Origin of the sequence: Monoglobus pectinilyticus (assembly GCF_002874775.1) — a bacterium.
Classification (GTDB): domain Bacteria; phylum Bacillota; class Clostridia; order Monoglobales; family Monoglobaceae; genus Monoglobus; species Monoglobus pectinilyticus.
Genome location: NZ_CP020991.1, coordinates 1515422 through 1746107, shown reverse-complemented (window position 1 = coordinate 1746107; position 230686 = coordinate 1515422). Strand labels below are relative to the sequence as shown.

Annotated in this window: 183 protein-coding genes, 1 tRNA gene, 1 other RNA gene and 3 pseudogenes (2 of these 188 cut by a window edge); 50 read left to right on the top strand and 138 right to left on the bottom strand. The window is 37.9% G+C overall.

The window, feature by feature from the left end; all coding sequences use genetic code 11:
• A pseudogene (locus B9O19_RS07540) lies at positions 1-252 on the bottom strand (ABC transporter ATP-binding protein); its annotated part reaches 414 nt to the left of the window's first position; the annotation flags it as partial.
• A 157-nt stretch (positions 253-409) separates the two neighbouring features.
• On the opposite strand from B9O19_RS07540, the gene B9O19_RS07535 reads away from it, so the two are divergent.
• The 10 genes and pseudogenes from B9O19_RS07535 (at position 410) to B9O19_RS07490 (ending at position 9951) form a co-directional block, all read left to right on the top strand.
• Positions 410-1117, top strand: a complete 708-nt coding sequence (locus B9O19_RS07535) for a response regulator transcription factor (RefSeq protein ID WP_102365844.1) — start codon at positions 410-412, stop codon at positions 1115-1117.
• On the top strand, positions 1110-2441 hold the full coding sequence (locus B9O19_RS07530; RefSeq protein WP_102365843.1) for a sensor histidine kinase: 1332 nt from the start codon (positions 1110-1112) through the stop codon (positions 2439-2441). The genes B9O19_RS07535 and B9O19_RS07530 overlap by 8 nt, the downstream gene beginning before the upstream one ends.
• 197 nt (positions 2442-2638) lie before the next feature.
• Positions 2639-4957 carry a CRISPR-associated helicase/endonuclease Cas3 gene (locus B9O19_RS07525; RefSeq protein ID WP_102365842.1) on the top strand — a complete coding sequence of 773 codons (2319 nt, stop codon included), beginning with the start codon at positions 2639-2641 and terminating at the stop codon, positions 4955-4957.
• Positions 4958-4978: 21 nt separating this feature from the next.
• Positions 4979-5698: a type I-C CRISPR-associated protein Cas5c gene (gene cas5c / locus B9O19_RS07520; protein ID WP_102365841.1), complete on the top strand. Its 720-nt coding sequence runs from the start codon at positions 4979-4981 to the stop codon at positions 5696-5698.
• Entirely contained in the window at positions 5695-7590 is a 1896-nt protein-coding gene (gene cas8c, locus B9O19_RS07515) for a type I-C CRISPR-associated protein Cas8c/Csd1 (RefSeq protein ID WP_102365840.1), read from the top strand. Before cas5c ends, cas8c begins: the two co-directional genes overlap by 4 nt.
• Complete coding sequence (cas7c, locus tag B9O19_RS07510; protein WP_102365839.1) at positions 7590-8426, top strand: type I-C CRISPR-associated protein Cas7/Csd2; 837 nt, start codon at positions 7590-7592, stop codon at positions 8424-8426. The genes cas8c and cas7c overlap by 1 nt, the downstream gene beginning before the upstream one ends.
• Positions 8416-8589: a PD-(D/E)XK nuclease family protein gene (locus B9O19_RS07505; RefSeq protein ID WP_154058640.1), complete on the top strand. Its 174-nt coding sequence runs from the start codon at positions 8416-8418 to the stop codon at positions 8587-8589. The genes cas7c and B9O19_RS07505 overlap by 11 nt, the downstream gene beginning before the upstream one ends.
• A pseudogene (cas1, locus tag B9O19_RS07500) lies at positions 8556-9080 on the top strand (CRISPR-associated endonuclease Cas1); the annotation flags it as partial. The gene B9O19_RS07505 and the pseudogene cas1, both read left to right, overlap by 34 nt.
• A 10-nt stretch (positions 9081-9090) precedes the next feature.
• On the top strand, positions 9091-9381 hold the full coding sequence (gene cas2, locus B9O19_RS07495) for a CRISPR-associated endonuclease Cas2 (RefSeq protein ID WP_102365838.1): 291 nt from the start codon (positions 9091-9093) through the stop codon (positions 9379-9381).
• 384 nt (positions 9382-9765) lie between these two features.
• Positions 9766-9951: a hypothetical protein gene (locus B9O19_RS07490; protein ID WP_102365837.1), complete on the top strand. Its 186-nt coding sequence runs from the start codon at positions 9766-9768 to the stop codon at positions 9949-9951.
• 430 nt (positions 9952-10381) lie between these two features.
• Here the strand turns inward: B9O19_RS07490 and B9O19_RS07485 are convergent, their stop codons facing one another.
• From B9O19_RS07485 to B9O19_RS07455, 7 genes are all read right to left on the bottom strand, one after another.
• A complete protein-coding gene (locus tag B9O19_RS07485) occupies positions 10382-11173 on the bottom strand; it encodes a tocopherol cyclase family protein (protein WP_245862901.1) in 792 nt (263 codons plus the stop codon).
• A complete protein-coding gene (locus tag B9O19_RS07480; protein ID WP_102365835.1) occupies positions 11166-12470 on the bottom strand; it encodes an FAD-dependent oxidoreductase in 1305 nt (434 codons plus the stop codon). The genes B9O19_RS07485 and B9O19_RS07480 overlap by 8 nt, the downstream gene beginning before the upstream one ends.
• A 474-nt stretch (positions 12471-12944) precedes the next feature.
• Positions 12945-13421, bottom strand: a complete 477-nt coding sequence (locus B9O19_RS07475; RefSeq protein ID WP_102365834.1) for a DNA-deoxyinosine glycosylase — start codon at positions 13419-13421, stop codon at positions 12945-12947.
• Between the two features lie 481 nt (positions 13422-13902).
• Entirely contained in the window at positions 13903-14742 is an 840-nt protein-coding gene (locus B9O19_RS07470; protein WP_102365833.1) for an aldo/keto reductase, read from the bottom strand.
• 11 nt (positions 14743-14753) lie between these two features.
• Positions 14754-15152 carry a cupin domain-containing protein gene (locus B9O19_RS07465; RefSeq protein ID WP_102365832.1) on the bottom strand — a complete coding sequence of 133 codons (399 nt, stop codon included), beginning with the start codon at positions 15150-15152 and terminating at the stop codon, positions 14754-14756.
• Entirely contained in the window at positions 15152-15640 is a 489-nt protein-coding gene (locus B9O19_RS07460) for a flavodoxin (RefSeq protein ID WP_102365831.1), read from the bottom strand. The genes B9O19_RS07465 and B9O19_RS07460 overlap by 1 nt, the downstream gene beginning before the upstream one ends.
• 14 nt (positions 15641-15654) lie before the next feature.
• A complete protein-coding gene (locus B9O19_RS07455; RefSeq protein WP_102365830.1) occupies positions 15655-16827 on the bottom strand; it encodes an iron-containing alcohol dehydrogenase in 1173 nt (390 codons plus the stop codon).
• A gap of 133 nt (positions 16828-16960) precedes the next feature.
• Here B9O19_RS07455 and B9O19_RS07450 point away from each other — a divergent pair, with 133 nt between their 5' ends.
• Positions 16961-17407 carry a MerR family transcriptional regulator gene (locus B9O19_RS07450; protein WP_102365829.1) on the top strand — a complete coding sequence of 149 codons (447 nt, stop codon included), beginning with the start codon at positions 16961-16963 and terminating at the stop codon, positions 17405-17407.
• Positions 17408-17785: 378 nt separating this feature from the next.
• Here the strand turns inward: B9O19_RS07450 and B9O19_RS07445 are convergent, their stop codons facing one another.
• Complete coding sequence (locus tag B9O19_RS07445; RefSeq protein WP_102365828.1) at positions 17786-19234, bottom strand: GntR family transcriptional regulator; 1449 nt, start codon at positions 19232-19234, stop codon at positions 17786-17788.
• A gap of 166 nt (positions 19235-19400) precedes the next feature.
• On the opposite strand from B9O19_RS07445, the gene B9O19_RS07440 reads away from it, so the two are divergent.
• Entirely contained in the window at positions 19401-21653 is a 2253-nt protein-coding gene (locus tag B9O19_RS07440) for an EAL domain-containing protein (protein ID WP_102365827.1), read from the top strand.
• 72 nt (positions 21654-21725) lie between these two features.
• On the opposite strand, the gene B9O19_RS07435 is transcribed toward B9O19_RS07440, so the two are convergent.
• From B9O19_RS07435 to B9O19_RS07410, 6 genes are all read right to left on the bottom strand, one after another.
• Complete coding sequence (locus tag B9O19_RS07435) at positions 21726-22163, bottom strand: GyrI-like domain-containing protein (protein ID WP_102365826.1); 438 nt, start codon at positions 22161-22163, stop codon at positions 21726-21728.
• A gap of 389 nt (positions 22164-22552) precedes the next feature.
• The gene (locus B9O19_RS07430; protein ID WP_158648946.1) at positions 22553-24880 is read right to left on the bottom strand and encodes a sensor domain-containing diguanylate cyclase; all 2328 of its coding nucleotides are present in this window, start codon (positions 24878-24880) and stop codon (positions 22553-22555) included.
• Between the two features lie 81 nt (positions 24881-24961).
• A complete protein-coding gene (locus tag B9O19_RS07425) occupies positions 24962-25879 on the bottom strand; it encodes a helix-turn-helix transcriptional regulator (protein ID WP_306560084.1) in 918 nt (305 codons plus the stop codon).
• A 10-nt stretch (positions 25880-25889) separates the two neighbouring features.
• A complete protein-coding gene (locus B9O19_RS07420) occupies positions 25890-28415 on the bottom strand; it encodes a lectin like domain-containing protein (protein WP_102365823.1) in 2526 nt (841 codons plus the stop codon).
• A 323-nt stretch (positions 28416-28738) separates the two neighbouring features.
• Positions 28739-29623, bottom strand: a complete 885-nt coding sequence (locus B9O19_RS07415) for a DUF5131 family protein (protein WP_102365822.1) — start codon at positions 29621-29623, stop codon at positions 28739-28741.
• A 528-nt stretch (positions 29624-30151) separates the two neighbouring features.
• Positions 30152-30412 (bottom strand): helix-turn-helix domain-containing protein, encoded by a 261-nt coding sequence (locus B9O19_RS07410; RefSeq protein ID WP_102365821.1) that lies wholly within the window; start codon positions 30410-30412, stop codon positions 30152-30154.
• A gap of 205 nt (positions 30413-30617) precedes the next feature.
• On the opposite strand from B9O19_RS07410, the gene B9O19_RS12290 reads away from it, so the two are divergent.
• Positions 30618-30728 carry a MurT ligase domain-containing protein gene (locus tag B9O19_RS12290; RefSeq protein WP_154058683.1) on the top strand — a complete coding sequence of 37 codons (111 nt, stop codon included), beginning with the start codon at positions 30618-30620 and terminating at the stop codon, positions 30726-30728.
• Between the two features lie 370 nt (positions 30729-31098).
• Entirely contained in the window at positions 31099-31245 is a 147-nt protein-coding gene (locus B9O19_RS11855) for a hypothetical protein (protein WP_169925271.1), read from the top strand.
• Between the two features lie 410 nt (positions 31246-31655).
• Here the strand turns inward: B9O19_RS11855 and B9O19_RS07405 are convergent, their stop codons facing one another.
• The 4 genes from B9O19_RS07405 to B9O19_RS07390 all read right to left on the bottom strand — a co-directional run bounded on the left by B9O19_RS07405 (position 31656) and on the right by B9O19_RS07390 (position 36343).
• Entirely contained in the window at positions 31656-32975 is a 1320-nt protein-coding gene (locus B9O19_RS07405; protein ID WP_102365820.1) for a sensor histidine kinase, read from the bottom strand.
• 11 nt (positions 32976-32986) lie between these two features.
• Complete coding sequence (locus B9O19_RS07400) at positions 32987-33691, bottom strand: LytR/AlgR family response regulator transcription factor (RefSeq protein ID WP_158648945.1); 705 nt, start codon at positions 33689-33691, stop codon at positions 32987-32989.
• A 65-nt stretch (positions 33692-33756) separates the two neighbouring features.
• Complete coding sequence (locus B9O19_RS07395) at positions 33757-35952, bottom strand: InlB B-repeat-containing protein (protein WP_102365818.1); 2196 nt, start codon at positions 35950-35952, stop codon at positions 33757-33759.
• 85 nt (positions 35953-36037) lie between these two features.
• The gene (locus B9O19_RS07390) at positions 36038-36343 is read right to left on the bottom strand and encodes a hypothetical protein (RefSeq protein WP_102365817.1); all 306 of its coding nucleotides are present in this window, start codon (positions 36341-36343) and stop codon (positions 36038-36040) included.
• 1046 nt (positions 36344-37389) lie between these two features.
• On the opposite strand from B9O19_RS07390, the gene B9O19_RS07385 reads away from it, so the two are divergent.
• Entirely contained in the window at positions 37390-38424 is a 1035-nt protein-coding gene (locus B9O19_RS07385; protein ID WP_102365816.1) for a hypothetical protein, read from the top strand.
• A 324-nt stretch (positions 38425-38748) separates the two neighbouring features.
• Positions 38749-39615, top strand: a complete 867-nt coding sequence (locus B9O19_RS07380; RefSeq protein ID WP_102365815.1) for a hypothetical protein — start codon at positions 38749-38751, stop codon at positions 39613-39615.
• A gap of 256 nt (positions 39616-39871) precedes the next feature.
• Here B9O19_RS07380 and B9O19_RS11680 read toward each other — a convergent pair whose 3' ends face one another.
• The 4 genes from B9O19_RS11680 to B9O19_RS11675 form a co-directional block, all read right to left on the bottom strand.
• On the bottom strand, positions 39872-40012 hold the full coding sequence (locus B9O19_RS11680) for a hypothetical protein (RefSeq protein WP_158648944.1): 141 nt from the start codon (positions 40010-40012) through the stop codon (positions 39872-39874).
• Between the two features lie 446 nt (positions 40013-40458).
• Entirely contained in the window at positions 40459-40743 is a 285-nt protein-coding gene (locus B9O19_RS07375; protein WP_102365814.1) for a hypothetical protein, read from the bottom strand.
• A gap of 31 nt (positions 40744-40774) precedes the next feature.
• A complete protein-coding gene (locus B9O19_RS07370) occupies positions 40775-40969 on the bottom strand; it encodes a hypothetical protein (protein WP_102365813.1) in 195 nt (64 codons plus the stop codon).
• Between the two features lie 178 nt (positions 40970-41147).
• Positions 41148-41288 (bottom strand): hypothetical protein, encoded by a 141-nt coding sequence (locus tag B9O19_RS11675; RefSeq protein ID WP_158648943.1) that lies wholly within the window; start codon positions 41286-41288, stop codon positions 41148-41150.
• Positions 41289-42038: 750 nt separating this feature from the next.
• Here B9O19_RS11675 and B9O19_RS11850 point away from each other — a divergent pair.
• Positions 42039-42203: a DUF6774 domain-containing protein gene (locus tag B9O19_RS11850; protein WP_169925270.1), complete on the top strand. Its 165-nt coding sequence runs from the start codon at positions 42039-42041 to the stop codon at positions 42201-42203.
• A gap of 247 nt (positions 42204-42450) precedes the next feature.
• On the opposite strand, the gene B9O19_RS07365 is transcribed toward B9O19_RS11850, so the two are convergent.
• The gene (locus B9O19_RS07365) at positions 42451-42735 is read right to left on the bottom strand and encodes a dATP/dGTP diphosphohydrolase domain-containing protein (RefSeq protein WP_102365812.1); all 285 of its coding nucleotides are present in this window, start codon (positions 42733-42735) and stop codon (positions 42451-42453) included.
• A gap of 127 nt (positions 42736-42862) precedes the next feature.
• Positions 42863-43024, bottom strand: coding sequence for a hypothetical protein (locus B9O19_RS11670; protein ID WP_158648942.1), 162 nt, complete (start codon positions 43022-43024; stop codon positions 42863-42865).
• Between the two features lie 340 nt (positions 43025-43364).
• On the opposite strand from B9O19_RS11670, the gene B9O19_RS11845 reads away from it, so the two are divergent.
• Entirely contained in the window at positions 43365-43511 is a 147-nt protein-coding gene (locus B9O19_RS11845) for a hypothetical protein (protein ID WP_169925269.1), read from the top strand.
• Positions 43512-43541: 30 nt separating this feature from the next.
• On the opposite strand, the gene B9O19_RS07360 is transcribed toward B9O19_RS11845, so the two are convergent.
• The 10 genes from B9O19_RS07360 to B9O19_RS07320 all read right to left on the bottom strand — a co-directional run bounded on the left by B9O19_RS07360 (position 43542) and on the right by B9O19_RS07320 (position 50486).
• Positions 43542-43910: a RusA family crossover junction endodeoxyribonuclease gene (locus B9O19_RS07360; protein WP_102365811.1), complete on the bottom strand. Its 369-nt coding sequence runs from the start codon at positions 43908-43910 to the stop codon at positions 43542-43544.
• Positions 43907-44734: a DUF4373 domain-containing protein gene (locus tag B9O19_RS07355; RefSeq protein WP_158648941.1), complete on the bottom strand. Its 828-nt coding sequence runs from the start codon at positions 44732-44734 to the stop codon at positions 43907-43909. The genes B9O19_RS07360 and B9O19_RS07355 overlap by 4 nt, the downstream gene beginning before the upstream one ends.
• Positions 44735-45487: 753 nt before the next feature.
• On the bottom strand, positions 45488-45649 hold the full coding sequence (locus B9O19_RS11665) for a single-stranded DNA-binding protein (protein ID WP_154058638.1): 162 nt from the start codon (positions 45647-45649) through the stop codon (positions 45488-45490).
• A 781-nt stretch (positions 45650-46430) separates the two neighbouring features.
• A tRNA-Ser gene (locus B9O19_RS07350) sits at positions 46431-46522 on the bottom strand.
• Positions 46523-46630: 108 nt separating this feature from the next.
• Positions 46631-46948 (bottom strand): hypothetical protein, encoded by a 318-nt coding sequence (locus tag B9O19_RS07345; RefSeq protein WP_102365809.1) that lies wholly within the window; start codon positions 46946-46948, stop codon positions 46631-46633.
• Positions 46949-46994: 46 nt separating this feature from the next.
• Entirely contained in the window at positions 46995-47471 is a 477-nt protein-coding gene (locus tag B9O19_RS07340) for a zinc ribbon domain-containing protein (RefSeq protein ID WP_102365808.1), read from the bottom strand.
• Between the two features lie 28 nt (positions 47472-47499).
• Positions 47500-48144: a DUF4867 family protein gene (locus B9O19_RS07335; protein ID WP_102365807.1), complete on the bottom strand. Its 645-nt coding sequence runs from the start codon at positions 48142-48144 to the stop codon at positions 47500-47502.
• Between the two features lie 572 nt (positions 48145-48716).
• The gene (locus B9O19_RS07330) at positions 48717-49064 is read right to left on the bottom strand and encodes a thioredoxin family protein (protein ID WP_102365806.1); all 348 of its coding nucleotides are present in this window, start codon (positions 49062-49064) and stop codon (positions 48717-48719) included.
• A 19-nt stretch (positions 49065-49083) separates the two neighbouring features.
• Positions 49084-50124 carry a permease gene (locus tag B9O19_RS07325; RefSeq protein WP_172620956.1) on the bottom strand — a complete coding sequence of 347 codons (1041 nt, stop codon included), beginning with the start codon at positions 50122-50124 and terminating at the stop codon, positions 49084-49086.
• A gap of 56 nt (positions 50125-50180) precedes the next feature.
• Positions 50181-50486 carry an ArsR/SmtB family transcription factor gene (locus tag B9O19_RS07320; RefSeq protein ID WP_102365805.1) on the bottom strand — a complete coding sequence of 102 codons (306 nt, stop codon included), beginning with the start codon at positions 50484-50486 and terminating at the stop codon, positions 50181-50183.
• A 1285-nt stretch (positions 50487-51771) separates the two neighbouring features.
• On the opposite strand from B9O19_RS07320, the gene B9O19_RS07315 reads away from it, so the two are divergent.
• From B9O19_RS07315 to B9O19_RS07305, 3 genes are all read left to right on the top strand, one after another.
• Complete coding sequence (locus tag B9O19_RS07315; RefSeq protein ID WP_102365804.1) at positions 51772-52680, top strand: stalk domain-containing protein; 909 nt, start codon at positions 51772-51774, stop codon at positions 52678-52680.
• A gap of 78 nt (positions 52681-52758) precedes the next feature.
• A complete protein-coding gene (locus B9O19_RS07310; RefSeq protein WP_102365803.1) occupies positions 52759-53250 on the top strand; it encodes an RNA polymerase sigma factor in 492 nt (163 codons plus the stop codon).
• Complete coding sequence (locus B9O19_RS07305; protein WP_158648940.1) at positions 53243-54445, top strand: DUF4367 domain-containing protein; 1203 nt, start codon at positions 53243-53245, stop codon at positions 54443-54445. Before B9O19_RS07310 ends, B9O19_RS07305 begins: the two co-directional genes overlap by 8 nt.
• 399 nt (positions 54446-54844) lie before the next feature.
• Here the strand turns inward: B9O19_RS07305 and rpoC are convergent, their stop codons facing one another.
• From rpoC to B9O19_RS07290, 3 genes are all read right to left on the bottom strand, one after another.
• A complete protein-coding gene (gene rpoC / locus B9O19_RS07300) occupies positions 54845-58477 on the bottom strand; it encodes a DNA-directed RNA polymerase subunit beta' (protein ID WP_102365801.1) in 3633 nt (1210 codons plus the stop codon).
• Between the two features lie 119 nt (positions 58478-58596).
• The gene (rpoB, locus tag B9O19_RS07295) at positions 58597-62424 is read right to left on the bottom strand and encodes a DNA-directed RNA polymerase subunit beta (protein ID WP_102365800.1); all 3828 of its coding nucleotides are present in this window, start codon (positions 62422-62424) and stop codon (positions 58597-58599) included.
• 368 nt (positions 62425-62792) lie between these two features.
• Positions 62793-63374, bottom strand: a complete 582-nt coding sequence (locus tag B9O19_RS07290; protein WP_102365799.1) for a GNAT family N-acetyltransferase — start codon at positions 63372-63374, stop codon at positions 62793-62795.
• A 797-nt stretch (positions 63375-64171) separates the two neighbouring features.
• On the opposite strand from B9O19_RS07290, the gene B9O19_RS12115 reads away from it, so the two are divergent.
• Positions 64172-67774 carry an InlB B-repeat-containing protein gene (locus B9O19_RS12115; RefSeq protein WP_102365798.1) on the top strand — a complete coding sequence of 1201 codons (3603 nt, stop codon included), beginning with the start codon at positions 64172-64174 and terminating at the stop codon, positions 67772-67774.
• 628 nt (positions 67775-68402) lie between these two features.
• Here B9O19_RS12115 and B9O19_RS11905 read toward each other — a convergent pair.
• Both B9O19_RS11905 and B9O19_RS07275 read right to left on the bottom strand, forming a co-directional pair.
• Entirely contained in the window at positions 68403-71732 is a 3330-nt protein-coding gene (locus tag B9O19_RS11905) for a hypothetical protein (RefSeq protein WP_179947303.1), read from the bottom strand.
• A gap of 482 nt (positions 71733-72214) precedes the next feature.
• Positions 72215-72691, bottom strand: a complete 477-nt coding sequence (locus B9O19_RS07275; RefSeq protein WP_158648939.1) for a C40 family peptidase — start codon at positions 72689-72691, stop codon at positions 72215-72217.
• A gap of 105 nt (positions 72692-72796) precedes the next feature.
• Here B9O19_RS07275 and B9O19_RS07270 point away from each other — a divergent pair, with 105 nt between their 5' ends.
• Both B9O19_RS07270 and B9O19_RS07265 read left to right on the top strand, forming a co-directional pair.
• Positions 72797-73126 (top strand): hypothetical protein, encoded by a 330-nt coding sequence (locus tag B9O19_RS07270; protein WP_154058636.1) that lies wholly within the window; start codon positions 72797-72799, stop codon positions 73124-73126.
• Positions 73127-73261: 135 nt separating this feature from the next.
• The gene (locus B9O19_RS07265; protein ID WP_102365795.1) at positions 73262-76459 is read left to right on the top strand and encodes an ATP-binding protein; all 3198 of its coding nucleotides are present in this window, start codon (positions 73262-73264) and stop codon (positions 76457-76459) included.
• A gap of 176 nt (positions 76460-76635) precedes the next feature.
• On the opposite strand, the gene B9O19_RS07260 is transcribed toward B9O19_RS07265, so the two are convergent.
• From B9O19_RS07260 to B9O19_RS07250, 3 genes are all read right to left on the bottom strand, one after another.
• Positions 76636-79134: a glycosyl hydrolase family 95 catalytic domain-containing protein gene (locus B9O19_RS07260; RefSeq protein WP_102365794.1), complete on the bottom strand. Its 2499-nt coding sequence runs from the start codon at positions 79132-79134 to the stop codon at positions 76636-76638.
• A gap of 79 nt (positions 79135-79213) precedes the next feature.
• The gene (locus B9O19_RS07255) at positions 79214-79906 is read right to left on the bottom strand and encodes an LrgB family protein (protein WP_245862900.1); all 693 of its coding nucleotides are present in this window, start codon (positions 79904-79906) and stop codon (positions 79214-79216) included.
• Positions 79906-80292, bottom strand: a complete 387-nt coding sequence (locus B9O19_RS07250; protein ID WP_102365793.1) for a CidA/LrgA family protein — start codon at positions 80290-80292, stop codon at positions 79906-79908. Before B9O19_RS07250 ends, B9O19_RS07255 begins: the two co-directional genes overlap by 1 nt.
• 101 nt (positions 80293-80393) lie before the next feature.
• Between B9O19_RS07250 and B9O19_RS07245 the strand changes: the two genes are divergently transcribed.
• Both B9O19_RS07245 and B9O19_RS07240 read left to right on the top strand, forming a co-directional pair.
• Positions 80394-80909 (top strand): SLOG family protein, encoded by a 516-nt coding sequence (locus B9O19_RS07245; RefSeq protein ID WP_102365792.1) that lies wholly within the window; start codon positions 80394-80396, stop codon positions 80907-80909.
• A 22-nt stretch (positions 80910-80931) separates the two neighbouring features.
• The gene (locus tag B9O19_RS07240; RefSeq protein WP_102365791.1) at positions 80932-81675 is read left to right on the top strand and encodes a DNA alkylation repair protein; all 744 of its coding nucleotides are present in this window, start codon (positions 80932-80934) and stop codon (positions 81673-81675) included.
• Between the two features lie 89 nt (positions 81676-81764).
• On the opposite strand, the gene B9O19_RS07235 is transcribed toward B9O19_RS07240, so the two are convergent.
• The 6 genes and pseudogenes from B9O19_RS07235 to B9O19_RS07210 form a co-directional block, all read right to left on the bottom strand.
• The gene (locus tag B9O19_RS07235) at positions 81765-82322 is read right to left on the bottom strand and encodes a hypothetical protein (RefSeq protein ID WP_102365790.1); all 558 of its coding nucleotides are present in this window, start codon (positions 82320-82322) and stop codon (positions 81765-81767) included.
• Entirely contained in the window at positions 82319-83077 is a 759-nt protein-coding gene (locus tag B9O19_RS07230; RefSeq protein WP_102365789.1) for an RsmE family RNA methyltransferase, read from the bottom strand. Before B9O19_RS07230 ends, B9O19_RS07235 begins: the two co-directional genes overlap by 4 nt.
• 329 nt (positions 83078-83406) lie before the next feature.
• A pseudogene (locus B9O19_RS12180) lies at positions 83407-84258 on the bottom strand (PSP1 domain-containing protein); the annotation flags it as partial.
• Positions 84230-85213, bottom strand: a complete 984-nt coding sequence (locus tag B9O19_RS07220) for a DNA polymerase III subunit (protein ID WP_158648938.1) — start codon at positions 85211-85213, stop codon at positions 84230-84232. The pseudogene B9O19_RS12180 and the gene B9O19_RS07220, both read right to left, overlap by 29 nt.
• Before the next feature lie 4 nt (positions 85214-85217).
• On the bottom strand, positions 85218-86645 hold the full coding sequence (locus tag B9O19_RS07215) for an aminotransferase class I/II-fold pyridoxal phosphate-dependent enzyme (RefSeq protein ID WP_102365786.1): 1428 nt from the start codon (positions 86643-86645) through the stop codon (positions 85218-85220).
• Positions 86646-86670: 25 nt separating this feature from the next.
• Positions 86671-88032, bottom strand: a complete 1362-nt coding sequence (locus B9O19_RS07210; RefSeq protein WP_102366635.1) for a glycine--tRNA ligase — start codon at positions 88030-88032, stop codon at positions 86671-86673.
• Between the two features lie 1063 nt (positions 88033-89095).
• On the opposite strand from B9O19_RS07210, the gene B9O19_RS07205 reads away from it, so the two are divergent.
• Complete coding sequence (locus B9O19_RS07205; protein WP_102365785.1) at positions 89096-90193, top strand: PRK06851 family protein; 1098 nt, start codon at positions 89096-89098, stop codon at positions 90191-90193.
• Positions 90194-90309: 116 nt separating this feature from the next.
• Here the strand turns inward: B9O19_RS07205 and B9O19_RS07200 are convergent, their stop codons facing one another.
• Together B9O19_RS07200 and B9O19_RS07195 are read right to left on the bottom strand one after the other, a co-directional pair.
• Complete coding sequence (locus tag B9O19_RS07200) at positions 90310-91341, bottom strand: sugar kinase (protein WP_102365784.1); 1032 nt, start codon at positions 91339-91341, stop codon at positions 90310-90312.
• Positions 91342-91418: 77 nt separating this feature from the next.
• Positions 91419-92066: a bifunctional 2-keto-4-hydroxyglutarate aldolase/2-keto-3-deoxy-6-phosphogluconate aldolase gene (locus B9O19_RS07195; protein ID WP_102365783.1), complete on the bottom strand. Its 648-nt coding sequence runs from the start codon at positions 92064-92066 to the stop codon at positions 91419-91421.
• A gap of 524 nt (positions 92067-92590) precedes the next feature.
• On the opposite strand from B9O19_RS07195, the gene B9O19_RS07190 reads away from it, so the two are divergent.
• Entirely contained in the window at positions 92591-93694 is a 1104-nt protein-coding gene (locus tag B9O19_RS07190) for a 6-phosphofructokinase (RefSeq protein WP_102365782.1), read from the top strand.
• A 124-nt stretch (positions 93695-93818) separates the two neighbouring features.
• Positions 93819-94022: a 50S ribosomal protein L31 gene (gene rpmE / locus B9O19_RS07185; protein WP_102365781.1), complete on the top strand. Its 204-nt coding sequence runs from the start codon at positions 93819-93821 to the stop codon at positions 94020-94022.
• 130 nt (positions 94023-94152) lie between these two features.
• Here the strand turns inward: rpmE and B9O19_RS07180 are convergent, their stop codons facing one another.
• From B9O19_RS07180 to spoIIP, 6 genes are all read right to left on the bottom strand, one after another.
• Positions 94153-95724: a sensor domain-containing diguanylate cyclase gene (locus B9O19_RS07180; RefSeq protein ID WP_158648937.1), complete on the bottom strand. Its 1572-nt coding sequence runs from the start codon at positions 95722-95724 to the stop codon at positions 94153-94155.
• A 277-nt stretch (positions 95725-96001) separates the two neighbouring features.
• On the bottom strand, positions 96002-97192 hold the full coding sequence (locus tag B9O19_RS07175; RefSeq protein WP_102365779.1) for an ABC transporter permease: 1191 nt from the start codon (positions 97190-97192) through the stop codon (positions 96002-96004).
• 23 nt (positions 97193-97215) lie between these two features.
• On the bottom strand, positions 97216-99585 hold the full coding sequence (locus B9O19_RS07170; protein WP_102365778.1) for an efflux RND transporter periplasmic adaptor subunit: 2370 nt from the start codon (positions 99583-99585) through the stop codon (positions 97216-97218).
• A gap of 204 nt (positions 99586-99789) precedes the next feature.
• Positions 99790-100527, bottom strand: coding sequence for a type 1 glutamine amidotransferase (locus tag B9O19_RS07165; protein WP_102365777.1), 738 nt, complete (start codon positions 100525-100527; stop codon positions 99790-99792).
• Entirely contained in the window at positions 100517-101893 is a 1377-nt protein-coding gene (locus B9O19_RS07160; protein ID WP_245862899.1) for a Mur ligase family protein, read from the bottom strand. The genes B9O19_RS07165 and B9O19_RS07160 overlap by 11 nt, the downstream gene beginning before the upstream one ends.
• 161 nt (positions 101894-102054) lie before the next feature.
• The gene (gene spoIIP, locus B9O19_RS07155) at positions 102055-103332 is read right to left on the bottom strand and encodes a stage II sporulation protein P (protein ID WP_158648936.1); all 1278 of its coding nucleotides are present in this window, start codon (positions 103330-103332) and stop codon (positions 102055-102057) included.
• A 261-nt stretch (positions 103333-103593) separates the two neighbouring features.
• Here spoIIP and B9O19_RS07150 point away from each other — a divergent pair, with 261 nt between their 5' ends.
• A complete protein-coding gene (locus B9O19_RS07150) occupies positions 103594-104295 on the top strand; it encodes a DUF975 family protein (protein WP_102365775.1) in 702 nt (233 codons plus the stop codon).
• Positions 104296-104323: 28 nt separating this feature from the next.
• Positions 104324-106072 carry a stalk domain-containing protein gene (locus tag B9O19_RS07145; protein WP_158648935.1) on the top strand — a complete coding sequence of 583 codons (1749 nt, stop codon included), beginning with the start codon at positions 104324-104326 and terminating at the stop codon, positions 106070-106072.
• 42 nt (positions 106073-106114) lie between these two features.
• Here the strand turns inward: B9O19_RS07145 and B9O19_RS07140 are convergent, their stop codons facing one another.
• The 6 genes from B9O19_RS07140 to B9O19_RS07115 all read right to left on the bottom strand — a co-directional run bounded on the left by B9O19_RS07140 (position 106115) and on the right by B9O19_RS07115 (position 109300).
• Positions 106115-106420: a DUF1292 domain-containing protein gene (locus B9O19_RS07140; protein ID WP_102365773.1), complete on the bottom strand. Its 306-nt coding sequence runs from the start codon at positions 106418-106420 to the stop codon at positions 106115-106117.
• Positions 106421-106436: 16 nt separating this feature from the next.
• Entirely contained in the window at positions 106437-106847 is a 411-nt protein-coding gene (ruvX, locus tag B9O19_RS07135) for a Holliday junction resolvase RuvX (RefSeq protein ID WP_102365772.1), read from the bottom strand.
• A 90-nt stretch (positions 106848-106937) separates the two neighbouring features.
• Positions 106938-108341, bottom strand: a complete 1404-nt coding sequence (locus B9O19_RS07130) for a terminase large subunit domain-containing protein (RefSeq protein WP_102365771.1) — start codon at positions 108339-108341, stop codon at positions 106938-106940.
• Positions 108342-108356: 15 nt separating this feature from the next.
• Positions 108357-108641 (bottom strand): hypothetical protein, encoded by a 285-nt coding sequence (locus B9O19_RS07125; protein WP_102365770.1) that lies wholly within the window; start codon positions 108639-108641, stop codon positions 108357-108359.
• 1 nt (position 108642) lies between these two features.
• Complete coding sequence (locus tag B9O19_RS07120; RefSeq protein WP_102365769.1) at positions 108643-109071, bottom strand: hypothetical protein; 429 nt, start codon at positions 109069-109071, stop codon at positions 108643-108645.
• A 28-nt stretch (positions 109072-109099) separates the two neighbouring features.
• Entirely contained in the window at positions 109100-109300 is a 201-nt protein-coding gene (locus B9O19_RS07115) for a hypothetical protein (protein ID WP_102365768.1), read from the bottom strand.
• Between the two features lie 286 nt (positions 109301-109586).
• On the opposite strand from B9O19_RS07115, the gene B9O19_RS07110 reads away from it, so the two are divergent.
• Entirely contained in the window at positions 109587-110315 is a 729-nt protein-coding gene (locus B9O19_RS07110) for an XRE family transcriptional regulator (RefSeq protein WP_158648934.1), read from the top strand.
• Here the strand turns inward: B9O19_RS07110 and B9O19_RS07105 are convergent, their stop codons facing one another.
• Both B9O19_RS07105 and B9O19_RS07100 read right to left on the bottom strand, forming a co-directional pair.
• Entirely contained in the window at positions 110316-112010 is a 1695-nt protein-coding gene (locus B9O19_RS07105) for a portal protein (RefSeq protein ID WP_102365766.1), read from the bottom strand.
• A 19-nt stretch (positions 112011-112029) separates the two neighbouring features.
• Positions 112030-112893 (bottom strand): hypothetical protein, encoded by an 864-nt coding sequence (locus B9O19_RS07100; protein WP_102365765.1) that lies wholly within the window; start codon positions 112891-112893, stop codon positions 112030-112032.
• A gap of 283 nt (positions 112894-113176) precedes the next feature.
• On the opposite strand from B9O19_RS07100, the gene B9O19_RS07095 reads away from it, so the two are divergent.
• From B9O19_RS07095 to B9O19_RS07085, 3 genes are read left to right on the top strand one after another with little or no spacing between them, the layout of a single operon-like run.
• Positions 113177-113734: an RNA polymerase sigma factor gene (locus B9O19_RS07095; protein ID WP_102365764.1), complete on the top strand. Its 558-nt coding sequence runs from the start codon at positions 113177-113179 to the stop codon at positions 113732-113734.
• A complete protein-coding gene (locus B9O19_RS07090) occupies positions 113731-114462 on the top strand; it encodes a hypothetical protein (protein WP_102365763.1) in 732 nt (243 codons plus the stop codon). Before B9O19_RS07095 ends, B9O19_RS07090 begins: the two co-directional genes overlap by 4 nt.
• 7 nt (positions 114463-114469) lie before the next feature.
• Positions 114470-117799 carry an S-layer homology domain-containing protein gene (locus B9O19_RS07085; protein WP_102365762.1) on the top strand — a complete coding sequence of 1110 codons (3330 nt, stop codon included), beginning with the start codon at positions 114470-114472 and terminating at the stop codon, positions 117797-117799.
• Between the two features lie 684 nt (positions 117800-118483).
• Here the strand turns inward: B9O19_RS07085 and B9O19_RS07080 are convergent.
• From B9O19_RS07080 to tsaE, 38 genes are all read right to left on the bottom strand, one after another.
• A complete protein-coding gene (locus tag B9O19_RS07080; RefSeq protein WP_102365761.1) occupies positions 118484-119749 on the bottom strand; it encodes a competence/damage-inducible protein A in 1266 nt (421 codons plus the stop codon).
• 45 nt (positions 119750-119794) lie between these two features.
• Entirely contained in the window at positions 119795-120970 is a 1176-nt protein-coding gene (thiI, locus tag B9O19_RS07075; RefSeq protein WP_102365760.1) for a tRNA uracil 4-sulfurtransferase ThiI, read from the bottom strand.
• Between the two features lie 60 nt (positions 120971-121030).
• On the bottom strand, positions 121031-122176 hold the full coding sequence (locus tag B9O19_RS07070; protein ID WP_102365759.1) for a cysteine desulfurase family protein: 1146 nt from the start codon (positions 122174-122176) through the stop codon (positions 121031-121033).
• Positions 122177-122414: 238 nt separating this feature from the next.
• Positions 122415-122762, bottom strand: a complete 348-nt coding sequence (locus tag B9O19_RS07065; protein ID WP_102365758.1) for a YbaB/EbfC family nucleoid-associated protein — start codon at positions 122760-122762, stop codon at positions 122415-122417.
• Between the two features lie 2 nt (positions 122763-122764).
• Positions 122765-124417 (bottom strand): DNA polymerase III subunit gamma/tau, encoded by a 1653-nt coding sequence (gene dnaX, locus B9O19_RS07060; protein WP_154058633.1) that lies wholly within the window; start codon positions 124415-124417, stop codon positions 122765-122767.
• A gap of 42 nt (positions 124418-124459) precedes the next feature.
• An RNA gene (gene ffs / locus B9O19_RS07055) (signal recognition particle sRNA large type) lies at positions 124460-124726 on the bottom strand.
• Between the two features lie 1324 nt (positions 124727-126050).
• The gene (locus B9O19_RS07050) at positions 126051-126857 is read right to left on the bottom strand and encodes a polysaccharide deacetylase family protein (protein WP_158648933.1); all 807 of its coding nucleotides are present in this window, start codon (positions 126855-126857) and stop codon (positions 126051-126053) included.
• 65 nt (positions 126858-126922) lie between these two features.
• Positions 126923-129400 carry a leucine--tRNA ligase gene (leuS, locus tag B9O19_RS07045; protein WP_102365756.1) on the bottom strand — a complete coding sequence of 826 codons (2478 nt, stop codon included), beginning with the start codon at positions 129398-129400 and terminating at the stop codon, positions 126923-126925.
• A 52-nt stretch (positions 129401-129452) separates the two neighbouring features.
• Entirely contained in the window at positions 129453-129809 is a 357-nt protein-coding gene (gene rsfS / locus B9O19_RS07040; protein ID WP_102365755.1) for a ribosome silencing factor, read from the bottom strand.
• A 35-nt stretch (positions 129810-129844) separates the two neighbouring features.
• On the bottom strand, positions 129845-130699 hold the full coding sequence (locus tag B9O19_RS07035; protein ID WP_102365754.1) for an LCP family protein: 855 nt from the start codon (positions 130697-130699) through the stop codon (positions 129845-129847).
• 34 nt (positions 130700-130733) lie between these two features.
• Positions 130734-131312 (bottom strand): bis(5'-nucleosyl)-tetraphosphatase (symmetrical) YqeK, encoded by a 579-nt coding sequence (gene yqeK / locus B9O19_RS07030; protein WP_207655123.1) that lies wholly within the window; start codon positions 131310-131312, stop codon positions 130734-130736.
• Between the two features lie 20 nt (positions 131313-131332).
• A complete protein-coding gene (nadD, locus tag B9O19_RS07025; RefSeq protein ID WP_102365753.1) occupies positions 131333-131953 on the bottom strand; it encodes a nicotinate-nucleotide adenylyltransferase in 621 nt (206 codons plus the stop codon).
• 6 nt (positions 131954-131959) lie between these two features.
• Positions 131960-134362 carry a zinc ribbon domain-containing protein gene (locus B9O19_RS07020; RefSeq protein ID WP_102365752.1) on the bottom strand — a complete coding sequence of 801 codons (2403 nt, stop codon included), beginning with the start codon at positions 134360-134362 and terminating at the stop codon, positions 131960-131962.
• A 219-nt stretch (positions 134363-134581) separates the two neighbouring features.
• On the bottom strand, positions 134582-135322 hold the full coding sequence (gene trmD / locus B9O19_RS07015) for a tRNA (guanosine(37)-N1)-methyltransferase TrmD (RefSeq protein WP_102365751.1): 741 nt from the start codon (positions 135320-135322) through the stop codon (positions 134582-134584).
• Between the two features lie 50 nt (positions 135323-135372).
• Positions 135373-135879: a ribosome maturation factor RimM gene (gene rimM / locus B9O19_RS07010; protein WP_102365750.1), complete on the bottom strand. Its 507-nt coding sequence runs from the start codon at positions 135877-135879 to the stop codon at positions 135373-135375.
• A gap of 1 nt (position 135880) precedes the next feature.
• A complete protein-coding gene (locus B9O19_RS07005; RefSeq protein ID WP_102365749.1) occupies positions 135881-136234 on the bottom strand; it encodes an MGMT family protein in 354 nt (117 codons plus the stop codon).
• A 73-nt stretch (positions 136235-136307) separates the two neighbouring features.
• Positions 136308-136535 (bottom strand): KH domain-containing protein, encoded by a 228-nt coding sequence (locus tag B9O19_RS07000; RefSeq protein WP_102365748.1) that lies wholly within the window; start codon positions 136533-136535, stop codon positions 136308-136310.
• Between the two features lie 34 nt (positions 136536-136569).
• Positions 136570-136815: a 30S ribosomal protein S16 gene (rpsP, locus tag B9O19_RS06995; RefSeq protein ID WP_102365747.1), complete on the bottom strand. Its 246-nt coding sequence runs from the start codon at positions 136813-136815 to the stop codon at positions 136570-136572.
• A gap of 84 nt (positions 136816-136899) precedes the next feature.
• On the bottom strand, positions 136900-138279 hold the full coding sequence (ffh, locus tag B9O19_RS06990) for a signal recognition particle protein (protein ID WP_102365746.1): 1380 nt from the start codon (positions 138277-138279) through the stop codon (positions 136900-136902).
• A gap of 46 nt (positions 138280-138325) precedes the next feature.
• Positions 138326-138700 (bottom strand): YlxM family DNA-binding protein, encoded by a 375-nt coding sequence (gene ylxM / locus B9O19_RS06985; protein ID WP_102365745.1) that lies wholly within the window; start codon positions 138698-138700, stop codon positions 138326-138328.
• A gap of 307 nt (positions 138701-139007) precedes the next feature.
• On the bottom strand, positions 139008-140996 hold the full coding sequence (locus B9O19_RS06980; RefSeq protein ID WP_102365744.1) for a stalk domain-containing protein: 1989 nt from the start codon (positions 140994-140996) through the stop codon (positions 139008-139010).
• A 32-nt stretch (positions 140997-141028) separates the two neighbouring features.
• A complete protein-coding gene (locus B9O19_RS06975) occupies positions 141029-142183 on the bottom strand; it encodes a trypsin-like peptidase domain-containing protein (protein WP_102365743.1) in 1155 nt (384 codons plus the stop codon).
• Positions 142184-142341: 158 nt separating this feature from the next.
• Complete coding sequence (locus tag B9O19_RS06970) at positions 142342-143037, bottom strand: VanZ family protein (RefSeq protein WP_158648932.1); 696 nt, start codon at positions 143035-143037, stop codon at positions 142342-142344.
• A gap of 37 nt (positions 143038-143074) precedes the next feature.
• Entirely contained in the window at positions 143075-144349 is a 1275-nt protein-coding gene (gene obgE / locus B9O19_RS06965) for a GTPase ObgE (protein ID WP_102365741.1), read from the bottom strand.
• Between the two features lie 146 nt (positions 144350-144495).
• On the bottom strand, positions 144496-144756 hold the full coding sequence (gene rpmA / locus B9O19_RS06960; RefSeq protein ID WP_102365740.1) for a 50S ribosomal protein L27: 261 nt from the start codon (positions 144754-144756) through the stop codon (positions 144496-144498).
• A gap of 42 nt (positions 144757-144798) precedes the next feature.
• Positions 144799-145107, bottom strand: coding sequence for a 50S ribosomal protein L21 (gene rplU / locus B9O19_RS06955; protein WP_102365739.1), 309 nt, complete (start codon positions 145105-145107; stop codon positions 144799-144801).
• A gap of 500 nt (positions 145108-145607) precedes the next feature.
• Positions 145608-148130, bottom strand: coding sequence for a pectate lyase family protein (locus B9O19_RS06950; protein WP_102365738.1), 2523 nt, complete (start codon positions 148128-148130; stop codon positions 145608-145610).
• Positions 148131-148571: 441 nt separating this feature from the next.
• Complete coding sequence (gene rseP / locus B9O19_RS06945) at positions 148572-149624, bottom strand: RIP metalloprotease RseP (RefSeq protein WP_102365737.1); 1053 nt, start codon at positions 149622-149624, stop codon at positions 148572-148574.
• A complete protein-coding gene (locus tag B9O19_RS06940) occupies positions 149609-150763 on the bottom strand; it encodes a 1-deoxy-D-xylulose-5-phosphate reductoisomerase (RefSeq protein WP_102366631.1) in 1155 nt (384 codons plus the stop codon). The genes rseP and B9O19_RS06940 overlap by 16 nt, the downstream gene beginning before the upstream one ends.
• Before the next feature lie 143 nt (positions 150764-150906).
• Positions 150907-151740 carry a phosphatidate cytidylyltransferase gene (locus tag B9O19_RS06935; protein WP_102365736.1) on the bottom strand — a complete coding sequence of 278 codons (834 nt, stop codon included), beginning with the start codon at positions 151738-151740 and terminating at the stop codon, positions 150907-150909.
• Between the two features lie 116 nt (positions 151741-151856).
• The gene (locus B9O19_RS06930; protein ID WP_102365735.1) at positions 151857-152612 is read right to left on the bottom strand and encodes an isoprenyl transferase; all 756 of its coding nucleotides are present in this window, start codon (positions 152610-152612) and stop codon (positions 151857-151859) included.
• Positions 152613-152628: 16 nt separating this feature from the next.
• Complete coding sequence (gene frr / locus B9O19_RS06925) at positions 152629-153180, bottom strand: ribosome recycling factor (RefSeq protein WP_102365734.1); 552 nt, start codon at positions 153178-153180, stop codon at positions 152629-152631.
• 22 nt (positions 153181-153202) lie between these two features.
• Positions 153203-153907: a UMP kinase gene (gene pyrH / locus B9O19_RS06920; RefSeq protein ID WP_102365733.1), complete on the bottom strand. Its 705-nt coding sequence runs from the start codon at positions 153905-153907 to the stop codon at positions 153203-153205.
• Positions 153908-153958: 51 nt separating this feature from the next.
• Entirely contained in the window at positions 153959-154435 is a 477-nt protein-coding gene (locus B9O19_RS06915) for a hypothetical protein (RefSeq protein WP_102365732.1), read from the bottom strand.
• Positions 154436-154488: 53 nt separating this feature from the next.
• A complete protein-coding gene (locus tag B9O19_RS06910) occupies positions 154489-154998 on the bottom strand; it encodes a COG2426 family protein (RefSeq protein WP_158648931.1) in 510 nt (169 codons plus the stop codon).
• 205 nt (positions 154999-155203) lie between these two features.
• On the bottom strand, positions 155204-156808 hold the full coding sequence (locus B9O19_RS06905) for a D-alanyl-D-alanine carboxypeptidase family protein (protein WP_102365730.1): 1605 nt from the start codon (positions 156806-156808) through the stop codon (positions 155204-155206).
• 15 nt (positions 156809-156823) lie between these two features.
• Positions 156824-157537 (bottom strand): tRNA (adenosine(37)-N6)-threonylcarbamoyltransferase complex dimerization subunit type 1 TsaB, encoded by a 714-nt coding sequence (gene tsaB / locus B9O19_RS06900; RefSeq protein WP_102365729.1) that lies wholly within the window; start codon positions 157535-157537, stop codon positions 156824-156826.
• Complete coding sequence (gene tsaE, locus B9O19_RS06895) at positions 157531-157950, bottom strand: tRNA (adenosine(37)-N6)-threonylcarbamoyltransferase complex ATPase subunit type 1 TsaE (RefSeq protein WP_102365728.1); 420 nt, start codon at positions 157948-157950, stop codon at positions 157531-157533. The genes tsaB and tsaE overlap by 7 nt, the downstream gene beginning before the upstream one ends.
• A gap of 149 nt (positions 157951-158099) precedes the next feature.
• Here tsaE and B9O19_RS06890 point away from each other — a divergent pair, with 149 nt between their 5' ends.
• From B9O19_RS06890 to B9O19_RS06875, 4 genes are all read left to right on the top strand, one after another.
• On the top strand, positions 158100-158588 hold the full coding sequence (locus tag B9O19_RS06890) for a deoxycytidylate deaminase (RefSeq protein ID WP_102365727.1): 489 nt from the start codon (positions 158100-158102) through the stop codon (positions 158586-158588).
• A gap of 15 nt (positions 158589-158603) precedes the next feature.
• Positions 158604-162272, top strand: a complete 3669-nt coding sequence (addA, locus tag B9O19_RS06885) for a helicase-exonuclease AddAB subunit AddA (RefSeq protein ID WP_102365726.1) — start codon at positions 158604-158606, stop codon at positions 162270-162272.
• Between the two features lie 52 nt (positions 162273-162324).
• Positions 162325-163437, top strand: coding sequence for an MGDG synthase family glycosyltransferase (locus B9O19_RS06880; protein WP_102365725.1), 1113 nt, complete (start codon positions 162325-162327; stop codon positions 163435-163437).
• Between the two features lie 169 nt (positions 163438-163606).
• Positions 163607-164902, top strand: coding sequence for an MFS transporter (locus tag B9O19_RS06875; protein WP_102365724.1), 1296 nt, complete (start codon positions 163607-163609; stop codon positions 164900-164902).
• A gap of 579 nt (positions 164903-165481) precedes the next feature.
• Here B9O19_RS06875 and B9O19_RS06870 read toward each other — a convergent pair.
• From B9O19_RS06870 to mraZ, 11 genes are all read right to left on the bottom strand, one after another.
• Positions 165482-166786, bottom strand: a complete 1305-nt coding sequence (locus tag B9O19_RS06870) for a cell division protein FtsQ/DivIB (protein WP_102365723.1) — start codon at positions 166784-166786, stop codon at positions 165482-165484.
• A 27-nt stretch (positions 166787-166813) separates the two neighbouring features.
• Positions 166814-168085, bottom strand: coding sequence for a UDP-N-acetylglucosamine 1-carboxyvinyltransferase (gene murA / locus B9O19_RS06865; RefSeq protein ID WP_245862897.1), 1272 nt, complete (start codon positions 168083-168085; stop codon positions 166814-166816).
• Between the two features lie 89 nt (positions 168086-168174).
• Positions 168175-169287, bottom strand: a complete 1113-nt coding sequence (gene murG / locus B9O19_RS06860; protein WP_102365721.1) for an undecaprenyldiphospho-muramoylpentapeptide beta-N-acetylglucosaminyltransferase — start codon at positions 169285-169287, stop codon at positions 168175-168177.
• Complete coding sequence (gene ftsW, locus B9O19_RS06855; RefSeq protein ID WP_245862896.1) at positions 169287-170684, bottom strand: putative lipid II flippase FtsW; 1398 nt, start codon at positions 170682-170684, stop codon at positions 169287-169289. The genes murG and ftsW overlap by 1 nt, the downstream gene beginning before the upstream one ends.
• Positions 170685-170717: 33 nt before the next feature.
• On the bottom strand, positions 170718-171695 hold the full coding sequence (gene mraY, locus B9O19_RS06850) for a phospho-N-acetylmuramoyl-pentapeptide-transferase (RefSeq protein WP_102365720.1): 978 nt from the start codon (positions 171693-171695) through the stop codon (positions 170718-170720).
• Positions 171696-171734: 39 nt separating this feature from the next.
• A complete protein-coding gene (locus B9O19_RS06845; protein ID WP_102365719.1) occupies positions 171735-173135 on the bottom strand; it encodes a UDP-N-acetylmuramoyl-tripeptide--D-alanyl-D-alanine ligase in 1401 nt (466 codons plus the stop codon).
• A gap of 93 nt (positions 173136-173228) precedes the next feature.
• Entirely contained in the window at positions 173229-174683 is a 1455-nt protein-coding gene (locus B9O19_RS06840; RefSeq protein ID WP_102365718.1) for a UDP-N-acetylmuramoyl-L-alanyl-D-glutamate--2,6-diaminopimelate ligase, read from the bottom strand.
• Positions 174684-175744: 1061 nt separating this feature from the next.
• On the bottom strand, positions 175745-177994 hold the full coding sequence (locus B9O19_RS06835) for a penicillin-binding transpeptidase domain-containing protein (RefSeq protein ID WP_102365717.1): 2250 nt from the start codon (positions 177992-177994) through the stop codon (positions 175745-175747).
• Positions 177995-178122: 128 nt separating this feature from the next.
• Positions 178123-178974 (bottom strand): FtsB/FtsL family cell division protein, encoded by an 852-nt coding sequence (locus B9O19_RS06830; RefSeq protein WP_102365716.1) that lies wholly within the window; start codon positions 178972-178974, stop codon positions 178123-178125.
• Positions 178975-178978: 4 nt separating this feature from the next.
• The gene (rsmH, locus tag B9O19_RS06825) at positions 178979-179914 is read right to left on the bottom strand and encodes a 16S rRNA (cytosine(1402)-N(4))-methyltransferase RsmH (RefSeq protein WP_102365715.1); all 936 of its coding nucleotides are present in this window, start codon (positions 179912-179914) and stop codon (positions 178979-178981) included.
• Between the two features lie 25 nt (positions 179915-179939).
• Positions 179940-180347 carry a division/cell wall cluster transcriptional repressor MraZ gene (mraZ, locus tag B9O19_RS06820; RefSeq protein WP_102365714.1) on the bottom strand — a complete coding sequence of 136 codons (408 nt, stop codon included), beginning with the start codon at positions 180345-180347 and terminating at the stop codon, positions 179940-179942.
• A gap of 482 nt (positions 180348-180829) precedes the next feature.
• Here mraZ and B9O19_RS06815 point away from each other — a divergent pair, with 482 nt between their 5' ends.
• The 4 genes from B9O19_RS06815 to B9O19_RS06800 all read left to right on the top strand — a co-directional run bounded on the left by B9O19_RS06815 (position 180830) and on the right by B9O19_RS06800 (position 185774).
• Positions 180830-181432 carry a nucleoside recognition domain-containing protein gene (locus B9O19_RS06815; protein ID WP_102365713.1) on the top strand — a complete coding sequence of 201 codons (603 nt, stop codon included), beginning with the start codon at positions 180830-180832 and terminating at the stop codon, positions 181430-181432.
• Positions 181423-181938: a spore maturation protein gene (locus B9O19_RS06810; protein WP_102365712.1), complete on the top strand. Its 516-nt coding sequence runs from the start codon at positions 181423-181425 to the stop codon at positions 181936-181938. The genes B9O19_RS06815 and B9O19_RS06810 overlap by 10 nt, the downstream gene beginning before the upstream one ends.
• Positions 181939-182052: 114 nt before the next feature.
• The gene (gene gltX, locus B9O19_RS06805) at positions 182053-183699 is read left to right on the top strand and encodes a glutamate--tRNA ligase (protein ID WP_102365711.1); all 1647 of its coding nucleotides are present in this window, start codon (positions 182053-182055) and stop codon (positions 183697-183699) included.
• Between the two features lie 47 nt (positions 183700-183746).
• A complete protein-coding gene (locus B9O19_RS06800) occupies positions 183747-185774 on the top strand; it encodes a class I tRNA ligase family protein (RefSeq protein WP_102365710.1) in 2028 nt (675 codons plus the stop codon).
• A 141-nt stretch (positions 185775-185915) separates the two neighbouring features.
• Here the strand turns inward: B9O19_RS06800 and B9O19_RS06795 are convergent, their stop codons facing one another.
• From B9O19_RS06795 to B9O19_RS06785, 3 genes are all read right to left on the bottom strand, one after another.
• On the bottom strand, positions 185916-187094 hold the full coding sequence (locus B9O19_RS06795; protein ID WP_172620955.1) for an aminotransferase class I/II-fold pyridoxal phosphate-dependent enzyme: 1179 nt from the start codon (positions 187092-187094) through the stop codon (positions 185916-185918).
• On the bottom strand, positions 187091-187591 hold the full coding sequence (locus B9O19_RS06790; protein ID WP_102365709.1) for an Lrp/AsnC family transcriptional regulator: 501 nt from the start codon (positions 187589-187591) through the stop codon (positions 187091-187093). Before B9O19_RS06790 ends, B9O19_RS06795 begins: the two co-directional genes overlap by 4 nt.
• A 121-nt stretch (positions 187592-187712) precedes the next feature.
• Positions 187713-188750 (bottom strand): 3D domain-containing protein, encoded by a 1038-nt coding sequence (locus tag B9O19_RS06785; RefSeq protein WP_102365708.1) that lies wholly within the window; start codon positions 188748-188750, stop codon positions 187713-187715.
• A 552-nt stretch (positions 188751-189302) separates the two neighbouring features.
• On the opposite strand from B9O19_RS06785, the gene B9O19_RS06780 reads away from it, so the two are divergent.
• Positions 189303-190097 (top strand): tRNA1(Val) (adenine(37)-N6)-methyltransferase, encoded by a 795-nt coding sequence (locus tag B9O19_RS06780; RefSeq protein WP_102365707.1) that lies wholly within the window; start codon positions 189303-189305, stop codon positions 190095-190097.
• Complete coding sequence (gene rsmI, locus B9O19_RS06775) at positions 190087-190938, top strand: 16S rRNA (cytidine(1402)-2'-O)-methyltransferase (RefSeq protein ID WP_102365706.1); 852 nt, start codon at positions 190087-190089, stop codon at positions 190936-190938. Before B9O19_RS06780 ends, rsmI begins: the two co-directional genes overlap by 11 nt.
• Here rsmI and pgeF read toward each other — a convergent pair.
• The 11 genes from pgeF to B9O19_RS06720 form a co-directional block, all read right to left on the bottom strand.
• The gene (gene pgeF, locus B9O19_RS06770) at positions 190922-191722 is read right to left on the bottom strand and encodes a peptidoglycan editing factor PgeF (RefSeq protein WP_102365705.1); all 801 of its coding nucleotides are present in this window, start codon (positions 191720-191722) and stop codon (positions 190922-190924) included. The two genes, rsmI and pgeF, sit on opposite strands and share 17 nt — an antisense overlap.
• Before the next feature lie 9 nt (positions 191723-191731).
• Positions 191732-192511: a TIGR00282 family metallophosphoesterase gene (locus B9O19_RS06765; RefSeq protein WP_102365704.1), complete on the bottom strand. Its 780-nt coding sequence runs from the start codon at positions 192509-192511 to the stop codon at positions 191732-191734.
• A 26-nt stretch (positions 192512-192537) separates the two neighbouring features.
• A complete protein-coding gene (rlmB, locus tag B9O19_RS06760; protein WP_102365703.1) occupies positions 192538-193296 on the bottom strand; it encodes a 23S rRNA (guanosine(2251)-2'-O)-methyltransferase RlmB in 759 nt (252 codons plus the stop codon).
• A gap of 38 nt (positions 193297-193334) precedes the next feature.
• Positions 193335-194288, bottom strand: a complete 954-nt coding sequence (locus B9O19_RS06755) for a polysaccharide deacetylase family protein (protein WP_102365702.1) — start codon at positions 194286-194288, stop codon at positions 193335-193337.
• Positions 194289-194655: 367 nt separating this feature from the next.
• Positions 194656-196464, bottom strand: coding sequence for an S-layer homology domain-containing protein (locus B9O19_RS06750; RefSeq protein ID WP_102365701.1), 1809 nt, complete (start codon positions 196462-196464; stop codon positions 194656-194658).
• Positions 196465-198026: 1562 nt separating this feature from the next.
• Complete coding sequence (locus tag B9O19_RS06745) at positions 198027-200537, bottom strand: ATP-dependent Clp protease ATP-binding subunit (RefSeq protein WP_102365700.1); 2511 nt, start codon at positions 200535-200537, stop codon at positions 198027-198029.
• Between the two features lie 2 nt (positions 200538-200539).
• Positions 200540-201562 (bottom strand): protein arginine kinase, encoded by a 1023-nt coding sequence (locus B9O19_RS06740; RefSeq protein ID WP_102365699.1) that lies wholly within the window; start codon positions 201560-201562, stop codon positions 200540-200542.
• 3 nt (positions 201563-201565) lie between these two features.
• Positions 201566-202096: a UvrB/UvrC motif-containing protein gene (locus B9O19_RS06735; RefSeq protein ID WP_158648930.1), complete on the bottom strand. Its 531-nt coding sequence runs from the start codon at positions 202094-202096 to the stop codon at positions 201566-201568.
• Positions 202097-202122: 26 nt separating this feature from the next.
• Positions 202123-202575, bottom strand: a complete 453-nt coding sequence (locus tag B9O19_RS06730) for a CtsR family transcriptional regulator (protein WP_102365697.1) — start codon at positions 202573-202575, stop codon at positions 202123-202125.
• Between the two features lie 143 nt (positions 202576-202718).
• Complete coding sequence (locus B9O19_RS06725) at positions 202719-204401, bottom strand: ComEC/Rec2 family competence protein (protein WP_102365696.1); 1683 nt, start codon at positions 204399-204401, stop codon at positions 202719-202721.
• A 32-nt stretch (positions 204402-204433) separates the two neighbouring features.
• A complete protein-coding gene (locus B9O19_RS06720; RefSeq protein WP_102365695.1) occupies positions 204434-205633 on the bottom strand; it encodes an AI-2E family transporter in 1200 nt (399 codons plus the stop codon).
• 348 nt (positions 205634-205981) lie between these two features.
• On the opposite strand from B9O19_RS06720, the gene nifJ reads away from it, so the two are divergent.
• The 3 genes from nifJ (at position 205982) to B9O19_RS06705 (ending at position 211179) form a co-directional block, all read left to right on the top strand.
• Entirely contained in the window at positions 205982-209512 is a 3531-nt protein-coding gene (nifJ, locus tag B9O19_RS06715; protein ID WP_102365694.1) for a pyruvate:ferredoxin (flavodoxin) oxidoreductase, read from the top strand.
• A 1109-nt stretch (positions 209513-210621) separates the two neighbouring features.
• Complete coding sequence (locus B9O19_RS06710) at positions 210622-210909, top strand: helix-turn-helix domain-containing protein (protein WP_102365693.1); 288 nt, start codon at positions 210622-210624, stop codon at positions 210907-210909.
• 57 nt (positions 210910-210966) lie between these two features.
• Positions 210967-211179 (top strand): helix-turn-helix domain-containing protein, encoded by a 213-nt coding sequence (locus tag B9O19_RS06705; protein ID WP_102365692.1) that lies wholly within the window; start codon positions 210967-210969, stop codon positions 211177-211179.
• A 667-nt stretch (positions 211180-211846) separates the two neighbouring features.
• Here the strand turns inward: B9O19_RS06705 and carB are convergent.
• From carB to dnaN, 8 genes are all read right to left on the bottom strand, one after another.
• Positions 211847-215059: a carbamoyl-phosphate synthase large subunit gene (carB, locus tag B9O19_RS06700; RefSeq protein WP_102365691.1), complete on the bottom strand. Its 3213-nt coding sequence runs from the start codon at positions 215057-215059 to the stop codon at positions 211847-211849.
• A gap of 154 nt (positions 215060-215213) precedes the next feature.
• Positions 215214-216272 (bottom strand): glutamine-hydrolyzing carbamoyl-phosphate synthase small subunit, encoded by a 1059-nt coding sequence (carA, locus tag B9O19_RS06695; protein WP_102365690.1) that lies wholly within the window; start codon positions 216270-216272, stop codon positions 215214-215216.
• 1445 nt (positions 216273-217717) lie between these two features.
• Entirely contained in the window at positions 217718-219934 is a 2217-nt protein-coding gene (locus B9O19_RS06690) for a hypothetical protein (RefSeq protein WP_102365689.1), read from the bottom strand.
• Positions 219935-220086: 152 nt separating this feature from the next.
• Positions 220087-220707: a hypothetical protein gene (locus B9O19_RS06685; protein ID WP_102365688.1), complete on the bottom strand. Its 621-nt coding sequence runs from the start codon at positions 220705-220707 to the stop codon at positions 220087-220089.
• A gap of 15 nt (positions 220708-220722) precedes the next feature.
• Positions 220723-222672 carry a DNA topoisomerase (ATP-hydrolyzing) subunit B gene (gene gyrB, locus B9O19_RS06680; protein ID WP_102365687.1) on the bottom strand — a complete coding sequence of 650 codons (1950 nt, stop codon included), beginning with the start codon at positions 222670-222672 and terminating at the stop codon, positions 220723-220725.
• Positions 222673-222724: 52 nt separating this feature from the next.
• On the bottom strand, positions 222725-223015 hold the full coding sequence (gene remB, locus B9O19_RS06675) for an extracellular matrix regulator RemB (protein ID WP_102365686.1): 291 nt from the start codon (positions 223013-223015) through the stop codon (positions 222725-222727).
• 15 nt (positions 223016-223030) lie between these two features.
• The gene (recF, locus tag B9O19_RS06670) at positions 223031-224158 is read right to left on the bottom strand and encodes a DNA replication/repair protein RecF (RefSeq protein ID WP_102365685.1); all 1128 of its coding nucleotides are present in this window, start codon (positions 224156-224158) and stop codon (positions 223031-223033) included.
• A gap of 11 nt (positions 224159-224169) precedes the next feature.
• Positions 224170-225288, bottom strand: a complete 1119-nt coding sequence (gene dnaN / locus B9O19_RS06665; RefSeq protein WP_102365684.1) for a DNA polymerase III subunit beta — start codon at positions 225286-225288, stop codon at positions 224170-224172.
• A 216-nt stretch (positions 225289-225504) separates the two neighbouring features.
• Between dnaN and B9O19_RS06660 the strand changes: the two genes are divergently transcribed.
• Both B9O19_RS06660 and B9O19_RS06655 read left to right on the top strand, forming a co-directional pair.
• Positions 225505-226200, top strand: a complete 696-nt coding sequence (locus B9O19_RS06660) for a response regulator transcription factor (protein ID WP_102365683.1) — start codon at positions 225505-225507, stop codon at positions 226198-226200.
• A 146-nt stretch (positions 226201-226346) separates the two neighbouring features.
• Entirely contained in the window at positions 226347-227516 is a 1170-nt protein-coding gene (locus B9O19_RS06655) for an FprA family A-type flavoprotein (protein ID WP_102365682.1), read from the top strand.
• 80 nt (positions 227517-227596) lie between these two features.
• Here B9O19_RS06655 and B9O19_RS06650 read toward each other — a convergent pair whose 3' ends face one another.
• Both B9O19_RS06650 and B9O19_RS06645 read right to left on the bottom strand, forming a co-directional pair.
• Complete coding sequence (locus B9O19_RS06650; RefSeq protein WP_102365681.1) at positions 227597-228574, bottom strand: Gfo/Idh/MocA family protein; 978 nt, start codon at positions 228572-228574, stop codon at positions 227597-227599.
• 162 nt (positions 228575-228736) lie between these two features.
• Positions 228737-230686 carry the 3' portion of a pectate lyase family protein gene (locus B9O19_RS06645; RefSeq protein ID WP_102365680.1) on the bottom strand. It continues 363 nt past the right edge of the window, so only the last 1950 of its 2313 coding nucleotides appear in the window; its start codon lies off the right edge, out of view; it ends in the stop codon at positions 228737-228739.

The window sequence follows — 230686 nt, the reverse complement described above, 5'->3', positions numbered from 1 at the left end:
CAGCGAGCCAATATTTTTAAGAATTTTCATTCTATTTTTTGAGTTAAACCGTTTGCCGAATACATCAATTTCTCCGCCGGAAGGGCGGACAAGACCCAGCAGCATCTTAAGCGTGGTGCTTTTTCCCGCTCCGTTTGGTCCCAAAAAACCATATATTTTCCCTTCGCTTACTGTCATATCCAAATTACTGACAGACAGTGAATCACCATATCTTTTAGATAATCCGAACGTTCTTACTATTTGATTTGACATGATAAAACTTCCTTTCTCATTTAATTTATAACAATTTTAACACCTCATTCTTTCATCAGACTTAACTTAACCTTAAGCTGACCTTAAATCAGAAAAAATTAAAATTATTCGCTTTATCTATCAGCCGATTATGGTATAATACAGTCAGGTGATAAAAATGGATGAAATAAAAAACAAAAAAATACTTATTGTTGACGATGAAAAAGAATTGTTAAAGCTTCTTGAAAACAAACTATTTGAAAGCGGCTTTTATCACATCTTTAAATCCGAAAACTGCAGCAATGCTTTGCAAATTGCCAAAGAACAAAACATATCCCTTTTCGTGCTTGATGTAAACCTTCCGGACGGCAATGGTTTTGCCCTGTATGAGGATATACGGAAGTTTTCCCAGTCACCCGTTATTTTTTTAACAGCGCGCGGCGAAGCGGACGACAGGCTCACCGGTCTCGGGCTGGGAGCCGATGACTATATAGTAAAACCATTCCTTACAAGTGAATTTGTTCTAAGAGTTACTGCCGTTTTAAAACGAACTTATAAACCGGTTATTAAGAATACAGACATTAAACTCTCGGACAGAGTTATAAATCTTGAAACCGCTTCAGTTAAATTTAGGGAAGAAGAAATTCCGCTAACTGCAAAGGAATTTATAATCTTAAAAAAACTTTATGAAAACAAAAACCGCATCGTGACTTATGACGCTTTATGCCTTGCCGCATGGGGAGACGGTTACTACGGATACGAAAACACATTAATGGTGCATATAAGACGTCTTAGAGAAAAGATTGAAACAGACCCCTCAAAGCCCAAACATATTATTACCGTAAAAGGGCTCGGATACAAACTGGAGGTTTCAGATAATGAATAAAACCGCCATAAAAATATTTACGTTTTTTATCCTGCTTGCGTCCGGCATATCAATTTTATTGCTGATGATAAACTTTTTCAGCTTCTCTATGACGGCGGCTGACACAGCAAAAATATATCCCGAATCTCAGACAAAAACTCTCAGCCGCATATCAGAAGCATTTACCTACACCGAAGACGGATACATTCTTGCCGATGAAACTGCCGTTCCGCAGGGTTCGTGGTGTATACTTATAGATGAAAACGGAAACGTAGTATGGGGGCAAAACGTGCCGGACGATATTCCGACGAGCTATAATATAAACGATATTGCCGTTATATCACGCTGGTTCTTAAACGACTATCCGGTGTATGAGAAAGTCTGTGACTATGGTCTCCTTATATTGGGATATCCCAAAAACAGCGTTGGAAAATATAATATTGAGTTTTCGATGCATTGGTTTGATACCCTGCCGCAAAGAATACTGGCGGTACTGATATTTAATCTTTGCCTTGCTATATTATTAGCCTGCGTTTTTGGCAACGGCCTATATAAAAAAATAAAAATGCTGATACAAGGTATACAAAACTTAAAACAAGAAAAACCTGTACACATGTCTGAAAACGGTATTTTTAAAGAAGTCGCTAAGAACATCAATACTACATCTGATTCAATAGAACGAAAAAATCAAATAATCAAACAGCGTGATACCGCCCGTTCTAATTGGATCTCAGGCGTCTCACACGATATACGGACGCCTCTTTCGATAATACTCGGATATTCCGAAGAACTGTTTTCGGAAACAGACGGCGAAAATAAAGAAAAAGCCAAAATAATAACAGAACAAACCTTAAAAATAAAAAAACTTATTGAAGATTTAAACTTAGTTTCTTCTTTAGAGTATGACATGCAGCCTAACCGAAAAAAAGAGATAAAGATATGCACTTTAATAAGAAACATAGTTACGGATATATTAAACAGCGGGTTATCCGATAAATATTCAATAGAATTAAATTTAAACTGTGAGAATGCAGTAATTATGGGGGATGAGCCGCTTCTTGAACGCGCCTTGTTCAATCTCATAAACAACAGTATAGTTCACAACAAAGACGGATGCAAAATTTTTATATCGGCTTGGCAAAATGATACTGACATATGTATTAATATAAAAGACAACGGCGCCGGTGCTGATGAAAAAATCTTAACCAATTTAAATAAAATTCCAAAGACTGCCCACGGACTTGGGCTGCCTATGGCCTATAAAATCATAACCGCTCACAGCGGAACATTTAATGCAAAAAATAAAGACGGTCTTAAAATCGAGATAACTTTGCCTTTTAAATAAACGTATTTTATAAATTTTCAAACATACAACAATACGCCATAAAGCGCTGTCTTGTGCCCTATGGCGTATACGTTTTTAAGTCTACAAATAATTATTTTTAACAAATATCACAAATGTCTTGCAAAATTTTTTCTTTTTATTTTATAATATAACAAATTACAATAAATTTTTTAATGTTTTAACATACGGAGATAAAAGTGGATATTATAGCCCGATATATTAGCGATAAAGACAAAACACAAACAATTTTAAATCATTCTGAAAATGCTGCGGTTCTTTGTTCAAAAACAATGAAAAAAGCAGGTCTTGGGATTTTGGGATACTTGACAGGATTGATTCATGATATGGGAAAGGCGTCTCCCGAGTTTCAGGAATACATACGCAAAAACGACAGTTCGGCGCGCGGAACTGTTCATCACGCACAAACCGGAGCTCTATATATTTACCGAAACTTTTATACGTCGGCGGCAGACGTTATCGAGCAGTATACAGCTCAGCTTATTATAGACGCGGTATATTCGCACCATACCGGGCTTTTTGACTGCATTACCGTAGATGCGGAAAACGGCTTCTTAAACAAAATGAATACAACTGACAATTTTTATCAAAAGGCAGCCGAAATATTTTTTGAAACTGTAATCAGCGAAAATAAAATTAAAGAACTTTATAAAAAGGCTGTTGCAGAAGTAAGAGATTTTATAGCAAAGATGAAACCGTTCAACGCTTTTTCCTGCGGAATGCTGCAAAAGCTTTTATTTTCTGCTTTGGTAGACAGCGACCGCTATGACGCATACTGCTTTGAGGCTGATATAGACCCTCTTTTAGCTGAGCCGATTGATTGGTCAGAAGCCGTAAATAAAATGGAAGCCAAAGCCGCGTCATTTTCCCCAAACACAACACTAAACAAAATTAGATGCGAAGTGTCTCAAAAATGCTGTGATTTTTCCGATAACAAAGGAATATACAGGCTCAATGTTCCGACCGGCGGCGGAAAAACACTGTCATCATTGAGATTTGCACTTCATCATGCCCAAAAGCATAATTGCGGCCATATTTATTATGTTATACCATACACCACAATTCTTGACCAAACCGCTGACGCAATCAGAGAGATTTGCGGTGATGATATGGTTTTGGAACACCATTCAGCTTTCATCAACGATGATGACGAAAAATATTCATTATATACACAGAGGTGGAACGCGCCGGTAATACTTACAACAGTGGTTCAGCTTCTTAACTCCATATATAAACGAAAACCAGGCTGCCAGCGCCGTATGAATGCCCTTTGCAACTCTGTTATCATTATAGACGAGGTTCAGGCGGTACCAATTAAAACTTTAAGCCTATTTAACGAAGCAATAAACTTTCTGCACAAAGTATGCGGCTCCACCATAATTTTATGCACAGCCACCATGCCGCAGTCAAACGAAAGCGAACATCCAATAAAACTCAGTGTTCCTCCTGATATTGTTCCTTACAGTTCAGAAACTGACGGAGCTCTCAAAAGGGTTAAAGCTATAAATCTAAGCGATAAAAGTATGAACTATGAAAAAATAGCAGAGTTCGTCAACGAACGTTTAATAAGAAACCCGTCTGTCCTGCTGGTGTTTAACACTACCAAGACCGCCCGCGCCGTATATGATTCCATAAATTCTGACTGCCGGAAAATTTTGCTAACCACCAAACTCTGCCGTGCACATAGAGATAAACTAATCAAAGAAATTAAAGAACGGACGCAAAAGCTGAATAATAAGGCCAATATTGATTCAGCTGAAAAACTTGTGGTAATAAGCACCCAGCTGATAGAGGCCGGCGTTGATTTATCATTTTCGTGCGCTGTAAGAGCTTTAGCCGGTATTGACAGTTTGATTCAGACGGCAGGACGGTGCAACAGAGAAGGAGAGTTCAACGGACTGCGTGAAGTATATCTTATACGGGCCGAGGGTGAAAATCTCTCAAGTCTCCCTGAGATAGCAAAAGCAAAAGAATGCACTGAAGCCGTGATGTCCCGCAGAAAAAATATTGATTTGCTCTCACGTGAAGCAATAGAAGCGTATTACAACGAATATCTAAAAGTCCCAACAAGCAATTTAAGCGAGTTTGACTATGTGGTAAAACTGCCTAAAGAAGATTCACTTGTTTGTCTGCTTTCGAAAAACGAATTTTCAATCGAATCTCACACTGCAAGACCTCTGCCTTTTTTAAAACAAGCCTTTGCGGCAGCCGGGGATAATTTTTCAGTTATCGGCAGCGAAACATATTCTGTGCTTGTTCCATATGAAGACGGAGCTGAAATAATTAACAACTTAAACGGACGCTCAGAAATCAGCCAAAAGACCAAATTGCTCCGAAAGAGTTATGCGTACAGCGTATCGCTGTATGAAAATGAAATACGGCAGCTGAAAGACAGCGGAGGAATATTTATTATAGAAGACACAGGAACATTTGTGCTCAACAGAAGGTTTTATGATGAAAATTACGGAGTATACATGAATCCGGATTTAGAATTTTAAAATATTAAAGAGGTGATTTTTTTGAACAAAGAAAACAAAATAAGCTTTCGCCTTACCGGACGCACCGCACTGTTCAGCGACCCTATAACCAAAGCGGGGGGCGAAAAGTTCAACTATTCAGTTCCCACATATCAGGCCTTAAAAGGCATATGTGAAAGTATATACTGGAAGCCGACGTTTATATGGTACATAGATAGGGTGAGAATAATCAATCCCATACGCACCGAATCAAGAGGCATACGCGTTCCAAAATATCAAAACAATTCTAATGACCTGTCAATATATACATATTTAATAGACGCCGAGTACCAGGTAGAAGCCCATTTTGAATGGAACATGCAGCGAGAAGAGCTGTCGGCTGACAGAGATGAGAATAAACACTTTTTCATCACCAAACGTATGCTGGACCGGGGCGGAAGACGCGATATTTTTCTAGGCGCCAGGGAATGTCAGGGATATGTCGAACCCTGCACATTTGGGGAAGGAAACGGTTATTATGATAATGAAAGCATGTCATTTGGCATAATGGTTCATGGTATCACTTATCCCGATGAATCCGGGCTTGAAAAAATGCAGACCCGGCTTTGGAATGCTCAAATGAAAAACGGAATTATAGAGTTTATACGTCCTGAAGAATGTTCAATAGTGATGGATACTGAAAAATATAAAATCAAACCATTTATACCCGGAAAAAACTTTTCAGGCGCAGAGGAATTTGAACGCGGGGGGGTATTTGGATGAGCTGGATAAACGCTCTCTGTGAGACATATGAAAAATTAAAAGACAGCCCGGAATTATTAAAACGCTGCAGCATGCCTCTTGCTCCTCCTTCCCACACCGTTCAAAATGCTCACGCCGAGATATTTCTGAATGAATTCGGTGAGCTGCTGCGTATACGTCCGCTGACAAAAGCAGAAGCAAGAACGATAACCCCATGCACTGAAGATTCCGCTGTGCGCAGCAGCAATAACGCGCCGCATATTGTTTATGACAACTTAAAATATATAGCCGGCGACGCGCAAAGATACATAGCTAAGCAAGATAACTCAAAAAATTATGAAAAATACTGCTCCCAGCTTTCTGACTGGTGTAATGACGAAAATTGTCCAAACCAAGTTAAAGCAATATATAAATACATAAAACGCGGCACTGTGTTTCATGACTTGATAGAATCCGGTTTAATACTTCCGGAGGAAAAGTTAAAATGGAACGGCGACAAAGACAATAAGCCTGCTGATATATCAAAGACCGTTGTGCGTTTTCGGGTTGAGGATAAATACGGAAACTCTTTTGAATGCAACACAAATTCTGAACTGATGAATTCATATATGGAATACGACGTCAAAACCCGCAAACAAAAGTCTGTATGTTTTGTCAGCGGAACCACCCAGGCTGTAACCTATAAGCACCCTACAAAAATACGAACAACCGGAGACAGCGCAAGACTAATCTCTGCAAACGATGAATACGGTTTCACATATAGAGGACGATTCAAAAATAAGGAAAACGTATTCTCAGTTGGATTTGAAAGCTCTGATAAAGCACACAGTGCGCTCAGATGGCTGGTCAGTAACCAAGGGTTTTCAACCGGAGACCAAACAGTTGTGGTTTGGTGCGTCGGCGGCGAGGATATTCCGACCCCGTTACAGGACACCTATGACATAACGGCTGGCGGCGACCCGTTTGGAGATGAAGCGCCGGCAGCAATTTATAATTCTGAAAGACAGTACGCCAAGCTTGTTGAGTTGGCAGTAAATGGATATAAATACAAAATACCTGATAATGACAATGTTATTATTATGATTTTGGAATCAGCAACTCCGGGGCGGCTGTCTATTACATACTACCGTGAATTTTCACCAAACGATTATCTTGACAGAATAAAAACCTGGCATACGACCTGCGTTTGGAATCACAAATATAAACTAGTCAGCAAGATTTTACCGGACGGAAAACAAGAATTAAAACATATTGAGTTCACCGGCGCGCCTTCAATAAACGATATTATATATGCTGCCTACGGAAGAAATGTTGACGAAAAACAAAAAAAGCATTTGATGGAAATACTAATATCCTGCATAACCGACGGCAAACGCATGCCCAAAGATTTTATGAACAAGTCACTGCAAAGAGTTTCAAATCCTCAATCTTTTAATGAGGACTGGGAATTGAGCAAAGCGACCAGCATAACATGTTCAATTATAAATAAATACATATATGATACGAAAGGGATGAACTACAGCATGTCATTAGATATAAGCAACAAAGACAGAAGCTATCTTTTCGGCAGGGTATTGGCCTATGCCGAACAAATTGAAGACTATGTTTTGTATAAATCAGGAGACAAGCGTCCTCCGAACGCTATAAAACTTAGAAGCAAATACAGAATACAGCCGGCTAAAACGCTTATGGTAATTGATGAAAAACTGCTTCCGTATGTTGAAAAGCTTTATAGTTCAAGCACATGGCTGTACGACGAGATGCAAAAAGTTATTGCTGAAATAAGCGCCAATGATTTTATGAATAACAAACCGCTCGACCCACAATATTTATTGGGATATGCTTGTCAAAAAGCAGAACTATTAAAAAAACATGATAAAAAAGACGAAACAAAAGAAACGGAGGAAAACTAATGAGCACTTTACAAAACAAAATTGATTTTGCTGTGGTATTTTCAGTTAACAAAGCCAACCCTAACGGAGACCCGCTCGACGGGAACAGACCGAGAATAAATTATGACGGATACGGCGAGGTATCAGACGTCTGCCTTAAAAGAAAAATCAGAAACCGTCTCCAAGACCTGGGAGAAAAAATATTTGTACAATCTAATGAAAGAAAAGACGACGGCTTTGACAGCCTCCACGAACGCGCCGACGCGTGCGAAGAATTAAAAGCAATAAAAAAAGACGTTGATAAATATGCAGAAACCGCCTGCAAAGAATGGATAGACGTTCGCAGTTTCGGACAAGTGTTTGCGTTTAAAGGCGACAATCTATCAGTTGGAGTCAGAGGGCCTGTAACAGTCCAAACCGCGGTGAGCATTAAACCTATAGACGTTACAAGCATGCAGATAACCAAAAGCGTAAACAGTGCGTCCGGAAAAGCAAAAGCGTCAGACACAATGGGCTCAAAACACAGGGTTGATTTCGGAGTATACAAATTTTTCGGCAGCATTAATGTTCAGCTTGCTGAAAAGACAGGCTTTACCGAGGAGGACGCCGAGCAGATTAAAAAGGCTCTCTGCACCCTGTTTGAAAACGATTGCTCATCAGCAAGACCTGACGGCAGTATGGAAATTTTAAAGGTATACTGGTGGAAACATAACTGCAAAGCAGGGCAATACTCATCCGCCACAGTACACAGGAGTTTAAAAGTAGTTGTCAGCGGCGAAGGCAAGTCGCTTGCGGATTATTCTATATCAGTTGAACCTCTTAGCGGTCTTGAAGCGGAGGAGTTTAATGGAATATAATGAGGAGGATTTTCTGCCTTTGGGAGGAATCCAGCATTTCACTTTCTGTCCCAGACAATGGGCGCTCATATATATAGAACGGCAATGGAAAGAAAATCTCCGCACACTTGAAGGCGGCATATTTACGGAGCAAGTATATATTTTGGGGTATTTGATGAAATGATACTTCAGCAAAAGGACGAGTTTCAGTTTAACGGAAGAAACAAACGCCCTCCTTTGGACCCTGTAGACTCTATGCTGTCCTATGTTTATACTCTGCTCGCACATGAAACATCTGCCGTAGCTGAGGCGGCCGGCTTAAACGCATATGTAGGCTTCCTGCACCGTGACAGACCGGGCAGGCTGTCGCTTGGACTTGATTTGATGGAAGAGTTTAGGAACATACTGGCCGACAGATTTGTATTAAGCCTAATAAACAGACGGGAAGTCACCATAGATAGTTTTTCTCAAAAAGAGAGCGGAGCGGTTACTATCTGTGATGAAGCAAGAAAAACGATTCTGAGCCAATGGCAGAACAAAAAACAAGAGACAATAACACATCCTTTCACAAAAGAAAAAATGCAGTGGGGCACGGCAATACTTGTATAAGCACAGTTGCTGGCAAGATATATCCGCGGCGATACGGACGCATATCCTCCATTACTATGGAAATGAGGTGAGTTTCATGCTTGTTTTAATCACATATGACGTAAACACCGAAACGCCCGCCGGAAAAACAAGATTAAGGAAAGTAGCGAAACAGTGTGTTAACTATGGTCAGGGAGTACAAAATTCAGTATTTGAGTGTTTTCTTGATGCAGGACAATCAAAAATGCTGTTACATAAGTTAGAAAAAATAATAGACAAAGAAACTGATAGCCTGCGTTTTTATTATCTTGGAAACAACTACAAAAGCAAAGTTGAGCATATAGGGATAAAGCCATCACACGATGTAAATGAACCCCTGATATTTTAGGTGCGAACCGTAAGCTCACATGATTTCCCTAGGAGGTTCGCACCGCGTTTTTACAAAAATATATAATTAGAGACATTCTTATAAACACATATTATATTAAAGATTTAAATATTATGTCGCAATATAACAATTATAAGAATAAAAATATACCAATTTTATATATTTTTGCAGTCGCACCCTACACGGGTGCGTGGATTGAAATAACTTTTGATTTATTTCGTGTTCTTCTGTTAGACGGTCGCACCCTACACGGGTGCGTGGATTGAAATGACAAGGAAGTAAATATGCTATCAAGGTTTTCAGGCGTCGCACCCGTGAAGGGTGCGTGGATTGAAATTATACTACTGATTGTACTGCAAATATAATATATAAGGTGATGAATAAATGACTAAAATAGTAGATGATGTTGATTGTCCAATGTTGAAAAAAGAAATAGAACTAGGTTATTGTATTGAATTACAGTGGATTGTTGATGGCGGAGTAAAACCAACAAAGGATGAAGAGTTTTTAACTCAAAAGCATTATGAAATTTGCAGAAATTGTAAAAAAAGAATAGACCCTAGTTTATAAATGTGTATAGATAAAAGCTGTAAAAATTAAAAAATTTTAACACCAGTTTAGCAATTTTAAATTTTAAAATAGAATCAGAGAAACCTAAACATGAGAAAATAAGTCACCCACTATGCGTATGTGTGGATTGAAATGTTAAACTTACAACGGATGAATTAAAGAAGTTGTGTCGTGCCTTATGCGGGTTCGCGGATTGAAATGAAAACTACTGTGATTTCCTAAATTACTTTGACAAGGTCGCCCCCTATACGGGTGCGTGGATTGAAATCAATAATTGAGGGAAGTCTCGGCACAATGTTTGATGGTCGCACCCTATACGAGTACGTAGATTAAAAATGTTCAGACTGATGAGAGCGTTATATGTGTTCGTCGCACTCTACATTGGTGCGTTGATTTGGCGCATCCAATATGGATGCGCCAAATTATTCTATTATGCCTCGTATTCAAAACTCACATTGTTTGACTTTAAAGAAAACAGCATATCGTCATTTTTATAAAATCTAAACTCCCCGGCGCAGGCTGCCGTTTCTATTATCGTTCTTGTCATCTCACCTTTGCTTGGGGCGCTCAGCTCTTGTCCGTTATTTTTGTCTATATCTATCTCCAGTTTATATTTCCCCTGCTCCAAAATTATTTTGTCTTTGGCACACTTTATAACCTTTACTCCCAAATATGTTGCCATTCTATATTCAGTCCCATTATACTGAATGATACAAATGCAGCCTTTAAAATGAAATCCCAAAAATGGTATATCCGCAACAGAAGCCATAATTGAGCAGGGCTCATCAAAATCATTAGCCTGAACCCATACATATGATGACGGAAACGACCTTCCGCTGTCCTTTTCGATATATCCCAAACCGTTTGTGAAGTCTATTTCTTTTCCGTTTAGTTTCAGCCTGCCTTCCAGTGTGTGGCGCATACTTATGATTCTGTGCCTGCACTCCATTGGAAAATATTTAAAGGGCCCCATTATATCATATTTTATAGGCGACAAATTCCGGTACTCCAAATCGCCGTTTAAGGAAATTTCATCAGTTTTTATATTTAAACTAACGCCTTTATCAGAAAAATAGTTCTCACCTATAAACGGAACATTGTATGAAGAATCCCTGGTTATTACCTGTATAAACTCCTCTGAATTTGACCTGCCCACAACCAAAGAAAGAACATCGTCTCCTTTTTGGTGTTTATAATAATATCCGTCAAAATAGTTACCCAATATCAACACCTCCGGTCGCAGGATTATCTATCAAATCCCCGTTTTTTTCAAACCTTGAGCCATGGCATGGACAATCCCAGGTGTGCTCAGCCTTATTCCATTTAAGCGCACACCCCAAATGAGGGCAGCGTTTTAAGGTCGGCGTCAGCAAATTTGTTACCGCTTCAAAACCGTTGACAAAAAGCTGGGGCTTTAAAATATTCCTGCTTGGGTTAAACAGCGGTTCATATTCACTGCTCTTTCCAACCACCAAATCTGCAAGAATTTCAGCCGCCGCCATAGACGATGTCATTCCCCACTTGTTAAACCCGGAGGCCACATACAAGTTTGGAGTGGTTTTAGAGTAACGTCCTATATATGGGATTCCGTCCAAACTCATGCAGTCCTGAGCCGCCCAATAAAATTTTTCTTTAGCTTTAGGATAATATTTTTCTGAAAATTCTTTAACCGCTCTCCAGTTGCCTCCTTGCTTTCCCGTCCTGTGACCTCCTCCCCCAATCAGCAAAAGGTCTTCATAATTTCTGAAAGACATACCGTTTTCAGCTTCATCAATATACATACCGTCAACATTGTCTGCGTTTTCAAAGGCAATAACATATGAACGCTTCTGATACATCTTTATAAAATAACTGCCGTGTTTATTTATAAACGGAAAGTGTGTTGCAACAATTATTTTATCTGCCAATATCTTACCGCCGTCAAACTTTGCCCAATTTTCACTTATATCGGTTATAAAAGTATTTTCATATATATTCAGCCCTTTTACTATTCCATTTAAAAACTTCATTGGATTAAACTGCGCCTGGTTTTTAAATTTTACGGCGCCTGCTGTCTTGAATGGAAGGCTTGTCTCAGATGCAAATTCTGCATTAAATCCCAGACTGTTTACTGCGCTTACCTCATCCTCAATCTTTTTTCTATCATTAATCGAATAAACATACGCGTCTTTTGTTTCAAAATCGCAGTCTATATTTTCAGCTATTAATCTATACTCTCTTAGAGCTTTTTCATTAGCGGATAAATACATTTGGGCTTTTTCACGTCCGACCGATTTTATCAGCTTATTATAAATCAACCCGTGCTGAGACGTTATTTTAGCCGTCGTATTTTTTGTTATTCCATATCCTATTCTGCTTCCTTCAACAAGTATATAATCAATACCTTTTTGCTCCAGCATGTATGCGCATAGTATTCCGCATATGCCGCCGCCTATAATTAAAACTTCAGTTTTCATTTCTTTGTCCGCTTTTGGGAACTCAGGTAATTTAATACTGTCCGTCCAGACTGATTTTTTCATTTTTATTCCTCCGAACCATTGCTTTTACATATTATTATTTCCGAAATCAGTCAATAAATTCAATACGCTTCAACAGATATAAAATCTAACTCTAATAAATAAAAAATGGAACGTAATAAAACTATCTTTTTCAAAAATGCTGCAAAAAAACAGCGCTCTTTTCATGGCTAAAAGCCTGAAGAGAACACCGTTTTCCTACTATTATTAAGTTTTTTATGTGGTTTACTAACGCGGCTTTATTTTTTACATCTCAATACAACTTTTATTTCTGTATTGAAAATAATTTATATTTAATAAAACTATTGTTTTTTCTTTAATTTTAAAACACAAATCATGGTATATTGAAAATTTATACTTAAAAACATCTTATGTGGAATTTAAAAAATAAAACATATCTAACGACAATTATTTTTTTATCTTAACTTTATAAATAAATTTATTTGCTGAATAAATATTAACAAATAAGAGAAATATTTATAAATAATCTAAAATCACTTTCCATTCATTTATTAATTTATCCAGTGAATATGCGGCGTTGGCAGGGCTGGTAGACGGAAGCTTTACCGCTTCATAATCGCAGTCCATATATTTTTTATATAGTTTATGCGCTGTTCCTCCGTTTGTAAAAACTGCTTTTATATCAGAATTTTCAATTATATTTTTTATATCATTCACACTCACATTCTTTATTGAGCTGTCAGACGAACCAATTATATCACAGCTTTTTATAACATCCCATACGGCAATGTGATTATGAATTAAAAATTCTCTCTTTTCTTCAATCGTTTGAGGACATTCAGAACGCGTCAGTTCTGCAAGAACTTTCCAAAATCTATTTTGCGGATGACCGTAGAAAAACTTCATTTCTCTTGATTTAACCGAAGGGAAACTTCCCAATATCAAGATCTTAGAATTTTTATCATACACCGGAGGTATAGGGTGATTTTCCATAAAACTAATTTCTCCTTTTTTAATAATCAAATTAAAACTATTATATCACTCATATTCTATTTTGCAAGTTTAAAAGCCGCTAAATATTGTTGAGCCGCTCAGACTGCCGATAAAATTATTAAGAGTTTAACATTATACACAAAATTTAATGTTTAGCCCCTATCGTCTGAAAAGTGAATATGCGTGGCTGCAGATGAGCGCACAGCATTTTGGAGCGGTTTTTATCCTTCAGTCAGCTTCAATGACAGTTCCATAGACTGAGGGAATCTTACTTGTTTGCACAACTTTTTTCTCAAACCGCTTTTTCTGCATGCTAAGCGACCAAATTGTTAACAAAGCATAAAGCGTTTGGCATTATACACAAATTTAATGTTTAGACCCCATTGATCTAGGGGTTAAAAGTCCGTTATTATCTGCACGCTAAAAGGCTCAGCATTACCGAGCCTTTTAAAAACACAATATGGGATTTTATTTTCTTATATTATTTTAAACCTGTTAAATATTCAACAGTTTCGGGGTCATAATGGGACAGAAATAAACTTTCGGTTCCGTCTAATTCCAAAATTCTTTGCTTATCCTCTTTTGAAAGTTCGAAATCAAAAATATTAATGTTTTCTTTCATTCTTTCTTTATGCGTTGTCTTTGGTATGACTATAATATCATTTTCTATAAGATACCTTAAAATAACCTGAGCAACTGATTTATTATGACTTTCACCAATTTCTTTTAAAACCGGGTTTGAGAAAATATTATTTTTCCCTTCCGCAAACGGCCCCCATGATTCGTGTTTAACGCCGTACTTTCTCATCCAATCATGAGCCTTTCTCTGCTGTAAAAATGGGTGCGTTTCCACTTGGTTTACCGCCGGAAGCACTTCATTAAACTTACAGAAATCAACAAGCCGGTCAGGGTAGAAATTGCTCACCCCTATAGCTTTGACTTTTCCGGCTTTATAAGCTTCTGTCATAGCCCTGTATGTTCCGTAATAATCTCCGAACGGCTGATGAATAAGCAGCAAATCAATATAATCTGATTTAAGCTTATTTAAAGACTCCTCTATTGAGGCTTTTGCTCTTTCGTAACCGCTGTTTGAAATCCATACTTTTGTTGTTATAAATAATTCCTCTCTAGGCAGACCGCATTTTTCAACCGCATTTCCAACGCCCTCCTCGTTATGATACGCCTGGGCTGTATCTATTGACCTATATCCTGTTTCAATAGCGTCAGACACACATCTTTCGCATTCCTCCGGAGTGACTTGAAACACTCCATAACCGAGTATAGGCATTTTTACACCATTGTTCAAAGTTATATATTTCATATTATATCCCCTTATTCTAAATTATTATATGCTTCATCTGAAACAGGCTCCAGCCATTCGTTATAAGCCTCTTCGGCTGGAACCTCAACAGCTAAATGGACAAAAACACTGTCCTTTGCCGCTCCGTGCCAATGCTTTACTTCCGGCGGAATATTGACAACGTCTCCGGCGTGTAGCTTTACTGCTTTTTCGCCCTCAGCCTGATACCAGCCTGAGCCATAAGTAACGAGCAGAATCTGTCCGCCCTTGTGATGAATGTGCCAGTTATTTCTGCATCCCGGTTCAAACGTGACATTACCTATAGAAACTCCTTTTTCAGTGAGCATGTTGAGATACGCTTTTCCGCTGAAATATTCTGCGAACATTTCAGGCAGTTCTCCGCCTCTCGGAAAAATACCAATATTATTCATTATAACTCACCGCCTTGCTTAATATTCTCTGTCCACTTTTCTATTTCGTCTTTCTTTGTCTTCATCGCCGTTCCGCTGAATTTAAGATTAAGACCGCTTTTGACCTCTGCGCCCCGGCACATATCTTTTATATCTTCAAAGGTGTGGCCAAGCCACCCGCCGTTTGTTGCAAAAGGATATATAACCTTTCCGCTCCAATTATTTCCCGACAGCACTGTTCTGACAGGAGGAGCAAAAGTATACCACCAAACCGGCGAGCCTAAAACTACGGTATCATATTGGCTCAAGTCACATTTTAAATCCACTATCTCAGGCTCCACCCTATTGTCAACTTCCTTTTTTCCTTGATTTACAACCGAGTTATAGTCCCCTTCATAATTTTTGACAGGTTTTATTTCAGCTATATCAAAACCTGTGGCTCTTTGAATCATTTTAGCCACTTTTTCTGTGTTACCGCTGTATGAGTAATATAATACCAGACCTTTCATAAACAGACCTCCTATTAACGATAAGATTTTTTAACTATCTCAGCGCAGTCCTCATGACCCAATTCACACGGGTCAGCTTCAAACAATCCTCCCATTGTCTCACGGGCGTTGGCTGCTATAACATCGGCTTCAATTTTCTCAATTCCGAAATCACTCATTTTTAAATCTCCTACACCGCAATCGTTCTGAAGTTTTTCAAGAGCAGTGATAAAATCATCAGCTTTATCCGCGTTCTCCATTCCCAGCGCCTTAGCCATTTTAACAAAACGCTCGTCACAAATATGCTGGCTGATAAAATACTTATAATACTCTTTAGAAATCATTATCAGACCGGCTCCATGAGGCAAATCCTGGTGATAGGCGCTCATGGCGTGCTCAATAGAGTGCTCGCTTGTACAGCTGCTCAAGGTCATTACAACTCCTGATAATGTATTCGCTAAAGCCACATGCTCTCTTGCCTCAATATCATTCCCGTCTTTAACCGCCCTTGGCAGATAATTGCCAATATTTTCTATTGCCGTTAAAGCATACATATCGCTCATAAGATTTGAGCACTTTGCAATATAACACTCCGTACTATGAAACAAAGCGTCAAATCCCTGATATGCTGTGAAACGCGGCGGAACAGTTTTCATAAGCTCAGGGTCAACAACCGCTATTATAGGAAACAGCTCATCTATACCGCCGAACCCTATTTTTTCGTTAGTTTCAGGGTTGGTTATAACACCCCACTGGTCCACCTCCGAACCGGTTCCGGCAGTCGTGGTTACAGCAACTATAGGAAGCGGAGCATTCTTTATCGGCATACCTTTGCCTGTCTTTCCAAAGGCATAATCCCATAAGTCTCCGTCATTAGTTGCTGAAACAGCTATTGCTTTTGACGCGTCCATAACACTGCCGCCGCCCAAGGCTACTATGAAATCACAGTTGTTTTCACGAGCGAACTTTCCGCCCTCCTCAGCTGTGGCTTTAAGCGGATTCGGCTGAATCTTATCAAAAACAACCGTCTCAACTCCCGCCTTGCTCATTTCACTTTTTACAGTATCCAAATATCCGTTTTCCTTTGTTGACTTGCCGTTTGATATTACTATAACAGCTTTCTTTCCCGGAAACTCCTGTTCATGCAGTTTTTTAACAGCTCCTAAACCAAATAATATTCTTGTTGGTACATACATATTAAAACTCATTTTCTATTCCTCCATTGACTTGATTTAAATTTTGTGATACAATTCTTAATGTTCAAATACATTATACAACTTAAAGTTAACTTTAAGTCAATACCTTTTTTGAAAATTTTTCTATTTTTTTGGAGGACTGGTTATGGTTTATACAATTGGGGAAATGGCTAAGAGATTAAATGTGGCTCCGTCAACGCTGAGATACTACGACAAAGAAGGAATGCTGCCGTTTATTGAACGTTCCAGCGGCGGTATAAGAATGTTTCAGGAAAAAGACATGTCTTGGCTTCAGATAATTGAATGTTTAAAAAAAACCGGCATGCCTATCAAAGATATAAAAGAATTCGTTGACTTATGTATTGAGGGCGATGGCACTATAGACAGACGTCTCGAAATTATCACTAAGCAAAAGAAAGCTGTCGAGCGGCAAATTGAAGAAACTCAAAAAATGCTTGATATGCTGAATTATAAATGCTGGTATTATGAAACCGCAAAGGAAGCCGGAACATGTTCGGTTCATGAAAATTTATCTGCCGAAAATATTCCTGAGGAATTTCATAAATTTATTTCATGTAAACACAGAGAGTAAAATTAAAAATTTTATTTAACTAACTATATTACCGTAATCTGCCAAGAGCTTTTTTATAAGCAGATAAAAACATTTAGGACGTTTCACGTACAGCCGATTTTATCAGCTGTTATAAATCAGCCTATGCTGAGATGATTTTCAGCTGCCGTATTTTTTGTTATTCCATATATCCTAAATAAAATCGACAATTGTATTTAATTAAAATATATAGAATCTTTATAACTTCCGAATATGTTATTTCTTATAAAAATAACATATAATTATAATATGGCAGGCCTGAATAATTCAGGCCTGCCATATTTTTACTTATCTGATTTGTATTTAATAAAAATTAGATTTGCAAACCTTTCAGCACAGCTAATCAATTATAAATTATTTTTATTCCGGCACTACAAAGTTTTTGGCCTCTGTCAATCCATATCCAATTAAATAATCACGCACTATTTTAAGGATATGACCGTAACATTCGGAAGTCTTCGCGGCAAACCCTTTTTTATCCCCATGTTTTAAACATTCAAATGCCTTTTGACTTTTAAAATTCAGTAAATTTGCGGCTTGACTGCCGTCTCTGTAAAAAGCGTAATAATATCCCCCGTAAATTATTTCACCCGTTTCCTCTAATATTGTTTTTAAAGGACGCAAACTCACATACTTATTTATACATTCCTGAATACAATCAAGATTTATGGAATCATGACAACTCATTTTTTCATCCAATTCATTTATAACATCTTTATCTATGTTTTGAAAGGCTGACTCCGCCGCAGCCTTAACCGTTATGGTCATAAGCTGCAGAGCGCTTAAATACATTAAAGTATCCCGCTTGTATTTTTTATTCTTTATACTTTTCATCGCCATTTCTTTATTCTGCAGCATAGCTTTTGTTCCTTTTGCATTAAACGTTTTGGCAAACCCTAGTTCATTCAGCATTAAAATAGCTTTTCTGACTGTTGATACGCTAACTCCATATTGTTCAGAAAGTTCAGCCTCATGCGGCAAAAATGTGTCCGGCTTATATATTCCGCTTCCGATTTTATCTATCAGTTCCCGAGCTATTTGAGTATAATAATGTTCTCTTCCCCTTTCAGCCGCCCAGGAATAGTCATACTCTCCCTCTTCGACATTTGGATTTTTTTCGGCCATTATATCCAAATACTTTTGTATTGCGTTAATTACCGCGTCATACATTAATCCGAATCTATAAATTATTTCGCTTCTGTTCCCGGTAAGCAATGATTCCATTACCCACATCGAATTCCCTATACTTTTTGTATCCACTAACTCAATAAATCCGTCATGGCTTGAAAAAAGCGGAAGCCTGGCATATACCTCTAAACTAACAAATAAATCGCGGAACAGTAAGTTATTTGATTTTTCCAAAATATCATAAAGAAAATCAGAAGCCACGCTCCATCTGCTTTGCGTATCTTTCTTCTTGCTGCGGCTCAAGCTCTTTTCCCATAAATCTAAATATTTCTGACCGCAAACCTGAGACGAAAAACAAAACAGTTCAGGCATCAACAAGGCCATGGTTTGATAAACTTCAACAATAAATGATTTACGCTCCAATACATACTTAACCGCTGATTCTTGGCTGTCTTTATTATCGCTGTAGATAACAACCGCAGCCTTTCTCTCCTCTGTCTTAATATATCCCTCGCTGCTCAAAGCTCTGAAAACATCTTTTACTGTCCGTATTCCTATATTATACTGTTCAGAAACACTGTTCATCGACGGAAGACTTTCACCGCATTTAATTCTGCCGCTGACTATCTGTTCTTTTAAATTCTCATATAAATACTCAAATAAGGTGGTTTTATCTTTCATAACTCTTCTCCCGATAAATGTTTATCTTAGATTATTATAACATAAAATTCATTATTTAACAATTAGCTATATGTATACGTACTCAAATATCTTATTGTTTTACTAAAAAAATCATGCTAAAATTATTACACAATAATTATGATATAGAAATTCAGGAGTTGTTAAAATGAAAAAAACACAAGACGTAAAAATATATAGTATGTCTGTAAGTCCTGTTATTCAAACCTGTATTGTTTCTATAATTCTAACGGCTGTAATAACTTTTATGCTATGGAACACCTCCGGGCTAAACACGGTTCTTGAAAACAGCACCAATTCTTATGTCAAAGACGCGTCATTTCAACAAGCCAACGATATATCATCAAAAATCAACTCTTTTGAACTGGCTTTGGAATTATTGAGCGACTCTATTAAAAAGTTACCAAATGAAGATTTACTGGAAGAATTTTTAAACAGAAAAGCAGAAATATTAGATTTCGATTCTCTTATCTTGCTTGATAAAAACAATAAAACTATTCCCTCAAATACTGAAAACCTAAACAATTTATCCGGCATAAAGAATTCATATAACGGCGAAAAATCAATTACATATATTGAAGGTCAAAGCCTGGTATTTTCCGTTCCAGTAGAATCTAACGGTGAGATTAATCAAGTTCTGGCAGGCGTCTGCAAAAAAGAAAACATACAAAACCTAATCGCGCCAAAAAGCTTTAACGGAAGCGGCCTTTCCTGTATTATTGACAATAATGGCAAGGTTGTAATTTCACCTACAGATGTAAAGCCGTTTATTCAGCTTGATAGCATATTTATGGCCAAAGATGAAAACAAGACAAAAAATGCTATTGAAGAAATGAAAAGTCATATGTCCAGCGGAGAACCCGGAGTATTCAATTTTACTTCCGTAAACAATTCACGCCTTGTTCTTTCATATCATCCGCTGGGCATAAATAATTGGGTACTGCTGACTCTTGTTCCGGCTGATTTAATATCGGGCGAGGCAAACAACTATATATTGCGCTCGTTTATAATAGTCGGTATCGTCGTACTTATCTTTGCTTTGTTTCTGATTATAATATTCAGATATTATAGAAAAAGCGAAAACCGGCTTAAAAAGTTTGCATTCTCAGACAGTCTTACCGGAGGGTTAAACAACTCCGCTTTTCAATTGGAGTGTCAAAAGTTAATTTCAGAATCACCGCCCATGACTTATACTGTTATAATGATGAATATTAAGGGGTTTAAACTTATCAATTTAAATTATGGAATTGAAACCGGCAATGATACTATTAGATATATACATAAAGTATTAAGCCGCCATATTAAAGAAGACGAGATGATAACGCGGAGTGAAGCAGACCACTTTTTCTTATGCTTAAAAGAATCTGACAAAAACGTTATACAAAAACGCATTGATGAAATGACAGCCGATATTAATTCATACGCGCAAAACTCTGATATTCCACATAATATAAAAATCTCACAAGGCGCATATATAGTGGAGGAGCCCGGCTTAAACATAAGAATGATTCAAGACCGCGCCCGCACAGCCTGTCAGCTTCAAAATAAAATTTCAGATTGTTCATTTTATAACTCTGAGATAACAAATAAAATGATTATGGAACAGAAACTTTGCAGTCTGTTTGACGACTCAATAAAAAACAATGATTTTCACGTTTATATTCAGCCCAAAATAAACCTTAAAAACAGTGAAACAGGCGGCGCTGAGGCCCTTGTAAGGTGGTTTCATCCCGACCGCGGGATTATCTATCCGTCAGATTTTATTCCTCTGTTTGAAAGAAACGGAAACATAATACAGCTGGACCTTTATGTATTTGAAAAAGTATGTGAATACCAAAAGCAAAGAATAGACAGCGGGAAAAAACTTTTTACCATATCTGTTAATCTTTCAAGGGTACATTTTAGAAATTTAAATTATCTGCGTCCGTTTATTGAGCTGAAAAACAAGTATAACATTCCGGATGGAGTAATCGAACTTGAATTAACAGAATCAATATTTTTTGATAACCAACAAATAGAACTGGTGAAAAACGCAATAAACCAAATGCATAGTTATGGCTTTCTATGTTCATTGGATGATTTCGGAGTTGGTTTTTCTTCACTGGGACTTTTAAAAGAATTTAATGTCGACGCTATCAAACTGGACCGAAAGTTTTTTGAGGATATAACAAACTCAAAGAGCCAAAATATAATCATAAGTTTTATAGACCTTGCCAAAAGGCTGAACATACACGTTGTTGCGGAAGGTATTGAAACTTCTGAACAGTTAAATTTTCTCAAAAGCGTCAATTGCGATATGGTTCAGGGATATATTTTTTCAAAACCTCTGCCTTTAAACGAATTTGAGAAATGGGCGGACAGCCGAGAAAACAAATGTGATGATTCGCTCGTATATAATTAATAAACAAGCCATTTTAATTATCGCCCGCCGGGAAAATCTTTTAAATTAATCCGGCGGACGGTAAAACAAATTTTATAAGCTAATATAAAGATTTATTTCTGCATTTTCAAAATCTTCATTAAGATATTCCTCAAAATCCGCCTTATAACTTCTTTCAAGATTCATTTTCCATATTTCTTCCCACGCCTCGGCAACAGCGTCAACCATATTTCCGCGCACAGAAAATTTTGCGTATTTTCCTCCGGGAATGGTTTTTATGACCATATCGTCATTATCCGCTTCAGTTACCTCACAGCCTGCCGTCACACAATAATTATCACCCTCGTAGTCTGAATAAAGACCTATAGCGAAACTGTTAGCTCTGTTTTTTATCTTGGCTATTTCTCCGCCCGGATACAGCCTTGTCCACAAGTCACCTATTTTTTTCTGCATTTCAGGGTCGTTATTGGATGTCACTGCGCTTATCCCAACCACGGTTTTGGGTTCCAACTCAACGATTTCATATTTCATTTTATTACCTCCTAAGTTTTGATAATGCTATTATAATACTATTAATATGACAACAGCATGTCATATTTTATAAAATAATATATTAACCAACCCGGGCTTATCTTTTATTTGACAAAACAAATCAAATTTTTATTTCCCGTAAACACGTTAGAAATCCTGATGAAAATTGCCGCTCAGTATTGAAACATAAATCTATGACATTCATTTGCTTTGATATACTCAATAATATAAAAATCCATAATCCGTTTCTTTGAACTGAATCATTTTTAATTAATTTATACCTCTTAATCTAAAAATATTGTTTAGTCTTATCCATGAACGGAACGTTGTTATAACAAAAAGGCGCCGTGAGAGGCGCCTTATAATCTGACGATTATTTATTAAACGTTTTAATTTTGTATTTCGGATTCCGAATCCGTAAATATCCACAAAGTCTCATGGCTGTTCTCTCCGTAATTCTTAAATTTTAATATTCTAAGCTTCAGCCAGGAGCCATCCTTTTTTTGATATAAAAATTCAGGCGTTATATTATCGCTCAATTTCATTTTTAAACCGTTATAATCACACACGCTTTTAAAATACTCTATATATTTCGGTCTTACATTTCTAGCAGCATATAGCAGCAGGGCTTTGCTGAATACATCACCTGTCTCTTTTAAAATTTTTTCAAAATAAAACGGTATATAGAGGTGTCTGACTGTATCCCTGTCTAAATCGACAAAATATACCCCTTTGAATTCAGGAGCTAAAACCGAGAGAAACGCGTCAGCGTCCTGTTTTTCCAAAACCATCTTTTCAACCTGCTTATCCAAACTGCGTGAACTTCTGACCGCTCCTCCTTCACAATAAAACTTTCTTTTATCATTTCTCATTTTTGCTTCTGCTTCATTAATTATCAAATCGTATCTGTTAAAAGATTCTTTCCAGGCCGTTCCCACCGACAACGCATAACCTTGATTTTTAAGTTCGTATCTTACAGCTTTAATTTTCTCTGAAATCACAGTCTCAGTCTTATTTTCGCTTAAAATTACGAACTCGTCTCCGCCAATCCGATAAACGCCGTCATCGCCAAAATTTCGCTTTAATGCATCCGCCACAGCTTTCAGCATATCGTCTCCGGCTTGATGACCAAGGCAATTGTTTATTTCATGAAGACCGTTAACATCAATATAAACACAGCCAAACGACTTTGGTTTATTACTCGATAATCTTTCCAAAGCGGCGCTGAAACTGTTTCTGTTCAAAAGCCCTGTCAAGTTGTCTATTCTTCCAAGTCTCTCCAGCTCATAATGAGCTTCATAATGGTTTAAAGCCATAAAAAAGCTTAGAGAAACCTGTCTCAGCGGAACATCGCTTTCCCAACGGCGCTTCATATTGCAGGCGCCAAATATTATTGTCAGTTCACCTCCTGAACCTGATACCGGAATAAGCATAAGATTGTTAATATTAAACTGAGCCAAGTTCTTTCCTCCGACAGGAAATTCCTCAGCAACAGCCTTCATATCATAGCTTAATATGCCGCCCCTTTCAAGAAGAATATTAAAAAGTCCCGGGAACAATTCAGACATTTCATTATCTTCATCTATATCAAAATCAATGCCCGAACCGTTATAACAATACTTAATATCGGAATGCCCGTTGATTATCCAAAAAAACGCCGCTTCTGCAGTTAAATAATCAGAAACCTTTTTAAGTGCTCTCTTAAAATTCTCAGGATGCAAATGCGCGTCAAACAATTCCTTTTCAACTTCAAGCATATACTGAACGTTCTTGAGCTGTTCATCCATCTTTAAATTTTCACGCCTGACATCCTTAATCATCCATATAAAATAAATTAAAACAATGAGGAAAAACGACAGAGCTAATCCAAAGAAGAACCTCATCATCACGTTAGCCTGAGAAAACACCTCATCCTCACTGATGCTAAGCAAAATCATCCAATCTTGTATGCCTACAGGTGAGACGTAAGAATAAAGATACTCGCCTGATGTTTGAGACAAAAAAATCGCGGAGCTGGATTTTCCGGCGGCAATATCCGAAACAAATTGGTCGCTGCTGTAACCTTTTTTGGTCTTTCTATCGCCGAACCCATACATATTCCCCAGCGTTTTATGCTGTGTGTCCTGCAAAAAATTACCCGTTTCCCTCTCAACCAAATAAATCTGAGTCTCATTGCCATAATCTGCGGCAGGAAAATATACAGGAAGCTTATTAAGGTCAACCACACCGATAATAATGGCTTCATTTTCACCGTTTCGCTCAATAGGAACACATTGTCTTAATATATAATTATACTGATTTTGATAATCTTTTTCGCGTTTAGAAATATGCACACCCTTTGACAGTTCCTCCTGATAAGAAAGCACTCCTGACATATCCAAAATTTCTCCGTCACCCGTAAGCATCATACCGCCCGGAAGCAACAGCTCCAAACGCGAAATTAAACCCATTCCCTCAAAGGAAGAAAGGATTTTTACTATCTCATCACGCTCTGAAATATCATACTGTTTTATTATGTTTGCAGCGCCGTTTAAAATATTTCTGTCACTCTCAAGCGTTCTCTTTATATCACTGCCAATTTCTTCTGTGTATCCGGTCAGCCGGCTGAAACATGCTCTGCGCTCAAAATCATAGCATTCCTTGCCTGCGGCCGCTATAACAGCAGAGAGCAAAACTATTAATAAAACTGTTACAATAATACGTTTGTTTTTCTTCATATACATTGCCTCATATTCATCCATACAGCCATATAACACGCCAACTATATACTAATTTAATCTATTAATTTATACAACTTATTATTCTTGTTTATAGATTTTTAATATTTTTTCTATTTCAGACTTATACCCGCTGCGAACCTCTTTAGGCTCTAAAACCTCACAGTCTTTCCCAAAAGTTGAGATATAGTAATAAAGCCACTGGTCCTTTGGACACATTATATAGGCAATGAAACTGCCGTCCTTATCCGCATAATATTCGTCGAATTCATCATAAACTCTGTAAGCCAGCTTTTTCGATATTCTCATCTTCAACCGTATAAATTCATCGTTGAAACTATTTTTTTCTTTGAAAATCTTCCTGGGAACACTCCTGCTGAAAATTTCTTCTTTTATTTTCACGTTTATTATGCGGGTCAGTTTAAAAAATCTAAAATCATTTCTAAACCTGCAGAAAGCATATAGATACCATGACCCACCTTTAAAACATAGTTTTAAAGGCTCTGCCTCACGTTTTGTTCTCTCGCCTGAACCGCTGAAATACTCAAACTCTATCACCTGTTTATTAATAATGACCGACTTGATTATTTCAAACGTCTCGGCAGTTTTCTTATAATCCGCCCAAGACGAAAAATCTATTTCCAGCCAGGAATCCGCTCCTCCGCCAAACATAGCGCCAAGTTTTTTAAGCGCCGTATCAGTTCGGTCCGCCCCCACAGCACTTACAGCTTTAAGAGAAGACAGAATATCGTTTCTCTCCTCCTGCGTCAGAACCGTCTTATTAAGCACAAAATCGTGAAGCAGAGAAATACCGCCGTTTCTGCCCTTCTCAGTATAAATAGGTATACCGGCCGCGGAAAGAATATCTATATCTCTGTATATAGTTCTGGCTGAAACCTCAAACCTTTCAGCCAGCTCTTTCGAAGTCACGGTCTCTTTATTGAGCAGAATATAAATTATCTCAAACAGTCTGTTTATCTGCATCTTGCTTCCTTTCACATTTTAAAACCTAATATTTTGCCAAAGGCTCAAGCGTATTCATATCGAAGAAAAAGAATTCCCTTCTAACGCTTCCTTCAACAATTTCATATGGAAAATCCAGCTCATCACCATTTTTAAGTTCCAAAGTATACGGCTTAGAGTCAATCAATAAACCGCTGCCGTCATATTGACAAATAAACAGCGTACCCGAAACATCTCCATATCCGCGCACAGTTAACGTATGCGATTTTTCTACTGCCATGACAACTTTATATAACATCTGATTATCATATGCGAGACGTTTATATGTACCGTCATTTGACATAACTATAACATCACAGGTCACGAAATTATAGTTCTTAGACGACTCAACTTCAAGATCTCCATTAAAAAGAAATGTAAAATTGTCTTGTATAAATTTAGGAAGCAAAGCAACCAAATCCGCAGATAAGGCGCCGGGTTTTGCCTTTCTCAATTCGTTTATCAGTTCATCAGCAACATTTTCCACCGTTAAGGATTCAAACTTTATAACAAACTGATATTCTGTTAATTTATCATCATCAAACTTAATTTCTAATACCCAAGAACCGCCGTCAGGCATCATATAATTGCGTACTGCATTTAAATATTCAGGCGTCAAAACAATACTGTTCCCTGAGATATTATAGTCTGCGCCCAGTTCAAGGGGAATCCCCTCGTCACACGCAACAGCGTTTTCTGCGGCTAAAGTTCCTTTCCCCAAATCAAATCCTACTGAAAGGGACCCATCGCTGTTCAGTTCTTTTTCATACTCATAAGTTCTTTTAATTAATTCCGGAGAATAGTCTCCGGGCTCCATTTTTCCTTCGACTTTAACAGTTATACTTTCCTCCCCGCTAACGGAAAAAGTTCCGGTAACATCTTTACAATGATATGTACTCTGGACATAAGTATAATTACCGTTCGGCAAAGCAAAACTGCCGTCGGCTTTCTTGGCGGCTTTTCTGCCGTCTTTGTCATACACGCTCATAATTCCCTTTGGGTCCAAAGTCTCAAACGTTACTTCTGTCTTTGGCGTGATATCCTTTGTAAAAGCCTTTATCGAACAATTGGCATAATCATATTTCTCGTTGCTTATTTCTGTCCAGTCTTTACCCTCAGCGGATATATAGCTTGTTCCCGGCTCAGCAGCTAAATGATAGTATTCAGTATATACCTTAATTCTGGCTTCAACCGGCAGGCTGTATATATAACTCGGGCAGCTGTATTTTACTATCACTGCAAAACGTTCTCCGTCTAAAATCACAGGGTTTTGAAGTTCCGCAGTGATATATCCGGCATGATCGGTATTACCTGTGCAAACAGGAGTATCTTTTGATGTATCATAAGACGCCGGATCTATTTTGTCAGCGTCAGGAATCACATATATAGAATAATCCGTATCCCCTCTTACACCTATAGTCACTTCTGTTAAAGCCTCTTCTCCCGGAAGCTTCTCGAATATATTCATCCCATAAGAAATACCGTTGCTGTCAGGATATCCAAGTCCTCTTGTCCATCCTGCAGGGTCTAAATAGTATCTGTTATCGTATTCCAAATATGGAGTTGAATCCTGATAAAAAATTAATTCATCAAGCGTTTCGTCATAATACGACATATAAAAACATCCATCGTCTCCCCAATCCGAACCCCAGCTGTTTTGTATTATCCAAGCTCCGTCTGCAGGCGGTTTTGCTACAAAATTGTCAGCCGAAAAGTTATCATCCCAACCAATTATAGTAACCGCATGATTTTGATAGGTACCGCGCTGATTATTATAAAATGAGTTTTTGTCCATATTATATAACGGATCGTAACTATAATACGCACATCCAGCGGCTCCATATTTCATTATATTATATTTAGCTTCAGCAATAAATTCATCAGTGGTATCGGGTAGTAAAAAAGTTTCCTTATGCGGCATATATTCGGCTTCTTTTACCTGAGCGATGGGTTTTATTAAAAGGTCTGCCTTATTTTCTGCTTCAATATTATTCTGAAACGGCATTTCAGATTCATCAACGGGTCCTGCTCCTCTCATAAAATATCCAAGCGGAGACAAACCATACCCGCCGCCGTCCACATAACGGTTTAAAGAATCAGGGTCAGCTAAATCATTTGGGTTTATAGCTTCTGAATTCTCCATATGACGCACCGAAAAGTCAAAAATATTTCCCGGATACTGTTTCTGCATTGATGCAGCAAGCGCTGTTGTGGCTGAAAAAGCCCAACAAGTTCCGGTGCTCATTTGATTTTTTACCGGAGGCAAATACTCATAATCCCTGCCGTCATATCTTTCAGGTAAAACACTGCTGAGAACAGCGTCATTATTATGCTCTTGTTTGATTTCTGCCGGGAATGGAGCGACAATCCCGCTTCTCTCACTTTCATCCAAATTTATATAGTCTAAAAAATCCTGCGATAATTCCTCAAACTGAGGTTCTGAATTCTGAGGTTCCGAAAAAACCGAAACTGTACCAAAAACCATCACAGCGGATAATATCACAGCCAAAAACTTAAAATAATAATTTTTCATTTTTATACCTCATTTCTCTATATTTTTTTATATTTAATACCATATACAGCTATAAACTCAATAGCAATACCTTTCGCATACAAATGTTTAAAGATTTTCAGCTGATTTAATAACACACTTCTATCATCTCTCTAAAACACAAAAAACTTTAAATTAAGAAGATAATATTTAGTATGCTTAATTCTTACGACAGATATTTTCCGCCGGATGAACCATTTAAAGACGTCCTGCAGCATTACTATAATAAATATTGTCCAAACGTTTTACAAGTGCGTCTTAAACTTAACTATTTCTATAACATTCCTCCTTTTTAAGCGCTTGCACTACTTAGTTACCTGACTGCACCTGCCGCAGTTACCGCAGCCGTTGCAAATAGGTCTGCTGCCGCAGGTTCCGCACACTTCTCTGAAATATGGAACATACATTTCACTCTCCGGTATTTTGTAACCGTACCTACTCTTTAGATTAAACTTAATTTTCTTTCCGCTATAACTGATTCCCGATTTATACGCCATCTCGCTTTGTATTCTTTTATTGGGAATATTATATCTTTTACCGTCCTTTATAAAAACCGTCCCTGTCTCAATAAAACAAAACGTTACATCATATTTTTTACATTCGTTTTGTAGAGATTTGACCCAATCATAATCACACGGACGCGCTCCATTGTAATTCTCTCCTCCGCAGATAACCTGCTCAATTTGTCCGCCGTTTAAATACTTTTCAATGCTTAACGGACCAATAAACGGAGCGCACATAATTCCTTTATGCTTAAACGGCAGATCCATCAGGATAGGCAAACGTTCATCCGCCCTTTTTTGGTTTTCACAAGTTACATTAAAAAACACATTTTCCCAGCCGTCTCCCCAATCATTCGGCAAATGCTTAGCCACACGCTCCGGGCGTTTGGTAAGCAAATAAAAAATAACATCGCTTCTGCTTCTAATAATCTCCCACGCCTCGTCTCTCCACGGATCCGCTTCTTCTAAGAAAAAGTCTGACGTCATGCAAACCCGTATCATCTCGCCGCTTTTTATTTTATATCCGCCTCCTCTGCTCTTTTGAATGGGATATCGAAAGCCATTTTTAGTCTTATATATCTCAGAACCGTCATTTCCATGCGCCTTGTCCAAAAAATACATATAGCAGTTATCACAGCCCTCGCTGCATTTAACGCAGCCATGCCACGGATTCCATATATCATGCATATGTACCACCACATTATTTTATATTCTATATGTTATATTTTAACACTGACAAAATTTTTTGTAAAGCACTATTTCTTATATATTGACTTCAATGGAAGTCGTTTTTTGACAATTCATATATAATTATATACGAGTCTTAATTCAGTATATACTGACGTTTTCTTAACCTCAAATAAAATATTTTTATAATTACAGTCTATTATACGGCTTCAGATTTTTTCACGCAGCAGTAAAAAATGAAAAATTGCTGTAAAGTGAACAGAAATGTAAGATAAAGGATAAATTATAACATATGCCGGGCAGTTTTCGTGTTCAAACTACTGATATAATAAAACAGCCGACTGCATTACTGCAGTCGGCTGTTTCAAACTTATATTTACTTTTAAACACCATTTTAAAAATAATAAATTCGTTAGTTTCTTAATCAAAAATTTTATAGTTCAAATCAAATACAATAAAACCGGAAACTATTTATTTTAAATATGGGTTTATATCATATTTTTAATTCATTAAAACGATATAAACTTATCAATTATTTTTTACGTTTTTATAATCTTCCGGAGTATACCCCTCCTCTTGAATCTCCTTAATAAACTCATCCAAATCTATTCCGCTTTTAATTATGATATTAATTAAACTTTTGAATGACGGCAATCTCTTTCCATTTTCTATATCAACATACTGCCTTAATGATATGCAGCATTTTTCAGCCATTGCTTCTTGACTTATGCCAAAATAAAGTCTTTTATAGTATAAAGTTTTTCCAAAGTACAATTTTAAAATTTCCATTTCTCCACATCCTTTGACAAAATATAAAGATATTTTATCAATTTCTCGTACAAAAAGATATGTGACTTATCGCACATAAATTCTTTATCGCGGAGACTTTATGTTAAAATAATGAAACTTTTTACAAGCTATAATACTTTGTGTAATATAAATTCCGACTATGCGAGCCAATCAATTGTGCAGATGATTATAAAAAAATAATTTTATCTCTGCGATAAACGGCCTTGCAAATAATAGAAAGGATGTATCATGGCTTTGGCATGTTGACTTTGATAAATTGGGAGACGCAAATTTATGCAGTCTAATAACTGCGTGAATAATGCTTTGTGGTTTTTCCATAAAGTTTAAATACGCTGATATAAATGACGAACCTATGTCAAATTAATAAGCATAAAAGACTGATTAAATAATACATCTGAAAATTAGCTATTTAAATTTTAATATTTTATTTTAAAGCAAATTATACATATCATCAAAAATACAATCCGCCTGCAAAAATTTTTATTCTCCTCATTCAAAACGCCCTGAAACTAAAATTTATGCTAATTTATATTATATATTAACACGGGAATAAGTCTCTTTTGAATAACAAAGCAGCTTTTTCATTTTAATAAAGCATTGTTTGAACTTTATTTACTGTATGTTTATCTGACATTTGGATACTATATACTTCAGAGGTGATTTTTATGTCATATGTAGCTCCAAACTTACGCGATAAATTTGAAAGCTTACCAATCGCATTAAAGAATGCTATTCTTGAAAAAGACGTACAGCTGAATACTATGTCAGACCTTATCGCGGTATTGGAAAAAATTGTTGCAGAAGGCGAATAGCCTTCTGCTCTGTGACGCAATAAATTTAATTTATATGTACACTATTTTTCATTTTATATAATTCCATAATAAAACCATTACTTATATATATTTTGTAAAAATATTATTCAAACAGATGGTTTTATATTCTATAGAAAAACAATCGCAACCAATACAAATATATAGCGCAATTAATATAAAATATGCAAAAAAACAGAACTCTAGTATTCACTAAGGTTCTGTTAATTTTTATAAAACTAAATTCTTTGTTCTGATAATACACAGCAAATTAAAAATAAATTTACTAAATATATACCTCGCCTTTACATCAAGTTAAACTGCACTCTAATTATTTATAACATTTCAAATTTTAAAATCTCTAAAATAGCAACTACTTTTTAATATTAGCAGTTGTCTAATTAACATCTGTTCTATATAAAAGCTGATTCATTGTACCATGGCAAGCAGACTACACTACTAAACACTCCATTTTCGTAACTGAATTCGCTCATTCCTCCTAGACCGGCTGCAAGATCGCTTACAATCTTCAACCCCAATCCATGATTAACTCGATCCGCTTTAACTGATTCAAACCCTTTAGCCGGAGGCAATGACGTGTTTTCTACCGAAATAATATAGTTACCCGCCTTTATACCCGTCTTGAGATGAATATACTTCTCACCGTCAACCTTTGCGCAGGCTTCGAGTGCATTTGAAAGCAAGTTAAATAAAATTGAGCATAACTTTATGTCTGGAACCGTTAACTTTTCTATCTCAAAAACCTGAAATTCTGTTTTAATACCTGTCTGTATTGCAGTTTGGTCAATGTGATAAAGTACCGCGTCAACAGCCGGGCGCGTACAGAAAGTAGCTTTATCCAGCAGTGAAATTTCTTCTGACAGCGCATTTAAATATTGATCCAACTCGTCATAATTATGTTGCCGGCTAAGTCCGGAAAGAGTTTTTAAGTGATTATTAAAATCATGCTTCAGCCGTCTTACTGTCTCATACTGGCTGCGTATCTGCCCGGTGTATGTCTCCTGCATGTCAAGCTGTTTTCTGACAGTTTCAAGTTCGGTTTCACTCCTCAGCATCTGAATATTCCTATAAACCATCCAAATACCTAAACCGCCTGATATAACATTAATTAATATACACAATATCACAATACCAACTGAATAAAGCTTATACTGATATGTAACCGCCATGACAAACAAAGACAGTGTAATCTGACCTGTCAAAAATAATACAATACTGATAATCCCCCTCTGCGGCAGCACATCCTTAAAATTCCGCCTCCGGTATAGAAGTATGATAATAGCATAGACAGTCAGCTGAATACAGACATTGATAAAAATATAAAATAACCAATCTCCTACCGAAATAAATTCCCAAACATACGGTTTGCCTATCACTAGATTGCAGACAGTAGAACCGCCCATTTCTATAATTAAACCGCTGACAAGATAAATTGTCACGCACAGCGCCTTTTGCCAAAATTTATCCTTAAAACAGAATGCCACTGCGGCAACCGTAACCGCCAGCAAAACCGGAGACTTTACCAATATTATTTCACGCAAAGGCAGAAGAATCATTGTCGGTACAAAAAAAGACAAGAACAAAATCCCGGCAGTTTTCCACCATTTCCATCTCGGTTCCAACAACCATACAAAAAATAAAGCTGAATTAATTGTTCCAATAGCTGATGTAATGATAAAAAAGCAAAAATAAAGCGGCGTACCGTTTTCCATCTTAATCCCCCTTAGATTACATCTTTCCAGTAAGACATCAGCCTTTGCCGCACGTCCTTTTCATACTTTTTTCCTATTGAAATCATATGTTTATCATCTAACTGGAGCGACGACCTTTCGTACCGTGATACATGCTTCATATTAACAATAAAACTCCGGTGACATCGTAAAAATGTTGCTTGATTCAGCTTCCGCTCTATCTCTTTTAAAGAAATATAACACGTCTGTTCAGTTCCGTCATTCAGACATATAGTAGTATTGTGTCCTGAGACTTCAAAATAAAGAATAGATTCTGATAAAATCTTTTGTACTGTTCCCTGGATTTTTAAACAGACATATTCTTTTTCACACAGTGCGGCAGCTTTACCCAAAGCAAAATCTAATCTTTTGCGTTCAATAGGTTTAACTAAAAACTGCAGATGATCCACATAATAAACATCCTGAAAATACTCAGGGTTGATAGATACAAAGATAATTTTACAATCCGGCGCTATATATTTAAGCTGTTTAACAATATCAATACCACTTTGATTATCAAGCATGATATCCATAATCACAAGATGCACGTTCTGACTCTTCATAAACTGATATAAAACCAGTCCGCTTTGAAAGGAATGTAATTCAATCTTCTGCTTTCCGCAAAAATATTGCTCCACCATATTGCACAGGTTAGAACAATCCTGTTTATTATCATCACAAATCGCTATAGTAAACATACTCATTCCCCCAAAAATTGACCATAAAATTATTATATATTAATATCAATCTAATATCAAGCCTGTTATGGAATCACAACATCCTCAGTATCAGTTAATGGTATTTGACTTTGAGAGTCTTTCCAAACCATAACCTTAGCCGAATCGAATTCCTTGTCTGCATAGAAAATAACGTCTGTTTTATCATATTCCATTTGTTGTGTTTCAACAAGCAGACCGTCTTTATACAATGCCAGAATTATAATACAATTTTCATTTAAGTTAAATGCTTTTACATTAAAAATACCATCTTTTAAAGTTGTTTTTGTATAAGCGGAGCTATTGTTTGGGCTCCATACCGCATACATGTTTACAACTGCATTATTTTGAGACGTAAGGTTTTTAACAGACTGTTGATCAGTAAATTCAGGTATCTCTGCGTCTTTGTTTTTAGACCAGCCTTTAAATGAATATCCCTCTTTAGTAAAATTATTAATATTAAGAGATTTTGCAGTGTCAAATGTATGTGATGAATTTGCTGTTGTTCCTATTCCGCCGTTTGGATTATATACTACTGTATAAGTATTTGGAATCCACTGTGCATAAAGCGTTTGATTTGAAGTTATATTAACCTTGCTTTCACCTGTTATTTTTGTTGTACCGCTTGCAGATGTGTACCACCCTTTAAATGTGTAGCCGGTTCGTGTTGGGACAGGTAAATCACCGTAAGACGCATTATATGACACAGTTTTTTTATTTATAGAGCAAACTCCTCCATTTGAATTGAAACTCACAGTATAAGAGCTTGGCGTCCACTGTGCATAAAGCGTTTGATTTGAAGTTATATTAACCTTGTTTTCACCTGTTATTTTTGTTGTACCGCTTGCAGATGTGTACCACCCTTTAAATGTGTAGCCGGTTCGTGTCGGGACAGGTAAATCACCGTAAGTTGCAGTATATGTAACATTTTTGCTTGATGTTGAGCAACTGCCTCCATTAGAATTAAAACTTACTTTAAAAATTGGATTTTTGACTGTAAACTGAACAACATTGCTTCTAAGACAATCAAATGCATTAACAGCGTCTACATAAGCAACATAATTCCCGGCAGGCAAAACCTTTCCATATCCGGAATAGGTTCCCCATTCTGTATGATAAGAATCCCCTTCAATTTTAACCTTCCATATTTTCAAATCATATCTGTCTTTACCCGGAACATTATTCCAATTAAAAACCGTATTGGTAACAGCAGTTCCTGCAGAAACCGTTAAATTTGGAGAAGCAATAACACTGTCTGACGCTGTATAGACCGAAAAAATTTGTGCATTTGTGTTATTTCTTTCATGAATTTGTATAATATTATTATCCACAGTGCTACCGCCGCATAAATCTAAAACAAGGTTTTTTTCCGGATAATGCTTTGACTTTATAATATAACCTCCATTGTTTCCGTATGGATACAAGTACCACCGCTGATATGCGCCTCCCCAGTCAGTATTTCTAACAACTATTGGAGTTCCATCAGCAGTATCGCCATTGAATATTTCTAACACCTTTTGATCCACAGCTGATTTAATAACATAACTGCCATCCGATTGTCTAAAAAACTTCCAGGCCTGATTTGCCATTCCGTTAGCCTGATTCAATCTGACTAAACCGTCAGCCGGATTATATGTAATTGGTTTCCAGCAAGCAGTATTGATAATTGTCCCATAGACATTCGTACCAATATTTGCCGGAGTTTCATTTGTTTTAAAATGATATACATATGCTTTATATATACCGGTTCCGCAATTCGGACAAGTCTTGCTATAATAATATTTTTTACTTCCGTTATTCGCTTTATTATGTGCATAGACCTTTACATATCCATTTGCGTCCGCTCCATTACAAAGCACTGTGTGAACATACGGCCGCGCTGAACATTTCGCTCCGGGACAATAATAAAAAATAACATCTCCGGCAGCTAACTTCCCTGAATAGTTCGACGCTGTTATTGACTTATCTGAATTCAAGGTTAATTCATACTCGGTTCCAAGTCCGGAATTTATCAGCTGATTTCTTAAAGCGCTGCTGCTCCTGCTCCATGCACTGCAACCTCCCGCGCTTAAACAGTTGGAAACAAACTCGGCGCAAAGACCAACGTTATCATTCCAATGAGCCGCGGCGTAATTTAAAGCAGCAGAACTGTTATAAGACGCCGCAATAACGGAATCAGCGCTAAATAACAAAATACCTATAGATACTGACAAAGTTAATAACAAACCAATTATCTTTTTCATGCTTTAATCCCCCCATAGTATAATAAACATATTAACTGTTAAATAAGTCAATAAAATTAACAGTCATTCTTTTTACACAATATTTTTATTCATTCTGTTCTATATCTACAGGAACAGAAACCGGACGCATTGTTTGCAAACTATCCCAAATAAAAAGACGATATATCCTCTGTGTATCCGTAGAATCCAAATCAAAAACAACTGTTTGAGTTTCTCCGTCTTCAAAACTTTCAAGAGTTTTAATTTCATTACCAACCAGTATGTTGTGAGAATCATAAACTGCAAGCACAGCAAATGGAAGAACAACTTCGCCCCGCCTATTAATCTTACTGCTGTTTCCGTTAATATCGGTCACCCAGGCAGCTCTGTCTTCAAATATAAACTCAGACATAAAATAAACACAGTTATCAGAAATATTACTTTCGATTTTTTGATACCATCATCTCCCATTTTTCTTTGATGACAGTATATCAAAATGACTTAAGCATTTCAACAAAACAGCCTAGAAGGCGAAATATACACCGCAAACAAATTTCTCGTCATTAACTTTCACATAATCAACCATTTATAGTCGATTATATTTATATTTGTTGACAAAGGTTACAAACCGGAAGTATAATGAAGCTATGCAGTTAAGTTTTACCTATAGTTATTATTAAGACGGAAATATAGAATATGCTTCAATAATAACTTCTGCTGATAATGACGATATATACTATACACAACATACAGATAAAAAAGCAAATGCTAGTTTGACAGACTATTATTTATATGGACAAGATATACAAAATACGTATGTTTATATTGTTAGAGTGAGGAACATGCGTAAATGAGAAAACTTAAAGTTTTATTATTTTAGTCTCTATAGTTATTGTGATAGTTGTATTAAATTTTATATATAGATTTGTTATGTATAACTATACAAAATCGCATTTAAATATAAGAACAAAAATATCAAGTATTATTACAAAACCAATTTATAATCTGTTTTCGAACAATAATTCACCACAAAGAATTGCAGAATTTTAAAATATATCAGAAAAGTTAGCAAGTGATGTAAAAACATATGGATTTATATAATAATTTAGTATAAAAGTTAATTTGAAAAACTTATCTAAAAAAGGAAATAAATAAAATAAATTACGAAATTGCATCAAATAAAAATATAGATAAATTTATTATGGGATATAGAAATGAGCATGAAAATATTGTGCCTGTATTTATGTATCCTGATAAAGAGAATAGTTGTATTATAAACGTTTTGATTAAAAAATTTTGAAATATAAATGATGAAATATTAACTGAATTTATAAAATGAAAATGGTAATATTCTATTCAAATAATTTGCATAGAAAAATTAAAAAATTTATAATAGTTGAACCTGAATTAAACACTGTTTTATATAATTATGAAGATAATGATTGAAAGGGATAGAAAATGAAAAATAATATAAGTAAAATAATATTCTTTATTTTAATAACATGCGCGATATTTCAAAGTTTCTCAATAAATTCATATGCATTAGACAAAACAGAAATAAATACTGATGAACTAACAGAGCAATTAATATTGTATAAAAATTATGAGAATGATAGTTTTACAAGAGAAGACTGTATTGTTAACATAATGAAAATTATAGGTTTGACAGAAGATTTAATTGATATGGGAGGAATGTACTTAGGCAGACCATTTATTGACTATAATCCGAAAAATGATTTTTATAGTTATGACTATTTTTTATATTCGTGGTCCATTGGAATGGTTAAATTAGAACTGAAAAACAATGCTGGCTGGGAAGTAAGACCATATGATAAGGCTAAAATATGTGAAGTTTTAACTTGGTGCATCCGATGTTTAGAACCTTCCGGAGAAGAATGTATTAAAGAACTCGGAGATTATATTTTTACAGATGAAGAAATATATAAAAAAGCATTAAAATATAAATTAATTGATGAAACTGGAACTCAATTTGACATGTTAAATATGCCTATAAATGTAGCAGCATATAAAAAAATAATTTCAAATTTATTAAAATGCCAAATTAATTTACATTATGCAGATAATAAATTGTTTCCTGAAAAGGCAGGATGTGATTTAAAATATGATGGAAAAACTTATGGAGAATATATAATATTAAAGAGAGAGGGTTTTGAGGCTAGAAAAAGATATCTGTATTTAAATATAAACGGACATTTATATGATAATTCTATATATCCATACTTGTTTGAAAACGATAGAATATTAGTTAATTATCTTGGAATAAAAAATAGTTTATATGATAATTTAAGCAAAGAGAAATTTAATAAAATAATTGAAGAAAATTCAATAGAAAGATATGAAAGAAAATTTAATAATAATATTGATGATACATATGTGTCAATAAGAGAATTCTGCGCAGCCATAGGATATAAAGTAGATTATGAGGAAAACAGCAATACTTTAATTTTAACAAATTTACAAGATGAGGTTTAAAAGGACAAGCATACGCATAAAAAACTGAAACGGAATAAAAAACACCGTAAAGTTTTTAAATATATAAAATTAATTAACTGTTTAAAATAAAAATCCATCAAATACTTCCTTTTTAAATGGTTAATAAATACATATGGCTCCATTTTAGTTTTTTATGCATAAGTCATATATTGGAAACAATTATGGTGCATGAATACAGTATTTGCCTTATACGATCTCATGAGAATTAAACGAGGAAAGTTTAGGCAGTATGCCAAGAGTAACATTACTAAATAAACACTTTATCTAGTATGACATTATTTTAAGATAAAAGGAGCTAAAAAAATGAAACAAATAGTTTATGTATTGATAATAGTAATATTAACAAATGTATTTGTTTTTGCAGAAGATACGCATGTCTCAGAGTTAAGTTCAGAGGAGCAGTTCAAACTAGGCAATGAGTTAACAGCAATAGAAAATCTTGAAAGTTTGGATATAGTTAGAAATGCTGAATCACGTTGGAATCAAACTTCTTTAATTACTCGCCGAGATGCATTAAAAATATCATATGTTTTTAATACATATGATAGAGACTTTATTGGAATAACTAGCGGTTATACAGCAGAGCAAATAAAAGATGAACTTGAAAAAGAGGCGTGGTTATATGGAATGAATAGTTATTATGGAAATTATAGGACTGCACGAAAATTTGAATTTTCTGATATAGAACCATTGTCATATGACTATAAATTAGCCGCAAGTTTATTTTATTATAATTTAATAACAGGACAAGAACAAGACGGGAAATTATATGCAAACTTTGACAATAATATGACATATAATGAAGCATTTGTAACAGTATGCAGAATGTTATCAACATCCAGCGGTTCACGATTTTACGCAGATTTATATATAGCAAAGTATTATTATGAAAATAATCAGGAAGTATGTAACCCATACTATCAGTTTTGCATAGATACTGGAATGATAAATTGTAAAAACGCATTAAGCGAATACGAAATGAATATATATCCGGAACAATTAGAAGAAAATATAACAGCATATGAATATTTATATCTTGTAAATCAAGCATTGTATATACATACGAGACAGGTGGGTGATTATGCGCAGCTTTATAATTATAGAAGAATTAATACGCGTATAAAATTAGAAGAAGATTATTTAACAAAACAACATGATATAATGGATTAAAATTAATTTAATTACTATATAAATTCGGAAGGAAATCAAATATTAAAATAAGTATTTTACTGTCAGCTGTAATGGACTAAGGATTACAAAGAGTATAACTAAAATTGTTTTGGAGGGCGTATAATTTACGCCCTCCAAGAAACCATTAGTTTGACAAGTGTACGCATAAAAAATTGACATAGTTCCGTTTCAGTTTTTTATGTATACAGAGAAAACCGACATATTTCGATAATATCAACTACAAACGGAAGCCGTACTAAAAAGTTATCCATATGACGCATTCGGAAACCATATGGGTAAAACTGAAAATGACAATAATCCATTTAGATATAACGGCGAATACACCATCCATATACGCCTGACCGCTTTTATCAAGCCCTGCATTAGCAGATTCCAAAACCTGAATCTCAGATTTTTCTAAGTCATAAACTGCCTATAGCTGATTTCTGACCGTTTTGCCCTTTAATATTTTCGGTCAGCTGTTTAGTATTTTGCTTATACGCTTTTTCCGTTTCAGCCAATATACTTTGCTTTTGCTTTAGACTTTAGGCCGGCTTTGCGACTATCTTATCATATCCGCCCATTTGCCGGGTCTGCTCTGCGATGATTTTCACGCCTTTTTGTGACATTGCATTCATACCGGATAATTCTGGCCGCACCTAAGATATAGTAGAACTTAATGACGACGCGTCACCCGCAAATCTTACAGTTAATTCCCCTAACTTCCGCTCATATAATCCCGCCTTCTTTTCGTAACAAAAAAGCACCCCTAATGTGCCGCCTCCCAAAAGTTAGACTAAAAATCTAACGAAAAGGAGGTCGGTTCATTCGCAAAGATGCTAATTAAATATTATTTATAACCTTATTTACAATCTCAAAAACTTGCTGTATATTACTATCGGAACATCTAATAGGGCACAGCTCATAATCTACGTCATAATATAAAAATATTTCACCGCTATTATATTCGGCAGATACTATATCTTCAGACGGTCCCATAATTTCTCGTTTAATTATGATATCATTATTCAATTTAAATTCTTCCACAATAGCCTCAAAAATTGCTCTCTCTGACTTCAATTCAAAATTTTCTATTAGTATTGTATTATCTCTAATAAATGCTTTCATCTATACCACCTAATTATATTTTCTAAAAATATTAACTTATAATATCAGGAGTAGGACAAACCTGTTTCTTGCATTTTAAACAGACCGCATAATCTTTTGCTGTAAAATGTTCTTCAGTTTGGGTTGGTTTTATTTCTTTATTGGCAATCATTTGAAGTTCAATACAATATGCTACATCAATATTCTCTTTTAACATCGGACATTTAACAAGTTCTGTTCCAGCCATTTATAAGCCACCTCCAATAATTTCAATGTATCTGATTTATAATCATGCTTGTTATAAACAGTACAAACCAAACCATCTGATATTCTTACACCTATTTTCACTTCAATTGAATTATAATTATTTTGTGTATTAGGTTTGGAATATTTCTTCATCATTATAACTGAATTTTCTTTATAACTTAAAATTGAATCTTTACTAATTTCATGTTCAATAATTCTGTTTTCTGCTTGAACTCGCCAGCAGTTATTTCAATATCTTCTGCCGGATATGCTTTTCTCTTATTTTTAATACCTGCTTTTTCAAGCTCTCTGTATATCATTACATATTCAATCGGTCTCCCATTAATATTACGCTCGTAATATTTTAAATCGTCCGATTGATCGGTATAATTATACTTTATATTTGGGAACTCGTCAAACGTTTTAGGTACATTCTCCTTACCCCAAACCTCGGTATACCTCGCATATTGTTTCTTGCAGCTGCTTTGGTTCTATACATTACAACGTGTTTTGTCAAATATTTCTTTTTGTTTGTCTGTCAGATTTTCTATCCATTCATAATATGTCATATTTAATAACCAGGCTATTGTTTAGTCTATCGCTTCAATTTGCCCCGATATTTCAGTTAAAAGTAAAACATTACGCATAATTGAACCGCTTGTCCTATTTACTCGGAACATACTATCGGCAGGCAGAGCGCTGCCATATAAAGACTCGCCGTTTTTTATGTCTTAAATCCTTATACCGTTTAACTAAGTAAATGTTGTCTGCATACATAAATTATGTTCAAGTTTATATAGATTTTTTGGGCTGATAACGTCTAGGCAATCTGCTCATTTATTAAAACTTATAATTACTTTTAGTTTCAGAGCTCATTTTTCTGCTGGACCGCATCAAAATAATCGTTTATTTTTTGTTATTACCTTTTCGGTTTTTCTCTCAAGTTTAGGCCGCATATATTTGACAACGTCTGTCATAAGTTTTGCAGCACCCAGTCAAATAAAATTATCATATTCACAAGTAAAATAGAATTACATAATATACAATATAAACCTTAGGAGGATTTTTGTATGGACCCCATTGCTATTACTGCTGTGGTAACCGCGATTGCAGCAAGCATTTCACAATCAGCAGAGCCTGAAGAACTGCCGCTGCTGGCCGCAATATTTACACAGCTCGGCGACACATTGGCAACAATAACAGTGCAAAAAGATTTTTTAGAAAATAAAAAATGATATACTACATAATACTTGAATTTAATCTTTATAAAATACGAACCCTTTATAATTATCATCTTTACAACTACCACACAGATATAAAATCGGATGTGCGTTTAAATGTAACAACCTAGTATTGTAAATCTTCCACATATGAGTTTTTTATAATTACTCATATTGTGTACGTCTTTGGTTATATCCAAATATTCGCAATTATTACAAATAATAACATATCTATTTCTCATAAATTCCCTTTTTGATATCTTCAGCTATCATTGCTGCTTCTATCTTCCAATTTATATAAAAACGCAGTATTGCAAACCAAATGCCACAAGTGCGGCAGCCCGCTTTCTTCATCTACGCCCAAAGGGTCTTTTATGTATACAACAAAGCGCCCGGAAGCCGTGTCCATATGCCTTTGCGGCTCAACATCTTTCCAGCTGTCACTATCTCCATACTTTTTTATTCTACACTCTCTTATCCTGGCTACCGCAGTAATTATTTTTGCCGGGCACAATGTAGGTTTTGGTTTTCCGTTATCAGATTTCACCTTTTCCCTCCAACATTATCAACAGCGACTAATTTCGATTTTCACTCTAGTATATTGTTTTTGTCTTATTATTTTTATAGGTGAACTTTTCCATAAGCACAATATTCTCAATACTATTGGCAGACCATTAAGGTATAGAAACCGTACAGTCGCCGCAGGCTCTAACTCTGCTGTTGCCGTATAACACTCCCATACAAAATCTAAAGTAATAATTCTCTTTGTCTACAAAAAAATTTGATTTCCTGATATATATGTGCTCTCCAACCCAAATCTTAATCGCTTTAATCACACACGTTTTTTCATAATTTTCTACAATCTAATGCGGAATAATATCCTGGTCATCATAAAAACTTCAGTCATCAATCGGACTAAAGACGTCTCCGTTAGGTGTTATAAGCTCCGCGCGAACGTATAATTTATTAGCATTTTCAATGTATCGGATATTTTTAATTCTTCTAACATTTTTGTATGTCTATCATAGTACGGCACAAACACCTTATCTTTTAAAATAATCCCACTCTTTAACTTACACATTTTTGTTTCTTCCTTTTATATATTATATTTTAGTTCCGCATAAATCCCGTAATAATTCAGCAAATATTGGCAATACTATATTTGAGGTGATAAAAATGAATAAGAGAAAACCCGACCCCACACATCAGTCTGAAAACGGAGAAAAGACCGCCACCGATAACCAGTGGGTTAGCACTAACATGGACCATTACCCTGATAACAGAGAACGCCGAGACGGTCCCGGCGGCGAAGACGCAGATTAAATATCTGCGTTTTTTATTCTCTAAATACAGTTAAACATCCACACTGCAAATCGTAACCTCCACCCTGGGGTTTGCTTTGTCAAAAGCAATCATATCCACCAAACCCATAACGTACTTCTGACTGTCGTTTGGTATAACTCCGGCGGTCTGCAGCGCGTCTAATATATACTTTTTACCCGAGTATATATTGTCAAGGTCTCTCCTTCTGTCTTTCTCAACCCATAAAAATTCTATGTATGCCGGCGTTTTCGCTTTGCCTATCCGCTGTTTCCGTATCTCAGAAATTATCTGAGTATCAATCCGCTTCTTAAATGCCGCCGCCTTATATTTGTTATGTCTGCATACGTTGATATAATCATTAAGGCTCGGCAGCCTTCCGCTTATCGTGAATTTTATCATCGCTGTTCCCCTAACATGTTATCAAGTAATTTCTTTTCTAAACCTTCATAATCAGTTTTGTTAGTGTCAATATAATTATTAAACTTGCTTTTTCTGATTCCGGTTTCTTTCCGCCTGTTCCTCTCCTCCCACTGGAGTATGGCTAGATAATGATTATTATACTTATATCCCTTAAGCTCCAGGCCTTCCGAAAATGTCTCTATCCACTTCTCCCAGTCATTAGGAAGTTTTTCTCTCAGCTGTTTAATCTCTTCGTCTGTTAATAACACATTCTTATATTTTCCATACTTGTGTTTTTGTTTTTTGCTCTCTTCAGGCACGGCCGGTATTTTATTTACTTTACTTTCCTTTACTTTTCTTTCCTTTACTTTACTTTGTGTAAAAATGTATACATTTTCTTCAGAAATGTCAACATTTTCGCCCTTTATGTATACATTTTCAAGGCTAATGGGTACACTAATTAAAAGGTATTTTTTCTCGACTTCAAAACGCTTCCTTCTTGAGCACATTTTCATACATCTTTCCTGTATCCCTTTTGATGTTAGAATTTTGTACTTCTCATACAGCGTCCTGTCAAAAATACCTCTTTTAAATGCTGCGTTCAATATTTCAGAAACGGCATTGACACCAACCCCTGTTTTGTGGGAAAACATCAATGCAACCTCTTCATCAAATTCACAGTAATAACCTCTGCTGCCGTATATTCTCATCCACAGCTTAACGATTACCGCAAACCCTATTAACCCGAATTCTGCTTCTATAAGCTCCATCTTATCACTAAGATGCACGTCTAAAGGAAAGAAATCAAATGCTTCTTTTCCCATAAGAATTCTCCTTTGGAACAACGCTGCAACCCGATTTATACGAACGGCAGCGCCACCCCTGTTACGGAACAACATTACAACCTGCCTTTTCAGCAAACGATAATGCCACCCCTATTTTCAAAACAATACTAATTACTGAAACTTAATACAGACTATTAATAAACTTTACCACGGCTGCGCGCCTTACGCGGCAGATTTCATCTGCATTGAGTATTCATAATAATGACATTGTAGATTATGGCAAAATAAAATCATATGTATAACACACACTTTTTAAGAAAAGTATGGTCACACCTACCGATGCTTGCTAAACAACATTTTTTATTATTTTTTAAATATTTACCCAAAACACAGTGTTTTTTGTGAACTACGGTAGGTGTGACCCCGTCTGTAGGGCGGGTGTGATACAAAACAACTTGTTTTGTTATAGATTGCAATGTCAATTGCGGCTACACTTTTATTTAAAAGTGTATGTTATATAAACTATATTGTGTTATACAAACTATAAATGCCAATAATTAACTTAGTTGTCATATAATAAATTTACTTAGTTGTGATATATTGCGCACTTGTGCGCCTCGTTAGGTGAGCTGTCATATCACGCGCAGCGTGAACATACTTAAAACAATTTATCAATAATCAGACTTAGTTGTGATACTATGAATATGTTAATTATACTTTAATGTAAATGACAGTGCGTGCCATAAATTAACTGCTTAACTAACTTTTTGCTTTATATAACAGCCGGCAAAATTAAAACGGCATATCATCCGGCACATCATTATCGCCCTGACCCATTTTTTTGCTCTCTCCAAAACTTATCTCGCTTACTGTTACATCAGTGGAATAATTTTTCTTCCCACTCTCAGATTCCCACATATGAGTAGAAATTCTCCCGGCCGCTATAATCATCATACCCTCAAACGGCGTCCCTGCGTATATATCAGATACTTCTCCGGTATCCGGGTCAAACTTGATTATCTAATTACCCAGTTGACATAGAAACTTTAAAAATACTATAGAAACAAAGAAATGGATTTTTACATATATGAAGAATTAAACTATACGCCAAATCTGCGCTTAAACACGCCGAAACTTGTCCGGATTTAAATGGCTGGGATTATTATGTATCCTTCCGCATTTTACACCGTACTGAGAAAGGACAAAATACACGTTTTGAAATTGATTGATATTGATAGAAAATATCTGAACGTAACGCTCAGAATATCACAAAAAATTAAGGGGCTAAGCCAAAGAAGCATCGCTTATGAATATAGGCTTAATACGCGCACTGCATCTCCAAATATTATTAATTAAAATTTCAGATGAACATAAAAAACGCCGGTATAAGCACAAAGCCTTTAACGACGATTTCAGAATTTGAGGAAACACATGTCCGCTCAAAGATTCTAGATTAGTAAAAATTAACGAACAGTTTGCCTAATCATCAAGACTGAAAACCATAAGCATACACGATTTTAGTCATAGCCACGCCTCGCTGATAGCAAACTAAGGCATAAATATACATGGGATTGCCCGACGCTTACGTTATACAGACGTCAATACGACAGGGAATACATATCCCCATATATCCCCCCAAAAAATAAGAGCAAGCGGTAAATATTTTGAATAAAATTGTGTAAAAAATCATTTAAGGCAAAACAAAACCGCCGTTTTGCGGCGGTTTTGGCTTATTTGGAGGAGAGGAAGGGATTTGAACCCTCGGTACGCTATAAACGTACACAGCATTTCCAATGCTGCGCCTTAAGCCAGCTCGACCACCTCTCCGAATTTAGCCGCTGTCATTTTCAGCACCGCATTAGATTTTAACATATTCTAAACAAAATTGCAAGTCCTATTTTAAAAAATTTGAATATTCTTAATTGAACTTTTATCTTATTTCTTTTTGGTATACTCACGTCTGATTCCGCTGTCATTAATCAGTATCAAAGTATCGCCATTTATCTCATAATCATATGATAGAACATGACCCATAAAACCCATGTCTAATATTCTCAAATGATTATCTATTGTTTCATATTTGCCTGTTTCATGTTTTGACGACATAGTGCCGTCATCATAAAATTCCATTTCATAACCGCTGCCATTTGGCTCCCATATACCAACTATAGAATTATTTCCGCAAGAAATAAGAATACACATTACAAGCATTGCCGATAAAACCGCACATACTTTTGTATCTATAAACTCCAACGTCACAATTTAAATAGATTAATTGTTACTTTTCTCAAAACTTAATTTATATATTATATGGCACCGAATCAAAGAACATCTGTAAATCCCTTTGAACAGACGCATCGTTAAACAACGCCATAAATACCGCATAAAAAATACAAAATATAACTATTGTAACCAGCAAATTGAAAGCTATCATAATAATAGAAGCAATAGCCCAGTTCTTTGACGTTTCATCAAACTTATCACCGCATGCCCATACAATTATCATTATAAAATAAACCAAACCGCCAACAATAGGTATCCATGGCAGAAACATACGTCCTACCCATCTTAGTACCGATACGGGCTGACCTATTGGTTCACTGTAAAGCGGCGTCATTCCTCTCGGAGGCTGGTTTGGTCTCATATTATATCCCGGCTGACGCAAAGGCGGCTGTTCCGCCGTCAAATCAGCATTTGGCCTGCGCACGCCTGCGCCGCACCTCGGACACGCAACAGAGTTTGGCTCTATCTCCGCGCCGCAATTAAAACATCTCATTACTCCCTCTTCCCCTTTCAAATTATATTTAGATTAATTCCGCAATATCTATATTTTCGCCTTTGAGACACACAACAGCTCCATTATCAGCCTCAGAGGATTCAGGATGCGCAATAAGCCATTTGTTTCTAGCAAACAGTCTCTTGTCCTCATCATTTTTAATTTCTATATCAGGCTTTTCGCTGTTAGTTCCTTTCGGCAAAACTATAATAACTCTAAACGAATCTCCTAGTTTTCCGCTGCACGGAGCATAATGCAGTGTGGTTGTATAAAGTTCAACCGCCGTGCCTGCAGGACACAAAAAAGCCTCAACCAATCCAGTGTCATAGCTATCGCCCATAGCGTCCTGCTGTCTTCCCAAAAGAAGAACCACATCATCAGCGGCAATATCTATTTCGCTGTCCCTATGATATTCCAGGCAGTTCAGCTTTGTGTTTGTTCCATTACAATACCCAATTTGAATCGGCATACCGCCGTATATATTGTTGCTGAGCAACTCCGCTTCCGGCATAGATTCCAAATTACTATCTCCCGGCACATAAATGACCTCATCAGCAGGCGCCGGAGTTGTGTTTTTAAGTTTATCAAGAAGCCGGCTGAACTCTATACCTTCTACCACTCTTCCATACTGAGCAAACTCTTTATCATTAACCGATTTTATAACTAAACTCATCATTCATTCCTCCATATAAATTGATAAATCTAGTATATGGTATTTTAAAAGATTTGTCAATATATGCTAGACTTCTATGCAATTATAAAATTTTTATGACCTATAAAAACATAAAAACAGTATTTTTTCGCGTTGTTCTCAAAAAATCCATTTCAGCACTCTATATAATCACAAAAACACGTAAAAGCTGCATAATACAAATGTTATGCGGCTTCTATTATACTTCAATCATCGTTTTCCGCGGGATTTTTTGGGCAAAACCGCATAGGCTTCAAAATCTATGAGAGATTGTAAGCACTTTTAAAACAGTAAAAGTATAACATGATTTATACCTTCACATAACAGAAACAGATGAGCAATTCGCGGTTACATTTACGGCTTTTACTGCGTAATTCTCCATAGTAAACGGCGTATATTGAAGACAAAACGATTACGCTCATAAAAAATTAAAAAGAACACGAAGGCTTGAAATTCTCTCAAAACCTCCGTGTTTCCGCCTATTTTACAGCAATTCATTTTTTACTTCATGTATTATCAACCGTATTATTCAGCGAAGAGCCCACTCCGCAGAATTAACTCCTAACTCTATTCAAAATTTTAACTGCTTCATCGACCTTGAGCACCTTTCCATAAGACACAACCTTTCCGTCCACGACAAGAGCCGGGGTAGTCATTACTCCATAAGCTGCAATCTGTGAAAAATCGGTAATATGGTCAATAGACGCATCCATGTTAAGCTGCTCTAACGCTGCCTTTACAGCAGTTTCAAGCTGATTGCATTTCGTGCAGCCGCTTCCTAAAATTTTAACGCTTGCCCCCTCTGTTTTTGCTTGTTCAGCCTGTGCCATACTTTCAGCATTGCAATTACCGCAGCAGGAGGCGGTTTCTTCTTTTTTTCTTTTCTTTCCAAAAAGTGCCATAATGATAATCTCCTTTCATTTAAACCAAAAAATAGTGAAATATATTAAACAAATAACCAACAATGATAATTCCGCCTGCGCAGATACCAATAAAAAGAGCAAGCAGTTTGGGCTTTACTGCCTTCCGCAGCATTATGAGAGACGGCAAGGACAAAGTAGTAACCGCCATCATAAAAGATAAGATTGCGCCAAGCTGAGCACCTTTGGCAAACAGAGCTTCAGCGACAGGAATTGTGCCAAAAATATCCGCATACATAGGTACACCGACAAGCGTTGCCAAAATCACCGAGAAAGGATTGCTGCTGCCCAGAGCTGTTTCAATCCAAGTCTGCGGTATCCAGTTGTGAATAAATGCACCAATACCGACGCCAACAAGAATATAAGGAAAAACTTTTTTGAAAGTAGCAGAAACCTGCTCCAGCGCAAACTTCAATCGTTCCCTTTTTGTTAAATCCGGGGCTTCAATATCTACGCTTCCAGCTGTTTTGATATACTGTTCAACATGTTTTTCCATGTGCAGTTTTTCAATGATTGTACCTCCTGCGACAGCTATAACTAAACCGACAAGAACATAAACGGCAGCAATTTTTGATCCGAATATGCTCATTAACAAAACGAGAGAGCCGAGATCAACCATAGGGGACGATATTAGAAAAGAAAATGTTACGCCCAAAGGAAGACCGGCGCTTGTAAAGCCGATGAAAAGCGGTATAGAAGAACATGAACAAAACGGAGTAACCGTTCCAAGCAAGGCGGCGGCAATATTTGCACCTACTCCATGAAAACGCCCTAATATCCGTTTGCTTCTTTCCGGCGGAAAATAGCTTTGGATATAGGAAATCAGATAAATAAGTACGCAAAGCAAAACAGTAATCTTAATTGTATCGTAAATGAAAAACTGAATACTTGCGCCAACCTTGCTTTCAAGATCAAGACCAACGGCGGACAAACCGCTGCCGATCACCGCATTCAGCCATTTCATGCCTAACACTTGATCTTGAAAAAAATTCAATATAGATATAATAATCTGCAAGAAAAACCCTCCAATCCATTTACACATCGCAATATATCGATATATTGTTTATTTTGTAAGCCGCCCGTACTTTAGGCGGCTTATCAGTAATTACGGCTGCATTGAGTGCTGCCTGTTACCGTTGTAATTTGATTAAGCAATTCTTTTGCATGATTAACGCCTTCCGGATTAAAGGAATAATACGTCCATTTTCCTTCCTTGCGCCCTGCAACTATTTCTGCGTCGCATAGAACTTTCATGTGATGTGATAAAGTTGGCTGCCCGATATTAAGTTCTTCCAATAATTTGCACGCACACTTTTCTCCGCTTTGCAGCAAGCCTAAAATTTTCAATCTATTTGAGTCGCAAAAAGCTTTGAATATCCTTGCGTTTTTTTCATCTTCTGTCATGATCCGAGCCTCCTTCTTTCTATATTCATTTATATTATATACATCATATTGAAATTTGTCAATATGTTTTTGCGCGCAGACTTATACGATTTGATAAACGTCACACCTCAATACCTGAGAATATTGAAAACAGCGGCAGACATATCACAGAAATCCGGTTTAATAACATTAAAATAGAATAACCGCCGCCAATTTTGATGAGTCGGCGAAATAATAGTAAAACATACAGCTAAAAAACTTGAAATTCTGGTTATAACTAAGAACAGGTTAAAAAATTTTTAAAAAAGCGATTTTAATAAAAATTATACAGCTGGAAAATGGGCGTATACTTCTCATTGCAATTGGTTTGCAAACGCTTTTTCAAACCGCGGTGTTAACAGATTGTCCGTCTGGTATTATTTATGGAATGTTCAGAGAGAAATAATTCTCAAAATAGATTAAAAGAAATTCTGAGTTACAGTCAAACGCTGTGTCGATTGCACATTTTAAGATACCTAGAACTGCGTAAAAGGCTTTATTTATGCTGACATAAACGAACGGACAGATAGAATTACTATACAGAAAAAATAATCTGTCGCCTAAAAAGACTAAATACCAAAGACAAAAGCGCATATTATCACTAATAAACTGATATGGACTGAATAGACTTCCCGGCTTTCACATTGAACTAAACAGAAATGTAATAAGCCTTAATACATGCGTAAATATAATCCTGTCTTAAACTTTCCTTATAACTGCCGAATTAAAACATTTTACGATTTTATATATTTATATAAATAAATTTTTATGTTATATCAATATCATGTTATAATAAATATAGTCTCAAACTGTATTAAAGTTAAAATTGTTTTACTATAAAAATTTTATTTTGACTTGATATAAAAAATATCATATAATTTTATTTACATTTACACATCCAATTTTATACCTTTTATAAATCTACGTTTGATATATTGAAATGTAATCAGCCGTTTGTCTTTGTACAGTCCGTTAATTGGCAGCTTCAGCCGTTCTCTGATTTAGAAACAAAATATATAATAATTTTTCTTTAAAAAAATCTATTAAATAAGTGGATATTTTTACTTTCTCTATTTACTTTAATAATAAAAGAGGCGTCTTAAAACTGAATTATAATTATAACAATACTGGATAAAAATATAAACATTTCAGCAATTATCGTCGTTAAATATTAAAATAAAAATTTTTATAAAAAATGCAACATTTTTACATTCCGAGTTGTATTCTATATGAAGTTATAAAATAATAAATTTGGAGGTTTTTTAAAATGAAGAACAAAAAAATCACAGCTGCAGTACTTGCAGGAGCATTATCTTTGTCATTGACAACAGCCGTACTGGCAGACGCTGACCCTATTGACAGCGGAGTACCGCTGCTGGTTTCAACACAAGCCTGCCCCGCAAACGTTTTAATAAACAACGAACAAATCCCCGCAAATATCTATGAAAATAATGGTCAGCTAATGGTGCCCGTTCGTTTAATCGGAGAAAAGCTTGGATTTAAAATTGAATGGATTGAGGAAGAAAACGCTGTATTTTTAGATAACGGTGAAAAAAATACAACTGTCTATATTGGGCTTGACAGTTATTACACCGCTAGTTCCACAGCTATAGGTATGTCGGCTCCATCATCGCTTGGGGCAGCTCCCGAATTATTGAATGATACAACTTACGTACCACTAAAGCTATTTGAACTGCTTGATGATATAAGTGTAAATATTGATAATAATACTATCACTATAACTAGAAATGACAATTCAGATAAAGAAGATAATTCATTGGTTCAGATTCCAAATCCTATTATAGAATATAACACTGTAGACGAAGCAAAAGCCAGTCTGGGAATTGACGCTTCCATTCCAACAGCGCTGCCGGCAGGCTATGAGTTATCTAAAATAACAACCATTTCAAATACCGCACTTGATTTGACATACGTAAACGGCGAAAGCGAACTCAGTTACAGAACCGCCAAAAGCCTGGAAGATATATCCGGCGACTATAATACATATGAATTTACAAAAACTGCAGAAATAAACGGATATGAAATATCTTACAGCGGAAACGGTCAAAAAGTGCACAATGCAAAATGGAACAACGGTGAGTTCAGTTTTTCAATATATGCGGATAACGGTATAACTTTTGATGAGCTTAAATCAATGATTGAAAGTATTATATAAATATGTTATCATAACTATAAAAGCCGCAGTTATGCGGCTTTCACTGTGTTATCATTTTATTGAAAGGGGGGCGTTTGCTTGCACGCGTTAGATTGTAATATTGAAAATCTCGTTAACAAGTATGGCGATACAGTTTACAGACTTGCGTTTTCATATATGAAAAGCAAGCAGGACGCCGAAGATGTTTCTCAGGATGTATTTATAAAATTATTCGAATATAACGGGAAATTTGAAAATGAAAAACATGAAAAACTTTGGATAATGAGAGTGACGTCCAACATCTGCAAGAATAAATTAAAACTATTTTGGCGCAGAAACATCTGCTCTATAGATGAAGTTCAGGAGCACCCATATTATGATGAATACAGTTCAGAGAATTTAGTATACAAATCTGTTATAAGCCTGCCCGCTAAATACAGTACCGTTATACATCTTTTCTATTATGAGGGATATAAGACAACACAAATAGCCGAGATAACAGGACAAAAAGAATCGACGGTCCGTTCTCTTTTACACAGAGCCAGAGAAAAGCTGAAACCAATACTAAAGGAGATGTATGATTTTGAGTAAAAAATATAATGACGCAATGGACAAAATAGTTATGTCCGACGAACTAAAAAACAAAATAATCTTACAGGCAAAAAATCAAAAGAAATACACCCCCAAAATATACTATATACGCCGCGCGGCCGGGATTGCCGCATGTTTGGTTTTAACGGTTACATCTATAATAGTTTTTAAATCAAATCCCAATATTCAAAACACGGCGTTTGATTATTCTTCACAGTACACAGAACCGCCGACTGTTAATCATAGTATTATTCCATACAACAATTCAAGGGAAGAAAACTCCGGCGATTCTAACCAAATAAATAGTGAGCAGGAATACAACAATGAAATCTCTAACAGCCCCAATAATTCAGGCATTAAATCCTGGCACGCCAGCGCTGTAAAACCAAAAGATTTTTCTGATAATCCACGTTATACTGAAAACAACTCTAGTTATATAAACGGACAAAATCAATTTGACAACACTCCTATAAATCCGGAAGATGAAAACAATTCAAATATTATACCGCCAGTCCAAAACGACAATACTGATGATAATCAAATAGATAACAGCAGCTCAGGAGAGGTTTCAAGCGGAAGTCCTATGCAGTCTGCAAACAGTATTGACGAACTGAGAAAAATTGCTGCTTTTGATTTTTCTGTACCGAAATATATACCCGACGGCTACCGTCCATACGACTTTTCTTTAATATTCGGCAGCGTAGTACAAATAAAATATAATAGTAAAAATGACTGTATGACATATAGAACAGGACCGGGAAAAGCCGGAAGCGAGGGAGATTATAATATTTATGATAAAGAAGAACAGGTTGAAGTAGGAGAAAAATCCGTAGTTTTAAAATCTAATGATGATATATATCAATCCGCTGTATGGGAGGACGACAGTATGTCTTATTCTGTCAGAAGTGAAAACGGTATTGAAAAAGAAGAATTGACAAAAACGGTTGACAGCGTTGATAGTGCATCAAAAACAACCCCAACTGAAGAAGAACCTCTCTCAAATCAAGAGATTAAATTATCAGAAGATTCTGAATCAAATCAAGCAAATTCCAATAACGAAGCGTCTAATTTATCAAGAGTAGAAATGACAGATTATACAGATAACGAAGAAGCAGCAGAAACTACAAAGTCCGCAGATAATAATCCGAATAATAGCAATGAAAGCGATGTTTTCGAAAACGAATTATCAGAATAAAGCATAGTTTGATAAGACATTAAATTGTAATTTCAATATTACAATAATAATTTGAAGTAAAGATTTGAACAAGCTTCAAATAAAATTATTATAGCCAAATAAGTAAATTATAGCTTTCAAAACTCATAAATATGTTTAACATAGTATCTTATGGTTAAATATAATTTTATAATTAAAAAATATAAATAGCTTAGTAATTAACTATCAATATAAGTGAATTAACTAATTAGAAAATCAATAAAATTTTTATAGTATCCATTACGATTATATAGCCAAAAATTTATTACAGAATTCAATATAATATACGCAATATACTCCGCAAAATATTTTTATCACATTTCAATATTATAAAAAATAAGCATATGCTCAGCATATGCTTATTTTTATATCAAACTAATATTAGTCTTCAGCGTCCAAATCCAACAATGAATTATTGTCAGAAGCAACCGCGCCATAGCTTGCATAAACATCAATATTATTATATATAGGCATTCCGGTTCCGGCAGGAACAAGCTTACCGATAATAACATTTTCCTTAAGTCCCACAAGCGGGTCTGTCTTTCCTTTAATAGCCGCGTCTGTAAGAACTCTGGTAGTTTCCTGGAAGGAAGCCGCCGATAAGAATGATTCTGTAGCAAGAGCGGCTTTTGTAATACCCATTAACTGAACTGAATACTCAGCCGGTTCTTTTCCTTCAGCAATAACCTTATCATTAATTTTCTCAAGGTCGTATATATTGATTAACGAACCTGTAAGCAATCCTGTGTCTCCGGGATTTTCAATCTTAACTTTATGCATCATCTGACGAACGATAACTTCGATATGCTTATCGTTGATATCAACACCCTGCAGACGATAAACACGCTGAACCTCTTGTATAAAGTAATTCTGTACAGCGGTCTCGCCTTTTATAGCCATAATGTCATGCGGGTTAAGCGAACCTTCTGTGATTGGATCGCCGGCCTCGACTTCCTGACCTTCGCGAACCTTTATTCTGGAACCAAACGGTATCAGATACGTAAAGGCTTCACCAGTCTCCTGATTAGTCACAATAATCTCACGCTTTTGTTTAGCTTCGCTAAGATGAACAGTTCCTGCTCCCTCTGTAACGATAGCGACACCCTTAGGCTTTCTAGCCTCAAAAAGCTCCTCGACACGCGGAAGACCCTGTGTAATATCATCGCCCTGAGCAACACCGCCGGCGTGGAACGTTCTCATTGTCAGCTGTGTACCCGGCTCACCGATAGACTGGGCGGCAATTATACCAACTGCTTCGCCTATATCAACCGGCTTCGCAGTAGCAAGGTTCATACCGTAACACTTAGAACAAATACCAACCTTACTGCGGCATTTAACCACAGAACGTATCTTAACTTCTTTTATTCCTGACTTAACTATTTCAGCCGCCTTATCATGAGTTATCATATCGCCGTCAGCAGCAATAAGTTCGCCCGTTTCAGGAGAAACGAGGTCGCCGATTATAGTTCTTCCCTCAAGTCTGTCTGCCATTGGCTCTATAACTTCATTACCGTCCATTATATCTGAAACAATAATTCCGTCATCCGTACCGCAGTCATGCTCACGAACAATAACATCCTGAGACACGTCAACCAAACGTCTGGTCAGATAACCTGAATCGGCTGTTCTGAGCGCTGTATCTGTCAAACCTTTTCTCGCTCCGTGAGTAGAGATAAAGTATTCAAGCACTGTAAGTCCCTCACGGAAATTAGCTCTAATAGGAATCTCTATTGTTCTTCCCGACGTATCAGCCATAAGACCACGCATAGCTGCAAGCTGACGAATCTGGTTAACGCTTCCGCGGGCTCCTGAATTAGCCATCATATAAATCGGATTAAGCTGTTTAAGGTTATCCATAAGCGCCTTTGTAACCTTATCTGATGTAGAGTTCCAAATATTGATTACCTTCTGATATCTCTCGTCATCGGTAAGAAGTCCGCGCCTAAAGTTCTTAACAACCTTATCGATTTCCTCTTCCGCTTCGAGCAGATACTGTTTCTTTTCTTTAGGAATTTCCATATCCGAAACGCCTACAGTTATAGCGCCAATCGTAGAATACTTATATCCCATTGCTTTAACATCGTCAAGCAAAGTAGCTGTTTCAGTTATGCCATGCACCTTTATGCTGGCGTTAATAATCTTACCTAACAGCTTTTTATCAACACCGGGTTCAACGTTGTCGCCGATGATATTTTTAGCGTCAGGTTTTTTGAGAACTTCATCTCCGATTTCGAGATTAAATCTCTTATCAGGGTCGGTTCTGTCTACAAATCCCAAATCCTGAGGGATTTTTTCATTGAATATCAGTCTTCCGACAGTAGCGTCTATTATAGCGCTCTCTGTCCTGCCGTCTATCTCTTTTGTAACGCGTACCTTTATAGGAGCGTGCAGACCTACTGTCTTATTTATATAAGCCAGCTTTGCCTCTGTAGGAGAACTGTATACCCTATATACAGTATGACCGTCCTCTTCTCTCGGAGATCCAAGCTCGGTATCATCTTTAAGAGTAAGGTAATACGAACCCAAAACCATATCCTGAGTCGGAACCGTAACCGGCTTACCGTCCTGAGGCTTTATCAGGTTGTTTGCTGACAGCATCAAGTATCTTGCCTCAGCCTGGGCTTCTGCTGAAAGCGGAAGGTGAACAGCCATTTGGTCACCGTCAAAGTCAGCGTTAAACGCAGTACAAACAAGAGGGTGAAGCTTCAGAGCCTTACCTTCAACCAACACAGGCTCAAAGGCTTCAATACCCAGCCTATGAAGTGTTGGCGCACGGTTCAGAAGAACCGGATGGTCTGCAATTACATCCTCAAGTACATCCCAAACTTCTTCACGGACGCGCTCTACCATTCTCTTTGCAGATTTTATATTATGAGCAAGCCCGTCTTCTACCAGCTTCTTCATAACAAATGGCTTAAACAATTCCAAAGCCATCTTTTTAGGAAGTCCGCACTGATAAATCTTTAGCTCCGGTCCTACAACGATAACTGAACGGCCTGAATAGTCAACACGTTTTCCCAAAAGGTTCTGACGGAAACGTCCCTGCTTACCTTTAAGCATATCTGACAAAGACTTGAGCGGTCTGTTTCCGGGTCCGGTAACAGGTCTGCCGCGTCTTCCGTTATCAATTAATGCGTCAACCGCCTCCTGAAGCATTCTCTTCTCGTTTCTGACAATAATATCAGGAGCGCCCAAATCAAGCAGACGTTTCAGTCTGTTATTTCTGTTTATAACGCGTCGGTAAAGGTCATTCAAGTCACTGGTTGCAAATCTTCCGCCGTCCAGCTGAACCATTGGTCTAATTTCAGGCGGTATAACAGGAATAACCGATAAAATCATCCACTCAGGCTTATTTCCTGACTGTCTGAAAGCTTCAACGACCTCAAGACGTCTTACAGTTCTGATTTTTTTCTGACCCTTTGCGCCTTCCAAATCATTCTTGAGTTCCTGATATAGTTCCTCAAGATCAATTTCACGGAGCATTTCAAGTATTGATTCAGCTCCCATACCGGCACGGAACATATCACCGTATTTCTCACGGTTTTCTGTATATTCCTTCTCAGTCAGTATTTGATTTTTCATAAGTCCGGTATTGCCCGGATCAATAACTATATAAGCGGCAAAATACAGCACTTTCTCAAGCGCGCGCGGAGAAATATCAAGCATTAATCCCATACGAGACGGTATTCCTTTAAAATACCAAATATGTGAAACCGGGACAGCCAGCTCAATATGTCCCATACGCTCACGCCTTACCTTGCTTCTTGTAACCTCAACTCCGCATCGGTCACAAACAACGCCCTTATAACGAACTCTCTTGTACTTACCGCAATGACACTCCCAGTCCTTCTGCGGTCCGAATATTCTTTCACAGAACAAACCGTCTTTTTCAGGTTTCAGTGTTCTGTAGTTTATAGTTTCCGGCTTCTTTACTTCACCTCTGGACCATTCCCTGATTTTTTCAGGTGAAGCAAGTCCGATTTTGATTGCTTCAAAATTTTGATATTCTCCCATAAACGACCATGCCTTTCTACTCACTGTATAACCCTTTGTCTGCCGTGAGTTAAGCAAACAATATCAATTGAAAAACATAAACCGATAACGGCTGAACAGTTTATGCTGACTGTTCTTAATTAGTAATTATCGTCGTCTTCATCATCAAAATCTTCTGCATCTCTCAATTCTTCAAATGACTTAACATCCTCGTCGTCCTCAAAAGCTGAAACGTCAGCGTCGCCTTCCTGAATCAAAGGAGCCGCCAAAATCTGAGTTACCTCGTCAATTATATCGCTTTCAGTCTCTTCTTCATCAGCCTCTTCTTCTGCCAAAAGTTCATCTTCCGGTTCAGCCGCCTTAGCCTGAACGAGTTCATCGTCCTCAAATCCGGCAATGTTAACAGGCAATTCCTCAACCTCGTCATCATCGAGAGTTTCACGAAGTATAACCTCGTTTCCGTCTCCGTCAAGGACTTTAATATCAAGAGCCAAGCTCTGCAATTCTTTTATTAATACCTTAAACGACTCAGGAACTCCCGGCTCAGGAACATTTTCACCCTTAACGATTGCTTCGTAAGTCTTAACACGTCCAACAACATCATCCGACTTAACCGTCAGTATCTCCTGAAGCGTATAAGCCGCGCCGTAAGCTTCAAGAGCCCAAACCTCCATTTCTCCGAAACGCTGTCCGCCGAACTGCGCTTTACCTCCCAGCGGCTGCTGAGTGACAAGCGAGTAAGGTCCGGTTGAACGGGCATGGATTTTATCATCAACAAGATGGGCGAGTTTCAGCATGTGCATGTAACCTACCGTTACCCTGTTATCAAACGGTTCTCCGGTTCTTCCGTCATATAGGACGCTCTTTCCGTCTTCGTTGTATCCAGCCTCTTTTAAGGCTTCCATTATATCTTCCTCTGTTGCACCGTCAAATACCGGGGTGGCAACCTTCCAGCCCAGAGCCTTAGCGGCATAACCCAAATGAACCTCAAGAACCTGTCCAATGTTCATACGCGAAGGTACGCCCAGAGGGTTCAGAACTATCTGAAGCGGTGTTCCGTCAGGAAGGAACGGCATATCTTCAACCGGCAGTATACGCGATACAACACCCTTATTACCATGACGTCCTGCCATCTTATCACCGACAGAAATCTTTCTCTTCTGTGCGATATAGCAGCGGACTACCTGATTAACTCCCGGCGGCAATTCATCTCCGTTAGCCCTTGTAAACACCTTTACATCAACTATAATTCCATATTCTCCATGGGGCACTCTCAATGAAGTATCTCTTACCTCACGGGCTTTTTCTCCGAATATAGCACGCAGAAGTCTCTCTTCGGCAGTGAGTTCGGTTTCTCCCTTAGGAGTAACCTTTCCAACCAAAATATCTCCGCTCTCAACCTCGGCGCCGACGCGGATTATACCCCTCTCGTCAAGGTCTTTAAGCGCTTCTTCGCCAATATTCGGTATATCTCTTGTTATCTCTTCAGGTCCTAATTTTGTATCTCTGGCGTCTACCTCATATTCCTCGATATGAATAGAAGTGAATACGTCCTCTTTAACCAGTTCCTCGCTGATTAGAATAGCGTCCTCGTAATTGTAACCTTCCCAGGTCATAAACGCCATTCGAATATTTCTACCAAGACCTATCTCACCGTTTCTAGTAGACGGACCGTCAGCTATTATCTGACCTTCCTTTACCTTTTGACCCTTTTCAACTATAGGTTTTTGGTTTATACACATTCCCTGGTTGGAACGCTTGAATTTTATAAGCTTATATGTGTCAGTATCGCCGTCGTCTGTCTTAACCTCTATTCTTGTGGCAGACACACGTGAAACTGTTCCGTCTCTTTTGGCAAGAACACAAACGCCTGAATCCTTAGCGGCTTTATATTCCATACCCGTACCAATGATAGGAGACTCAGGAACCAAAAGCGGAACCGCCTGACGCTGCATGTTTGAACCCATCAGGGCACGGTTAGCGTCGTCGTTCTCAAGGAACGGAATCATGGCTGTAGCTATAGATGTAACCTGTCTCGGGGATACGTCCATATAGTCCACCCTTTCAGGCGGAACTTCTATAAATTCATCTTTATATCTAGTGACAATCTTCTTGTTCACAAATGAACCGTCATCATTCAAAGGCTCGTTTGCCTGAGCAACATAAAAACCTTCTTCATAATCGGCTGTCATATAAGTCACTTCATCAGTGACAATCATTTTCTCATGGTCAACTCTTCTGTATGGAGTTTCGATAAAACCATACTCGTTAACTCTGGCAAATCCGCTTAGCGAGTTGATAAGTCCGATATTAGGACCTTCAGGGGTCTCAATAGGACACATACGGCCGTAATGAGAATGGTGAACGTCACGCACTTCGTATCCGGCACGTTCTCTTGACAGACCGCCGGGTCCCAGCGCTGACAGTCTTCTTTTATGAGTCAGCTCGCCGAGAGGGTTAATCTGATCCATAAACTGTGAAAGCTGAGAAGAACCAAAGAACTCTTTTATTGCGGAAGTTACCGGTCTTATATTAATCAAAGACTGCGGAGTAATAGAATCAAGGTCAGATGTGGTCATTCTTTCACGAACCACACGTTCCATTCTTGAAAGACCTATTCTAAACTGGTTTTGAAGCAGTTCTCCAACGCTTCTTATTCTTCTGTTGCCCAAATGGTCGATATCGTCAACTTCGCCTACTCCGTTTGCAAGATTACCGATATATGACATAGACGCTATAATATCATCAATAAGCACATGCTTAGGCTGAAGCTCGTCGCGTCTGTCCTCAACAGCTGTTTTAAACTCGTCAGAATTCGGATCTCCGAACTGGTCTAAAATTTCATCAAGCACGCTGCGTCTGACACGCTCGGTAATTCCGCACTCGCGCGGACTGTAGCTGAGCTCTTCGCCTATTTTATTCAAAATATACTCAGGCATATCAACCATATTGTTTGAAATAACCTTCGTCTGTTTGCCGTCACAGTCTAAAACGACCTCGTTAACAGCATTTATCTCAAGACTGTGAGCAATTTCTTTTGTAATTGTCTGACCGGCCTCACACAGAATTTCACCGGTAACAGGGCTGATAATATTCTCAGCCGATACATGACCCGTAACCCTATCGCTTAACATCAGCTTTTTGTTGTACTTATATCTGCCGACTTTAGCCATATCGTATCTTTTCGGATCAAAGAAGGTGCTGGAAATCAAAGACTGAGCACTGTCAACAGTAGGCGGCTCGCCCGGACGCAGTCTTCTGTACACTTCAAGCAGACCCTCTTCGTGGGTCTTGGTTGTATCTTTCTCCATTGTTGCGATAAGGCGTTCATCCTCACCGAACAAATCTATAATTTCAGCGTCAGTACCAAATCCCAAAGCACGTATTAACACGGTCACAGGAATTTTTCTGGTTCTGTCGATTCTTACATAATAAATATCATTGCTGTCAGTCTCATACTCAAGCCACGCGCCGCGGTTTGGTATAACCTGAGACGTAAACAGCTTTTTGCCCAGCTTATCATAATCCTGAGCATAATATACGCTGGGCGCGCGAACAAGCTGAGACACGATAACACGCTCAGCTCCGTTTATAATAAACGTACCCGACGGAGTCATAAGCGGAAAATCGCCCATGAATATCTCCTGTTCTTTAACCTCGCCCGACTCTTTGTTTATCAGACGAACTTTTACCCTGAGAGGTGCTGCGTATGTTGCATCTCTTTCTTTACATTCCTCAATATCATATTTCGGCTTTGACTCTAATCTATAGTCAATAAACTCCAAAATAAGATTTCCGGTATAATCCGTTATGGGAGAAACGTCATGAAAGACCTCCTTCAGTCCTTCACTCAAAAACCATTTGTATGAATTGGTTTGTATCTCAATCAAGTTCGGCATTTCCAAAACCTCATTGATTTTACCGTAACTCATACGTGTGTTTTCGCCTAGTTTCACAGGATGTACCATAAAACCGATCACCTCTCGTATAAAATTTTATAAAACCACAAAATATATATTTCGGGCATCCGAATACAATAAAAAAATCGCTTAACAACCGGGGCTTAAAAATCATAGTAAAATCTAACAATCCAAGACTGCGAAATCCCTCGAAAAAACGTTGATTCTAACATACAACAACTCTTTCTCAGTCTCAGTTATAACCTCAAAATAAGCAAACTTCCTCACTATATACAGACATATATTTTACCATACAATTTTTTCAATGTCAATACTGATTTATAAATATTTTTAAAATAAAAAACATAAAATTATATCTTGCGGAATTATTAATTTTATAGATTAGATAAGCGCAGTTTTCAGCGCCGCGTTTTATATCAGCCTATATCAATTTTTATCTCACTGAATTTTTTTATCTCCGGTTGATTACTTGTATGAGAGCCTATGTGTTTTTCCATCCATACCATATCATACCACTTGTTAAATTTATATCCGCATTTATGAAACTTCCCAACATACTTATAACCGCGCTTTTTATGAAAAATCAAACTATCGTCGGATATATGCTCATCTTTTTTACTTAGACAGGCAATACAGGCATTAAGATTCAAAATTCCCTGCATTTTCAAAATGTTTTCCAGCTCATTATATAGAATCTTCCCAATCCCCGACCTCCTCTTATTCATCTTTATGTATACAGAAGTTTCCGCCGCCCATTTATAAGCCGCCCGCTCGTGAAAGGAATCCGCATAAGCGTAACCCAAAACCTCGCCGTTTTTTTCAGCCAGGAGATATGGATACTTGTCCAGCACATTACAAATCCTTTCAGCAAAAGTTTGTAAAGAAGGCACTTCATATTCAAATGTTACAGCTGTGTTCCTGACATAAGGCTCATATATATTTAGAAGCGCTTTAGCGTCCTCCGCTTTTGCCGCACGTATTTTAATTTCATTATTCATAAGTTTTTCATCCTATCTAATTTGTTTATCTTATATAATTTATTCGTCTTATAAATAAAACACTTGTTTATGCTAATACATAATCATAAATAAGAACTTATAATATATTTTATAATTTAGTCTTATGTATGTCAATCTTTTATATAGTCATAATCAAATATACAAGTTTAAATTAAGTTTTGCCGTATATTTTTAATAACAACAGTTTCCGGCAGAATGCTAAATATAAAATCAACTGCCAATCTTTTGCACAATTCAAGTAAAAACAGACTTATAAAAAACTGTCTTCCCCGGGAAGAATAAAATAAATTCTCAAAAATATGTTTTTTTATGCCTTGAGAATAAAATTATATTAAAGAATATGAAAATAAATTTATCAAATTGCAGATACAAATTAATTAAATAGATATTTAAATTTATATATTAAGTACCGCTTCAAGACACAGTATAACAAAAAGCAGAAAAAGTTAACGTCAAGAATAACATTAAAATACTGAAATTTAGACTAATAATCTATCTATGTAACAGCAAATGGAGATAGTATAAAACTGAAACCAATATCAGCATATTACTTTAATTATAATTTAACCGTCTCAAGAACTCTATGTCTTCATGAACTGTTACAACTCCATATGGATAAATATTGGATTTTTCTAAAAATGTTAATTTTTTTCACATTCAAAGGCAAAATTCCTGTTATTAGAGCTAAGTTTTCATTACCTTTTTTATAATAAATATGTTATAATTAATTTGTTTTTTACTTAATGAAGTTAACAGACAAATTAGGGGGTAAACTTATGATTTTAAGGGGAGAAAAAAACTGTCTAAAAAAATTTTGTTCCGCATTTGCGGTTCTGCTTGCGCTGCTCACTTTAGCACTGCCCGTTCATACGGTCTTTGGGGCAGACAATATTCCGGCATTTCCGGGAGCTGAAGGCGGCGGTAAATATACGCTTGGAGCACGCGGCGCTTCGTCGCCTACAGTATACCATGTCACAAACCTTAACACAAAGGGCGCCGGTTCATTCGCTGACGCGGTTTCAAAACCTGGCAGAATCATTGTTTTTGATGTTGGCGGAACCATTCACTTAAACGGAACTTTTACAATAAAAAACAGTAATTTAACCATACTCGGTCAGACCGCCCCCGGAGATGGAATAACTCTTCTCGGCGGTGATATTTCTATAGCAAACGGCGTCAGGAATATTATTATGAGATATTTGAGAGTCAGACCAACCGATATAAACGGCGGTGAACCTGACGGAATCGGCGGACGCTGGAACAAAAACATTATCCTGGACCACTGCAGTACAAGCTGGGGCGTTGACGAACTTTTGACGCTGTACGCAGGCTCAACCGAAAGCGGTACTCCGAGTTCAAATATGACAGTACAAAACTGCCTGGCTACAGAAAGCCTAAGAATGTCAAACCACTTTAAAGGCGCGCACGGATACGGAGCTATTTTCGGAGGAACAAACTCAACATGGCATCATAACCTGCTTGCTCATCATGACAGCAGAAGCCCGCGTCTTGACCGTGAGCTGCAAAACACAGACGTTCGCAATAACGTAATATGTAATTGGGGTCAAACAAACTCCGCATACGGTGCCGAACCGTATTCATACAATAACGTTACTCAAACTCCTTCAAACGTGAATTGGATAAACAATTATTATAAATTCGGCCCGGGAACCGCGTCAAAAATAAAAAGCAGAATATTTGATATATCAAACGCTTATCCTGATGTCTCTAAATCCAATTTTTATTTTGACGGAAACTATATATATGGGGATGCCAATGTTACGGCAAATAACTGGAACGGCGTAAACAACTCGTCGGCCGCAAACAAGCTTTCCGCCCCAATAGATATGGGAGAGTATGAACTTTCCGAAACCCAAAGCGCCGAAGAAGCTTATAACACGGTATTATCAGACGCAGGCGCAACCCTTCCTAAGAGGGACAGCATAGACGCGAGAATAATAGCTGACGTTAAAAACCAAACCGGCAGAATAATAAACAATGCGAATGAAGTTGCGGGTTTAGTTGAAATGCCTGCAACAAAACGCGTGTTCTCCATCCCTGACGATTGGAAATCCGAAAACGGAATGGGCACAGCTTCTGAAACAGAGATAGTAAAAAGCGGTCAATATGCCGGATATACTTGGATAGAAGCCTATGTAAACGACTGGACTTTAAAACAGTCAGCACCCACAAACCCTTCTATAGTTGTTACCAATCCGGCGATACAGTCTATTTCGGATACTATAGACGGGAAACAGATAAACAACGGAAACTGGGAGGTTCTGACTGTAGACTTCGACCTGAATTACTGTGCTGAAGCTTCACCTTCATCAGATGACACATATATAACCAAAATAGAAATATATGACGGTTCTAAACTGGTAAAAACAGTAAACGATTCTGCTGTTAACACAGATATAACATTAACTCCGGGCACTCATTATATTTCTTCAAGAGCTTATAACAACAAAGGCGAATCAACTCAAAGCCCCACATCTATTGTGTATGCAAAATCATGTTCTGATCCGGGCAGTTTCAGTCATGCTCAAATCGGCACTACAGCCTTTAACGGAAAAGGCGGATCCAGCCTGGACAACGGAGTATATACCATAATGGGAAGCGGAGCAATCGGAGCCGGAAAAGGTTCAGACACTTGCGATTTTATGTATCAGGAAATCAAGGGCGATTTTGATATTTCTGTCAAAACCGAACAGGTTCCGAAATTTGAAAACGGCGAACTCTGCGGAATCATGCTTAGGGAAAACCTTAACGGCAATTCGAGAATGGCTATGCTTTCTGACGGCTGGCTCAAATACGGTGAAAATGTAAAGGCTATATATAGGACCTCACAGGGCTCCTCAGCAAAAGTTTCATGGTTTAGAAACAGCAGCGGAAAAGAAATATCCAACAGCGACTCATATGACACCAGCAAATCTGAATACCGCGTTCCTAAATACCTCAGAATGCAAAGAAAAGGCGACGTTATTACTCTGTCAGTTTCAGACAGCGGCACTAACTGGAGAGATAATCCGAGACAGCCTCAAACTATAACAATATCAGGATTAGCAGAAACTCTGTACGTAGGACTGGCGGTCGACTCAATACAGGGCACACCTAGGAAAGAGTATATGGCGGAAGCAAAATTCAGCAATCTTAAACTGACAGATGAAAATGCAACGCCAACGCCTCAGCCAACTGCTACCCCTGAACCAACAGAACCCCCAATCCCAAAATATGAAATTGCCATTGATGAAAATATTCAAAACGGAACAATTGAAATTGAGACGGAAAGCGGTATCGGAAGCGGCGGCAATAAAATAACCTGGCTTGCCGACGACAATATTCCGGCAGACGCCGTTGAAGGTGTAACCAATATATTCGGCAACGGAAAGGCAGTTCTGAATATAAATGGAAAAGACAGCAGCGACGGAACATTTACTTTTTGGGACTCTGTACAATGGAATTATGTTGATGTAAACGGAAGCAGAACAAAAGTCCTAAAAGGAGAAATAAACCCCTCTGTCCAATTTCCACTCAGCCTATATGAGCCTTTTGGAAATGTCTTTAGCTTTACCCCAAACAGACCGGGATACTTGACTCTTGAATTATTTCTAAATCCCGGCAAACCATTTAACCTTTATGATGATGCAACCGAAAGCTATTTTATTAAATCATATGTGCCGTCATCAGCCGAACTCAACACGTATGTTATACCTGTTGAAGCGGATTCAAGATATTATGCTTGGGCTAATGGATCGAAAATAGGATTAAAGAGCGTTACTTTTTCAGACAAAGTTCCAACAGCCAAAGAAGGTGAAACCGTAAAAATAATCGCATCCCCCGAAGACGGATACTTTGTTAATTCCATCAATGTAGACAGCGGAAGTGTAGTAGAAAAAACTGACGAAAACAACTATACTTTTACTATGCCGGCCCAAAATGTAGTTATAAGCGCTCAATTCAGCAAAATCGGCGAACCTACCAGCACGCCTGCGCCGACCGCTGAACCAACAGCGCCGCCAACTGCTGAGCCGTCTGCTTCGCCTACCACAGAACCGTCTGCAACACCGAGTGCAAACCCGCCGACCGCAACGCCGAATATTCCCGGAATATATTACAAAGAATATCCAAAGCTTGAAAACGGAAAAGTAACTGCTGAAATTGTTAATACTAAAAATAAAAACGCATTATTTGCTGTTGCAGTATACGATGAGACAAACACGATTTTAAAGGATATTAAAGTTATAGAAATTCCATATTCATCTGATTCTCAGTCTCAGAATATAGAGATTGCATTTTCAGAAAAAGATAATATCAAAGTATACCTTTGGGATGATTTATTAAGTCCTCAAAATGACGTAATATCGCTGGAACAATAACTATATTATAAAATTATTTTCTCTATAAAACACAGATACTGCTTTAAACACAATTAACTGCAAAAACTGAAAACGGCCGTCAATTGATGTGACCCCAAAAGTTAGACAAAATCTAATGATTGTGAGGTCAGTTCAAATCCAGACGGCCGTTTTCAATTCTAATTAATAAATAACTTATACATTTTAACGCTTTAATATGTGTTATTTAATCTCTGTTCTAAAATATTAAGTTTTCCCTAACTTGTTTCACATCTATATTACTGAATCATACACAGATATTTTAAACACCTTTCAAATATATCCGCCAACCGTTCATACTTTACGTTAAATATTTGTTATATACATAAATTAATATACACATAGGGTTAATTACATAAAATTATTAAATTTTTCAGCTAAAAAACTTATACTTCACTTTAGCATTGCTGTAAGTTGTAATTATAAATACCATATTTCTAATAATTAATTACAGAAAAAGAGACCGGCAAATGAACCGCCCTCCCAAAGTTAGACAAAATCTAATGATTTTGAGAAGGTTCAAAGCCCAGTCTCTTTTTCTACGCAATGAATAGTAGCTTTAATTAAATATATAATTTACTATAAGATTAACATATACATAACAAATATTTTATTTTCTTTTTATATCCCCACATTCGATTAGTGGTTCCATACTTGCCATATCGCTCCAAACAAATATTTTAATTTCCTGTGAAGCTTCTGAAGGCATTATACTTATCTCGCCGTCTCCCACACATTCGCTTCTTGTCATACCTATCATCATACCATCGCTGTCATACTCAGCTGCCGCCGCAGTATATTCAGCATTTTCAGGCATTCCGTTTATACTGCACGTCAGTTCGCTGTCGTCATAGCCGGTTGCTTCAACGCCGTTTTGGCGGAAAACATAGGTATCTGTTTTTGGTTCTTCAGCAAGTGTTTCAGTTCCAACCGATATATTATCTATACCTATTGTAACAGTTCCGCTTCCCGGAGTCATTAATTCCATTTTGGTAGGCGTCAGAGTCAAATTGTCTATATCTGCATTCGGTCTCTGAACCCCTGAGCCCAATATAACGGAGTCACGGTAAGTATACTTTGAAGCTCCGTCGTTTTTAGTATAAAGTGCAACCTCGTTTTTACCGTCAGCATTTTTTATATATTCAAGCCTAATACCATACCATTTATCTTTTTGATAGGTGAAATTTGAAAAACCAAAATCTACTCCCTTAGGACTATCGTCTGTGCTGCTTGTTCCCATAGAAAAATAATCGGTAAGAACAAGCTCACTGCTTGTTGAACTGGACTCTCCCTTGTTGCTGCTGGTCTTTAAATCAAATATAACACTTCCGTTTGAATAAGTATTATTTGCATTCGCATTAATTTCATCATATACTCTTAGGAACGTTGTGTCCTTTTCAATATCGCTTTTATTAAACTCAAATTCAAATACGACTTTATTTCCGCTTAACGGCGAATCCGGTTTATACGACCACTTCAACCTGCTTTTACTGTTATCCGCGATCTTTAGATAGTTACTGCTTCCGCTGCGGTTTGCAATAGTAATAGAATCCGCCGCGTCAGTTATATCAAGGCTTATACTCTTTCCATTCTTGTTTGTGATGGTATCATTTTTAGCATATGAAGTTCCTGCTGAAAGCTCATCGAAGTCCCACTTTTCATAATTTGATTCATATATCTCAGAAGAACTCTCTGTTTTTTTGGCAAACTTCATTCCTAAAAGCTTTCCTTTTGTTCCCGCAGGGAAGATATAATATGTATTCCCGGCTTTTACTTTAGCTGAAACCGTAACGGTTCCTCCGTTGCCTGCCTTCATACCAACATAGTCAGTTTTATAATTTTCAACTCCTTCAGGTACAATATAAAGCGTCTTTGTGTCCGCCAATTCCGCCGCATATCCATATAGCGTTCCATCATTAGGAGCCGTATATTTAAGACATGTTCCGCTGCCTTTGCCATCGCTGTAACCGCCGTTTGCATCCGACGTTATATATGTCGTTCTTGATACGCCGTCAATGGAGACCGAGGCTCCGAGTTCTCCCGTGATAATCCCACTTACATTGCTCAGTCCATCAGCCAAAACCGTGCCTGCCGATTTGCCGTTATCGGAACTCGATGCGAACCAATTCATAGTTGAAGAAAGTATCGTAACAGTGAAATACTTTTTAAGCACACAATCACCATTCGCTATATCCGCGGCAATGTATGCATTTTCATTACTCACGCCGGTTGGCTGAATCACCTGAGTAACAGCATTATTCTCTATTTTCAAAGAATCCGATGAAGAACTCCAGCTTATTTTTGAGCCAAACTTAGAACCCGAGACCGGCAAACTAATTTCATCGGCAGACGAAATTTTAGTTTTAGAAAGCTTAAGAGAATTTAAGTCCTCTATTGCTTTAGAATAATCGGCTCCAAGCTCGTCCAGCGTCGGTGATAAAGTAACTACCCCCTCTGGGAATGAATCTACAGTCAAATCATTGCAGTAATGTTCAATATTAGTATAGGCTCCGCCAATATAATAACCATTTGCATCACTGCTGTCATTTGGATTTAGACCTCTGGCAATCTCCCAGTCATCAGGCATACCGTCATTGTCACTGTCTATAATTTCCTTTTTGAGAACAGATTTTGGGTAATATTCGTCATAATTTACATACTTAATACTGTATTTGCTTCTAACATCCGCTGTCACTTTTGAGTTCTCAAGTCCGCCTGACAGAGAACCTGAGCCGGTGTAAGCGTCATTTAATACCTCAGCGTCAATTTTGTTCCTTGAATCTAAATTTACAGCCGCCCCTGCATAGCTGACAACATTATTAAAAGCGGCGTCTGCTGATTCGGGATTTTTTGCAGCAGATACATCAATACCATTTGATATAATAGGAAAATGCTCTGACGCACGATAATGAGACTCGTAATAATTAAGACTGCGGTTTAAACTAAGTCCGCCGTTCCAGTTATTGGTGCTCATAGGATTGGCCGCGTTGCCCTTCCTGTCCGTCATCTTATTTCCTTCCATAAAAAACTTTGTAGTTTCATAGTTGGAACCACTGTCGAGAGAACCAAAATTATCACCGTTTCTCGAAGAAATACTCTTTTTAAAATAATTGTTCACATAGTTTAAATGTCCAAAAGTGCCGTATGCTGTTTGTCCGCCCCAGCCATACACCACATTGTTCACATAGTCATTAGGCTGTTCTCTTTCAACCTTACCCCTGAAATTTCTGGACATATTATGACAAATCAAATTGTGATGCCAAGTATTACTGGCGGCACCAAACATAGGACCGAATCCATGAGAGCCTTTAGAGTGTGTGGAAAGACAATTTGCAGGACCTATTATGCTATACTGCATTGTCATATTTCTGCTTGAATAAAGTCCAAACTGCTCATCATTTGCCCAACCTATTGAACAATGGTCAATAATTGAATTTGACCCCTTTGATCCGCCCCAGGCGTCATACTCACCGCTTCCTTTTTCACCGGGTCTTGACGTCATATACCTGACAATAATATTATCACCTGCCATAGCAAGCTTTCCGTTGCGCACAGTCACTCCGGCTCCTCCCGGAGCCGTCTGTCCCATAACGCTTATATTTCCGCTTATACTTAAATCTGACTTCAAATTTATTGTTCCGCCCACATCAAAAACCACTATCCGTCTTCCTTTTGAAACCGCGTCACGCAGCGAGCCTGTCCCGCTGTCATTCAAATTTGTAACATGATATATCTCTCCGCCGCGCCCTCCGGTTGCAAACTTACCCGCTCCGTCCGCGCCGGGAAAAGCAACTGCACGGTCAGGCTCTGTTTCAGAAAATTCAGCAGCCGACGCGTTATCCGTATTCGTTGACGCCGCCGCTGTTCCTGCCGCCCCAAACGCCAATATAGCAGATAAAGCCATTGCTGTGAAACTTTTTAGCGCCCTATTAATTTTCATAACCATATCCTCCTGCCTCAGCTATTTAATCATTTAGTTATCATAGCTTATTTTAATAAATTTTTCTACAGATTTTACTTCTAATCGCAATAATCAGTTATTTCAAACCAATATTTCAGTGTTTTGTTTCCTCATTAAAAATAAATTTGTTCCTTAAAATTTTTTAATCAATTATTATCCTAATTAATTCTAAACTTTATATTATTAAAAATATCTATAAAATTTTATAGATAAATATTTAAAAATACCAACAATCTCGGTAATAAAAAAATAATTAGTTTACAATTTTATATTAAGTGTCGATTCACAAATTTTTATTATGTCTTATCAAAACAATTTATGTAATAATAAAACTTTTTTGATAATAACTCAGAGTTAAAATAATTACAGCAAAACAGATACGCTTATAATCAATCTAACTAATACTTAAAGAGACTCAATCAATAAAATCTTATCGGGTTTTACATTTTTGCACACCAAAATCACCGGGAAACTCTTACGGCATACTGAAACGGAGTGCCATATCCGCCGTTTTCTATCCATTCTGATAGACTGACTTCAATTATTTTTCCCCGGCTTGACGAAGAATGAAGCATTATATCATTTCCGCAATAAATTCCGACATGGGTAATATTATCAGGCTCCGCCCCTTTGCCCATACAAATTATGTCTCCCGGCTCCAGTTTTTCATAATCATATATTTTAACGCCGCACTCCGCTTGCTCATATGTAACTCTCGGTATTGACAAACCTATATCTGAATATGCTTTTTGAGTAAATGCCGAACAATCCAAAACACTGCGCGGCACGTCAAGATACACAACGGCAGCTTCCGCAGCTCTGCCGCCTTCAGTTTTAGTTTCATTGACATATACTTTATTGAAGTCACTTGTTAGGCACGGAAAAACCATAAATATAAACATATACACAAATAATATACAAATTACTTTTTTTGTCATAATAAATTTCTCCCAAAACAAATTACATTTAAATATATTCATGTATATATTTAATATTTCCGGCAATAATCTCCATATAAAAAATTTTATTGAGTGGTGATACTTATGATGTTAAAAAACAAACGCCAAGTTGTAATAATCAATGATATCAAGTCGGATAAAATTGAACAGGCAATTTTTATTCTAAGAGACAATGTTTCTCAAAACACATCCGAAGTACAGAAATACTTTTCAAAGAACCGCGAAACCGATATAGTAACCGAAGCACAGAGAATAATAAACAGCTTTCTGTATCCTGATGTCTATTCTTCTTCAAAAAGACAAACCAAACCTAAGGTTAAAAACAAAGTGCTGGTTCAAAGTTTATTATGGCTGGCGTCATCAATGGCAGTAGTTGGTGCAAGCGTTTTAATACTAAACTGGCTGTGTATGTAGTTTATTGCCGTAAACAAAATAAAAATTTCCATTTTCTTCCATACGTTATTGCAAAAGTCTATATATCGTGATATAATATTTATATATCAAATAATATCTATTATTGATTTTTGATTTTCCTGGGGGGCTTGGATAATGAAACGTTTCGTTTCAATCTTTCTTTTATTTACTCTTTGTCTTATAAATTTAACTGTTTTCAGTGATGAAAATTCACATCAAAAACAAACGCTCAAAGTTGGTTTCTATCAAATAGATTTTTATCAGGAACTTAATGACAGCGGTGATCCTTCCGGATATGTTTATGATTATCTCTCAAAGGTTGGCCAGTATGCCGGATGGGATTTCGAATATATAAAAGCCCCTTTTGCCGATTGTTTAAATATGCTGGAAAATGGACAAGTAGATATTGTCTGCGGTATAAGCAAAAATAGGGAAGACGCCTATAAATATGATTTTTCTAAATACGAGATGTCAACAGCCGCATATGAACTCTATGCCTCCTCAGCAAGAGAAGATATGAACTTTGACAATTTAGGTAAAACAGCTGACCTGAAAATAGGTATACTGGAAGGCAGCCGTCATAACTATCAGCTTGATGATTATATAAATAAGTATGGGTATACCTATCAGCCTATATACTTTAAAACCCAATTTGAAATGCAGAACGCATTATTTTCAAATCAAATAGACCTTATTTATACTATTGGATCCGGCAGCAAAAAAAATCTTAAAGTTATAACCCGGTTTCCCGAAATGCCTGTATATTTTGCCTTAACCAAAGGCAGTCCATATCTTAATAAACTGGATAATATATTGTTTGAAATGAAAAATATTTCACCTGCCTTCAGCTATCAGATGCATAAAAAATATTTCAATAACGGTCAAATATTCCAGCCGAATTTCACACAGCAGGAGATTGATTTTATAAACAGCTCGCCTGAGTTCAAAGTAGTTTACGACCCGTATTGGGCGCCAATAGAATATTATGATACAAACAACAAAAAATATTCAGGAATATCAGCCGATGTTTTACAGCTTATATCAAAATATTCCGGTCTGAAATTTACAATAATTGACGCTCCATCATATGAGGAAGCATGCCGAATGATAAATGAAGGAGAAGCGGATATAATTTCAGGAATCACATATGACTATAACTGGGCGTCCGAACACAATGTATCATTATCAAATCCTTATCTAAACTCTAACATAATACAAATCAAAAAAATTGAAGAATCAAATAAGAACACCATAGCGCTTCCAAAAGGATTTTACATAAATAAGTTTATACGAGAGAAATATGAATCGACCTCTGCAATAATAGAATACGACACGATTGAAGAATGTTTTGACGCAGTCGAAAACGGCAACGTCAATTGTACTTACGCGAACAGTATCACTGCGAATTATCTTTTATCAAAGTTTAAATATTCCGATTTAGTAAGCAACGACCTTACGGGCTCTATACAAGATATATCTATAGGCGTATCCGATACGGCAGACCCAACACTGCTGAGAATAATTGATAAATCGCTGCTTTCAATAACCAACGGTCAAATCGACAACATTATAGTCAAAAACAACAATATTTATGATGACAGTTACAACCTGAAAACATTGTTCCATAGTTATCCCGATATGATGACGCTGCTGCTTAGCATAATTATTCTGTTTCTCATTATATTTTTTATATGCTTTTTTATAATAGTAAAGAATAAAATTAAAGCTAAAAGAACTGCAAACGATGTTATACTCGGCAAAGTATTGATGAGCATGTATGACCAAGTGTGGCGGGTTACTTATAATAACACCTCGTCAAACGTGGAAGTCATCAACAGAAACGGCGTGTCTAATTCATGCAATTTTGAATTTGGTTTAAAAAAATATATAGAGTATATATGTCTAAACAATATACATCCAAACGATAGAAAAAATTTTTTGGAATACTTTTCTGATGTAAATATGTCAAAACTATTTTGCGGCGAAAGTTTTAGTTTTGAAGCGCGCACCTGCAAACAGGACGGCAAATACTCTTGGTATATGTATTTTGTGGAAAGTATTCACGATGATAATAAAACAAAATCAGGCTGCAAATGTATTCTTATTGCAAACCGAAATATCGACGAAACAAAAAAACGACAAATAGAATACGAAAACGGCTTGCGTGACGCGCTGATAGTAGCTGAAAATTCTGCAAAAACAAGAGATAAATTTTTAAGAAATATTTCACATGAGATAAGAACTCCTCTCAATGCAATAATCGGTTTCACTAATCTGTCTAAACAAAATATCGATGATAAAGTAAAACTAAATAATTATCTCCAAAAAACAGAGTATGCTTCCAAGCATCTGCTTTCTCTTATAAACGATATACTTGATCTTTCGAAAATCGACAGCGGAAAATTGCAGACGAAAACAGAAAAATTTGTTTTGAAAGACGCTGTAGACGAACTTCTTGCCGCAATTAACGCTCAGACAGAAGAAAAGAATATTGACTTAAAAATATCTTTTGATAAACGCCTTTCAGGTCTTGCCCTGATTGGAGATTCTCTCCGTTTCAAACAAATAATGCTGAATATATTATCAAACGCAGTCAAATTTACCGGTAAAAACGGAAAAATAGAGTTTGATATCCTGCGCCGCTCTGAAGTGGATAATATTTTATACATATCATTTATAATAACCGATAACGGAATAGGTATGACTGACGAATTTAAAGACAGAATTTTTACACCGTTTGAGCAGCAGGATGAAAGAATTTCCCGCGAGTACGGAGGCACCGGACTCGGAATGTCAATTGTAAAAAATTTGGTTACGCTTTTAAAAGGAAGCATAAATATTAAAAGTAAATCTGGTTCAGGAACATCCGTGACGGTTGAGCTTCCATTTAAATATGAAAATAATCAAACCAAATTAAGTAAAAACGATCACTCTGAAAATTCAGAAAAAAGTATAGCCGGAAAAAATATCTTAGTAACTGAGGATAATGCTCTCAACCGCGAAATTATTTCCGAGCTTTTAAAATCACAAAATGCAAACGTTGAACTTGCAGTTGACGGTTTAGACGCTGTGAAAAAATATAATAATTCGGCTGATAATTATTTTGATTTGATACTAATGGACGTGCAGATGCCAAATCTGGACGGATATGAAGCGACGGCACAAATACGAAACTCAGAAAAACCTGATGCCGTAACCATACCAATAATAGCTATAACCGCCCATAGCTTTGAAAGCGATATAACCAAGGCTCTTTCTTCAGGTATGAACGCCCATATATCCAAACCTATCAATGTGGATGATATGTTTAAAACCCTGCACAAATATATATAAACAAACTATAATTTATAAAATTATAAACAAAGCTATAACTTAAAGAACAAAAATTAAATCTAAGCCCGCCCAATTATATCGGAAAGGCTTAGATTTTTATTTTATCATAAAAAAATTTAAGACTCAAATTATTTGTATTGCACTAACTGAAATAAGACTGTTATAACAGAATAGCATTAAAGAATAAACTCCAATTCTTTCTCTTCTCCCGCTTTAAAATCAACTGTTTTTTTACTCTCTCCGCATGATACTGTTATTGTCTGAGGCTTAAAAGACTTGATTTTAGCTTCCGCTTTTCCATCAAACCATTTAATGAAGACTTCCGCTTCGGTTCTTGCCATAAGACCTCTTATTTCTCCGCATTTCCACTGCACAGGCAGCGCAGGCAAAAGTTCTATTTCTCCTGTATTTGAATAGAGCAAAGCCTCGTTAATAATACCAACAATACCAAACCCGGTATCTGTACAATAAGTATCTGCACGTCTGTCAGTATTATGGTCAGTCATCAGAGAAGTGTAATAAATTTCACTGTTTAATAATGTATATAGGGTTTCATACACAGATTTCGAATTTTTCAGTCTTGCCGCCACTAAAGCCTTATGTACCCATCCATGTGAAGCCGTGTCGTCATGGCCTTTATTTTCAGTGTTTCTGTTCTCTATGGCCTGATTGCACGCGTCTGTGAGCACTTTGCTGTGCTGAGTTTCATATGCCGGCCAAGCACAGTAAAGATGGCTTATATGCCTATGAACATTGTTTTCCTCATAACCTTTCATTGACCACTCACAAAGCGCTCCGCTATCGTCGAATTTATAATCAGGCAATAGTTTTTCAAAATTCTGAATTTCTGATATTCTGTCCTCATATCCTTCAAATTTTAATATTTTTTCAACCTCAATATTCATTCTGAGACCGTCGCGCGCGGCTGAAATATCCATTGCAGCATTGGCGGTTATAGTAGATTCATATCCTTTAGGATGATTTTCCGGAGAATACGATGGTATTATCAGATATTTTTCACCGTCATTTAAGCTTTTTTTACCTTTTAAATAACACGCATTGCCATCCGTATCAGTAAAATACTCGGGAGTGCACAGCTGTTTCCAAAAGTTGGTCTGCATTCTAAGCAAAGGCAATAATATATCGCCGAGCAATTCTTTATCTCCAAAATCAGTATTTACAGTAATATTTCCAAAGCACTGATACATCTCAAAGATAGGCTGTATCATCCAAGACGCTCCTGCGTTCCAATACTGAAACGGGTAGTTGCTGTCGTATTCCACCATCATTGCCCTGTCGCCGTCACAGTTTACAGGAACCTGAATAGCGTCTTCCATACCGTAAGATTTTTTTGCGTTATCTTTCCAGTCATCAATCTGTCTCAGAACAAAATTAACATATCCTATTCCGAATTCTTTTAAATTTCCTGTATTCATACCGCTGGACTGAATGTTAACATTGGCGTCCATTGTATATATCCCACGCCATTTTGTGTTCCATTCGCCGCTCCACATACCGCACAAACGGCTCATAGTTTTTCCGGCGCAGCAGGTCATTGCATATCTTCCATGGTTATATGCCTTTTCTACAAAAGAACTGCTGAGAACCTCTCTGCTTTTCTGTCTTTCAATCAAGTCTTCATTTGGTATATTCTCATCGTTCCCCAATGAAAAATATACTGCCCCAAACATCTCCTTTTGTATCTCGGCACTCTTTTTCAAAGCGTCATCATAGCTGAACTTACTGCCTCCATAGTTTTCAGCGGCAGCAATACAATCATTAAGCAAAGAATCAACAAGTTTATAACTTTTACTATTCTTAAACTCTTGAAATTCTCCCATATCAAAAGTCCTGCCGGTTTTGGTTATCAAATAAACAGCCTCAGCACCGCAGATTTTTACAGCCGGATTTTGTTCCTCTCCAACATTTTGTTTTTCATCTGTGTTTTCAAGCAGTATCTTTTCTTTAGTTCCGCCAATATTCAAAACATAGGTGACCCCGGCATAACCACCGTTTTTCAGTTCAGAACCTTCATATGACGGATAATGAGCCGCTTGGGCTATATATGAACCGTCTTCATCAACAAGCTTCTTATACTGCATAAAATTTTCATCACGAAGCCCGAACTTTTTCATCGATGAGACATCATCAATACTTATAACCATATCAATTTTTGAATCTTTAGATGATTTTTTTATTTCTGTAATAGTTACATTGTCAGTATGCGAGGTAAACGTTCTTCTTTCCCATATTCCGTCCTCATCCTCAAAACTAACGCACACTTCGCCCGTTTCATAATCAGTCCAGCGCACATAACTTTCACAGTTCCGGTCATTCATATTCATTCTCAGTAAATGACCCGGATGAAAACAATAAAAACATGTTCTCTTCCTTCCATGCACGTCCCACGTATCATCAAAATTTATTACAGCCTGCCTTGCCTCCTCAAGTTCGCTTAAAAGCTCCTCCGGCGTATATCTCGGTTCATCACTAGGCATTATGAAATTAATATTCTGATAAATAATCGTATCCGAATAAGGCGCGCCGCTGGTTATAAAACCATTTTCTCCGTTGCCTCCTACCATTCCTTCACGCCAGGTTCTTCCCTCCTCCACACTCTCCGGAAAAGGTTTTACTTCCCAATACTTATTTGAATAAACTTTATTTGTTTTCATCTTCTTCACCCTATAAAATAATTTTTAACCTGCATAATTATATGAATTGTTATTTATATTTACTTTTATTTTTAAACCCTTACAGCATAAAAATAGAATAGACAGTAGTTATTAAACCTGCCATTCCTATGGCAATACCGCTCATTGCCCCCTCAACATCTCCCAGTTCTAAGGCCTTTGTTGTGCCGAGTGCATGTGACGATGTTCCTATAGCGGTGCCTGCTGCGACCGGATTTTTTATACGGAATAATTTTATCAAAACTGGTGAAAACATGGCACCGAGCATACCGGTAAACATCAGCGAGATAACCGTTATCGCTGAAACGCCGCCGTGACTTTCACTAATCGGTATCGCTATAGCTGTTGTAACTGATTTTGGAAATAAAGATACTGTCAGCGTATCACTAAACCCAAATAAACGGCACATAAACAGAACACATAATATAGAAGCCAGCGACCCGACAGCCGTTCCGATAATCAGCGGCAGCCAATTCGCTTTCAGCTCTTTAATCTGAGCGTGTATCTTAACCGCCAAAGCCGCTGTTACTGGAGCCAGAAACAGCTCTATAAAACTTCCGCCGACAGCATAATTTTCGTATGGAATATTAAGCGCCAATAAAATAGTTACAATAATTATATCAGCAATAAGAACAGGATTGGCTATAGGCGTCTTAAGTTTTTTATTAGCCATTACCCCGAAAACATATGCAAATATACTCAGTGTAACCCCGAACAGGGCGCTGGATGTTATGTTATTAATTATGTCCTGCATCAGCATTCATCTCCCGAACCAATTCTTTTCCTTCTGAAACGCTCTTGTATTTTCATAACAAAAGTGACTGTATAAGCCGTTACAGCAAATGTCACCACAAACGAAACAACACAGATAATCAAAATCTGAACAATACTGTTTTTTATTAAATCATACTTTGTTATTATGCTAACCGCTGACGGAACGAAAAAAAACGACATATTTTCCAGCAAAAAATCATTAACATTTTTCAGCTTTTCAGGATTTGCCCAGTTAAGCATAAACAATATAAATAACAGCACCATACTCATTACGCTTCCGGGAAACGGCACCGGTATTAGCTCCGCTATTATCTGACCCACCAAACAAATACCAAATATAAATCCAATTTGTTTTAAAATTCTCATAATTCACCAGCCTCTAGCGAAATATTATAAATCAAAAAAAGCAAAAAGTAAAGACTTGTGTTAACACTTAATCAATGATATACTATAAAAGGTGATGAAATTTGAAATTTACAGCGGAAAATAATATAAATCAAAAAAACACTTGCTGCTTCAGCGGACACAGGATTGTGAAGTCTCAGGACTATGACAACATTCTTGCTAATTTGGATAAAATACTTGAAACGCTCTATAATAAGGGAATAACAAATTTTATCTCAGGAGGCGCTCTTGGCTTTGATACGCTGGCGGCGGAAAGTGTTATTAAACTTCGCTCTAAATATTCAAATATCAGGCTTATACTTGCTCTTCCGTGCAAAGACCAGGCTTGCAAATGGAACAAGATACAAAAAAATCAATATACAAAACTTCTCGGAAGCGCCGATGAAGTCATATATGTATCGGAAAGCTATACGCCCGAATGTATGCACAAGCGTAACAGATTTATGGTAGATAACAGTTCGGCGGTTATTGTGTATATTCTCTCTATGTCCAGCGGAACGGCTTACACTACCAATTATGCTTTAGATTCAGGGCACTGTCGGATTATTAACGTCCTAACCGGTGATTTTGAGGATTAAATATATTAAAAGGCGGAATAATATGGATTTTACACAAACAATATGGAATGATAACAGCTACCAAGCCTATATTGAATACCTAAAAAGTCTTGCTGACGACAAATATAAAGAATTTAACAGCAAAATAACACCTATATCAAACGAAAGTCAAATTTACGGAGTAAGGGTTCCCAAAATGCGCGATACTGCCAAATTGATTGCAAAAGGGTCTTTTCGCGCTTTTTTGGATTATGTGGACGCTCTTGATAATAAATCCTTATCTCATGAAGAGATTTCTATATATGGAATGGTAATTGGATATGCCAAACTTCCGTTCGGGGAACTCTGTCAAAGAATCAGAACCTATGCCTCCAAAGTCAACAATTGGGCATGCTGTGATTGTCCCGTAAGTTCGTTTAAAGAAATAAAAAAATATATTGAAGAATACAAAATTGAAATATATAGATTTTTAAAGAGCGAAAACCCCTGGGAACAAAGAGTCGGGCTTATAATTTTGCTTGATTATTATCTCTGCGATAAAGAAAACACTGAATACGCTCTAAACGAAGCCAACAGCGTGAAAAGTGACGAATATTATGTTCAAATGGCGCAGGCGTGGCTTATCGCAACCGCTTTTGCCAAGCAAAGGGACTTGACAAAAGATTATCTGACAAACAACTTTTCATTGGGAGACGCTGTCTTAAAAATGACAGTCAGAAAACTGAGAGATTCATACCGTGTAACCAAAGAAGACAAGGACTGGGCGGCTTCACTGCTGAAAAAATAGTTATAATAAATCGATACTATATAAAAATAACCGGAGTATAGCGGAATAATTTCCGCTGTTTCCCGGTTATTTTTATATATGTATAACTTCTATTTTGTTCTGTACAGCTTTATAACATAATAAACAAAAGCAGCTATAAGGTAAACAACAATACCTATAATCAATAAATTAATATTCCAATGTGAGTTGATGTTTAAATTCGTATTATTAGTAATGAAATGCAGAACATTTTCAGCCGCTACTCTGATTTTATTATACAGTGCCAGCCAAAACGAACCCAAAGCGCAAACGCCCAAGAAAATACTATAATTCACAGCCCTTTGCTTATTCTTTATCTTCCCGGTCAGGCCCAGTGATAAGACAACTATTGCCGCAGCTGCAAACACACCGGTCATTACCCACGTTACAATCTGCATATATGATAGCATTGAAGGCATCAAATAGAGCTGTCTTAGAATAAGAACCGCTATAATAGCCAAAATACCAAAGCTCAGATTTATCATATACCAGTTTGTAAGCTTTTCTCTTCTCTGCTCCTTGTCGCGAATCTTCTTGCTTTTTGCCGCCATTTTTTCCTTTTTTGTCATTGCCGCCATTTTCTTCTCTCCTTCATTTTGCTGAAGAATATTTTCAGCATTATATCTCATATTTCATCTTTTTCATACATAATCACAGAAAGAGCGGTGCTTCCTGCGGTCTCTGTCCTAAGTATCCTTTTTCCTAGTCCTGCGCAGAAGGTATTTTCATTCATGTCTTGAATAGTCTCAGCCTCTGACGGAGAAAACCCACCCTCAGGTCCAATCAATACTGCAATAGATTCCGCCTCAGGATTTGTCCTTAAAATTTCTTTTAAATTTTTCTTTCCGTCATGACCCAGCTCCTCATAAAACATTATTGAAAGGTCATAATTTTTCAAAATATCAGCCATAGCACTGAAGACAACAGGCATTGAAACTTTTGGCACAAGCCCTCTTCCGCACTGCTTAGCCGCTTCTTTGGATATTTTATTGAGACGCTCTATCTTTTGCCGGCCCTTTTTATCATCAGCAATCTTTGCAACAGACCTCGACGTTTTAACAGGAACGATATCATGAACACCAAGCTCCACAGCTTTTTGAACTATTATCTCCAGCTTATCCGATTTTGGAATCCCTTGAAACAGAGTAACTTTTGTTTCGGGTTCCAGTTCTAACAGGCTCCTTCCCAAAATATTGGCTATGCTCTTCTCTTTTTCTATTTTTATAAGCATAGCTTCATATTCATATCCTGTACCGTCAAAAACTATAATTTTATCTCCGCATTCCATTCTCAAGACTTTGGAAATGTGCACCGCGTCATCAATAATAGTCAAAGTGCCGTTGTCTAAATCAATATTATCAGGTTCAGTAAAAAATCTTCGCATATTTTTCTCCAAACTTATTGGTTATTATAACCGCCGTTGCCTGTCTTTTTTGGGCTGGGACGGCGATACCGCCTTTTGTTGTTTCCCTCTTTATTATCAGACTCCGAATTTTTCAAAGAGGGATTCTTAGATTCTGTGTTTCCTGAGTTTTTGGGTGCCGGTTTCCTTCCTGCAGGGCGCCGTCTTCTTCTGTTATTTTTGTTTTTGTTCTGATTTTCTTTGTTCTCACGCTCTGTTTCCTTCTCAAACTCAGTATCTTCATTTGCAAAAATTGAGTTTATTCTCTCGCTGTCCTCAAGCAGTCTTTGAGCTTTTTCTAAAACTTCCTGCTCTTTTTTAGACTTCAATTCGTCCAGTGACACAGAAGGCTCATGTCCTACAATATTGAATTCTCCAACATTATATACCTCGGTTTTATGACCTTCGGTTCCGTCTAACTTTACTCTTATCTGCTGCTTAAGCGTTGCTGTGTCCACCACGGTTCCGGTACCGTCCAAAGTTTCAACAGTTGCCCCTCTTTCAGGCATAGTTTTCAGCGCGTCATCATAAGCCGCCTCTTCATACTGCAGGCAGCACATAAGTCTGCCGCACACTCCTGAAATCTTTGTAGGATTAAGCGATAGCCCTTGTTCTTTAGCCATCTTTATCGAAACCGGACGAAAGTCGTCAAGAAAAGTACTGCAGCACAAAAATCTGCCGCATATTCCAATGCTTCCAAGCTGTCTCGCCTCATCACGAACTCCGATTTGGCGCAGTTCTATCCTTGTTCTGAACACACTCGCCAATGACTTAACAAGGTCTCTAAAGTCAACTCTTCCGTCAGCGGTAAAGTAAAACAGAATTTTGCTTCTGTCAAACGTATATTCGACATCTATAAGCTTCATCTCTAGTTTATGCTTAATAATAAGTTCACTCGCCGTTTTAAACGCTTCTTTTTCTTTAACTTGATTTTCATTCAGCTGCTTTATATCATCATCGGTCGCAACTCTTATTATTTTTTTTAGAGGCGCTTTTAAATCTTTTTCACTAACCTCACGGTTTGGGATAGAAACCTTTCCCATCTCTACACCATGAGAGGTCTCTACGACTACCATTGTGCCCATAGAAAGGTTTTGCCCGTCCGGGTCAAAATAATACGCCTTTCCTGCACTGTTAAATCGTACTCCTATAATCTCTGCCATGTATTTCCTCCCAATATTCACAGGCTAAACAAAACATTGAAATCCTAAGATTTGTATTAGCCGCAGCAATTCTTTCGTATTTTAAGGTTATATCCAAAAACTGTACCGCTGCACGTTTGGTAGCAACATTAGCCAGTTTACGCATCTCCGCGGTTTTATCAACATTTACCATTTCATCCGCAAGCCCAAACTTTAAATGAACAAAATCTTCAAAAAAGCTCTTTAAAACTGAAAATATAAAACTTAAATCATCTTTTTCAGACTTTAAAAATTTTGCGAAATTATAAATATTTCTGTTCTCACTGCCCAAAAGTCCCATAAAACCATCTATCGTCTCTTTTCTAAGCATTGCCGGACGAGGGCTGTCAATCAACTCAGCCGCCCTTCCTATACTGCCATTGCTCATAACAGCTTTTGCGGCCGCTTCTTCATCAGAAAGTTTATACTTGTCAATCAAAAAGTCAGATACAGTCTTGTTTGGCAATGCTGAAAATTTTACAACCGACGCCCTTGATAAAATAGTCGGCAAAAATTTATTTAAATTTTCCGCTATCATAATTATAGTGCAATATCCGGGCGGTTCCTCAAACACTTTCAAAAGCTTATTTTGGGACGCTGCGTTCATAGTGTCCGCTTTTGGAACTATATAAATCTTACGCTCAGCACTGTATGGCTTTATAAATATATCTTTCCTCATTTCGCTCACAGTATCCACTAATATAGAATCGGATTTACTCTCAACTCCATAAAGACTGTTTGTAACCGTTATAATATCAGGATGCTGTTTCAGGTCAGTCTTAACCGCATCTGCGGCAAACGCCCTTGCAGTGGTATATCTGCCGACCCCTAAAGGGCCGCAGAAAATATATGCGTGACTTATTCGTCCTGTCTTAACAGCCGTTTCCAGAAGCTTTTTTACACTTTCATGTCCGTATATTCCGCTAAAATGGCTCACGAAATTAACCTTCCTCCTCAATTTGACCTGTTTTGGAGTTTATACTGTTTGACACAACGGCTATTTTTTCAATATCCGTATATTCCTTGAGATATTCCACAACGCTGTTGTCAATTATTTGACCCGGCAAAACTATGGGGCAGCATGGAGGACAGGAATTAACAATTTCTGCACAAATCTTTCCAATAGCCGATTCGGCCGAAATCATAACGCTGTCCGAGAAAAAAGCTTCTTTCATAGGCATTTCAAATCTCGTATGCGGCATAGGTTTTGGTTTTTTAATCACCTGAGGCCTATACTCAGACTTAGATATATCGGTTATAGCCCTGTCAATAAGCTCCAAATCTTTTTTCGTTGTGCTAGCCGTTATATATAAAAGAACATTTCTCTCATCGGCCATTTCAGGATAGATTCCATAATCCTTTTTCAGCAGTTCGGCAGCGCCGTATCCGGTTATTCCCAGTTTTGAAAAGTCAACTGCCAGCTTAGTTATATCATAATCATTATCTAAGTTTCCTCTCGTCATGCACGAAACCTTATCCAAAACTCCAATTTTAGATTTTATTGCTGTTACTGTCTCTATTACCCGATTCAGCTGCTTTCCATATTCATTTGACATTTTTGAAACAGCTTCATCAATACTGGCAAGCAAAATATATGACGGGCTTGAAGTTTGCAGTAAATTTATATTTCTTCTCAGCCTTAAAACATCTACTAACTCCGTGTTTCCCACATGAATGAGCGCGGTCTGCCCAAGCGCCGGCAAAGTCTTGTGTGCGCTGTGAATAACCAAATCAGCTCCCGATTCAAGAGCCGGTTTTGGCAGCTCATCGCTAAAAGCAAAATGTGCGCCATGAGCTTCGTCAACAATCAAAAATTTGTCTGAGGAATGTATGTTTTTTGCCAAACGTTTAATATCAGAACAAATGCCGTAATAATTCGGAGATGTCAAAACTACGCCTACAGCGTCGGGATTATTTCTGAGCGCGTCCATAACCGTGATTGGAGACATAGCTCCATATATTCCAAACCTTTCAATATACTCGGGTTCAATAAAAATAGGTTCTGCACCGGCAAGTATCATTCCTGAAATAACCGCCTTGTGACAAGTTCTGTCCACTATCAGCTTGTCCCCGTTTCTTACCGCTGTCAATACAGCGGCTTCAATTCCCACTGTTGAACCGTTTACCAAAAAGAAACTTTTTTTGGCTCCAAAAGCTTTGGCGGCACGCTCCTCGCTTTTTAAAATTATACCGTTTGGATTTTGCAGATTATCCGTTTCATCAAACTCCGTAACATCAAGTTTAAACGCATTGCGCTTAAAGCCGGAGCTCAACCCTGCTCCGCCGTTATGACCCGGCATATGCGCCCGAACCCTGTCTTTTTTTATAAACTTTAAAAGCTCATCCTGCAAACTTTTTTTAAAAAGCATTTATAAGCACCCAATCTATGATTTATTAAAATGCAATTCTCTCTCTGATATAATCCGTCAAATCTTCTATTTTAACTCTTTCCTGTTCCATCGAATCACGATGGCGCACCGTCACGCTGTCATCATCTCTTGAATCGAAATCATAAGTTATACAGAAAGGCGTGCCGATTTCATCCTGGCGGCGGTATCTCTTTCCTATTGAGCCTGATTCATCATACTCGCACATAAACTCAGACGCCAGCTTCTCATAGACTTTTACAGCTTCCTCGGAAAGCTTTTTCGAAAGCGGAAGCACTGCTGCCTTTATCGGCGCGAGCGCCGGGTGGAAGTGCATAACAACTCTCGTGTCATTCTTTTCAGGATCGACAACCTCTTCGTCATAAGCGTCAACTAAAAACGCCAAAGCTACTCTATCCGCTCCAAGAGACGGTTCAATACAGTAAGGGATATACTTCTCGCCGCTTTCAGGGTCGGTATACTCCATTTTCTCACCGCTGAACTCGCTGTGCTTCTTTAGGTCAAAATCGGTTCTGTCAGCGATTCCCCAAAGCTCTCCCCAGCCAAACGGGAAAAGATATTCTATATCAGTAGTTGCGTTTGAATAATGTGACAGCTCCTCGGGGTCATGGTCTCTTAAACGCATATTTTCCTTTTTAATCCCTAATGATAAAAGGAAGTTTTCACAGTAGTCTTTCCAATATTTAAACCATTCCAAATCGGTGCCCGGTTTACAGAAAAATTCTAATTCCATCTGTTCAAATTCTCTGATTCTGAAAATAAAATTTCCAGGTGTAATCTCGTTTCTGAATGATTTGCCGATTTGTCCTATACCAAACGGCAGCTTCTTGCGGGATGTTCTCTGAACGCTCTTAAAGTTCACAAAAATGCCCTGAGCCGTCTCCGGTCTTAGATATATTTCACTGGAACTATCCTCTGTTACACCCTGGAAAGTTTTAAACATAAGATTAAACTTTCTGATATCAGTAAAATTATGCTTTCCGCACTCGGGACAAGGGATATTTTTTTCATTTATAAACTCTATCATCTTTTCATCAGACCAACCGTCGGCTATCTCTCCGGTTGCGTCCTCTATCAGTTTATCAGCTCTGAACCTTGCCTTACAATCCTTGCAGTCCATGAGAGGGTCAGAGAATCCGCCCACATGACCTGAAGCCACCCAAACTTTCGGGTTCATAAGTATAGCCGCGTCAAGTCCAACATTATAAGGGCTCTCCTGAATAAACTTTTTCCACCACGCTCTCTTAACGTTGTTTTTAAATTCAACTCCGAGCGGACCATAATCCCAGGAATTGGCTAATCCCCCATAAATCTCAGAACCGGGATAAACAAATCCTCTTCCTTTACAGAGCGCTACTATTTTTTCCATTGTTTTTTCCTGATTTTGCACCTAAATCAACCTCTCTCTATCATATTAAACAAAAATGTTAAAAACCAAATTCAACGGTTTTGCACAAATCCGCTATTTTCACATTATACTGTTTAATTATAATATAAACATACATATTTTTCAAGAGTAAATTTAAATTTACTCTTTAAGGTGAAAAACCATTGACTTTTGCAATAAATATACATTAGCTTTATAACAAATATATTAACAATCCGCTATCTTAAACATAGCACTTAATTTTATAAATGAAATTTTTATATGTATATCTTCTATGCAGTGAATAAAAATTTGATAGGTTGAAAAAACTGAACATAAATATTAAAATCACATATAGCGAACATCTGAAAGTATGACTGTGCCCCCACTGAAAGTGGGTGTGTATCTCCAATGCTTGCTAAACTGCATTAATATATTTTTAAATTATTATTTCAAATACAGTGTTTTTTAGTGAACATCGGGAGGGCGTGTTTAACACGCCTCGTTAGGTGAGCCGCCATATCACGCAGAGCGTGAACATACTTAAAAAAGTTTGTCATAATCCTTTTTACCAATAAACTTAGTCGTGGCTGCGCGCCTTACGCGGCAGATTTCATCTGCCCTCCGATGCTTGCAAAACTGCTTTATCTATAAAAAGTTTTTAGAATCAATTTTCCAAAAAATCATGTTTTTTAGTGAACATCGGAAGGGCGTGTTTAACACGCCTCGTTAGGTGAGCTGCCATATCACGCGGAGCGTGAACATACTTAAAAAAGTTTGTCATTATCCTTTTTACTAATAAATTTTTCCGCGGCTGCGCGCCTTACGCGGCAGATTTCATCTGCCCTCCGATGCTTGCAAAACCGCATTTTTTATATAATATTTACATCATTGAAAGCCCAGGCACGTCTCTAATTGTAAAGATAATCCTGCATAAATAAATACCTAAATAAATCTCATTTTAATAAATTTTGTAGAATATAGTTAGTTTATAACATCAAACAATTATTCTTGACATATAATGTATAGTTGTTAATATAGTAAATTAATAATGGAGAGTGATAATATGACCAAAAGAATTTATAAATACTTTACATGCGCTAACTCATCAGTAGGTTTTGTAAGTTTCTTTGAACAAAACCTTGACGGACTTGAAAACATTTATATTTTAAAAGGAGGGCCCGGAACAGGAAAATCCACAATGATGAAAAAAATCGGAGACTATTTTCTGAGCCAGGGAGAAAATATCGACCATATATATTGCAGTTCTGATTCAAATTCTCTGGACGGTATCATTATCAACAACCGGAAAACAGCTGTGGTTGACGGAACCTCACCTCACGTTATTGAACCCAAAGCTCCGGGAGCAGTTGAAGAATACATAAATCTCGGAAAAGCATGGGACAGAAACAAACTTAAACAGCATAAGTCCGAAATACTGGATATAAAACAGCAAATTTCAAAATTATATAATGGAATATATTCAAATCTTTCAAAAGCCAAAACAGTCCACGACGATTGGGAGAAAATATATCTTGACAATATAGATTATAACAGTTTAGACAGTGCTGCAATTGAGTTATGCAATAAAATAGTTGACAGCGAAAAATCAAATGACAACGGCAAAATAATAGACCGTTTCTTCGGCGCCTTAACCCCAAACGGGTCAGTAAATTATATCGAGAATTTGACCTCTGACCTCTCAAAACGGTATTTTATTAAAGGACGTCCCGGAACAGGAAAATCCACAATAATGAAAAAAATTGCTAACCTTGCCAAAAATAACGGCTATAAAACAGAAGTATATCACTGCAGCTTTGACCCCGATAGTTTGGATATGGTAATAATACGTGATTTGGACGTGTGTATCTTTGATTCGACTTCACCGCACGAACTGTTCCCGTCACGCACAAGCGACGAAATAGTTGACCTGTATCAGACTGCAGTTAAGCCCGGAACGGATGAAGAAAACTCGGCAAGGCTGTCCGCCATCCAAAACAGGTATGATAAATTAAACAGCCAGGCACGCTGTTTCCTAAGCAACATACATACTCTGCACGATGAACTTGAATCAATATATATTAACGCTATGAATTTCGATGTAATAAACAGCATAACTTCTGAATTAATCAATAATATTGAGGACTGTCCTATAGTATGTTAATATAATTCCAAAAATTCAACAGTCTTATATTTATTGGGCAATACAAATTTGCCATTTATATTTAATTAACAAAAAAGCCTGCACCAAACGGTGCAGGCAATTTTTATAATTATTAATTATCTCTGAACACGGCCGCTTCCGTCGCCGCCAACAAGATTTTCAACGTCAGCACGTGAAACCAAGTTGAAGTCTCCGGGAATTGTGTGCTTAAGCGCTGATGCAGCAACACCAAATTCAAGTGCGTCTTTAAAGTTCTTACCGTCAACAAATCCGCAGATTGTACCGCCGGCAAATGAATCTCCGCCGCCCACACGGTCAACAATAGGATGTACTCTGTACTCTTTTGAATGATAGAACTCTTTCGTATCTCTTGAATAGATACAAGCTGACCAGCCGTTGTCTGATGCTGAATGACTTACGCGCAATGAGCTGATAACGTACTCAAAGTTGAACTTCTCAACCATCTGCTTAAATATGTCCTCATAACCGGCAAGTTCAAGGTCTCCTGATGTAACGTCAGTAGCGCCCGGCTTAAATCCGAGAACCTTTTCAGCGTCTTCTTCGTTTCCGATACAAACGTCAACATACTGCATGAGATTTGACATAACTTTCTGAGCCTTCTCACTTGACCAAAGCTTTTTACGGAAGTTCAGGTCAACAGAAACCTTAACGCCCTTTGCCTTTGCAGCTTTCAAAGCTTCCTCAGTCAGTTCTGCAGCAGCGTCTGAAACAGCAGGAGTGATTCCTGTAAAGTGGAACCAATCAGCGCCGTCAAAAATCTTGTCAAAATCAAAATCAGCAGCTTCAGCTGTAGAAATTGAAGAATGAGCACGGTCATATACTACATTTGACGCTCTCATAGAAGCGCCTGACTCTAAGAAATAAATACCCAGTCTCTCTCCGCCTTTTGCAATGTTATCTGTTTTAACATTCATCTTGCGAAGTGCAGCAACCGCACATTCTCCGATTGGGTTATCAGGAACCTTAGTAACAAACTCAGCGTCATGTCCGTAATTAGCAAGTGAAACTGCAACGTTTGCCTCGCCGCCTCCATAACATACGTCAAACTCATCAGCCTGAATAAACTTCTCATTACCAGGTGTAGATAATCTGAGCATAATCTCGCCCATTGTAACAACTTTAGCCATTATAATTTTCTCCTTTATTTGTATAATTTAATTTCAAATATGTACTAATTATCTTTTCAAATTATCTCTTCAAAAACTTAAAGTGCAGCGCGCGCTTCTTTAATCTTTGCTATAAACTCTTTAGCTGTAGCAGTAATATCAGCATAGTCGCCTGTCTTAGCTCCCTTTGTAAGAGATGAACCTGCTCCAACTGCAACTGCGCCGGCCTTTATCCACTTATCAACGTTTGATACGTCCACTCCGCCTGTAGGCATAAGTTTAGCGTGCGGCAAAGGACCCTTAACATCCTTAATAAAGTTAGCTCCAACAATGTCTCCGGGGAATACTTTACAAATATCACATCCAGCTTCCATAGCCGTCAAGATTTCTGTGATTGTCATACATCCAGGCATGTAAGGAATCTGATAACGTCCGCATAACTCTGCAGCGCCCTTGTTGAAACCGGGGCTTACTATGAAATTAGCTCCTGAAAGAATAGCCTGTCTTGCTGTCTCTGAATCCAAAACGGTTCCTGCGCCCAAAAGCATCTCGCCGTTTGTGTATTTTGAAGCAAGAGCCTCAATAACCTTAGCGGCACCCGGAACAGTAAATGTTAATTCTATTGAAGGGCAGCCGCCCTCCAGGCATGCGTCTGTGATTCTTATAGCGTCTTCAGCATTAGATGCACGAACAACCGCTACAAGACCAGCATCTGTCATTTTTGTTAAAACTTGTTGTTTATCCATAATTAATCCTCCTATATATAAAATAATTCTTTTTCGAACAAGCCCCAAATACCGAAACATTCGGGTTCACGGGTCCCTCTTCCCGCACTTTGTATTATAACTCAACATTTCAAAATACGCAACATTAAATTAAATCTTTTTTACAGTTTTTTTATTTATTTTCCAAAAAAAGTAATAAAAACGCCACACAATGTAAATAAACAGTTAAAATAAAAATTTATTCCATATTTCAGTATGTGATTTTATGAAAAAGTCACCGCAGTTTAAATATGTTTTTGTTACAGTATACAAAATTAGACACCACTCGGTTTTTCTCCTTGCTTTTTGCTTTTATATAAGTTAAAATAGATTACGTGGTGCAATTTAGCACCAGGCAGAATTATAGTGTTTTTTCGGCTTTATTTTAAAAGCATAAGAACTCTGAAATTAATTTTTGCACATATTTACTTAAACATAATAGAATATAAGATAGGAAATAATATCTATACGGAATTTTGCCTTAATACATAAATACAGGAGGGCTAATTATGAGCGAAATCAAAAGAATCGGTGTTATGACCGGCGGAGGCGACTGTCCTGGGCTTAATGCTGTAATCAGAGCAGTTGTTAAGACGGCTATCCTCAAATACGGTCTTGAAGTTGTTGGAATAAAACATGGTTACCGCGGGCTTTATCTCGGTGAAGACGAGTTTGTTCCCCTTACTCTTCATGATGTTTCAGGAATTATCTCTAAAGGTGGCACAATGCTTTACAGCTCAAACAAAGATAATCTGTTTGACTATTCATATATTGACGAACACGGACAAGAACAGCGCGGCGATGTTTCGGATGTTGGAGTCAACAACCTAAAGAAAGCCGGTATTGACGCTCTTATTGTTATCGGCGGAGACGGAACTCTTACGTCCGGCCGTGATTTTGCGCGCAAAGGAGTTAAAGTTATAGGCGTTCCAAAAACAATAGACAACGACCTAGCTTCGACAGATACCACTTTTGGTTTTGATACCGCCGTTGCAACCGCAACTGAATCTATTGATAAATTAAGAACAACCGCCGAATCACACAGCAGAACCATCGTTGTGGAAGTAATGGGCAGATATGCCGGGTTTATTGCTATAGCATCAGCTATAGCCGGAGGAGCTGACGCGGCTTTGATACCAGAAATACCATACGATATTAATAAAGTTGCAGACGCTATTAAAGAAAACAGAGCCAGAGGCAAGAATTTTGCTATTGTTGTTGTTGCAGAAGGAGCTAAGCCTATTGGAGGAGACGTAGTTATATCCAAAGTTATTGATAACAGTCCAGACCCAATACGTCTCGGCGGGGTTGGAGAAGTAATCGCCGGGCAGCTTGAACATTTAGCCGGTCTCGAGTGCCGCGCTACTATTCTTGGACATACTCAGCGCGGAGGTTCACCAACATCTAACGACAGAATCTTGTCAACCCGTTACGGTTCATACGCGGTTAAGCTGTTGATGGAAGGCAAATTCGGCAATATGGTAGTTTTAGACGGAACTAAGCTTGGTTATGACTCTCTTGAAAACGTAATCGGAAAAAACAAAGCTGTAGAAGAGAGCGGTTACTGGATAAAAACTGCAAGAGCTATTGATATGTGTCTTGGAGACTAACAAAAAATATATTTACATTTTTTGAAAAAAGTGTTGCATTTTGATTTCCGTTGTGCTATAATAGACGACGTTGCTAATTAAATGGATAAATAATTGAGTTATATATTGAAAGAGGTGAAACACGATGAAGGAAGGAATTCATCCTGATTACAAGCAAACACAGATCAAATGTGCTTGCGGTAACGTTATTGAAACCGGTTCCACAAAAGAGGACATCCGTATAGAAATTTGTTCTGCTTGTCATCCTTTCTACACAGGAAAGCAAAAGCTTGTTGATACAGGCGGCAGAGTTGATAAGTTCAGAAAACGTTATGGTCTTGAAAAGTAAAAAATTAGACACTGCTGATTGCGGTGTCTTTTTTATTTGAAAACAAAAGGGCTGAGTATTGACGCGCCCTCCCATCGTTAGATTTTTAGTCTGACTTTGGTGAGCACATCATCTTTCAGCCCCATTTTTATTAATCTTCATCTATATCTTTAAAGAATATGTATCTGTTCTTACCATTTTGTTTTGCCTTATAGAGTGCAATATCGGCTTTTTTATATAATTCAGTATAAGTTCTCGCGTCACTGACATAAAGGGCAATACCAACACTTAAAGTTAAATTTCTTAATTTATCGCCGGACTTTACAAATGTATCCCGCTCCATGATTTTATTAAGAAGCTGTTCCACCTTGACGCCGCGCTCATCAATATTTCTGCAAAATACCATGAACTCGTCTCCGCCTATCCTACCGACAATACAATCATCATAAAAAATGTCTTTAAACAAACCAGCAACTATTCTGATAGCTTCGTCTCCGATACCATGACCGAACGTATCGTTTACTGATTTAAAATCATCGATATCAAATAAAATCAGAGCATGATTTTGTGTTCCGCGGTCTAGTATAGTGTTTTCTATAAGCTGCTGAGTAATCCCTTTGTTATAAAGCCCTGTGAGCGAATCTCTGGAAGCTTTATTTTTAAGCTCCATTTCTTTCTGAAACTGTTCTTCCACATCAATAACTATTCCTACCGCTTTTACAGGGACATTATTATTATCACGCACCGAACTTAAAACTAACCTGTTATGACTGTAAATCCCCTGAAAATCCTTTAATTTCAGCAATATTTCAAGGTTATCTTCTATTCCCTCTCTTAGGAGTTTTAAATTATCATAAAGCACGGATATATCATCAGGATGCACAAACTTTTTCAAAATAGTTTTTTCAATTTTAAAATTTTCATCAACCATAAATCTGCGTGAAAACTGGTCGGAAGCCTCAAACGTATTTTTTATCATATCCCATTCAAAAATACCGCTGTTGATATTCTCCAATACGATTTTGTTTCTTGCCTCTGCCAGCTGCAGTTTCTCCTGCATATTTTTTTCACGGCTTATATCGAATAAAACAGTATATACAACAGTTTCCAGCTTATCATTTTTCTTTAAATGACTTCTGCTGGAAACCCAAATACGGCTTCCATCACCTCTGAGAATTTTATACTGAGCCTCTGAAAAACCCGTTTCGCGAAGCATGCGCTTTTGTCTTCCAAACTCCCGCCTAGAGTCGTCTCCCACCAGCAGACGAAAAAATTCACATCGATATTTTCTTTTTATATCATTTTTTTCATAACCCAGTATGCTGTAAAAGACAGGAGTAGCATTTATTATTGTAAAACTATCGTCGAAGTATGTTACCATAGTTCCCCCGACAACATTTGTCATGATTTCCGTATCCTCATCGACAACATTTTTTAATTCTTTAAAAATCCGTATTGCAAAGCTAAAAAGACAGACGGAAAATACAATCACAGCTGTCTCAACTGCAACAATCCACTCTAATCCATGCGCCGAGTCCCCAAATATTAATCGAATTAAGCCAAAAGCAAAAAAACTAAATATGACCATAAAAACAACGCACCATACTACGCGCCACACTAGCTCAATTTTGGGAATTTTTTTAATAATATTAAGTTTCTTTTTCACTTCATTCTGCTGACCTGATATGTTATCGTATTCTAGTTTTCTGGCTGTGTCAGTCATAATTCTATCACCTAACAACACCTTCATTTCCAGATTATTCCAATTATATAAATAACATAATAACACAGCTTACAAAAAAAAGCAAATATATTTACACAATAATTTGCCTCATTAATTTACTAAAAATATAGAATACTAACAAAATATAACAAATTAAATTTAATTACTAAGATAAATTAATTTACGATAATAAAGTGTTATAAAATTTACTTATAATTATGTAAAAACAAATTTTAATATAACTATTAATAGTTATATTAAAGTAATATTATAAATATTATTTTATTTTGCCGCGTTTAAACTTTCTGGACGCTAATATCCCCGGAACCAAACCTGACAAAAGACCAAATACTAAAGAGAGCAAGAACAAAAAAACAGTCATAAATAAAAGTCCGCCGTTAAAATACAGAGGATTACCGGTTAAGAGACAATATAGGCAGCCGGCTCCGATTCCTGCCGCCAAACCAACTAATGTTCCTGCAATAGAAATCAAAAGACAAATATACTCTAATTTAAGAAAAACATATGCTGAACCATTCTTTTTGTTTGTTTGATCTAAATCAGTTTTTATGGTTCTTGAAGGATAAGCGGCAAACATGGCCAAACTGAAGCAGCTTATAATTAGTATAATAAGAAAAACTATAAGAACAATAAGCCGAATTACGCTAACCATACCGCTGTTATAATTTGATTTTATCGAGTATTTAGAATTATCCGAGAAAACCTTACCCATATAGCTTTCCGCTTGATTAACCGCCCTATCTGATTCAAACCCATCCTTACACACAAAAGTATAGGTTCCAACGTCAGTTGAATTTAAAATAAGCCTGGCGCTTTTGTATGGTATAATTACGGTTTCATTCAGCGACGATTTGCTTTCGCTGTCGAATATACCCACAACGCTAAAAATCTGATTATTTATTTTTAAGTCCTGTCCTATAGGGTCGGAATCACCATACAAACTTTTAGCAATATCACTGCCGATAACTGCAACATGAGTTCTTGCCGTTACATCTGCTGTCGAGAAAAAACGGCCTTTATCAATAGTCAAAGCCGAATGATTAAAAAACGAATAGTCTGTTGCAAGCACATTATAATATGAACTTGTACTCAAGTTACCAAACATTTCAATATTAGAAACCGTCTCAGTTGGCACAACGTCTATAAAATCATCATATTCCAAAATAGAGCTTCTTAAGCCGTCTATTTTTACTTTAGATTTTTCTTCATTTACTGTAAGAGTAATAGTATTAGCTCCTAAAGGATTAGTCCTATATCCTTCGGAAATTATCATAGAATGCGTCGCTATTATAACAGCTATCATAGAAGCGGCCGCAATAAGAAAGCCTGCCGCCGATATAAGCGCCTGGATTTTATTCAGCTTTATTTCAAAGAGTGCGTTTTTAAACGCACTCTTAAATATTCCGCTTTTTTTATCATTTAATTTTTCTTTCTCATTATTGCTCATTTACGCATTTCCCCTAAAAACTTTTACTCTAAATCGGTAAGATCTTCCTGGGTCGCTAATTTTCCGGTTGATTTGACATTTTCACCATTATCGCTTTCAGTTGTAAACTCTTCATCAATTGAGTCTGCGTCACCACTTTGTGATTTATCAGTTTTTGAAGAATTTTCTGAATTGTTAGATGAATTTTCTGCTTCTTTATTCCCGGAATCTTTACCTGAATTAACACTATCCGCAGGCTTAACATTTTCACCGTCTTCTGCTTTGTAAAGGACTGTATCTCCAACAGACAGACCGGAAATAATCTCAACATTAGTGCCGTCGCTCACGCCATACTGAACCTTAACAAGCTTATATCCTTCAGGAACATTTATATTCGGATATTCCGCCGGATTCATCACAGCGTCTTCTTCAGCACTGTTAGAGTTTGTAATAACCAATGCGTTTGTTCCGTCAGACTCATATAATGTGCGTTCAGGAACAGACAAAACATTTATTGCTGAATTAATTATTATTTTGGCGTCAACGTTCATACCGGACTTGATTTTTCCTGGGTCTGAAATTGTAATTTCAACTGCATAAGTGGTAACGCCGTCGCCCTTTTTCTCACCTTCGCCGGCAATATTCGTAATCTCACCGCTGAAAGTCTGACCCGGCAAAGCATTCGCTGTTATAACAACTGTTTGACCAAGTTCAATATTCCAGATTTCAAGCTCATCCACTTCAATATTAAACTTCATTTTACTCATATCAGCAATTACCATTAACGGCTTATCAGTCTGATTAGCGTTCACGTTGTCTCCTATTTTCGCATTCTTAACCAATATTGTGCCGTCGATAGGAGCAGCTATTTTATATTTTTCAAGTTCCTTGTTTGCCTGCTCTAAAGCAAGTTCGCAAGACGCTATATCCAGCTCACGCCCCTCTTTTGAAGAGCCGCTGCCGTCACTTTTTAAAGTCGCAACCACTTGACCCGACTCAACAGTTGAACCGTTCCTAACATTTACTGACTGAACTGTTCCTGTAACATTCGGTATCAAGGCAAATTCTGTTCCGTTTGCCTGCGTGATAGTTGCAATCTTACCGCCTGTTATACTGCTTCCGGCTGAAATATTCAAATCGCTTATAGTTCCTGACGCGTTAGCATAAATTCTAAGCTGCTGTGACGAACCTGAATCTGAATCGTCCACCTTAGCACGCTTAACATCATTTTCAGCCATTTGAACTGCCAGCTGTGCGTTTGTATCATCTATTTTATAAACCAGTTCACCGGCACGAACCTGCTCCCCTGCGTTAAGAGGAGTCTCGATGATAGTTCCGCTGACTAAGGAAGTTATATCATATCTGGCGTTAGGCTCAACATTTCCTCCTGCCGCCATAGTTTTAATAACGTTGCCCTTAGCTACATACGTTTGAGTATATCCCATGAGAGGGTCCATACGATTCCAAAAGAAGAAAACAGTTCCGACAATAACTAAAACTACAGCCGCAGCTACACCGGCGCCTATAAGCCATTTTTTACGTCTCTTGCAGAAAGCTCTAAAACCTTTATCAGACAAATTTTCTTCCGGTTCATCATCCAAATTATCCAAATCAAAATACGATGTCTGCGTTACCTTAGGACGCATATTCTTCGGAGCATATGCGGAGTAAATCTCTTCTTTATCTATCTCACTGTTTATTGGAATTGTTTGTTCAAGTTCCCTCGTATCAGACAAACTATTAATATCTGAACCGTTATTCCCGGCTTCGTCAGATACAGAAAAAGTTTCTTCCTGTGCTTCCTCTGAAATATAATTATCAGAGGGTATAAAATCTCGTCCGTATTCCGCTCTCCTGTCAGACAATTCGTCTGTAGATAGATTCTGTGCCATATCAGCCGCAGCGCTGATAGCTTCAGTATCCATTTCCCCGGTATCGCCGCCTAGGTTATCATATGCCGATTCAGGGTCAAACTCTTCAATTTCGCTTATATCTTCATCTTCGTTTATATATTCATCAAAATCTGAATTTTCTCCGCTGTCTTCAATATCTTCATAATCCGTTTTTAAATCTAAACTTTTATCTTCGTCATATCTATCTCCGCTGTTTTCAAAATTATCCTGTTCAAAACCGATATTCTCATGCTCTGAAGCTTCTTTCAAAAATTTGTTTTCATCGTTTTCTGCGCGATCGTTTTCATACTCTCTTTCATGAACGCCAAAAGTGCCGACAGGCTCACCTTCGGCAATCTCATTTTCAGAATCGGTCTTATAACTTACGCTGTTTTCATCTAAAATTCTTTCCGGATTAAGATGCTCTTCTCCAAGACTGTTATAAGCGTCATTTAAGAAATCCTGTTCTATATTATCTTTGTCATTGTTTTTTTTGGAAAACAACTTTTTAAAAAAATCCATTCGTTTTCCCCCTGTATGTAATAGGCCGGACCTCAGGCATTCAAACCCACTTTTCCCGGGTATTAATATCCAACATTATACACTGCTCCATATTAACCATGTTATTTTATCAAAAATATTCCAAATAAATGTTAAGTGAATATTAATTTTCTATTACCATTAGTTAAAAATATTTTTTGCCTATCAAGACAAATTTATACAGTATCAACGCACATATTTATCGGCTATATATTTATTCGCCTTGTTTTCAAGTTCGTCATCCAGGGGCTTAAGTCCATCAAAATCGTCATATTTTCGCTTTAATGCACATTCTAAAATATAATCGCATAGCTGAGGATTTTTAGGAAGCAAAGGTCCGTGAAGATAAGTGGCAATAACATTTTTATATATTACGCCCTCATAACCGCTGTCTCCGGTATTTCCATTTCCGAATTTAACCTTCCCCAACGGAGTGTGGTTTTCACCAATATATGTTCTTCCTGCATGGTTTTCAAACCCTACTATAGGCTGGTCAAACTTTTCGCACTCTAAAACCACATTACTAATCAGCCTGGTATCTCCCGCATCGGTATATATATCCAAAATTCCCAATCCTTCTATTTTAGTATTGGCCGTTTTATAATATTTGCCCAATAACTGATAACCACCGCAAACAGCTACCAAAACGCCGCCGTTTTCCGCATATGCTTTTAATTCTTCCTTTTTTTCGAGAAGCAAGCTGCAAACTATCTCCTGTTCACGGTCTGAACCGCCGCCTACAAATATAATATCAGCTGCTTTAAGATCAATGCTGCTGTCCTGATTTGTACACATATGAACTTTAGCGTCAATTCCGCGCCACTTCAGCCTTTTTTCCATACAGGCTATATTTCCTCTGTCCCCGTAGAGATTAAGCAGATCAGGATACAAATGAACGATGTTTATCTCATAATTATTTCCCATTGCTGCTACCTCCTGCACTGACCGGAACAAGCTCGCTGCTGCCCAATTCTTTTTTAAGACCCAACATTGTATTTTGGGTAGGATATAACGCTGTATAGTTTACGAGAACATAACATACTTCTGAATCAGGATTGTCCACGCATTTTTTAAGCGCCGATTTCATATCAGAGGTAATCATATCAACCTTTATATCAGCATATTTAAACCTGAGAGAAATGTCGTAAAGCCTTATTCCCGTAGTTATTAGACTGCATAAATTAGCTTCTCCCAATTTATCAAAGTCAACATCCCAAAGCCATGATACATCCCTTCCATCATTTGCAAGGTCGTTTATAGCCACGATAACATCCTTTTTTCTCTTATCCAAAAGCACGGTCTGAATAGCTTGGTTAAACCCGGCCGGATTTTTGGCCAAATTTAATATACAAGGCTTTCCGCCCAGTTCTATCAGCTCCATACGTCCTATCTGAGGCTTATAATCACTAAGTATACTGTTAAAATTCTCGGTCTTAACACCCATAACATCAAGAGCTGAGTATACTGCCAAAATATTATATATATTATAAAATCCACGGTAATTCACATCTATTTGATTATTACCTACAGAAAACTTCATAGACGACGACAAGTCCACATTGGTTGCCGGATAATTAATCTCAGGTCTCTTATTTCCGCAGTGAGGACAATAGTAGTCGCCCAGCTGGCTGTAATGAAAATAATTATACTCCTGTTCCTGTCCGCATTTTGCGCAGAACCGCCCCTCCTTAGTTTCGTCGGTCTGTGGAAGCACCTGTTCCGAGATACCAAAATAACGAGCGTCTCTGCCTTCGCCAAACTGAGCGGTCAGCGGGTCGTCGCCATTCAATATCAGCTTAACATCTCCTGCCATATCAATAGCTTCATTAAGCAAATCAACTGTTATATCAATTTCTCCATACCTGTCAAGCTGGTCACGGAAAAGATTTGTTATAAGCATATAATCAGGTTTGATGTGTTTAAACACTCGCCTTGCAGAAGCTTCATCCACCTCAAGCACTGCATAGTCAGCTTTAAAATTACCGAATATATTACACGCTTGAGCAAAGGTTGTCGCTATACCTCCGACCATATTAGCGCCTAAGTTATTGCAAACTGTTTTATATCCGCTTTTTATCAAAGCAGTATTCAGCAAGTTATTTGTAGTAGTCTTACCATTCGTGCCGCATGTAACAATCACGCCTTTTGTGACATTCTTGGCTAAAATACTTATCAAATTGGGGCAAATTTTAAGAGCGCACACACCCGGCGTTGACGATGATTTTTTGCCAACAATCCTGCCTGCCACCGACGCAAGCTTCGCCGCCCACACAGCCAATAGTTTTCTCATTAAATTCATCCTTTCGGCATAATACATTTAAGAAATAATTTACTCCGCGTCCAAATTCTTTTAAAGTACATTATATCTGAAAGGTGAATCTTTTTCAAGAGTATTAGTATCAAAATTTGCATACTAATACGTTAAAGTTTGTGACATTTATGTTAAATTTATTATTTAAGTTCATTTAAGAAGTCAGCTATACATTCAGCGGCACAGCTCATACCGTACTTAGCCTCCTCTAAACTGTTTCCGCTTGACCCCATCTCAATGATAAGGCTTCCGTGGGTTGTGTGTCCGTTAAACCTTTCCTGCCTTAAGTTTACATGCCTCATTAAGTTAGGGTATTTCTGGTCTATTTTATCCTGCAGTTTCAGTGCAAATTTCAAATTCTCGCGCCAGTCCGGATGATACAGCCCTTTTTCGTTAGTGCCTACAACAAACATTAGTTGAGCCGCATTTTTACCATTTATTTTTGTAACCACTTTTGCCTTTGTATCATCATCATAAACTATTGAATCTCTATGCAGGTCAAAAACAACCTGTATGCTTGGATACTCAGACAAATACCACTCAATAGACGAAAGTGCGTCTGCATAAGCTCCGTTAAATGACGGATAATCATGCAGCGCTGTATCATGCAAGGTTTCAATGCCGCGGCTGTTAAATATTTCAGTAACCTCATTGCCTACCGCTACGACATTCTCAGTATTCTCCATGCTCCTGTCGCTCTCCTCGCGGTTATACTTTTGAGCTCCTTCAGGAGCATATGCCTCTGTCGCATGTGTATGTACTATCAGAACTTTCGGACCGTCGACGCTCATATCAATATCAAGCGGTTCGCTCAGCATTTTATTTATATCTACGCCGTATGAAGTTTGGTTCCCTATTTTAATCTCATTGGAGTTGCTGTTTGCGTTCTGACCTGCATTTATCGCTTTTATGTCCGCCTGATTCTCACCGTCGGCCGACGATTCTGCTCCCGGTGTTGGCCGAGGTTCCTCTGTCGGGACAACATTGCTTTCGTCAAATTCAGAAGACTTCTGAACCATTTCATAACTGTTAACCATATCGGCTCCATGAATTTCTGCAGCTAAAGCCCCGTTAATATTGTATGGGTCAAACCCTAATATGTATGAACAGGCAGTTTTTAAAACTGAATCAAATGACTCCTTTATATTTATTTTTTTATCAGACCTTTCTTCAGATTTTTCTTCGCTGTCCTGCTTTACATTTTCCTGAGCCACCTCCGCAGATTGCGATTCCGTAACATGAGACGCTGTCGGAACAGCTGTTTTAGTATATGAAAACGATGTTATTATAACGCCGACAATAACTCCGACAGCCGCTAAAAAAACTGCTGTTTTTATAATTTTATGTCCGTCGATAACAACAGCCCGGTACTGATGTTTTTCCGGAATTTTTCTTGCCTTGTAGCTTCTCTCAATCATTTCTTCTCCTCCACGCTTGTCTGAATTATATCTCTTAATCATATTCATGATAATTTTAAATATACATAGATAAGCAAAAAAGACTACGCACTGAACAAGAAATATTAGATACAATTTATATCAATTATTGAATTGAAAAACACGCCGCGCGTAATAAAAAAGTAACTTGATAAATATCCTGTATCATGGTATAATTTCTTTGTAAAATCCTGTAAAAAATGAATAAAAAAATATATTATAATATAAAAAGGAGTAAGAATTATGACATGCAAAGATTTTAAAAATTTATCTTTAAATCAGCTTCGCGGTAAGTGGGGCAAGGCTATAATTGCATTGTTTGTTGCAACTCTGGTAGTTATGGCTGTCAGCATTGTAGTAAACTTTCCTGCGCAAATGACTGCGAATTTGATTAGTATGGGCTCAAATGTATCAGCCGGAACGTTTATATTTGTAACATCCTACTCATTAATCGGCACTATTGTCCTTCTGTTTGTATCAGGATGTATGACGTACGGTATGAGCAAGTATCTCCTGAACCTTGTAAGAACCGGTAACTCGGAGTTCAGCTACATATTTACAGGATTTTCTTATGGATTTAATACAATAATGCGTTCTTTCCTGCTTATGCTCTTAATCGGGATATTCACATTCCTATGGTCATTGCTTTTGGTTATCCCCGGCATCATAGCGTCATACAGATACTCACAGGCTTTTTATCTGCTTGCGGACAATGATGATATGACCGCTCTTGAAGCTCTGAGAGCCAGCAAAGAAATGATGAAAGGTTATAAGTGGAAGTTATTTGTACTTAGCCTAAGCTTTATCGGATGGATTTTGTTGGCCGCTGTCACATTAGGTATTGGCTACATCTTCCTATCGCCATACATAAATACCGCTTATACAAACTTCTATGAGTATCTCCGCGGTATACGCGATAACAGCCAAAACGTACAGACTGCATAAGATAAACTTAGTTATTAGGATATATAATATGAAAAAAACTTTAAACTTTCTTAGACGCTCTCTCGGTATATCACTGTTTTTACTGTTTATTATACCTTTTTGCACACCGGTGCAATGCGAGAGTATAATGGATGAAACGGTCAGCAGAATGGGTAAGCTCTGCGAGACGCCGGATTTCAGAATATACTATGAGGCAAAAACCGAAAACAGATGTTTTTACGGAGCAAAGTTTGAACCCGGCAGTGGGGTGTACCATGGTACCCCCCACGACGTGTCTTATTCTTCGATTCCTAACACTATAGACACTGAATATTTTTGGTTTGATTCGACTTTAACAAATGACGTATGCGAAAGAGCTGAAATATCTGAATATGCCGAAAGAAGCGGAAAATTCAGACTTTATAATTGGAACTGTGCATTAAAAGACGAAGTTATTGAACCTGCAGACTATGAAAACTACATTAAAAATACTGTCGATAACATAGCCTCAGACGGTAATGACAGCCTTTTGGTATTTGGCAAAGAGTTTAATATAAACGATAATTTTACTCATCCTGAAAGCTTTATAAAGCTTTTCAGATATGTAGCCGACTATGCCCACACAAAGGATAATATTGCGGTTGTTTGGGCGCCGAATAATGTTGGTTCAGTCGATTTAAGACTGATAGATTTTTATCCCGGCGATGAGTATACAGACTGGATTGGTATGAGTTTATATGTAATGCCATACTTTCAGGGAAGTAAAGCACAGACAACATGGTCAAACAGCGTCTCTTTCGTAGCCGGCGACTACAGCAATGCTGTAATAGGAGCTAAAGTAATAACTGATTTTATGGAAACATATAACATAAAAAAGCCGGTTGTCATAACTGAAGGCGGTGTAGGTTACGGCGAAATGCCCGGACGTGAAGACTACATAAACGGTTTTGAATATGTTGACTGGGCAGCACAGCAGCTTAGAAAATTTTATTATGAGATTCCGAGAGTGTTTCCGCAGATTAAAATAAACGTAAGCTTTAACCATAACGTGGATTTGGATTTTTACAGATATAACATGAGTGATTCGCCGGAACTTTACTCAATAGTTAATTCGGCGGTTTCAACCCCTCCATACATCCAGGGATATCCGGGATTTTCTCCTGTCGAGTATCCCGAAATGCACGACATAGAAGTTAAAGACAGCCTTAAATTATCCGCCTACGCCTATGAACCCAAAGCGTTGTATTTAAACGTCAAATACCTAATAGACGGCGTTTCTCTCTATGAAACAATGTATCCTCCTTATGAGTTTACTCTTGATTCGTCAAACTTATCTGAAGGAACGCATACATTAACGGTTGAAAAATATTCTTCAAGCCAAAAACTTGACTCAAAAGATTTCAAAATAACTTATAATTCAAAAGACTCAAATCAAACAGTCAATTACCCTGAAGTTCCTGTATTTATAAATGGCGAGGAACTAATTTCAGACCAGCCTGCTTTTATTATTCACGACAGAACAATGGTTCCAATGCGCGCTATATTTGAAACTTTGGGAGCCGAAGTAATTTGGGACGAGACAAATGAGACAGTAACCGCAAAGAAAAACGGCACCGAAATATCTCTAAAAATCAATGATAATAAAATGACTAAAAACGGTTGGGAAATTGAACTTGACGCACCTGCTATACTGTTAAGCGACCATACAATGTTACCGCTCAGAGCTGTATCGGAGGCTTTCGGAGCTGCAGTTACATGGGACGAGCAAAACAGGATTGTAAATATCGAATTTATTTGAATAACAAAAAGCGGCTTATAAAAGGCCGCTTTTATATATTATTTAATTTTCAAAATCAAATTGGTCCGCATTACGCTTCTTAAATTCCTGATAAATTCTCTCCGCCAAATTTTCATCTACAACCTGAGACAAACAATCCTCACTCTCGGCAGCCTTATCTATCTTAAACAATACGATTTCTGTAACTTCTTCCTCTTCTTCATTATATGGAATACACACTATATAATCCTCGCCGTCAATTTGCACAGTATCCAAATGCTCAAAAGGCACCGTGTTTCCATCCTCATCTACTAATTCTAAAATATTTTGATTTTCTTCCTGCATTACATCTTTATTTTCATCTGACATTTTTACTGCTCCTTTCTCAACGTTTGCTGTCCAGATACGATTGTAATATAAAGGCGGCGGAAATACTGTCGACAGACTCTTTTCGTTTCTTTCCTCTGACGTTTGTAACGTTCATTAAATTATGAGCTGAAACGGTAGTAAGCCTTTCGTCCCAAAGAATAACGGGCACATCTACCAACTCTTCCAGTTTTTCAACAAACATTTTAGTCTTTTCTCCGCGTTCCCCAACCGTACCGTTCATGTTCTTTGGAAACCCAACTACAATTTCGGAAACTCCTAACTCATTCGAAAGTTTAGCGGCATATTCGGCAACTTTATAAATGCTTCCGGACTTAAAATTATCCAAAGTGCCGGCGCCGAACCCCAATTCATCAGATACTGCAAAGCCAGTTCTGCTATCTCCGAAATCTATTCCCAAACTCTTCATATACGGTTTTAATCCTCCATGTTTACAATTTCCAAACAAAAATTAATATCAAAGTTATAATACCATTATTCCTAAAATATTACAACCCTTTTATACTATAAATCTTTCAAAAGAACTGTTTTTTTCAGTCCATATAGGAGAATACTCTTCAATATTATCAGAAGTATCAAAATTGTTTGGAGTAATAGGGTTTGACATCAGGAAATATTTAAGCGCGTCATATAAATGATCCTCCTGTTTTGTATCAACATCCTCAGGGTTTATACTGTCATACTTCAGTTCCGGCAAGGTTCTTATCATGTTTGAACATTTGCCTTCAAAAAAGTAAAGCATTGGAAAACCTTCAGCGTCAAAAGCCAGCCTGTAATGCACCTGCATCTTTCCTGCCAGTCTGTCATTTTTCCCTTTTTCAAAATATACTCCGCGTTTTTCCATCATCTCAGCAATACTCCCCTCTGCGCTTCCTGTAGCGTTCCATATTGCCGGATCCGCAATTCCGGTTATCTTACATCCGGCTTTTGTCTCATCTTCTTCAAGTTCAAGTATCTTATCGGCTATTTTCTGCGCCGTCCATCTTATTCCAACATCAGGCTTTCCGGCACAGCCGTATAACTCACGGTAATTATATGCTCTGCCGTCATAATCCACAGCATACCATGATACCGCAAAAGGCTTGGAATAACCAAAATCAAACGCCCTAAACCTTCTCCACTCTTTCGGAATTTCAAACGGTTTTATAACATGACTGAATTTTCTTGATTTATAGCCTCTTATGTCGTTTTTCCATTCGGTAAACACCTGACCGTCGAATATATCCCATTCTCCGAATAAAAGCGCCCGGCGTTCGTTTTCAGGAAGCTGTTCAAGCCTTTTTATATAGTCTTTATCCAAATTCATCAAAAATTTATTATCCTGAACAAAAGACGGAATAAACAATCGTTTAGTATCAAATTCAGTTTTATGCTCAACCCCTGGCTCATATCCGTCAATAAATCTTCGCTTGACCCAATTATGCCCTATTCCGCCGGGATTTGTGCTGGATTTTATCTGTTTTGGATACCCGTTTGTTCCCCTGACGCGCGATAAAAGATATGTATATTGGTTCTCAGTAAAGTGAGTGAGCTCGTCAAACCTAACTATGTCATATTCAGCTCCCTGATATCTCAGCACATCCGTCTCAGACTGACAAAATCCGAATTCGATGACCGAGCCGTTTTTAAATATCCACTTTCTGGAACTCACCTTATAAGAAGCCACGCTGGTAGGGTATATCAAAAGAGAATTCATTATTAAAGAATGCTCAAGTTCAGGAAATGTTCTTCTCAATACCAGCTGTATACTTCTGGGATATTTCAAGGCAAATAATAAAGCGTCAACTAATTGTCCGTATGACTTGCCGCCTCCGGCCGCGCCGCCGAACAGCACTTCATCAGCTTTTGACTCTATAAATTTAAGCTGCGTCTTTGTGATTTCAAGCTTTAATTTTGAATCCATATTGTATACCCCATCCTATATAACCTTTATTTCAACTTCAAGCTTTGTTATTTCATTTTCTCCCCCAAGTTCACCGGGCATACCAAGCTGACCTAATATCTCCTTAGCCGCAGATAATTCAATTCTTTTGTCTCCGCAGCAGAGCAGTTCCTGTATCTTATTTAAAGCTTCCATCGCTCTGTTAACTTCCTCGCTCTGTTTTATAACATTTGTAATTTCCCCATTATTTAAATCTTTATTTATATATTCTTTGGATTGGTCGTTTTTATTATTATGATTCTCATTAACAAACTCTGCCATATTATTCTCCAACCGTCTCGCCTATTAACTTTTCAGCCGCTCTTTCAAGTATTCTGAAACATTGGCGGCGGCTGTAAAACATAACGAATTCCATAGAGTCCCAACTGTTGCCTTTCAAATATTTTTCAGTTATTAATGTTATCTCTTCGCTGTCTAACAATTTTGAAAGTCTTTCCCAATCCTTCAGCAGTTTATCATATTTTTTCTTGCACTCCTCAATCTGAGAACGGTAAAAATGAACATTGTTAATTTCACCTTTATATGTATTTTTCGATAATCCATTTCTCACTATTTCATTCTCAGTATATTCAACTCTTGTAAAATCATTTATTAGCTGATTATAAAAACTTATTTTTGCATTCATTTCTTTTCTCGCAACCGGCAGCAATCTCAGCCACTTTTTGACTTGGTCTGCATTTGAAAATTTCATAATATATTCTCCTTTCTTTTATTCACATTTACTCCTGTGAATCAATTTCATAGTAGTTATGGCAGCATTCAATATTACAAAACAAACCGTCAAAGCTCTTGATGAACCCCTCATCGCCCTGAAAAACCTCACTGCCGCAAAACAGGCATATACCGACCGGCCTGCCGCGTTCCAGCTCCCCTCTGGTATAACCATAACGTTCTATATACTTTATGTCGGGATGCGTCATATTCATATTCCTTTCTTATTAAATTTTGTGATTTATTTTCACATTGCTTTTAAAAAAATAATTGCTTATCTTATATAAATGTTTATAAATACCTGATTTAAAATATAAGACTAAGATTTTTTACTTACACATTATTACCATAAACACCAAATCCCAACAATTTTTTTGTTATCACAACCATTATATAACAAATTTTTTATTTGTCAAGGATAAAATAACAAATTTTTCGATTTTATTCCTTGATTAATTCTACAAAATGTGATATATTATGACAGGAGGTGATTATATGGCAAATAAAAACTTGAGTAAAAAACTCAAACAGGCACGATACAATTCCGGACTTTCCCAAAAACAGGTCTATGAAAAATTTGGTATAAAACAAGCTAGATTCAGCGCTTGGGAAAATGGCATTTCCGAACCGGACGTCAAAACATTTCTTGAACTCTGCCGGGAATATAACATTGATGACGTATACAGTTTTTTTTGCGACGCAAATACTGAATACAACAAATTTAAATACAATACTGAACTCAATCTAGCTATCACAAAACTGCGTGAAATCTCTCGTGACCCTGAAAATTTTGAAGCAGTACTTAATTGTTTAAATTATGAATACAACAAATATTTGGATAAACGAGTTATTAAATTTCATAACAGAATGCGGCCTATACCTGTATACATGCAGCCGGCAGCGGCCGGGCTGGGCAATTATATAACCGATGATGATATGGAAGTAATGGAATTGCCCGCTCCTCCTGAAGCAGACGCCGGAATACGTATTTCAGGCGATAGCATGGAACCGGATATTTGTGACGGTGAAATAGTTTATATCAAATATATGCCTCACATAGGATTTGGAGATATAGGAATATTTCTATACAATGGTGACGCATATTGTAAAAAACTTGATAAAATAAACGGCCGTCCGTGTCTAACTTCAATCAATCCCAGATATACTCCCATATTTTTCAATGATTCTGAACCTATCTATACATTCGGGAAAGTAATATTGTGATTACGAAACTTGTGTTGCATTTTGTATATTCGCAGTTTTTACACCCACCGCAGCCGGCTTGTGCTGCGGTGATTTTATTTTTTCACCATTAACTTCAAGCTCCGTATTTATGTTTTCTTCATACTCAGCCTTTAAATTTTTAAGTCCTTCAATTATCTTTTCCTTTCCATCCAAGTGCATGGCTTCCAGCATTAGTATTGACGCGTCCGCCTGCTTCGGGTCAAATATCCCCATCTGCCAAAGCTCCGTTAATGTTTGATTTTGGGCTATTCTGCTGTAAGGGTTATTCTTTTCAGCGCTCACAGATATATCAAACTCAGCCCTATGATAACCATTTTCCAAATCATCCTTTGAAAATGTTACATACTCGCCTTTTCCATTGCTGCGGTTTATTCTGTAAGAACGCGGGTCATCATAAAACTGTCTCATCAGCTCAATACAAAAATAAATAATATCTCTAAACGCGTCATATCCTGTTACCAGCATATCTCTGGCGAGTTTTTCACCGGCCTGCTGAAGCGCCACTATTGCGGAATATGCCGTAACTCCGCCATGCGTATCTCCCTGCTGAAAATCTCTGTTTCCGGCAATTTCTTTCAGCTCCTCTATTTTATTCTGACGGTGCTGAATAATAAAGCTATGCATAGGCTTAGCCTGCAGTTCCCTGATATTTTCGTCGCTTACCGAACCGGCAACGTGAATAATATCACGGCTTAAATCAGACAATTCATACTCATTCAACCCTCCGTTATCTTTAACCATAAACCTGGTTTTTCCGGATATCAAAGCATTTCGGCTGATAAGCCCGTCCAGCTTATCAATATATAACTGAGGGTTCTTCACTATATCAACAAATCCAAACCCTACCGGACTATCTTCGTCGGGATACAAAACGTCGAACACAAAAGGATACATGCCATGGTCATAAATACCGTCTTCCCCTATATCCTCAGATGCTTCCAAAATATTTCCATCATAAAATTTTAATAACTCCACAGTTTGTTTTTCTCCGTCCGTCTTCTTATAATAGCAGTCTACAACCAAACACTTGTCCCTTAAAATATTTTGGTCGGGTCCTCCTAACACATCGTCATATGTAAGTATGTCCATAGAGTTTCCGCCGGTAAACCTATCCGCCATGTGAGGATATTTAACTTTCAGCTCTTCACGGTCTATAAGAGCTGTCAGAAATACAAACTTGCTGTCTTGAATATCTATTATTCCGGGCTCCCAAAACATATTTAAAAGGTCTATGCGCTTTATATCAATATCGCCATTTTTGCCGGAATCGGGATTATAAAATATGCCATAACAGGAAGCTCCGTTTTTTAGCTTATACCACCAAGCCCTGCTGTAAGTTCTTTTAAAATCACACAAATCCAGCTGCATAGGAAGAATTTTTGTCAGCTTTTCAGCAACCTGAGTATCCTCCTCGCTTCTTTCCAAAATATTTGGTTCAGGATAGTTATCCATAGCATCGGCATGTTTATTTGCAATAACATTGAATAAGTAAGGTGTTGTTGGCTCCGGTATCACCGCATCAGGGTCGGAATTATAACGGCTCTTATACCACCTGTTGTTATCAATGATTCTGTGATCCAGTTCTTGTTTATTGTCCCTATAAATTTTAAAATACTCCTGAACCTTTCCAAAAAATTCTAATTTTATTTTTCCGCTGTACCTATCATTTTTCATAAATTTTACTCCTTTTTATTTATATTTGTTTTTTAATTTCATCAATCTCTTTCAATACGTCTCTTCCGTTTATCAATACTCTATCGCCTCGAATCCATAAATCGCCGTCATCCATAAAAGATAAAACTGTGCTGCCTCCCACTGTCCCAAAGGATGAATATGTCGAGTTTTTTTGTATAACAAAACTGCCGTTTGAGTATTTAACGCCGTTTATAGTAACCTCTCCCGAACCGTCGCCGGAACCTAAGACTATGTAAGCGGTTCCGTCATCACCAACAGACATTCCCAGCTTTTGCAGCCGTTTTTGATTTTTATCCTGAAGTATTTTTATACCCTTTGTATCCATCTCCGCAAAAACTCCGCCATTCTTTTGCAGATATGAAACACTGTCTGTCCCTACTATAGTTGAAGAAAATATCTCAGAGCTGTCAACACGTCCGCTGAATACCGCGTTGCCAAAACTGTTTATATAAACAGTCGGATTTCCTTCTGAGTTATTAATTACAAAACTAAACAGACCTGTATCCGGGTCATACTCAACCTTAAAACGCTCCTCTTTATTATCGCTTATTATTATAGAACTTCCGCTCATACTGAGATTCCCGAAGTCGCTCTCAACCGTAACTAAATTAGTGTTGAGCTGACCCGTCCTGAGTTTATCAGCAGTTAGATTTCCAATCTGAGCATTTTGTATTTTAGCGTTTGAAGTATCAATATTTTCAGCTTTTACGCTTGCCGCTTCCGACACGTTTCCGGCGTCCAAATTATTGAAAATATAGCTTAGCTCATCAATAAGCGCCGTCCCCCATTTTTTTATTGCCTTAATATCATCTCCTGCAGCTCCTGTAAGCTTTGGAGGTATAGGCGTAGTTAAATTCGGCATGTTTTTCTCCTTTCAGATTTTAATTATTTATTTAAATTATTGACCTATAGTCATTATAATAAATATTAAGTGACAAAAAGTGCCAGGGAGAATAAAATTTAAAATTGAGTTGTTTTTTGATAGACTTTTAGGCGATAATAAAATACAATATTCAAATAAAGACACATCATAATCAAAAAATAAAATAGATTCGGAAACAAATTAATTTACAAAATTATGCAACCAAGCATTATCATTTTCTTACTATAGATTTGAGGCAGAAAAATAAAAAGGAGCTCTTACCATGGACGACAAAAAAATAATAGATTTATATTTTAATAGGGATGAATCCGCCATCCCTGAAACATCATCCAAGTATGGGAGGCTGATAAATTCTATAGCATACAACATTTTAAAAAATATCACCGACTCGGAGGAGTGCGAAAACGATACATATTATGCGGCGTGGAATCAGATTCCGCCTCAAATACCACGCTGCCTGCCCGCTTTTCTTGGGCGTATAACAAGAAATATAGCGCTCAACAAATATGACTATTATTCAGCGGCAATGCGCAACCGTGAATTTGAAACTGAATTATCCGAACTTGAAAATATATTATCAGGCGGAGAAACGCCGGAGGAAAAATATGAAGCTCGTGAAGTTGCAGAATTTATCAGTCATTTTCTTAAAACAAAAAGTTTAACCAAACGAGTTATATTTGTAAAGCGGTATTGGTATTCAGACTCAATTTCAAAAATAGCGAAAGATTACAAATTCTCAGAAAGCAAAGTAAAGTCTATCTTAATGAGACTTAGAAACGAATTAAAAATTTACCTGGAAAGGCAGGGAATTAGATTATGAATAAAAAAGAGCTATACAAAACAATTGGATTAATAGATGATGATTTGATAACAGAGGCTGAAAATTCTGTTAAATTAGTAAAGCATTTAAAAATATCAAAAATAGCCGCTGTTGCAGCGGCGGCGGTTATGCTTTTAAGTCTCTCTGTATGGGCGGCAAATGTGTTAATCACCTCAAGAGGCGCTCAATCTTCAAATATACCGACATATAACAGCGTTCCAACAGCAGAAACGCTTCAAGATGATATTGGTATCTCTCCAAAAATTCTAAATAACTTTTCAAACGGATATACCTTTGACAGCGGTTATATTGTTGAGAACGAGGATTACAGCGAAGACGGAAGGATTTTTGAAAGCTATAAATCACTAAATTGCCATTACAAACGTAATGAAGACATGATTTCTCTTGATATAGACAAATCAACTGCGGGAAATCAAAGTAACCATTCTGACACAGCAGAAACATATAAAGGAAGCGATATAAAATATTTTGCATATACAAACAAATTGGTTCCCGGAGACTATCAATTAACTGAGCAGGATAAAAAGGATGAAAAATCAGGCAAATATATATTTAGCTATGGAAGCGCCGAAATAAAAATATCTGACGTACAAATCCTATCATTTGAATATAATGGCTTAAACTACAGCATTTGCGCCGCTGATTCTGAACTCACTAAAGACGAACTCATAAATATGGCAAAAGAAATAATAGACGCACAGGAGTGAAAATAATATGAAACTGACAAAAACTTTTATAATACTGCTATGTTTTTCAATATTTATAGGATTAAGTCCTGCCTACGCATTAGATGATGAAACAGGATTTGAACTGCTGGACACAAAAGATATTTCCGACTTAAACGGAAAAGCCTATTACTATAAGCATACAGAAACAGGCGCCGAAGTCGTGTTTCTTGAAAACGACTCCGAAAAACTGGAATTTTCTATTGGCTTTAAGACGCCGCCGATTGATAATAAGGGTGCAAATCATGTTTTGGAACACAGTTTGCTCTGCGGCAGTGAAAAATATCCGACCAAGAATATAATGAATTATCTAAACAGCAACTCTCTCGCAGAAATAATAAACGCTTTCACAGTTGACGACTGCACTTATTATTCTATAAAGACTGCAAACAAAACGGAATATTATAATCTTATTGATGTTTATATGAACGGAATTTTTCATCCTATGTTATTAAAAGATGAAAATATTTTTAAACAGCAGGGAATAAGGCTTGAATACATTGACGGAAAAGTACAATATAATGGGGTTGTATACAATGAGCTTAAAATAAAGAACTTAGAAAGCACCGAAAACTCAATAAACTTTTTATCCGATAAATTATATACTGAAATTTATGGAAACACACCCCCGTCATTCAACAGCGGCGGTACAGCTGAGGGTATAAAAACTTTAAGTTATGACGACTTAATGCGGGTTTATCACAACTATTATATTCCGTCAAACAGTATGACTTATATTTCCGGCAAGCAGGATATAAAAACTACTCTGAAACTCTTAGACAGTTTTTTTAATGGATTTTCAAATCAAAAGCCTGATATAGCCTTTAATGACGCAAAACAACTGCCTGAAAATCAGATAAGCGAATATAATATCACCGCTGATACTCAAACAGTTGATATTGGATTTATGTCTTCCGGCGCTATGATGTCTGAAGGCAATGAGGAATTGTATGCAAGAGAAATAATTTTCAACCTGATACTGCAAAAAATGAATGAAGTAAACAATAAGACTTTTGTTACCGGCGGCAACAGCGGCGGTATATCAAATTCAGCTCTGCTGGTTACTGAAATACCTATAAACGAAAAAGATAATATAATCAACACTTATAATGCAATATTAAAACAATTTTCTGAAAAGGGATTTGACTGCAGCGAACTGAACAGCGCAGTTGGCGAATACATATCAAACCGAAAAGACCCCTATATTTATGCGCCGGACCTCACATTATTTGACGGAATTATATATAAAAATGACCCGTTCTATTATACAGGCATATCAGAGACAGAAAAATATTTAAAAGAGAATCCTGAGTTCTTTAGAGTAATTTTAGATAAATATTTCATTCAAAATCCGTACAGCAAGATAGTTATATCCGGAAATGGAAACAAATCGCCCGAATACGACGATACGCTGTCACTAAGTTCTGAGGAGATAGAAAAGATAAAAAATGATACGGAAAACTTCAATAATTGGGTGGATGAACCCGACTCGCCTGAGGTTATCGCCGGCATCCCTTCTCTTACGCTTGATGAAGTTAAAAATGCTCCTGAATACTATGAACCCAAATATGAAAACGTTGAAAATATTCCGTTTTATTATACTGAAAAACTATCAACCGATTCCTCAACAGCCAGTCTGTTATTCCCTATTCAAGATTCAGATTTAAATTACATCCAGCTGCTAAACTCACTTTTGACAAGGCAAGCTCAAAAGTTAAATATTTCAAATGTATATTTTGATATACTATCGATGGAAAGTTATAATGATGAAAATAAATTTGACCCACAGCTAATAATTTCCATGTCTTCGCCAGACAATGAAATTACTGAGCTGCTTGAAAAAGTGATAGAATTTTTGAATAACGACTCTATTTGGAATCAAAACGATTTTGAAGAGTATCTCAAAACAGCTCCCGATGAGATTTTAAAAAATGGATACCGCGACCCTTTTTATCTTTCATACGAGTTAATGCACTCCTCACAATCCGCAGAAAAAAGACTATATTCATCAACCCGCGGCAGTATCGGACAAGGTTCAGTGCCTTATTATCACTTTTTGAAAAATACCAATTTACATAATGCTCCGCAAATATTGACAAGGCTTAAAGACATGGTACAAAATATAATATTAAACACCGCTCCAACAGTTGAATATGCCGGCGGAAATGGATACAATGATTTTAAGACTGCTGTCTGTGAATATTTTAAAGATTCAAAACAAGCTGAAAACTCTCATATAAATCTGCCGGTTGGCTGCTATTCCGCGGCCGCGATAACTAATATTGAAGATTCAAACCATTTTATGCAGGCAGGTTATTTCAGCAAAAATCTTTACACCGGTAAAATGAACGTTCTCGCAAAAGTTCTCACAACAAAATACATTCTCCCAACAATGCGGGGTAAATACGGCGCATACGGAGCCGGCGTTTCCTTTGATGACTCCGGTATGGTATGTTCAGTAGCCAGTCTTACGGATATTGATTTGGCAATAAAGATATGGGATGGAATGGACGATTATCTAAAATCTCTGGACATGACGCAAAAAGAGCTTGACGCGATAATCGTTCCTGTAGTAAAAGAATATGATGAATACTATAATAATTCTGAATATGGAGCGACTATGGCGCTGACCGGCAAAACAAACGGCGACATTAAAAAAGTCCGGGATGAAATGATTTCAACAACTGTGGAAGACTTGAAACAATTTGCCGGACTGATAGACGAGCTTACAGCCCAAAAAAGAATCTTTGCTGTTTTAAGCAAAAAAGCGGCGGATAACGCCGAGTTTAAATTTGCTTATTATGCAAATGCAAACACTCTTGAAATTACGCCAAGATTAAAGGAGAACCCCGGCAAATACATTAAAGGTGACACTGATAATACGCTTCCGCAGGATAGATATTTAACAAGAGCCGAAACGGCTGAAATTATTTCACGTCTGCTTGTCGATGAACGCAAGCCTGTAAATCAAAATAAATTTAAAGATATTAAAACAGACGACTGGTTTTATGATTCAGTAATTTCAGTTTACGAAAAACAAATTATGAAAGGTTATGATGATAAGACATTTCTTCCTGACAACAATATAACCCGAGCCGAGTTTGCCGCTGTTTTTTCAAAATTTATATATGAAGTAACAGATAAGTCTGAAGTAAATTATAATGATTTGGACTTTAACGACTGGTTTTACACACCGGTGTCAAAAATGACAAACTGCGGATACATGAACGGATACGAAGACGGAACATTTAGACCTAACGACTATATAACAAGAGATGAAGCGGTGACCGTTATAGACCGAATGATAAACTCAAAATAAGATACACTCTAACAAACAACATTATTTATTAACACAAATTTTTGTACAGACAAATTCACCTTTATATTCCGCTTTCATAAGAAGGCGGAGATAAAATTCACCTAACGCGGCGGACTGTGTCCGGCCTGCCGATGTTCATTTAGCCGCTGACACTATCATCACATATTTCTATTTTCACTATATTTAAAACATATTATTGTCAACAAAGCAAAGTCAATAAAAAACTAGACAGGAAAAAGATTTTATGCAATAAAAATTCTTAAAAGAATGTAAAAAATTTGGTTTTGCAAGCATCGGAAGGGCTGTTACCACACTTTTTTAAAGTGTGTGTAATACAAAGTGAACTGTTTTGATAAACCTACAATGTCTGTGCCCCTGTCCGTAGGGCGGGTGTGATTCAAAGTAACTTGTTTTGATTAACCTTCAATGTCAATTGTGGCTACACTTTTAAATAAAAGTGTATGTTATATAAACCATATAGTGTGATATAAACTATAAATGCCAATAATTAACTTAGTTGTCATATAATAATCAGACTTAGTTGTGATGTGCGTACGAAGTACGCCTCGTAAGGCGCGCAGCCACGGAATACAGATAAACAAATATTCTAAAGCGCATTAAATAAAAAATAAAACACTTTATTAAAATTAATAGGAGATGGAAAACCCATCTCCTATTAATTTATCACCAAATATATTCAGCCTCTTTATCTATTATCCCCAAGGCGCAGCGCCGAATCAAATCCAGCGCATATAGAGCGGCACGCTCGCGCACCATCCCTCTTTCACCTGTGAGATTAAATTTATACGCCTTATGAAAATCTTCAGTACACACAGAAATATAAACCAGCCCCACTGGTTTCTCATCGGTGCCGCCTTCCGGCCCTGCTATTCCGGTTATTGAAACAGCAATATCCGCTCCTGATTTTTCTAGCGCGCCTTTTGACATTTCCAAAGCCGTTTCCTCTGATACAGCGCCCACGCTTTTAAGTGTTTCGGCGCTCACTCCCAAAAGCTCTGTCTTCTGCTCATTTGAATATGTTACATAACCGCAGTCAAAACATTCAGAAGCTCCCGGAACACTTGTTATCTTTTCCGCAACCATACCACCAGTGCAGCTCTCCGCACACGTAACTTTAAGCTTCTTATCACGCAGCAGCTGAACCACAACATTCTCCATAGAATTATCTATACCTCTGCCGTAAACCTTGTCTCCGAGTATAGATATAATTTTCTCCTCCATTGGCTTTAACATTTCTTTTGCTTCTTGAACAGTATCAGCCTTTGCGGTAATACGCAGTTCCACCTGCCCTGTTTTGGCGTACGGCGCAACAGTTGGATTTTTAGAATTGTTCATCAAATCCCCGAGCATCTCATCAACCGCAGATTCGCCATACCCAAATACCAGCAAAGATTTAGAACGTATCACACCGTCAGAATATTTCTCAAGATATGGTATAACGCTATTGTCAAACATGGGTTTCATCTCGCTGGGCGGTCCCGGCAGCATTATAAAAATGCAGTCTTCTCCCTCAACTATCGCACCTGGAGCTGTGCCGTTCTCATTTTTTAAAATAATACATCCCTCAGGCATCTCCGCCTGCTTGAAATTATTTTCAGGCATATATGAATTGCCTTTATGAAAACGATTTATTATCCGCTCCTTGCTTTCTTCATCCATAACACATTTCAAACCGCAGTATTCTGCTATGGTTTCTTTCGTGAGGTCGTCAACTGTAGGGCCAAGACCTCCGGTAGTAATCACAGCGTCTGCTCTTCCGGCAGCTATCTCAAGCGCCGATTTCAGCCTGTCCGGATTGTCTCCAACCACCGTAGTATAGTATACATTAAAACCCAATTCACTCAGTCTTCTGCTAAGATATTGGGCGTTAGTGTTTACTATTGACCCCAGCAGCAATTCCGTTCCCACTGACAATAACTCAAATGTCATCTAAACTCCTCTTTCCATAAGTTATTCTAAACCAATCTAATTGGCTTAATTAATATACAAAACTTCAGCGCCCTCAATAGCCTCATTTATCATAAATTCAATATCGCTGAGATTTTTCTCAGCCTCTGCTATCTCATCAAGTTTTGGTTTCGTCTTAGGATGTTTTGGTACAAATATAGTACAGCAATCCTCATACGGCTGAATTGAAGTCTCATAAGCGTCTATCTGCTTTGAAATTTTCACTATCTCCTCTTTATCCATACCGATACACGGCCTGAATACCGGAAGATTTACAGCTGAATTTGTGCAGTAAAGAGCTTCCATAGTCTGACTTGCAACCTGCCCTATACTTTCTCCGGTTATAAGCGCTTGCGCGCCGTTTGACAAAGCAATTTTCTCAGCTATTCTCATCATTATTCTTCTCATGATAACCGTCAGATAATTTTTCGGGCACTTTTCGATTATATCCAGCTGAATATCTGTAAACGGCACAACATACAGCTTTATACCCCTTGAATACTGGGCAACTATTTTCGCTAAATCAACCACCTTATCTTTTGCACGCTCGCTCGTATAAGGCGGACTGTGGAAGTACACCGCGTCTAAAGTTACTCCACGCTTTGCAATCATATACCCCGCTACCGGGCTGTCAATTCCTCCGCTGAGCAACAAGGCAGCTCTCCCGCTGCTGCCGACCGGCATACCGCCTGCGCCGCTGAATTTTTCCGCAAAAACATACGCGTCACCGCGGATTTCCACTTGAACAGTGATGTCCGGATTATGCACGTCAACTTTCAAGTCTTTAACATTCTTTAATATTTCCCCTCCGACTTCCCTGCTGATTTGAGGCGAATTCAAAGGAAACTTCTTGTCTTCGCGTTTTGATTCTACTTTAAACGTCTTTCCGGCGCAGTCAATAGATTTCATACATTCCACAGCAGTCTTGTTTATGCTGTCCATATTTTTTTCACAGCGAACTGCCGGACAGATATTGACTACGCCGAAAACCTTTTGCAGACGCTTTATGGTTTCCATCATATCTATACCGTCTTCAAGCGGCTCAACATAAATAGTAGACTGCGCCCTTTTGATACTGAATTTACCAATCGGAGCCGTTGCAGACGCGATGTTGTCAATAAGCTTCTGCTCAAATAAGGGACGGTTAAGACCTTTTAGAGCAATCTCTCCGTACTTTAATAAAATTAAATCTATCTTCTGCATTTTTATCTCCATTCTATATTTTTATCTTAAAGTAGAAAAATATTTATTAATATAAAATTATTATTTTAAATTTAGCTTTCTTAATCTCGGAATTATCTTTTTTAGTGCCTCAATAGTAATATCAACATCTTCTTCAGTTGAAAATTCTGAAAGACTAAAACGAATACTTCCATCTATCATCTTTCTTGGAACACCGATTTCAGTTAACACATAGCTTGGTTCTTTTTTATGACTGCTGCATGCGCTTCCGCTGGATACAAATATATCCTGCATCTCAAGAGAATGAAGCACAACCTCGGCCTTTGTTCCCCCAAATGATACATTCAATATATGAGGCGCATTATTATCAGGCGTATTTATTCTAACGTTATCTATAGAATTTAAAATTCCGTTTTTTAATCTTTCTTTAAGTGCAGACATCCTCTCGATTTTCTTGCCAAGGTCAGTTGTAGCAATTTTAGCTGCAATACCAAAACCTACCATGCCGGGTACGTTTTCAGTTCCCGAACGCATACCCTGCTGCTGACCTCCGCCGTATATTATAGGTTTTATTTTTGTTCCGCGGCGGATATAAAGCGCGCCCATTCCCTTAGGACCGTGAACTTTATGTGCGCTTAATGAAACCAAATCGACGCCTAACGCGTCTACGTTAATCGGAACTTTCCCAAATCCTTGAACTGCGTCAGTATGAAATACAGCTCTCGGATTTACAGATTTCAAAATCTTTGCCATTTCAGCTATAGGCTCAATAGTACCTATCTCATTATTGACAATCATAGCTGTCACCAAAAAAGTATCAGGCCGAATAAGCCTTTCAAAATCCTTTAAAATCACCTTTCCACTTGAATCAACAGGAGTATAATCTATCTTATATCCCCTCTCTCTTAATTCGCCTAAAGTGTTAATAATAGCCGGATGTTCCAAAGGCGTAGAGATTATGTGTCTTCCGCGGTTTGCAGAGGCCGTTCCGAACAATGCGATATTATCAGATTCGGTTCCTCCCGATGTGAATAAAATTTCAGATGGGTTTGCTTTTATACCTGCGGCAACTCTTTCTTTTGCTGTTTTTACGGCACGCTCTGCCTCTATGCCCAGCTTATGCAAGGATGACGGATTGCCGTAGTTATTGCTCATAGTATCAAAGACAGCCGAAGCCACCTCGTCATATGGTCTGGTGGTGGCACTGTTGTCAAAATATATTTCCATACAAATTCCTCCAAAAATGATAAACCTTTAAACTCAGAATTAATTCTGAATATAAATTTACCATTGCAAACTATTCTAACATAACAAACAGAAGTTTTCAACCGCCATTTTAAAAATCTTCTACATTACAATATATTTCGACAACATTCGATTTGTGAATAAATATACAAAATTAATAGATTAAAATAAAAAGCCCCCGAAATATAAAACGTCGGGGGATAAGTATTATTATAAAATATTACATAAGTCCGGGAATATTTATTCCTCCGGTCAGGCTGTTCATTTGCGTCTCGCTGTCCTTATCAGCCTTTCTCATAGCCTCGTTCACAGCCGCAACTATCAAATCCTGCAGCATCTCTATATCATCAGGGTCTACAGCTTCCTCCTTGAGAATAATCTCCTGAAGTTCTTTCTTTCCGTTAACTGTTGCAGAAACGGCTCCGCCGCCGACCTCAGCAGAAAAAGTTTTTGTTTCCATCTCTTCCTGCATCTTTGCCATCTGCTCCTGCATCTTCTGAGCCTGCTTTATCATCTGGTTCATATTGCCCATTCCGCCGCCCATTCCTCTTGGAAATCCTTTTGCCATCGTTATTGTTCTCCTTTCACCTTTATTATATCTCCAAACTGCTCTTTCTTGTTCACTATATCCATTATCGAAGCCTGACTCCCGGATTGCTCCTTCTTTGAATGTTCACCTTTCATAAACACTCTGGCGCGCAAATTTGTTCCTGCTACCTTCGAAAACAACTCAGAAAGATAATCTATACCGTTAGCCGTTGCAACTGAATCATATGCTGATTTCAGCCCTACTTCAATATCGACCGTATCACCGTTCAATGTGACTTCCGCCTTATACAGATACATATACAATCTCTTGCTGCTTTGCTTTATCGCTTCCAGCGCCTCAGGCCACATATCCCAGGCCATATTATTAATTTCAGTCGAAGTAGCAGATTTGGGTTCTTCCTTTTTTTGTGATGAATCTATATCTTTATTTTCAGACTGAACGTTCCATGGCGGTGCGTCAGGATTTTTATCATGATGTACTGCTTCAGATTTAATTTCAGGAAGCTGAACTGCCGCAGCTCCTCTTCCAACCAATTGCTCAAGCTTTTCAATCCGCGCATTAAGCGCATCAACCTCAGAACTATATTTAGGTTTACAGAATTTTATCAAAGCAACTTCTGCCGCAATCCTAGGAATAGCCATAGACTTTGCCCTGCCGTGATATTCATTAAGAACAGTTATTCCATAAATCAACTGCGTTGCAGTAAGTTTTTCAGCCTGAGATTTGTATTTTTCAATCGCCTCCGGCGACTTTTCAAGCACCTTTTCCGGTTTTTCACACTCATTACAGAGCAGTACAGAACGAAGATGTTCTATATAATCCTCAAAGAATGTCAGAACATCCTTACCCATATTCAAAAGTCCGTCCAGTTTCGCAATAGCTCCGCTGACATTATTTGAAATAACATCCTCAGTTATATCAAACAAAACTCTCTCGTCAACTATTCCTACTATTTCAGAAACATTTTCACGCCGCAGCTCTTCACCAAAAGCAGAACATCTGTCTAAAACGCTTAGCGCGTCTCTCATTGAACCGTCGCCGATTTCCGCAATAAGTTCAAGCGCGTCTTCCGTAGCATTTATCCCCTCGGCAGCCGCTACTTTTTTTAATCTCCCGGCAATATCATCAACGCCGATTCTTTTAAAATCGTATCTCTGACACCTGGATAAAATTGTCTGCGGTATTTTCTGAGGTTCAGTCGTCGCTAAAATAAACAGTGCGTGTTCAGGAGGCTCCTCAAGAGTTTTAAGAAGAGCATTAAACGCCTGTATCGTAAGCATATGGACCTCATCTATTATATATACCTTATACTTACATCCGGCCGGCGTATAAATCACCTCTTCACGCAGGTTACGTATAGCGTCAACACCGTTATTGCTGGCAGCGTCCATCTCATAAACGTCCATAATTCTGCCGTCGATAATACCCTTGCAAGTATCACACACATTACAGGGTTCTCCGTCTTTAGGATTTTCACAGTTTACAGCTCTGGAGAATATTTTCGCTGTTGTTGTTTTTCCCGTGCCTCTAGTGCCGCAAAACAAGTAGGCATGCCCGATTTTTTCAGAAGCAAGCTCATGTTTCAGCGTTTCCGTAATATGATTCTGTCCTACAACGTCGTCAAACGTCATAGGTCTCCATTTTCTATATAAAGCCTGGTATTTTTCGGACACCTGTCCTTCACCTCTTTTAAAAAGCACAGATAAATAAAAAAGCCATGTGCTTGCATTCGAAATAGCTTTACAAGCGTTACTCCCACAGTTAGCTCAAGTTTGGCACCCTTACGGCACATCAGAATGACTGCTTATCGCTGCTGCGTTCCCGCCCTGACGAGGTTCACAGGTTCCAATTGCGTAAGACCAAACCGTCAACACCACTTATGCGAGGCAGACCAAACAAAGATATCCCTCATGGCAAGTTTTCATCCCCTCTACAGCGGATTGAGGGTTACAAGGCACCGCTAAAGCCCCGATTTAACATGACTTAAATATTTTAACATAATTTATGTTTTAGGTCAATAGTTTTTACTTATTTATTTTCTACATTTTGCTTTGCAAAATATATGTTATTTATAACATCCTTTCTAAACAACTGATTATTTTATCTATTATACAGTAATATCATCTTTATATATAAAATACTAAGTTAATAGTTGATTTTATAATTACAAAAGAATATAATAAAAATATATAATTCCCCCTTTTTAAGACGTTTTTCGTCAGCAAAGTCCTCCGTTTCTAATTAAACGGAGGACTTTTGTTAAATATTATAAATTTATATAATTATTTTTATCTTATAATTTATCAAATAAATAATACACATTTACGGCTTTTCCTCATAGAATACATTGAGCGGCGAAAATAGTCGTCTTGTGACGAAAAGTTTTCTGCTGCTCATAATAAAAGGAGAACCAGATTATTTTGAGCTACAGCGGAGATTTATTAACCTATTCAACATCAAGTGTTTGTATGTTGGTTATTGTTAAGTCTTTGTGTTGAAACAGCGTCGCCTAAATCCGATTATACCGCCGATGTCAGATTTAGGTATATTCAATTTGTATTAGACCAATATTTTTTGAAAGCAGCAAATTTATCCCAATAACCTCAAAAATAAATTTTTATCTTTAAAAATCCCAGAAATTAAAGAAAAGATTTTTTGGTCAAGTAATATTTAATTGAATCATTATACGCTGCTGATACCTTTGCAAAGCTGTTTATGTGCAGCCATATATTTATAACGTTAAAACAAATTTATGTATGGCAATATCATAGATAAGCTTTAATAACAAAAAGTCTGCCTCAGCAATCACTAATTTATTGAATTAATAAACAGTTCTGTGTTTTACAAGTTATGCAAATTTCTGCAAACGGTTTACAACAGTCTTTGGGCGTAGTCTGATTTATAAGCAATCTGTAAATCACCATGCAGCAGCAGTCAGAAACTGTAACCGCAAAACTTCCGCTTAAGCTTTAAATAACAATTAATGTTCAAGAAAACACAACACCTTGAAACACCAGTATTCGGAGAAAATTTGATCTGTATTTTTGACTGCGTCAATATTTAACCCGTTTATTGTTGACAAACAGATCAAAATGATATATTATTTAAGATAAGTGCAAAGGCGCTCACCTAAATCGGTGAGTGCTTTTGTTTTTTAATCACTCGCAGACTTATTTCCTAAGCCTTGATAAGACTAAAGTATATAATTAACATACTTTTTCATTTACATAAACAATTCCAATGTATCTGCAAGCGGAATATTTTAATATAAATAATGCAGAGACCGCTATAGTCTCTGCATTATAGTTATCCAAAAATCTTATGCTTTAATTTAAACATCTCTCTGATAAGGCGTCTTTGTGAATAGGTGCGAAGCGCCATAGAAAACGATTCCAAAGTAGTATTTCTATACACGCCGCCTCTTGATATTTCATAATGATTATCTTTTGAATATTCATTTGTGTCTATCGCATATGCGTATGTAAAATACCTTTGAACTTCATTCAAGACCTTATCGTTAAAGTAACCTCCTGGATACGAAATAGTTGTGACATTTTTACCGGTTATCTTAGCTAAAGCCGCGCACGACTCTCTGAATTCCTGATCCATATGACTTTTATCTTCATTGGATAAATCCACATGATGAGCCGTATGGCTCTGTATGCTTACAAGACCGCTGCCAACCATTTCTTTCAGCTGTCCTTCCGAAAGATATCCTTTAGTTCCGACATATGAGGAAACAACAAATATTGTTGCTTTCATATGGTACTTTTTCAAAAGCGGAAACAATTCAATATAATTATCCTCATACCCATCGTCAAATGTAAGTATAACAGGCTTATAAGTGCTGTAAGCCTGTTCATACTCGTCAGCAAACAAAGTCGTATAACCATTGTCGCTAAGGTATTTAAACTGTTCCTCTATCTGAGCCGGACGGCAATATAAATTTTCATCTCCGCCCCTGGGTTCATCCGCCACACAATGGTACATAAATACCGGAATCCCGGGTTCAGTCCAATAAGGAACTAAAAATGCAGCTAAAACAGCTATAATAACTATTATAATAATGGTGTTTCTTCGTCTTCTGTTTATTCTTGATCTAACTCTGTTCATAACAACCATTCACCCAAATATGTTTATAGTCTGCTCTTCCCGCCGCTTTTGCAAAACTCCAGTTTTTATCCTTTAACAACAATATTTATCAGCTTTTTAGGAACAGCGATACACTTTACTATTTCTTTTCCGTCTATAAGCTCCTGTATTTTTTCGCTTTCCAAAGCTAGCTCTTTCATTTCATCAGGGCTCATATCAGGATTGATTTTCAGTTTATCTCTTATCTTTCCGTTAATTTGAAGAACAATCTCAATCTCATCTACAACTAAAGCGTTATCATCATATTTCAGCCAGTTTTCGCTTGTTATATCTGTTTCTTTTCCCATAAGCTCCCAAAGCTCCGATGAAATATGAGGAACAAAAGGACAAAGCAATATAACTAACGATTCCAAAGCTTCAGTTATAACCGACTTGTTATAGTTTTCCTTGTTCACCTTTTCCTTATAGACATAAAGCGCGTTTACCATTTCCATAACAGAACTTATTGCTGTATTAAAACTGAATCTCTCACAATCAGCAGTAACTTTCTTAATTGTAGTGTGAACCGCAAGCCTTAACTTTTTATCGTCATCATTCAAATCAGACATATCAGAGGTATCACTGATAACATAACATTTTAAATCTTCAACAGCTCTCCAAACTCTGTTAAGGAATCTATAAGCCCCTTCAACAGCAGTGTCATTCCAGTCTAAATCCCTCTCGGGAGGAGCAGCGAATAATATAAACAGTCTCGCTGTATCAGCTCCGTACTTCTCTATTATTTCTTCAGGACTTACTACATTGCCAAGTGATTTTGACATCTTAGTTCCGTCCTTTAATACCATTCCCTGCGTCAGTAAATTTTCAAACGGTTCTTCACAGCTCAAATATCCAAAATCATGAAGCGCCTTTGTAAAAAATCTTGAATACAGCAAGTGAAGAATCGCATGTTCAACTCCTCCTATATATTGGTCAACATTCATCCAATAATCAGTCTTTTCTTTATCAAAAGGCATCTTATCATTATGAGGGTCACAATATCTCAAATAATACCAGGAAGAGCATACAAACGTATCCATTGTATCCGTCTCACGTTTTGCAGGGCCTCCGCATTTAGGACAGGTTGTATTTACAAACTCATCACACTCGCTTAGCGGTGACTTTCCCTGACCGGTAAACTCCACGTTCTCAGGCAAAATCACCGGCAGCTGTTCTTCGGGCACTAACACTTCGCCGCACTTTTCACAATAAACCACAGGAATTGGAGCTCCCCAATATCTCTGTCTTGAGATTAGCCAATCTCTGAGCCTAAAGTTTACTTTTTTCTCTCCTATACCCTTTTCATCTATATATTTAATTATAGAATCAAGCGCCTCTTTGCTGTCCATGCCATTAAACTGACCTGAATTTTCCATTATACCCTCAGCCGCAAACGCTTCGGTCATATCTTCAGACTTCATATTTTGGCCTTTTGGCTGAATAACAATTTTTATAGGTAAGTTATATTTCTTAGCAAAATCAAAATCACGCTGGTCATGCGCCGGAACTCCCATTACTATACCAGTTCCATAATCCAAAAACACATAGTTAGCCAAATACAGAGGTATTTTTTCACCTGTGAATGGATGAATCAAATATGTTCCGGTGAACACGCCTTCTTTTTCTGTATCTGTCGCCGAGCGGACAATTTCACTTTGATTCTGAACCTTTTTTATAAACTCCCTGCATTCCGCTTCGGTTTCGCTTCCTTTTATCAGTTCACCAACAACCGGATGTTCAGGAGCAATAACCATATAACTAACGCCAAAAATTGTATCGGGTCTCGTGGTGTATACAGTGAGTTCCTTATCCATTCCGTCTATCTTAAATCTTATCTCCGCTCCTTCGCTTCTGCCGATCCAGTTAGTCTGCATGGATTTAACCTTATCAGGCCATCCGCCGAGCTTATCAATATCATCCAAAAGCCTCTGAGCATAATCTGTTATTTTAAAGAACCACTGTTCCAAATCCTTTTTCCCAACTTCACTTTTACAGCGTTCACACTTGCCGTTAACAACCTGCTCATTAGCCAGCACTGTTTTGCATGAAGGACACCAGTTTACATATGATTTCTTTTTGTAAGCCAAATTATGCTTATATAACTGTTCAAACATCCATTGAGTAAATTTGTAATAATCAGGCTTAGCCGTAGCAACCTCGCGGTCCCAATCATAACTGAATCCCAGCCGTTTCAGCTGTCCGCGCATATTATCGATATTCGACCAAGTCCACTCAGCGGGATCAAGTCCGTTTTTAATTGCGGCATTTTCAGCAGGCAGACCAAAAGAATCCCAGCCCATCGGATGCAGAACATTATACCCCTGCATCTTCTTATACCTTGCCACAACATCTCCTATTGAATAATTTCTGACATGGCCCATATGAAGGTTGCCTGACGGATAAGGAAACATCTCAAGCGCATAATATTTTGGCTTTCCGTTATCATCCTCATTTATTTTAAATGCTCCGTTGTCTTCCCACTTTTTCTGCCATTTTTCTTCAATATTCTTAAAATCGTACCTCAATCCTATTCATTCCTTCCTGATTACTGTTATTAACGTTTAAATATTTCTGTTTTTACACCAGCAGATCTGAAACGTCGACCCTTATTCCATCTTTCCAAACACGTTCCAATCCGTAAAATTCTCTTGTCTCCCCAAGAAAAATATGAACTACAACTTCATCATACGCCAAAAGAATCCACTGCGCCGTCTTATATCCTTCTTTATTAACAGGTGTAAGACCTTCCTTTTCAAGCTCCTCTTCAACATTGTCGCACAAAGCCTTTACCTGGGTATCAGAACCTCCGGTAACAATTATAAAATAATCTGTCATTGTTGTAAGTTCAGATATATTTAATACTTCAATATCTCTTCCTTTTTTACCGTCAAGTATTTTTACAATTTTATTCACTGTCTCATTAGTACTTGCCATATTTTTTATCCTTTCTTAATACAAACTTAAATTTATTATCTAAAATTTTCACTTATCATTGCTTTAGCTTCTCTTTCGCTCACAACAAAATATGAGATGTTACTGATATATTTAGAATCTCCGGGAAGCTGATATATATTAACATTATTCTTTCCAATAGTAAACATATCAAACATAAGTTCCCTAACCTCGGCATTGTTTAAGTCTGTAGTGGTGTTTTTCATAACAGCACTGTATAAAAACGGTGCTTTTAATATTCCAATCGGGCTCAAAGCTTTTTTCATGACCGCAGAATAAAACTCTTTCTGCGCTTTATTTCTATCAAGATCTCCCATAGGATATCCTGTTCCGTCGTCATTCTTTCTGAATCTCATAAACATCATAGCATGCTCGCCGTCTAGCTTTTGTTTTCCTGCTTTAAGCTCGATGCTAAGCCCCTGAATCGGGTCATGATAATTCATGTCTATAGGAACTTCTACAGTAACGCCGCCCAAAGCGTCAACAATCTCTTTAAAGGCGTCAAAAGTAATGGTTGCAAAGAAGTCCGCATGCAGTCCGGTAACGCTTTCAACTTCTTTTTTCAAAGTCTCTATCCCCGAAAAGTAAGCGGAATTTATCTTTTTATCATTTCTCTTATTATTAACTTTAGTATCACGCGGTATTTGCAGAACACTCACTTTTTTATCAATATTATTCACTTGAACAAATAAAATGAGGTCCGTTCTGTAACCGTCCACATCGACGCCCGCCACAATAATGTTTGTAACCTCTGTAAGTCTTGACTCAGCGTTATCGCCAAAGAACATTTTACCGAAATTAAAACCCACAAACGCAAATACAATCACCAACACAACAGCCATCATGCGGCGAAACGGTGATTTTCTTCTCATAATACCGACTTCTCCTTTGTCTATACACGCACTCTTATCTCTGGCTGCGCTTGATTATTAAATCGTTTCTTGCATGAACAGTGTCAGGATGAATTATAAGACCTCTTTTGATTAAATCTAAAATAGTTTCATCTATACCGGCTATTATGGCCTCGTCTATATTTTCATAAGCTAAGCGCCGCAGTTTTTCGACACCTTCAAAGTCTCTGTTTGGCTCTATGTAATCAGCTATATAAATTATCTTGGCAAGGGTGCTCATATTTCCCTTGCCAGTTGTATGATACTTAATAGCGTCTAAAATTTCCGGATCATAAATTTCAAACTTCCTCTGCGCCTCGCATGCTCCCAATGGTCCATGCAGAATTTTGGGCATAAGACGCGACATAGAATCAACCGGCACACCGTATTCAGTTTTAAGAATTCCCTCCATCTCTTCCGGCGGAAACTCTTTGGCACAATCATGAACCAGTCCTGCCAAATACGCCTTTGATTGGTCTGCGCCATATCTCCGAGCCAATTTTTCAGCTTCTTCCGCCACACCCAAAGAATGGACATAACGTCTCTCACTGAGGATTTTTTTTAATTCACTTTTTATCCCGTCGATTTCTAACAAACCGGCACACCTCCGTAGAATTAATTCTTACACGCTTGATAAAGCCCTTTATTTAAAATATATTCTATAATACTGTCATCCGTAAAATATCTGATAGATTTCCCTTCTTTCACTCTTTCCCGGAGCATACTTGAAGATACGTCTATAAACGGCACATCTATTCTTATAATATCAGCTGAATACATGTTTCTCAAAATATTAATCTTTTCATTCATGTTTTCGTCAGTAAATCCTGTCCGGCCGGCAACAGCTACCGTACACTGTTCAAAAATCTTCTCAGGCTTATACCACTTTTCGATATAATCAAGAGAATCAGCACCTATAATAAAATATATCTCATACTCATTATTCGGATAAATTTTTCGAAGTTTTGCGAGAGTATTAGCCGTATATGTCGTCTCGTCCTGCGTTATCTCTATATCAGACAAATCAAACATCGGATTTTTTGAAACAACCTTATCCAGCATATTATATCTGTCCCAGCCTCCGGCCGATTTATCAGTATTTTTATAAACTATTCTGCCGGTAGGTATAAACAATACTCTGCATAAATCCAGCTGTTCGGCCGCCTGTTCTGCAATAACAAAATGACCCAAATGGGGCGGATTGAATGTTCCGCCCATTATTCCGATTTTTTTCATAATAATTTAATATAATACCACCTTGGTAACATCCTTGTCAATAGACTTTGACTTTTTACCGTCTTCTCTGGTAAAGAACAACTCAAAGTTTGAACCGTTGTCTTGTTTATTATAATACACTATCTCACCATTATTTTTGAGGCCATATGAACTTACGCCTTTAACAACATCAACAGTTTTTCCTTTATTGTCAACACAATAAACGTCTCCTGTTCTGGTTTCTAAACTATAATTTTTAGCATATACAATATATGAACCTGTTTTATCAAAAGAAAATGCTCCTGCGCCAACCTCCTGCGCCAAAACCTTCGATTGTTCGCCTGTATATGCGTTCAGTGTTACCAAATTCCATTTTATATCATAATTATCAGCATATCTGATTGTCTGTCCGTCAGGTGTTATATTGCATGAATAAGCAGTGTCGCTGATTTTTTTATCTGAACCAACCACTCCGTTAGTTATTGAAACAACAAACAATGCTCCGCTCTCATTAGCAAGATCATATCCCTGAATAAACCCGGCCTTAGTAAAGTCGTCATTTATTTCAAACTGTGATACCTTTTTATGGTCCTCATCATCAAGCACAGTCACATTTTCAGCTATCAGCTGACCTTCTGTCCCGGCTTGGTTTGCATAAAAATAATCAAAAGCCGTTCCCTCAGCGTTTGCCTTTCTGAAAACTACAGCCTGTTCATCCTTGCTCATCTTTATTATCTCTGTAAGTCCGCCGGCAATTTTTTCTTTCTCGCCATTTTCAAGACTTGCATAATACAGGCTCTGATAATACTCCTCATACGTTCCGCCTATATACATGCCCTCTGAATTTTTCAGGAAAACAGGTTCTATTCTGGAACCGTCTGTGACCATAACAGGTTCACCTAAGTTATCATTTTTAAGATATATTTCAAAGCACTCGTTTTCAGTGTTATAGTTTTTAGCATATACCACTGACTTTCCTGTTGGATTTGTTCCAAATATCTTGTATACATCAGACTCTATTTTTTTAGCCTCAGCAACCTCGCCTTTTGTTATTTCTGCAAGGTATAAATCGCCTACAAAATACTCGCCGTTATATTCTGTTATATATAAGGCACTGTTTCCGTTCTGTCCGAATCGGAAATTTCCAATATTCACATTATCAGAAAGCTTTACAGCCTTTTTAGAGATATTAGACCAAAAATTAAGAGTTCCTCCGGCACCAAATTCATCAGTATCCGTCAAATATAAAACTCCGCTTCCGTCTTCAGCAATCTCAATATCATAATATACGTTATCCGCAATCTTAACTGTAGAATTTTTTTTGCCGTTCTGAGTATACTGCAATGAACCTGTATTATTGTTTAAATCAGCATTATCCAGGAAATAAGACAAAGTTCCGTCAGCAGTATAATTTATAAGCTCTTTTTCTTTTATGGGTTCAAACTGTGGTGCCGGCGTGGGAGTTTCTTCCTCGTCATCGTATCTGTTTCTATTTGGAGTTGTTGTCGGTTCAGTCTGTTCCGTATATTCGCTGGCGATGAAATTCTGACTGACCTCTACTGATTTGCCGCCATAATAGGAATAAAGAGAGTTATCCTTAGCATACACCGTTGGCGTTGCCGGAATACCCGCAGTAACTTTAGACGCCATATTTACAGAAGCTATAACAACCGCTATAACAAGAACCGCAACAATAACGCCGGCTATCAAACCGGTTTTAGGCGATACCTTAAAGTTTTTTGAACGCTTGCCGCTCCTTTTCGGGCGCTTTTCTGCTGCATCAGACTTATCGGCAGATCCGCTTACAGTTGAAATATCAGAAGAACTCTGTACTCTTTCAATCTTTCTCTCTGCGGCACCGGCAGCTTTATGGCTTCTTTGACCGAATGGAGCAGAAGAATCAGAACGCTCACCGGTTTCAACTGTTTCTTTAACAGTCTTATTTTCTTTATCCTGACCGGAGAATGAGGAAAAAATACCGCCGCTTCTTTTTGCCTGCTTTTTTTCGCGTCTTTCTTTTCTTGCCAATCTTGCCGCTTCTAACGCCTTGATTTTCTCGTCGTCTGTCATATTAGCAAAACTGTCGTCATATCTTGCTTCCCTTTTCTTTTTCAAAGATTCATCAATTTCATAATCAGCGTCTCCAACATTTGACTGATTACTTTCAAACATCAGAGAATACTGTCTGTCAAACTCATTATCCTCTGTACCGGAAGGAGCTTGTTCTGAAGTATTAATCTTGCCTGACGAAGTTAACTTCTGATTGGAATTGGAATTTGTATTTTTCTTTCCGGCAGACGCACTCTTATTTTTATCAGTTGTGTTAACATTTTTATTCTGCGGAACGGTGTTTTGGGGGGCAGCGGCATTGCACTTGGGACAGGTTTTCGCTCCCGCCGGAATGTCAGCGCCACACTTTTCACACTTCATTGATAACTCAACCACCTTTCTGGGTCATTTATATACTGTTTTCAAACATACTTATTACAATTATAATTAAATATAATTTTACCACATTATAAGACAAAAAACAACTGTTTTATAAAAATTTTATCATTATTACAAAAAATGGCTTTCAGTTTTAACAGTACAGAAAAAAACACCTCATTTAAGTATTCCTCAAATAAGGCGTTTAAATTATTAAAATTGCTATTTATTTTCTAATTTTAATTTTTTTACGAATTCTTGTTCTTCTTCTGTCAAACGAGCTTTGTTAAGCATGCTCTTGCGCTTTTTAAAAGTATTTTCTATAGACATCTTTCTTTTCCAATTCTCAATATTTTTGTGATGCCCGCTTAGTAATATATCAGGAACCTTCTCATTATGCCAAACTTCAGGTCTTGTATACTGCGGATACTCCAGCAATCCGCTATAGTGAGATTCGTCCGAAAAAGCCTCCTCAGATTTTAAAACTCCGGGTATCAGACGCGCAACGGCGTCTACCACGGCCATCGCCGCAATTTCTCCCCCGGTCAGAACAAAATCCCCAATAGAAATTTCTTCATCTATTATCTCATCAATAAGTCTCTGGTCCACCCCTTCATAATGTCCGCAAAGTATAACAACATGGTCATACTTTTTTGCCATACGTTTTGCTGTGGATTGTCTGAAAGTTCTTCCCTGCGGAGACATATAAACAGTATAAGGTTTATAATTTAAATCTTCAGTCACGCTTTCATACGCCTTAAAAATAGGCTCAGCCTGCATTACCATGCCCTGTCCGCCGCCATAAGGATAATCGTCCACGCTCCTGTGTTTATTAAATGCAAAATCCCTTATCTGTATATAATTTAATTCAAGCAAACCTTTTTCCTTAGCCCGGCCTATTATACTTTTATCCAATACGGCTTCAAACATTTCCGGAAAAAGCGTTAATATATCAAACTTCATAACTGAAAAATCCCCGCTTCCTTTTCAAAACTTATACAAGAAATAAATTCCTAGTCATCAATCAAACCTTTAGGCAGCTTGACTACTATATATCCTCCGTCTATATTTGTCTCAAGAACCACTCCTTCAATAACCGGAATAAGCACCGGCTTTTTGTTGAATGTATCTTTTAAGGAATACACATCATTACTTCCTGTCTTAATTATTTCGTCGACAACGCCCAAAATTCTGCCGTTCTGTTCCTTTACAGTGAGCCCTTCAATATCGGCAATATAGTATCTCCCCTCAGGCAGTTCCAAAGCATCTCTGTTTATATATACTATTTTATTTTTAAATCTTTCAGCATCATCAATGTTGTTCACATTTTCCAGCTGAACGATTTGGCATGTTTTATGAAAACGGTTACGCACAATATTATATTTTTCCCCTTCTATAAATAAATACTCCAGCTCGTCAAATAACTCGGGTTCATCACACCAAGGCTGTATTTTTACCTCTCCCCTAATACCATGCGTATTAACAATTTTTCCTATCTCCAGCAAATCATCTTTCATCATTTTACTCCTCTGTAATATCGCTTGATTTTTCAATTTTAACTGTATTCACATTTCCATCCCACAGACATTTATCTAAATCCACTCTTCCATCATCTGTAAATATTACTCCGTCAAGTTCCAGCATCATTCTCTGATGATCCTCGCCTCCAAAGGCAAATGCCTTAGACGTGCATCCGTTTCTGTTCACCACTCTGAAACACGGTATTTCGTCAGGTTCAGGATTGACATGCAGAGCATAACCCACAACTCTTGCAAGACGGGGATTTCCTGCCAAAGACGCTATCTGTCCGTAAGTTGCAACCTTGCCGCCGGGAATTTGTTTTACTATCTCATATATTCTTTCGAATGTGTTCATATTTGCCACCTCTTGTCAGACGCAAAATATCCAATACGTTAAAAGGCTATCTCAAAACGAGATAACCTTTAGACTATAAAATGTCCACAACAACTTTTTTATTCTCGCGGCTGCCCGCACTCTTTATAACAGTTCTTATAGCCTTAGCAATTCTTCCCTGCTTTCCTATAACCTTACCCATATCGCTTTCAGCGACATGGAGCTTCAGAACTGTAAGGTTTTCTTTCTCGACAACCTCAACCTGAACAGACTCAGGGTCAGTAACCATTGACTTAGCTATAAATTCCAACAGTTCTTTCATTTTTTCATCCTCCCGCAAGGGAAACTATTTAAAATTAGTCGATAATACCCTTGTTCTTTAAAAGTCTCTTAACTGTATCAGTTGGCTGAGCGCCGTTTCCAATCCACTTCTGTACCTTTTCTGCGTCAAACTCAACAGCGGCCGGCTCTACCATAGGATTATATGTTCCTACCTGCTCAATAAACCTTCCGTCTCTAGGAAATCTTGAGTCTGCTACAACTACACGGTAAAAAGGTGCCTTCTTTGCTCCCATTCTCTTTAAACGAATCTTTACTGCCATTTTTTAAATCCTCCAAATTAATTCTTAATGTATATAAATTTTATTATTTTTCTATTGATTTATACTGCTGTAAAGCTCTGAAGCTTAAAACGGAAATCTGCCTTTGCCGCCCATTCCCGGGCCGCCCATCATTCCGCCGAGCCCTTTTCTTTTAAACTTTTTATTCATATTGCCGCCGGAAAGCTGTTTAACCATTTTCTGCATCTGCTCAAATTGTTTAAGCAATGCGTTTACCTCAACTATAGAAGTACCGCTTCCTTTTGCAATTCTCTCTTTTCTCGACGGAGTAAGCTTATCTTTAAGCTCTCTCTCCTCAGTCGTCATAGATGTTATAATTGCCTCTATATGAGCCATTTTTTTCTCATCAACACTTGCGTTTTTAAGAGCTTTTGCATTCACCCCGGGAATCATACCCAAAACGTTTTGAATAGGACCCATACTTTTCATTTGTTCCATTTGGTCAAGAAAATCCGAGAAAGTAAACTTTTGGGTCATCAGCTTCTTTTCGAGTTCTTCGGCTTTCTTTAAATCTAAAGCCTGTTCAGCCTTTTCAATAAGGCTGAGCATATCTCCCATGCCCAAAATTCTTGAAGCCATTCTATCCGGATAAAACTGTTCAAGGTCTGTGAGTTTCTCTCCCATACCGCAAAACTTGATAGGTTTCTGAGTTACAGCTCTTACAGATAATGCTGCACCGCCCCTGGTATCACCGTCAAGCTTAGTCAAAACAACGCCTGAAATTTCAAGCTCACTGTTAAACTTATCAGCAACGTTTACCGCGTCCTGTCCGGTCATAGCGTCAACTACCAAAAGAATTTCAGTAGGGCTTACTTCTCTGACAATCTCTTTCAATTCATCCATAAGCTGTTCGTCTATATGAAGACGTCCGGCAGTATCAATAATGAATACGTCGTTAGAATGCTGAACCGCATGTTCAAGACCGCGCTTAGCTATACCAACAGCATCGGTAACGCCCTCTTCAGCATAAACCGGAAGTTCCAGCTGACCGCCCACAACCTGGAGCTGCTTTACTGCCGCCGGACGATAAACGTCACACGCACACAGCAAAGGCCGCTTTCCCTGCTTCTTCAGCAGTCCGCCGAGTTTCGCCGCAGTAGTAGTCTTTCCGGCCCCCTGCAGACCTGCCATCATGATAATTGTGGGAGGTTTTGAAGCAATATTCAGCTTCTCAGCTTCACCGCCCATTAATTTTATCAATTCTTCATTTACTATTTTTATTACCTGCTGAGCCGGAGTTAATGATTCCATTACTTCCGCTCCGCCGGCACGCTCAGAAACATCCCTGACAAAGTCTTTTACAACCTTAAAGTTTACGTCAGCCTCAAGAAGCGCCAGCTTAACTTCACGCATTGCTGCCTTTAAATCTTTCTCAGATACTTTTCCTTTTCCCCTGAGCTTCTTAAATGTGTTCTGAAGTTTTTCAGATAAACTTTCAAATGCCATATATACACCTCAATAAATTCTCTAAAACCACCGAATTCACAAAAAACTATTCCGTCTCAATATTATTTATATCATGTATTATAATCAATATATCATTAATCTTATGTTTTATATCATCTGACAGAGATTTCACATTAGGAGAAGCTTCAATATCACGGATTATATCATCAATTTTCAACAAATCAGATTTTATTTTAAGAAATCTGGATGCAAGCCCAAGTCTATCCTCAGTATCAAACAAGGTGTTCTCCGCCCGTTTAATATTATCTCTGACGCCCTGGCGGGTTATCCCCATATGTTCGCTTATTTCAGCCAGCGATAAATCCTCGTTATAATATAAATCTATGCTCTCAGCCTGTCTTGAAGTGAGCATATTTCTATAAAAGTCAAACAATAATGCGACCTTAACATTTTTCTCCATAATACCTCAGTCCGCTCTCAGTCTATAAAACCTCTTGTAAAGCAAATTAGCTTTACAACTCTGATATTTTAACTTATTTTACTCCGCTTGTCAAGAGTATTTTTAAAGTTTGTAAAATATAACTAATTATAATAGTGTTAAACAAAAGGGGATGCAAAACACAAAATTATGACAGCAAATCACAAAATACTCTATTATCGTGAGAAAACGGCGCTCTCTTCAGACTTTTAGCCATAAAAAGAGCACCGTTTTTTGTGGAGTATTTTTGAAAGAGGTGTTTTCTTGCAAACCCTTTTCAAACTTGAAATTATTTTACATTAACCGAATCAATAACTGTTTCAAAAATCTTTATATTCTTTGCTCCATAATACTCTATCGGAGTATCAAGGATACATTGAACGCAATTATTACCGTCATTGCAAATAAAAATATCCATTATATAAGCCAAACCTTGATTATCTTCATAAGAGAAAACCGCACGGTATCCTTTCTTGCTTCCTACAGCAGTATAAGAGGCCGGCTTTATTAACTTATAGTTTTTACTCTTTTTTGAATAATCTTTAAGCATTGAATTCAAAGCATCCTCAATACGATAGTTTCCATCAATTGCAAAAACAATAACAGACGTATCTACGCCATTATTTACCATTGAAGAGTTGCTCCCAGCATCACGATTTATATTCCATGTCATCGGTGCGGAGTATTCTACGTTAGCTGACCCATTTACTGTTGTATATGTAATATCATCCTCTTGTTTAACCAACAAACTTCCAACTTTAGACTTGTCAATATCTTTAACAGTAACAGAGTTCTTTATCGCGTCCATATCAGCGTCGCCGTTTCCAACAACCTTGAATGCAAAATTATAAGCATAATCACCCTGAACAAAGAAGATGTCTTCCATAGTTTCAACCACTTTGCCATCACTATTCTTAACACTGTATGTGTAATACTTTGCATCGTTTCCTAAAAATGATTTAGTTTTCACGCTGTCACTGAATTCTGCGTAATCCAAATTATATAATTCTTTATTTCCCTCATAGTCATGTCTGGCCCAGCTATCAATAGAAGAAATATTATCTACGGATTGAATAGATACTCCAACATAGCTGTATGAGTTATCACTGTAACTTTCTCTGTTTGTAAAAGTTATAACATTTTCTATATCTTTATTTGATGACTCATACCAGTCGGCGGGCATATCTAATTTGAACTTTAAGTTTTTATTCTCATAAGTTCTCTTGCCATTTACAACGTCTGACAAATCCACAGCGTTTTTAAAATCCTTTACGTTAATGGAAAATGTCTCAGCAAGAGAAATAGAATCCATGTCTCCACCGTCCAGACTGACTTCAACTAAAACTGTATAAAGCAGTCCGTCAGATATAATATGCTTCTGATATTCTTTTATAGTAGATGATTTTGTTTCTATTATAAGACAATCGTTACCTTGAGAGTCTTTGCTTTCCGACTGTTTTGTAATAGTTTTGTTGCCTGCAGTCTCTTTAAATAATGTAAACACTTCATCTTTTGTTATACCGTTTAATCTTGTTATAAATATTCCTATAGCCGCTTTATCTCCATAAGCAAAAACAGTATTTCTTCCATCAAACGCACGGTCTGCTACGCTTAAACTTTTTGACGCTTTCATAGACCATCCGTAATAACTGTCCCCTATATACTCTTTGTCCGTATTATGCAGTATAGAAGAATAATCTGATACAGCGCCTTCCTCAACTATAGTTTTCTCAACTAAAATAGCTTCTGTAGCGTCATCGTATGAAACATCAGCGCCAAAATTTTCAGTAATAAATCTAAGAGGTACCATTGTAGTATCGTTTGTCAGCTGAGGAGCCAAAAGCAATGTAGTCTTTTGACCATTAACCAAAGCATCCGTCCTGTCTATCCATATATTTATTACAACATCCTCATATGTAAGTGTAACGCCCATATCAGCGTCGTTCCATTCTACAGTGGCTCCAAACGCCTCGGTTATAACCCTAAGCGGCACAAGCGTTGTGCCATTCTGCTCATATGGTGTTGTTACAGCAACATCCTGATCATTGATTTTTAAAATACTGTCTCCAATTTTAAACGCAATTGTAATTTTCTTTTCAGTTACTTCATTGTTATCTGAATTTTCATTGCCTATCTCGTCTAAAATATCGCCTACAACTATATTTTCATTGTTTTCTTCATTGTCTCCGGAAGCCGCAAATGCCGGCAGATAAACACATGCTGACACCATCATCAGCGCAATCCCCATAGCCAATAATTTTTTAAAAATATTTTTCATCTTATAATCCTCCGCTTTTAATTCTTATATTTTTATTTTTCATCAAAAGTTATATATGTATCTATAAAACTATCCCCTCGCTTTACCTGCACGCCGGCACCGCTTCCGGGCAAATAGTTTTTTGATAGTTCGTTCCAGTCTATTTTAGAATTTACATAAACGCCGTCGACAGAGATTAATATATCGCCATTCTGTATTCCGGCATTTGCTGCGGCTCCGCCCGGAACTATTCCCGAGAACGTGAGGCCTTCATTACTTGGCAGTCCATATTTCGCAGCTGCGCTCTCCTGGAACTCCCCTCCAAAGCTTGGTCTTTTTACTTTGCCGTATGTTTGAAATTGATTTATTGCATATTTTACGTCCGATATAGGTATCGCAAAGCTGAGCCCTTCAATTCCTGTTCCAACATACCCGGAAGAACATATACCCAAAACCTCTCCGTTTAAATTAACCAGCGGACCTCCACTGTTACCGGGATTAATTGCAGCGTCGGTCTGAATAAGCTTATAATCGCTCGAAGTGCTTCGGTTTACACCGCTGATAATCCCGGCTGAAACCGAGTTCCGCAGTGACATTGATACCGGAGTTCCGACAGCAACTACTTGATTTCCTGGATAAATCGAACTTTCATCAGCAAACTGAGCTACCGTAAGACCCAATTTTTCAATCTTAACAACAGCTAAATCAAGGTCACTGTCGATATACTTAACTTTCCCTTCATAACCTTCGCCGTTTGACAAAATCACAATTATTGACGACATATCCTCAACAACATGAGCGTTTGTCAGTATTTCTCCCCCCGACGTAATTACAACTCCGGTACCATGAGCTATACCCTCCGCATATTTATCCTGATAAGTTGCGGTAGTGTTTCCGGTATAGTTCCCCACTATAGCAACAGTACTGGGCGAAATTTTATTAATAGCATATGAATAAATATCCGCGCCTGACTGAGACTGACTAATATTAATTTCCTGTGTTTCTTCATTCCAGGCAACATCTGCGCCCAAACTTTCACTAACCGCCCTCAAAGGAACATAGGTAACGCCGTCCTGAATAAAAGCGTCGGTTTCTATTTGATTTCCATTAACGAATATATTTGGTTTTTCTAAAGAAAAAACACTATATCCAATACAACAAGATGAAATCAGCGCTGCAGACACTGCCAAACAAATTCTTTTTTTCATAAATTATCCTCCAAAATTTGTTCTTTAAATTCACATTTATATAAATACAACAAAAAAATAGCACCATTCAAATTGAATTAGTGCTATTATAACATGAAATACATTTCATGTCAATATTTTCCATATAATTTCTTTTTTATTTATAATTTCACACGAATTTACACTGGGTTCAACAACCATAAAACATATATTAATACAATATATATTTCACATTCATAAAGAGTTATAAAACTTCCGCTGCACCGCATATTCGTAATAAAATTCAATCTTTTTCTTTTATATAATATCATATAAATTATAAATCCCAAAACCGCTCCGAATGTATTGGTGATTAAATCATCTAAATCTGTGGTTCTCCTATTAAATAATTGCATAAATTCAATTGAAAATGAAAACAAAAAACCTATTACTGCAATCCTTTTCCATCCGATTTTTGATTTATCAATACTCAGAACAGAGAATAAGAATCCAAAGGGAACAAATAAAATGACGTTCAGAATATAACTCATTTGGTCATTAAAATACATACGATACGGATTAATATGTATTTCAGCCGGATTAAAAAGATAAATAAGTTTGCTGGTAATAGGAGACAACCTTTCCATTGCCGCTTTGCTATAATTAATAATATCTAAGTCCAGTGAATATTTATGAGCAATAATATATTTTATATCAGGAACACCTGTTGTTGTTAAAATGCCGACGCATAGAAAGCAGAAAATCTGCACCGTAATGACACGGTGCAGATTATAATCATTACCTAATTTATGTGAATTTTTAGCTATTAAACACTGCGCCAATACAATAAAAGGCAGCATCATCAAATATATTTTTACAGACTCCAGTATATGCAAATTATTAAACCCCGAGATACTAAGCCAATTTAAAAAATTATTCAACATAGTCAAATTCACATCCATATATTTCAACAGGGTCTCCGTCCTGGATTCCGGCTTCTTTTAGCTTGTCTATTACACCGCTTTTTATAAGTGCACGCTGGAAATACTGCAGGGATTCATAATCTTCCATATTGGTAGAACCTACAATAAACTGTGCCCGTCTGCCCTCAACATGATAAACTCCGTCTTCCACACTGACTGTAATCGTATCGTCAGCTTTTCTGTCTGACTCCAAATCAAACATTTCGTATTCTTCTTCAAACTCCTCATCAGGAATTTTAGAAAGAATTTCATAGGTGTATTTCAGAACTTCGCTTATCCCTGCTTTAGTAGCCGCCGATATCTTAAAGACCGTATACCCTCTGTCCTCCATCTCTTTCTTAAACGCCTCATAATTTTCTTCAAACCCCGGTATATCGGATTTATTAGCTAAAACTATCTGACGTTTTTGAGCCAACTTTTCACTATACAGTTTAAGTTCATTATTTATTGTATCAAAATCTTCAATCGGGTTTCTGCCTTCAATTCCTGAAACATCAACAACGTGCAGAAGCAGCTTTGTTCTCTCAACATGCCTTAAAAACTCATGACCAAGCCCAACTCCTTCATGTGCGCCCTCAATAATTCCGGGTATATCAGCTACAACAAATGAACCGTCACCCATATTCACTACACCCAAATTAGGCTGCAGAGTAGTAAAATGGTAATTAGCTATTTTAGGTCTCGCGTCACTGACAATGGATAGGAATGTAGATTTTCCCACATTAGGAAATCCCAGCAGCCCAACATCAGCGATTAATTTTAATTCCAAAGTTACCATTCTCTCATCGCCAGGCGCGCCTGGTTTTGAAAATCTCGGCACTTGTCTGGTAGCGGTCGCAAAATGGGCGTTTCCCCAGCCTCCTATACCACCTTTTGCAATAACAAACTCCTCGCCGTCCTGTTTCAAATCACATATAACAAGTCCCGTTTTTTCATCTCTGACTATAGTTCCAACAGGGACGTTAATCCTAAGATGCTCTCCGTTTTTGCCATTCCTGTTCGCGTCTCTGCCGTTTCCGCCGTTCTCAGCGGCAAATTTTCTTTTGTATCTGAAATCAACCAGCGTATTAACATTCTTATCAGCAACAAAAATGACATTTCCGCCTTTTCCTCCGTCGCCGCCGTCCGGTCCGCCGGCCGCCACGTATTTCTCCCTATGAAAGGTAACCGCTCCGTTTCCGCCGTCACCCGCTTTAATAAATATTTTCGCACTGTCTGAAAACATATTTTTCCTCCTGTTCCGCTCTAAGAGCGCTGGATATAGCTCTAACTATATATTAAGTTTAAAACAATAATCCTATACAATTATTTTAAACTTAATATATAAAAACAAAAGGGCGGACAAAGTCCACCCCACTATAGCTGTTTAAATTACTGAACAATTTCGTAAACAGAAACCTGTTTCTTTGTCTTGCCCTTACGTTCAAACTTAACTCTTCCGTCAACGAGTGCGAACAAAGTATCATCACTACCCTTTTTAACGTTCACTCCGGGGTAAATCTTAGTTCCTCTCTGTCTAACGAGGATATTTCCGGCAATAACAGGCTGACCATCGCCCTTTTTAACGCCTAGGCGTTTGGACTCGGAATCTCTTCCGTTTTTGGTACTACCCATTCCCTTCTTATGAGCCATTCTTAATCACTCCTTGCTATCAAAAATTATGAAAATCAATACTTATGCATTGATTGCTGAAATCTCAACCTTTGTATACGGTTGCCTATGTCCCTGCTTCTTGTGATAATGCTTTTTAGGCTTGTACTTATAAACAATAATTTTCTTTGACTTGCCGTTCTTAGCAACAGTAGCTGTAACGCTTGCTCCGCTAACGTAAGGAGCGCCGACTTTAACGTCGTCACCGCCGACAATCAAGACCTTATCAAACGTAACAGTTTCTCCGGCTTCAACATCAAGCTTTTCAATAAAAACTGTATCGCCCTGTTCAACCTTATACTGCTTTCCGCCTGTTTCTATAACTGCGTACATAATCGTAATACCTCCTATTACCCAAGACTCGCCATTGGGGTGGCTTCCGCAACTTAATAAAACCCCTTCTGCGCGGTTACCGATATAATATACCATAGCTTAAAAATTTTGTCAAGTAAAAATTTATATAATTTATATTATCCGAAAAATTTAAGTTTTTCAGATTTATTTTCCATAACACTAAAGTTATAGTAAATACTTTTTTTACAACCCAAAATAACATATTTGTTTATTATTTTGTATTTATATATTTTTTAATATTTTAAATCATTAAATAAAACAAAAAAAGTCATAAGACTTAATAAATAAAGTTAATTAATTTTATCTTCACTATTAAAATGAAATTTACAAACCGTTTTATATCTAATACTTTTTCAAAAAACTGAGCCGGTATTATAATACCGGCTCATAGAACAGCTAATAATTTTTATTTTTTGTCATAAATCTCCTATGTAGTTTTTTAATTGGGAAGAAATTTATTACTTTTAATTTATTTTCTATTATTTAACTTCGTAACTGTCTGAAAGCGGTGTAATATTATCAGAACTATTCCAAATATAAAGTACAACTTTATTTTCTGCTGTCTCCTGCAATCCATTTATAACAAATTTTCCGTTGCCTGAAACATCCGCTGTTTTAAAGCCGATTAATATTCCGTATTTATTGTATTCAGCAGCGATTAAACTTGCATTTTCCGAACTCTCTGTTTTATTATATTTTATCTCAACTTCAAGATTCCCGTTAACATATTCGGCGCTGTTTATTTGGTATTCAAATGGAGTTGATGTCGGTTCCGGGCTCTCAGTCGGATTGCCGCCCGCTTCTGCAACGGAAATGCCGGCCAAATTTATATCTCCGACAGGTCCGGCTATATACAATGGCGATCCCACTTCTGTAAAATGATAGGTGAACGAACAGTCTCCTCCTGCCTCAGGTGTAAAAGTAGCTGCCGGTGTGCTTAAATCAGTAGTATATAACCCTAAATAATTAGAACCGTTTGAATAAAAATACACCGTAACCAAACATTCGCTCTCAGGAATACAATAAAATGAACGTGAATCTACCTGTTTAGTTTGATATCCTCTTGTTATTGATACATCTCCTGCCGTAAACTTATTTGTCTTATAACTGTTTCCGGATCCCTTATAGCAGCCGACATAACCATCATTTGATATATCACCGGCAGACATACTCTGTCCGCCGAACCAATCCTTTGCATAACTGGTTACGCCCGTTGGTATTTTTGTTATATCTCCCGGAGGTTTTGCCGTTGGCGCCGAGGTTGCATCCGGGTCTTTGGTGGGCTCAGATGTAGGCGTTACATAAGGCGGTTCTACTGGAACAGCGCCTCCTGCAACAGCAACGAGTTTTGACTTATATGACTTTATAGCCTCCAAAAGTTCAGGAATTATTTCGTGGTTCGTATCCTCAGCCGCATTATCAAAGGTCCACTTAAAGTCTCCGCCGTTTACTCTGCCCGCATATTTTTTTACCTTTTCAACAGCTTCTTCCGCGGTATCTACACTGTACTCATACATAATGCTGGGATCGGTATCAAAATTATTATATGTCCCTTTTCCTACTTCATCGCCTTTTTTGGCTGTTACCGTTTCCGGCACAACCTCATCACGGCTGTTTGCTATATACGCGTCAAACTCTCCCACGTCAGGAGTGTTCTGATATGTATAAAACCTTTTTGCTCCAACAATTACGTCCCCGTAGGATTTTATCATACCGCCCATTTGGCCTGAAAGAGTTCCCTTATCATTATATGTTCCTGTTTCAGAGTTGTAACAGTCGCTGCCTTGAGACGCTATTATCATTGGTCTTTGACAATTTCTATAATAATTATTTTCTGAAAATACCGATGTTTTCATTGCCGCACCGATTCCATAAAGTGCATTGCCATCATAATAATTGTTATATACATGGTTACTGCCAACTACGCATCTCGGATGCCTTGAGTCTGTATGATCAAACCAGTTATGATGATATGTAGCATAAATCTTGGCTTCATCAGTATACATATTGCTGTTTTCCCACGGACCGCCCGAGACACAAGTCTTGCCCAAATCCCACATATGGTTATACGCAACAGTCACATAATCTGACCTTGACTTAATATCTATAGCTCCGTCGCCTTTAATTTGGTCAGCGTCCTTGCCCGGCGCACCGTAGAAAAAGTCACAGTTGTGCGCCCAAAAGTTTTTATTATCAGTATCAAGAACAACAGCCGAACCTGTGGTTCCTTCACCGCCGTACATCATTCCGAAATTTCTCATCTCAAAATTGCTGCTTCTTTTTAGTGTGATAATCCAGCCATATATTAGCGCGTCGTCGCCAACACCTTCCAAAGTTATATTTCCGGTGTTGATAAACCTCACTGTATGATTATCTGTTAACGCCGGTTCATCAACACGGCCGATAAGTCTTATGCACAAAGTTGTCTTTATCTTCTTTGACTCTCTATAAGCCAAAATATTATAAAGACCAACTCCCAACGATTCATCGCCGTTTATTGTAACGGTATCTTTATTCCCGTTTGTAACATAGATAACATCTGCGTCTTCTCTAAGTGTGCCGTCATCATTATACGCGCCGCTTGATGTTCCGTATGGAGAATTTTTAGAAAAAGCAAAACCCTCGCGTGCATGTTTCATCACGGACAGCGCTCCTGTTTCGGCTGATGCATCAGTTATCTCAGCGCCGTTTTTTACCGGAACCACTTTTAGAATATATTCACCCTCAGGCAGTCCCAAAGCGTCCGCCCTGAAATATCCCGGATATGTTCTAACCAATTCATCATCCAGCTTAAAATATTCCCCTCCGGCTTGTTTGCAGTAAACATTGTAACCATCAGCACCCGAATATTCATTCCAAGTCACATATGCTGTTTCAAGCCAGCCCTCACTGTGAATTAAAGACACAGTGGTTTGATTCGCTGCAGCTGAAAAACTTACTGCACTCAGTAAAAATACCAGAGAAATAATTAAACACAATCTTCTTTTCAAATTAGTTTTCATAATTGCCACTCCTTTTAATTTTTCATTTCTCTTATATTTGTATTATAACAGCATAAAAAATTAACGTAAAGTAGCAGTTAATGTTTATTTTTATGGTAGCAGATTATTTACTGCATTCACATGCTCTTGTACGGCAAGTTTGGCACCAAATCTGGTCCGATAACTCCTTAGGTTATCCGTTTTTTTAAAAATATATTGTTTTTACGTTACAGCAGAAACCTATAAGGTATTTGATTTCTTATAATAATCAATAAGAATATAAATTTATTATTTTGCGTGACGTTCTGCTGTTCTGCATTATTATCATACATCAAAATTGGCGGCAGAATTAATGTCATAAATAATTTTTTAAAAATATAAAAAGCATATAGTCTATTAGTCTCCTAATTAAAAAATCTCTCACAGCTTGTTGCTGTAAGAGATTTAAATTATTATCTGCTGCTACCCGAAAAATCCGGACAGCAGTCTCACAATATCGTTCCAAGTTGCAAATAACATTAGTCCTATTAAAAGCAAAAATCCAATAAAATGAACATATCCTTCCTTATCCCTGGGTATCGGCTTCCTGAATATCATTTCAATAAGCACAAACAGAATTCTTCCGCCGTCAAGCGCCGGCAGCGGAAGGAGATTCATAACACCGATATTTACTGCAAGGAAACCGGCAAAGAAAATAAAGTCAGCCAATCCCGTTTTTGCAACAGTGCTCATAGCAGACACCACGCCGACAGGTCCGGATAAATCGGTTACGCTGGCGCCTCCGGTCAGCAGCATACCAAGCGATACAAATACAAGTTTTACCATCCAAATTGTTTGATAAAAGCCTTCATGAAGAACAGACAGAGGATTTATGGAATTCTGCTTAACGGTAAATCCCACATAATAATATGGAGTTCCATCCTCTAAGGTGGTCTGCATAGGAGTAAATTTTTCAGTATAAACTTTTCCGTCACGTTTATATTTTAATTCGCATTCTCCCTCACCGCTGTACTGACCCAATTCAAAAGAAATATCTCTCTTTATATGAACTGTTGTTCCGTTAATGCCAACTATTTTATCCCCTGGCTGCAAAAACCTTGCGGCGTCGCTTTGGGATTCAACAGTGTCAATAGTCGTTGAGGTTATTCCGCCTGTTGAAGCCGCTGAACTTATAACTATAATTGTTACAATAATAAATCCCATAATAATATTCATAGCCGCTCCGGCAGCAAGAACGATTATCCTCTTCCACGGCTTTTTATTAGTAAAGGCCCCCGGACTGTCGCTTTCCTCATCCTCTGCTTCCATGGCGCAAAATCCGCCCATCGGCACTGCACGTATAGAATATAAGGTATTTTTCCCCTGTTTCTTATAAATAACCGGTCCCATACCTATAGCAAACTCGTTTACTGTCACACCGAAAATACGGGCTGTTATAAAATGTCCAAGCTCATGAATAAGAATAATTACTCCAAAAATAATAATAGCCGCTAAAATTGTTAAAAACGTTGACATATAGTCTCACGCACCTCTCTGTCAGTCTCAATAATATCGTTTAGGGAAGGATTCTGAATCGAACTAAACTCGCTCATAGCGCTCTCTGCAATCTCTGCAATCTCTAAAAATTTCACCTTCCCATTAAGAAAACCATTAACTGCCGCTTCATTTGCCGCGTTAATTATAGTTGGCATGGTTCCTCCAATTTTTCCTGCCTTTTCTGCTAAATCAAGACACCTGAAAGTTTTACGGTCAGGCTCATAAAAAGTCATTTTACCCAATTCCTTAAAATTAACCTGCATATCAGCAGACGGAAGTCTTTCAGGATACGTAAACGCATACTGAATTGGATGCTTCATAGAAGGTAGAGACATTTGCCCTATTATACTGTTATCACAAAATTCTACCATAGAATGTATTATGCTCTCTCTGTGAACAACGACTTCAATATCATCAATATCCACGCCAAACAGCCATTTCGCCTCTATAACCTCTAGGCCTTTATTCATAAGCGTAGCGCTGTCAATTGTAATTTTAGCTCCCATATCCCAGTTAGGATGTTTTAGCGCGTCACTTTTCGTTACATTCACTAATTCAGTTCTCGTCTTTCCAAAAAATGGTCCGCCCGAAGCGGTGAGCAATATTTTTTTTACCTCTCTGTGATTTCCGGCAAGCATACTTTGAAATATTGCAGAATGCTCACTGTCAACCGGAAGCAGACGCACATTATTTTCTGCTATTGCTTCCATAAAAAGATTACCTGCGGTTACAAGCGTCTCTTTATTGGCAAGAGCTATGTCCTTGCCGCATTTAATAGCCTGCATTGTCGGAACAAGCCCCGCAAATCCAACAATAGCTGACAAAACCATATCAACATCCGAGTCTGCGGAAACCATTGACAGCCCTTCAGAACCTGACACAACTTCTACAGATGTATCAGCAAGAGATATTTTCAATTGTTTCGCGTCATCCTCATTCGGAACAGCAACCAGCTTTGGATGATATTTTCTGGCCTGCTCCTCCAAAAGCCTTATATTCTTATTCCCGGAAATACCAATAACGTGAATATTTTTTATACCTTTTAAATCATCTATTACTTCAAGTGCCTGGGTTCCTATAGAACCCGTTGAGCCTAATATTGAAACTCTTAAATCCAAATTTTCCCTTTTATTCATTATATCACCATTTTTATATTATAATACCAACAAAAATGAAAAACGATAATGGGACAGGCAGCAAACATCCCCCTATCCCTTTACCGCTTTCAAATTAAAGTTATAAAATTATTAAACATACACTTTTATATAAACAAACTTATCTGAGCTGCAAAAATAAAAACAACCGGAGCAACCATTATTATACTGTCGCATCTGTCAAGCATTCCTCCATGACCCGGGAACATTTTTCCAAAATCTTTTATTCCAAACTGCCTCTTAATAAGCGACGCTGTAAGGTCGCCGATTTGAGCAACAAAAGACGCTATTACACCCAAAATAAACATAAGCATATAACTCATTTCTGCTCCGCCTATATATGCTGAAATAAAAGTATTAATAATAAAAGCAAACAGCAAAAATCCAAGGCCGCAGCCTATAACTCCGCCGACAGCTCCCTCAATTGTCTTTTTGGGGCTGATATTTGGGCAAAGCTTATGCTTTCCAAAGAGCTTTCCGGCAAAAAATGCACACGAATCAGTCATAAACGCACCTAGAAACACGAGCCAAACCAATATATTTCCAAAATCTAAACGTCTTATAAAAAGGAGATGAGACAGCATAAAAGGAATATAGATAAGGCTTATAATCAGCATTGCCACGTCTGTAATCATTATTTTACGATTGCTGCCGAGCATTGCCAAAAATAAAATAACAAGATATCCATAGGCGCATGTTAATATTTGTTTCGGAAGCAAAAACGCACACAAAGGTAGTATAACGGTCCCTAAAAAACCAAACAGACAAAGCAGCGGCACTTCTTTTTTCATATTCACTGCGTCGTAGAATTCATAAATTCCAATAAGCGAACACAATATAACCGTGCATAGCATAACCCAAGTCGGAGCCAATAAAATCAAAACAATAACCGGCACTCCAACCGCCGCTGTTAAAACCCTCATCTTTAAACTCGGTTTCAAATTCCACGCCTCCTAAAGCCGTAAATAAACTATCCAACTCCAAATAATGCGTTTCCGGCAAAAATTTCTTAAATAATCCAAATTAAAACAAAGCTCATAATTACAATTTATTTTTATCAAATCCGCCCAAAACGTCTGTCACGGTTCTGATAATCTATAATCGCCTGCTCCATATCCTTATTTGTAAAATCAGGCCAGCATATATCACTGTACCAAAACTCAGCATATGCCGCCTGCCATAAAAGAAAATTTGACAGCCTTTTTTCGCCGCTGGGCCGTATTATCAAATCCACTTCAGGCAGATTCGAAGTATACATAAGCCCTCCAAAATACTCCTCTGTTATATCTTCAACGGTAATTTGTCTTTCAGAAACCGCAGCAGCGGCAAGCCTGGCAGCATTAACTATCTCCGCTCTGCCGCCATAATTTAAAGCAATATTAAGTACAAGTCCATCACCGCTTGAAGTGACTTCTTCCGCATGAACAATCGCGTCTTTAATTTTCTGAGAAAGAGGAGCAATATCACCGCTTATTTGAAGCTTCATATTTCTATTCTTAAACTTCTCTTCAACAGTTAAAAGATAATTATAAAGCAATTCCATCAGCGCGTCAACTTCATCTTTAGGACGATTCCAATTCTCAGTTGAAAACGCATATACTGTTAAAGCCTTAACTCCTATTGAGTTGCAATAATCACATATTCTCTCAAGATTATCAGCTCCGGCTTTATGTCCGGCCCTTCTTGGCAAACCTCTTCTTTTTGCCCATCTGCCGTTTCCATCCATAATAATACCAATATGTTTCGGCACACGGCTTAAATCAAGCTTCCCGGAATGGGCTGTTCTCCTCCCTATTTTAAAAAACACAGTCATACCCCTTCCGAACTGTCTATACTTCTAAAATCTCATCTTCTTTTTCTTTAACTATTGTATCAATAAGCTTAATATATCTGTCAGTGAGCTTTTGAATATCATCCTCAAGGTCAAGAAGACCGTCTTCGGTAATTTCTCCGGCCTTCTTCTGTTTCTTAAAACGCTCTATAGAATCACGTCTCACACCGCGGACAGCAACTTTAGCTTCCTCGCCGCGCTTTGAAACTTCCTTAACCAACTCTTTTCTTCTTTCACCATCAAGAGGAGGAAAGTTCAAACGAATAACCTTTCCGTCATTATTAGGATGAATTCCTATATCCGACGCGTTAATCGCTTTTTCAATGTCACCCAAAATACTTGCGTCCCAAGGCTGAATAACAATCATTCTTGCTTCCGGAACTGAAACAGTGCCGACTTGTGCCAAAGGTGTGGGAGCACCATAATATTCAACAGTTACCCTATCCAATATTGCAGGATTCGCACGCCCTGCACGAATTTGAGATAAATTTCTCTCTAAAGCGTCAACCGCTTTCTTCATTTTGTTCTCGGATTCCTTCATATCTAACATCCCTTTCTTTTTATATTATAATTTAAGATACTATAGTTCCAATATTCTCGCCGCACAAAACCTTAACAATATTTTCAGGTTCATCAAGTCCAAATACCAGCAAAGGTATATTATTATCCATACAAAGCGTTGCCGCTGTAGTGTCCATAACTCCTAATCCCTTATTAAGAACGTCCATAAATGACAATTTATCAAATTTCTTTGCATCCGGGTTTATATTAGGATCGCTGTCATAAACACCATCTATCTTTTTAGCTAAAAGTATAACCTCAGCGCCTATTTCTGCGGCACGAAGAGCCGCCGCCGTATCAGTTGAGAAAAACGGATTACCTGTTCCGCAGCCAAATATAACAACTCTTCCCTTTTCCAAATGTCTTCCAGCTCTAAGTCTTATGTAAGGCTCGGCTATCTGTCTCATCTCAATCGCCGTTTGAACCCTGGCTTCAACGCCCAGCTGTTCAAGCGCGTCAAGCATAGCGAGACAATTTATAACAGTAGCAAGCATACCCATATGATCGGCTCTTGAACGATCCATACCCTCGCCGTCGCGGCCTCTCCAAAAGTTACCGCCGCCGATGACTATGCCTATCTCTGTTCCCATATCATAACATTTTTTTATCTCTTTAGCTATAGCGTCAATCTTATTATGATCAAGACCAAAGCCTTCGTCTCCAGCCATCGCTTCTCCGCTTAACTTTATCATTATTCTTTTGTATTTCGGTTTCATTTCCATTCCCCTTTCAAACAAGTATTTCAGCTATATTTTAAGTCGTTAAGACTAATCATTATCCATATTTAAGTCTCTCTCGCTTGATCCGCTCCCAGAAACATTTCTGCTTCTTGAGGAACTGTTGTCTTCATCATCGTCTTCGTTTGACGAGTTAGAACTGCTTCTGTCCGAAGATTTTTCTCCGCTTTCAGAGTTGCTTTTACTGCTGCTTGAAGAACCGGAGGCATTACTTTTGCTTGAATTTGAGGAACCTCCATACTTTTTCTTATATGAATCAAGTTCTGACTGTACAACATCCAGCTGGTCCTGCAAAAGCTGAGAATCACTTTTAAGTTTTGTATTCTCGTCAGTCAGCGTCTGCACCTGGATATCACGCTTTTCTATTGGATTGATTATCATATTAAATGAAAACACAAATGCCGCCATAAATATTGATATGTTTAAGAGTATAATACCAATAATAAGCATGGATTTCCTGCCTTTAGCCGACTGTTTTTTTTGTTTCTGAGAATTTATATCACTCATCAAAAAATTCCTTTCATAGTATCATAATTACGATAAAAATTTACTAAACGGTTTTAATGTGTAAGCCATTCGCCGAACGAACCTAAATTAAGAGCGCCGGTAACAAGCAAAGTCATTATAGCTCCGCTGGTCATTATTCCCAAAAGCACTGCCGGCAATGCATATTTTGCTCTCATATCAAGAAGCCCGGCAATCATTGAACCTGTCCACGCTCCCGTTGTGGGAAAAGGTATTGAAACAAATATATATATCGCAACAGCCGCCGCCTTTGAGCTTTTTCTGGATATATCCCCGGCCTTTCTATGTGTTCTTGCTTCAAGCCATGTAGCGAACTTGCCCAACAATTTGGTCTTTTTCAACCACTTTATAATAGGGCGGAACGCTAATAGAATAAACGGAACAGGTAAAAAGTTAGCAATAACAGATAAAACGTATATAAATAAAATATTCAAAAAGTTGTGATCGACTTGTGACAAGCCATAAATTATTGAGCCTCTTATCTCTGAAATAGGCATAACAGCCAATATAAAAGTCCAGATATAAGTCATTATAGGTTCAGTCATGAAATAATCCTCCGATAAAACAGCCAAACGCTGGGTTTTCATAGAATTCGAAACATAAAAATATTCCGTTATCATTATATACAAAATATATTTGAGATATTATACCACGAAATAACTGACTAGGCAAGATATTTTATGTTAACAATTCATCTTTTTTGTTCATATTTTACTTAGAATTCTATCTATTCAATTGTTATTTAATTCTTTATCTTCTTGGAGGACGTTTTGAACGTGAACTTCTTCTGCGCATTTCAGCCAGCTTTATATTTCTTCTTATATTAATTATCATATAAATTATAAATATAACTAAAGCAGCAGCCAAAATGACTATTAATATTTTTACGAACCAAAAACTCCATATATAACTAAAAAACTGCATAAGAAATCCAAGCGGATGACGCTTTACAGAAAAATCAGCTATTAAGTCTCCGCTCCCAACAACTTCTCCGTTAAGAACAACGTTAACTGTTCCTATCTTGTCCCCCTCGTTTACAGGAGCCGCCATATATTCAGGCAGAGAAGTCTCTATCTTCAAATCCTCGGAATTTGCGTCCTCTGGCACCGTAACTATAATATTGCTGTTGGTTGATAATGTTGTATGGTCTGTGCCGCTTCCGAAACGCACCTTTATCTCGCCGACCATATCTCCTTTTGTTATGGCTGTCACAGCCTTATAATTATCAATAGCATAAGCCAGCATATTTTTTGAATCGTAATGTCTGTCGTCCTCTGTCTTGCAATTCATAACGACACCGATAACCTCAAGATCGCCTTTCTGCGCCGAAGACACCAAACAATACCCAGCCTGGCTCGTGTGCCCGGTCTTTATACCTGTCGCATACTGGTAAAAATAATTGGGATATTTTAAAGTTGACAACAATCCGTTCGTGTTTATCAGCGTTCTTGCCCCAACTTTATCTGTCGCCGGAATATTTGCCTGCGACATAGCCACAATACTCCTAAAAGTTTTATTTTTCATAGCTTCTCTTGATAACGTACATAAATCCGCAGCAGTTGTATAATGCTCCTCGTCATGAAGCCCATGAACATTCATATAATGAGTTCCGCTAAGACCAAGTTCCTCAGCCTTGTTATTCATTCTCTCAACAAAAGTTGGAACATCTCCGCAAACAATTACAGCCAAAGCCTGAGCTGCGTCGTTTCCGGACTCCACCATAAGTCCCTCGAGCAGATATTGAACCGTCATGGCTTCGCCCTCTTTAAGCTGCATACTGGAACCGTCGGCAGGTAAGTCTTCAAGCATATCCGGGGTTATAAGAAAGGCAGAATTTAAATTTATCTCGCCGCGGTCTATTGCTTCTAAAGTTAGCAAAGCGGTCATTATCTTAGTAGTGCTGGCAGGATAAATCTGTTTGTCTGAATTTTGTTCAAACATAACTTCTCCATTCAGACAGTTTACTAATATAGCGGCCTCCTGCTCAGCCAAAATCGGTTTTCCGCCGTCGCCGACTCTCGGATTTTTAGTTGGCTCGGCCTTTGGTTCCGGAGTTGCTGTAGCTTTTGAAGAAGCAGATTTAGAAGATTTTGCGGCCGGAGTTGATGTAGGTTTGCTTCCCCTTATGGTACCGCTCTCCCTATCATCGTCATCATTTGTCTTCTTATCAGATTTAACATCAGAATTTGTATCTGAATTATCTTCTTCGTCCGAATTATCCTCTTTATTTGTCCTGACAGTGGATGAATCCGATGAAGAAGTTCCGTTTTCAGAATAAATCAATACAGGTGAAAGACAAATTGCTGCACTCATTAACAAAATTAAAATAGCTGAAAAAATTCTTTTAAATTTCACGTCTTATGTTCTCCTTTAAATTTCTTTTGTTTCGGTTTTTCTCTCCAAACGTTCACGCTCAGCTTGCGAAAGCCTTATATAATTCGGCGCGAGTTCCGCATAACTTATTGTATCTCCCGAAAGCGCCGCCTCATACCCTAATTCCGCTACAGAGCCGGCCATATTGAGATTGTTGTTTCCCTTTGCAAATTTTGCATTATCTCCTAAATATTCTAAAATTTCTTCTCTATAAACCAAAACCCCGTCTCCTAAAAACAAAACCTTTTTTTTCAAATTTTTCAGCTCGTCCAAAAGAGATTCTAAACTAACGGCTTTATCTTCGCAAACACGCGTTAGAGTACCGTCTCCTAAAAATTCAGCAGTATATACCTGATTTCTCCTGGCATCCAAAATCGGGCAAATTATCCCGTCAAAGTATGGAACGTTATTGGCCAGCGCTTCAAGCGTTGAAACCGCTGCGCACGGTTTTCCCGCAGCATGCGCCATCGCTTTTATCGTTGCCGTTCCTATTCTGACACCTGTAAAAGAACCGGGACCTGCCGCAACAGCAAAACAATCTATATCTGCAGGTTTTAGTTCCAGCGAATTGAGCAAAGCTTCTATTTGAGGCATTATTTTTTGCGAGTGGGTTTTACCGCAGTTAACTATAGCTTCTCCAACCAATTTTTCTCCGTCATACACTGCAGACGTCGCCGGCATACAACATGTGTCTATCCCTAACACTAACATATCTTTATCTCCCTGTAATCTTCACCCTTTTCAGGATACGCCTTTATTTCAACCCGTATAGTCCCTTCGGGCAAGATATTTTTAATATTGTCAGCCCACTCAATAATTGTTATACCATTGCCAAACAAATACTCATCAATCCAGTCGCATTCATCAAGCGCGGGGTTGGCGAGACGGTATACGTCAAAATGATATATTGGAATATCACCGCCGTATTCGTTAACCAAAGTATACGTTGGACTCAATACATCATTTTTAGAATGAAAGTATTTTGCTATTCCCTTAACGAAAGCGGTTTTTCCTGCACCCAAATCTCCAACCAAAGCAATAACATCGCCCGGTTTAAGCTCAGCCGCCAATTCACCGGCAGCTGACGCAGTATCCTCAACCGAGTTAGACTTATATATTTTCATATATTTACCTCTATCTTTAGTTTCTTCAATAAAATGAAGTCTTTATTATATTATATTGACATTATGCAACAAAGTCAATATAAACCTATTGAATAATTTTAAAAAATAACTTATAATATAAATAAATTTGTTTTTGGGAGGGCTATAATATGCAAAGAGTCGACAAAGCGAACTACTATTTGGATATAGCAGAAACAGTTATCGAACGCGGAACTTGTCTAAGGCGCAATTTTGGAGCTATAATTGTCAGAAATGATGAGATTATATCGACAGGATATACAGGCGCACCAAGGGGACGGAACAACTGCTCTGACCTCGGGTTCTGCATGCGGGACAAGCTTAACATTCCCCGAGGCGAAAGATACGAAATGTGCCGAAGCGTACATGCGGAAGCCAACTGCATTATAAGCGCCTCACGCCGTGATATGATTGGCGGCACTCTATATTTGGCAGGCAGAGACGCCAAAACAGGAGAGCTTGTAGGTGACGCAAACTGCTGTGCAATGTGCAAAAGGCTGGTTATAAACGCCGGTATAGAAGAGGTAATAGTACGCCGAACACCGACAGAATATGAAGTTATCCCTGTTGATAAATGGATTGAAAACGATGAATCGCTTGAAGGCACCATGGGGTACTAGACCCGGAGGGATTATATGAATTGGACCGCAGCTCAGAAAGAGGCTATTACATATGAAAACAAACAGAATATTCTTGTTGCTGCAGCCGCAGGAAGCGGAAAAACAGCTGTTTTAGTTGAGCGCATAATCAGAAAAATACTAGACCCTACCGAACCTGTTTCCGTTGATGAAATTCTTGTTTTGACTTTCACCAACGCCGCAGCCAGGGAAATGAAAAACAAAATAGCAGCCGCTATAGAAAAAAAGCTAAAAGAAATTCCTGATAATCAGCATCTCAGGTCTCAAACCACCAAAATTACCGCAGCCGATGTTTCTACCATCCATTCGTTTGCCCAAAAAATAATCAGCAATAACATTCATCTAACAAATATCCCGGCCGGTTTCTCTCTAATCGGCGAAGCAGAAAATGAACTTTTGCTTAAAGACGCCTTAGAAGATTGTTTGGAAAGATACTATGAACGCTTTGACATATTGCCATCTTTTAAGGAGCTCACTTTAGGTCATGGCGGAATAAAAAATGATGATAATCTCAGACGTGCAATCACCAATATATACAAGTTTTCAAGAAGCCTGGCAGAACCATCAAAATGGCTGAACAACTCTGTCAAAATGTATTTTGAAGTTTATAAATCAGGTACTGTATCCGGCACAGAGTGGGAAAATATATTTCTTAGCTGCATAAAGAATTCAACAAGACAACTTCTTGACTATTACAATACAATTATTGAAATATCAGAAAAGGAACTGCCTGAAGAACATACACACGCAGTATTCTTTGAAAAAGAAGCAGAGATGTTTCGTGAAATAATGAAGTGCGGCAATATTGAAGAATATATAGAGAATAGACAAAACATAAAATTTTTAACCAGACCCAGAATCAGCAAAAAAGACAAAGAAGACGCATATCTTGCCGAAGTCCTCAAAAATATAGCAGATATAAGAGAAGAAGCAAAAAAACTATTTAAGAGTAACAAACTGTTTTCATATGAAAACATAGATAGTTTAAGCAGCTCTATAAGTCTTTTGTATCCTCGGATAAAAACGTTAAAAAACATCATACTTATGCTGGAACGCAGACATACACGTCTGAAACTTATGCGTTCCTCCCTTGACTTCAGTGATTTAGAACATCAGCTTATTAAGCTGATAATGAAGAGCGACGGCTCCCCGACAGAATTTTGTAAAACTTTGAGCAATAAATACAAAGCAATATTTGTTGACGAATATCAAGACACAAATAATATTCAAGACAAGTTATTTCAGCTTATATCAGGAGGAAAAAGAAACATATTTATGGTTGGAGACCTAAAACAAAGCATATATGGATTTAGAAACGCGTCTCCAAAATTGTTTCTTAATAAGCTGACCGAATATTCCGGTGAAAATAACAACGGACATCTTATACGTCTGTCAGACAATTTCAGAAGCCGCAAGAATGTTATAGACAGCGTAAACTATCTATTTAAAAACGTAATGTCTAAATCTACAGCAGAAATAGACTATACAGAAGATGAACGGCTGCAAAGCGGCGCAGATTATCCGGAAGTTAAAAATCCCTCAGATTATAAAACAGAACTGATAATGACTGACGTGCTGGACAAATCTTCGGGTTCTGACACGCGCGAAACTGCGTTTCAAAACAAACATGAGCTTGAAGCAAGAACAGTTGCAGAAAGAATATCAAAATTGGTGACGTTTGATAAACTGTCTGTATACGACTCGAAAACAGGAGAACAAAGACCGGTTGAATATGGCGATATTGTTATTCTTCTCCGCTCTACAAAGAATACAGCTCCTATATTCGAACAGGTATTAAGAGAATATAATATACCGGTTATTTCTGACAGCAACGAAGGTTACCTAGACACTATTGAGATAAAAACTGTTTTAAGTTTTTTAGAGATAATAGACAATCCACTGCAAGACATACCCTTAATTGCTGTCATGAGAAGCCCTATCTTTGGCTTTACAGCCGATGAACTTGCCGAAATAAGAACTTTAAACCGGCACGGCAACTTTTATTATTGTGTTAAAACTGCCGCGCAAAACGACAATACAAAAGCCAAAAAATTTTTTGATGTTTTAAATAAAATGCGCGGTTTTTCAAAATATATGGGTACGGATGAACTCATATATAAAATATGCTATGACCTAGATTATCTAGCGGTAGCCGGATCAATGAGCGGCGGAAATATCAGGCAGGCCAATCTGAAAATATTGCTTCAAAGAGCGGGAGATTATGAGAGACGCGCTTTTAAAGGTCTTTTCAGTTTTGTAGATTATCTTAACAAAATTAACGACAGCTCTTCAGGTATGGGACAAGCCAAAAGCACTAACGGCGCATCGTCAGCGGTATCAATCACCACAGTTCACAAGTCAAAGGGGCTTGAATATCCTGTTGTAATTTTAGCCGGAACTACTTACGGCAGACCCGGCGGAGATTCTGTTCTTTACGATGAAAAATACGGTATAGGAATGGAATATATTGATGTAGATAAACGTATAAAACACTCATGTCTTTCATTAGATTTAATCAAATATAAAAAAGCGAAAGAATCAAAAGCGGAAGAAATCCGTCTTTTATATGTAGCCATGACCAGGGCAAAGGAAAAACTTATAATTTCCTGCACCAATGAATCTCCCGGCCAGTCAAAAGGCTGGAAACGTCCAATTTTGAACACACGAGGAGAAATCATCAGTCCATATTTTGAAAACAGCAAAATTTTCAGGGATTGGATAGTCTTGGGATACTTGCCGCAAAAGAACGCAGAAAAACTTAGAGAGGTAATGGAATCCGACATATCCGAGCTAAAAATTGATGAAGCTCAGAATATTCAATTCAAATATATAAGTTATACGGATGAAAATATAAACTTATCACAAAAAGAATCAATAGACTGTGAAAAAACAATCAATGAAGACATATCGATTTCAAAACCAACAGACGAGCCCATAAGCAAAGAGCTCGCTGACGAATTGTATAACAACCTTAATTATTTATACCCTAATGAGGAATTGACCCGCATCCCCTTAAAACTTTCGGTTAGTGAAATTAAAAGAAGCATGCAGGACAGTCTAACCGAGCAGGATGGTGAATATACTCCGATTTTAAGCAGTATCGCCGACAGAACATTCCACTCTGCCTCCAGCGGAGACGCCGCCGAAATAGGAACTATTACTCACTACATAATGCAGCACATAAACCCGGAGTTTACTCAGTCTGAAGAGCAAATAACTGAACAAATAACATCACTTTATGCCAATAATGTTTTAACCAACAGTCAAATTTCTTTAATAGATAAAGATTCAATCATTAAATTTTACAGTTCTGAAATCGGCTGCCGAATGCGGAACGCATATTTAAAAGGAAGTCTTAAAAGAGAATTTAAACTGTTGTTTCCTGTAAGCGCTTCAGAAATATATGGAGATAAAGTAAGTTCTGATTCCAAAAACGCTCAAATCATTGTTCAAGGCGTCGCCGACTGCTTCTTTATCGAAGACAACGAGATAGTTTTATTGGATTATAAGACTGACAACTGTTCTGCCATTTATGCGCCTAAACAAGCTGAAAAATACAAAATCCAAATGGATTATTACACAAAGGGCATTGAATCAATATTTGGAAAGAAAATAAAGGAACGGATTATATTCTTTCTTAAACCTGGAACAGCTGTAAATATATAAGCCCTGATAAATACTGAAAACACACAAACCGGCAAAATTAGGAGGAAGTCCAATGAAAGGTTTAGTATTATCTATAACAGCAGGACAAGGACACAACCAAACAGCCATGGTGATCAGCAAACGTTTCAACGAGTGCGGCGTCGAATGCAAATACCTGGATGTATACAAATTTATAAACCCGATTTTATCAGATTCTGTAAATAAGATTTATCTTATGTCCACCAAAGCTATACCTAAAATCTACGGCGGCGTATATAGAATGTGCGAAAAACGCGGAGTACAGTCCGGTGCCGGCATACACGGACTGAATAGAATAACAAATTCAGTTTTGTCAAGAAGTCTGATAAAACTTATTCAAAAAGAAAAACCTGATTTTATTATTTGCACACACATATTCGCTGCGCTGCTGGTTACTTATATTTCATCAATAGAACGTCTTAACGCTAAAACTATTGGAGTAATAACAGACTTCACTATACATCCTTACTGGGAAGACAGCTTGCTTGATTACTATATTATCGCTAATGAAAGGCTTACTATCCAGGGAATAAAAAAGGGCTTTCCAGAAAACAAGTTTTTACCACTGGGAATACCAATCGGTACTAAATTCTCAAGAAAAATTGAGAAAAGTAAGGCTAAAGAGATTCTAAATCTCCACAGTAAACATACAATACTTGTTATGAGCGGAAGTATGGGGTTTGGAGCTGTATATAAAGAAATTGAAGAATTGGATAAGCTTGATATGGATTTTGAAATTGTATCTGTCAGCGGAAACAATAAAAAGCTTAAAACAAAAATAGACAGTATGGAAACACGGAAAAAAATATACAGTTATGGGTATATCAACAACGTTGATGTGTTTATGGACGCCTGCGACTGTATTATAACAAAACCCGGAGGGCTTACCACCAGCGAAGCGCTTGCAAAACAGATACCAATGCTTATTAATAACCCGATTCCGGGTCAGGAGGACAGAAACGTAGAGTTTCTATTAAACGCCGGAGCGGCCATGCGAATAAGCAGCACAAATCCAATAGATGAAGCGGTTTATCAAATGTTTGTTAACGATGACCGGATGAAACTTATGCAGGAAGCAATGAAGTCAATAGCAAAACCAAATTCAACACAGGATCTTGTGGATTTTGTAATGAACGGCTTAGAATAAAAATTTTATATTTTAAATAAATACTTAGGAGGAAAAATGAAGCTTAGTATTGCTGAAGCTCTATGCAAGGTCAAATAGGGACGAACCGCATAGAGCAATAAAACAGAATGTCCCTAAAAGACTTTGCATTTTATGAGATAATTTCAAAATTAAAAGGAGCAAAGTCAATATGAATAAAATAAAAAAATTAATATATGAGCTGCATTCGTTTATTATACTGTGGCTCACACAATCATTTTCAACCCTCGGCAGTTCAATGACAAATTTTGCGTTAATAATATGGTCATATCAGCAGCAAGGGTCCGCTTTAAAGACCTCAATGCTTTCAATATGTTCATATGCGCCTTATGTCATTATAAGCATATTTGCAGGAGCGTTAAGCGACAAATGGAACAAAAAAGCAACTATGCTTGTCTGCGACAGCTTTGCTGCTGTTTGCACTGTATCTGTCCTGATTCTGCTGCTGTTTGGCAAACTGCAAATATGGCATTTATATTGTTTGAATGCACTAAACGGTCTTATGAACTCAATACAGCAACCGTCAGCAGATGTAACTATCAGTCTGCTTACACCTAAAAAACATTATCAAAAAGCGAGCGGTATGAGAGCATTCTCAAATTCATTGGTAAACGTTATGACTCCCGTCATATCTACCGCACTGCTGGCGCTGAGCAATATTCAAACGATTATTGCGTTTGATTTATTTACATTCGTAATAGCTTTCTTATCACTGCTGTTCTTTGTAAAAATACCAAAAGTTATATCAACTGAGAACGCTAAAGCAGAATCCGTGCTCGAATCCGCCAAAAGCGGAATACGGTATCTGAGACACAACCGTGGAATTTTAGACCTCATACTATTTTTGGCTGCAATAAATTTTACCGCTTCAGTTTTTGAAGCAGCGCTTCCGGCTATGGTTCTATCCAAAAGCTCCGGCAGTGAGTCTGCACTCGGAATAGTCAATGCGGTATCAGGTCTCGCAATGGTTGGAGGAAGCATACTCGTATCACTGATTCCATCACCCAAAAGCCGGGTTCGTATAATTTGCAATTCTCTTCTGCTTGCAATGAGCACAGAAAACTTTTTCCTTGCATTTGGAAAAAGCGTTCCCGTTTGGTGTATCGGAGCATTTTTAGGATGGATAGCCATACCGTTTATGAACGCAAACATGGATGTTCTTTTCAGAAACCATATCCCTCTTAATATGCAAGGCCGCGTATATTCTGCGAGAAACACATTACAGTTTTTCACTATACCAATCGGTTATTTTCTTGGAGGATTTCTGGTTGACAAAGTGTTTGAACCGTTCATGGCGTCACAATCAGCTGCAAGCATATTTGTTACATTATTTGGGCAAGGAAAAGGCGCCGGAGCCGCTTTTTTATTTTTATGGCTGGGATTTATCGGGCTTATCACATGCTTAATCTTTAGAAAAGACCCGCATATATGGCGGCTGGAAAAATAAGATAACTCTCACACACCAAAACTAATATTATATATAACCTATTTTACTTTCTCAAAGATATAAACAAACTATGAAAAAGATTTTAAAACTTTAGGACAAATAGCTTGCTTTATATATTAAAGAACCCATTTTATAACAGACTTTTAAATGAATATAGTCTTATATACAAAAGACTATATAAAATATTTTTAAAGAATTTGTAATTTTCAAACCTTAGGCACTGTTTTCACTTCATTGTTACAGCGAACAAAAATAGGACTTCAATTAAGTGAGCTAACCCCAATTGTTAGATTCTTGGTCTAACATTCGGAATCCGCTCCAAACAAAATGAAGTCCTATTTTTTTTGCAAATTATAACCGCTTTGTCCTGCTGCCGGTATTAAAAACAACTTAAAAGTATATGCTCCTATCCCGAAAAAGCGAAGTGGATTGGTCTCTCAAATTGGATTTTGCTAAATTAAACACTTACCTAAATAAAACGCTTCTTCTAACGCTGGATTATTTTTAATATCGCCCTTGTCTTTTATACCTTTTACCAATACCATACCAATGCTGTCTAACTCAAATCTGTACTGACTATCAATTTCTCTGAGTCTTTGGAGTTGGAGTATGTTTTGATTCGTTTTTAGAATTATCATTTTTCGGAGTTGATGTGGGATTTTCTTCATCCTGCTCTTCATCATCCGCTAAACCTTCATCATCCTCATCATCTGTCGGAATAGGAGACGCTTTCGGTCTTGCCGAAGATTTTGAATCCTCTTCATCACTATTCGGCTCCGGACTAACTTCCAGCACTTTAGGTTCTCCTGTTTCAATACTGCGTACATACAGTTTTGAATCCCTGAAATCCAATATTGATTCTTCATACTTTGATAGGTTACTGTCAATAACAGAAGTTACGAATTTTACTTTATAATCAAAGTTATCAAATGTACCAAACCATACTTCCAGTCTGTCTTCGACCCAAAACTTCACATCATTTATGTTATTTACATCTATTTTGGTGGTTCTTTCCAAAAGTCCCGCTTTTGATAAAGACTTTACAGCTTCTATAACATTGTCCAGCTTGTCCTCATCATTACTTTGAATCCTATGTCCAACTTGATATTTTGTTATTCCAACTCCATATATTATCGGAGCGTTGTAAATAATTTCACCATTTGAAGTCCGGTTCAATTCATCAAAATTATTTCCTGATTCCAATTCAGTTGGCTCCTCTGAATTCTCTGCCGCCGGAGAACTGGTGGGTGAATCATCAACAAAATATCTATTGCCGTCATTGTCAAACTCGTAATGACCGCCGTTCACCTTGTATATTGGGTCTCCGTCATCATCGTAGCCCCAAATGGAATCGTCCTCAGTTTTCGTATTATCTTCTTCAGGTTCCGGACTGCCGGTGGGTTCAACTATCTCCTCTTTTATTTTAGACGATGTTATTTGATACACATCATCATTGTTAGTAACGGTGTCAACAACCCGCCCGTTTGTGTCTGTAACAGTAAGAAAATCTCCGACGCTGAAATAAGCCGCCGGCTGTCTTTCAGTAATTGTAAATTTAACAGTATCGGGAAAAACGCGGCTTACCTGACAATCCTCCACATACTCTAAAGATTCAACATTTTTTTTCGGAGAACTCAGATTTGTCAAAAAAATATTTCCGCCCGTTTTAATTTGTGAGGCATCAACAATGGTATCATAACTTATTTTGTCATTACCCTCGCAAACTATATTTTTTATATTAAACATTGGTGCCATAAGCAAAAAACAAAGGGCAAGAACTGCTAAAACAACTACTGACAGCACAGATATAGCTGTTAGTTTCCGTCTTGCCCTTGCTTTTTCAATGTCTATTCTGCTCTTTTTAATGTTTCTTTTCTTTTGCATGATATTCTCCTATAACGGCTCTTCAGTTTAGTATACAATACGAATGTCAGCACCCAAAGATTCCAAATCACTGACTATATCCTGATATCCTCTTTCAATATGCGGCAGTCCTCCGACTCTCGTCGTGCCTTCCGCCATTAATCCGCCTATTACCATAGCCGCGGCGCCTCTCAAATCATATGACCTAACATCCGCACCGCTTAGAAACTCCCGTCCCCTAACGGTTGCCTGACACATGTTTACATCAATATCAGCACCCAGCTTTGCCAGCTCAGACGCATGTCTGAAACGATTTTCAAAAATTGATTCTAAGAACACCGTAGTGCCGTCCGCAACCGTCATAACAGCCATAAACGGCGGCTGCGCATCAGTTGGAAATCCCGGATAGTATAAAGTTTTAATGGTGTTAACCGCCCTGGGCCGGCCGCTCATAGATATTATGGCTCCATCTCCGGTTTTTCTTATATCTGCACCTATATCCTTTAAAATTGAATTGCACATTGAAGAATGCTCCAAGTTGATTCCCTTTAACAGAATCTCTCCTCCGCAGCCTGCAACAGCGGCCATATATGTAACTGCAACAATTCTATCCGGCATTATTTCAAAATCAGCGCCATGAAGCTTTTTTACACCATTTATAACAATAACGTCACTGCCGGCGCCTTTTATGTCCGCCCCCATAAGGTTCAGAAAATCTTGAAGATCCACAATTTCGGGTTCTCTTGCCGCATTTCTTATAACTGTCTCACCATCCGACTTTGCCATAAGCAGCATTATGTTTTCGGTTGCTCCAACACTGGGGCATAACAGCGATACAGAGCACGGTTTAAGTTTAGATTTTATTCTGCAGTGTATAACTCCCTGACTTTCCTCTATCTGTACTCCCAGCTTTCTAAAAGCCTTTAAATGCAAATCAATTGGTCTTGCTCCCAATTCACAGCCTCCGGGATAACCAACGTCTGCCTCTCCGATTCGAGACAGAAGAACTCCCAGAAACAATATTGAAGAACGCATCCTGTTCATCATTTCAGGCTCTATTGTGCTTCCGAAAATACTCTCCGCCGAAATATTTGCTAATTCACGTTCAGAATCATAATTACATCGGCACCCTAGCGTCTCCATTATTTCCAAAGTATTTTCAACATCTGAAAGGTAAGGACATCTGCATAAATTACAGCACCCTTTCTCACACATACAACAGGCGGTCAGACATGGCAGAGCCGAGTTCTTTGAACCCTGAACTGAGGTCTCTCCAAAAAGACGCCTTCTTCCGTTTATAGATAAATAACCGTCGGTCACCAAAATCTCCTCCATCTGGCTACATTAATATTCTTTCACAATATAGTATGCAGTCAAGGACGGTTTGTGAAAAGCGGTTATTGAATATACTAATTATTCTTCAGCAAACGTTTCGCTTCACGATAAATTTCCTCTGTCGCCGCTGTAGTGCCAACACTTTTAGCGGCTCTTCTCATATTTTTAAGCTTTTCTTTACTGCTTACAAGACTTTCTATATTTTTGTTAAGAACTTCAGCAGTAAATTCATTTTCCAATATAACTCTTGCTCCGCCTTCTTTTTCTATTGCCCTGGCATTATGTTCCTGATGATTGGCAGTAACATATGGAGACGGCACAAGTATTGAAGGTTTTCCCAATGCAGTTAATTCGCTCAGTGTGCTCGCCCCGGCACGGCAGACAACTAAATCGGCGGCCGACATTACAATATTCATATCATAAATATATTCGCTTACTCTAACGCTTCGGTATTTCTTCAGGTCAATACCATTGTTCTCAAATCTATTAATAACATCATCATATTGAAAATATTTTCCGGTACCCATCATGATTTGATACTTATTATCTTTTATAACACCGCTTATCCAATCAACCACTGTCTTATTAAAATCTTTAGCTCCCATACTGCCGCCAAAAAAGACTATAAACGGACGCTCGTCAAGTTTTAAGACGCGGCGGGCTTCAAACTCGCTTGTAGATAATATAGACGGACGAACAGGATTACCCGAGTAAATTATATGTTTAGCTGATTTTATGTATGGCTCGGCGGCTTTTGAACCGAGAGCAACTGTGTCGACATATTTAGATAGAATTTTTGTAGTTACTCCTGGATATGCGTTTGACTCGTGTATAAGCGTCGGTATACCAAGTTTTGCCGCCGCAAATAACACAGGCCCTGCGACATATCCTCCGGTGCCGATAACTATGTCAGGATTAAACTTCTTTATAATTTTTTTTGAATCATGAATGCTTTTAGGAAGTTCAAATAAATTTTTGAAATTCTGAAAGTTAAGCTTTCTTTCAAAACCATGTATCTTTATAAGTGACAAATCATATCCCAAACGTGGAATAAGCTCCGCCTCAAGCCCTTCCTCAACTCCAACGAAGGCTATTTGGGAGCTTTCCTTATCAGCAATATAATTGGCGATAGCGACAGCAGGATTAATATGACCTGCAGTGCCGCCGCCAGCAAATAAAATTCTCATTATAACACCTTCTCCTGCCTGGAGACGTTAAGCACCAAGCCGATTTCACCCATAGTTATAGCCAGCGCTGTTCCTCCGTAACTAAAGAAAGGAAGCGGCATTCCCGTTACGGGAAGCGACGCCGTAACAACGCCGATATTTATCATCGCCTGAAATCCTATCAGACCTATACATCCAATAACAATAAGTTTCCCCAAAGTGTCCGGAGCCTTCTGAGCTATACGTATCCCTCTGTATATAAGGAACAGAAATAAAACTATAACCACTATAGCTCCTACCCAACCTAATTCTTCTGACAATACTGAGAAAATAAAGTCATTATGCGGTTCCGGCAGAGACATGTATTTCTGTCTGCTCTGTCCAAATCCAACGCCGAACACACCGCCCGAACCAATGGCATAAAGAGACTGAACAATCTGCCAGCCGGCTCCTTGCTTATCGGCAAATGGATCACCGAAAGACAACAGTCTCTGCAGTCTGTAAGGTTCAGCAAATATCATTGCCACTCCGCCAATAAACGCAGGAATAGCCAAAATAATAAAGTGTCTTATTTTCGCTCCGCCCACATACATCATAAGCAATGTTGTAAGGGTTATCAATATAGTAGCGCTGAAATGCGGCTCCATCATGAGCAGCGCTCCGACTACTCCTAAAATCAAAAGGCAAGGCAAAAATCCTCGGAAGAAGTTACCCAATTTATCCTGGTATTTTTCCAAATATACAGCTACAACCAGTAATGTCGCAAATTTTACTATTTCTGACGGCTGAAAACCAAACAGCCAACGGGTAGCTCCATTTGAGGTTGTTCCCACTCCGGGGATTAATACCAATATCAAAAGAATAATACATATTGCATACAATACCGGAGACAATCTGGCAATAACATGATAATCCACCATCATACAGCCAATCATAGCCACTATACCTACTAGAAGTCCGCCAAACTGACTTTTCATAAAATACATACTGTCGCCGGTAGCAGCATAGGCCCTTGAACTGCTGGCACTATACAGCATAATCATACCAAACGCAACCAAGATAATCGTTGTCAATAAAAACTGATAATCGAGCGCGCCGCGTCTTATTTTTATTCCGCCTACCCTAAGAAAGTTTTTAGCAGTATATTTTACTCCTTGATTTTTTGACGCGGTTTCCCGGCGAGGAACTTGCGTTCTAACCGGTTCCTGTATCCTGCTCTGTGATTTTTTTATGTAACTGCTCTCATAATGTTTGCTCTGCGCTCTGTTTTGCACAGGTTCATTATGACTGATGCTTTTATAATAATATCCGTTGTTTCTATTTTCGGAGTTTCTCGGCGTTTTACTATATTTACTTGAAGCACGCCGGCCTATATTATTGTTTCCGGCTTTTTTTCTCGGATTTCTTTCATCTGACAAGTCGATACTCCTCCTATCTGCACATAAATAAAATTAACCAAAATAATACATCAGCGCGCAAAGCAAAACCGTCACTGCTGAGAATACACACACAATTGTTACTTCACTCCACCCGCACATTTCAAAATGATGATGTATTGGTGACATTTTAAATATACGCTTTCCGGTCAGTTTATATGACGTTACCTGCATAATTACTGACAACGTTTCCATAACATACACAAATCCAACAATTAAAAGCGTTATAGGCTGTTTCAGCATTATAGCAAGACCGCACACAGCGCCGCCCAAAAACAATGAACCTGTATCACCCATAAAAACTTTTGCCGGTTTCCAGTTAAAAAGCAAAAATCCTACCAAAGAACCACACAAAACTGCTGCCAGCAACGACATAGCATGATTGCCCATACTTGTAGAAATCAGCATATAAAATATCGAAATAACAATTGTTATAGAAGTCGCTAAACCATCAAGCCCATCTGTCAAATTCACACTGTTAACGGTTGCAAGCATTACAAAAATCACAAATGGTATATAAAACCAGCTCAGGTCAAAATCCACCGAAGTAAACGGAAGGTCAATCACCGTTCCGGTACTTCCTCCAATCGCCACAACAGTAGCAAAAATCAGAGCAGCAACGAACTGAAGACTAAATTTCTGGGCGGCGGTAAGACCTAAGTTTCTTTTTTTGACCACTTTTATGTAATCATCGATAAATCCTATAGCTCCAAATGCCAGTGAAAGTAAAATTACCAAAACTAAATCCACTGTATTTCCCATAGAAATCCCGTCGGACGCTGTCCAAACAAACATTGCAACGAGGGTTACAATAATACTCAAAATAAATATTATTCCGCCCATTGTCGGCGTCCCTGATTTGCTTGCATGCCACGCCGGGCCTTCCTCACGTATTTCCTGACCGAATTTTAATCTCCTCAGCATTGGTATTACAAATATTCCAAATAATACTGACAATACTAATGCTATAACTCCCCAAATCAAGTAATTCATAATTACCCTCTCCAATCAAAACAGTTTTAGCTCTCAATACTATGAATTTCCCATCTTATCAAGCGCTTCCGCAACTTTCTCAAGATGCATACCTCTTGAGCCTTTTATCCATATAACATCATTATTTTTTATTATTCCTCCAAGACGCGATATAGCTGATTCGTTATCTCCGAATTCATATACATCGCTTGAGTTAATACCGCCGTCTATTGCGCCTTTGGCTATGTTTCCGGCCATATCGCCTATTGTTATCAAACAGTCAATCCCCTTCTCGGCGCACATCAGCCCCACTTTATAATGTTCCTGCTCCGAAGTCTCTCCAAGCTCCAGCATATCAGCCAAACAAGCAACTTTTCTGCTGTTTCCGCCGTTTTCTTCAGCCGTTAAAACCAAAACGTCAAGCCCGGAGCCCATAGAATCAGGGCATGCGTTATAACAATCATTTATTACTGTAAACTTAGGATAATTTGTCTTAACTTGTCTTAATCCCTCCGGCACAAAATCGTGAACTCCCTTTATCATGCTTTCCACTTTAAGGTTATACCTATATCCTACAAGTATCGCGGCCAGCGCATTATATATATGATGTATACCTGGTGCATTAGTCTCAAATTTATAGTCAACACCATCTATTTTTACGTTAAACTCACTGCCGCACGAGTATAATTTTATATCCGTCGCTACAACGTCACAGGATTTATTTTCTATACCATAATATAAGGTTTCATAATCCAGCTCTCCATTTTTCTCCCAGAGAAATTCATCGTCTCCATTCAAGATAATGGTTCCGTCTATAGACAAACCATCAAGAATCTCAAATTTAGCCTTGCATATTCCCTCTTGACTGCCCAAATGTTCCATATGTGAAATACCAATATTGGTGATTACCGCAGTATCCGGCTTAACTATTTTAGAAAGCCTTGAAATTTCACCAAAAGCGCTCATACCCATTTCTATAACTGCCGCTTCGTCGTTATCCGTAAGTCTAAAAATAGTAAGCGGAACTCCGACCTCATTATTATAATTACCCTCCGTCTTCAGCGTAACATATTCGTTGCCCAATACAGAGGCTATCATACCTTTTGTTGAAGTCTTTCCAACGCTTCCTGTGATTCCGACTACCGGAATATTAAATTGTTCTCTATAAAACGCCGCTATATCTCTCAGCGCTTTGAATGTATCGTCTACAGCAACAACAGGAAGATTTCCGAAGCTTCCTTCCTCTTTGTCAACCACACAGCATGCAGCACCGTTATTTACGGCTCTCTGAACAAATCTATGACCGTTATTATTTTCTCCTTTAAGAGCAACAAAAACAGTTCCGTCGGATACTTCTCTGTCATCTCTGACTACGTTTTTAACTATCTCATCTCCGCTGCAATTGTAAGCTATTCCTCCGGTGATTTCAGCAAGTTTGTTGATATTCATACACCATTTCATAAAACTATCTCCTTAGTAATCCACTGACTTCCACACAATCACAATCAAATTCATAATATTTTGTTACAATATTGCCGTTAAAACAGCTTGTTATTATTTATCGTAACACCCTAAAAGTTTTTGAACTATTTCCCTTTCATCAAACTTTATAGTATCTTTTCCTAAAACCTGGTAAGTCTCATGACCTTTACCGGCCAATAATATTATATCATTTTTTTTCGCGTGGTCAAGTGCATATTCAATTGCGGAGAATCTATTTGTTATAACCTCGTAATCACAGTCTGTCTGTTTTACTCCTTCAACTACCTGCTTTATTATCTTTTCAGGATCCTCAGTTCTCGGGTTATCACTTGTAACTATACAAAAATCCGAGAGTTCTCCTGCTATCTTGCCCATTATTGGTCTTTTTGAGGCGTCCCTGTCACCGCCGCACCCAAATAGTGTGACTATTCGTCCTTTTGCAAATCCACGTATGGCGTTTATAACATTCAAAAGTCCGTCCGGAGTGTGCGCATAATCAATTATAACTGTATAATTTGTACCCGGCGTTCTTACTATTTCTATTCTTCCCTTAACGCCTTTAGCACTATGAAGACCGTCAACAGCCAAATCAAGAGGTATGTTCTCAGCCATGCAGCAGCCTATCGCTGTAAGCGCGTTATATACCGAAAATTCACCGGGTATCGGCAAGTCGACGTGTTCTTCCATACCACCGTAATTTATATCAAATTTTACACCGTCTTCATTCAGAATTATATTAGACGCTTTTAAATCACAATCCTGATTTATACCGTATGTTATCATATTCCGGCACCTTGCATTTTCAATAAGATATTCGCTGCGGGCGTCATCTTTATTGACTACGCCGGTATTGCAAATATTAAACAATATGCTTTTTGCCGCCAAATATTCCTCCATAGTCTTATGAAAATCTAAATGGTCCTGGGTTATATTGGTAAACGCCCCTACATCAAACGTACACGCCGTCACTCTGTCAAGAGCCAGCGCATGAGAAGAAACTTCCATCACAACATAATCCACATTATGAGAGGCAATCATATCAAACAGCTGCATCAACTCCAAAGAGTCTGGCGTTGTTCTTGAGGTTTCCATTATCATATCGCCTATCATATTTTGATTTGTGCCGATAAGCCCAACTTTCTTTCCAAGATGTTCAAGAATTGATTTAATCAAATAAGTAGTCGTAGTTTTTCCGTTTGTTCCGGTTATTCCTATAAGCTTAAACTTTTTATAAGGATAATCATAAAAAGTTGCCGCCATTTCAGACATAGCCTTTCTTGTGTTGTCAACGATAACACAGGGGACGTCAACTGTAGGAAGGTCATGTTCGGCTACCACAGCCACCGCACCGTTTTCAACAGCAGACTTAGCATATTTATGTCCGTCAGTCTCATAACCTGTTATGCAAACAAAAACGTTTCCAGGTTTTACTTTTCTGGAATCACAGGCTATACCACTTATTTTCATGCTTCCGCCGCCATCTATTTTTTTAATATTTACATCCTTCAACAATTCTGAAAGTGTCATTATTATTCCTCCTGTGTAATATCAATAAAACTTTTCTTATTCTACTATATACTTTTAAAACTCAATTTATTTGTAAAAGTTATAAGCTTAGATTTTTAATTTATAAATATTTATTAGAACCTTTAGAATTATGTATTTTTCGCTTTATCTCATTACATAATCTTTTTGCTTAAATATGATTACTTATAATTTATATAAAATATATTTTATGGCGCACACTTTTTGTGATTATTTTACTGTTATAATGTTGATTATAGTTATTTATATTATATAGCTAATATAAATAAAAAGTCAATTAGTTATTATGATTTAGTAGAAATTTATGTAAATTTCTTTGCTTGTTTGCGGCTGCGCACCTTGCGCGGCGGTCTTCGACCGCCCTGCCGTTGTTTGCCACAAATTACTTTTTTTTAGCGCTATTTTTATTTTGCCGTCAATTACCTTGTTATGCTTTTTTAGATTTATTTTAATACATCCGCTTATTTGCGGCTGCGCACCTTACGTGGCGGTCTTTGACCGCCCTACCGTTGTTTGCTATAAATTACTCTTATTTTAGCGCTATTTTTATTTTGTTGGCAATTACCTTGTTATGTTTTTTTGATTTATTTTATATATCTGCTTATTTGCGGCTGCGCACCTTGCGCGGCGGTCTTTGACCGCCCTGCCGTTGTTTGCTATAAATTGCTCTTATTTTAGCGCTATTTTTATTTTGCTGGCAATTACCTTGCTATGTTTTTTTAGATTTATTTTAATATATCTGATTATTTGCAGCTGCTCACCTTGCGCGGCGGTCTTTGACCGCCCTGCCGTTGTTTGCCATAAATTACTTTTATTTTATAAATAAATTATTTTGTTACACTTCTGTTTGATTTGTGTATATATTTGCATATTTAGCCGGCGAACTCTGCATTATTATCTTATTGAGATTTTATACCTCAGCACCCTTTGCTATAAACGCTTTTTTGCCTAAACAAATTATATAAAATTTTATTTTAACCTCCAAAATGATTAAATCACTTTTTTATAATTCATGCCAAAAATAAACCTTAAAATTATAAATTTTAATCATTTGTAGTCTCAGATTCATCATATCTAAAGTTAAGCGAAACCACTGTTCCGGGTTCTACCATAGTTCCTTCAACCGGTGATTGACCGATACATGTTGCATTTTTACCCGATTTTGAAACTCCTTTGATTTTTGCGTTCAAACCCTCGCTGACTAAAGTTGAATTTGCTTCCGCCGGCGTCTTTCCTACAACATTCGGCACCGCAACAGAACGAGTTGCCTTATTGCCCTCGGTATACAAAACAACTGTGCTTCCCTGAGTCACTCTAGTGTGCGCTTTTGGTATTTGGTCAACTATAAGGTCACTCTCGCCGCTGAACTTAACCTCAAGGCCGCTCTCATCAATTGCTATCCCTGCGTCAGACTTACTCATTCCTGTAACATCAGGAATTTCAACATCAACATATTCTTCCTCAGAACTGTTATATTTCGGCTCAACCCCCAAATACTGCAATGTTTCGCCCAGAATATCGCGAACTACCGGTGCCGCAATAGTACCGCCATAATATGAATCGCCATTTGGCTCATCCAGGATTACAAGGCAAACAACCTGAGGGTCATCCGCCGGAGCAAACCCTATAAATGACGCTACATACTTACTGTTTCCGCGGGGGTATTTCTCTGACGTACCGGTCTTTCCTGCTATTCTATATCCTGCTAGATACGCATTTTTACCTCCGCCGACTGATACAACTGATTCAAGTATACTGCACATTTCTTTACTTGTTTCTTTTGAAATCACCTGTCTCACCATTTCAGGCTCGGTGTTCTCAACTATTCCCATATCGGAATTAACTATTTGTTTTACTATATGAGGTTTCATTAATGTTCCGCCGTTAGCGACAGCACTGACTGCAGCTACCATTTGAAGAGGCGTTACTGTTATAGACTGTCCGAATGACGATGTTGCCAAATCGACATCTGTCATATTGTCTTTTGTAAATCCAAGACCCGTTGCCTCACCGGGAATCTCTATTCCGGTCTTCTTAAAGAATCCAAATGCCTCAACACCTGTCAAAAACTTTTCTTTTCCTGTCTTTTGACCAATTTGTATAAAAGCAGGGTTACACGAGTTTTGTACTGCCTGAGTAAAGTTTTGCAACCCATGACCGTTAGTATTGGCGCATTTTATTGCTCTGTCTGCAACCACAAATGAACCGCCGCAGGTGAATGAGTCATTCAGTGTACATGAACCGGTGTCTAAAGCTATCGAAGCGACAACAGACTTAAAAGTAGAACCCGGTTCATAAGAATCGACTACCGCTTTGTTACGCCTAACCGTCTGCATTACTTCTCCCAGCCTCGCATTATATTCCTGCCCGTCTAAATTTTCAAGTTCTTCTTTTATACCCGGATATTTTTGTTCGATTGCTTCTGTTATTTCAAACGGAGCATTAAGATTATAATCCGGCTCTGTACACATAGCAAGTATTTCGCCTGTGTTAACATCCATTACAATAGCCGCCGCTCCCTCGTTAACCTTATTATCTGCGGCTGCGGCTTCTAAATTTTTCTGAACATAGCTCTGTATTGTTTCGTCAATAGTCAAAACAACACTATTTCCATCCTGAGCAGCTATATAATTCTCATATCCGTTATTATCCTCAAGACCGGTTGATTTTTGAGCCGACACTACCCTTCCCGGCACACCGCTGAGTTCTTCATCGTAAATACTCTCAACACCTTCAAGGCCCTGATTGTCCGTACCGCAGAAACCAATAACCTGCGCTGCAAAATTATTATACGGATAGTATCGTTTAACGTCCTCTGTGAAAGCTACACCGCTGAGTCCCGAAGCATTTACATACTCTCTAAGGGTGTCGGCAACCGTCTTATCCACTTTTTTCTTTAAAGTCTCATTTTGAATCTTTTTTGATATTTTATCCTTTACCGCGTCTTTTTCAAGTTCCAAAATATCGGCAAATCTCTGAGCAACCTCATCAATAGTCATATTTTTTTTACTGATAGATGTACGCAGCGTTTCAGGAGTTATACTTATAGTCTCAACCGTAGTGTTGGTTGCAAGCACTTTATAGTTCCTGTCATATATATTTCCGCGTTTGGCGCTGACCGTATTATCACTTGTCTGCTGGTCTAAAGCCTGTCTTGACAAGTCCTTCCCCCTAACCGTCTGAAGCCAGCCGACGCGAAATATCAGTGCTATAAACATCACTGAAAATACTATTAATACAGTCATAAGCCTGGTAACTTTCCCGCCCTTTTTTTTACCCTTATGCTCTGCCATATTTATTCCTCCATTAATTACAACAAGGCGACCAAATTTAGGCCGCCGTTCTTTGTGGAAAGTTTATTATATAAAATTATAAAATAGAACATATTTTAATAACTTTTATACCCATTTTGTATTTCATTTTATTTTGAAGAAGAAGATTTAACTACTTCATCCTTTATTCCCATATCTATATAAAATATCTGAGACGAATCCGGATTAACCATTCCCAGTTGATTTTTAGCGACTGATTCAAGGTTTCCCAGTTCAATTGATTTATCTATACTTGACTGTATTCCTTCGTTTGTGACAAGAATTTTACTATATTCTGAATTCAACGTTTCTATTTCCTGATTTTTACCAAATATTGCACTCTGTCTGTAAAGCATCAGCACACACATTAAAAATATCACTGCTATGCCTAAAATAGATAATACACGAGCCTTTAATTTTCTTTTATTTTCTAACCGCTCCTCACGGGTCAGAATTTTTCTCTGAACCTCTCTGCCCGGAACAGTCACCGTGGTTCCGCCGGTATATCCCAGCGGCCTTTCATAAACGGAAACTGATGATGTCCGCATTCCGTTTGCCATAGGCCTTTCTGACGGAGCCGTATACACAGGTGGATAATACCCCCTCATATATGATTTATCCTGAATATTAACAGTTGAATTACCTCTCCGATTCGAACTCGGTCTCTTTTCCTGATATACACCGCTTTGGGCTCTATAAGATTTTCTGCTCTCATAACTGCCTGTTCTTAGTCTTTCTGTACCTGCATACTGAGTGTTTCTGATTTCAGTGCTGTTTATTCCGGGATACCTATAATTCATGTTCTCCTGATAACGCGGAGCACCATAAGCACCGCCATATGATGAAGTGCCTCTTGTTTCCGCCCGGTAATTCCTGCTTTGCGACAAAGGTGCTTGTCTTCTATATGCTGTCTTTTGTTTCTCAGGCACTTTACCATCCCTTTCAATTAAACTTTTTAACATTCGATTATATTTTTTCTGCTATTCGTAATTTTGCACTATGGGCTCTGTTATTTTTTTCAAGTTCATCTTTTCCGGCAACTATTGGTTTTCTGTTTATTATCTTTATCTTCGGCGAGTTTCCGCAAACACAAACCGGAAATTCTTTCGGGCAGGTACATCCTCTGGCCAATTCTGCAAAAGCAGTCTTTACAATTCTATCCTCCAGCGAATGAAAGGTTATCACAGCCAAACGTCCGCCCGGCTTCAAACATTCTATAAAATCACAAATTGCTTCTTTCAGACCATCAAGTTCATGATTGACCTCTATTCTAATAGCCTGAAAACTTCTCTTGGCAGGATGCTTGTCCCCATACCTTTTTTTCGGAGGAAATGACCTCTTTATAATTTCACTTAGCTCCCGCGTTGTTTCTATTGTCTTTCTTTCTCTTTCTTTCACTATATTAGCGGCTATTTTTGAGGCATTCTTTTCCTCTCCAAACCTGAACAGCAATTGTTTCAGTTCATCAAAAGTATAATTGTTAACAACATCATATGCCGTCAGTTTGTCGTCCCTGTTCATTCTCATATCAAGCCGTGCATCGGAATTATAGCTGAATCCGCGTTCTGCCTCATCAAGCTGCGGAGATGACACGCCCAAATCTAGAATTGCTCCATCAATATTAGGGATTTTAAGACTTTCTAAAATATTTTTTACATTAAAAAAATTATCGTGAACAGTTAATTTCCTGCACTTATATTTTTCAAGTTTTTTACCGGCTGCATTAAGTGCGGCAGTATCTCGGTCAATACCGATAAGAGTTCCGGATTCGCCAAGTTTTTCACATATAAGAGACGAATGTCCGCCGCCGCCAAGCGTGCCGTCAAGATACACTCCTTCAGGCTTTACGTTCAGCGCTGCAACGCTTTCATTCAACAAAACTGAAATATGATTAAATTCCATAGAAGCTTCCTCTGCGTTCAAATTTCTATATAAAATCTTCCTGCTCCATAATTGACTCTATATTTTCGGCCTTATAAGCGTCGTCGTCAAAATACTCCGACCACTTATCCCTATTCCATATCTCAACATGCTTGAACGCACCTATAACCGCTATTTCTTTCTGAAGACCAATATATTCACGAAGACTGACCGGAACAACTATCCTTCCCTGCGTATCAAGTTCACACTCACTTGAACCGGCAGAGAAAAACCTAAGTTTTTTCATATCTTTCAAACTTTCCAAAAACCGTATCCATTCATCTTTCGGATATATCGAAATACAGTTGATTCCTTTAGCGACGACAAAAGTCTGACCCAAATCGGTTCTAAACTTAGATGGAATGTTAACCCTGAACTTAGCGTCCACAGTTTGCATATATTCACCTATTAACATTTTGCCGCCTCCTTTCAACCAACTTTTTTGGTTTTAGGGCAATGTGCTCCACACTTAAGTCATTTCGTACCACTTTCATGGCATATTAATACACTTTAGTACACTTTCCCCCACCACGTATATTCTACTACAAGCCCTTGCTTTATGCAAGCGTTTTTTATAATAATTTTAACGATTTTGAAAAGTGGACAATATAATCGTATTTTGTCGAAAAGAGAGGTTTATAATCAAATCAAAACCGGAATATATAGTGCACTGAGCCAATATATTATACAATATATACGAGTTGCCTAAGTGACAAAATTTTCGTGTTTCCCTTAAATACTATGGTCAAAACATTTATTTACAAATATTACCATACAGTATTATACATACATTCGGCCAATATTTATGGAGAATCATGAAGAATGCTGTTTACAATTTAGTAAAACTTATATTACAAAACAATAATTCTATTGCACTATACAAGAGAGGTAATGCTTATGATGAACTACATATGGGGCGGAATGATAATAATATCACTTATAGTATCGGTATTTACCGGACATGTTGAACAGACCGCGGCGGCGGCTGTCAGCGGAGCCGGAGACGCTGTCACTCTTTGCATTTCACTTTTAGGTATAATGTGTCTATGGACAGGTATATCTAAAATAGGTGAAGAAGGCGGCTTAATAAAAATTATAGCCAAAGCCTTAAATCCAATATTAAAATTTATATTTCCAAAACTTGACCCAAAATCAAGCGCGTTCGGAAGCGTGGTTATGAATGTGGTAGCAAACCTGCTCGGAATGGGCAACGCGGCAACTCCCTTAGGAATCAAAGCTGTAGGAGAACTGGATAAGCTTAACAAATGCAAAAAATCCGCCACTGATGAAATGTGTATGTTTGTGGTATTAAACACAGCCTCTTTGCAGCTGATACCAACTACCCTAATATCACTTCGTCAAAGCTATGGCTCGGCAAACCCGGGCGAGGTCATTCTGCCTATTTGGATATGTGAATTATGCGCGCTGGCTGTTGGAATCACTGTCGCCAAACTATTTCAGACGCATCAAAAAGACAGGGGGCATAAACTATGGAAATAGTATCTATGTACTCAGTCCCATTTTTTATATTTATTTTTCTGATTTTTGGATTTGTAAAAAAGGTTGATATCTATGATTGCTTTGTATCCGGAGCCAAAATGGGGCTTGAATCCACATTTAACATAGTTCCGTCACTTATAGGACTTATGGTGGCAATAGCTATGTTCCGTGAAAGCGGATGTCTTGAACTAATCACCAACGCAATCTCCCCTGTTACCAATTTGATACATATGCCGCCGGAAGTAGTTCCGCTTAGTTTTTTAAGACCGATTTCCGGCAGTGCGGCGCTGGCTACGGTAACCGATATATTTGAACACCTGGGACCTGACTCTATGCAGGGCAAAATAGCGTCAATAATGATGGGCTCTACTGAAACCACTTTTTATACAATAGCTGTATACTTTGGAAGCGTTGGAATAAAAAATATACGCTACACGTTATTTGCCGCGCTAAGTGCGGATTTGTGCGGAATGGTTATGTCAGTCCTGCTCGCACAGATTTTTTAAGTATGAAACTTCTGAAATCAACCATATAATAAAACCAGCGAATACTTGACTTATTTAGGAAAAAATAGTAAAATACTTGGTATTATATTATTAATTGGTTTAGGAGATTTTGTAATGAATAAAAATGAGCAGCTTGCCGAACTTCTTTTCGGCGGTATTGATAAAACACCTGAATATTATGAAGAAAAATATCCCAAACGTAGCCTTCCGGAAGGCGCGCCGGTCACGCGTATAGGCCCAAGCCCCACAGGATTTGTGCATTTAGGTAATCTATACAACGCAATAATAGGAGAGAGACTCGCTCATCAAAACGGCGGCACGTTCTTTCTCAGAATTGAGGATACAGACGCCAAACGCGAGGTTGAAGGCGCAGTTGAGCTGGTTATATCAGCTATGGACTTTTTTGGTATTCACTTTGACGAGGGCGCCTCTGTCGACGGTGATAATGGAGCTTATGGACCATACCGCCAGCGTTTAAGAAAAGAAGTTTATCAATGCTACGCCAAAGAGCTGGTAAAGAAGGGGCTGGCGTATCCTTGTTTCTGTTCGGAGGACGACCTTTCAAAAATGCGCGAGGAACAGATTTCGGACAAGCTCAATTTCGGATATTACGGTAAATGGGCAAAGTGCCGTGACCTTTCTATAGATGATATTAAGAAACGGATTGAAAACGGCGATAAATATGTTCTGAGATTTAAGTCAAACGGAGACGAAAATAACCACGTTGAAGTATATGACGGGATTCGAGGAATGCTGAACGTTTCTGAAAACTATCAGGATTTTGTTCTGCTCAAATCCGATGGTATACCAACTTATCATTTCGCTCATGTTATAGACGATCATTTAATGAGAACAACCCATGTGGTAAGAGGCGAGGAATGGCTTTCAACTCTGCCGATACACGTTCAGTTATTTGACGCCTTAGGCTTTGACAGACCTGTATACTGCCACACAGCGGTTCTGATGAAAATGGACGGTGACACAAAAAGAAAACTTTCAAAGAGAAAAGACCCTGAGCTTGGTCTCGAATATTACCGCAGTGAAGGATATGCACCGAGAGCTGTTTGGGAATATCTCATGACTGTTTTAAATTCCAATTTTGAAGAGTGGAGATTAGAAAATCCCGACGCCCCGATTGATGACTTTAAATTTAGTTTAGACAAAATGAGCAATTCGGGAGCGCTGTTTGATATTATGAAATTCGAGGATGTCAGCCGCGAGGTTCTTCTAAGAACACCGGCAAATAAGATTTATGACGAATTTTCTGATTGGCTCAAAGAATATGACCCTGAATTTTATAAGCTGTTTACCCGAGACAAAAATTATTCCGAAAAAATCATTGACGTTGGCAGAAACGGAAACAGACCGAGAAAAGACCTGACAAGCTGGAAACAGGCACGCGATTTCTTCTCATTCTACTTCCCTGAAACGTTTAAAGTTGAAGATGAATTTCCTGAAAGGGTATCTAAGGAAGACCGATATAAAATTCTAAAACAATATTTAACCTCGTTTAATATAAAAGACGACAATTCCGAATGGTTTCAAAAAATCAGAGATATTACCGAATCAATGGGTTATGCCGTGAAACCAAAAGATTTCAAAAAAAATCCCGATATGTATAAGGGCAGCGTCAGCGACGTCAGCGGAGTTATACGTGTAGCTATAACAGGACGCACTAACTCGCCCGACCTTTGGGAGATATGTCAAATAATCGGCGAAGACGAAATGACAAGAAGGATTAATTTGGCTATTGCAGGTTAAAATATAAACTACAAAAGATTCTGTTTTTATATAGAAGGAGAAAAAACATGGGTAAAAACAATCAAAATAATGAGCAGTACAGACCTAAAAAAATAAGTGTATTTGACCTCCCTAGACCATCATTTCCCAAAAGGGCAGTTGTGACAGGAGGTATGCCTTACGGCAACAAAAAGCTTCATTTTGGACATGTAGGCGGCGTATTTGTTCAGGCAGACTGTTTTGCGCGTTTTCTGCGCGACCGTATTGGAGAAGAGAACGTTATATTTGTTTCAGGTACTGACTGTTACGGCTCACCTATTGTCGAAAGTTACAGAAAACTTTGCGAAACAGGGGAATTCGACGGAAGCATTGAGGATTTTGTCAGAATAAACCATGAAAGTCAGAAAGAAGTTCTTGGCAAATATGATATAAGCTTAAATCTCTTTGCCGCTTCAGGACTTGGAGAGTCCAAAGATGTACATGCTGCCGTAAGCAGTGCATTAATGCAGCAATGGTACGAAAACGGACATCTCGAGAAAATGGTAACCTCTCAATTCTATGACGCTAAAGCAGGACAATTTTTAAACGGCAGACAGGTCATAGGAAAATGTCCTGTTGATAAATGCCAGAGCGACAAAGCATATGCAGACGAGTGTTCGCTGGGGCACCAATATATGCCGGCTGACCTGATTGACCCCAAAAGCACATTAACAGGCGAAACTCCTGAAATGCGTGACGTTGTGAATTGGTACATTGACATAACAAAGTTTAATGAACTGATGAACGAATATGTTGACAGCCTTCCTGAAAAAGGCAATTCACGGCCGCTTGTATACAACACAATAAAAGAATTTATGCTTCCTCCGATGATTTACATTAAAAAAGACTTTATAGACGAATACACCGCAATCAAGTCACAAATGCCGGAGCATATTCTGAATTTGGAGGACAACAAGACCTCATTTTCTATCGAATTTATAAATTTGAATGACCGTGACAAAGCAAAAGAACTGTTAAACGATAATAACATACGGTTCCGCGCCGGCAAAACTTTGGTTCCGTTCCGCCTTACAGGCAACATCGAATGGGGCGTTCCAGCTCCTGTACTGGATGGCGAAGATGGGCTGACAATTTGGGTATGGCCCGAATCATTATGGGCACCGATTTCGTTTACAAAGACATATTTAAAACAGCAGGGAAAACCCGAAGATGAATGGGAAAAATATTGGAAAAGCACTGATTCTGAAGTGTTCCAGTTCATTGGTCAAGATAATATATATTTTTACGGAATAGCTGAAATGGCAATGTTCATAGCGCTTCAAGGCAAGGAAAATCTGACAGCATTCCCGTCTGACGGACAGTATACGCTCCCCACGCTTGTTGCCAACAACCATATTTTGTTTCTTAACAAAAAAGCAAGCAGCAGCGGAGATATTAAGCCTCCAATGGCTGAGGATTTGCTGGAGTATTATACTGCGGAACAGCTGAGAGCGCATTTTTTAGGTTTAGGACTAAGCTTAAAAAGCGTTAGCTTCCAGCCGAAACCTCTGAACCCGTCAGCCGGCGAAAAAGACGCTGACCCTGTAGAGCGCGAAGGCAAAATGTTATCCAATGTGTTTAACAGAGTAGCGCGCTCATGCTTTTATACCATTCAAAAATACGGAGAACCAATTATGCCTATGGGTCAGGTTTCTGAAGAGGTGCTGCATGACGCAAAAGAGACTATACTAAAATATGAACACGCTATGTATAAGTTTGAGTTTCACACAGTTATGAATCTGATGGACACCTATATAAGAAATGCAAACAAATTTTGGGCAAAAAATATTAAAGACGCTGAAGCTGATCCTGAAAAGAGAAATCAGGTGCTGATAGATACCTTGCATATGGTAAAAACCGCTATGGTGCTAATGCACCCTGTCGCTCCAAAAGGTACTGAACTGCTCTGTGAATATTTAGGATTTGGCAAAGACATATGGAACTGGGAGCATGTTTTTGACACCCTTACAGATTTAGCAAAAGCTAACGGCGAAACAGAACACAGATTAAAATTTCTTGAGCCGAGATTTGATTTCTTTCCCATGAAAGCGAGATAAAAACAAAAATCTAAATTAGCATTTTATAAAATACACAATAAAACAAAAACTGATTCCTCAATTAAAAGGAATCAGTTTTGTTATTTATATTTATTTTTATCACAGTACATTTCGAATAATCCATAATTTTAGTATGGAAAATCATCTTTTAATTTCTTTCAAAAATGCTTCTGTTCTGCTTAAAGCCTCATTTATATTTTTTATTGAATAAGCATATGAACACCTAATAAAGCCTTCTCCGCTCTCGCCAAATGCAGTGCCCGGCACTACAGCGAGTCTCTTGCTGTATAATAAGTTTTCACAAAAAGTATTTGAATCCATACCTGTGCTCTTAATGCATGGGAAACAATAAAACGCGCCCTTCGGCTCAAAACAGCTAAGCCCTAGCTTGTTAAAACCTGCGACTATAACCTGTCTGCGGTAATTATATTCATCCCTCATCGTTTCTATGTCACTGTCACCGTTTTTTAACGCCTCTATTGCGGCATACTGAGCGGTTGTAGGCGCAGACATTATCGCATACTGATGAACCTTTGTCATAGCTTTTATCAAGGCCGGATGACCTACCGCGTATCCAAGCCGCCAACCTGTCATAGCATACGCTTTTGAAAAACCGCTGACAACAACAGTTCTTTCATACATACCGTCAATTTCAGCAATAGATACATGTCTTTTATCACCATATGTAAGTTCAGCATATATTTCATCTGATAAGACCATTATATCTGTTCCTCTTAAAACGTCAGCTATTCCTTCAAGGTCTTCCTTAGTCATAACAGCTCCGGTTGGGTTGTTTGGAAACGGAAGCACAACGGCTCTGGTTCTGTCTGTTATAGCTGATTTTAATTCCTCAGGCGTCAATCTAAAATCATTCTCTGCCTTTGTCTCTATAACCACCGGTATTCCTCCGGCTAATGATACTATAGGCTTGTAGCACACAAAACTAGGTTCACATACCAAAATTTCATCACCCGGCTCAACTATAGAACGTATAAAAAGGTCGATAGCCTCACTTCCGCCGACGGTAACCACTACCTGGTCATCAGGATTATAATTCAAAGAAAATCTGCGTTTCATATAGTTGCAGATTTCAACTCTTAGTTCTTTTAATCCTGAATTTGAAGTATAATGCGTATGCCCCTTTTCCAGAGAATAAATTCCCTCGTCCCTAATATGCCACGGAGTGACAAAGTCAGGCTCTCCAACTCCTAAAGATATGCAGTCCTCCATCTCGGCCGCAACGTCAAAAAAACGTCTTATACCGGACGGCGGCATACTGCTTACCGTTTTATTTATCATTTTTTCAGGATTAAAACTCATAGGGATATTACCTCCCTTTCATCCTTCTCAGGCTGCGAGCATACTATACCGTCAAATTTATAGCGTTTTAAGACAAAATGAGTGGCGGTTCCAACTACAGATTCCATAGGAGCCAAATGCTGCGACACAAAAAGTGAAATTTCTTTTATATTAGAACCTTCAACAGTAATTCCAAAATCATAACTTCCGCTCATAAGGTTGACGGACTTAACCTCAGGATATTGGTATATTCTCTCAGCTATTCTATCAAAACCCTGGTTTCTCTGCGGAGTAACGCGAAGCTCTATATAAGCAGTAACAGAATCCGGGCCTGCCGCTTTATCCCAATTAATTTTAGCGCCATAACCTAAAATAGTACCGTCTTTTTCTAAATCGTCGATGATGGCGGCGACTTCTTGTGCGGCGATTCCGGTCATTACCGAAATCTCTTCTAAGGGCAGTCTGCAGTCGTTGTGCAGTATTTCAAGTATTTTATCCTGGTTTGAATAATTAGACATAAGTCATACCTCCATCAATAAATTTATATAATGATAACACTTTTAGTATTAAAGGTCAAGTAATATTCAGGTTTTGTAATCAAAATAAAAAGACCGCCTAAGCTTAGGCGGTCATGTTTTATTAATCTAAGAAATAAATATTTACTGCGCGTCTTCCAAACTCATTACACTGAGCCTTAGACCAGTAGAATAAATCTACTCTCTTGCCTTTTATAGCTCCGCCGCAGTCTCCTGCAATGGCGTAACCATAAATATATTTTCCATCAGCAGACTCAATATACATCTTTGTTCCGTAAGGAATAACCGTCGGGTCAACTGCGATTACACCATATCCCATAGGCATACCTGTTGATGTAACGCCGGCCCAAGGACCGTTGTCTTCATAAGACGCGTCATATGCTGTCGCTGTAAATGTTTCTACTCTTGAATAATTTGTAGGTCTAGAAGCAGGTATTTTTCCAACTTCAAATTCTTCCTGCGGTGAATATTCAACTATCTCATTTACCGGCTCTGCTAATACAATTTCACCGATTCTTTCTCTTGATATCTCAGCGCCGTCCTGATAATAAATCTTATATGTGATTTCTCTTTCTCCGTCAGAGCCTTCTCTTGTAACAACTCTCTGCCCCGGAGCTAAATTCACATTTTCAACTTCTTCTGTTTGATACGAGATTCTTTCAGATACTGTTACTATCTGGCTCTCTTCCTGGTTTACAATGATTTCGTCACCGGCTTCAATAACATCTGTCATTCTTGGTGTGACCTCATCATCGGAAGCCTCAACGCCAACATCAGCAAGAACATCTGAAACAAGCTTTTTTGTTGTGCTATACTCGTTAGTAACACCGTTTATAGTAACTCTAACCGGTATAGCTCTGTTAATCTGAATTACTGAATTATTTGAAACCGTATCATTTAAAGCAACATTTGTTTCGTCGCCCTCATTAAGTGATATACCTTGCTTTGCTAAAACTTTACCAACGCTGGTATCACTTGTTTTTACCGTAATCGGAGTATTGTCTCCGTCACAAATCGTAACGGTACTCGGAGTTGCATATGCAAAACTACAGCATGTTGCTACAATAAAAGTTGAACATAAAGCAGCTGCTGCACAATTTTTGGCTGATAAGTGTAACTTTCTCATCAGTCTTGTAAACATCGAATCACCTCAAATAAATTTTTGGAATAAAACAATATTCCTTATCTCTGTCACGCTGGCTATTATATATTGACTTAGAAAATCCGTCAAACCTTCAAAATTGTCTCAAATCGTCTAAGTCAAGTTTAAATCCAGCACCGGCACAAAATCAAATGTTTTCTCTTATATTCTAATAATTTTAGCTTTTTTCTTTTATTTGCTCTTCTTTTTTCCTGACGATTGCCAATTTTGGTTATTGTGCTCAATCCACTTTTCTGTTATACTATTTTTATGGCATTATATCAGGAAATTATAGCGAAAAAACTCATTTTTTGCATTGTAATACAAATGTAACAGAGTTGTAATATTAAGAAATATTTTAAGATAAAGCTTTCGTAAACACCGAATTTGCGTTGATTTTATTTTGTTATATTTCTGAAACAAACTACTCTTTTGTTTATTTTGCACAATGAAAATCAATTTTTATTATACAGTTTGCACATGTTAACATTTTATGAACATAAACGCGCAAATATGAACATTATATGAACTCAAAAAAGGAATTAAAATACAATGAATAACACTTTATTAAACAAAAACGAAAGAATTGACGACCTTCATTTAAATAATTTAAAACTGATACAGAATCCAAATCAGTTTTGTTTTGGCGTGGACGCAGTATTGCTGGCACATTTCGCCTCAAAAGGGATAAAATCCGGTTCCAGAACAATGGATATGTGTGCCGGTAACGGTATAATTTCAATACTATTATCTCACAAATCTGCCGCAGAAGAAATAATCGGCCTGGAAATTCAAAAAGATGTATCAGATATGGCATCACGCTCTGTAATCCTAAATAATTTATCTAAAAAAATTAATATGGTCTGCGGAGACTTAAAGTTTGCCAGCGATATATTTGGAAAAAGTTCTTTCAATAATATAGTCTGCAATCCTCCATACAAAGAATATGGCGGAGGGCTTATAAGTAAACACAATTCTGCGGCGATTGCCAGGCACGAGATACTGTGTAATGCTGAGGATATTATAAAAAGCTCATCTGAACTGCTAATGCCCGGCGGAAAGCTTGCTATGATACATCGTCCTGAACGATTGATAGACCTTGTTACACTTATGCGAAACTATAAAATTGAACCTAAACGACTCAGATTTGTACATCCTTCTTATAAAAAAACTGCCACAATGATACTTTTAGAAGGAACCTACTGCGGAAGGCCAAAACTTGTCCTAGAGCCTCCATTATATATATATGAAGAAACAGGCGCAAAATATACCGATGAAATTAATTTAATATATGAAAGAACCGCCGAATTAAAAGATAAAAGCGAAGGAGAAAGTTATGAAAGGTAAATTATATTTATGTCCGACCCCAATCGGAAATCTTGACGATATAACACTGAGAACTATTAAAACACTTGAATCCGTAGATTTGATTGCAGCTGAAGACACAAGGGTCAGTATGAAATTATTGAATCATTTGGGAATAAAAAAGCCAATAACCAGCTATTATGAACATAACAAAAAAGAAAAAGGCGCCCATTTAATTGAAAAACTTTTAGACGGATGTAATATAGCTGTGGTCACAGACGCCGGAATGCCCGGAATCTCAGACCCGGGAGAGGATATCGTTATGCTTTGCGTACAAAATGAAATCAAAGTAGAAGCTCTGCCAGGTCCATGCGCCTTTTCCACTGCACTTGTGGCTTCCGGACTTCCAACAGGACGGTTTACTTTTGAAGGATTTTTGTCGGTAAACAAAAAAAGCCGCAGAGATCACCTCCTCAGTTTAAAAAACGAAACGAGAACTATGATATTCTATGAAGCGCCGCATAAACTCAAAGCGACCCTTGCCGATATGCTTGAAACATTCGGAGGAAAACGTCAAATAACCGCCGCGAGGGAAATAACAAAAAAATATGAGGAATATATAAGAACTACTTTAGAAGGCGCAGTTGAACATTTTGAAAACAATCCTCCCAAAGGTGAGTTTGTTCTAATAATAAAAGGCGCTGACCCTGAGGAAATAAAAGAAAAACACCGAGCGAATTTGCCCGATGCTGAAACGGTTATACTTAAACTGATAAATGACGGCATGAAAGGAAAAGAACTCTCCCGCACTGCCTCTGAGATATTAGGAATTTCAAAAAATGAAGCCTATAGCCTATATCTAAAAATTAAGGCAGAGCAATAACCGCCACCTGCCGTCCGGTTTTTTCTTTATGCACACGATATGAGTAATATTTATCCGAATTGCATATTGTGCACTCATCCGATATATAAATATTTATAGGTTCTAACCCTTCTGAAACCAAATTATCTCTATTAACGGACCACAAATCAACATGAAACTTACCATTTGGCTTTGAAACACAATATTTTTCGTCAAACAATGAAGCGGTATCACGGTCCACCTCAAAACAGCACTTGCCTATACTCGGTCCGATAGCGGCAATTATATCTTTAGGGTCTGAGCCAAATTTTTCCTTCATTAAACGCACAGTCTTACCGCCGATTTGTTTAACAGTTCCCCGCCAACCGGCATGTGAAGCCGCAACAACTTGTTTAATCGGGTCATAAAAAAGCAAAGGGACGCAATCGGCTGAAAATATTATTAAAGCAATACCTCTTTGGTTTGTTATCAGACCGTCTGTGTCACGAATATCGCTCTCCTGCTGAAAAATTCCCTTTCCACAGTCATTTTCAGTAACAATACGTATATTATCCGTGTGCATCTGTCTTGCGCAAACTCCACGGCGTATATCAAAACCTAAGTCTTCAGCAAGCAGTCTATAGTTTTCTAAAACCGCATCAGAATCGTCGCCTACTCTGAATCCAAAATTTAAACCGCTGATTTTTCCGCTGCTAACCCCACCAAGCCTGCGTGAAAATCCATTTATAACACCCAGCTTTTCAAAAGGCTCCGCCACAAGATAGCTCCGTTCATCCTTTTCCAAAACTTTAAATTCACTGTTCATTCAAACACCTCAAATTCTGCTGAACCTAAGTCTTTCAATATCTACGACACTTTTTGTCTTATTATCTATCTCAAAAACACAACCATTAAACCATACGTCTCCGTTTTCTTCTTTTTCAAAACGATAATGCTTTCCTGCATTATAGTAATAATTTAAAATAATTTCTTTCTTAACCCCTAAAATAGAGTCCATTATACCGGTCATCCCTAAATCTGAAATATATCCGGTCCCGCCGGGCAAAATATGTTCATCTGCCGTCTGAACATGTGTATGAGTGCCAAAAACAACTTGAACTTTACCGTCCAAAAAATTGCCCATAGCCAAACGCTCACTTGTTGTCTCTGCATGCATATCAACAACTATAATATCACTTTCAATCCGCTTTAAGAGATTCTCTACAGCTCTGAAAGGACAGTTTGCAGGAGACATATTTACTCTGCCGATAAGATTGATAACCGCAACTTTTGCGTACCCCAAATCCTGTATTATATATCCGCTCCCTTCAAATTCCGGCGGATAGTTCAGAGGACGAATCAGCCTGGGATTTTCTTCAAGCGCCTGTGCTGCTGATTTAGTACCGAAGGTGTGATTCCCCATGGTTATCACATCGGCCCCGGCATTAACCAGCTCATCAGCTATAATAGGCGTTATACCGTTTGTTGCAGCTGAATTCTCTCCGTTTGCAATAACAAAATCTATATTATATTTGCTTCGGATTCTTCCCAAATTCTGATAAACATACTCTCTTCCGGGTTTTCCAACTATATCTCCTATGGCAAGTATTCTCATAAATATTTCTCCTCAAAACAAATCTACTAATTTCTGCGCTGTCTTAATGCTTCATACATTAAAATTCCGGCAGCCACAGACGCGTTTAACGATTCAATCTCTCCTATCATAGGAATCTTAACCAAAAAATCGCACGACTCTCTTACTATTCTGCTCATACCGCTTCCCTCGCTGCCTATGACTATTCCAAGCGGGCCTTTAAGGTCGCATTCATAATGATTCTGAGCCGCAGAAAGGTCAGTCCCAACAATCCACAAGCCTTTCTTTTTCAGCTTATCCAATGTCTGAGAAATATTTGACACTTTTGCCACATAAGTATATTCTACTGCTCCTGCGCTCACTTTCGCCACAGTTGAGTTAAGAGCAACGCTTCTGTTCTTGGGTATTATAACTCCGTGGGCGCCTGCAGCGTTAGCAGTTCTTATTATGCTGCCCAAATTATGAGGGTCGCTCAGCCCCTCGCATATAACTATAAAAGGGGATTCTCCACGTTCTTCCGCACGTTTAAGAATTTCTTCAACGCTCACATAATCGTGAAAAGCAGTCACTGCCACCACCCCTTGGTGATTAGCGCCGTCAGTCATTTTATCCAGCTTTTGCTTAGCGGTAAACTGATAGCGGACACCTTGCTCTTTCGCTATATTTCTGATTTTTCCAATTACGGGATGGTTTAACTTTTCCTGTATATACAGCCTGTCTATTGCACGACCGGATTCAAGAGCTTCAATAACCGGGTTTCGTCCATAAATTTTATCATTTTGACTTACGTAATCTTCATTATTCATAATATTCTTCCTATATGTATTTTTATATTTTTTATAAACTAAGGTTTAACTGAATAATATTCAACACCAGGGTCCAAAGTCCATCCTTTAGCCCTTATCATTTCTTCAACAGTAACAATCTGATATCCTCTTTCCAACAAATCAGGAACCATCCACGAAACAGCTTCTTTTGTGCAGTCAAGCAGGTCATGCATCAATATTATGTCACCGTCGGTAACATTATTCATAACCGTCCAATAAATTGTCCCTGAATTCAGGTTTGACCAATCCAAAGTGTCCAAAGACCATTTTATTATCGGCTGACCTATGGCCGACCTCACCATATCATTTGTTTCACCATGAGGAGGGCGAACCATTTTCAAATCGTCTCCTAAAACAATTTTAGCATCGAGATTAGTCATATTTATTTCATTAACCACCTGATCCCACGAACATTTTGGAAGATGAGGATGATAATATGTATGGTTTCCCAGACCCATACCAAGCTCCTGAGCTCTTTTCAAGGTCTGAGGGTACTGCCATATCATATTTCCTACCACAAAAAACGTAGCCTTTGAATTATATGTCTCCAAAATATCCAATATAGAATCGGTTACCGGAGAATAAGGTCCGTCATCAAAAGTTAAACACACCATAGGTTTTGAAGGATCAATTGTTCTTTCCGGCTGAAGACCAAATGCTTTTTCAACGGCATCCGGTGAAACATAAGCCCTGTCGTTATAAACAACAACCTCTCGTTCAAGCGGAAAATATTCACCGTCTCTATATATAAGACGGCTCCTTAACTTCATAACAGCAACCTGACCGTCTTTTTCAACAGTTAAAGTGTCCTCCGGATACTTATATTCAATTGTTGCACCCACTTCGCCAAAAGCATCTGTTGCAAGCTCAAGCTGGCTGTCATCAACATATGCGTATACGGATATGGTATATGTACCGCAAATTATTAATATTCCAATGAGAAGAAACAAATTTAAGCAAAATCTTTTCAAAACAAATTCACATTCCTTTATAACAAATTTTCAACCAAACAATCGTACTCCTGAATACAAATATATGTCTTTGACCCACATTCAAAATGTTAATTGAAACCGCAATAAAAAATAAATATAATCTATAACTTTAACGGCTTGTTAACATTATCATTTAATTATACTCAGTAAATCCATTTCTCATTAGACTTTTAGTATAGCATAAAAGTTCCTGAATTTCAATAAACAAGAAAAAATACTAATTAAAAAACGACCATTTTGGCAATTATGTATATATTTTTATTATTTATATTATAGTAATTATAAATATATAAAACATAAAATAGCGCCGCCTAAAAATAAGGCGGCGCCATGCTTTTTAAAAAATTTATTTGGAATTGATTATTCCATACAGTCCAAAGAGCATCTTTGATGCTTCAGCCCTTGTAGCCGAATTCTTCGGATTGAAGTATCCATTATCATCACCCCTGGCTATACCTGTGCTGTACATATAAGACACAGCGCCTTCAGCATAGTCGCTTATTTGGTCTGAATCCGGGAACTCGTGCATCTCAGCTGCAGGTGAACCTTGAGTTCTGAATATTATAACGGCAATATCTTCACGCGTAATATTCTGTCCAACGCCAAATGTGCCGTCATCACGGCCTGTAATTATTCCATGTTCAACAGCCGCCGCAATATAAGGTGTATACCAGTCTCCGTTAGCGTCGCTGAATTCTGTGGTTGCGTTCTGATCAACCTGGTATCCCATAACACCAACAATCATCTTTGCAAACTGTTCACGGGTAACAGGCGCACTTGGTTCAAACAATCCATCGCCCATTCCGTTTACAATACCCATATTATAAAGAGCCATGATTGACTGTTCTGCCCAGCTTACTGAACCTAAGTCGGTAAACACAGAATTATTTCCTGGAGCCGGGGTAGGTGTAGCGGGATCTTTTATAACAGGGTTATAAGTATTTCCGCCTGTTCCGCCACTGCCGCTTCCGCTGCCGTTTGAATATCCAAAATTAGCTACAACGGACATTGTACCGCCTGAAATATAATTTGATAGAGCTGACTGCTTAATTGTAACGGTGTTTCCTGAAACTGTTACTGTTTTTCCATTTATTTTAAAACTAGAAAGTGAATATCCATTCTGAGTATTTATCTTAAATGTAATAGAACTTGAGCCGTCGTTATATATTTCGTCAAATGTATCTGTAGTCTTTGAGCTAAAACCATTTACTGTTCCTGAAACAAGTCCTGATATAGTGAGCTTTCCGCCTTTTCCAACAGTAACTGTCATGTCAAAATAGTCGACATCCTCACCGCCCATAGAATCAGATAATTCTTTAAGCTCAGCTGAGACATCATCAAGGTCTTCCTGTGAATAAATAACATCACTCATAGTGCTCTTTGTGGGATTTTTGTCATCAATTTCTTCTTTAAGCGCATTATAGTTTGATTTTAAATCGGACAAATATGCCTTAGCTGATGTAATAAGTTTTTTCATATCTGATATATCACTGGAATTATAATCAGAAGAATTATTAATATATGTCTTAGTATAACTATTTATGTCGGCAGTAACAGTGTCATACTGATCAACTGCGTCCTCGTAAAGCTCGCTCGCTGACATTTCCTCTACTGTTGAATAAACCGTAATATCAGATGCCGGCATAGTAATCGTCTTAGAGAATGAGTTGCTGTCATTACTTATTAAAGAAGTCTTATTCTCTTTAGAATCTACATAATAAGCGTCTGTATATTTATATCCTCTGTCAGCGTTTCCTTTAATTATTACTTTTGAGCCGGAAGCCGCTGCTGAAGGTGATGGAACTATTGTTGACTTTTCTGTCTTATTAACGTTTATGCTATACTTTCCATTCGGCTTAGCCGTTGAAGTCGGCGCCGGAGTTGAGCTTGAATTCGAAGCTGTAGCAGTAGCGGTAGGAACCGGGCTTTCTGATGAATCAGGAGCCTCAGAAGCTTCAGGCGAACTTGTTGGCTCTGCTGAATCAGGAGTTGCTGAAGGTTCTGCTGTTGCTGTTGCCTCCGGGTCTGTTGTATCCGCTGCCGTAACGATATCAGAATTTGTACCGTCTATAACGTCCGCAAAAGATACTATTGGCACAATTGATATAATCATGCATAAAGCCACTGCTAACGCTATGTCTTTTAAATGTCTCATGTTTTTTCCTCCATTATAAAATAAAATTCTATTATGTTTTACCACATATGCCGTCACAAGTCAAGAAAAATCGGCAAATGTTATGTAAAAGAAACAAAGGTAATTTATGGTCCGTCAAATTGTATATTTTTATTATTAATTATGTTTTATATTTTATCTGGACTTTATATTTTGCCTTTAAGTTCTTAACACTTTTTAATATGACTCAGTTTAATACTATTTTGTTCCTGGATTTTTATTAAAATTTTATAAAATAATTATAAACTGGAATTTATAAGGTTGTTTTTTGGTTCTGAACGCAAGCGTGCGGTGGGATTCATCTCAAGCGTTCGCTCCGCTCACCTGCCGTTGTTCATTGATTTTTATTTTTTATTTGAGTTTTTATGTTTTATAAATTTGTTTTTTGGTTCTGCACGCAAGCGTGCGATGTGGATTCACCTCACGCGTTCGCTCCGCTTACCTGCCGTTGTTCATTGACTTTTATTTTTTATTTGGGTTTTTATGTTTTATAAATTTGTTTTTGGGTTGTGCACGCAAGCGTGCGATGTGGATTCACCTCACGCGTTCGCTCCGCTCACCTGCCGTTGTTCATTGACTTTTATTTTTTATTTGGGTTTTTATGTTTTATAAATTTGTTTTTGGGTTGTGCACGCAAGCGTGTGGTGGGATTCACCTCACGCGTTCGCTTCGCTCACCTACCGTTGTTCATTGATTTTTATTTTTTATTTGAGTTTTTATGTTTTATAAATTTGTTTTTGGGTTGTGCACGCAAGCGTGCGATGTGGATTCACCTCACGTGTTCGCTTCGCTCACCTACCGTTGTTCATTGATTTTTATTTTTTATTTGGGTTTTTATGTTTTATAAATTTGTTTTTGGGTTGTGCACGCAAGCGTGCGATGTGGATTCACCTCACGCGTTCGCTCCGCTCACCTGCCGTTGTTCATTGACTTTTATTTTTTATTTGGGTTTTTATGTTTTATAAATTTGTTTTTGGGTTGTGCACGCAAGCGTGCGATGTGGATTCACCTCACATGTTCGCTTCGCTCACCTTCCGATGTTCATTGCTTACTTCATTTTATTATTTCTTTTTATTTTTTTAATTAATATTCTTTGTTCATTTTGTTGATTTTGCCGACTTATTATTTTTTGTTTTATAAATCTGTTTTTATATAATTGTATAATTATACCTATCTTCTACCTCAATTAATTTCTGACTATTCAATCTATATTACTTCTTTATGACGCAGAGTTGAACAAAGATAGCTTAAAATTATATGTTATCTTTCAAACACTGTTTTTAAAATGGTATGCTATAAAAACTTTTATAAGTTTTAAACATATAGTAGCCATATAAAATATACTGTTCAAAATATCAATATCAATTTTTAAAAATGTTTTTTAATTGCGTCTTTATGCACATAACTTTTTAATTTAAAATATTATTATGGTATAGTTATTTTTTTACTTTTAACTAAAATAAAAATCGGCGGACAAAATTGCCCGCCGGTTTTTAATTCAAGGAGTGTAAATACAAATAAATTTGTGTAGTTGTTAAATTAGTTTATACCTCAACCTTTTTTCCGCAGTCAAATTTATCATCTTTATAGTCTATCGTTACTGCGTCTCCGGGTTTAATCTTTCCTTCAAGCATACTTTCCGCAACCATATCTTCTATATCAGACTGGATAGCGCGTCTTAAAGGTCTTGCTCCATAATTATCGTCAAATCCGTTTTCAGAAATCTTTTCAACAGCGCTTTCAGTAAACTCTGCCGTTATTCCATTATCCCTTAGCCTGTTGCCTAAAGATTCCAGCATTTTAACTGCAATTTCTTTAATATTAGACTTAGTAAGCTTATGGAAAACAATAATCTCGTCTACCCTATTTAAAAATTCAGGCTTAAATGCTTGCTTTAGTTCTCCGAGCACATCTTCTTTAATTTGTGCGTAATCCCTCTCGCTCTCGGCATCGTCGTCCATAGCAGAAAATCCCAGCTGTTTTGTTCCTCCGCCGGTTATTAAGCGGGCTCCGAGGTTTGAAGTCATTATGATAATGGTATTTCTAAAATCCACCCTTCTTCCCTGGCTGTCCGTCAGTATACCGTCTTCCAAAATTTGGAGCAGAATATTGAATACATCCGGATGAGCTTTTTCTATTTCATCAAACAATATTACTGAATATGGCTTTGTTCTCACCTTATCGGTAAGCTGTCCTCCCTCGTCAAATCCAACGTATCCCGGAGGCGAACCCACCATTTTGGAAACAGAGTGCTTTTCCATATACTCGGACATATCAACTCTTATAATTGAATCCTCATCTCCGAACATGGCCTCAGCAAGCGCTTTTGAGAGTTCCGTTTTACCAACACCGGTCGGCCCTAAGAATATAAATGAACCAATCGGCCTCTTCGGGTCTTTAAGACCCACACGCCCTCTTCTTATAGCTTTTGCCACAGCTTTAACCGCCTCGTCCTGACCGACAACTCTGCTGTGCAGTATTTCCTCCAACCGGAGAAGTCTCTCGCTTTCGCTTTCCTCAAGTGTTTTTACCGGGATACCTGTCCAGAGTGAAATAATCTCTGCTATCTCATTTTCAGTAACTTCTGAATCTGAGTTCACATTATCCTTTGACCAGTTTTCTTTAGTCTCACGCAGCTTTTCACGCAAAGATTTTTCATCATCCCTGAGTTTCGCTGCCCTTTCGTATTCCTGGGTAGTTATAGCGGCTTCTTTCTCAGCTTTCACCGCTTCTATTTTCTCCTCGATCTCACGCACGTCAGGCGGCGCTGTCATATTTTTCAGTTTAAGCCTGGACGCTGCCTCATCAATGAGGTCAATAGCCTTATCAGGAAGAAATCTGTCTGAAATATATCTAATCGAAAGATTTACAGCCGCTTCGAGTGCTTTGTCAGATATCTTTACTCTGTGATGCGCCTCATACTTATCTCTGATTCCTTTCAAAATCTCGAGGGTCTCTTCAGGTGTAGGCTCGTCAAGAGTTATTGGCTGAAAACGTCTCTCAAGCGCCGCGTCTTTCTCAATATATTTTCTGTATTCTCCAAGTGTCGTGGCTCCAACAATTTGTATTTCTCCTCTTGAAAGCGCCGGCTTTAGAATATTTGCGGCATCTATAGCTCCCTCTGCCGCACCCGCTCCAATTATCGTATGAAGCTCGTCAATGAATAAAATTATCTTTCCGGACTTGCGTATCTCATCCATTGCCTTCTTGAGCCTTTCCTCAAACTCACCTCGGTACTTTGCTCCGGCAAGCATTGACGACATTTCAAGAGTTATTACTCTTTTATCTTTTAATATCTCAGGAACTTCGCCATTTGCTATTTTTTGAGCAAGCCCCTCAGCAACCGCAGTTTTTCCTACTCCCGGCTCACCAATTAAACAAGGATTATTCTTTGAACGCCTGCTCAGTATCTGTATAACACGCTCAATAGCTTTATCTCTACCAATTATCGGGTCAAGCTTTCCTTCACGCGCCATCTGCGTCAAGTCTCTCCCAAACTTCATCAAAGTAGGACAGTCGCTCTTCTGACTGCGGCCTGACTGTTTTTCCGAATTATCTCCGGTTCCATACTGCCCATAACCTCCGTACTGCGAACCGTTTCCAATTGCCTCGCCGTCATCGTCGCTTAGCATATTTAAAACATCCGAATATAGTTTCTGAGGGTTTGCTCCGAGCGAAATCAGTATCTTTGCCGCAATACTGCTGGTTTCCCTAAGCAATGCTATGAGAAGATGTTCTGTTCCGACATAATTATGTCCCAGTCTTCTGGCTTCCACTGCACTGCGCTGAACAACATATTTTGTTCTTGGAGTAAAGCTGTTCGGCATTTCCTTAACAGGCTCGCCTGTTCCGAGCATCTCGCGTATAGCTTCGGTAACATTTTCTTCATTTATATCATTGGACTCTAAAATCTTTGCGGCAACACCGTCGCCTTCTTTTATAAGCCCTAAAAGCATATGTTCTGTCCCAACATAGTTGTGTCCCAGTTCCATTGCGCTCTCAGCCGCCAAATTTATAGCGTTCTGCGCGCTTTCTGTAAATCTGTTCTCAAACATAATTAACACATCCTTTCTTTAATTATCTCACCGCGTTTAAGGTCGCGGGAGAATTCATTTGCAGTGTTATAGTTCTTTATTATATTTGCCGGAAGTATCGAATAGGTAATTTCATTTAATGTCTCATATTTTATATCCTTTATAATTTCCAGAGAAACTCCCAAGCGAATGTCTGATAAACGTTTCATAGCCTCATCCGAACTCATTATAACAGCGTTTTTAAGTATTCCATATGAACGCATTATTCTATCTTCTAGTTTATATTTGTCATTTTTATACAAAAGCCGTCTAAGCTCACGCTCATTTGAAACTACTTCAGAAACAATTTGGTTTAATCTTTCGGTTATATCCTCCTCTAAAACTCCCAAAGTAAGCTGATTGGATATTTGGAATATATTCCCTAAACCTTTTGAGCCTTCGCCGAATATACCGCGGACGGTTAGCCCCAGCTGTGAAAGCGACGCTGCAAGCTCGTTAAACTTACCTGTAAGCACATATCCCGGCAGATGCACCATAACTGACGCTCTCAAGCCTGTTCCGGCATTCGTAGGACAGCAGGTCAGATATCCAAAATCCTTATCAAACGCATAGTCAAGGCTTTCTTCAATATGATCGTCAATTTTATTGGCAGTGTCAAAACATTTATCAATCTCAAATCCCGGCTCCATACACTGGATTCTCAGGTGGTCTTCCTCATTTATCATTATACTCACCCGGCTGTCACCGCTAAGTATCAAACCACGCCTCTTATCATTATTTATCATCTGGGGACTTATAAGGTGGCATTCCGCTATGGCTTGTTTTTCATAATCCTCCATTTTAGAAAGGTCAATAAACTTTAAATCAAGCTCTTCAAGCGTATTATCGCCTTTGTCAAGAAGCGCACCCCTGCATTTATCAAGAACTTCCTCCTGCTGTTTTTCATTGGCGGCAAGAGGGAACGGAACTCCGTCCAAATTGCGCGCCAGCCTTACTCTTGACGACAGTACAACATCTCCGTCTTTTCCAAATTCGTTATACCACATTACTTATTCATCCCCTTTCAGCTTTCTTATTTCATCACGCAGTTCAGCGGCTCTTTCAAACTCCTGTCTCAAAACCGCTGAATCAAGCTGGCTTTTCAGCTTTTCAAGCTTTTTGGATGTTTTCAAAGAACCTCCGGCCCTTTCCGGTATCTTTCCAACATGTTCATAAGTTCCGTGAATCTGTTTTAGCGGACGCAACAGCCTGTCATGAAACGTTTTATAACATTCTCCGCATCCAAGCTTTCCGTTTGAAGCAAACATCTCATAAGTCATACCGCATACCGGGCATTTATTCACCGCCTGCAATATTTCAGGTTCAGCAGCCCCGGGCATATGTCCTCCTGTCAAACTATAAAGAGCAGAAGTCAAATTTCCTAATCCTACGCTGTCATAAAGTGAACCATGTCCCGGAATAATACTGTCCGCAATCTGCTTTGAACAGTCGCGGCATACTTTAAGCCTGCTTTTCTTTCCGTTTATATTACAGTATATATCCTGAACGGCCTCATTTTTTCCGCAAATTTGGCATTTCATAAATATCATTCCTTTCTTTTTCTGATTCAGGCGGCGCTAATCAGCATATTTTTAAGAATCCTTGCTCTGATTTCATCCTGAACCGGCTGTTTAAGCGGCAAAGACTTTTCATTCAGTGCGCTTATAATTATCTTTGCCTCTCTTCCGTCTATTAAGTCATAGTCAAAACAATTTTTTACCATTGCATATGCGTCAGCATATGTTATCCTGTCTCCTATAGAATTTATCACATGCATCAATTTAGCACTTTTGTCTCCGCAGGCAACGGGAGTAATTCTAATATATCCGCCGCCGCCTCTTCTGCTTTCAACCAAATACCCTCTCTCAGGCGAAAACCTCGTTGTAATGACATAATTGATTTGTGACGGCACACAGCTGAATTTTTCTGCAAGCGCGTTACGTTTCAGCTCTATCTCTCCTCCATTCGCTTCTCTAAGCATTTCGTTAATAAAATCCTCTATTATATTACTGAGCTTCATTTCTTAACCACTTCCCTTATCAACTTTCCAGCATAATAATTTGACTTTGACTTTCTTTGACCTTTGTTTTATATTATAGCACGATTTTTTTATTTGTCAATAGTTTTTTGCAAAAAAGTCAAAAAATTTTTTATCTTATAAAACTACAGTTTTTCGGCGTTTTTCGTAGCACTCTTTATCTTTTTTAAAACAAAGGTCAAAAAATAGTAAAATGCGGCGGCAAGTATATAATATACTATTATGCTAAATAAAGACATCTTTAGTCCCGGTACATAACTAAGACCTGATAACTGACCCGCAGTTCCTCTTATTAATCTTAAAAACGGCCTTATTATAATAAGGGACAATAACCCGCTGAGCGGAGGATAAATACAGTAAATTAAAAAGTTAATAAACCCAACCACAAATACTATCATGGTTGACGGTATCACTATTATATTTCCAACAATTGAGCCAATTGAAATTCTTTCGAAATAATACGCCAAAATAGGCATAACTCCTATCTGACAAGCCAGCGGAACCAAAAACGCGTCAAGCAGCCAGGATATACTCTTTACTATATTATTCTTTAAAACTTTGGTGTTTTTAACAAACCTCTTAAACAAAGTCAATTCAAAAATCTTTTCTGACGCTTTTTCCGCTCCGGCTTTCGAAATAGCGGTCAAAGGTCTTGCAAAAATCAACAATGACAGAGTAGCGCTGAATGACAAAATAAAACTTAGGTTAAACACAACATATGGATTGACCGCAACTAATACCAGTGCCGCGGTAAATAAAGACGTCACAGGGTCCGGGTCTTTCATAAGCAGGTACGAAAACAAAAATATGGACATCATAATAACAGCACGGTTTACAGATGGAGTAAATGCGGCCACCGAAGCAAATAATATAAGCACCGGAACTGTAACCGCTATTCTTATTTTCTTGCTGAAAGCCGAAAGGAGCACTCCTAAAAGAGCGCACAAAAATGAAACATGAAGTCCTGACACAGCGGCTATATGCATAAATCCGGACTTTGACATATCTGAGTATAAGTTTTCAGAAAAGTCATTTTTGTCGCCAATTAATATTCCTTTAAGCAATCCGCTTTCTTCACTGCCCGCTAATATATAATCAGCATATTCTGATACTTTTCCGCGAATCATTATACCAACACCGCAGAATTTGTCCCACATAGTTTCTTTCGGCCGGTATTCACTGAAACTGTTGGCATATACGGACATATAACAACCCTGACTAAGCAATTGCCTGCGATAATAAAAATCACCCAACTTTTCCTCAGGTCTGCCGAGTTCAGCTTTAAAGCTTATTCCCATTCCATACCTGACATTGCTGCCGCTGGGCAGATATACTTTAAACTTACTTTTAGGATTCTCAAGCGTCTTGCCGTCTCCTGATATGTATTCCACTCTGACAGTCATACCAACACTCTTGCCGCTGGAGCTTAAAGCAGGCTCAGATATTACTTTGGCATACACCTGCGAGTACACATGGTCAAAATCATTCAGCTTATTATATAAAGCCATTTTATATGCTGCAGGATAACCTATCCCTACGCCTATTGCCGATAGAATACATACGGCTGCAATCAGTCTGTTTAATAAATCCGGCTTCATCCTAAGACTGCGGTCGAAAACCGATATAACTATAAACAAAACAGCTGCGGATAATAAAACTAAAACAGAAATTATTACAGCGGTTCTCCCTCCATTTATCTCATCAAAACCTCCCGTTATTGAAAGAACAAGCGCAAACAAAAAGAAGACCGCAAAACACACGAGATACCGCACCCTAAAGAATGAAAACTTTACGATTTTGCCGGTCATGTATTTCACAGCCTTCCATATTTATTACCGTTTTACTTTTCTGCGTCCTTTGGAGACGTCTTAGACGGTCTGTCAAAAACTTTTTCATCCACAGAGCTAACCGCCTGGGTCATTTCTTTTGTATCCTGATAATCCATTATATCAATCAATATACTTCTGCAAAGAGCAGTGATAGGTACCGCCAGGAAAATTCCAACTACACCGAACAGCCCGCCGCCCAAAAGGATACCGAATATTACCCAGAACGGTTTTATCTGCAGTGAACCTGACAAAAGCTTTGGCTGTATCAGGTTAGAATCAAGCTGCTGCAGAATTATCATCGAAACAACAGCTACGATAGCCAGTGTTAAAGACCCTGTAAACACTGTTATAACACCTGTCAGGACTGTTGCCGTAATAGCCCCGAAATACGGTATCAGATTAAACGCGCCAAGCATAAGAGCCAAAAGCGGCGCGTACTTAACTCCTTCAACAGATAGAATAATAAATGAAGCAATAAATATGATTATCGCATCCACAAGCATACAATAAATATACTTATTCGCAAACTCATTAATTCTGCTGAGATATTTAACCAAGAAATTTCTAGTCTTCTCTCTAAAAAGCAATTTACCGAATCTAAACATGCTCTGTTTAAGATTAGTTCTGTCAATTAATATATAAACTGATATAATTATTCCCATAAACACCTTAAACAGTCCTGAACCGGCGTTTATAACGCCCTGAGCGTATTTGTTCACATTATCAAAATTCAGGTATGACAGCATCTTCTGAAATGAGAAAAACTCATTGTCAAATATTTGCTGTATTGTGCCGTCTCCAATGGTAACTCCCAAATTCAGAGAATTAAACCAGTTAACAAAATCGCCAATCAGCGACGGCAGGTTATTATAAAAATCCATAAGGTTGCTGACTACAGCAGGTATAATCGCAACAAGCGAAAGTACAATTACTGCCACAAACACTATATATATAGTAGAAACAGCAATCGCTCTGCGATGTTTAACCAAAAACGGCGTGGAGCGCTTTGCCAGCAGATTTTCAATAAACCGGCAGGGCACAAGCAGAACATAAGCTATAACAAACCCAATAATAAACGGATATAAAAGCGTTATTACCTCATGAAAGAAGTCTAATATTCTTCCGAAATTATCAAATGTTTTGTAAACCGCGATAACCGCCACTGCAAACACAAATAAACTGAGGTATTTAGTAAGCTCTTTCCACTTCATAATGTTTACCTCCTTTTCTTCATATATTTATATACAAGTTCTTTCTAAAAACAAAATACAAATCTTATACAACCTACCGAATTATACCATATCATAACAAATTAGTAAATACTTTCTTATGTAAAATATTCGACTATATGGTAATTTTATCCTAACTACAGATTTATTAAAAATAATAAAAGAAATTTAAACTTTTTTATATTTTTTTCAGAAAAACATTTGAATTTAATAGAATAGTATGCTATACTTTTACTAGGTTGTGGAAAAAGCGCGTAAAAACGCTGTTAACATAGCCGTTTAACTTTGAAAAAAATTAATTTTTAGTTATATCCAAGGAGGAAAAACAAAATGGCTAAGTTTAAGACTATGGATGGTAACTGCGCTGCCGCACACGTTGCATACGCGTTTACGGAAGTTGCAGCAATCTATCCTATCACTCCTTCTTCACCAATGGCTGAGTACGTTGATGAATGGAGTGCAAAGGGCCAAAAGAATATTTTTGGCGAAACAGTGGAAATGGTAGAAATGCAGTCTGAGGCAGGTGCGGCAGGTGCTGTTCACGGCGCTTTGCAGGCAGGTGCTCTCACAAGTACATTCACGGCTTCACAGGGCTTGCTCCTTATGATTCCTAACATGTATAAGATTGCTGGTGAATTACTGCCGACAGTTTTCCATGTAAGCGCCAGAGCTCTAGCGGCTCATGCTCTTAACATTTTCGGCGACCATCAGGACGTTATGGCTTGCCGCCAGACAGGTTTCGCAATGCTCGCTTCTGGAAGCGTTCAGGAAGTTATGGATTTGGGCGGTGTTGCTCACCTGGCTTCAATAAAAGGAAGAGTTCCTTTCCTTCATTTCTTTGATGGTTTCAGAACTTCTCATGAAATTCAGAAAATCGAGGTTATGGAATACGAAGACCTCAAAAAGTTGGTTGACTGGGACGCTGTTAAAGCGTTTAAGGATAACGCTCTTAACCCTGAGCACCCTGTTCTCAGAGGTACAGCTCAGAACGGCGATATCTACTTCCAGGGAAGAGAAGCTGCTAATAAATATTACGACGCTATCCCTGATATCGTAAACGAATACATGGTTGAAATCTCTAAAATTACAGGCAGAGATTACAAACCTTTCAATTACTATGGAGACCCTGAGGCAACAAAGGTTATCGTTGCTATGGGAAGTGTCTGCGGCGCCGCTGAGGAAACTGTTGACTACTTAAGGTCAAAGGGCGAGAAAGTCGGAGTTTTGGAAGTTCATTTGTACAGACCTTTCTCTGCTAAATATTTCTTCAATGTTATGCCTAAGACAGTTAAAAAGATAGCTGTTCTTGACAGAACAAAAGAGCCCGGTTCATTGGGCGAACCTCTTTACCTCGATATCTGCAATCTTTATAAGGACTGCGCTGACGCTCCTAAGATTGTAGGCGGACGTTTCGGTCTTGGTTCAAAGGATACAACTCCAACTCAAATCGTTGCTGTATTCAAGAATCTCGACGAAGACGAACCAAAAACAAACTTCACAATCGGTATTGTTGACGACGTTACAAATCTTTCACTGCCGCTCACCGAGACAGTTAACTGCTCGCCTGAAGGCACAACACGCTGTAAGTTCTGGGGATTCGGAAGCGATGGTACTGTTGGAGCTAATAAGGACGCAATCAAGATTATCGGTGATAACACTGACCTTTATGCTCAGGCATATTTTGATTATGACTCAAAGAAATCAGGCGGTGTAACCATGTCTCACTTGAGATTTGGTAAAACCCCTATTAAATCTACATATCTACTTGATGAAGCTGACTATATCGCATGTCATAAGCCGGCTTATATACACCAGTATGACCTTCTCGAAGGACTAAAGAAGGGCGGAACATTCCTGCTTAACTGCGTATGGTCTGACGAAGAGCTGGACGAAAAACTCCCGGCTAGTATCAAGAGATACATTGCTGAGAACAATATTAACTTCTACACAATCAACGCTGTTGACGTAGCTGTAAAGGTTGGTCTCGGACCTACAAGAATCAACATGGTAACTCAGGGCGCTTTCTTTAAGCTGGCTGACGTTATTCCGTTTGATGAAGCTGTTGGATATATTAAAGCAGCTATCAAGAAGACATACGGCAAGAAGGGCGACGAAATCGTTAAGATGAACTGTGACGCTGTTGACGGAGCTATCGACGCTCTTCACAAAGTTGACGTTCCTGCTTCTTGGAAAGACGCTGTTGACGAGCCTGTATGCGACTGCGGCAAGCCTGAGTTTATTACAAAGGTTGTTGAGCCTGTTAACGCACAGCGCGGAAACAAGCTTCCTGTCAGCACATTTGTTGGTATCGAAGACGGTACTTTTGAAACCGGTACATCACGCTATGAGAAGCGCGGAGTTGCCGTTTTAGTTCCTGAGTGGGACGTTTCAAAATGTATCCAGTGTAACCAGTGTTCTGCTTCATGTCCTCATGCTGCAATTCGTCCTATCCTTTTGACAGATGAAGAAGCTGCAAACGCACCTGAGAGCTTTGCTACAAAGCCGGCTATGGGACCGGAACTTAAAGGTCTCCAGTACAGAATGCAGGTTGCTCCTCTTGACTGTCTGGGCTGCGGAGTTTGTGCAAACGTTTGTCCTGAAAAGGTACAGGCAATCACAATGAAGCCTATCGACGAAGTTGCCGATACAGAAGAAGGAAATTGGGAATACGCTATGACTGTTCCGAACAAGGCTAACCTTGTTGATACAAAGAAGAGTATTAAAAACTCACAGTTCGCTATGCCATACCTTGAGTTCTCAGGCGCATGTGCAGGCTGTGGTGAAACACCATATATCAAGCTCATCACTCAGTTGTTTGGTGACAGAATGATGATTGCGAACGCAACAGGATGTACTTCTATTTGGGGCGGTTCTGCTCCTTCAATGCCTTACTGCAAAGACGAATGCGGCAGAGGTCCGGCTTGGGCAAACTCACTGTTCGAGGACAATGCTGAATTTGGTCTTGGTATGGTTGTTGCTAACAAGAAGGTCAGAGAGACATTGGTAAGCCGCATGAATTCAGTTATGGATGACGTTGACGCTAAACTTGCTGACGCATTCAAGGCTTGGATTGCCGGAAAAGATGACGCTGACGCATCAAAGGCTGCAGCAGAAGATATTAAGGCTCTTATCAAAGACGCTGACATGTCAAATCCTGCTATCAAAGAAATCGCTGACAGAACTGACTACTTAGTTAAGCGTTCACAGTGGGTATTCGGCGGAGACGGCTGGGCTTACGATATTGGTTACGGCGGACTTGATCACGTAATCGCTTCAAACGAAGATATTAATATCTTTGTTGTTGACACAGAGGTTTACTCAAACACAGGAGGTCAGGCTTCAAAGGCTACACCTACCGCTGCTATTGCTAAGTTTGCAGCTGCCGGCAAGAGAGTTAAGAAGAAAGACCTTGGAATGATAGCTACAACTTACGGTTATGTATATGTTGCTCAGATAGCTTTGGGTTCAAACATGCAGCAGGCATTGACAGCAATCAAAGAAGCTGAAGCATATCCGGGACCATCACTTATCATTGCTTACGCACCATGTATCAACCATGGTATTAAGGCAAGAGGCGGAATGGGCAACTCAATCGCTGAGGAGAAGAAGGCTGTAGAGTGCGGATACTGGCACTTATGGAGATACAATCCTCAGGCGCCGGAAGGCACAAATCCGTTCACACTTGATTCAAAGGCTCCGCAGGGCGGAATCAAAGACTTCATGAAGGGTGAGAACAGATACTTGCAATTGCTGAAGGCATTCCCGGACGAGGCTGAAGGATTATTTGACAAAGCTGAAAAAGACTTAACAGAGAGATATGAGACATATTTAAGAAAGTCAAAAGAAGATTACGCTGAATAATCATATATAGAAAAAGAGCGGTGATTTTTTCACCGCTCTTTTTCATTTCTTTGAATAATATAAAATTAATATAGTTTAAAAAATAATAGCCATAAAGGCAATATAACTGTCTCCCGCACAGGACAGTTATATAAATAATATAGTTAACTTGTGTGACAACCGTTAGATGGTTATCTTTTATCTGTTCTTATTATATGTTGTTTTTTCTTTATATGTCAATGTCATTTTTTATATTTACTATTTCTTTCCTGTTGACTTTGTGTGCTACCGTGAAAAAAATTTTTTCGAGTTTCTATTTAATTAATTCACAAAAATGCTGGGGATTCAGTGAACTTCGGAAGGGCGCATTTATGCGCCGCGTTAGGTGAGCTATCATCTGAACACGCAGTGTTCAATATACAATTTTCTTATTAAAATTATTAAATTTTCTTACATATGACACTATATAATTTTTTATTATTTTACTTAACTAAAAAAACTATTTATATACTTTGTATATGACCCCATATAATATTTATTATTTTACTTATAATAGGTGTTTGAACCATTTCTTTTTCTCGCAAGAAAAAGAAACGCTTCACCAAAGAAAAAGTGCTTGCTCGCTTAGGTCGCCTAACGGCTCCAACGGGCGCTCGCCCCCGCTCATTTCACCATGAAGCTATGACTTCATGATGAAAAAAGCCTTACTACTTTCCCGTTGACTTTGTGAACTACCGTGAATAAAGATATTCCGAGTTCCTATTAATTTAATGCACTATAAAAGTCGGTTTTTCGGTGAACATCGGTAGGCTTGCGATAGCAAGCACGTTAGGTGAGCTATCATCTGAACACGTAGTGTTCATTATATAATTTACTTTGTATATGACCCCATATAAAAAAATTATTAGTTTTATAATACTTTTATTTTAGAAATTATCGTGTAACAGAAGATACTTCTTAAACTTTATCTGCTAAATAAATATGGTTTTTAATATTTCTATGATATAATTATACCATTCAGTGAACATCGGTAGGGCGGCATAGCCGCCGCGTTAGGTGAGCTATTATCTGAACACGCAGTGTTCAATATCTTATCTATATTATAATTTGTTTTTTTAGGAGTGTATACTATGAAAAAAGAAGTAGGTTTTGAAAACAGAGACCGATTTGTTGAGTTAGGATTGATGATTTCAGCTTTAAGAAAAGCTAAAGGCTATACTCAATATGAACTTGCTGAGAAAGCTCATATTAGCCGCTCACATCTTAGCTCTATTGAAGCTCCTAATATATCTTCCTCATTTTCTTTAGAAGTATTCTTCAATATTGCCGATATTTTGGAGGTTAAACCTGGTGATTTACTTAATCTTAACCTTCCATCGTCCTATTTTAATAATGATAAAGAAAAGAAAAAATTATAAAATTAATAAACGTATATTATAATTTTGTTATTTTTAAATTATTAAGGAAGTGGTAAAATGTATTTAAAAAGATTAAGGTCCCTGCGTATAAAAGCAGGATTAAAACAAACAGATATTGCTGAAATATTAGGAATACAACAAACTGTATACTCTCGTTACGAACGAGGTTTTCAAACTATACCATTAAATTTTCTAATAAAACTTGCAGACTTTTATAATACATCTACCGATTACATATTAAATCTTACAAATGAAATAAATCCACATTAAAGTAATAATATTTACAAATATATTGAACACTACGTGTTCAGATGATAGCTCACCTAACGCGGCGCATAAATGCGCCCTACCGATGCTCGCTGACCCTCAGCTTTTTAGTGAATTAAATTAATAGGAACTCGAAACATCTTTTTTCACGGCAGTTCACAAAGTCAACGGGAAAGTTACAAGGCTTTTTCATCTTGAAGCGCAGATTCAAGATGAAATTAGCGGGGGCGAGCGCCCCTTGGAGCCGCAGGCGACCTAAGCGAGCAAGCACTTTTTCTTTTGTGAAGCGTTTCTTTTTCTTGCCAGAAAAAGAAATGGTTCAAACACCCTATTATGTAATAATAAAATTTTTTATACGGGGTCATATACAAAGTAGATATATAAATTTTTAATAAACAAAATAATATATTTTCATTATATATTGAACACTGCGTGTTCAGATAGTAGCTCACCTAACGTGCTTGTTAACACAAGCCTACCGATGTTCACTGAAAACCCTTTTTTGTATATCAATTAAATTTAACCCCAATTTATTTGTGAATTAAATAAATACTAACTCGAAAAATCTTTTTTCACAGTAGTTCAAAAAGTCAACGGGAAAGTAAAAAAATCATAAATAAAGCGGTATTCCCAATAAGCCCGTCAGGCTAAAGAAAATACCGCTTTAAAATTATTTTATCTCTTTCACTGATGTTATATCAACATTTTCAGGCGTGAACTTCTTCTCCATTACACTCACCAGCGCTCCCACTGTGTCAAGCGACGTCATAAGACTAATTGAACTCTCCGACGCACAGCGCCTTATCTTAAACCCGTCGCTTCCCTTGTCGTTACCCTTCTGCGGTATGTCTATTATCAAATCGCATATCCCGCTGCGGATTACATCCAAAACGTTGGGAACTCCCTCCCCTATCTTCTTGGCAACCTTAACGCCGATTCCATTCTCCTCTAAAAACTTTGCCGTGCCCTCTGTGGCAATAAATCCACATCCCAATTCAGCAAAACGTTTGGCTAAAGGCAAAAAGTTCTCTTTGTCTCTCTCCCTCACCGTCGCCAGTATGGTTCCCGACTTTTCAGGTATCGTTGTTCCGGCACCAATAAATCCCTTGTATATCGCTTCCTCAAAGGTTCTGCCAACTCCCAAAACCTCTCCGGTGGAACGCATCTCAGGACCCAGGCTCACCTCAACCATAGGCAGTTTCTCAGTCGAGAATACCGGCACCTTTACAGCTACCATGCTTGATTCGGGATTTATGCCGGTTCCGTATCCCATGTCTTTGAGCGTCTCTCCCAACATCACCCTGGTTGCCAATTCGATTACCGGAACCCCTGTCACCTTGGTTATATAAGGAACCGTACGGCTGGAACGCGGGTTTACTTCTATTATATATAACTCGTCCTTAAACTCGATAAACTGTATGTTTATCATGCCTATAACTTTTAATGCGACAGAAATTTCCTTGGTGACCTCCATAATCTTCTGCTTCATCTTGTCAGTTATGTTTTGCGGCGGATAAATCGAAATACTGTCTCCCGAATGTATCCCAGCACGCTCCAAATGCTCCATTATTCCCGGAATAAACACATCTGTTCCGTCGCAAATAGCGTCTACTTCCAGCTCGCGGCCGCCCAAATACCTGTCAATAAGCACGGGATTGTCAGAATCCTTCTTGAACGCGTCCTCCAGATATTGAACAAGCTCTGTCTCGTTATGCGTAATCTCCATACCCTGACCGCCCAAAACATACGACGGACGGACAAGAAGCGGATATCCCAAATCGTTCGCTTCCTCTATCCCCTTCTGAACAGACCAAACTGCTCTGCCTTTAGGGCGCTTAATATTAAGCTCTTCCAGGATAGCGTCAAACTTCTCCCTGTCCTCCGCCTCGTCTATCTGCTTAGGTTTTGTTCCGAAAATAGGAACATTCATCTCGTCAAGGAAGTTAGCCAATTTAATTGCTGTCTGACCGCCAAACTGCAATATAACTCCGTCAGGCTTCTCAAGCTCAATTATGCTGTACACATCCTCTTCTGTCAGCGGCTCAAAGTAAAGTTTATCCGATGTGTCAAAATCTGTGCTGACCGTTTCGGGGTTATTATTTATAATGATAGTTTCAAGCCCCAGCTTTTTAAGAGCCTGAATACTATGAACACTGCAATAGTCAAATTCTATTCCCTGACCAATACGGATAGGACCCGAACCCAGCACCAGCACTTTTCGCCTGTCGGAAGGCTCCGCTTCGTTAACCTCGTCATAAGTTGAATAGTAATATGGCGAAACAGCCTCAAACTCACCTGCACAGGTGTCAACCATCTTATAAACCGGGCGGATATTATACTTTTCTCTGAGCTTTCTGACATCTTTACCCATGCAGCCGATTATCTCGGCTATTCCCTCATCGGCAAAGCCCATAACTTTATATTCTCTGAGCTTTTCAGGCGTCAGAGTTTCTATGCTGTATTCTTTTAGTTCTTCCTCTTTTTCTACTATCTTCTTAATCTTCTTTATGAACCACGGGTCCATACCGGTAATTTCGCAAATTTTCTCCATTAGATAATCACGTCTGATAAGCTCTGCCAAATCAAAAAGCCTTTCGTCATCAGGCACAACAACTCTCCGTTTAAGCCCCTCCAAACTATGCTGCTTAGAAAATTCACGCATTAGTGTGAACTGCTTTATCTCAAGAGAACGAACGCCTTTCAGCAGTGCGGCTTCAAAGCTGTTCCCTATGGCCATGACCTCGCCTGTCGCCATCATCTTAGTTCCAAGCTGTCTTTTTGCGCTGAAGAACTTATCAAACGGCCATTTTGGTATCTTTACAACGCAGTAGTCAAGCGCCGGTTCAAAGCAGGCGTATGTTTTGCCTGTGACCGCATTTTTAATTTCATCCAAATTATATCCCAAAGCAATCTTTGCACCGATTTTGGCAATCGGATATCCTGTAGCCTTTGACGCAAGCGCCGAAGAACGGCTGACGCGCGGATTTATCTCAATAACCGCATACTCAAAGCTGTCAGGGTTCAGAGCGAACTGAACATTACATCCGCCCTTAATCTCTATGGAATTTATAATATCTATAGCCGCTTTTCTGAGCATCTGGTATTCTTTATCCGCCAAGGTCTGTGCCGGGGCAACGACTATACTGTCGCCGGTATGTACACCGACCGGGTCCACATTCTCCATAGAGCAGACCGTTATACAATTTCCGGCGCCATCTCTGATAACCTCAAACTCGATTTCTTTCCAGCCTCTTATACACTTTTCAATCAAAACCTGTCCAACGCGCGACAAATGTATTCCCTGAGTGGCTATCTCTATAAGCTCGCTCTCATTTTCAGCGATTCCGCCGCCTGTTCCTCCCAAAGTATAAGCAGGTCTCACAATAACCGGATAACCTATTTCGTTGGCAAAATCCTGGGCGTCTTCAACCGTATTGACAATCTCACCCTTAATCATGGGCTGATTTGTCCGTTCCATCATCTGCTTAAAGCTGTCACGGTCTTCGCCCTCTTTTATGGATTCTATTGAAGTTCCGATAACCCTAACGCCATATTTTTCGAGCACTCCGCTGTCATATAATTCACAGGCCAAATTCAAACCGGTCTGTCCGCCCATTCCGGCAATAAGGCTGTCCGGGCGCTCCTTTTCAATAACCTTTTCCACATATTCCGCTGTAAGGGGCTCAATATAGGTATAGTCAGCTGTATCCTTATCCGTCATTATTGTGGCCGGATTACTGTTTACTAAAACGACTTCTATTCCCTCTTCTTTTATTGCCTGGCAAGCCTGTGTTCCGGAATAATCAAATTCGGCGGCCTGTCCTATAACAATAGGACCGGAGCCAATAACAAGCACTTTTTTTATACTATTATCCTTAGGCATTTATTTTTCCTCCTAACACATATTGAAACCGGCATATTGAATTTTATCAGCTGCATTTCATCAATAAACCGGAATTACTCTGTCAATATAAATCTATATAAATATTTAAATAAAACGTTTTTTATTAAGTTTTCAAAGCAATTCTATAAAAATACTAATCCGATAAGAAATAGTCAAATATCCATCCGGTGTCAAGCGGACCCGGTGAAGCTTCAGGATGAAACTGTACGCTGCGTATCGGCAAAGTTTTATGTTTTATACCTTCGCATGTTCCGTCATTAACGTTTATATATGACTCTTCAACATCGTCGGGCAGGTCAGAAACGATATAGTTATGATTCTGAGAGGTTATATACACCTTGCCTGTTTCCAAATTTTTAACCGGGTGGTTTCCGCCATGATGACCAAATTTTAATTTAGCAGTTTTTCCTCCCAGCGCCAGTCCTATTATCTGATGCCCCATACAAATTCCGCATACACGATACTTTCCGATAAGGTTTTTAACAGTCTCAACAGTTTCAGGAACGTCCTGAGGGTCTCCCGGTCCATTTGAGATAAACACCATGTCAGGGGCTATTTTCTCAATTTCTGCCGCCGTAACATTATACGGAAACACTGTTATATCACAGTCACGTTCTTTAAAGTCCCGTATAATTCCGGCTTTTGCACCCATATCAATAAAGGCCACCTTTTTGCCGCCGCCTTTTATATTATATGCGCTTTTAGTCGACACACGGCTTATAACATCACTATTATCAAGGCTTTCAAGACAAGTTTCAATTTCTTTATCTGATATATTTTCCTTGATAGTTATTATGCCCTTCATACAGCCATTGTTTCTGATTATCCTGGTCAATGCTCTGGTATCAATTCCTTCTATCCCAACTATATGATTTTGCCGCAAAAAACCGTCTAGGTCCATTTCGGTCCTAAAATTGCTGGGATAATCACATTTTTCACGGACTACAAATGCTGAAAGCGCAGGCTTGTCCGATTCCATATCCTCGAAATTTATTCCGTAATTTCCAATCAGAGGATAAGTCATAACAACGATTTGACCGCAAAACGACGGGTCCGTTAGTGTTTCCTGATATCCCGTCATATTTGTAGTGAATACGACCTCTCCCACGACATCATGAATATGCCCGAAAGCTTTTCCTGTAAATCTGTCACCGTTCTCCAGTATTAACTGGGCAACTCTGCTGTTTTGCATAAAATCAGCTCCTTTTTATTAACAAATGTGCAAAATAAAAGGACAAATGAGAAATAAAACTAAATCTCAATGTCCATATTAACAATATTTAAAAAATAAGAGTCCCTCATAAAATGTGAAACGAAAAACATTAAACCTAAAAACCAATCTTTAAAGTTAACTATTAACTTTGGTCTTACAGTCATCAGGCCGTTCCCCTTTCTGAGCAATTCTCCTATTTTGCATTTTTACTATCTTACCACTATTACTTTTTCTTGTCAATAGTAATTTTTAGAAAATTTTATTTTTTAAAATCTTCAAGCATGAATAACGTTTCTAATCTAAAATATAAAAACTTTTTTACACCGGTATACTTGCTTTTATATTACCAACAATGTAAAATTTTCATAACACGGCTGTAAATAACGGAAATACCCAATTATTCCGCAATAGATTAGTACAAGTAATATATTTAACTAAATTAGTATGCTGGAACGTCAGCAAAAAACTAGAATAAAATTTAATGGTGTTTTTTTGTAAACATCGGTAAGTGTGAGCACACTTTTTTAAGTGTGTTAAATAGGTATAATGAATTAGACAAAAATATTATGGTTATTTATAATAAAAAATTATAAAAATATAGTATAGAAAGCATTGGATATGTAACTGTGACCACACTTTAAAGAGTGTATTATACAAAGTAACTTGTTTTTGTAAATTAAAAATAGATAAAAATTTAAGGGTATATCTTGGTGAACATCAGTAGGTGTGACCCGACCTGTAAAGGTTGGTATGATACAAGGTAATTTGTTTTATTATAGCCTTCAACGTCAATTGTGGCTACACTTTTATTAAAAGTGTATGTTATGCAAACCATATAACGTCATATATACTTTTAATGCCAATAATTAGCTTAGTTGTCATACAATAAATTGCTTAGTTGTGATGTATTGTGTGCGTAAACACACCTCGTTAGGTGAACTGCCATATCACGCGAAGCGTGAACATACTTAAAACAGTTTGCCATAATCCTTTTTAATAATAAACTTTTCCGTGACTGCGCGCCTTACGCGGCAAACTACGTTTGTACATCACAACTAAGTTTGATTATTGACATTGTAGGTTTATCAATACAAAGTAATTTGTATTACACACACTTTAAAAAAGTGTGGTCACAGCCCTGCCGAAGCTTGCTATATCACATTTTTATCCAACTTTATTGTAGTCTTTCCATTATGGCTTACACAAACTTGCAAAGTGTAATTACATTCATACCGCCCGATGCTTGCATACCACATTTGTTATTAATACCCTTAACATTTCTGTCCACTTCATTGCGGCCTTTCCACAAACTGTTACCACACCTTAACAATGTTTACTAAAAACACTGTATTTAGATTAATAATTCTAAAATAATTTTTTTTACTTGATATATACATGAATCATAGATTATTCATAATCTTAGTTTATGCTAACGACATACCTGACAAAAGCGACAGTATAAGTCTAGAAATTTCTACAACATTCATTGCTGAAATAACCGGATGTGCAGGAGGTAATATTTTGCTGTCAAAAACTATTGGTATATCTGATAAAGAAATATTTTTCTTCGAGGCAAAATCATTCGCGTTATTTATAATCGCATTAAATTTCTTATCTGAACCAAGAATACGATACTTCGATACCTGTTTAAGCGCTGATACTGCATATGCAGTATCTCTGACCCTCTTGATAAAATTGGTTTCATAAGAACTGGAAACAGAACCGTCTGTTCTGACACATGCAAGCAATGCCGCGACCGCAATTCTGATGTTTGTGACAACAGTTTTATAATCAAGACTGCTGTCGCCGAATACAGTAACCGCATTTTTGAACTCATCATCAAAAGAATATGACATTTCAATATTCACATTTCCTATTGAGCGGCCATGTCCATACTTCGTATAAATATCAGCCCTACAGCTATTTTCCGGTGAAAGGACGTTCATCTCCTTTGTTATCTGCGCGGCTCTTTTTTTGAATCTTATCACCGTCTCCGGAGCTATATCACTCCTTGAAATCAGCTTATATATTCCGTCAAGAGCCAAACGTGCGAATGCCATATCTATATTTCTCGATTGATTCAAATATCCTATATTGTTCACATTAACAGTCTGAGAAAATCCACCGTCAGCCTCAATTAAAAATTCTCTCGGATAATCTGTTGCGGAACGTATACCCAATATAATTGGTTCATCTGTTCTATATTTTTCTATATTTTTTGGATTCATATAATATGTGCCGGGCGCAAACTCAGATATAACCACATTCGACAAATACGGAGAACATAAACGTTTTAGAAAACCCGAAACAAAGCTGCAAAAATTATGTCCGCGGTGCATTTGACCAAATATACCGAGGCACTCGCTTGAAAACTTCTCATAAAATCCATTATGAATGCCGGAACCTATTGATACTATATTAAACGTTGTTTGGGATTTTCCAACATGCTGAACGGCTGAACCAAAAGCTTGACCGCTTTTGTAAACATTTTTAATTATCATATTTTGAAGATTATGGTAGCGGCAAAGCAATCCTGACGCCGTGATAAAAATAATTTGAGCCCCATTCGATATATCAAAAACTTTCTGTATAGCATCTTTATACGCCTTTTCTCCTATTTGAACGAAGGAATCAAGATTCCTTAACCACTCTTCTACTTTTGCAATATTCGTTAAAGTCGGAGCTAAAAATTCATTAGAATAAATTTCTCCATTAATCGTAGAAATAAAAAAATGTGAATACCGATTCATATTTCTTAAAAATTCAGTGAGCGCCGCCTTAGCCACGTTCTGTGATGATGCAGACGAATCCGCTGTATCAAGTATGTAAATTATATCTGCATTTTCAGCCGGTGCCGGCACCTGGGGTCTTATCAGATATACCGCACTGTAACCGCTCGTATCATCCCCGCATACATATCCAATACTCTCACGGCTTGGGTCATAACACAGACACAACTCAAATACACTGCCGGATTTTCCAGTTGAAACCAACATTACTCCGCTGCCTGTAAAATTTTTGCCAATATAATTATTATCTTTCATAATATATTGATTATTAATCGGCAGAATATTGTATTCGTGTGTTGACGAATACATCCTTTTAAGTTCTTTATTGTTTGGAACGGCGACGCTAATTGAGACGTCTATATTTTCAGAGTAAGAATTTTCTGCTTTGCTGACATGTTTTTTGACTGATTCAATATTTTGTGGCACCGAAGTAGATGAATAAAGCGGTATTTCAAAAATAAGGTCATTGCCCATACACTTTGGAAGCGCTGTAGCCTCGATTATTAAATTAAATTCTCCAAAATTTTGATGCAAATTATTAATCTTTAAACTGTAGCACGTATCTGCTGTCTGCTTCAGAATTACACGTGAAGCTCCGCTTTTTTCCTCATCATCAAATTCAGTAATATTGCTTTTTACTGAATATTCACCGTAATCTAATTCAAAGCCTCCTATAACTGCTGATTTAGGCATATCAAAAAACAAATTAAAGTCAAAAACATTGTCAGCTGCTTCTTTCACAAAATCAGTTTTAAGAACAAACTCATATCTTAAACTAAGTACCATATCAAACATTAGTTCAGCTTTTATATCAAGGTTTTTCAGAGTTATATATTTTTCACAGTTTTCCATATCCATTTCCTTACTTTTGATTCTAATAATATAAAACATTAAAAATTTTCATAAAATTCTTATGTAAACAACTATCCGCAGAGCTGTAATCACAGCTCTGCGGACAAATAAAGATATTTTTAACTTTACAAAGTAACAATTTTAGAGTGATATCACTCATCCTTTATAAACAACTCTTTCGTATATGGCAGAGACAATATCCAGTCACAATAAGCGTGCCATTCGTCAAGCTTATGGTTTCTTCTCGCATAATACATATTAAGAAGATTCTCATAATTCATAGTTATTGTGCGCTTTTGATTATAGTTTGACGGAAGCATCTGTATAATATCATACCAATCCGCTTTGTCCTTAGTCTCAACAAAATGTTTGCGTTTAAGCTCCATAAACTCCATATAAGCGGTAAAAGCTTCAAGAGCGGTTTTACTAAGATGATCACAAGAAAAATCAGAAAGTTCAAATTTCTTTGAATGTATTTTGTGCATCGTACTTGTTGAGTTAGCCACGGTACCAACTTTGTATGTGTCAAACTCTTTCCACCAATAAAGCGGCGCTGTTATATCAACGCTTACCAATATCTGACGAATAAACTTTCTATGGTCACTACCTGCTCTGCAAAGCCTGATTGCCAGCGAAAGGTCATTCTCACCGAGAATGTAGTCGCCATTTTCATTATAGCGGCTGTCTATTCTTCCCCAGCTGTTCATGGGATTTCTTGCTCCGCGGATAGCGCCCTCAAGATTCATTACCTTAGCATATTCTATTTTTATCATATAAAGTTCTCCAAACTAAATATCAAGATTGATAACTGATGTGCCTCTTTCCTCAATAAACTTTCTTCTCGGCTCAACCTTATCACCCATAAGAATCGTAAATGTCTCGTCTGCCTGCTGAGCGTCTTCGAGATCTACCCTAAGCATTATTCTTGTATCGGGATTCATTGTTGTATCCCAAAGCTGCGACGGGTTCATCTCACCAAGACCTTTATATCTCTGAACGCTGGGCGTTCTGCCGTCGCCCATTTCAGTCAGTATATCCTGAAGCTCCTGATCAGTGTAGGCATATTTTTCAATCTTTCCTCTTGAAATCTTATAAAGCGGCGGCTGTGCTATATACACATGTCCGTCCTCAATAAGCGGGCGCATATAACGGAAGAAAAATGTCAGAAGAAGCGTTCTGATATGCGCTCCGTCAACATCGGCATCAGCCATTATAACAACTTTTCCGTATCTCAGTTTGTTTAAATCAAACTCGTCTCCAATACCGGCGCCAAGCGCAGTAATCACAGGAGTTAGTTTATCATTGCCATAAATTTTATCTATTCTGGCTTTTTCTACATTCAGCATTTTTCCCCAAAGCGGAAGTATAGCCTGGAATCTCCTGTCACGCCCCTGCTTTGCCGAGCCGCCTGCAGAGTCTCCCTCGACGATATATATTTCTGTATAAGTATTATCCCTGTCAGAACAATCGGCCAGTTTTCCGGGAAGAGAACTGCTTTCGAGAGCAGATTTACGTCTTGTGCTCTCTCTCGCCCTCTTTGCCGCCTCTCTTGCGCGGGAAGCTGTCATTGCTTTATCAACAACTATTTTAGCTATGGTTGGATTCTCTTCAAAAAACTCCCCGAGTTTTTCATTAACCATCTTTTCAACTATGGTTCTTATCTCGCTGTTTCCAAGTTTAGTCTTTGTCTGACCCTCAAATTGTGCCTCTGTTACCTTTACGCTTATTACACAGGACAAACCCTCACGGCAGTCCTCGCCTTTAAGATTAGCGTCAGCTTCCTTAAGCATACCTGTTTTTCTGGCATAATCATTAATAACTTTAGTAAGAGCAGACTTAAATCCCGTCTCATGAGTTCCGCCTTCGGTGGTGTTAATATTATTAGCAAAACTCATAATCATTTCGTTATATCCGTCGTTGTACTGCATAGCGACCTCTGCCTCGCTGTCCTCTCTAACGGAATTAACATATATAACATCCTCATGGATAACTTCTTTATTCCGGTTAAGATATTCAACAAACTCACGAATACCACCATCATATTTAAGTTCCACCATCTTTTTATCTTCAGGGGCATTAGTTCTTTTATCAACAAGAGTAATATTAATCCCGGCGTTTAGAAACGCTTGCTCACGCAGACGTCTGCGAAGAACATCATAATCATAGACAAGACCTTCTTTAAAAATCTCACCGTCAGGTTTAAAATGCACTTTAGTTCCGGTCTCAGTCGTCTCTCCTATTTGCTTCAGAGAGCCGACGCCTTGTCCCCGTTCATATTTTTGATAAAAAATATGCTCGCCATTTTTGATCTCAACTTCAAGATACTCAGAAAGCGCGTTTACAACCGAAGCACCAACGCCATGCAAACCGCCGGAAACCTTATAACCTCCGCCGCCGAATTTTCCGCCGGCGTGAAGCTGTGTAAATACAACCTCGACAGTTGATATTCCCATTTTAGGATGTATACCTGTCGGGATTCCGCGTCCGTTATCTGTTACGGTTATAGAATTATCCTCTTCAATTTCCACCAAAATTCTACTGCAGAATCCTGCCAAAGCTTCATCGATAGAATTATCTACTATCTCGTAAACAAGATGGTGGAGACCGCGTGAAGAAGTAGAACCGATATACATACCCGGTCTTTTTCTAACAGCTTCCAATCCCTCAAGGACCTGTATTTGGTTTTCGTCATAAGTGTCCTCAATTGGGACGCTCGTAATATGTTGTTCCTCTTGCATAAAATTCACTCCATTTATAGTATTATGTTCTTGCGTCTATTTTATTTAAGTATTACTCATCAAGGCTGTACAGCGAATATTCTGAAAAGTTTTTTGTGCGTTTTACTCTGCCTGCGAGCGCCTTTGAAGAAATATTTGTTATATACACAACGCTTTGATTATTTGTTTCGCATAATACAACAGATTTCGGAATATCGTCAGTAACGCTTCTGACAAATCCCTCTTCTTCGGCTATTCTGAGAAATTCTCTTGAATATTTAGCTATAGTTATATTATCTAGGTCAAGTATCGCTATTATATCATCAGTATCCACCGTAGTGTTTTTACCTAAGTGCAGGTACATTTTCTCATACCTTTCTCAAGACAGGCTGCTAACAACTTTCCCATCCTTTATAAAAATTCTATTTATTGATTCAAAAGCAGACTCTCCGCTTCCGATAAGTTCTTCTATATCAGTGCAAGTAATTATTATCTGCATATCCTTAATATTAGCAAGCACAAATTTCTGACGTTTTCTGTCAAGTTCACTCATTATATCATCAAGCAAAAGCACAGGGGTCTCATTTATATCTTCTTTTATTAGTTTTACCTCAGCCAATTTTTCAACAAGAACTATAGTTTTTTGCTGCCCCTGGGAAGCAAACGCCTTCGCATCGCGGTTATTTATCTCAAACACGATATCTTCCCTATGCGGACTCACCATGGTCTCTCCATATTCCATTTCACGTTTATAACTCGAAGAAATCTTCTCTCTAAGCCTATTGGTCACGTCTGCCGCGTCAAACTCTGCGTCAGTTGAAAACCGACCGATACAGGACATATATTTAAGCGACAATTCTTCAGCTCCTGATGATATTTCAAATTGAATATCTTTGGCTATTTCTTCAATACGCCTAATAAATTCAGCTCGGTACCTTATTATCTCCGCGGAAACTTGAATAAGTTTTTCATTCATAATTTCAAGCAGCGTCTCGTTTGGAGAGGTCATTTTAAGCAAAGCATTTTTGCTGTCAACTACCTTTCTCAGAGAACTGAGAGCTGAAAAATAATTTGGGCGCAATTGGCTTATAAGCATATCAAGATTTCGGCGTCTGCCCCTTGGCCCCTCTTTGACAAGACCTAAAAGTTCCGGACCGAAATACACCACGTTAAATTTGCCAAGCAGCTCGCTGTTGCGCTTTATTGGAATATCATTGTATATGATAGTTTTACGCCTGCCGCGAAACATTTCAATTTCAAAAAAACTATCCTGAGAGTATGACGAAAATTCCATATAAATATCGGCTTTGTCTTCTCCATGCCTTATAAGTTCAGAATCCTTATTGGTTCTATTTGATTTTCCCATAGAAAACATGTGAACCGCTTCTAAAATATTGGTTTTTCCCTGGGCATTATCTCCGCATATAACGTTTATTCCGTCAGAAAATTCAATCTCTTCTTCACAATAGTTTCTGAAATTTGTTAACCTGATTTTATTGGATTTCATAAGCCCGTCTCTTAGCCGGCATTTCTAAGTCTGATAGGAAGTATCATATACATATAATCGTTGCCTTCAACAGGAGTAATTATAAGCGGATTGATACTCTTATTAAACTTCATCATTATATTATCATCACGCAGAACGTTAAACACATCCTGAAGATATCTATTGTAAAAACCAATCTCAAGCGCAACATCAGGCGGAGTATCAACACTTAGATTGTCATCAACTGAACCGGCTGAAGTTGTACACGAAACATTTATGTTTCCGTCAGTTATATTAAATCTTATAGGACCTTTAACTACATCATTCAAAATTATCAACGAGGCTCTTTTTACAGAATCAGCAATCTGATGTGTAGGACACTCAAGTTCCAATTCAAATGAAGTTGGAATTATCCGTTCAAAATTGGTATAGCTTCCTTCAATCAATCGAGTAACCAGCTTGCAGGTTTCAAGCAGGAATATAGCATGTCCAGGTGCCGCGATTATCTTTATGTCCTCGTCTGAATCACCAATTATTCTGGCAAGCTCAGTTAGAGATTTTTCAGGAATTATCATTTCTTTTGGTTCAAAATTTCCTTCCAGAGATACATTTCTCTGCGCTATCCTATATCCGTCTAAAGCAACCATTGAAAGCCCGTCCGGCATGATTTTCAGCAGCGCTCCCATACGCGTAGGGTCATTATCTGTTTTAGCGGCTGCAAAGCTCGTCATCTCTATCATGTTTTTAAGAACGCCTCCGGGCAGTGTGACAGAATAGTCTTCGCTAACCTGAGGCAGGTCCGGAAACTCATCAGGAGCTATACCGGGTATTTCAATTTTTGCCTTCCCGCTTTTTATGAGAGTAAGATATTTCTCATTAGTTTCAATTGATATAGTTGAGTCATTAGGAGATGCTAAAATTTTTCCAAAAAGTTTAGCGTCAATAACAATTTCGCCGCCCTCTTTTACATCAGCTTCAATTACAGACTCAATTCCAATTTCTAAATCGTTTCCGATTATTGTAACACGGCCGTTTTCCTCGGCCCTGATATATACGCCTTCCAAAACGGCCAGGCTGGAACGGGACGAAACTGCCCTTGAAACGGTAGAAACCGCTGAGTTAAGTACGTCTCTGTCACATACAAATTTCATATGAAAAATCCTTTCATTTCACTAGTTTTATATCTTTATAATTATACCATAAAAACTTTTCTGACGCAACAGTTTTTTGAAAAGTTTTACCACTATTTCAACGCCGAAATCACGGCGGTTATAAGCAATATAGAACCGATTTAATCATAAGACGGCTCTTGACTTATAAAAGGATATGCTGATATAATCATTATATAAAATTGGTTGGTGAAATTTATGAAAATTTTAATAATTGACATGGATAGAAAAATGGCACAATACGAAAGCGACTGTCTTAAAACATTCAGATACGACTGCGATATTTCTGAAAGCGGACAGGAAGGACTGAAAATGGCAGTCGATAACGACTATTGCTGTATAATTCTTGAAACAGATTTAAACAGTGCCATTGACGGTTTTTTAATATGTTCCCAAATAAGAAAACAAAAGAATATACCTATAATCTTTATTTCAGATTGCGGCAACGAATCCGCAAAAATACGCGCATTTGGTGTTGGAGCGGACGATTATATCACAAAACCTTTTTCTATTTCAGAAATGGTTGCCAGAGTAAACGGGCATATAACAAGATACCTTTCTATCATTGAAGAATTTGACAAAAAAAGCGCAAGAGTAATAGAAATTCGAGACCTTAAAATAGATAAGGATTCTCACAGAGTATTTATCGGCGGAAACGAGATAATAATGCCTGTTAAAGAATATGAACTCTTGCTTTTTTTAGCCGAAAATCCCAATATTGTGTTTAGCAAAGAACATTTGTTCGACCGCGTATGGGGAATTGACGCAATGGGCGATACTTCTACTGTTACTGTCCATATCCAGCGCATAAGAGAAAAAATTGAAAGCGCAAGCAGCGAAACTTATATAGAAACTGTTTGGGGCGCCGGTTATAGGCTCTCAGACAGCAAGTAACAGTTGTAAGATTTTTACTTTATTCTATTTAATTTAACATGAAAATTTATCCAAAATAACATTGACGTTTTTGGAAATAATGATATAATAAGAGCAAAGAAAATGGTGAAAAATTTCACAATTGATAAAATTATTGGAGGTGCATTATGAAATACACTGATGTGACAGTTTCAGACTCAATCAAATATATTGGTGTAAACGACTATGACCTGGACTTATTTGAGGGTCAATATATAATACCAAATGGAGTTGCGTATAATTCATATGTTATTTTGGATGACAAAATAACGATAATGGATACAGTGGACAGAAGAGCCTGCGGAGAATGGCTTAATAATCTAAAAGAAATTTTGGGTGAAAAGACACCTGACTATCTTGTTGTTCAGCATATGGAGCCGGACCATGCTGCCAGCATAAATATACTTGCCGATTTATACCCTGATATGAAAATTGTCGGAAACCAAAAGACGTTCGGTATGATAAATCAATTCTTTGATTTAGATTTGGGAGACGGCAGAAAAGTTATAGTTTCTGAGGGGGACAAACTTGAACTTGGAAATCATTGTTTAAACTTTGTTATGGCTCCTATGGTGCACTGGCCTGAAGTTATGCTCTCATATGAAAGCACAGAAAAAATCTTGTTTTCGGCTGACGCTTTCGGAAAATTCGGCACACTTGATACAGATGAAGAATGGGACTGCGAAGCAAGACGATATTACTTTAATATTGTAGGTAAATATGGCGCACAAGTGCAAACAGTATTAAAAAAGGCTTCAAGTCTTGATATAAAAACCATTTGTCCGCTTCACGGACCTATACTAAATGAAAATTTGGATCACTATATTAGTCTTTATGACACCTGGAGCAGCTATAAGGCAGAGGATAAAGGAGTTTTTATAGCATACGCCTCAATTTATGGAAATACTAAACAGGCTGTAGAAAAACTGGCTGAAATACTCACCGAAAAAGGTGTTGAAACAGTAAAAATCACTGACCTCGCAAGAGAAGATTGGGCCGAAGCTATTGAAGACGCTTTCAGATATGACAGAATGGTAGTTGCATCTCCCACATATGACGGCGGAATATTTACTCCGGTTCTTGAATTTTTGCAGCACATTAACTCAAAAATGTACCAGAACAGAAAAGTAGGCATCATCGAAAACGGTTCATGGGCGCCAATGGCAGGAAAGAAAATAAAAGAATTTTTGACCGGAATGAAAAATATAGAAATAGTTGAACCAACGGTCACTGTTAAATCAGCTATGAAACAAAACACGATAAAAGAGCTTGAATCATTAGCAGACAGTCTGCTTTAAAAATTTATCACTTGTTAAATAATAAAGTGCCGCAGTACAGTTAATTTGTACCGCGGCACTAAGTTTTTAAGTAAAAAATCCTACTCTTCCTCAGGATATTTAAATCCCCAATCTTCCCGAAGTCCGGTCATAATATCCATAACATCAACCGTAAGATTTAAATAAGTATCATTGCCTTTCCCAAGTATTGCATCTTCCATATCTTCTATTTCATAAAACAGCGCTTTGTCTTTCCTTCCGGCTGAAACTGTTTCTGTCTTTTCAGTGTCTATATAAGTTATCTGTGCTGTTTGCGGTCTTTGATAATCGTCCAATTCTATATACGCTTTTTCACATGTTATAAAAGCTCGTTTTGGAAGTCTAGCATGAAGAGACACCGTTAACGTGGCTGCTAAGTCTTCACCATTCATTAATAATATTCCTTCTGTTTCATCAACACCGGACTCAACCATCTGTACCTCAGAAGAAAATCCTGTAGGTTTGCACGGCATAAACAAACGGGCAAAGGACAGCGCATAAACGCCAATATCAAGAAGGGCTCCTCCGGCTAGCGATTTACTAAAAAATCTGCTGTTCATATCATGCTCTCTAAAACTGCCGTGGTATACATGAATAAGATTAACCTTTCCGAACACACCGGCTCTTACCATCTCGCTAAGTTTTTTATACAGCGGCATATGATAAATAGTCATTGCTTCCGCCAGCACTAAATTATTTTTTTCTGCCAAAAGCACGGCTTGATTTAATTCAGAGCTATTTAAAGTTATTGCCTTTTCACAAAGCACATGCTTTCCATTTTCCAGAGCTTCCATTATTGCCTCAAAATGTTTATTATGCGGCGTCGCTATATAAACAGCGTCCACATTATCGTCATAAAACATTTCATGATAATCGTCATAAACTTTATCTATATTATGCTTTTTAGCAAACTCAATTACCTTTTCTTTCGTGCGGCTGCCTACAGAATATACTTTTCTGCCCTCATCTAAAAAAGCGTCTGCCATGTCCCCTGCAATCCAGCCAGATCCCAAAACTGCCCAATTTAATTCTCTATTCATATCTTCCTCCTAAGTATAAATTATAATATCAATTTTACCAAAATTATTTTAATTATTCCCAAATAAATTTAACACAATATAAACATAGTAATTGTTATAAATCACATAGTGCCGCAGAAAGGAACTGAAAATTGCAGTCCCTAGCTGCGGCACATTTAATTTTTAATTTTCATTACTGCTTACCGTTTGACTTAACGGCGTCAAATTATTTATATTATCCCAAATAAACACTTTAACTTCATTGCCGGCACCGGAAACGTGGTTAACAGTATAGGGAACCGTCTCTCCAATAGATACACCGTTTGATAAAACTCTCGTATCCATATACTGTATAACGCCTTTATCGTTATATTCAGCAACTATAATAAGGTTATCGCCGCTGGTCTCAGCATTTTTTACCACATTAAATGAAATAGTCTCGCCTTCGACATTTAAATTATTAATGCTGTAGGTTTGAACAGGCTCTTTCTCTACATATTCAGCAAAAGCAGCTTTTCTAAATCTAGCTTTTGAACCATCCATATAGAAATAATATACATCGCCTTTTTTCACCGGCAATGAATACCGAATCGGCAAATTAGCTTCTTTTACATTAAGCGAGTAAGTCGACTCTTTTGTATAATCCGTAACACCGGCTTTTGTAACATAGAAAGTTTTGTCCTGCAGAGCAGTCAAATAAATAGTAAATACTCCGTCTTCAGGCGCAGTAAATTCCATTGCACTGCCTTTTCCTTTTCCGTTTTCATATCCGCCGCCTATATTTTTATCTGTAATAGCAAAATTCGATATAAATCCATCATCAAAAACAGCTATATCCTGCATAGGACGTCCAAACGGAATCATTCCTACCAATCCCGGCATAAACTCGGTGCCTGCCGGTTTATTAATATCAGCCTCAGTTGCAATCCACTCTGAAACAACCTGTGTTTCAGGAGACGGGCTAACGTTAGGATCCGGTGTTTCAACAGCCGGCGGGACGATAGTAGGCTGAGGAAGCGTTTCATCATAAGCAGTATCTCTAACATAACTGCCGTCTGCCAAAGCATTTGCATATTCTTCAATATACATATAGCCTGTTGACGGATTGATTTTAACAGCATCAGATGAACTGTTTTTATCTAACCCATTCTTATCTTCATATTCATTTGGAATTCCGTCCAAATCACTATCCTTTGACATAGTTCCGCCATCCAAAGTTGGATATCCCCCAACATCACTCGGCTTATCAATAATTTTACCGGTACGGTTTTTAACATCATTCGTAACTCTTGTATCAACGCTGTCTCTGATTATACTTGCTCCTGCGCTTTCAAGCACTGATTTATAGGCGTCCTCTGCGGTTTCAGTATTAACCGGGTATTCGTTCTCATATCTGAAATGAACTATTTTTTCTGCGTCTGTAATATTAGACTTCGACCATATTCCATAATGGTTAGCATTACTGTCTTTATCAACACCCTTGGTATTGTCTGAAGTAACTGAAGAATTTTCATCAACATAGTTTCCGTCAACATACACATCTGTTCCCCAGCCCTCAACACCTGTTCCGGCAGCTATATATGAACTGTCTGCAGTTGAAGCACTAATATTGTATATCCTGCTCTTATGTTTTCCAGTGCTTGGACCATACTTGTAATAACAGTTAATAAAATTAGCTGCCATTCCATCCTCGCCGCCGTAAGCGGAATTTCCGCCCCAGTTGTATACAACATTGTTTCTCATATCGGTAAGAGTCATATTTAAAGTAACATCATTATATGCGTCTTTATTTGAACCCCTGTCAAGACGAGGGTTACGGCTGTCATGGTGAGCGAGAAGATTATGGTGGAAGCTTGCATTTTTACCTCCCCATATACCGCCGTATCCATGTGCGCCTTTGTCATGAAGTGAGTTCTTTAAACTTTCTGATATAATACACCACTGCATAGTAAAGTTTTCATTTTGATAGAAAGAAACACATTCATCCGTGCTCCAGCTCATAGAGCAATGGTCTATTATAACATTATTAATTCCTCTGCCGCCCAAAGTATCATCCTCAATACCTCCGTCTACGCCCATACGGAAACGCAGATAACGCATAATAATATTGTTCCCCGTCATATACACGTTAAA

Bases quoted from the DNA above. Each gene is read 5' to 3' on its own strand.
- B9O19_RS07535 (WP_102365844.1), top strand. From the start codon at position 410: ATGGATGAAATAAAAAACAAAAAAATACTTATTGTTGACGATGAAAAA.
- B9O19_RS07530 (WP_102365843.1), top strand. From the start codon at position 1,110: ATGAATAAAACCGCCATAAAAATATTTACGTTTTTTATCCTGCTTGCG.
- cas8c (WP_102365840.1), top strand. From the start codon at position 5,695: ATGAGCTGGATAAACGCTCTCTGTGAGACATATGAAAAATTAAAAGAC.
- cas7c (WP_102365839.1), top strand. From the start codon at position 7,590: ATGAGCACTTTACAAAACAAAATTGATTTTGCTGTGGTATTTTCAGTT.
- B9O19_RS07505 (WP_154058640.1), top strand. From the start codon at position 8,416: ATGGAATATAATGAGGAGGATTTTCTGCCTTTGGGAGGAATCCAGCAT.
- cas2 (WP_102365838.1), top strand. From the start codon at position 9,091: ATGCTTGTTTTAATCACATATGACGTAAACACCGAAACGCCCGCCGGA.
- B9O19_RS07490 (WP_102365837.1), top strand. From the start codon at position 9,766: ATGACTAAAATAGTAGATGATGTTGATTGTCCAATGTTGAAAAAAGAA.
- B9O19_RS07480 (WP_102365835.1), bottom strand. From the start codon at position 12,470: ATGAAAAAATCAGTCTGGACGGACAGTATTAAATTACCTGAGTTCCCA.
- B9O19_RS07475 (WP_102365834.1), bottom strand. From the start codon at position 13,421: ATGGAAAATCACCCTATACCTCCGGTGTATGATAAAAATTCTAAGATC.
- B9O19_RS07470 (WP_102365833.1), bottom strand. From the start codon at position 14,742: ATGAAATATATAACTTTGAACAATGGTGTAAAAATGCCTATACTCGGT.
- B9O19_RS07465 (WP_102365832.1), bottom strand. From the start codon at position 15,152: ATGAATAATATTGGTATTTTTCCGAGAGGCGGAGAACTGCCTGAAATG.
- B9O19_RS07460 (WP_102365831.1), bottom strand. From the start codon at position 15,640: ATGAAAGGTCTGGTATTATATTACTCATACAGCGGTAACACAGAAAAA.
- B9O19_RS07455 (WP_102365830.1), bottom strand. From the start codon at position 16,827: ATGAGTTTTAATATGTATGTACCAACAAGAATATTATTTGGTTTAGGA.
- B9O19_RS07450 (WP_102365829.1), top strand. From the start codon at position 16,961: ATGGTTTATACAATTGGGGAAATGGCTAAGAGATTAAATGTGGCTCCG.
- B9O19_RS07445 (WP_102365828.1), bottom strand. From the start codon at position 19,234: ATGAAAGATAAAACCACCTTATTTGAGTATTTATATGAGAATTTAAAA.
- B9O19_RS07440 (WP_102365827.1), top strand. From the start codon at position 19,401: ATGAAAAAAACACAAGACGTAAAAATATATAGTATGTCTGTAAGTCCT.
- B9O19_RS07435 (WP_102365826.1), bottom strand. From the start codon at position 22,163: ATGAAATATGAAATCGTTGAGTTGGAACCCAAAACCGTGGTTGGGATA.
- B9O19_RS07430 (WP_158648946.1), bottom strand. From the start codon at position 24,880: ATGAAGAAAAACAAACGTATTATTGTAACAGTTTTATTAATAGTTTTG.
- B9O19_RS07420 (WP_102365823.1), bottom strand. From the start codon at position 28,415: ATGAAAAATTATTATTTTAAGTTTTTGGCTGTGATATTATCCGCTGTG.
- B9O19_RS07415 (WP_102365822.1), bottom strand. From the start codon at position 29,623: ATGCATGATATATGGAATCCGTGGCATGGCTGCGTTAAATGCAGCGAG.
- B9O19_RS07410 (WP_102365821.1), bottom strand. From the start codon at position 30,412: ATGGAAATTTTAAAATTGTACTTTGGAAAAACTTTATACTATAAAAGA.
- B9O19_RS11855 (WP_169925271.1), top strand. From the start codon at position 31,099: ATGTCATATGTAGCTCCAAACTTACGCGATAAATTTGAAAGCTTACCA.
- B9O19_RS07405 (WP_102365820.1), bottom strand. From the start codon at position 32,975: ATGGAAAACGGTACGCCGCTTTATTTTTGCTTTTTTATCATTACATCA.
- B9O19_RS07400 (WP_158648945.1), bottom strand. From the start codon at position 33,691: ATGTTTACTATAGCGATTTGTGATGATAATAAACAGGATTGTTCTAAC.
- B9O19_RS07395 (WP_102365818.1), bottom strand. From the start codon at position 35,952: ATGAAAAAGATAATTGGTTTGTTATTAACTTTGTCAGTATCTATAGGT.
- B9O19_RS07390 (WP_102365817.1), bottom strand. From the start codon at position 36,343: ATGTCTGAGTTTATATTTGAAGACAGAGCTGCCTGGGTGACCGATATT.
- B9O19_RS07385 (WP_102365816.1), top strand. From the start codon at position 37,390: ATGAAAAATAATATAAGTAAAATAATATTCTTTATTTTAATAACATGC.
- B9O19_RS07380 (WP_102365815.1), top strand. From the start codon at position 38,749: ATGAAACAAATAGTTTATGTATTGATAATAGTAATATTAACAAATGTA.
- B9O19_RS07375 (WP_102365814.1), bottom strand. From the start codon at position 40,743: ATGAAAGCATTTATTAGAGATAATACAATACTAATAGAAAATTTTGAA.
- B9O19_RS07370 (WP_102365813.1), bottom strand. From the start codon at position 40,969: ATGGCTGGAACAGAACTTGTTAAATGTCCGATGTTAAAAGAGAATATT.
- B9O19_RS11675 (WP_158648943.1), bottom strand. From the start codon at position 41,288: ATGATATACAGAGAGCTTGAAAAAGCAGGTATTAAAAATAAGAGAAAA.
- B9O19_RS11850 (WP_169925270.1), top strand. From the start codon at position 42,039: ATGGACCCCATTGCTATTACTGCTGTGGTAACCGCGATTGCAGCAAGC.
- B9O19_RS11845 (WP_169925269.1), top strand. From the start codon at position 43,365: ATGAATAAGAGAAAACCCGACCCCACACATCAGTCTGAAAACGGAGAA.
- B9O19_RS07360 (WP_102365811.1), bottom strand. From the start codon at position 43,910: ATGATAAAATTCACGATAAGCGGAAGGCTGCCGAGCCTTAATGATTAT.
- B9O19_RS07355 (WP_158648941.1), bottom strand. From the start codon at position 44,734: ATGGGAAAAGAAGCATTTGATTTCTTTCCTTTAGACGTGCATCTTAGT.
- B9O19_RS11665 (WP_154058638.1), bottom strand. From the start codon at position 45,649: ATGATGATTATAGCGGCCGGGAGAATTTCTACTCATATGTGGGAATCT.
- B9O19_RS07340 (WP_102365808.1), bottom strand. From the start codon at position 47,471: ATGAGATGTTTTAATTGCGGCGCGGAGATAGAGCCAAACTCTGTTGCG.
- B9O19_RS07335 (WP_102365807.1), bottom strand. From the start codon at position 48,144: ATGAGTTTAGTTATAAAATCGGTTAATGATAAAGAGTTTGCTCAGTAT.
- B9O19_RS07330 (WP_102365806.1), bottom strand. From the start codon at position 49,064: ATGGCACTTTTTGGAAAGAAAAGAAAAAAAGAAGAAACCGCCTCCTGC.
- B9O19_RS07325 (WP_172620956.1), bottom strand. From the start codon at position 50,124: ATGTGTAAATGGATTGGAGGGTTTTTCTTGCAGATTATTATATCTATA.
- B9O19_RS07320 (WP_102365805.1), bottom strand. From the start codon at position 50,486: ATGACAGAAGATGAAAAAAACGCAAGGATATTCAAAGCTTTTTGCGAC.
- B9O19_RS07315 (WP_102365804.1), top strand. From the start codon at position 51,772: ATGAAGAACAAAAAAATCACAGCTGCAGTACTTGCAGGAGCATTATCT.
- rpoC (WP_102365801.1), bottom strand. From the start codon at position 58,477: ATGGGAGAATATCAAAATTTTGAAGCAATCAAAATCGGACTTGCTTCA.
- rpoB (WP_102365800.1), bottom strand. From the start codon at position 62,424: ATGGTACATCCTGTGAAACTAGGCGAAAACACACGTATGAGTTACGGT.
- B9O19_RS07290 (WP_102365799.1), bottom strand. From the start codon at position 63,374: ATGAATAATGAAATTAAAATACGTGCGGCAAAAGCGGAGGACGCTAAA.
- B9O19_RS12115 (WP_102365798.1), top strand. From the start codon at position 64,172: ATGATTTTAAGGGGAGAAAAAAACTGTCTAAAAAAATTTTGTTCCGCA.
- B9O19_RS11905 (WP_179947303.1), bottom strand. From the start codon at position 71,732: ATGAAAATTAATAGGGCGCTAAAAAGTTTCACAGCAATGGCTTTATCT.
- B9O19_RS07275 (WP_158648939.1), bottom strand. From the start codon at position 72,691: ATGACAAAAAAAGTAATTTGTATATTATTTGTGTATATGTTTATATTT.
- B9O19_RS07270 (WP_154058636.1), top strand. From the start codon at position 72,797: ATGATGTTAAAAAACAAACGCCAAGTTGTAATAATCAATGATATCAAG.
- B9O19_RS07265 (WP_102365795.1), top strand. From the start codon at position 73,262: ATGAAACGTTTCGTTTCAATCTTTCTTTTATTTACTCTTTGTCTTATA.
- B9O19_RS07260 (WP_102365794.1), bottom strand. From the start codon at position 79,134: ATGAAAACAAATAAAGTTTATTCAAATAAGTATTGGGAAGTAAAACCT.
- B9O19_RS07255 (WP_245862900.1), bottom strand. From the start codon at position 79,906: ATGCAGGACATAATTAATAACATAACATCCAGCGCCCTGTTCGGGGTT.
- B9O19_RS07250 (WP_102365793.1), bottom strand. From the start codon at position 80,292: ATGAGAATTTTAAAACAAATTGGATTTATATTTGGTATTTGTTTGGTG.
- B9O19_RS07240 (WP_102365791.1), top strand. From the start codon at position 80,932: ATGGATTTTACACAAACAATATGGAATGATAACAGCTACCAAGCCTAT.
- B9O19_RS07235 (WP_102365790.1), bottom strand. From the start codon at position 82,322: ATGAGATATAATGCTGAAAATATTCTTCAGCAAAATGAAGGAGAGAAG.
- B9O19_RS07230 (WP_102365789.1), bottom strand. From the start codon at position 83,077: ATGCGAAGATTTTTTACTGAACCTGATAATATTGATTTAGACAACGGC.
- B9O19_RS07215 (WP_102365786.1), bottom strand. From the start codon at position 86,645: ATGCTTTTTAAAAAAAGTTTGCAGGATGAGCTTTTAAAGTTTATAAAA.
- B9O19_RS07210 (WP_102366635.1), bottom strand. From the start codon at position 88,032: ATGGAAAAAATAGTAGCGCTCTGTAAAGGAAGAGGATTTGTTTATCCC.
- B9O19_RS07205 (WP_102365785.1), top strand. From the start codon at position 89,096: ATGACCAAAAGAATTTATAAATACTTTACATGCGCTAACTCATCAGTA.
- B9O19_RS07200 (WP_102365784.1), bottom strand. From the start codon at position 91,341: ATGGCTAAAGTTGTTACAATGGGCGAGATTATGCTCAGATTATCTACA.
- B9O19_RS07195 (WP_102365783.1), bottom strand. From the start codon at position 92,066: ATGGATAAACAACAAGTTTTAACAAAAATGACAGATGCTGGTCTTGTA.
- rpmE (WP_102365781.1), top strand. From the start codon at position 93,819: ATGAAGGAAGGAATTCATCCTGATTACAAGCAAACACAGATCAAATGT.
- B9O19_RS07180 (WP_158648937.1), bottom strand. From the start codon at position 95,724: ATGACTGACACAGCCAGAAAACTAGAATACGATAACATATCAGGTCAG.
- B9O19_RS07175 (WP_102365779.1), bottom strand. From the start codon at position 97,192: ATGAGCAATAATGAGAAAGAAAAATTAAATGATAAAAAAAGCGGAATA.
- B9O19_RS07170 (WP_102365778.1), bottom strand. From the start codon at position 99,585: ATGGATTTTTTTAAAAAGTTGTTTTCCAAAAAAAACAATGACAAAGAT.
- B9O19_RS07165 (WP_102365777.1), bottom strand. From the start codon at position 100,527: ATGGGAAATAATTATGAGATAAACATCGTTCATTTGTATCCTGATCTG.
- B9O19_RS07160 (WP_245862899.1), bottom strand. From the start codon at position 101,893: ATGAGAAAACTATTGGCTGTGTGGGCGGCGAAGCTTGCGTCGGTGGCA.
- spoIIP (WP_158648936.1), bottom strand. From the start codon at position 103,332: ATGATTGAGAGAAGCTACAAGGCAAGAAAAATTCCGGAAAAACATCAG.
- B9O19_RS07150 (WP_102365775.1), top strand. From the start codon at position 103,594: ATGACATGCAAAGATTTTAAAAATTTATCTTTAAATCAGCTTCGCGGT.
- B9O19_RS07145 (WP_158648935.1), top strand. From the start codon at position 104,324: ATGAAAAAAACTTTAAACTTTCTTAGACGCTCTCTCGGTATATCACTG.
- B9O19_RS07140 (WP_102365773.1), bottom strand. From the start codon at position 106,420: ATGTCAGATGAAAATAAAGATGTAATGCAGGAAGAAAATCAAAATATT.
- ruvX (WP_102365772.1), bottom strand. From the start codon at position 106,847: ATGAAGAGTTTGGGAATAGATTTCGGAGATAGCAGAACTGGCTTTGCA.
- B9O19_RS07130 (WP_102365771.1), bottom strand. From the start codon at position 108,341: ATGGATTCAAAATTAAAGCTTGAAATCACAAAGACGCAGCTTAAATTT.
- B9O19_RS07125 (WP_102365770.1), bottom strand. From the start codon at position 108,641: ATGGCAGAGTTTGTTAATGAGAATCATAATAATAAAAACGACCAATCC.
- B9O19_RS07120 (WP_102365769.1), bottom strand. From the start codon at position 109,071: ATGAAATTTTCAAATGCAGACCAAGTCAAAAAGTGGCTGAGATTGCTG.
- B9O19_RS07115 (WP_102365768.1), bottom strand. From the start codon at position 109,300: ATGACGCATCCCGACATAAAGTATATAGAACGTTATGGTTATACCAGA.
- B9O19_RS07110 (WP_158648934.1), top strand. From the start codon at position 109,587: ATGGCAAATAAAAACTTGAGTAAAAAACTCAAACAGGCACGATACAAT.
- B9O19_RS07105 (WP_102365766.1), bottom strand. From the start codon at position 112,010: ATGAAAAATGATAGGTACAGCGGAAAAATAAAATTAGAATTTTTTGGA.
- B9O19_RS07100 (WP_102365765.1), bottom strand. From the start codon at position 112,893: ATGCCGAATTTAACTACGCCTATACCTCCAAAGCTTACAGGAGCTGCA.
- B9O19_RS07095 (WP_102365764.1), top strand. From the start codon at position 113,177: ATGGACGACAAAAAAATAATAGATTTATATTTTAATAGGGATGAATCC.
- B9O19_RS07090 (WP_102365763.1), top strand. From the start codon at position 113,731: ATGAATAAAAAAGAGCTATACAAAACAATTGGATTAATAGATGATGAT.
- B9O19_RS07085 (WP_102365762.1), top strand. From the start codon at position 114,470: ATGAAACTGACAAAAACTTTTATAATACTGCTATGTTTTTCAATATTT.
- B9O19_RS07080 (WP_102365761.1), bottom strand. From the start codon at position 119,749: ATGACATTTGAGTTATTGTCAGTGGGAACGGAATTGCTGCTGGGGTCA.
- thiI (WP_102365760.1), bottom strand. From the start codon at position 120,970: ATGCAGAAGATAGATTTAATTTTATTAAAGTACGGAGAGATTGCTCTA.
- B9O19_RS07070 (WP_102365759.1), bottom strand. From the start codon at position 122,176: ATGGAAATATATTTTGACAACAGTGCCACCACCAGACCATATGACGAG.
- B9O19_RS07065 (WP_102365758.1), bottom strand. From the start codon at position 122,762: ATGGCAAAAGGATTTCCAAGAGGAATGGGCGGCGGAATGGGCAATATG.
- B9O19_RS07050 (WP_158648933.1), bottom strand. From the start codon at position 126,857: ATGAACAGAGTTAGATCAAGAATAAACAGAAGACGAAGAAACACCATT.
- rsfS (WP_102365755.1), bottom strand. From the start codon at position 129,809: ATGGCAAGTACTAATGAGACAGTGAATAAAATTGTAAAAATACTTGAC.
- B9O19_RS07035 (WP_102365754.1), bottom strand. From the start codon at position 130,699: ATGAGAAGAAAATCACCGTTTCGCCGCATGATGGCTGTTGTGTTGGTG.
- nadD (WP_102365753.1), bottom strand. From the start codon at position 131,953: ATGAAAAAAATCGGAATAATGGGCGGAACATTCAATCCGCCCCATTTG.
- B9O19_RS07020 (WP_102365752.1), bottom strand. From the start codon at position 134,362: ATGAAGTGTGAAAAGTGTGGCGCTGACATTCCGGCGGGAGCGAAAACC.
- trmD (WP_102365751.1), bottom strand. From the start codon at position 135,322: ATGAAGTTTGATATATTAACGCTTTTTCCGGAAATGTTTGAAGCCGTA.
- rimM (WP_102365750.1), bottom strand. From the start codon at position 135,879: ATGATGAAAGATGATTTGCTGGAGATAGGAAAAATTGTTAATACGCAT.
- B9O19_RS07005 (WP_102365749.1), bottom strand. From the start codon at position 136,234: ATGAACACATTCGAAAGAATATATGAGATAGTAAAACAAATTCCCGGC.
- B9O19_RS07000 (WP_102365748.1), bottom strand. From the start codon at position 136,535: ATGAAAGAACTGTTGGAATTTATAGCTAAGTCAATGGTTACTGACCCT.
- rpsP (WP_102365747.1), bottom strand. From the start codon at position 136,815: ATGGCAGTAAAGATTCGTTTAAAGAGAATGGGAGCAAAGAAGGCACCT.
- ffh (WP_102365746.1), bottom strand. From the start codon at position 138,279: ATGGCATTTGAAAGTTTATCTGAAAAACTTCAGAACACATTTAAGAAG.
- ylxM (WP_102365745.1), bottom strand. From the start codon at position 138,700: ATGGAGAAAAATGTTAAGGTCGCATTATTGTTTGACTTTTATAGAAAT.
- B9O19_RS06980 (WP_102365744.1), bottom strand. From the start codon at position 140,996: ATGAAAAATATTTTTAAAAAATTATTGGCTATGGGGATTGCGCTGATG.
- B9O19_RS06975 (WP_102365743.1), bottom strand. From the start codon at position 142,183: ATGAAAAAAAGAATTTGTTTGGCAGTGTCTGCAGCGCTGATTTCATCT.
- obgE (WP_102365741.1), bottom strand. From the start codon at position 144,349: ATGTTTTCAGACAGTGCGAAAATATTTATTAAAGCGGGTGACGGCGGA.
- rpmA (WP_102365740.1), bottom strand. From the start codon at position 144,756: ATGGCTCATAAGAAGGGAATGGGTAGTACCAAAAACGGAAGAGATTCC.
- rplU (WP_102365739.1), bottom strand. From the start codon at position 145,107: ATGTACGCAGTTATAGAAACAGGCGGAAAGCAGTATAAGGTTGAACAG.
- B9O19_RS06950 (WP_102365738.1), bottom strand. From the start codon at position 148,130: ATGAAAACTAATTTGAAAAGAAGATTGTGTTTAATTATTTCTCTGGTA.
- rseP (WP_102365737.1), bottom strand. From the start codon at position 149,624: ATGTCAACGTTTTTAACAATTTTAGCGGCTATTATTATTTTTGGAGTA.
- B9O19_RS06930 (WP_102365735.1), bottom strand. From the start codon at position 152,612: ATGACTGTGTTTTTTAAAATAGGGAGGAGAACAGCCCATTCCGGGAAG.
- frr (WP_102365734.1), bottom strand. From the start codon at position 153,180: ATGTTAGATATGAAGGAATCCGAGAACAAAATGAAGAAAGCGGTTGAC.
- pyrH (WP_102365733.1), bottom strand. From the start codon at position 153,907: ATGAAACCGAAATACAAAAGAATAATGATAAAGTTAAGCGGAGAAGCG.
- B9O19_RS06915 (WP_102365732.1), bottom strand. From the start codon at position 154,435: ATGAGTGATATAAATTCTCAGAAACAAAAAAAACAGTCGGCTAAAGGC.
- B9O19_RS06910 (WP_158648931.1), bottom strand. From the start codon at position 154,998: ATGACTGAACCTATAATGACTTATATCTGGACTTTTATATTGGCTGTT.
- tsaB (WP_102365729.1), bottom strand. From the start codon at position 157,537: ATGTTAGTGTTAGGGATAGACACATGTTGTATGCCGGCGACGTCTGCA.
- tsaE (WP_102365728.1), bottom strand. From the start codon at position 157,950: ATGAAAATATATAAGTCTAACTCGGTTGAGGATACTGCGTCAGCTGCC.
- B9O19_RS06890 (WP_102365727.1), top strand. From the start codon at position 158,100: ATGCAAAGAGTCGACAAAGCGAACTACTATTTGGATATAGCAGAAACA.
- addA (WP_102365726.1), top strand. From the start codon at position 158,604: ATGAATTGGACCGCAGCTCAGAAAGAGGCTATTACATATGAAAACAAA.
- B9O19_RS06880 (WP_102365725.1), top strand. From the start codon at position 162,325: ATGAAAGGTTTAGTATTATCTATAACAGCAGGACAAGGACACAACCAA.
- B9O19_RS06875 (WP_102365724.1), top strand. From the start codon at position 163,607: ATGAATAAAATAAAAAAATTAATATATGAGCTGCATTCGTTTATTATA.
- B9O19_RS06870 (WP_102365723.1), bottom strand. From the start codon at position 166,786: ATGCAAAAGAAAAGAAACATTAAAAAGAGCAGAATAGACATTGAAAAA.
- murG (WP_102365721.1), bottom strand. From the start codon at position 169,287: ATGAGAATTTTATTTGCTGGCGGCGGCACTGCAGGTCATATTAATCCT.
- mraY (WP_102365720.1), bottom strand. From the start codon at position 171,695: ATGAATTACTTGATTTGGGGAGTTATAGCATTAGTATTGTCAGTATTA.
- B9O19_RS06845 (WP_102365719.1), bottom strand. From the start codon at position 173,135: ATGAAATGGTGTATGAATATCAACAAACTTGCTGAAATCACCGGAGGA.
- B9O19_RS06840 (WP_102365718.1), bottom strand. From the start codon at position 174,683: ATGACACTTTCAGAATTGTTGAAGGATGTAAATATTAAAAAAATAGAT.
- B9O19_RS06835 (WP_102365717.1), bottom strand. From the start codon at position 177,994: ATGGCAGAGCATAAGGGTAAAAAAAAGGGCGGGAAAGTTACCAGGCTT.
- B9O19_RS06830 (WP_102365716.1), bottom strand. From the start codon at position 178,974: ATGTTAAAAAGTTTAATTGAAAGGGATGGTAAAGTGCCTGAGAAACAA.
- rsmH (WP_102365715.1), bottom strand. From the start codon at position 179,914: ATGGAATTTAATCATATTTCAGTTTTGTTGAATGAAAGCGTTGCAGCG.
- mraZ (WP_102365714.1), bottom strand. From the start codon at position 180,347: ATGTTAATAGGTGAATATATGCAAACTGTGGACGCTAAGTTCAGGGTT.
- B9O19_RS06815 (WP_102365713.1), top strand. From the start codon at position 180,830: ATGATGAACTACATATGGGGCGGAATGATAATAATATCACTTATAGTA.
- B9O19_RS06810 (WP_102365712.1), top strand. From the start codon at position 181,423: ATGGAAATAGTATCTATGTACTCAGTCCCATTTTTTATATTTATTTTT.
- gltX (WP_102365711.1), top strand. From the start codon at position 182,053: ATGAATAAAAATGAGCAGCTTGCCGAACTTCTTTTCGGCGGTATTGAT.
- B9O19_RS06800 (WP_102365710.1), top strand. From the start codon at position 183,747: ATGGGTAAAAACAATCAAAATAATGAGCAGTACAGACCTAAAAAAATA.
- B9O19_RS06795 (WP_172620955.1), bottom strand. From the start codon at position 187,094: ATGAGTTTTAATCCTGAAAAAATGATAAATAAAACGGTAAGCAGTATG.
- B9O19_RS06790 (WP_102365709.1), bottom strand. From the start codon at position 187,591: ATGTCTAATTATTCAAACCAGGATAAAATACTTGAAATACTGCACAAC.
- B9O19_RS06785 (WP_102365708.1), bottom strand. From the start codon at position 188,750: ATGTTTACAAGACTGATGAGAAAGTTACACTTATCAGCCAAAAATTGT.
- B9O19_RS06780 (WP_102365707.1), top strand. From the start codon at position 189,303: ATGAATAACACTTTATTAAACAAAAACGAAAGAATTGACGACCTTCAT.
- rsmI (WP_102365706.1), top strand. From the start codon at position 190,087: ATGAAAGGTAAATTATATTTATGTCCGACCCCAATCGGAAATCTTGAC.
- pgeF (WP_102365705.1), bottom strand. From the start codon at position 191,722: ATGAACAGTGAATTTAAAGTTTTGGAAAAGGATGAACGGAGCTATCTT.
- B9O19_RS06765 (WP_102365704.1), bottom strand. From the start codon at position 192,511: ATGAGAATACTTGCCATAGGAGATATAGTTGGAAAACCCGGAAGAGAG.
- rlmB (WP_102365703.1), bottom strand. From the start codon at position 193,296: ATGAATAATGAAGATTACGTAAGTCAAAATGATAAAATTTATGGACGA.
- B9O19_RS06750 (WP_102365701.1), bottom strand. From the start codon at position 196,464: ATGAGACATTTAAAAGACATAGCGTTAGCAGTGGCTTTATGCATGATT.
- B9O19_RS06745 (WP_102365700.1), bottom strand. From the start codon at position 200,537: ATGTTTGAGAACAGATTTACAGAAAGCGCGCAGAACGCTATAAATTTG.
- B9O19_RS06740 (WP_102365699.1), bottom strand. From the start codon at position 201,562: ATGTGGTATAACGAATTTGGAAAAGACGGAGATGTTGTACTGTCGTCA.
- B9O19_RS06735 (WP_158648930.1), bottom strand. From the start codon at position 202,096: ATGAAATGCCAAATTTGCGGAAAAAATGAGGCCGTTCAGGATATATAC.
- B9O19_RS06730 (WP_102365697.1), bottom strand. From the start codon at position 202,575: ATGAAGCTCAGTAATATAATAGAGGATTTTATTAACGAAATGCTTAGA.
- B9O19_RS06725 (WP_102365696.1), bottom strand. From the start codon at position 204,401: ATGACCGGCAAAATCGTAAAGTTTTCATTCTTTAGGGTGCGGTATCTC.
- B9O19_RS06720 (WP_102365695.1), bottom strand. From the start codon at position 205,633: ATGAAGTGGAAAGAGCTTACTAAATACCTCAGTTTATTTGTGTTTGCA.
- nifJ (WP_102365694.1), top strand. From the start codon at position 205,982: ATGGCTAAGTTTAAGACTATGGATGGTAACTGCGCTGCCGCACACGTT.
- B9O19_RS06710 (WP_102365693.1), top strand. From the start codon at position 210,622: ATGAAAAAAGAAGTAGGTTTTGAAAACAGAGACCGATTTGTTGAGTTA.
- B9O19_RS06705 (WP_102365692.1), top strand. From the start codon at position 210,967: ATGTATTTAAAAAGATTAAGGTCCCTGCGTATAAAAGCAGGATTAAAA.
- carB (WP_102365691.1), bottom strand. From the start codon at position 215,059: ATGCCTAAGGATAATAGTATAAAAAAAGTGCTTGTTATTGGCTCCGGT.
- carA (WP_102365690.1), bottom strand. From the start codon at position 216,272: ATGCAAAACAGCAGAGTTGCCCAGTTAATACTGGAGAACGGTGACAGA.
- B9O19_RS06690 (WP_102365689.1), bottom strand. From the start codon at position 219,934: ATGGAAAACTGTGAAAAATATATAACTCTGAAAAACCTTGATATAAAA.
- B9O19_RS06685 (WP_102365688.1), bottom strand. From the start codon at position 220,707: ATGATAAAAATAGAATATGCTAAGGTAATGAATCTTGAGGGCGCTATC.
- gyrB (WP_102365687.1), bottom strand. From the start codon at position 222,672: ATGCAAGAGGAACAACATATTACGAGCGTCCCAATTGAGGACACTTAT.
- remB (WP_102365686.1), bottom strand. From the start codon at position 223,015: ATGTACCTGCACTTAGGTAAAAACACTACGGTGGATACTGATGATATA.
- recF (WP_102365685.1), bottom strand. From the start codon at position 224,158: ATGAAATCCAATAAAATCAGGTTAACAAATTTCAGAAACTATTGTGAA.
- dnaN (WP_102365684.1), bottom strand. From the start codon at position 225,288: ATGAAATTTGTATGTGACAGAGACGTACTTAACTCAGCGGTTTCTACC.
- B9O19_RS06660 (WP_102365683.1), top strand. From the start codon at position 225,505: ATGAAAATTTTAATAATTGACATGGATAGAAAAATGGCACAATACGAA.
- B9O19_RS06655 (WP_102365682.1), top strand. From the start codon at position 226,347: ATGAAATACACTGATGTGACAGTTTCAGACTCAATCAAATATATTGGT.
- B9O19_RS06650 (WP_102365681.1), bottom strand. From the start codon at position 228,574: ATGAATAGAGAATTAAATTGGGCAGTTTTGGGATCTGGCTGGATTGCA.